Here is a 219953-nt window from a genome sequence, read left to right as displayed (position 1 = left end):
GCCCATCTCGCTCATGGCGCGGTCGAAGCAGCGGCCGGTGTACTCGGCCATACGGGCCGGGTGCGTGACATGCCCCTGGTACTTGGTGAATTCCTGGAACATCGGCAACTGGTTACACTCCTGGAAGCCGCCCAGGCCCATCGTCATGGTGCCGGTCTCCGGGGTCACGATCACCACCGGGCTGTGCGCCCAGTAGGCGGCGGCGATGGCGGTGACGCAGTTGCTGATACCGGGGCCGTTCTGGCCGATCACCACGCCGTGGCGGCCGGACACGCGGGAATAGCCATCCGCCATGTGGGCGGCGCCCTGCTCGTGGACCACCGGGATCAAGCGGATGCCGGCGGGGGCGAAAATATCCATGGCATCCATGAAGGCCGACCCCATGATGCCGAACATATCGGTCACGCCATTGGCCACCATGGTTTCGACGAAGGCTTCGGAAGGGGTCATCTTGGTGGGGCCGACGGGCACCGTACGGTTGGCTTGCTCGCTCATGCTGACTAGTCTCCTGTGGGTATCATCTCAAAACCGGTACGAAATATTCCGATATGTGAGACAAGACTCAACTCTAGGAGGGTGTATGCGGCAAGTCAACAACAAATTTCGTAAAACGATACTTGTTGTATCAAAAACAGAAACTGAACTATGATGGAAACGCCATGAACGACACACCACAGACCCCGAAGAGCGAACCGGCCCGGCTCGATGGCGACACGCCGACGCTGCGGCTGTTCGCGTTGTTGGAAGTGATCGCGGAAAAGGACCAGTTCTTCACGCTGCAAGGACTGGTGGAAGAAACCGGGCTGCCCAAGCCGACGCTGCACCGCATGCTGCAGCAACTGGAAAGCGCCGGGATGCTGCAACGCGACGGCGACGGGCGGCACTACAGCACCGGGGTGCGGCTGCGGCGCATGGCCGAGAACCTGCTGCTCAACAACACCGTGCACGGCGCGCGCCACGCGGTGCTGCGCCAACTGGTGGAAGAAGTGGGCGAAAGCTGCAACATCACCGCGCTGTCGGGCAGCGAAGTGCTGTACCTGGACCGGGTGGAAACCCCGGCGCCGCTGCGCTTCTACCTGCACCCCGGCTCGCGGGTGCCGGCGCACTGCTCGGCGAGCGGCAAGCTGTTCCTGGCGCAGATGAGCCCGAGCCAGCGGCGCCGGCTGCTGGAGCACGTGCCGCTGGAACGCTACACCGCGAAGACGCTGACCGACCTGGGGGCGCTGGAGCGGGAGATCGAGCGGGTGAAGCGGGACGGCTACGCGGTCGACGACGAGGAATTCCTGCCGGGGCTGTTCTGCCTGGCGGTGCTGGTGCCGACGCCGGGGGGCAAGTCCAACACCGGGATCGCGATCCAGGCGCCGGTGCTGCGGCTGACGCCGGACAAGGCGCTGCAGCTGCTGCCGGCGTTGCAGCGGGCGGCGGCGGCCTTGGCCAAGATCGAGGCCGAGGCCCAGGCTGGGGCCGGACGTGTGGAGGGGTCGGAATCGCCGGATCCGGATTAATGTAAGGAGCGGGTAATGAAAATCATCGTCCTGGGGGCCGGTGTAGTGGGAGTCACGTCGGCCTGGTACCTCTCCCGGCAAGGCCATGACGTCACCGTGATCGACCGCCAGCCCGAGCCGGCACTGGAAACCAGCTTTGCCAATGGCGGCCAGATCTCGGTCTCGCATGCCGAGCCGTGGGCGAATCCCCATGCCCCGCTGAAGGCCCTGCGCTGGCTGGGAAAAGAGGATGCGCCGCTGTTGTTCCGCTTGCGCGCCGACCCGGCCTTGCTCGGCTGGACGCTGCGTTTCCTGCGCGAGTGCCGCGCCGACCGCTACAAACGGAATATGCGGCACGTCGTCGCACTGGCGCTCTACAGTCGGGATTGCCTGAAACAGCTGGGCAGCGAACTGGCCGGACGTGGCGGACTCCAGTACGACCGGCTGGAGCGTGGCATCCTGCACGTCTACACCGATCAGGCGGAATACGCCAAGGGGATCCAGGCCGCGCGGCTGCTCGGCGAGTTCGGCTGCGAACGCCGCCCGGTCTCGGCCGCCCAATGCCTCGAACTCGAACCGGCGCTGGCGCCTCTCGGCGATCGGCTGGTGGGGGGCGACTTCGCCGCCGACGACGAATCGGGCGACGCCCGCCAGTTTACCCGGCAGCTCGCGGAGCACTGCCGGCGCGCCGGGGTGCGGTTTGCCTTCGGCCAACCCCTTGCCCGCCTCGAAACGGAGCAGGGGAGGATTGCGGCGGCGGTGACCTCCGACGGGCGTCGCCACGTCGCCGACGCCTACGTCGTGGCGCTGGGCAGCTACGGCCCGGCGCTGCTGCGGCCGCTGGGGATTTCCCTGCCGGTTTACCCGGTCAAGGGTTATTCGGCCACCTTTTCCCTGTCGGAATCGAGCGTCGCCCCCACGGTCAGTCTGATCGACGATGAATACAAGATCGTCTTTTCCCGCTTGGGAAATCGCCTGCGCGTGGCCGGCACCGCCGAGATCGCCGGTTTCAACCACGACCCCAACCCCATCCGCTGCGACCTGCTGGTGCGCCGCACCCGGGAGCTGTTCCCGCAGCTCAACGACCACGGCGAGCCCGAGTTCTGGAGCGGCTTGCGCCCCGTCACGCCCTCTGCGGTCCCCTTCATCGGCCGCTTGCGCTACCCCAACCTCTGGGTCAACACCGGTCACGGCACGCTGGGCTGGACCATGGCGTGCGGCTCGGCCGAGGCGTTGAGCCGCCTGATGGAAGGGCATCGTCCACCGTTCGATTTCCCCTTCCTGAACTGAGGGTCGTCGTGATTATCGCTCAGGAACCATATTTCGCCACGAGGTGATCCAGCTCCCCGTGCCGCTGCAGGTCCTGCAGGACAGCATCGAGTTTGCGAATGAAGTCGGCCTTGTGGGCGGGGTTGGCATGACGGCTGTAGCCGATATAAGCCTCCTCCCCGGAGAGCTCGGTGACTTCATGCAAGGACAGCGTGTCGAGTTCGGCAGAGTGCACGGCCTCTTTCTTCAGGCGCATGAGGGTGTAGCGGATCGACAGGCTGTCGTTGGTGTAACAGCCAATGCGGTCGAGCGCCAACTTGCGCAAGTTGGCGACCGTCCCGTTGGCTTCTTCCACCTGCACCTGCCCTCGTTTGCGCGCCTCCACCAACGCCCCGGATAGCGCGAAACCGGCATTGACGCCGATGACGACGTCGCCGAAGTCCTCCGGGAAGCGGCGGCGAGGCCGGTTCATCGCCTTGCGGTTGCACACCACCACCACTCGCTCGCGATAGAGCGGAATGGAGTAAGAGTCGATATAGCGGCGCTCAGGTCGTCGGTAAGGGGGAAACAATCCCAGCGCCTGGCCGTTTTCCAGCATGGCCAGCCCACGGCGCCATGGCGTCGGCTGCAACTCGATCCGGTAGTCCGGGGCCATGCGCTTTGCTGCCGCCAGCAGGAGGTCGACGTAGATTCCCTTGAATTCTCCGTTTTCGAGGTAAGAATAGGGCGGATAAGCCTGGTCGCCATACAACACCACCCGCTCGGCCGCCAGACAGGGCATCGTCAGCAGCAGGGCGAGGACGAGGGGAGGGAGGCGGCGGGGCATGATCAATCCGAGATCGAGGAGCGGTCTAATGAGTATAGGTGGCACTCCTCACCGGGAGGAGTGCCATGCTGTTGGCCGAAGCGGGGTGGGGCTGCCTCCGTCGGCGCCCTGTCCGGCGTCATCGTGCTACCCCACGCCGCGGGCGTGGTTGCACGCTACGACCGTGCCATCGCGCTTCTCAACATGTCCGAATGGGGTGTAATTCACACGCAAGCCGGGTTTCGGTTGAGCGGTATGATTCTGGAAGAGGGGCAGAAGACGGGAGATGACATATGTAGTGGTTTTATATCACGGCGAGAGATAAGAAGAGATGGATGGGAAAGAAAGAAAACGGGGCGATCCTTGTTTAAAAGGATTGCCCCGTTTTGGTGTGTAGCCGGGAATTGTCGGGAATTATGCGTTGGTTTTCCGCTTTAGCTGCTTCCCTACAAAATAAGACGGTGCTTACTCTTCCGGCACGTTCATCGAGTTGATGTTGAAACCACCGTCCACGTAGGTGATCTCGCCGGTGATGCCGGAGGCCAGGTCGGACAGCAGGAAGGCGGCGGTGTTGCCGACTTCTTCGGTGGTCACGTTGCGGCGCAGGCAGGACTGGTTGGCGGCGATCGACAGCAGCTTGGAGAAGCCCGAGATGCCGGAGGCGGCCAGGGTCTTGATCGGGCCGGCGGAAATGCCGTTGACGCGGTGGCCGTCCTTGCCGAGGCTGGCAGCCATGAAGCGCACCGAGGCTTCCAGGCTGGCCTTGGCCAGCCCCATCACGTTGTAGTGCGGGATGGCGCGCACGGCGCCGAGGTAGGACAGCGTCAGCAGGGCGCCATTGCGGCCCTTCATCATCGGGCGAGCGGCCTTGGCCAGCGCCGGGAAGCTGTAGGCGGACACGTCATGAGCGATCTGGAACGCTTCGCGGCTCAGCGCATCGAGGAAGTCGCCTTCCAGCGATTCGCGCGGGGCGAAGGCGATGGCGTGCACCAGGCCGTCCAGACCGTCCCAGTCCTTGCCCAGGTCGACGAACAGTTGCTCAATGTCGGCATCGTTCTGCACGTCGCAGCGGTAGACCAGCTTGCTGCCGAAGTCGGCGGCCATTTCCCGCACACGGTCTTCCAATTTGTCCACCACGTAGGTGAACGCCAGTTCCGCGCCTTCGCGATGACAGGCCTGGGCAATGCCGTAGGCGATGGAACGGTTGGAGATCATGCCGGTAATCAGAATCTTTTTGCCTTGCAGGAAGCCCATCTTGAGTCCTTCTCGGTGTAAACAGGGCCGTATTATAACCAAGCCTGGGCTTGGCCCGACAGTCGGACGACGCGGGAAGGCCCATTTTTTTGGTTTTCAAGCGCCGTGGCCTAGGGTAAAACAGCGACAGCATGCCGTCATGGCGCCGGGAACCGCCGCGCGCGATGGAGTTCAGAGCATTCTCGAGGGCGGCCGCGACGGCGCGGCCAGACCGGAACAAGAAGGTGACATGCGTATTTTGCTGCTGATTGGGGTGATGGGGGTGTTCCTGACCCGGCTGGCCGTGGCTGCGCCAGCGCTGGCGCTGGGTTACGCGCCCAAGTATCCGCCGAACTTTGCCCATTTCGATTACGTCAACCCGGCCGCGCCCAAGGGCGGGCGGCTGGTGTTGCCGGCACTGGGCAGTTTCGACACGCTCAATCCGTTCACGCTGAAGGGGGACAAGGAAGCCGGGGTCGGGGCGCTGTTGGTGGAGACGCTGATGACCCAGGGCGAGGAGGAGCCGTTCACCGTGTACGGCCTGCTCGCCGACGATATCCGGCTGGCCGACGACGGGCTGTCGGTGAGCTTCCATCTCAATCCGCGTGCAAGGTTTTCCAATGGCGACAAGGTCACGGCTGAGGACGTGAAGTTCTCGTTCGATACGCTGACGCGCGACCCGACCGCCTCGCCGTCCTACCGCTTCTACTGGGCCGACGTGGCACGCGCCGTGGTGCTCGACGCCGCCAACGTTCGCTTCGATTTCAAGCGCCGCAATGCCGAGCTGCACCTGATCATCGCCCAGTTACCGGTGTTCTCGCGCAAGTGGCTGCCTCCCGGCACCAAGCTGGGGGACCGCGTGCAGGCGCCGCCGATCGGCTCCGGCCCCTACCTGCTGGAGCAGTATGACTTGGGCAAGTTCTCGCGCTTCCGCCGCAACCCGGCCTACTGGGCGGCCAACGAGCCGGTGCGGCGCGGGATGTACAACTTCGACACCATCCTCTACCGCTACTACAAGGACGAGACGGCGCGGCTCGAGGCGTTCAAGGCCGGCGAATTCGACCTGTCGGTGGAGAACGTCGCCAAGCAGTGGGCGCGCGGCTACCTGGGCAGCAAGTTCGAGGACGGCCGCATCGTCAAGAAGACCCTGCCGCACGGCAGCTCGGCCGGCATGCAGGGCTTCGTGTTCAACCTGAGACGGCCGCTGTTCCGCGACAAGCGCGTGCGCGAGGCGCTGGCGCTGGCGTTCGACTTCGAGTGGACCAACCGCCAGCTGTTCTACGGCCAGTACCGGCGCAGCGCCAGCTACTTCACCAACAGCGAATTGGCAGCCACGGGGCTGCCGGGGCCGGACGAGCTGGCGCTGCTGAATCCGCTGCGTAACAAGCTCGACCCCGAGGTGTTCGGCCCGGCGGTCGAACCGCCGCAGGTGTCCGGCCGCTACGGCGTGCGCACCAACCTGCGCCAGGCGCGCCAACTGCTCTATCAGGCCGGCTGGCGCTACGAGGGCGGGCGGCTGGTGGACAAACAAGGCCGACCGTTCGAATTCGAGTTCCTGTCCTACTCGCGTACCTACGAGCGCATTGTCGCCTCTTGGCAGAAGCATCTGGCCAAACTCGGCATCACGCTGACGGTGCGCGTGGTCGACCCGGCCATCTACCAGCGCCGCCTGAACGATTTCGACTACGACACCACGGTGGTGGTATACGGCGCGAGCCAGAGCCCGGGCAACGAGCAGCTGGGCTTTCACGGCAGCGAGGCGGCGCGTACGCCCGGTTCGAGCAACTGGGCCGGCGTGGCCGACCCGGCGGTCGACGCGCTGTTGCAGAACTTCCTGCGCTTCAAGACCCGCAGCGACCTGATCGCCGCCAGCCGGGCGCTCGACCGCGTGCTGCGCGCCGGCCGTTACGTGGTGCCGAACTGGCACATTCCCTATCACCGTGCGGCGTGGTGGAACCGCTTCGGCCAGCCGGCACGGCTGCCGCGCTACTACGACGCCACCAGCTGGGCGATCGAGACCTGGTGGGTCAAACCGCAGGAGGCACGCTGATGTGGCACTACATTCTGAAGCGCTTGCTGCTGATGATCCCGACGCTGGTGGGCATCCTCGCCATCACCTTCGCCATCATCCAGTTCGTGCCGGGCGGACCGATCGAGCAGATGGTGCAGCAGCTGACTCACACCGGCGTCGCCGGCGAGGCGGCACAGGGCGGCGGCAGTCCGTTCAAGGGCCGTACCGGCCTGAGCCCGGAGGAGATCGCCGCGCTGAAGGCACAATACGGCTTCGACAAGCCGGCGCTGGAGCGCTTCGGGGACATGCTGGTGAAGTTCGCCCGCTTCGATCTGGGCGAGAGCTTCTTCCACCACGAGTCGGTGTGGGGGCTGATCGTCTCCAAGCTGCCGGTGTCGATGAGCATCGGGCTGTGGAGCTTCTTCATCACCTATCTGGTCTGCATTCCCCTGGGCGTCAGCAAGGCGGTACGCGACGGCTCGCCGTTCGATCTCTTCACCAGCACCGTGATCCTGGTGGGCTACGCCATTCCCGGCTTCGTGCTGGGGGTGGCGCTCTTGGTGCTGTTCGGCGGCGGCAGCTTCTGGCAGTTGTTCCCGCTGCGCGGGCTGGTCAGCGAGAATTGGGCCGACCTCGGCCTCGTCGACAAGGTGCTCGACTACCTGTGGCACATCACGCTGCCGGTGACCGCCTCGGTGGTCGGCAACCTGGCGGTGATGACGATCCTGACCAAGAACGTGTTCCTCGAGGAAATCCGCCGCCAGTACGTCTACACCGCGCGCGCCAAGGGCCTGTCGGAGCGGCGCATCCTGTACAAGCACGTGTTCCGCAATGCGCTGATTCCGCTGATCACCGGCTTTCCGTCGGCCTTCATCGGCGCCTTCTTCAGTGGCAGCCTGCTGATCGAGACGCTGTTCTCGCTCGACGGGCTGGGGCTGTTGTCATATGAGTCGGTGATCCGCCGCGACTACCCGGTGGTGATGGGCTCGCTCTACCTGTTCACGCTGATGGGCCTGGTGGCCAAGCTGCTGTCCGATCTGTCCTACGTGCTGGTCGACCCGCGTGTCAGCTTCGAGGAGGGCGGGCAATGAGTCTGACCCCGTCGCAACGCGCCTGGCGCCGCTTCAAGGCCAATCGCCGCGGCTACGTCAGCCTGTGGCTGTTCGCCATCCTGTTCGTGCTGACGCTGGGGGCCGAGCTGCTGTCCAACGACCGGCCGCTCGTGGTGCGCTACCAGGGCGAGTTCTATTACCCGGTGCTGTTCGACTACAACGAGACGGTGTTCGGCGGCGATTTCGACACGCCGGCCGATTACCTCGACCCCTACATCCGCGATCGGCTCTCCGCCAACGGCAACTTCGCCGTGTTCGCGCCCAACCCCTACAGCTACAACACGCTCAACTACTTCGCCGAGGCCCCGAACCCGGCGGCGCCGTCCGCCGCCAACCTGCTCGGCACCGACGACCGCGGGCGCGACGTGCTGGCGCGGCTGATCTACGGTTTCCGGCTGTCGGTGCTGTTCGCGCTGGCGCTGACCGCGGTCGGCACGCTGGTCGGCGTGCTGCTGGGGGGCTTGCAGGGTTACTTCGGCGGCCGGCTCGACCTCGCGCTGCAGCGCGTGATCGAGATCTGGGGCAGCCTGCCGGAACTCTACCTCTTGATTATCCTGTCGTCGTTCTTCAACCCCAGCCTGACGCTGCTCTTGGTGCTGCTGGCGTTGTTCGGTTGGATGGGGCTCGCCGACTACGTGCGCGCCGAGTTCCTGAAAAACCGCCAGATGGACTACGTGCTGGCGGCGCGCTCGCTCGGGCTCGCCAACCGCCAGATCATGTGGCGCCACGTGCTGCCCAACAGCCTGACGCCAGTACTGGCCTTCCTGCCGTTCCGCGTCAGCGGCGCCATCCTGGCGCTGACCAGCCTCGACTTCCTCGGCCTGGGTGTGCCGGCCACCACGCCGAGCCTTGGCGAAATGCTGGCCCAGGGCAAGGACAACCTCGACGCCTGGTGGATCGCGCTGTCCACCTTCACCGTACTGACCGTCACGCTGCTGTTGCTGATCTTCATCGGCGAGGGGCTGCGCGCGGCACTCGATACACGCAAGGGCTGACATGGACCCACTGCTGTCGGTAGAAAACCTGCATGCCCGCTTCGGCCACAGCGACGCCGTGCGCGGCGTGAGCTTCACCGTGCGCGCCGGCGAGAAGGTGGCGCTGGTGGGCGAATCCGGCTCCGGCAAGACCGTCACCGCGCAGGCACTGATGCGCCTCAACCCGGACGTGACGCTGTCCGGCGCCATCCGCTTCAACGGCGAAGAACTGCTGGGCCAGCCAGAGCGCCGGCTGCGCCAGCTGCGCGGGCGCGAGATGGCGATGATCTTCCAGGAGCCGATGTCGGCGCTCAACCCGGTGTACACCGTCGGCAACCAGATCATCGAGACCTTGAGCCAGCACTTCGGCCTGCCGCCGCGTGAGGCCAGACAGCAGGCCATCGAACTGCTGGCGCGCACCGGCATTCCCGACCCGGAAACCAAGGTCGACGCCTATCCCTTCCAGCTCTCCGGCGGCCAGCGCCAGCGCGCCATGATCGCTATGGCGCTGGCCTGCCAGCCCAAGCTGCTGATCGCCGACGAACCGACCACCGCGCTCGACGTCACGGTGCAGGCGCAGATTCTCGCCCTGCTCGACGAGCTGCAGCGCGATCTTGGCATGGCGGTGCTGTTCATCACCCACGACCTCAACCTGGTGCGGCGCTTCGCCGACCGCGTGGCGGTGATGAGGAACGGCGAGGTGGTCGAAGCGGGGACGGTGGCCGAGGTGTTCGGCCAGCCGGCCCATCCCTACACGCGCGAGCTCTTGGCGAGCCGGCCGGATACCCTGACGGAAACCTCAGACCAGGCCGCGCCGCGGCTGCGGGCCGAGGCGATCCGCGTATCGTTCAGCCGCCGCCGCGGCTGGTTCGGCAAGACCGTGACGCAGGTGGTGCACGGCGTGGACCTCAGCGTGGCCGCCGGCCGTACCCTCGGCATCGTCGGCGAATCCGGCTCCGGCAAGACCACGCTGGGGCTCGCGCTGATGCGGCTGATCGAGGCGGAAGGGCAGATCACCCTCGACGCCACCCGGCTCGACACGCTGCGCGGACAGGCCCTGCGCGCCTCGCGCCGCGACTACCAGGTGGTATTCCAGGACCCGTTCGCTTCGCTGTCGCCGCGTCTGACCGTCGGCCAGATCGTCGGCGAGGGCGTGGCGCTGCACTTTCCCGAACTCGACGAGGCGGCGCGGCGCCAGCGCGTGCTCGACACCCTCACCGAAGTCGGCCTCGCCGCCGACAGCGTCGACCGTTACCCGCATGAGTTCTCCGGCGGCCAGCGCCAGCGCATCGCCATCGCCCGCGCCCTGGTGCTGCGTCCCAAGCTGATGCTGCTCGACGAGCCGACCAGTGCGCTCGATGCCACGCTGCAAAAGCAGGTGCTGCAGCTGCTGCGCCGGCTGCAGCACAAGTACGGGCTGAGTTACCTGTTCATCAGCCACGACCTGGCGGTGATCCGCGCCGTGGCGCACGAGGTCATCGTGCTCAAGGACGGGAAGGTGGTCGAGGCCGGGCCGACCCGCCAGGTATTCGAGGCACCGGCTCAATCCTATACCCGTGCGTTGCTGGCGGCTGCCTTGCTGGGGTCTTGAAAGCCCCGCCCCCAGCCTCATTATTAATGACATGAAGCCGGCAGGGTTGCCCCTGCTGGCCGTGCTTGCTACCATCCCTTGTGCCATGCCGTTTGCCGGCGACAAGACAAAACCAATTGAGAGGACGATATGAGCGATCTGATCCAGCACGTGACCGACGATTCTTTTGAACAGGACGTACTGAAGGCCCAGGGCCCGGTGCTGGTCGACTACTGGGCCGAATGGTGCGGCCCGTGCAAGATGATCGCCCCGATTCTGGACGAAGTGTCCAAAGAGTATGACGGCCGCCTGAAAGTGGTGAAACTGAACATCGACCAGAACGAGCAGACCCCGCCGAAATTCGGCATCCGCGGCATCCCGACCCTGATGATCTTCAAGGATGGCAACGTGGTGGCCACCAAGGTCGGCGCGCTCGCCAAGAGCCAACTGACGGCGTTTATTGACAGCCACATCTAAACCGCCTATCCTTCTGTCAAATTCTTCACCAGCGGGCGACATCATTGTCGCCCGCTCCGTATCCGCTTCACACTCCTTGTCGAGCATTCCCGCTTAATCCGTATTCGAGTCGACCACGGCTGCCATGCACCTATCTGACCTTAAACACCTTCCTGTTACCGAACTCGTTGAAAAGGCCATTGCCAACGAGATCGACGGCGCCAACCGCCTGCGCAAGCAAGACCTGATTTTCGCCCTGCTGAAGAACCAGGCCAAGAAAGGCGAGAGCATTTTTGGCGATGGTACGCTGGAAGTGCTGCCGGACGGCTTCGGTTTCCTGCGCAGCCCGGATACCTCGTACCTGGCCGGCCCGGACGACATCTATGTCAGCCCCAGCCAGATCCGCCGCTTCAACCTGCACACCGGCGACTCGATCGAAGGCGAAATCCGCACGCCGAAGGACGGCGAACGCTATTTTGCGCTGGTGAAAGTCGACAAGGTCAACGGTGGGCCGCCGGAAAACGCCAAGCACAAGATCCTGTTCGAGAACCTGACGCCGTTGTTTCCAACCGAGCGCCTGGTGTTGGAGCGCGATATCCGTGCCGAAGAGAACATCACCAGCCGGGTGATCGACCTGATCGCCCCGATCGGCAAGGGCCAGCGCGGCCTCTTGGTCGCTCCGCCGAAGTCGGGCAAGACGGTGATGCTGCAGAACCTGGCCCATGCCATCACCGCCAATCATCCGGAAGTCGAGCTGATCGTGCTCCTGATTGACGAGCGTCCGGAAGAAGTGACCGAGATGACCCGTTCGGTACGCGGTGAAGTGGTGTCGTCCACCTTCGACGAACCGGCCACTCGTCACGTGCAGGTTGCCGAGATGGTGATCGAGAAGGCCAAGCGCCTGGTCGAGCACAAGAAGGACGTGGTGATCCTGCTCGATTCGATCACGCGTCTGGCGCGTGCCTACAACACTGTGATCCCGGCCTCCGGCAAGGTGCTGACCGGCGGTGTCGACGCCAACGCCCTGCAGCGCCCGAAGCGCTTCTTCGGCGCCGCGCGCAACGTGGAAGAGGGCGGTTCGCTGACCATCATCGCCACCGCGCTGATCGACACCGGTTCGCGCATGGACGACGTGATCTACGAGGAATTCAAGGGCACCGGCAACATGGAGATCCACCTCGACCGCCGCATGGCCGAGAAGCGGATCTTCCCGGCGATCAACATCAACCGCTCCGGCACCCGCCGCGAAGAGCTGCTGATTCCGCAGGACCAGCTGCAGCGCATCTGGGTGCTGCGCAAGCTCCTGTACCCGATGGACGACCTCGAGGCGATGGAATTCCTGCAGGACAAGATGCGCGCGACCAAGAGCAATCTTGCGTTCTTCGATTCGATGCGTCGCTGAAGCGGCCATGTGTTACCAGCAGCGCCGGGCCTTCCAGCCCGGCGTTTTGTTATGAGCAATGCGATGGAATTGAGCCGTTTTGCTTCCATGCCGTGGTTTGCCGGCATCGGCACCGTGGCTTTCGCCTTTTCCGGTTACCTGGTTGGCGTGCGCAAGCATCTCGACCTCCTAGGCATCCTGATCGTGGCTCTGCTGACCGCCATCGGCGGCGGCATCATCCGCGACGTGCTGGTCAGCCGCATCCCGCTGGTGTTCTATGATTACACTAATCTGATCGTCATTGCGGCGACGCTGCTGCTGTCCTGGCTTGCCGGCTTGCATCGGCGCGAGAGCGCCACCTTCGGCCGGCTGTTCGTGATCGCCGATTCGATCGGGCTGGTGGCGTTCAGCATGACCGGTGCGCAGGTCGGCCTGAGTCTCGACCTGAACGCATTCGGCGTGGTGCTGCTGGGCTTCATTACCGCCGTCGGGGGCGGAGTGGTGCGCGACATGATGGTCAACGACATCCCCTTCATCCTGCATCGGGATTTCTACGGCATGGTGGCGATCCTGGTCGCCGTCGGCTTGTTTGTGATGGATACCTTCGGCATCGTGAACGTTTTGACGCTGCAGCTACTCTTTATCTCAGGATTGAGCGTGCGCCTGCTGGCGCACTGGAGCGAACTGGCTCTGCCCAAGATCCGGGCGGGGCGACGCAGGGAGTGAACAGCATGTTTCCGCTCGGAGTGGAGGATGCCAAGCAGTGGATCCGGTCCCGGCTCGAGGGCGACTGGCAGACCGTCGTGGTCGGCGATCTGCCGCAGCGGTCCGCCACCGGCGGGGAGCGGCCGGCGGCGGTGCTGGTGCCCTTGGTGTGGCACGCCGGTGCGCCGGCGGTATTGCTGACGCAGCGCACCGCTTCCTTGTCGCAGCACGCGGGGCAGGTCAGTTTTCCTGGCGGCAAGATCGACCCGCACGACCAGAGCGCGGTGCACGCGGCCTTGCGCGAGGCGCGCGAAGAAGTGGGCTTGGCCGAGGAGGGGGTTAGTGTGCTGGGGACGCTGCCGGACTACTTCACGATCACCCGCTTCCGGGTGACGCCGGTGGTCGGCTTGCTGGTGCCGCCGCTGGCTCTCACGCCCGAGCCGTCCGAAGTGGCTGAAGTGTTCGAGGTGCCGCTGGAACGGGTGTTGGACCCGCGCCAGTACGAGCGCCACAGCTACGTGCGTGATGGCGTGTCCGGCACCTATCTGTCGCTGACCTTTGGTCCGCATCATATCTGGGGGGCGACCGCCGCCATGTTGCGGCAGCTGTCCGCCATCCTCAACCCGGAGCAGGCGTCGTTCTGACCCGTTTGATCGCAGGATGGGTGGGGTATAGCGCGAGCCGGCATCGATGGGTTTCGGCTCGGAGATCCTGCACCCATCCTACGTGCCGACCGCTTGATCGTAGGATGGGTGGAGCGCAGCGCAACCCATCGTTGATGGGGGCTCGGCCAGGAAAGCCTTCTCTCATCCTACGTGTTCGATGTGCGGGGCTTCTCAGAGCTGGAAGCGCATCGACAGGTCGATGGCGGTCACATCCTTGGTCAGCTTGCCGACCGAAATGCGGTCGACGCCGGTTTCGGCGATGGCCCGGACCGTGGCCAGCTCGACCCCGCCCGAGGCTTCCAGCTGCGCACGGCCGGCACTCAGGCGCACTGCCTCGCGCATCTGGTCCAGTGACATATTGTCCAGCAGCACCAGCTTGGCGCCGGCCGCCAGTGCCTGGTTCAGCTCGTCCAGCGTTTCCACTTCCACCTGCACGCTGACGTTGGCCGGCGCCAGGCGATAGGCCTGTTCCAGCGCCTGGCGGATGCCACCGGCGGCCATGATGTGGTTTTCCTTGATCAGGATGCCGTCGTAGAGACCGATGCGCTGGTTGTCGCCGCCGCCGACGGTGACGGCGTATTTCTGCGCCAGGCGCAGCCCCGGCAGCGTCTTGCGCGTGTCGAGGACACGTGCGTTGGTGCCGGCCACCACCTCGGCGTAGCGCCGCGTTGCGGTGGCGACGGCGGACAGCGTTTGCAGGAAGTTCAGCGCCGTGCGCTCGGCGGTGAGCAGGGCGCGCGCCGGCCCGGCGATCTCGCACAGCACAGTGCCGGCCGCGACGCGCTCGCCTTCCTCGACCTTCCAGTCGACGGCGCAGCGCGCGTCGACCTGGCGGAAACACTCGTCGAACCAGACCTGCCCGCAGACGACCGCCTCTTCACGCACCAGCACCGTGGCCCGGCCGCCGGCGTCTTCGTCGATCAGCAGGGCGGTCCAGTCGCAGTTGCCGATGTCTTCGGCCAGGCTCAGGCTGACCTGGTGGGCGATGAGGTGATGAGGGGGCAGGACTGGCATCGGGCGTTCTCCGTAAAACCCGTATTGTAGCGGCCTGCCGCCGTGTTGTGTCGGCAGGGGAGCTGCACCGTCTGGTATGATGGAGCGATTCTTCTTGCCGCTGTCTCCCGTCATGAACCTGCCTGCCGCTTTCTTTCCTCTCTGGGTGCAATGGTCGACCCTGTTGGCGGCATTGGGCGTGTTGGGCTGGGCGGCGAGCCGCATCAAGTGGCGCGCACTCGACCACGTCGCACTGAACGCCTGGCTGGGTGCCTGTGTGCTGACCATGGCGATGTGGATGATGAAAGGCGGTTTCAAGCCGGGACTCTGGTTCCACCTGTCGGGGGCCGCCATCCTCACGCTGATGATGGGGCACTGGCTGGCGCTGCTGGCGCTGGCCATCGTGCTGGCCGGGGTGACGGCCTACGGCCTGGGCGACTGGATGTCGCTGGGGCTCAACTTCTGGCTGATGGCGGTGCTGCCGGTGACGCTGGTGTCGGTGGTGCTGCGGCTGACGCAGCGCCTGCTGCCGCCCAACCTGTTCATTTACGTGTTCGTCTGCGCCTTTCTCGCCGGCGGCGCCAGCCTGTTCGCCACCGGCCTCGGCGGCATCGTGGCCTTGGGGTTGGCGGAAGCCTATCCTTGGGAGGAACTGATGACCGAGGCCCTGCCGTTCTATTTCCTGCTGTCCTGGTCCGAAGCCTTCACCACCGGGCTGATCATGGCGATCCTGATCGTCTACCGCCCGCGGTGGGTCGCCACCTTCGACGACAGCCGCTATCTCGACGACAACTCCGATCCGGGAGCCTGAGCATGCTGCCTCGCCTGTCGCTGCGTTTCATTCCGGTCTGGCTGCGCAACTACCTGGTGTGGAAGAAGCTGGCCGTGCCGTCGATGCTGGGCAACCTGGCGGACCCGATGCTGTACATGCTGGGGCTGGGTTTCGGTATCGGCAGCCTGCTGCCGGCCATCAACGGCGTGCCCTACATCCAGTTCCTGGCGGCCGGGACGGTGTGCTACAGCACCATGAACAGCGCGACGTTCGAGGCGCTGTACTCGGCCTTCTCGCGCATGCACGTGCAGAAGACCTGGTCGGCCATCATCAACGCGCCGCTGACGGTGGACGACGTGGTGCTGGGCGAGTGGCTGTGGGCGGCGTCGAAGAGCCTGCTGTCGGGGCTCGCCATCCTGCTGGTGATGGGGCTGCTGGGGCTGATCAAGAGCCCGCTGGTGTTGTGGATCGTGCCGCTGATCGCGCTGTCCGGGCTCGCCTTCGCCGGCATGGGGCTGGTGGTGACGGCGGTGAGCCCGAGCTACGACTTCTTCATGTACTACTTCACGCTGGTGGTCAGCCCGATGATGCTGATCTCCGGGGTGTTCTACCCGGCCGAGAACCTGCCCGGCTGGATTCGGGCGGTGGCCGAGGTTCTGCCGCTGACCCACGCCATCCGTCTGGCCCGGCCCCTGGTCAACGGTGTGACGCCGCCCTCTGTCTGGCCGAGCCTGCTGATCCTGCTGCTCTACGCCGTGCTGTCGTTCTCGCTGGCGGTGGCGCTGACCCGGCGGCGGCTGCTCAAGTAGCGCATTCTAGAAGCTGTTCTCAAAGTGGGACGAGCGGTCGTCAGCGAGGGGCGGCTGGAGCGCAGGAACCGGAATGGACACGTAGTCCATGAGGATCATGGCTGAGCGAATCTCGACCAGAGATTCGCACGCTCAGAGCACCACCCAACCCGAGATCACGACCGCGCAGTAACTTTGAGGATAGCTTCTTACAGCACCAGCGGTTCCGGTTCCAGCTGCACGCCGTAACGTTCCTTCACCGTCGCCTGTACTTTCTGCGCCAGCGCCCAGATTTCCCGGCCGCTGGCGTGGCCGTAGTTGACCAGCACCAGCGCCTGGCGCGCGTGTACGCCGGCGTCGCCCTCGCGGTAGCCCTTCAGCCCGGCACGGTCGATCAGCCAGCCGGCGGCGAGTTTGGTCTTGCCGGCGCCGGCAGGGTAGTGCGGCAGGTCGGGATGGCGCGCGAGCAGGGCTTCGGCCTGATCGGCGTCGATGATCGGGTTCTTGAAGAAGCTGCCGGCGTTGCCGAGTTCCAGCGGGTTGGGCAGCTTGGCGGAGCGGATGCGGATCACCGCTTCGCTGACGTCGCGCGGCGAGGCGCCGTCCGCCTTGCCCATGGCGGCCAGTTCCTTGCCGATGTCGCCGTAGCCGGTGTGTAGCGTCGGCCGTTTGCTCAGGCGGAAGCGTACCGCGGTGACCAGCAGGCGGCCGTTCAGTTCATGCTTGAACACGCTGTCGCGATAGCCGAAGCGGCAGTCGGCGTTGGAGAGGATGCGTTGGGCGCCGTTGTCGTGCAGGTCGGCGCACACTACCTCGGTCAGGCAATCCTTGACCTCGACGCCGTAGGCGCCGATGTTCTGGATCGGGCTCGCGCCCACGGTGCCGGGGATCAGGCTCAGGTTTTCCAGCCCGGCCCAGCCCTGCGCCAGCGTGTGCTGCACGAAGCCGTGCCAGTTCTCGCCGGCGGCGGCCTCCACCACCACCTCGTCGTCGTTCTCGTGCAGCACCGTGATGCCGGCAAGTGCCACTTTCACGACCAGCCCCGGATAGTCGCCGGTGAACAGCAGGTTGCTGCCACCACCCAGCCACAGCACCGGTCCGCGCCGGTAGGGCTCGCTCGCCAGCAGTTCGGGCAGCCGGGCCAGGTCGTCCAGCTCGCAGAACGTCGCGGCGCGCACGTCCATGCCGAAGGTGTTCAGCGTTTTGAGGGGGTGGTCATGATGAAAAACAAGGCTCACGGCGGTTCAGCTTTCGGTATGTTGACGGACCAGGCGGCGGCGACTTTCGCGCGACAGGTAGCCTACCAGCAAAACCGCCGCCACGCTCAGGCTGAATACCAGCGCCGCCCAGAAACCCTCGATGCCCATGGGCAGGGCAAGGAAGGGCAGCGGCCAGTCGGACAGTCCCAGCACCATGCCGAGCCCCAGGCCCAGCCCCCAGAACGACACCACGTGGATGATCATCGGCCCGGTGGTGATCTTGTAGCCGCGCAAGGCGCCGGAAGAGATGCTCTGGGTGGCGTCGGTTAGCTGGAACACCGCGGCGAAGAACAGCAGGCCGGCGCCGATGCGGATCACCTCGGGGTCGGTGGTGTAGAGACGGATGATGTCTTCGCGCAGCGCCAGCATCAGCAGCATGGTCAGCCCGGCCAGCACCAGGCCGGTCAACAGGCCGGTGCCGGCGGTGAAGCGCGCCTGGTGGTAGTCGCCGGCGCCGACCGCCTGGCCGACGCGCACCGACATCGCGGTGGAGATGCTTTGCGGCAGCATGTAGATGATGCTGCTGACGTTGATCACCGCCTGGTGGCTGGCCACCACCGTGGTGCCGAGCTTGGCGACCAGGAAGGCGATGAACGAGAACAGGCTGACCTCGAAGAAGAACGAGAGGCCGATCGGCAGCCCCAGCTTCAGCATGGCGCCGTAGCGCGACCAGTCTGGCCAGCTCCAGCGGTGCGTGAAGGCGTAGGGCTGGAAATGGGGATGGCGCACGATGTAGCCCAACAGTGCCAGCAGGTTGAACCACAGCGCGGCGGCGGTGGCCCAGCCGCAGCCGGCGCCGCCCATCGCCGGCAGACCGTACAGGCCGTGGATCAGCGCGTAGTTGAGCGGGATGTTGAGCAGCAGCGCTGCCACGCCGACCAGCATGATCGGCCGGGGCTTGTTGAGGCTGGAGGCGAAGGCGTGCAGCGCGCGCTGCATCATCGCTGCCGGCATGCCGAGCGCGACGCCGTCGAGAAACAGCATCACCTTGTCCTCGACGTCGCTGGACAGCGTCAGCCAGTCGCGCAGCCAGGGTTGGCCGAAGATCATCAGCGCGCTGCCGATAAGGCCGAGGAACAGGCAGAACCACAGCCCCTGGCGTACCGTCTCGCCGATCTCCTCGCGCTCGCCGGCGCCGAACAGGTGGGCGATGAGCGGGTTGAGCGCGGTGGCGATGCCGATCAGCGTGACGTAGACGGTGATAAAGACGCTGGAGCCGAGCGATACCGCGGCCAGGTCGTTGGTGCTGACGCGGCCGGACATCACGGTATCGACGAAGCCCATCGCCACGTGGGCGACTTGCGCCACCATGATGGGCAGCGCCAGGGCGAGAATCTGCCGGGATTCCGCGACGATCCTGGCGCGCGGCTCCCGGCTCAGTCCAAAGAACATGACGAGACCGAGGGATGAAAGCCGTTCAGTATACGGTCATCCTTGCCGGTCGTCTTTACAGCGGCGAGACACCGAGTTAAGCAAAACGGGCCGGCGGATGGCGGCGCAGGTCGCAACTGATGACGAGGGCGCCGCCGAAGCGGGCGTTGATGGCGAGCGCATCGGGCAGGGTGACGCCGGCCAGCTCCAGCCGGCTCTCCTTCTGCTGCGAGGCGTAGCCGCGCTGGCGGGCGAACAAGGAGAGTTGCTCCAGTGTGGCCAGATGATCGGCGTGGGGGGCGCTGGCTACCAAGGTGCCTTTGAGTGCGGGCTGGGAGGCGGTAAGCGAGGAGGCGATGTGGCTGTCGTCGTAGGCGAAGTCGCGGCAGTTGTCGTTCTGGCAGTCGTACATGGCATATTCCTTCAGGTTGGGCGCTGTGGCGTGCCCGGAACCCATGCCAGGCGACGCTTTAGCAGGATTTTTGAGCGCCCTGCAAGTTGTCATTAACTCGGCGCTGTATTGCTGTATTACGGTATGGCTGATCGCTACGCGGGCGGGGGAGGGGCGGGCAAACAAAAACCCGCTTGCCGATAGGCTAAAGCGGGTTTGGTCGCACGCTTTAGCTGGAATTTATCGGCGCCCCGCAAGCTGTATCAAATCGGCGCATGCAAAAAGACTACCCGTGGGCACGGGGGCTGTCAAGCTGTCACCAATGGCCAGGCGGCGAGAAAGTCGCGCCAGTGCGGTTCGCTTTGCTGGCCGACCCAGTCGCGCACGCGCTCGACGGCATGACGGTACTCGTCGGTGCTCAGCGCGCCGTGCACCAGGCGGGAACGCAGGAACAGCAGGCTGGTGGTGAGTGCTTCGACGTCGCAACGGGCCCGGATCTCGTCGATCCGGCCGGCCCGGTAGACCCGCCAAGTGCTCTCGCTGTCCTGCGTTGGCTGGGCGGGCAGGCCGCATAGCCGGGCCATCTCGTCGAGCGGCACGGCAGCGTACGGCAGCGGCACCAGGCCGCGCCGACCGATGCACCCGGCGTCGTCCGGCTGCCAGTGGCGTGGCAGGGGCACGCCGTTGATCAGGGCGCGATAGCGCAAGACAGGGTGGGCGAACGCTTCGCCACTCCAGCTGGTGACGCAGGGGGAATGCTGCGCCACCGTGTCGAACAGGAGCTGCAGCAGCGCGGCTTCATTGGCGCCTACCGCACCGGACGAGCGGCAGGTGATCTCGTCCCCCTGCTGCAGCAGGCAGGATACGGCGACGATGCGCTGCAGGTGATGCGGCAGGCCGTCGCCGCCGGTGCGGGCGCGCTGGCGTTGCAGGGCGAACTCGGCCACGTCGTGGTCGGCGATGTCGGCGGCGAAGCCATAAAGGGTGCGGATGCCGGCCACGTCGGGGACGGTGGCGATGGCGAAAGCGAGTACGGGGGTCACGGAGGCCGGGCCTTGCGGCAGTGGGAAATGGCTGAATTCTAGGGGGCAGGGGCGGCCAGGGCAATCGTGTCCGCGACCCCGCCTTGCCCGGAGTCGCCCCGTCCGTCCTTGGCCCGTCGTCGTTTGCGGTGTGTTTTCCGCGTTGTTTCAGGCTATAATCGGCCCCTTGAATGCTACGCTTTTCGGCGTATCCCATACTCTCTCACCATTTCCCCGATGATCCGCAAGCTAATTCGACGAGTACTCGAGCTGCCCGCTGGCGTAGTAGGCAAGCGTCGCGTCAAACCGCGCGTTATTCCTCTTTCCCAACACGGAGTGCGGCGCGACCGGCTCAGCCAGGCGGCGCTGAAAGTGACCTCGCGCCTGCAGGAGGCCGGTTTCACGGCGTACGTGGTGGGGGGGGCGGTGCGCGATCTCTTGCTGGGTGTCAATCCCAAGGACTTCGACGTGGCCACCAGCGCCACGCCGGAGCAGGTGCACCACCTGTTCCGCCGCTCGCGCATCATCGGCCGCCGCTTCAAGATCGTGCACGTGATGGTCGGCCCGGAAACGATCGAGGTCACCACTTTCCGTGGCGGCAGCATCGACGATACCAACGAGACCGGCCGCATCATGGCCGACAACTCCTACGGCAGCCAGGAAGAGGATGCCCATCGCCGCGACTTCACCGTCAATGCCCTGTTCTACGATCCGTCCGACGAGTCCATCATCGACTATCACCACGGGGTGAAGGATCTGCAGGCGCGCAAGCTGGTCATGATCGGCCAGCCGGCGCGCCGTTACCAGGAAGACCCGGTGCGCATGCTGCGCGCCGTGCGCCTGGCGGCCAAGCTGAATTTCGAGATCGACGAGAACACCCGCAAGCCGATCCGCGCCCATGCCCATCTGCTGAAGAAGGAGCCACCGGCACGCCTGTTCGACGAAATGCTCAAGCTCCTGATGTCCGGCCAGGCTTATTCCTGTCTGTGCAAGCTGCGCGAGGAGGGCTTGTCGCGCGGCGTGTTCCCGCTGCTCGACGCCGTACTCGATGAGCGCGGCGACGACCAGTTCCTGCAACTGGGCCTGCAGAGCACCGATGAGCGCATCCGCGAGGACAAGCCGGTGTCGGTCGGCTTCCTGCTGGCGACCCTGCTGTGGCGCCAGGTGTCGCAGCAGTGGACGGCACGGCTCAAGAGTGGCGAGCGGCCGGTGCAGGCCTTGTTCGACGCGATCGCCGAAGTGGAGTCGCTGCAGGACAACGAATTCGCCATCCCGCGCCGCTTCAGCGCCACCATGCGCGAGATCTGGGTACAGCAGCCGCGCTTCGAGAACCGCAGCGGCCAGCGCCCGTTCCGCTTCCTCGAACAACCGCGCTTCCGCGCCGCTTTCGATTTCCTGTCGCTGCGTGCCCAGGCCGGCGAGGTGCCGGCGAGCTTGGTGCAGTGGTGGGACGATTTCCAGCACGCCGATCACGATGAACGCCTGGAACTGGTCGCCAATGCCCGGGAGGAGGGCTCGGCCAACGGGGCTCCCGCCAAGAAGCGCAAGCGCCGCCGCCCCAGCCAGCGCCGCCGTGAAAGTGGCGAGCAGGGCGTCGAATCGTGAGCCGAGCGTTCATCGCCCTGGGCAGCAATCTGGAACAGCCGCAACAGCAGGTCCTGGCCGCCCTGGCGGCGCTCGATACCGTTCCCGGCGTGCGCCTGTTGCGCGCGTCCTCGCTGTACCGCACCGCTCCGGTCGGTTATCTTGACCAGCCTGACTTCATCAACGCCGTCGCCGAACTGGACACCGACCTTGCGCCGCTGGCGCTGCTGGATGCCCTGATGCAGCTCGAGGAGCGTTTCGGCCGGGTGCGTTCGTTCCGCAACGCCCCGCGCGTGCTCGACCTCGATCTGCTGATGATGGAGGGCGTGGAGCTCGAATCGGAGCGTCTGACGCTGCCGCATCCGCGCATGCACGAACGGGCTTTCGTGCTGGCGCCGCTCGCCGAATTGCAGCCGGATCTCGCCGTGGGCCGGCATGGCCGGGCGGACCAGTTGCTGGCAGGGCTGGAGGCGTCGGGTGTGGAACGGCTGGCGGGCTAAACGGAGGGATCTGGCATGAGCCAATTGCGTTACGTGGTAGTGGAAGGCCCGATCGGTGCCGGCAAGTCGGCGCTGGCGCGCCGTCTGGCGAATTACTGGGGCGTGTCGCTGCTGGCCGAAGACCCGGCCGCCAACCCTTTTCTCACGCGCTTTTACCGCAATCCGCAGCAGCACGGGCTGGCGACCCAGCTGTCGTTCCTGCTGCAGCGCGCCGATCTCGCCGCCGAGATGCAGGACGGTCCCTTGCGTACCGCGCCGCTGGTGTCCGATTTCCTGTTCGAGAAGGACGCCCTGTTCGCCCGCGTCAACCTCGACGAGCAGGAGTTCGCGCTCTACCAGCGCCTCACCGGCAGCCTGCTGCCGGCGTTTCCCGTTCCCGACCTGGTGATCTACCTGCAGGCGTCGGAAGACGTGCTGCTGTCGCGCGTGGCCAATCGCGCCAAAGAGACCGAGTCGCCGGCCTTCCCGGAGGGCTACCTCAGGCGCGTGCATGCCGCCTACAGCGAGTTTTTCCATGGCTACGACGCCGCTCCCCTGCTGATCGTCAATACCGACCACCTCAACTTGGTTGATGGCAGCGACGATTTCGAGCTATTGTTGCGCTGCATCAGCGAGATGCGCGGTCAGCGCAGCTATTTCAACAAGAGCGTCTGATCGTCTCGAACAGTCGGGCGGGGCGGCCACAAGCTGCGCACGCCGGCGGCTGTTTTCCCATGCCACGAGGAAGAGGACAGTGAAAATCAACGTCAATACCCTGTACAAGATGGCCGCCGAAGGCCAGAAGATCAGCATGCTCACCTGTTACGACACGAGCTTCGCCACGCTGCTGGACGAAGCCGGGGTCGAAGTGTTGCTGGTAGGCGACTCGCTCGGCATGGTCGTTCAAGGGGAAGATTCGACGCTGCCGGTGACCATGGAGCAGATGGAGTACCACACCCGCTGTGTGGCGCGCGGCGCCAAGAAGGCGCTGGTACTGGCTGACATGCCGTTCGGCAGCTATCAGGAGAGCCCGCAGCAGGCCTTCGCCAACGCGGCCCGGCTGATGCAGGCCGGCGCGCACATGGTCAAGGTGGAAGGCGGCGCGTTCATGGCGGAAACCACCCGTTTCCTGGTCGAGCGCGGCATTCCGGTGTGCTCGCACATCGGCCTGACGCCGCAGTTCGTCAACAGCTTCGGCGGCTACCGGGTGCAGGGCAAGAGCGAGAGCGATGCCGAGCGCATCCTGCGCGACGCCTCGGCCCTGGCCGAGGCCGGTGCCAGCCTGGTGCTGATGGAGTGCGTGCCGGCGGCCCTGGCCAGGCGCGTGAGCGAGAGCATCGCCGTGCCGACCATCGGCATCGGCGCCGGGGTGGATGTTTCCGGGCAGGTGCTGGTGCTGCATGATATCCTCGGTGTTTACCCGGGGCGCAAAGCCCGTTTCGTCAAGAATTTCATGGCCGGTGCCGACAGCATCCAGGCGGCGGTGGCGAGTTACGTGGCCGCCGTCAAGGAGCGCACGTTCCCGGCCGAAGAGCATTGCTTCTGAGGTGTAAGAAGAAGATGGAAGTCATCCGTAGCATCGCCGAGCTGCGTGCCTGGCGTCGCCAGGCCGGCACGGTGGCGTTCGTGCCCACCATGGGCAATCTGCACGAGGGCCATCTGGCGCTGGTGAAGGAGGCGCGCCGGCGCGCCGGCAAGGTGGTGGTCAGCATTTTCGTCAACCGCCTGCAGTTCGGTCAGGGCGAGGATTTCGATGCGTATCCGCGCACCTTCGACGCCGACTGTGCCAAGCTGTGCGACGCCGGTGTCGACGTGCTGTTCTTCCCGAACGAGCAGGAGCTGTATCCGCGCATCCGCCAGGATTTCAACGTCGAGCCGCCGCATATCCAGAACGAGCTGTGCGGTGCCTTCCGCCCTGGCCACTTCCGCGGCGTGGCCACGGTGGTGACCAAGCTGTTCAACATCGTGCAGCCCGACCTGGCCTGTTTCGGCAAGAAGGATTACCAGCAGCTGCACGTGATCAAGGCCATGGTCGACGACCTCAACCAGCCGGTCGAGATCGTGCCGGTCGATACCGGCCGCGCCGAGGATGGTTTGGCGTTGTCGTCGCGCAACGGTTATCTGAGCCCCGAGGAGCGCGCCGAGGCGCCGCGCCTGTACCGCCACTTGGCTGCGATCCGCGAGCGCCTGCTGGCCGGCGAGCAGGACTATGCCAGCCTGGAGACGGCGGCGCGGCAGGACCTCGAGGCGCATGGCTGGCGCGTCGACTACGTCGAAGTGCGCCAGGCCGACACGCTGGAAATCGCCCATGCCGGCGAGAAGCGGCTGGTGGTGTTGGCCGCGGCGCGCCTGGGCAAGACCCGCCTGATCGATAATGTGGAAGTGCTGCGCTGAGCGCGGCGTCATTGCTAGCAAGGAATGGAATTATGCAGCGCAGCATGTTGAAATCGAAGCTCCACCGCGTGACCACCACCCACGCCGAACTGCATTACATCGGCTCGTGCGCCATTGACGAGAACCTGCTCGAGGCGGCGGACATCCGCGAATACGAGGAAGTGCAGATCTGGAACGTCACCAACGGCGAGCGCTTCGCCACCTACGCCATCAAGGCCGAGCGCGGTTCGGGGGTGATTTCGGTCAACGGTTCGGCCGCGCGCCGCGCGGCGCCGGGGGACCTGCTGATCATCGCCTCGTTCGCGGTCTACGACGATGCCGAGCTGAAGGATCATGCGCCGAAGCTGGTGTTCGTGGACGGCAGCAACCGCATCACCGAACTGGCCGGCTCGACCCCGGTTCAGCCCGCCTGAGCAGGGCCGGTGCCATGACAAAAGCGGACTTCGGTCCGCTTTTGCATTTGGGGCGCCAATAAACCCCGTCTGGCGTCGTGGGCCCGCGTGGCCGTACCCTTGCTATCAGCACTCCGTCTGGCAGATTGCGTTTTCGTTTCGCCAAAACCTGTCCAGGAGGGCTTCGCTTGCGCGTTCCGGGTATTTTCTTGGAATTAAACGCCAAGCAGCCGATTTGAAATTTCCCGACAGGGTGCCATAGTGACATGGTGGGGTGTTGTCGGTTGCGCGCAGGATCATCGTCCTGCTTTGATGCCTCAACGGGAGGGCTCGCATGCCGCATTTGAGAGGCAGTTGCCTGTGTGGGGCCATTTACTATTGCGTGTATGGGGAGCCTAGCTTTGTCACGCACTGCCACTGTCATAGCTGCCGCAAGGCGAGCGGGGCGCTGTTCGTGACGTGGTTCACGGTGCGCGATTGCGAAGTGGAGTGGCATGGCGAGCCCTTGATGCATTACCACTCGTCGTGCTCGGTGGAGCGCGGTTTCTGCCCGCATTGCGGAACGACGCTGACTTACCGCCATGAGGCCGACCCGCATAGCGTCGACATCACCCTGGCCACGCTGGATCAGCCCGAACTCGTCACGCCTGAGCACCATACCTGGTGGCAGGAGCACGTGCCGTGGGTCGAACCGGAGGCGTGGGCGGCGTTGCCGCAATACGCCCGGGCCAAGGCCGGCAAATGAAGGTTGCCAACGCCATGGCCAGCCTGCAAAGGTTGGCCATAGCCATTTTGGGGGCGAGGGATCAGATCAGTGCGCGATCGGCCAGCAGCACGCCGTCCTCGTCGGCGTAGAGCCAGTCGCCGGGGCTCATGCTGACACCGCCGAAAGTGATGGTCAGGCCGCGCTGGCCCTCGCCGCGCTTGACCGACTTTCTCGGGTGGGTGTCCAGGGCGCGGATGCCCAGCGGCAGCGCGTCGAGCGCGACCGAGTCGCGGATGCAGCCGTACACCACGATGCCAGCCCAGCCGTTTTTCACCGCCAGTTCGCCGATCTGGTCGCCGACCAGCGCGCAACGGCGCGAGCCGCCGCCGTCGACCACCAGCACCCGGCCATTGCCCGGTTCCGTCAGCACTTCGCGTACCAGGGTATTGTCCTCGAACACCTTGAGCGTTTCGATCGGTCCCTGGAAGCGCGGGTGGGCGCCGAAACGCTTGAACATCGGCTCGAGCACGCGCACCTCGGCTTCGTGTGCGTCGCTCAGGTCGGTGGTCAGAAAGTCCATGATTTCTCCTTGTCGTGTGTTGATGTGTCGTTTTCCGGGCCTGGTCGTTCGGGCCGGTTTCTCCGTGGCCGTGAAGGAAGGACAGGCAAAAAGAAACCGCCCCTGGGGGCGGTCGTGGATCATTCGAGGCGCAGCGGTACGAACAAGGTGTTGTCCTGCCGCCGTACCAGGAGGGCGATGTTGCCCCCGGCGTTGGCCAGCGCCCGTTCGAAGCCTTTCACGTCGAGCACCTGGCTCTGGTTCAGGCCGATGATGATGTCGCCGTGCAGCAGCCCGGCGCGTGCCGCCGGCCCCTGGGCTTTCTGGATCAAGAGGCCGCCAGGCAGGCCCAGTTCGCTCTTCTGGGCGGCGGTCAGCTCGGTCAGCGTCAAGCCCAGCTTGTTGAACTGAAAGCTCTGCGGGGCCGGCTCCGGCTGTTGCGATTGCTGCGGTGTCGCGACGTCGCTGGCCAGTTCGCCCAGCACCACCGAGACATCCTTTTCCGTCCCCTTGCGCCACACGCCGAGCTTGATCTTGGCGCCCGGCTGCAGGCCGCCGACCAGGATCGGCAGGTCCTTGGAGTTTTCCACCAGCTTGCCGTTCAGGTGCAGGATGATGTCGCCGACCTGCAGCCCGGCCTTGGCCGCCGGGCCATTCGGCTCGATCCGTACCACCAGCGCACCGTTTGGCTGCTTCAGGCCGAAGGACTGCGCCAGTTCCTGGCTGACTTCCTGGATGTGCACGCCCAATTGGCCACGGCTGACCTTGCCCTTGGCCTTGATCTGCTCGGCCACGTTGACGGCGATGTCGATCGGAATGGCAAAGGAGATGCCCATGAAGCCGCCGGAGCGGCTGTAAATCTGCGAATTGATGCCGACCACCTCGCCGCGCAGGTTGAACAGCGGACCGCCGGAGTTGCCCGGGTTGATCGCCACGTCGGTCTGGATGAACGGTACGTAATTCTCGTCCGGCAGACTGCGCCCCTTGGCCGAGACGATGCCGGCGGTGACGGTGTTGTCGAAGCCGAACGGGGCGCCGATGGCGGCAACCCACTCGCCGACCTTGAGCTTGGCCGGGTCGCCGATCTTGGCCACCGGCAGGCCGGCGGCGTCGACCTTCAGCACCGCCACGTCGGTGCGCTTGTCGAGGCCGACCAGCTTGGCCTTCAGCTCGCGCTTGTCGGTCATCATGACCTTGATCTGCGAGCCGCTGGCCACGACGTGGGCGTTGGTCAGGATGTAGCCGTCGTCGCTGATGATGAAGCCGGAGCCGTACGAGACGCTTTCGCTCGGCGCCTGCTCCTGCGGCGGCTGGTTCGGCATGAAGCGGCGGAAGAAGTCGTAGAGCGGGTCGTCCTCGGGGATCGGGAACGGCAGTTCGTTCTGACTGGTGGCCGTTTCGAGCTTGGTGGCCTGGATGTTCACCACGGCCGGGCCGTCGCGTTCCACCAGTTGGGTGAAATCGGGCAACAGCATGGCCACCCGCCCGTCGTTCTGGGCCGGAATGGCGACGCTGGGGTTGTCGCCTTTGAACAGGCGCTCGATCTTGTCGCAGCCAGCTAGCAGCGTCACCGCCAGGGCGGCGCTGGCAATGGTGCGGAAATACGGAGTCACGGAACATCCTTTCTGGTTATGACAGAGTGGAGCTCGGGTCGGTCCGGCGTTTTTTCAAGCATTGGCGCCGCCGGCCGGCCCTCTGGAGTCCGCTCTCCCGCTTTCATCATACCGTTTTTGCTGGGTATTCACAGAGATCGACGATGGGACAGCGCTCGCATTCGGGGCGGCGAGCCTTGCAGATATAGCGGCCGTGCAGGATCAGCCAGTGGTGGGCGTCGACCAGGTATTCGGCCGGTACCACCTTCATCAGCTTGTCTTCCACCTCGCGCACGTCCTTGCCGGGGGCCAGCCTGGTCCGGTTGGCGACGCGGAAGATGTGGGTGTCGACCGCCATGGTGGCATGACCGAAGGCAGTGTTCAGCACCACGTTGGCGGTCTTGCGGCCGACGCCGGGCAAGGCTTCCAGTTCCACGCGTGTTTGCGGCACCTCGCCGCCGTGCTTTTCCAGCAGCAGACGGCAGGTGGCGATGACGTTCTTGGCCTTGGTGCGGTAGAGACCGATGGTCTTGATGTACTCGGCGAGCCCTTCCTCGCCCAGCGCGAGCAGGGCGGCCGGGGTGTTGGCGACGGGGAACAACAGGCGCGTGGCCTTGTTGACGCCGACATCGGTGGCCTGGGCCGACAGCACCACGGCGATCAGCAGTTCGAACGGCGTGCTGTATTCCAGTTCGGTACGCGGTTCCGGATTCAGTTCGCGCAGCCGGCGGAAAATTTCGCGGCGTTTGGCGGCGTTCACTGCTTGTCCTTGTCGGCTTCTTCCTTGGCGGCACGCATGGCGGCCGCGCGCTCCATCGCCTTGCGGATCAGTTCGTTCTTGTCGACGGCGGACGACCGGGGTGCCGAACTGGCCGTGCCGGTGGTGGCCGGAGTCGCTGCCGGGGCCGCCACGGCGGCGCGCTCGGCCAGCCGTTGGGCCTTTTCGGCTTGGTCGCGCGCCTTGCGTGCCTGGTGTTGTTCGTAGCGTTTGCGCGCCTGCTGGGCGCGCGCCATCACCTGTTCGCGCTTTGCGTCGTCCGGGTCGGTCACCGGCACCAGATCGATGCAGTCCACCGGACAGGGGGCGACGCACAGTTCGCAGCCGGTGCATTCGGCCGCGATGACGGTGTGCATCTGTTTGGCCGCGCCGACGATGGCGTCCACCGGACAGGCCTGGATGCACAGGGTACAGCCGATACAGCTGTCTTCCCGGATGAAGGCCAGCGCGCGCGGCTTGGGCTGCGGGCCGTCGGCGGCGAACGGGATGACCGGCCGTTCGAGCAACTCCGCCAGCGCCCGGATGCCGTCCTCGCCGCCCGGCGGGCAACGGTTGATCGGGTCGCGTCCTTCCGCCAGCGCCTCGGCATACGGCCGGCAACCGGCGTGGCCGCACTGGCCACACTGGGTCTGGGGCAGAAGGGCGTCGATCCGTTCGACGAGAGTGATCACGGGCATGCTGTCGGAGTCCACATCAAAACGGTTAATTATCCGTGCTCGTGGCCTCCGCTTCAATGCCTGTGCCGTGACGGCCGGGATCTCCGGCGGTGCGAAGGCCGCCGTTGATGCCGACAATTACCGCTGGTCAGAACGACAGCTTGGTCTGCAGCACCACTTCGCGCGGCTCGCCGACGTTGACTTGCAGGTTGCTGCCGCTGGTCGAGGTGTAATAGGTCTTGTCGAACAGGTTCTTGACGTTGAGCTGGACGTCGAGCTTGTTGCCGCCCAAGCGGGTCTGCCAGGCGACGAAGGCGTCGGCCACGGTGTAGGCGTCGAGCGCGAAGCTGTTGAGCGCGTCGCCCTGGCGTTTGCCGACGTAGCGCGCGCCGCCGCCGATGCGCCAGCGGTTGCCGTCGCTGTCCGGTGTCAGGTCGTAGGCGAGGAAGGCCGAGGCGGTGTGGCGGGCGACGTTGAACAACTGCTTGCCGACGTAAGCGGCCTGGTCTTCCCGTACCTCGGCGTCGGTATAGGCGTAACTGCCGATGGCGCTCAGTTGGCGCGTGAGCTTGCCGCTGACGTCGAGCTCGATACCCTGCGAGCGCACCTTGCCGACCGCGCGTGAGACGTCGTTCTCGGTCACCAGCACGTTGCGCTTGTCGATGCGATAGAGCGCAGCGGTGGCCGACAGGCGCCCGGTTTCGAACTTAACCCCGCCTTCATGCACCACGCCGCGTTCCGGCTCGAACGGGCCGCCTTCGTTGACCGAAGTATTGGGCTTGAACGATTCGCTGTAGTTGGCGTACAGCGACACGGCAGGCGTCACCCGGTATACCACGCCGGCCTGTGGCAGCACCTCGTTGCCGCTGGCCTGGTCGGTGATGACGTAGGGCCGCCCGGCGCCGCCGCTCTGGCGGTAATGCTGGTAGCGCAGGCCGCCGACGGCGATCCACTGTTCGTTCAGGTGCAGCGAGTCCTTCACCAGCACGGCCTCGGTCTCGACCTTGCTGCGCACGTCGCTCTTTTTGGCATTGACCTTGCTCGGGTAGGCGAGTTGGCCGTAGTCCGGGTCGAACACGTTGAAGCCGCCGACGGAGCTGCCGCGCAGGGCGTCGCCCTTGCTCTCGCGGTTCTGCTCCAGGTCCACCCCGAACAGCAGCTCGTGGCGCATCCCCAGCCAGTTCACGTCGCCCAGCAGGTTGGCCGAGGCGAGCAGGTTGGTGTCGTTGAAGGCGCGGTTGCCGTCGGCGCTGCGTGTGAGGATGCCGGTGCTGGCGTTGTAGGATACCGGGCGCGCCTGGTTGTCGCTGTAGCGGTGGTTGTTCCAGCCGGCGTTGAAGCGCGCGCGCCAGCTGTCGTTGAGGTCGTGTTCGACTTCGGCGGTGACGCTCTGCGCGATGCCTTGCGCCACGTTCCATGCCTCGTCCAGGCGGCGTTCGCGCGGGATGGCGATGGGCTGGCCGTTGCTGAACACCGTGCCGCGGTCGTAGGGGACGGAATAATCGAGGTACTCGTAGGCCACGCGGGCGCGGGTGCTGCCGTCGCGCCAGGCCAGCGACGGGGCGATCAGCTTGCGCCGGGTGGTGCCGAAGTTGCGCCAGTAGTCGGTTTCTTCCAGTTCGCCGATCAGGCGGTAGGCCAGGCCGCTGTCGCCGATCGGCCCGGTCAGGTCGAGACTGCCGCTGCTGCCACCGAAGCTGGAACTGGTCAGCGTCACGCTGCCGCCCTGCTGGTATTGCGGCTTCTTGGTGATGACGTTGATGATGCCGCCCGGTTCCTGGATGCCGTACAGCAGCGAGGCCGGGCCTTTCAACACTTCCACCTGCTCGGTGGTGGCGCTGAAGTTGCGCGGCAGGGTGGAGCGTACGCCGTCGCGCAGGATGGAGCCGTCGGCACGGCTGCCGAAGCCGCGCCGGATGAAGCTGTCCCAGGTGTTGGCCAGGGTGTTGGTCTGGGTCACGCCGCTGACGTTGGCGAGCGCCTCGTCAAGCGAGCTGGCCTGCTGGTCCTGCAGCACCTGGTGCGGCACCACGTTGAGCGCCTGCGGCGTCTCGATCAGCGGCGCCGGGCTGCGCGTGGCGCCGCTGCTGTTGCGGGGCTGGTAGTCGTTGCCGGCCGGGGCGTCGGCGCTGACTTCGACCACGGCGAGTTCGGCGGTGTCGTTCGGGCTGGCATAGGCGGGGGCGGCGAGGGCGAGGGCGAGGCCCAGCGCCAGCAGCGAGGTATCGGTTTTGGTCATTTTGGTGATCGTTATAAGTGCGGAGGGAGTGTGATAGCCGCTTTTTATGAGGGAACTGGTCGTTTTTTGCTAGGTAACGAGAAAGATTCTCATTATAATTGTTGTCTTGCATCAAGCCAATAGGCCTGGCCTGCTGCCGGGCACGACAAGGACAATCATGAAACGATGGATCATCCTGCTGCACCGCTACCTGGGGCTCGCCTGTGCGTTGGGCGTGCTGATACTGGGCCTGAGCGGCGGCCTGCTGGTGTTCAAGAAAGAGCTGTCGACGGCGAGCGGCGAGCGGCCGGCGGCGGTGAGCGGGCCGTTTGCCGGTTACCAGGCGCTGTACCAGGCCGCAACGGAGCGTCATCCGGGCGGTAGCGTCAACCTGCGTTTCGGCGAGACCTTGGCCGAGCCGGTGCAGGCGCGCATCCGCGGCGCCGGCGAAGAGCGGTTGCTGTGGCTCGACCCGGTGACGGCCGAGGTGGTGAGCGACCGCGCGCCAGACGAAGGCCTGTTCAACTGGCTGCGGGAGTTGCACGAAGCGCTGCTGATGGACGATGCCGGCGAAACGCTGGTCGGCGTTATCGGCATCGGCCTGTTGCTGATGGCGATCAGCGGCCTGATCTACTGGTGGCCCAAGGACTGGAAGCGGGCGTGGCGCGTGCGCACCGACAAGGGGATGCGCATCCTGGTGAGCGACCTGCACCGCGTCGCCGGCGCGGCCTTGTCGGTGGTGCTGTTGATCAGCGCGCTGACCGGCGTGCTACTGGTGTTCTCCAAGCCGGTCAACGGCTGGATCAACGCGCTCTACGGCGCCAAGCCGGATAAGGGCGTCAAGGTCGTACCGGGAGACACCCGGCTGCCGCTGGACCTGCTGGTGGCCAAGGGCGACGCGGCGCTGCCCGGCGGCCGGCTAGTGGATATTCGCGTCGACGCCAAGGCCGACAAGCCGGTGCTGCTGCGTAAGCGCCTGCCGGGCGAGATCCAGCCCAACGGCCGCAGCATGGTCGAGGTCGACCCCTACCGAGGTGAGGTGCTGAAGGTGCGCCCGGTCGATAAGGCCGAGCCGGGCATCCGCCTGACCACCTGGGTGTACGCTTTCCATATCGGTTCGGTCGGCGGCCTGCTGCACCGCGTGCTGATGCTGGTGACCGGCCTGGTGCTGGCCATGCTGGGGGTGTCCGGCGTGTACCAGTGGGCCGCGCGCGAGTGGAAGCAGCGCCGGGCCGCTCCCAGGCGTTTGGCGACGCGCGGGGCGTGAGACGAGGCGTCGGGTAGCGGGCTGAGATATCGGCACGGCATCGCGGCGGCTGTCTTGATGCTCTTCCTTAATCCCATAGGCCGGCGGAGGTAGAGCCGGCTGCTTATTGATAGCGCCGTTCGATGGCGGCGCTGGAACCATCCTGATTCATCACCTGCAGCAGACGGTTCAGGCGCTCGATCCGTTGCCCATCGATAGCCGGGTTGCAGGCCAGGTAGAGCTCGGTATGGTGGAAGGTGAACAGCGGGACGATCTGCCCGCGGTAGCCGTTTTGCCGAATCAGGTATTGGCCGCTCGGCTCGCCGGTGGCCCAGAAATCGATGCGCTTGAGCATCAGCTTCTGCACGTTCTGCGCATCGTAGCTGGTGAAATCCACGGTAAAGCCGCGTGCCTTGAGAAACACCCCGACGGCATCGTCGCGATAGCCGCCGAGTACGTATGGACGCAGTTCTTCCAGGGTTTTCGGGCGGCGCGTATCGTCGGCGCGGGCGAAGACCACCCAGTCGTTCCGTACCAGCGGCCCCACCCATTGGAAGCGGTTCTCGCGTTCCGGGGTGCGGGTGGTGGAGAAGACGCAAGTGTCCTTGTCCTGCTGCGCCATCAGGTAGGCACGCGACCAAGGGTAGGCGGCGAGGGTATGGGTCTCGCCCGCGCGCCGCATCAGTTCGCGCACCTTGTCGGTGGCGATGCCGGATATGACGCCTGTGCGCGAGTCCACCATGTTGAAAGGCGGGGCTTCTTCCGTGGTCAGGGTCAGCACTTCACCCGCCACCCCCAACGGGAAGCACAGCGCAACGGCTGCCAGCCAATGTCGATACACGTCCGCCTCCCATACAAAAGCGTTGGCGTCACCGACACTATGGCGCGTTTTTCGGGGAATGCAATCCTACGCACGGGTGACTAGCCCGCTTCCCATGGACGCGCGTGCCCGGCACAAAAAAAGAGCCCGGCTTGCGCCGGGCCAAAGTCCTGTTACACACAGACAGATACATCAGGAACAGGTAGTCGGTATCAGGATACGGTTTCCTTGAGCTGGCCGAGGATCTGCGGGTTCTCCAGCGTGGAGACGTCCTGCACGATCTCCTCGCCGCGGGCCAGCGAGCGCAGCAGGCGGCGCATGATCTTGCCGGAGCGGGTCTTGGGCAGGTTCTCACCGAAGCGGATGTCGTCCGGCTGCGCGATCTTGCCGATCTCGTGCGCCACCCAGCTCTTCAGCTCGGCCGCCACCTTCTTGGCTTCGTCGCCTTCCGGGCGGGCGCCTTTCAGCACCACGAAGGCCACCACGGCTTCCCCTTTCACCTCGTGCGGCTTGCCGACCACGGCGGCTTCGGCCACCAGCGGGTTGGCGACCAGCGCCGATTCGATTTCCATGGTGCCCAGGCGGTGGCCGGACACGTTCAGCACGTCGTCGATGCGGCCCATGATCCAGAAGTAGCCGTTCTCGTCACGGTTGGCGGAGTCGCCGGCGAGGTAGTACTGGCCGTTGAACTCTTCCGGGAAGTAGGTCTTCTTGAAGCGCTCCGGATCATTCCAGATGGTGCGCACCAAGCTTGGGAACGGCTTCTTGATGACGAGGAAGCCGCCGCGGCCCGGTTCCACCTGGGCGCCCGATTCGTCGACGATGTCGGCCATGATGCCCGGCAGCGGCAGGGTGCACGAACCCGGCTTGGTCGGCACCGCGCCCGGCGTCGGGGCGATCATCACCGAGCCGGTCTCGGTCTGCCACCAGGTGTCGACGATCGGGCAGCGGCTGCCGCCGACCACTTCGTAGTACCACATCCAGGCTTCCGGGTTGATCGGCTCGCCCACGGTGCCCAACAGGCGCAGGCTGGACAGGTCGTATTGTTTCGGCAGATCGGCACCCAGCTTGATCAGCGAGCGGATGGCGGTCGGCGCGGTATAGAAGGTGGTGACCTTGTGCTTCTCGATCATGCTCCAGAAACGGCTGGCGTCCGGGTAGGTCGGCACGCCTTCGAACACGATCTGGGTGGCGCCGTTGGCCAGCGGGCCGTAGCAGATGTAGGAGTGACCGGTGATCCAGCCCACGTCGGCGGTGCACCAGAACACGTCGTTCGGCTTGTAGTCGAATACCCAGCGGAAGCTGTTGGCCGCGCCCAGCAGGTAGCCGGCGGTGCTGTGCTGGATGCCTTTCGGCTTGCCGGTGGAGCCGGAGGTATAGAGGATGAACAGCGGGTCTTCGGCATTCATCCATTCCGGTTCGCAGGCTTCGGACTGTCCTTCGACCAGCTTGTGCCACCACACGTCGCGGCCTTCGGTCCAGTTGGCGCCGCCGTTGGTGCGCTGGTAGACGATGACGTTCTTGACGCTGGCGGTGCCTTCCATGGCCAGCGCTTCGTCGACGGTAGCCTTCAGCGGAACGGTCTTGCCGCCGCGCAGGCCTTCGTTGGCGGTGATGACGGCCTTGGCGCCGGCATCTTCGATACGGTCTTTCACGGCGCCGGCGGAGAAGCCGCCGAACACCACGGAATGGATGGCGCCGATACGGGCGCAGGCCTGCATGGCGACGATGGCTTCGATCACCATCGGCATGTAGATCACCACGCGGTCGCCCTTGCCGATGCCGAGGCTCTTCAGGCCGTTGGCGAACTGGCAGACGCGGCGGTGCAGTTCGGCGTAGGTGACGCGGGTGACGTCGCCGTCATCCGCTTCGAAAATCAGCGCGATCTTGTTGGCGTTGAGCGGCAGATGGCGGTCGAGGCAGTTGTAGGAAACGTTCAGCACGCCGTCGTCGAACCACTTGAAGAACGGGGCGTTGCTGTCGTCGAGTACGCGCGAGAACGGCTTCTTCCAGGTGATCAGTTCACGCGCCAAGTCCCCCCAGAACGACAGGTAATGATCGTCAGCCTGCTCGCACAGCGCGTTGTAGGCTTCCATGCCGGAGATGCTGGCCTTGCGACGAAAGTCGTCGGAGGGCGGGAAGCTGCGGGTTTCTTTTAGGATCGATTCGAGGGTGGACATTGTATTCTCCTTGTAGCGGGCCCGGTGCCGCACCCCGGGGGGTGCGGCGGGCTCTGAGTTGCAGATTAATGCTTGGACGCGCCGCTGGCGCCGATGCCGGTCATGGCACGGACGTACTGGGCGTCGAATTGGGCTTTCTCGTCGCTGGCCTGTTTGGAGCTATCCAGCACCGAGAACAGCCAGGTGAAGGCGAAGGCCAGGGTCATCGAGAACAGCGCCGGGTTCTTGTACGGGAAGATCGCTGCTTCGTTCTTCATCACGTCGACCCATACCGCCGGGCCGAGCACGATCAGCACCACCGCCGAGATCAGGCCGATGAAGCCGCCGATCACCGCGCCGCGGGTGGTCAGACCTTTCCAGAACATCGACAGGAACAGGATCGGGAAGTTGGCCGAGGCGGCGATCGAGAATGCCAGGCCGACCATGAAGGCGATGTTCTGCTTCTCGAACAGCAGGCCCAGCACGATGGACACCACGCCCAGGATCACGGTGGTGATCTTGGAGACGCGGATCTCGTCGGCTTCGTTGGCCTTGCCCTTCTTGAACACCGAGGCGTACAGGTCGTGCGACACGGCCGAGGCGCCGGACAGGGCGAGGCCGGCTACCACCGCCAGGATGGTGGCGAAGGCCACGGCGGAGATGAAGCCGAGGAACAGGTCGCCGCCCACTGCCTTGGACAGGTGGATCGCCGCCATGTTGGAGCCGCCCACCAGCTGGGTCACTTCCTTACCGTTCTTGACGATGGTTTCCATCATCCCCGGCTGGTTGAGCACCAGCATGATGGCGCCGAAGCCGATGATGAAGGTCAGGATGTAGAAGTAGCCGATGAAGCCGGTGGCGAAGAACACCGACTTGCGGGCTTCCCTGGCGTCGGACACGGTGAAGAAGCGCATCAGGATGTGCGGCAGACCGGCGGTACCGAACATCAGGGCGAGACCCAGCGAGATCGAGTCGATCGGATCGGCCTTGCCCGGGGACATGATGGCGACGCCCTTGGCGTGCACTTCAGTGGCTTTCTGGAACAGCGCTTCCGGGCTGAAGCCGACCGAGGCCAGCACCATGAAGGCCATGAACGAGGCACCAGCCAGCAGGATGATGGCCTTGATGATCTGCACCCAGGTGGTAGCCAGCATGCCGCCGAAGGTCACGTACAGCACCATCAGCACGCCGACCAGGATCACCGCGGAGGTGTAGCTCATGCCGAACAGGAGCTGGATCAGCTTGCCGGCGCCGACCATCTGCGCGATCAGGTACAGCGCCACCACCACCAGCGTCCCGGTGGCGGCGAAGCTGCGCACCGGGGTCTGCTGCAGGCGGTAGGAGGCGACGTCGGCGAAGGTGAACTTGCCCAGGTTGCGCAGCCGTTCGGCCACCAGGAACAGGATCACCGGCCAGCCGACCAGAAAGCCGATCGAGTAGATCAGGCCGTCGAAGCCCTTGTCGAACACCATGGCGGAAATACCGAGGAAGGAGGCGGCCGACATGTAGTCGCCGGCGATGGCCAGACCGTTCTGGAAGCCGGTGATGCCGCCGCCGGCGGTATAGAAATCGCTGGCGGAACGGGTGCGTCGCGCGGCCCAGTAGGTGATCCCCATGGTGAAGGCGACGAAGATGAAGAACATGATGATGGCAGGCCAGTTGGTGGCCTGTTTCTGCACGTCGCCCTCGAAGGCACCGGCGGCGAACGCCAGTGCCGGGGTCAGTGACAGACCGGCCAGGGCCAGTGCGGTTAGGCTTTTTTTCATTGTTTTGCCTCCTCAACGATTTCCTGGTTCAACTGGTCGAACTCGGTGTTGGCCTTGCGCACGTAGATCCCGGTCAGCACGAACGCCGACACGATGATCAATACGCCGACCGGAATGCCCACCGTGGTGATGCTGCCTTCACCCAGCGGCGTGCCCAGCACGCCGGGGGCAAACGCCAGCAACAGTATGAAACCGTAGTAGATCACCAGCATGACTGCGCTCAGCGTCCAACCCAGGCTCGTCTTCTTGTGAACAAGCTCTAGAAACTTCGGGTTGGATTGCACGCGCTTCAGAACATCTTCGTTCATTGCATCCTCCTTTGTGATGGCGATCCGTTGACCGCTGTTGCAACCTTACGGGGCGCCACAGGGGGCGGCTAATCGCTTTTTCTGATAGTGAAAATTTGCCGCGCAGATGTTGCGGCGCAAAAATGTAATGGAAACAAAGTGTTAGAGTGAAGCAAATGCTTGGTTCGCCCATGAGGGAGACTGTCATCGTTTTTTTTGATAGGGGAAATTCGTTGGAGCGATGGACAGGGGAAAAAGCCATTGAAAACAAGGCAATGGAGAGGGCTGTCATGACGTTAACCCATGCTAGCATCAGGGCCTTCCCGGTGTTGCGCGGATGCCCTAGGGCGTGTTCACAGTCGCTTTATCGCTGCGGCCGAACGTTGCCGGATGCAGCGCAAAGCGCGAGTCCCGCCGCAGTGTCATTCACTGCCAGGGATGAGCAATGCCGCGATGCGCCGGCAACGTCCGGCCCCGTAGGGCTGGCACGACAAACGGCCATCTGCGGTGTTGTCAGGCTTGGCCTTGGAACCACCAAGGCCTGCACCTTCCGCCTGGCAGCTGACCCTTTGCCCTGCCAGCGCAGCGGATAAAACGACTGTGAACACGCCCTAGGGACTTGTCTCGCATTGCCCGATGGATCAACAATAGGCTCCCCGCCGGGTCGGGACCACAGAAAAAATACAGATGATCCGGAGCTTGCCGAACGAGAAACCACATGGAAATCTATCAGTTGCGTACCTTTGTCACGGTCGCCCAGCAGGGACACCTGACGCAGGCCGCGGAGTTGCTGCACCTGTCCCAGCCGGCGGTGACGGCGCAGATCAAGGCGCTGGAGGAAGAGGTGGGGATGCCGTTGTTCGAGCGCACCACCGGCGGCGTGATGCTGACCCGGGCGGGGCAGGAACTGTTGCCGCGCGCCCAGTCGATTCTTGAGTCGGCCAAGGATATCCTCAACCACGCCCGCCATCTCAAGGGGCAACTCGCCGGCAAGGCGCTGATCGGTGTGTCGCTGACGCCGGAAATCCTGCGGCTGGGGCCATGGGTGGCACGCCTGACCGAGAAATACCCGCTGCTCGATCTGCGCCTGCAGCATGGGGTGACCGGCGGCATTCTCAATCTGGTGCGCAAGAAGGAGCTGGATGCGGGTTTCTATCTGGGCAAGAACCCCTACGTCAACGTCAACACCGTATTGCTGGCCGAATTGCCCTTCGTCATCGTGATGCCCAAAGGGTGGGAGAACCGGGTCGACATCACCGTGCCCAAGGAACTGGGCAAACTGCCCTGGGTCGGTATTTCGCAGTTCTCCAGCCTCTGCAAGATTACCTCCGAATTGTGGCGGGATCTGAACATTTCGCCGAAGAAGGTCGCCGAATGCGACCACGTGAACACTATCCTCGACATGGTCTGTTCCGGCGTGGGGCTCGCGCTGGCGCGTGCCGAAGAGGCTCAGGTGGCCGCCGACAAGGGACTGGTCACCATCGTGCCGGGCATCTGCAAACTGGCTGAGCTGCAGTTCGTCTACCCGTCCGACCGCGTCGGGGATCTGATTCTTGAAGTGTTGCTGGAAGAACTGGCGGCGGTCTGGCAGCTCGGGCCGTCATCCCCGCATTGATTTCCCAACAGGGAGGCGTGGCATGTCCTATCAGCTGATGGCCGGCACGTTGGCCGCCTATCTCAAGGCCCTGGAAGCTAACCAGCAGCGTTGGCTGGAAGCACAGCGCGAGCTCTATCAGAGCTGGTCGGCGGCGATGCGGCCCGGTTACCCGCTGGCGGAAAACGAACTCCAGCATCGGCTGGATGGCACCTTGCTGGCCGGGGTGACGTTGAGTCAGGTGCCGCTCGACTCGCAGCACCGGCTGATGCAGGTGACCGAAAAATGGGTCGCCGCGCTCAACCGCGCCATGCTGGACAAGCTGGAGCATGAGAGCCTGCACCCTTCCATCGCCGTGCTGCGCCAGGCGCTGCAGCTGGGCGATGCCTCGTACGGGGCGCTGTCCAAGGCCTCGCGCCAGGTCGGCCATTTCGCTTCGACCAGCTTTTCCTCGGCGACGGTGAAGGCCGCGCGCGATATGCGGCACGTCTGGAAACAGCGCTAGGCGAATTTTTGTATCCCGCCATGCTTGGTTGCCGGTCAACCAAAAACCCTCTTGCGTGTCAGGTGTTTATGTCCGGTCCCGCCGTTTAGAATGGGGCATGAACACCTTTTCCTCCCTCGGCTTCGGCCAGCGTTTCCAGTCGCTTCCCCCGGCGTTCTATCGTCGGGTCGATCCCACCCCCTTGCCCGATCCCTACCCGGTCGCCGTCAGCCGGCCGCTGGCCGCGGAGCTCGGCGTGGCCGGCGATTCGCTGCTCGGCGCCGATGCCATCGGCGTGCTGAGCGGTTCGGCGCTGCGTCCCGACCTGAAGCCGGTGGCGGCGATTTATTCCGGCCATCAGTTTGGCGTCTACGTGCCGCAGCTGGGCGACGGCCGCGCCTTGCTGCTGGGCGACACCGTGGCGCAGGACGGCCGGCGGATGGAGTGGCAGATCAAGGGCGCCGGATTGACGCCGTTCTCGCGCATGGGCGACGGCCGGGCGGTGCTGCGCTCCAGCATCCGCGAGTTCCTTTGTTCCGAGGCGATGCACCACCTCGGCATCCCCACCACGCGAGCGCTGGCGATCATGGGCTCGGACGCGCCGGTGTACCGCGAGACGGTGGAAACGGCGGCGGTGGTGACGCGGGTGGCGGAGAGCTTCCTGCGCTTCGGCAGCTTCGAGGTGTTCTATCACCGCGGCCAGCACGACGAGATCCGCGTGCTGGCGGACTATGTCATCCGCCACCACTACCCGGCCTGCCAGGAGGCGGCCAATCCCTACCTCGCGCTGTTCAGCGAGGTGACGCGGCGCACCGCCGAGCTGATCGCGCAGTGGCAGGCGGTGGGTTTCTGCCACGGCGTGATGAACTCGGACAATATGTCCATCCTCGGCCTGACCATCGACTACGGCCCGTTCGGCTTCATCGACGGCTTCAATGCCGCGCACATCTGCAACCACTCCGACCACGCCGGCCGCTACGCCTACAACCAGCAGCCGCAGATCGGGCTGTGGAACCTGCACTGCCTGGCCTCGGCCTTGCTGCCGCTGGTGAGCGAGGAGGAGCTGGTGGCCGTGCTGCGCACCTACCGCGATACCTTCGAGGCGGCTCATCTGATGCGGCTGCGCGCCAAGCTCGGCCTCGCCGCCGAGCGCGACGATGACGACGACCTGATCAACAGCCTGTTCCTGACGCTGCACGCCCACCGCACCGACTTCACTATCTTCTTCCGCCGGCTGGCCGGATTCCGTCAGGACGACGCGCTCAATGCCCCGATCCGCGACCTGTTCGTCGAGCGCGAGCAGTTCGACGCCTGGGCCGCGCGCTACCGCGAGCGGCTGGCGTGGGAAGGCAGCGTCGACGCGGAGCGGGCCTTGCGCATGAACCGCGTCAACCCCAAGTACGTCCTGCGCAACTACCTGGCCGAGGTGGCGATCGCCAAGGCGCGTGACGAGCGCGATTACAGCGAGATCGAACGCTTGAGCCGCTGTCTGGAAAAGCCGTTCGACGAGCAGCCCGAGTTCGAGTCCTACGCCGGCTTCCCGCCGGAGTGGGCGGAAGAGATCAGCGTCAGCTGCTCCAGCTGAGGGAAAGGTGCGATGCGCCCACCAAGCCGTTTCATCCTGATTGCCACCAGCCTGCTGGTGCTGCTGCACGCCTACATCGGCCTGCGTCTGTTGCCTGACCTGCCGATCGGCACTGCAGGACGGGTGGTCGGAGGGATGGTGCTGCTACTGTCTTGCGTGCTGATGCCGCTAGGCCTCATGACGCGAGCCATCGAGCGCCAGCCGTTGGCTGACCGCCTGGCGTGGGCGGGAATGCTGATGATGGGCTGGTTCTCGTCGCTGCTGGTGTTGACCCTGCTGCGCGATATCGTGCTGGGTATCGCTGCCTTGCTGCTTCCGGCCATGGAGATGCCGCCCATGGCGCGCTGGTCGGCCATCGCCGTGCCCTTGCTGGCCGCCTTGGCGACTCTGATCGGGTTTGTGAACGCGCGCCGGCGCGCTCGGGTGGTCGAGGTCGAGGTGCCGCTGGCCGGTCTGCCGGCGGCCCTCGACGGCTTCACCATCGCCCAGATCAGCGATATCCACGTCGGGCCGACCATCAAGCGCGGCTACTTGAATGCGATCGTCGATGCGGTGAACGGGCTCGAGGCCGATGTGATCGCGGTGACGGGCGACCTGGTCGATGGTAGCGTCGAGCAGTTGGCGGCGCATACCGCACCGCTCGGCCGTCTGACGGCGCGGCACGGTGCCTATTTCGTCACCGGCAACCACGAGTATTACTCCGGCGCCGCCGCCTGGGTCGAGGAACTGCGGCGATTGGGCTTGCGCGTGCTGGAGAACGAGCACGTGGTGCTGCAACACGGTGGTGTCGATCTGGTGGTGGCCGGCGTCACCGACTATAGCGCGCATCATTTCGACCCGGCGCAGCGCAGCGATCCACGCGTCGCGCTCGAGGGCGCACCGGCGGCAGCCACGCCTCGCATCCTGCTCGCCCACCAGCCGCGCAGCGCCCCGGCGGCGGCGGAGGCCGGTTTCGACCTGCAGCTGTCCGGCCATACCCACGGCGGGCAGTTCTGGCCGTGGAACCTGTTTGTGCGCCTGCAACAACCCTACACCGCCGGCCTGCACCGCCTCGACGCGCTGTGGGTCTACACCAGCCGCGGCACCGGTTACTGGGGGCCGCCGAAACGCTTCGGCGCGCCGTCGGAGATCACACTGGTGCGGCTGGTGGCCGCGCCGGAATCCCGCCTCTAACAAAACTGCCCAATAAAACGATGGGGCGTCTCCCCCGCGCATCAACGGCGTTTTGTGAGCAATGCTTAGCCGGACAAACGGTCCAGGGGGCTTTGCACCCCCTTTCCACCTCGGTTGAGCACATGGGTGTAGATCATGGTGGTTTGCACGTTCTCATGGCCGAGCAACTCCTGCACGGTGCGGATATCGTAGCCGGCCTGTAGCAAGTGCGTGGCAAAGCTGTGTCGGAGCGTGTGCGGCGTAGTGGGTTTGGCCATGCCGAGCCTGTGCACAGCCTGCTTCATTGCCCGCTGCATGCCTTTCTCGTCCACATGATGCCGGCGAGTTATGCCCGAGCGTGGGTCGATCGAAAGCTGGGAGGAGGGGAAAATATACTGCCAGCCCCCATTCCTTGCCGGCCCCCGGATATTTACGCGCTAGTGCGTAAGGCAGATGAACCTCACCATGCCCTTGCGCCAAATCGGCTTCATGCACGGTTTGAACTCGGGTCAAGTGCTGCCGCAGTGGTTGGACCAGGGCAAGTGGCAGCATTGTCACCCGATCCTTGAACCCCTTTCCTTCTCGCACCAGAATTTCGCGCTGGCTGAAGTCGACATCTTTTACGCGCAGGCGTACCCCTTCCATCAGGCGCAAGCCGCTGCCATACAGCAAATGTCCGAGTAACTGCCATGTGCCTGACAGCAGTGCCAGTACCGCCTGGACTTCCGGCTCGGTCAACACGACTGGCAGCCGTTTGGGAGTCTTCGCCTGCTCGATGTCTTCCAGCCAGGGCAATTCGACTCCCAGGACCTCTCGATAGAGAAACAACAGTGCCGACTTGGCCTGATTCTGAGTGGAGGCCGATACACTGCGCGCGACGGCCAGGTAGCTCAGAAAGGCCTCAATCTCGGGCTTGCCCATGCTCCGTGGATGCTGCTTGCCATGGAACAGAATGAAGCGTTTGACCCAATCCAGATAGGTCTGCTCAGTGCGGATGCTGTAATGCTTGAGTCGGATGCGATCACGGACTTCATCTAACAGACGTTTCCGGGGTAGTTCTTCGGGAGGGGGTAGTTTGGGGTGTCCTGGCAAGAGCGGACAGCTCCGATTCAAGCGGCCTTGGCTGAATTCCAGTACTTCCGGGTAAATTCAGCCGGCGCCAAGTAGCCAAGCCGCGAGTGACGGCGTTGGCGGTTATAGAAGATTTCGATGTACTCCCTGATCGATGCCTCCGCCTCCGCCCGCGTTGCGTAACGGCGATGGTGGACGAGCTCGTTCTTCAACGTTCCCCAGAAGCTCTCTATCGGCGCATTGTCGAAACAGTTCCCCTTGCGTGACATCGAGCTATGCATCCTGAACTGCGTCAGCAAATCCCCGTAGGCCTTGGCGCAGTATTGGCTGCCACGATCCGTATGGTGGATCAAGCCGGCCGGCGGCCGCTGGTGCTGGACCGCCCGGAACAGCGCCTTGCTGACCAGTTCGGTCGTCATCCGCGCGCCCATCGCATAGCCAACGATCTCGCAGCTAAACACATCCTTCAGTGCCGCTAGGTACAGCCAGCCCTCGTCCGTCGGGATGTACGTTATATCACCCGTCCAGACCTGATTCGGGCGGGTCGGCTCGAACACCTGACCCAAGACATTCTCCGCGACCGGCAACGAGTGGGCCGAATTGGTGGTCGCCTTGAACTTGCGCTTCTGCCGGCACCGGATGCCTATCTGGCGTCGTAAACGGTCGATGCGATCACGCCCGGCCTCAAAGCCCATCGCCGCCAGTTCTGGCTGCAAACGGCGTACGCCATAGGTTTCCCGTGTTTTGGCATGTGCCGCCCGGATCGCCACTTTCAGCCGCTCGTCCTCTTGTTCTCGCTCAGATGGAGAACGTCCACGCCAGCCATAGTACCCAGCACGGGACACCGCTAGAACCCGGCAGGCCACCACCACCGGGAATAGGTTTCGGTGCTCTTCTATCCACGCGTACCGGGCAGTGATGCCTGAGCAAAGTACGCTGCAGCTTTTTTTATGACGTCTCGCTCCAGGCGTGCCTCTGCCAACTCCTTGCGCAGCTTGGCGTTCTCTGCTTCCAGCTCCGTGACACTGCGCGCCCCCGGCGCCGGTTGGTCACCGCCAGACCTCGCCGCTACAACCCAGTTAGCCAATGTACCCTTGGGGATACCCAGCCGCCTGGCCGCCCCTTCAAGGCTGAGCCCTTGCTCAAGTACCAGCTTTACCGCCTCAGAACGGAACTCTACTGGATATGTCTTTCTGGTCTTCATTTCACACTCCCGATTGTCAATGGTAACAATCGGAACTGTCCGCGGGAATCAGGCTACCCCACACCGCCAGACCTCGCCGCTACAACCCAGTTAGCCAATGTACCCTTGGGGATACCCAGCCGCCTGGCCGCCCCTTCAAGGCTGAGCCCTTGCTCAAGTACCAGCTTTACCGCCTCAGAACGGAACTCTACTGGATATGTCTTTCTGGTCTTCATTTCACACTCCCGATTGTCAATGGTAACAATCGGAACTGTCCGCGGGAATCAGGCTACCCCACACCGCCAGACCTCGCCGCTACAACCCAGTTAGCCAATGTACCCTTGGGGATACCCAGCCGCCTGGCCGCCCCTTCAAGGCTGAGCCCTTGCTCAAGTACCAGCTTTACCGCCTCAGAACGGAACTCTACTGGATATGTCTTTCTGGTCTTCATTTCACACTCCCGATTGTCAATGGTAACAATCGGAACTGTCCGCGGGAATCAGGCTACCCCACACCGCCAGACCTCGCCGCTACAACCCAGTTAGCCAATGTACCCTTGGGGATACCCAGCCGCCTGGCCGCCCCTTCAAGGCTGAGCCCTTGCTCAAGTACCAGCTTTACCGCCTCAGAACGGAACTCTACTGGATATGTCTTTCTGGTCTTCATTTCACACTCCCGATTGTCAATGGTAACAATCGGAACTGTCCGCGGGAATCAGGCTACCCCACACCGCCAGACCTCGCCGCTACAACCCAGTTAGCCAATGTACCCTTGGGGATACCCAGCCGCCTGGCCGCCCCTTCAAGGCTGAGCCCTTGCTCAAGTACCAGCTTTACCGCCTCAGAACGGAACTCTACTGGATATGTCTTTCTGGTCTTCATTTCACACTCCCGATTGTCAATGGTAACAATCGGAACTGTCCGCGGGAATCAGGCTACCCCACACCGCCAGACCTCGCCGCTACAACCCAGTTAGCCAATGTACCCTTGGGGATACCCAGCCGCCTGGCCGCCCCTTCAAGGCTGAGCCCTTGCTCAAGTACCAGCTTTACCGCCTCAGAACGGAACTCTACTGGATATGTCTTTCTGGTCTTCATTTCACACTCCCGATTGTCAATGGTAACAATCGGAACTGTCCGCGGGAATCAGGCTACCCCACACCGCCAGACCTCGCCGCTACAACCCAGTTAGCCAATGTACCCTTGGGGATACCCAGCCGCCTGGCCGCCCCTTCAAGGCTGAGCCCTTGCTCAAGTACCAGCTTTACCGCCTCAGAACGGAACTCTACTGGATATGTCTTTCTGGTCTTCATTTCACACTCCCGATTGTCAATGGTAACAATCGGAACTGTCCGCGGGAATCAGGCTACCCCACACCGCCAGACCTCGCCGCTACAACCCAGTTAGCCAATGTACCCTTGGGGATACCCAGCCGCCTGGCCGCCCCTTCAAGGCTGAGCCCTTGCTCAAGTACCAGCTTTACCGCCTCAGAACGGAACTCTACTGGATATGTCTTTCTGGTCTTCATTTCACACTCCCGATTGTCAATGGTAACAATCGGAACTGTCCGCGGGAATCAGGCTACCCCACACCGCCAGACCTCGCCGCTACAACCCAGTTAGCCAATGTACCCTTGGGGATACCCAGCCGCCTGGCCGCCCCTTCAAGGCTGAGCCCTTGCTCAAGTACCAGCTTTACCGCCTCAGAACGGAACTCTACTGGATATGTCTTTCTGGTCTTCATTTCACACTCCCGATTGTCAATGGTAACAATCGGAACTGTCCGCGGGAATCAGGCTACCCCACACCGCCAGACCTCGCCGCTACAACCCAGTTAGCCAATGTACCCTTGGGGATACCCAGCCGCCTGGCCGCCCCTTCAAGGCTGAGCCCTTGCTCAAGTACCAGCTTTACCGCCTCAGAACGGAACTCTACTGGATATGTCTTTCTGGTCTTCATTTCACACTCCCGATTGTCAATGGTAACAATCGGAACTGTCCGCGGGAATCAGGCTACCCCACACCGCCAGACCTCGCCGCTACAACCCAGTTAGCCAATGTACCCTTGGGGATACCCAGCCGCCTGGCCGCCCCTTCAAGGCTGAGCCCTTGCTCAAGTACCAGCTTTACCGCCTCAGAACGGAACTCTACTGGATATGTCTTTCTGGTCTTCATTTCACACTCCCGATTGTCAATGGTAACAATCGGAACTGTCCGCGGGAATCAGGCTACCCCACACCGCCAGACCTCGCCGCTACAACCCAGTTAGCCAATGTACCCTTGGGGATACCCAGCCGCCTGGCCGCCCCTTCAAGGCTGAGCCCTTGCTCAAGTACCAGCTTTACCGCCTCAGAACGGAACTCTACTGGATATGTCTTTCTGGTCTTCATTTCACACTCCCGATTGTCAATGGTAACAATCGGAACTGTCCGCGGGAATCAGGCTACCCCAGTCTGCACCCTGCAGGTGGCCGATATTGAGAGCGCACCGGATCGGATGTGCATCAAGGTGCGCCAGGCCAAAGGCGGCAAGGATCGCTATACCTTGCTTTCGCCCCGCCTGCTGGCGGGCTTGCGTACCTATTGGCACGTGTTTCGGCCGCCGCGGTGGCTGTTTCCCAATGGCTCAGGCGACGGCCCGATGGGCGATCAAACGGCGCAGCGCATGTACTATGCCGCCTGCGACGCGGCCGGGCTCACCGACGCGGCCGGCATCCATACCCTCCGCCACAGCTTTGCCACCCATCTGCTCGAAGCCGGTGTCGACCTCCATACCATCCAGCGGTTGCTGGGCCATGGCCATGTAGGCACCACCATGCGCTATCTGCATCTGGCGCAGCAGCGTCTGACCGGCACGGCTTCGCCGCTGGATTTGCTCGAACCACCACGCTGAGCCGTGTCGGCGAGCCGGCGCGTCGGGTTGGCCGAGGTACTGCGCACCTTCGGATCGGCCTATCTCGCCACGCACACGCTGTTCCCGAACCAGGCACGAGCCTGGCGGGCTATTGTTGCCTGCCGCACCGCGCAACTGGGTGGGCAGGTCGAGCGTTGCGATGCCTGTGGCGCGACGCGGTACGTCTATCACTCCTGCCGTAATCGGCATTGTCCCTTGTGCCAGACGCGTGCCAAGGAGGCCTGGCTGGCGGCGCGTCGGCGCGAGTTGCTACCGGTGCCGTACTTCCATTTGGTGTTCACGCTACCGCATGCGCTCAATGGGCTCGTCGCGCGCCACGACCGTCTGGTGTATGAACTGCTGTTCGCCGCGGCCAGCAGCACGCTGACCGAGTTTGCCGCTAATCCCCGCTGGCTTGGTGGCGTGTCCGCCTTCACCCTGGTGTTGCATACCTGGAAGCAGGATCTCGGTCGCCACATTCACGCGCACGCACTCGTCGCTGGCGGTGCGCTCACCACGCAAGGCGAATGGGTACAACCGAAACGCGGTTTCCTGTTTCCCGTGCACGCCCTCTCGAAGGTGTTTCGCGGCAAGTTCATGGCGGCACTGGCAGCGCAGCGCCAGGCAGGCCCACTGGAGGCGGACACGGCCCTCACCGACCCAGCCTGGCGCATGCTGACCCGCGAGTTGCACCGGACCGACTGGGTGGTCTACGCCAAGCAACCACTGGGCGGCCCGTCACAGGTGCTCGAGTATCTGGGGCGGTATACCCATCGGGTGGCAATTTCCAACGAGCGAATCGTTGGCCTGGAAGCGGAGGGCGTTCGGCTGCGTGTGCGCGATCCAAGCCGCCCTAAGGGGCGGCGCGTGATCGCACTGCCCGCTGTTGAGTTCATCGCCCGCTTCCTGCTGCACGTGCTGCCGAGGGGCTTCAAGCGCATTCGCCATTATGGTTTGCTGGGCCCGGCCAAGAAGCGTGTCGGTCTGGCTGCGGCGCGTACGGCCTTACGCGCACCACCGCCACAGCCGGCCGTGATCGAATCGGCCGAGGCCTTCCTGCGCCGGGTGGCACGGATCGAATGGATGTGCTGCCCCTATTGCCATGCGGGACGCTTGGTATCGATTGATGTGATTCAGCCTGCGCCAATCCAAGCGCCCGCCCCACGAGGACCACCATGATGGGTCAGCAGAAGCAGCATGTCAGTCATTTCCTGTGACAGGGCGCGTACAACGGCCAGGGTGTTGTTCGTGCTGGTGCCGCCTTTACCGCGCGATACGCTGACTCAGCGAGACTTCCCGAGCCGAGTTTCAGGTTCGGTATGGCATCGTTACCAAGTAATTTGCCGCCTACTGCGACGATTTCATATGCCAAACGATTGACAGCTGCGTTGTCCGGCCTACAATCCCCATAAATGCCGCCTGAGTCGCGGTCCAGTTCAACAAGGTTTATCCGCCGCCGAGGACATGGTGAGGTTCAGCAGTGGGGCGGCGGCAGATAAACGAATATAAAGGGACTTCCCCTGCCGCAGCGCGGCATGGCCGCCAGCATCGATGTGCCAAGATTGAGTTGCGAACATCAATCTGAATCACGGAGAGGAAGTCACTATGGATATTAAGACCGTTGGCATTGACTTGGCAAAGGACGTCATCACCGTCTGCGCAATGGACCCGCATGGTAAGGTGGTCGACTCCCGTAACCTGCGCTTCGCCGCCCTCGCCGAATGGCTGGTGCAACTGCCCACCGGCTGCATCGTCGGTATGGAAGCGTGTAGCAGCGCCCACCACTGGGCGCGCCGCATGCTGGCGCTCGGCCTGCAACCACGCCTAATGGCCGCTGAATTCGTCAAACCGTTCCGCAAGAGCCGCCGCACAAAGAACGACCATAACGACGCCGAAGCGATCGCAATCGCCGTCCAGCAGCCCACCATGCGCTTTGTCACCATCAAGAGCGAAGCTCAGCAAGCTCGTCTCGCTTGGCACCGCCTGCGCGAAGGCTGGAAGGAAGAACGTACCGCGCTGATCAACCGTATTCGCGGCCTACTGCTCGAGTTCGGCTATCCGTTGCCGCGTGGCAACAGCGCCCTCTATCTCGGCCTGCAAGTTGCGACCCAGCACCAACCACTGCCCCTAGCATTTCGACGGTTACTGATCCGTGCGCAAATCCAGCTCAAGCAACTGGACGAACAACTAGCCGCTTGCGACCGTACCATCGCTGAGTCGGTACGTCAGGACGAGGATAGCCAGCGTCTGCAACAAGTCGGCGGCGTCGGACCGCTTACCGCCGATGCCGTTCCAGCCACAGTCGGCAAGGCGCGTGACTTCAAGAATGGCCGCCAGTTCGCCGCCTGGCTCGGGCTCACCCCAATTCAGTTCAGCAGCGGGGGCAAGACCAAGCTCGGACGCATCAGCCGACGGGGCGACAGCTACCTGCGTACCCTCCTGATTCAGGGAGCCAAGTCGACACTCCAAGGCGCACGGAAGCGCGCGCCAGATCGGCTCAGTCGGCTTGAACGCTGGATCATTAATCTGTACGGCCGGGTCGGCTACCACAAGACGCTGGTGGCGATTGCCAACAAGCACGCGCGCCAACTGTGGGCAATGCTGGCCAAAGAGGAGCGCTACAACCCGGATGCCTGGCAGCAGCGCCAGACAGCCTCATAAGGAGCACCTCCCGCCCCTGCGACTCGCAAGCGATAGCCAAACAGGTCAGACCGACCACCTGTGAACCTGACTAACAAGGTGGGCCCCAAGCCCGCTGCGGCTGATCCCCACAGCGACGGCGTGCCCGATGAACGAATGAGGCCAGGTGGAGCGGTTTATATGTTGGCCCGGGCGAAGTCAGCCCAACAAGGCCGGTTATGGAGATGCAGTCTGTTCTTGTGACGACAATCGCTGAAGGCAGGATGGGAAATGTGTTTCGGTTTCGTGCACGCACCGCAAGCACTGCGTGCACGAAACCGATTGAATAAACCCCAAGTCAGTTCATTGGGGTTGACGGGGAAGTCCTTATGGATTGTTAGCCTTTATGAGCGTGGCCATTTAGAGTTAAGTGAAACGTACTCATCTGAAGGATCTGCCTGCGAGCGCTTTCTCAAACTGGCAATTTAAATCGCAGAGTGGTTAGCCGCAGGAGCTAGGTCGGTGGCCTAACATTGCGAGAGCAATAGGGGTCTGACCCCTATTATTCCCCTATTATCCCCTTGCTATATTTCGGTGATCATGAGAAAAATTTTTCTTCTTCTTGCTTTTTTACCATTTTTCGCTGATGCAGGAGGGGCGTGCGATAAAGCCATTACAAACGCGGATATGCTTAGATGTGCGGAAGTAGAATATTCGGCCGCAGACAAGAATCTGAATGCCATTTATAGTAAGCTTCTTAAGAAATTGGATGCTGAAGGGCAACGCAAGCTGAGGGCGTCGCAACGTGCTTGGATCAAGTTTCGAGACCTAGATTCTGAGTTCTCCGGTGACATTAACCGCGGGGGTAGTGCGGAATCACTGACTATCATTGGTGCACAGACTCTAATGACTGAAGTACGAGCCAAGGAGCTTGAGCAGGAGCTTAAAATACGTGAATAAAATTGATCCTAACTTTGGGTCCTGGTCTAACCAGGCGTTCGAGAGGGACGGTCCACGCGTTGCGCGGCCCGCCCCTCAACTTTGGCGTTGGGCGCTTAGAAATGGATGCGCAATTGAGTAGCTCACTCCGCCAGGATGTCGTAAAAAGAATGGGATTCTTCTTGAACCCAGAGAATTTGGAGTGGTTCAACGTCGAGGCATGGCGACCCATCTCAAGTGAACAAGCCATTCGAGTTCTAAATACTCATGAGAGCTACTTTTGGTGCACGCGTTGGCCGGCATCAGAAAATTCCACCATCGAAGAACTCGATCGAGAGCGTGTTCTTGAGCGCATCCTCACCGTCGATGGTGCGAGTTCAGTAGCCATCCTTCCCTCTGATGACTCCTTCTTCATAGTTCTATCGAAGGCAGGCTTTTCAATTGCTGGCGGGAACGTATGACCGCGCCCAACCCATCATTCCACCGGACCTGTCGCGGCAAGCCGCGCCAGTCCGGTGAATTCAAACGTTGAGGCTGTAGATTTAGCCCTTTTTGCGCATCCCACCCCATACCCCAAGCCGATTCCGCTTGGGGTTTCATTTTTCAAATTGCAGTCTATTTCTCCTTATCAAGTCCCCGCCGAGTTTGCCGCTCCAGCTTGCTGCTGTATCGGGTAAATCCAGTCCGATTCTTCCTGTTCTTTTCATCGCTGCTGATACGGGTGATGCGACAGCTTCTCGATGTTGTGCACCAGGCAGAACAGCTGCCATTGCGCGTTGACCTTCTCCTTCCCACGCAGGGTGAAACGGTTCAACCGCTTGTTATGGCGCAGGTTGCCGAACACCGGCTCCACTGTGCCTAGGCGCTGGCCGTATAAGGCCCGGCCCTCCGGGCTGTCGATGCGCTTGCGCATCGCGGCGGTATACGGGTTGGCCGGCGTCGGGACATCTTTATAGAAGAACGTCACCTGCCGCACCGGCGTTTTGTCCGGGTGGCGCAGGCACTTCTCACGCAAGAGGCATGGTTGGCAATCACGCTTGGCTCCGGTGAATTTGCGGCCGACCTTGCCGTTGTGCGTGCAGTTCTGGCCGTTACTGTAGAGCGACTTCCCAGCCGGGCAGATCGCGACATTGCGCGCTTCATCGAGGCTGAAGTCAGCTGGGCGGAACAGCTTGGTGGGCTTGGCTTGCCGGGTTTTGTCGTATAGCGGGTCCGGGGTCTGTTTGTGCTTGGCCTGATCGGCAAACCGTTCGTCACGCTGGCGCATGCCATTGTCGGCGATGAGCGCGGGAATCTGGCGCTCGGCCAGTTGCTTGAGATTGGCCTCGGAGTGATAGCCGGCGTCGGCAGTGATCACCGTGTCGGGCATGAATTGCGGCCCCAGGGCGTCGACCACTTCCATGAATAGGGCGTGTTCCGAACCGCTGCCGAAGGCCTGGGCATTGACGATGATCTGGTGCCGGCTGTCGACAGCAGCGACGCCGGTATAGCCCTGAATCACGCCTTTGCTGGTAGCCATCTTGGCGCTGTCGTTGTCGGTACGGTTGCTCTTGCGCAGCGTGCCCTTGGCCGAGGTTTTATCGTCTGGATGGTCGATCAGCCATTGCCGCAGGACCAAGGCATCGCGCTCGAGGCGTGTGATGCGTTGGCGCTCCTTCTGACGGATATCCGGCTCGATCGCCAACGCGTCGGCCTCGCGGTGCCGCTGCAGTATCGTCTTGGCCGCGGCCTCCAGCTTATCGGCTTGCTGGGCGAACTCGGCGCGGGTGCCACTCTTGGCTTTGGAGGCATTGCAGGGGAGTTTGACGCCGTCGATGGCGAACATCTCGCGCCCGATCAGGTTCTGTTGGTCGCACAGGTACAACACTTGGGCAAAGACCTGGCTGATCTTGTCGCCCAGCGCGCTGATGAAGCGGGCGATGGTGGTGAAGTGCGGCTGGGTATCGCCGGACAGGGCGATGAAGGTGACCTGCTCACGACAGGCACGGGCGATGCTGCGGCTGCTGACAAGTCCACGCGAATAGGCGAACAACACCACCTTGAGCAGCATGGCTGGGGGATAGGCGGGTGCCCCATTGTGATCGTTGCCGAACTCGGCATCGAAGCTTTTCAAATCGATCAGATGGTCGAGCAGGTAGTCGAGTGCGTGCTCGAAGGTGCCCGGCTGCAGCTGCTGACGGAGGTCTACTGGCAGGAGGCGTGGGCTGGTATCGATGTGTTTGTAGCGGGCCATGCCGGATATCCCATGATGCAGTCAGGATATGTTGATGGGATGGTGGCGCGGTGGCAAGATGGAGTTTTAGTACAGCTTCGTTAGACGTGGCTGGGTGCTACGATTCGGTAGATTAATGGTCCTTGTCTGTCATAGTAGTGAGATGCGATAAAATGAAAGTGTTTTTTACAATTTTGGTCTCCTTCTTTATTGGAGGTTGTTCTTCGCTTGGTAATACATTTAAGGACTACTCAAATCATTCTTTTCAGTCCTGCAGGAAAGGGGATTACACAGGCGACTCTTGTAAGTGTCATTCTGAAAGAATAAATTCTTGCTATGCAATTAAATCAAAGGTGTATGCTGGGGCGGAGGACGATTTATTTATCCTTTCCGCGCCATTTGCCTTTGCCTCTGAAAAGTCGGATGAGAAAAAGAAAGTTGCATGGACAATGCCATTTTTTGTAATTGCATGGCCTTTTGCGCTCGTTGATTTGCCTTTTAGTACACTATCTGACTCCGTCCTCTACAAGATTCACAAGAGGCAGGACGATAATCTTATTGATCGCCTTGAGATGGAGAGTCAGGCAAGAAAATGAAGCATCAACGGTAATTGAGCGACTTCGCTTCTTTTAACGTGACGGCTCAGACGGTTTTTGTGGTTACAGCGGCTGGCTTAGGCGCTGGGTCTAACATTGCGTTGGAGAGGGACGGTCCGCGCGTTGCGCGGCCCGCCCCTCAACTTGGGTCGTTAGAAACCAACGTGGCTTCGTGTCAGGAAATGCATGACTCAATTAGAAGAAAAGCTGCATCAAAAAATCTCTCAACTGTCAGAGTGTGGAAACTCCTTGGCTGCTATAGGGGAATACGAGCAGGCCAAGTCAAAATTCCTTGAGGCAATTAAATTGCTACCACAACCCCACACAGATTGGCCAGCTGCAACATGGTTGTATACGGCAATTGGGGATATGCACTTTCACCTCAAAAACCGTGAAAAAACGATGAAATGCTTTGTTAATGCAGTGCAATGTCCAGGCGGTCTTGGAAATCCATTTGTTCACCTGCGCCTTGGTCAGGCTATCCGGCATCTGGAGTAGGTTCCGAATGAACCGTGCCGATATGGAATCGGCCCGAAATGCGTTATGAAGAGACGGAAGAGTAGCGGCGTTGTGTCGCGTGAGTAGCACTTGGTCAGCCATGATGAGTGATCACTCTCGCTGCAACGCTGGGCCTGGCCTACCACTATCACGCTTCGACGTTTTATTGGCGACTCCTAATCCAGCGTGCGGCGGAACGTCTTCAGTCCTATTCCCAGAACCACCGCCATGAACGCCAGGATGGGCCAGACCTGCGGCCACAGCAGGCTGGCGTCGTTGCCCTTGAGCAGGATGCCACGCATCAGCTTCACCATCTTCTTCCGTCGGCTGGCCGGATTCCGCCAGGACGACGCGCTCAACGCCCCGATCCGCGACCTGTTCGTCGAGCGCGAGCAGTTCGACGTCTGGGCCGCGCGCTACCGCGAGCGGCTGGCGTGGGAAGGAAGCGTCGACGCGGAGCGGGCCTTGCGCATGAACCGCGTCAACCCCAAGTACGTCCTGCGCAACTACTTGGCCGAGGTGGCGATCGCCAAGGCGCGTGACGAGCGCGATTACAGCGAGATCGAACGCTTGAGCCGCTGTCTGGAAAAGCCGTTCGACGAACAGCCCGAGTTCGAGTCCTACGCCGGTTTCCCGCCGGAGTGGGCGGAAGAGATCAGCGTCAGCTGTTCCAGCTGAGGGGGCGAGTCGCCACCCGGCGTGCCGCGCGGCAGCGACGTGACGCAAAAAGGCCACACCGGTGCGGTGTGGCCCGAGAGGAGAGCGAGCGGGGTCAGTCCTTGCTCGCCGCCAGACCCACTTCCAGCATCTCGTCGAGCGGGGCCGCGTCGCGATGATGCTTGGTGGCGAGGAAGTAGCCGAAGCCAGTCAGCAGTGCCAGCACGAAGCCGGTGAACACCAGCTGGTTGAGCCAGGCCATGGTGATCAGCGATACCACGGCGATCGCCAGTGCGATGGCAGGGAACAGCGGGTAGAACGGTGCACGGAACGGACGCTCCAGGCGCGGTTCGTTGGAGCGCAACTTGAACAGGCTCAGCATCGACATGATGTACATCACCAGCGCGCCGAACACCGACATGGTGATGATGTTGGCGGTTAGTGTCTGGCCGCCGAACTTGATCCACTCGTCGCTGAAGATGGCGGCGATGCCGATCGCGCCACCCAGCAGGATGGCACGGTGCGGGGTCTTGAAACGCGGGTGGACCTTGGCGAACCAGGGGGGCATGTAGCCGGCGCGGGCCAGCGCGAAGATCTGCCGCGAGTAACCCATGATAATGCCGTGGAAGCTGGCGATCAGGCCGAACAGGCCAATCCACACCAGCATGTGCAGCCAGCCACTGCGATCGCCCACCACCGCCTTCATCGCCTGTGGCAGCGGATCGTTGATATTGGCCAGCTTGCGCCAGTCGCCCACGCCGCCGGCCATGATCATCACCCCCACCGCCAGCACCACCAGCGTCAGGATGCCGCCGATGTAGGCCTTGGGGATGGTGCGGCGCGGGTCTTCGGCCTCTTCGGCCGCCATCGCCGCGCCTTCGATTGCCAGGAAGAACCAGATCGCGAACGGAATCGCCGCCAGGATGCCGGTGAAGGCCAGGCTGGAGAATTGTTCCGCACCAGCCCAGCCATTGGCGACGAAGTTGCCGAATGAGAAGCCCGGTGCAACCACGCCCATGAACACCAGCAGTTCGCCGATGGCGAGCAGCGTCACGAACAGCTCGAAGGTGGCCGCGATCTGCACGCCGAGGATATTGAGCGCCATGAACACCAGAAAGGCGCCGACGGCGGCCAGCTTCGGGTCCAGTCCCGGGAACTGTACGTTCAGGTAGGCACCGATCGCCAGCGCGATGGCCGGCGGGGCGAACACGAACTCGATCAGCGTTGCCGCGCCGGCGAGAAAGCCGCCGGTGGGGCCGAAGGCGCGGCGGGCGTAGGCAAACGGGCCGCCGGCGTGCGGTATCGAGGTGGTCAGTTCGGTGTAGCTGAAGATGAAGGTGGTGTACATCGCGGCGATGACCAGCGATGTCACCAGAAAGCCCAGCGTGCCGGCACTGGCCCAGCCGTAGCTCCAGCCGAAGTACTCGCCGGAAATCACCAGACCGACGGCGATTCCCCACAGATGAATGGTCTTGAGGCTGGGTTTCAGCTCCCGTATGACCTTTTGCTTCTCCATGACTTCTCCTTTTTCCCAGTCTTGATGCATGGTGGCTTGTCGCCGAAGGCCTGCACCGGTCTGTGCCGGTTTGTCAGGCGAGTGAGGGTGCCCCGCACGCGGTTTTTGCGGCGGGAGGACCCGAGTTCAACGCCGCCGGCTGGCGGCCATGCCGATCAGGTGGTCGAACAGCGCCTGCTGTGTGCGATCCTGTCCAGCAGTGATTTCCGGGTGCCACTGCACGGCGATCAGCTGCGGGTGGCCGTCCAGCTCCACCGCCTCGATGACGCCGTCCGGCGCCCACGCGACCGGGCGCAGCCCTGCGCCCAGCCGGTCGATTGCCTGGTGGTGCCACGAGGCGGACTTGCTCTCGGTGCCGATCAGCGTCGCGAGGCAGCTGTCCGGTGCTACCTCGATGGCGTGTGGTACCGGCTCGCGCGGCGGCGCGCGGTGCAGCGTCTTCTCGCCGACCACGTCCGGCAGGTGCAGGTGCAGCGTGCCTCCTAGCACGGTGTTGACCAGTTGCAGGCCGCGGCAGATCGCCAGCGTCGGCAGGCGGCGTGCCAGCACTGCCCGCGCCAGCGCCAGTTCGGTGTCGTCACGCGCCGGATTGAGGTTGTAGATGGTGTCGTGCCGGCCACCATCGTAGTGCTCGGGGTCGATGTCGCCGCCGCCGATCAGTACCACGCCGTCCACGCATGACAGCCATTCCTCCACCATCGCAACGCCCACGTGCGGCAGCAGTACCGGCACCCCGCCGGCGCGCACCACGGCGTTCACGTAGTCGTCCGGGGTGTGATGCCCGTGTCCCGGGCCGGGTGGGTAGGTGGTCAGCCCGATGACAGGTTTAGCCATGGAGTCGTCCCTCGCAGGCGGCGCGGAAGATGTCCGCGTAGTCGTCGGCCGACAGCGGCAGCGGGTTGCCGCCATCGCTCGGGTCTTGTTTGGCCTCGTGGCCAATCTGCTCGGCGTGTTCAATGCCGATGCCGGTCTCGCTCAGCGTATGGGCGATGCCCAGCTTGGCGCGCAGCGCGACGATCCAGGCGAGGAAGCCGTCGAAGCTGGCGTCGGCGAGGCCGATGTAGCTCGCCGCGGCGGCCAGCCGGTCCTCGATCGCCGGACGGTTTTTCACTAGTACGTAGGGCAGCAGGATGGCGTTGGCGAGGCCGTGGTGGGTGTCGAAGTGCGCGCCGATCGGGTGCGCCAGTGCGTGCACGCCGCCCAGCCCTTTCTGGAACGCGGTGGCACCCATGATCGACGCCGCCAGCATGTGCGAGCGCGCCTCGATGTCGTTGCCGTTCGCGCAGGCCTTTTCCAGCCAGTCGTGCACCAGCTTCATGCCTTCCAGCGCCACGCCCTGCGCGATCGGGTGGTAGAACGGCGAGCAGAACGCCTCCAGGTTGTGCACGAAGGCGTCGATGCCGGTGGCAGCGGTCAGGTGGTGAGGCAGGCCGCAGGTCAGCTCGGGATCGGCCAGCACCAGCCTGGGCAGCATCGCCGGGTGGAAGATGATTACCTTGCGGTGGCCGTTCTCGTCGATGATCAGCGAGGCGCGTCCCACTTCAGAGCCGGTGCCGGCTGTGGTGGGCACGGCGATGGTCGGTGCCACGCCGGCCACGTTGACACGGGTCCAGTTGTCGCCGACGTCCTCGAAATCCCACAGCGGGCGGTCCTGGCCCACCATCAGCGCGATGGCCTTGCCCACATCCAGTGCGCTGCCGCCGCCGACGGCGATTACGCCGTCGTGGTGGCCTGCCTGGTAGGCGTTCACGCCAGCCTCGACGTCGCGGCCGACCGGGTTGGGGCGCAGGTCACAGAACACGCTGGCCGTCAGGCCGGCCGTCTGCAGGTAGTCCATCAGCCGGGCGACTAACGGCAGTTTCGCGAGCCCGGGGTCGGTGACCAGCAGCGGGCGCTTGATGGAGAGCTCGCCGCACATGGCCGGCAGCTCGCTGGCGCGGCCGGCGCCGAAGCGGATGGAGGTTGGGTAGTTCCAGTTGCCTTTGAGTTGCATGACGCTAGATCCTTTGCTTGTCGGGTGACGGCCTGTCGCTGCAACGGACAGGCCGGGGGCGGTTTGTCGGGTTAGTCCTTGAGGTGGAAGGATTTGACGCGAGTCAGCTGGCCATAGCCCAGCACCGATAGCGACACGCCGCGCCCGGTGTCCTTGACGCCGGTCCATGCCAGCGTCGGATCCAGGTAGTCGCAACGGTTCATGAACACCGTGCCGGTTTCGAGGCGCTCGCCCAGGCGCACCGCGGCGTCGCGGTCGGCGGTCCAGATCGACGCAGTCAGGCCGTAGCGGCTGTCGTTCATCAGTGCAATGGCCTGCTCGTCGCCGTCCACCGCCATGATGCCGATCACCGGACCAAAGCTTTCCTCGCTCATCACGCGCATGCCATGGTTGACGTTCACCAGCACCTGTGGCGCGAGATACGCCGTGCCCGGCGCATCGGCGGCAAAGTGGCCGGCCGGAATCAGCGTGCTGGCGCCTTGCCGCACGGCCTCGGCGATCTGGCCGCGCACGAACTCGGCCGAGGAGGCTCGCACCATCGGCCCGAGGTTGGTGTTCGGGTCCAGCGGGTTGCCGAAGCGGTAAGCCTTGGTAAGCTCCACGAAGCCGGCGACGAAGGCGTCGTAGTGGCGACGGTGCACGTAGATGCGCTCGATGCCGCAGCAGGATTGGCCGGAGTTGAAGAAGGCGCCGTCCACCAGGTTCTCGATGGCCGACGGTAGGTCGGCGTCCTCGCGCACGTAGGCCGGATCCTTGCCGCCCAGTTCCAGCCCTATGCCGATGAAGCGCTCGGCGGCGGCACGCTGTACTGCACGACCGCCCTCCACCGAGCCGGTAAAGGCGACGAAGTCGACGTCAGGCGAGGCCACCAGCTGCAGCGTGCTGGCGTGGTCGAGGTGCAGCACCTGGAACACCCCGGCCGGCAGCCCGGCGGCCTTGAACGCCTCGTCGAACAGTTCGGCCACCAGCGGCGTCTGGCTGGAGTGCTTGAGGATCACCGCGTTGCCGGCCACCAGCGCCGGCACGATGGTGTTGATGGCCGTCAGGAAGGGGTAGTTCCACGGAGCCAGCACCAGCACCGTGCCCAGCGGCTCGCGGCGCAGGAAGCGCTCGAAGCCTTCTTTCGGTGCGGGGCGGATGTCGGCCAGCCCTTCGTCGGCCAGCGCCAGCATGGTGCGGGCGCGCTCTTCCAGCCCGCGCACCTCGCCCGGCGACTGGCTGATCGGCCGGCCGATCTGGCGGGTGATGGCGTCGGCGATGCGCTCCTTGCGTGCCACCAGTTCGTCCACGGCGCGGCCTACCATCAGTTTGCGCTCGGTCAGGCTGGTGTGGCGCCAGCTCTTTCTGGCCAGCTTGGCCGCGTCCAGTGTGGCGCGCACCGCGGCGGTGTCGTGGTAGGGGTGTTGCAGCAGCTCGCTGCCGTCGATGGGGGAGATAACGGAAAAGGTCTGGCTCATGTCAGATGATCTCGAAGTAGCGGTTCAATTCCCAATCGGTCACGTGGCGCTGGAACTCGCGTTCCTCCCACTCGCGGGTGGCAGCGAAGTGATCGACGAAGTCGTCGCCGAACCAGTCGCGGGCGGCGGCGGAGTGCTTCAGTGCCTGGGCCGCCTCCCACAGCGAGCGCGGCAGCTGGCGTTCCGGCGACACGTCAAGCAGGTAGCCGTTGCCGCTGATCGGCGCGTCAGGCTCGATCTCGTTGGCGATGCCGTAGAGGCCTGCCGCCAGTCCGCTTGCCAGCGCGAGGTAGGGGTTGGAGTCGGCGCCGGGCAGGCGGTATTCCACGCGCTGCGACTTGGCGCTGCCGGGAATGGCGCGGATGGCGACGGTGCGGTTGTCTACGCCCCATGTTGCGGTGGTGGGCGCCCAGTAGCCGGGCACCAGGCGACGGAAGCTGTTGATGGTCGGGGCGGCGAGACTCATGAACTGCGGCATCAGCAGTTGCAGGCCGCCAATGAAGTGGCGCATGGTGCGGCTGATATTGTGCGGCTGGCTGGCGTCGTAGAAAGCGCTGCTGCCATCGCCGTTCTTCAGCGAGATGTGGATGTGGCCGCCTTGGCCGGAATAGTCCTGGTGCCACTTGGCCATGAAGCAGGCGGTGCGGCCCTGTTTCTGCGCCAGTACCTTGCTGAAGGTCTTGAACAGCGCGGCGTTGTCGGCGGCCGGCAGTGCTTGGTCCACGGTGAGCGCCGCCTCCAGCTGGCCGGGGCCGGTTTCCTCGTGGAAGCCTTCCAGCGGCATGTTCATGCGTTCACACAGCTCGATCAGGCCGCGGTAGAACTCGGTGTTGACGGAGTTGCGCAGCACCGAGTAACCACAGGCGCCGCGTCCCAGCGGCTTGATGTCGCGATAGCTACGCCCGAGCAGCGACTCGTTGCTTTCATCGGCCACCAGAAATTCGTACTCGATGCCGGCCATGGCCTCGAAGCCCATCTTGCGGGCACGATCTGCTACCCGGCGCAGCAGGCCGCGTGGGCAGAGCGCTTCCAGCCGGCCCGTCACCTCGCCCTGCACCAGGATCATGTTGTCTTCCAGTGGCAGCTCGCGGCAGGTCTCCGGTATCAGCCGCACCTGGGCGTCGGCGTAGCCCTTCTGCCAGCCGGTGAGCGTGGTGTTGTCGTACAGCCGGTCGTTCACGTCCCAGCCGAACACCACGTCGCAGAAGCCGAAGCCGCCATCGAGGGCGGACAGGAACTTGTCGCGCGAGATGTACTTGCCGGCCATAACGCCATCGAGGTCGTACAGCCCGACCTTGATCTGCCGCAGATTGCGCTCTTGCACCAAGGTACGCAGGTCGGCGGCGGTTTTTACGTCGAGTGGATTCATTGTCTCCTCAGCCTTTCCTTGCAGACAGAAAACGGAGCCTGTTCCGCCCCTCTGCAATAGTAGTAAATGTTATTTTTTTGCTGTGCAAGCTTAATTTGTAATAAAAATTACGTTGCACTGCAGCGACGACTGCTCCAAGATGTAAGAAACCTTGTATGGAGACGCCCGATGAGCCAGAACCGCTCTGTTGCAGAAATGCTGCGCACCGAAATGGACCGGCTGACACCGACCGAACGCAAGATTGCGCGCACATTGCTGGCGAACTATCCGGTGGCCGGCCTGGAAACCATCGCGCAGCTGGCCGCCCGGGTGGATGTTAGCGGCCCTACCGTGCTGCGCCTGGTGGGCAAACTGGGCTTTGACAGCTACTCCGCGTTCCAGGCGGCGCTGCGCAGCGAACTGGAGGCCCGCCTGCAGTCGCCGCTGGTTCGGCGCGACCCCGGGGCGGGGACGGCGGAGGACGATTTCCTCGGCAACTTTGTGCGCCGGCAGGCCGAGTTGATGCTACAGACGGCGGCCAACGTCAGCCGTGCCGAGTTCGACGGCGCCGTGGAGTTGCTGGCTGACCCCCGGCGCCGCATCTGGCTGCTGGGCGGTCGGCTGACCGAACCCATCGCCGCCTACCTGTGCCACCACCTCAAGGTGATCCGCCCGGACGTCACGCTGCTGCGCTCGCTGCCGGCGGGGTGGGCCGACCATCTGGTGGACATGGACAAGCGCGACGTGCTGGTGGTGTTCGACATCCGCCGCTACTGGCAAGACGCGCGGCGCATGGCGGAAATGGCGGCCGAGCGCAAGGTGCAGGTGGTGCTGTTCACCGACCAGTGGCTGTCGCCGGCGGCGCGCTGTGCCCGCTACACCCTGGCCGCACATACCGCCGGCCCTGCCGGATGGGACACCAATACGCCGCTGTTGATGCTGGTCGATGCGCTGATCGCGGCCATCAATACCCGTTACTGGGACAGCATCAGCAATCGCCTGCGCGAGTTGGAAACGATGCGAGAGCAGCTGGGCGAGGGCAGGGACGGCTGAACCGGGGGAGCGTCATTCACGTGGTGCAGGTCTCCCTTGTCCTCTCAATCCAGCGTGCGGCGGAAGGTCTTCAGTCCTATCCCCAACACCACCGCCATGAACGCCAGGATCGGCCACACCTGCGGCCACAGCAGGCTGGCATCGTTGCCCTTGAGCAGGATGCCGCGCACCAGCACCAGGAAATGGGTCAGCGGCAGGCAGTTGCCGATGGCCTGCGCCCAGCCCGGCATGCCGCGGAACGGGAACATGAAGCCCGACAGCAGTATCGAGGGCAGGAAGAAAAAGAAGGTCATCTGCATCGCCTGCAGCTGGTTGCGCGCGATCGAGCTGAAGGTGATGCCGAGCGTCAGGTTGGCGCAGATGAACAGCAGCACCACCGCGTACAGCAACAGCAGGCTGCCCAGCATCGGCACGCCGAAGATCCAGCGCGCCGCCAGCAGCACCAGCGACACCTGGATCAGCCCGATCAGGATGTAGGGCACGATCTTGCCGGTCATCACCTCGAGCGGCGTGGCGGGCGTGGCCAGCAGGTTCTCGAAGGTGCCGCGCTCGCGCTCGCGGGTCATGGCGAGCCCCGTCATCAGCACCATGGTCATGGTCAGGATCACCCCCATCAGCCCCGGCACGATGTTGTAGGCGGTCACCCCTTCCGGGTTGTAGCGCTTGTGGATGCGCAACTCGATCAGCGGTTTTCCCGGTGGGTGGAAGCCGGGCAGGTCGGGCGCGAACACCTCGTTGCCGAGATGGTTGAGCACGGAGATCGCGCCGCCCGCGGCCACCGGGTCGGTGGCGTCGGCCTCGACCAGCAGCGCCGGCTGCTCGCCGCGCACCAGCGCGCGCTGGAAGCCGGCCGGGAAGGTGATGACAAACTGCACGTCGCCGCGGTCCAGCAGGCGCTGGGCCTCGCGTTCGCTGCTCACGCTGCCCACCAGGTCGAAATAGTCGCTGTTCCGCATCGCGGCGAGGTAGGCGCGGCTGAACGGGCTCGCCTCGGCCATCACCACGGCGGTGGGCAGGTGCTTGGGGTCGGAATTGATGGCGAAGCCGAACAGCGTCAGCTGGATGATCGGGATGCCGATGATCATGCCGAAGGTCAGCCGGTCGCGTTTGAGCTGGATGAACTCCTTGACGACGATACCGAGCCAGCGTTGCAGCGAGAAACGGGTAAGGGGGGAGCGGCTCATGGCGCCTCCTGGAACGGGTCCTGGCTGTGCTGCATCAGCCGGATGAACACGTCTTCCAGCGTCGAGGGGACGCGCTCCAGCGCGAGGCCGTGGTCATGGCAGAAGCGTTCGAGCTCGGGCTGCAGCGTGGCGACGTCGGCGCCGCTGACGTGCAGCAGCGCCCCGAAGCTCGCTACCTGTTCCACCCCCGGCAAGCGGCGCAGTTCTTCGCCCAAGCCGCCGAGGCCGGGGCCGGAGAGCTCCCAGGTGGCGAGCTGCTGGGCGGCGATCACCTCGTCGGCGGTGCCGGCGGCGAGCAGCTTGCCGTAGGACAGGTAGGCCAGGCGATGGCAGCGCTCGGCCTCGTCCATGTAGTGCGTCGACACCAGGATGGTGATGCCTTCGGCCGACAGGCGGTGGATCTCCTCCCAGAAGTCGCGCCGCGCCTTGGGGTCGACGCCGGCGGTCGGTTCGTCGAGCAGCAGCAGGCGAGGGCGGTGCAGCAGGCAGGTCGCCAGCGCCAGGCGTTGCTTCCAGCCGCCCGACAGCGTGCCGGCGAGCTGGTCGCGCCGTCCCGACAGGCCGAGGTCTTCCAGTGCCCGGTCGACCGCCTCGCGCCGGCCGCTCATGCCGAACATGCGCGCCACGAAATCCAGGTTCTCGGCGATGGTCAGGTCGTCCCACAGCGAGAACCGCTGGGTCATGTAGCCCACCTGGCGCTTGATCTCGGCGCTTTGCGTCAGCACGTCGTAACCCAGGCAGCGCCCGCTGCCGCTGTCCGGCGTCAGCAGTCCGCACAGCATGCGGATCGAGGTGGTCTTGCCGCTGCCGTTGGGGCCGAGAAAGCCGTAGATCTCGCCCTCGCGCACCTGCAGCGACAGGTCGCGCACCACGTGCTTGTCGCCGAAGTGCTTGTTGAGGGCGGTGACGTCGATGGCGAATTCCATCTCATCCTCCCGAGAGGCGCACGTCTACCGGCAGGCCGGGACGCAAAACCGTGGCTTGCTGCGGGGTGGGGACGGCTTCGACCCGGAACACCAGCTTCTCGCGGCTGCCGCGGCTGTAGATCACCGGCGGGGTGTATTCGGCCTGCGCCGCGATGAAGGTCACCGTCGCGGACAGCGGATTCGGACAGCCGTCGCAGGCGACGTCCACCTTGCGACCTGGGCGCAGTTGGGCAACCACGGTTTCCGGCACGAAGAAGCGGATGCGCCGGCGGTCGTCCGGCAGTAGGCTCGCCACCGGCTGGCCGGCCGCCACCCATTCGCCGGGGCGGTAGTAGGTCTCAACGATCTCGCCCCCGGCCGGGGCGCGCACCGATTTCTTCTCCAACTGCCAGCGTTTCTGCGCCGCCAGCGCCCGGGCCGCCTCCAGTTCGGCCTCGGCACTGCGCACCTCGGGCGGGCGGCCGAGCGTGATGCGGGCGCTTGCGAGCTGCTGGCGCAGCGCATCGGCCTGGGCCGCGGCCTGTTCGCGCGCGGCGATCGCCTCGTCGAGCCGTGCCTGCGAGATGAAGCCCTGGCGCGCCAGCGCCCGCTGCTGGCGCAACTGGGTCTCGGCCAGGCGCAGCGCGGCCTCGGCCGATTGCAACTGGGCTTCGACGGCGGCGATTTCCGGCGGCCGGCGCGGCTCCTTCAGGTTCTGCAGCTTCTCTTCGGCCGATTGCACCCGCGCCTCGGCTTCCTCCAGCCCCTGCCGTTCCGGGTCGGGGGCGATGGCGAACAGCGCGGCGCCGGCGCGCACCCGACTGCCGCGTGCGGTGTTCAGCGTCTGCAGGTAGCCGGCGGAGGGCGCGGCGAGGTAGAGGTATTCGCCTTCCACATAACCCTGGTAGGTTCGGTCGTCGTCCTGGCCGCAGGCGGCCAGCAGCAGGGCGAGCACCATCGTTGTCAGCCGCGCTCCGCCTTGCCGAAGCATCCTCATGTTGGCTCCTTCTCTCGGTCGGCCAGAGGGGGGATGCTGTCAGTGTATTACTTTGTCGTGGTCTTGATCAGGGTGGCCGCGCACCGCAACCGGATATGGCGTGCATGGAGGGACAGGCCCGATGCCTGCCGGCGCTCAGCTCGACGACGGGTTTTTCAATTGCAGCGCGACGTACAGCAGCAAGCGGTCGTCGGTGTTGTCGAGGTCCAGCCCGGTGAGTTCGCCGATCTTCTGCAGGCGGTAATCCAGGGTATTGCGATGGATATGCATGGCCTTGGCCGTCGAACTGGGGTGGGTGTTGTTGGCGAACCAGGCCGTCAAGGTTTTGAGCAGCGTGCCGCTCTTGCCGTCGGACGCTTTCAGCCGCACCAGCAACTGCTGCAGCTGCTCCGCCTGCCAGCCGACGTCCAGCCCCGACAACAGCACCGGCAAGCTCAGCTCGTAGTAGGAGAAGAGCTGCCGCTGCGGATCGCGCAGGCGGCCGACGCGGGCGGTATTTTTCGCCGCCTGATAGGACGCGGCCGCCCCGTCCAGGCCGGGCAAGGCCACCCCCATGGCCAGCACCGAGGACTTGCCGAGCTCCTCGTCCAGCACGTCGGCGAGCGCTTGCAGGCGCTTGCGCGCCCGGGTCGAACGCTCGCGGTGGCCCCCCGAGGCGTCGAACGGTTCGAGGAGGGCCAGCTCGCGCGGGTTGATAACGGCCATCAGCAGCGCCGGCCAGTGCGTCGCCAGTTCCGTTTGCACGCGCTGCAAGCGGGACAGCGCCACGTCGGGGCGCTGCATCTCCTCGGCCAGTTCCAGCACGATCACCGCCCGGGTCTGGCGCACGTCGATACCCAGGCGCGCCGCCCAGGCCTCCATGCTGGCGCTGGACATGCCCGACTGCGTGATCAGCTGGAACACGAACTCCTCGCGGTATTTTTTCTCGCGCTGCAGCTCGCCGATGAGCTGAGCTTGTTCCAGGATCATCTCGGCGGTCAGACGCACCAGCTCGCCGAACTGGCGTACCTGCTCGGGCTGTCCGGTGATGCCCACCACCCCGCAGATCTCCCCGCGCACGCTCAGCGGCAGGTTGATGCCCGCCTTGGCACCCGGCAGGTTCGGGATCGCCGCGTCGTCGATTTCGACGGTGCCGGCACGGGCGAGCGCCAACTGGGCACCGGGGTGCAGGTCGCCGATCCGGTCGACGTTCCCGCTCGCGATGATGATGCCGCGCGCATCCATGACGTTCACGCTGAACGGGATGATTTTCATCGCCCGCTCGACGATCTGCTGCGCCAATTCGGAACCGATCATGCTCGTCCTCCCTGTTACCCCGACTGATCCGGCCCACGGGCTGGCCAATATTCCGTGATGGGCATTTGCCCATAAAAATCATTCTAGCACGACAAATTTTCATGCATCTGCACGATGTCTGCCTGGGCTGCCAGTTCTACGATGTCAGGGCGTCGTTTCCCCGGCGCGATGCCGGAGCGGCGCGTACCGGCCCGCATCGTGAACCGCCGGTCGCGTGATGCGGCGGTATCGATCGGGCCTGCTCGCCTGGCCCATGTGCACCTTTAGGAGGATTCATGACATGACGAGCCCCATTCAACCGCGCGAGCTGTTGCAGCGCATGTTCGGCGCCGCTATCGCCGCCGCGCAGCCGGCGCACTGCATCCCGGCGCACCTGCCGGCACCGCCCAAGGGCCGCCTGATCGTCATCGGCGCGGGCAAGGCGTCCGCCGCCATGGCGAAGGCGGTCGAAGACCACTGGCCAGGCCCGCTGAGCGGCCTGGTGGTGACGCGCTACGGCTACCGCGTGCCGTGCGAGCGCATCGAGATCGTCGAAGCCGCACACCCGGTCCCCGACGCCGCCGGGCTGGATGCCGCGCATCGCATCCGCGCGCTGGTGAGCGATCTGACGCCGGACGACACCGTGCTTTGCCTGATCTCGGGGGGCGGCTCCGCCCTGCTGGCCCTGCCGCTCGACGGCATCACGCTGGAAGACAAGCAGGCGGTCAACCGCGAACTGCTCCGCTCGGGCGCCACCATCGGCGAGATGAACTGCGTGCGCCGCCACCTCTCCGCGATCAAGGGCGGGCGCCTCGCTGCCGCCTGCCATCCGGCCAAGGTCGTCACCCTGACCATCTCCGACGTGCCGGGCGACAACCCCTGCGATATCGCCTCCGGCCCCACGGTGGGCGACCCGACCACCTGCGACGACGCGCTCGCCATCGTCCGCCGCTACGGCATCGAGCTGCCGCCCAAGGTCCGGGCGGTATTGGAGAGCGGGCAGGGCGAATCGGTCAAACCCGACGACCCGCGCCTGCAAGGCAGCGAGATCCGCATCGTCGCCACCCCGCAGATGGCGCTGGAAGCCGCCGCGCAGGTGGCACGCGAGGCTGGCATCCGCCCCTACATCCTCAGCGACAGCATCGAAGGCGAGGCGCGCGACGTCGGCAAGGTGATGGCGGCCATGGCACGCCAAGTAGCCTTGCGCAGCGCGCCATTCGAGCCTCCCTGTGTGCTGATCTCCGGCGGCGAGACCACCGTCACCGTGCGCGGCAATGGGCGGGGAGGGCGCAACGTCGAATTCCTGCTCTCGCTCGGCGTCGCGCTGAACGGCCAGACCGGCATCCACGCCCTGGCCGGCGACACCGACGGCGTTGACGGGCAGGAAGAAATCGCCGGCGCCTACTTGGCTCCGGACTCGCTCCAACGTGCCTGGAGCCTCGGCATCCGCCCCAGGGACAGCCTCGACAACAACGATGGGCACGGCCTGTTCGGCGCACTCGGCGACTCCGTCGTCACCGGCCCGACGCTAACCAACGTCAACGACTTCCGCGCCATTCTCATCACCGGCGCGCCGGCGGCCTGAGCGGCTGCTTTACCGAGGGACTTCGACATGTACAGAAAACGCAACGCGAAAATCGTCGCCACTCTGGGGCCGGCGAGCGCCAACCAGGACACCATCCGCGCCCTGTTCGAAGCCGGCGCCGACGTCTTCCGTCTCAATTTCAGCCACGGCAGCCACGCCGACCACCGGCGCAACCTCGAAATGATCCGCGCCATCGAACAGGAAGTCGGTCGGCCGATCGGGGTGCTGATGGATCTGCAAGGGCCGAAGCTGCGCCTGGGCGTCTTTGCCGACGGCCCGGTGCGCCTCGAGGAAGGCGCCGCATTCCGCCTCGATCTCGACAAGGACAAGCCCGGCAGCCAGCAACGCGCGCCACTGCCGCACCCCGAAATCTTCGCCGCGCTGGAAGCCGGCGCTGATCTGCTGGTCGACGACGGCCGCGTGCGCCTGCGGGTGGAGCGTTTCGGCCCCGATTTCGCCGAGACCCGCGTCATCGCCGGCGGCGTGGTGTCGGATCGCAAGGGCGTGAACGTCCCCGGCGTGGTGCTTCCGCTCTCCGCCCTCACCGCAAAAGACCTGGCCGATCTGGAGTTCGGCCTGAGCCTGGGCGTGGACTGGGTGGCGCTGTCCTTCGTGCAGCGCGTCGAGGACATCGTCGAGATCAAGGCCATCGTCCAGGGCCGGGCCGGGATCGTTGCCAAGCTGGAGAAGCCGATGGCCATCCGGAGCCTGGAATCCATCGTCGACCAAGCCGACGCGGTCATGGTGGCACGCGGCGACCTCGGCGTGGAAATGCCGCCCGAGCAGGTGCCGTCGATCCAGAAGCGCATCGTGAAAAGCTGCCGCAAGGCCGGCAAGCCGGTGATCGTCGCCACGCAGATGCTGGAATCGATGATTGCGGCCCCGGTGCCGACGCGCGCCGAAGCTTCGGACGTCGCCACCGCGATCTACGACGGCGCCGATGCCGTGATGCTGTCGGCGGAATCGGCCTCGGGTAAATATCCGGTCGAGGCGGTGCGCATGATGAGCAACATCATCGCCCAGACCGAGGCCGATCCCCATTACCGCCATGCCCTCGATGCGACCCATGCCGCGCCCCGCGCCGACAGCGCCGGTGCCATCGGCGCCGCCATGCGCTGCGCCGTGAGTGCTCTGCCGGTGGCGGCGACGGTAGCCTACACCACCTCGGGCTACTCGGCCCTGCGCATGGCGCGCGAGCGACCGCACGCCCCGATCATCGGCATGACCCCCGAAATGGCTACCGCGCGCCGCCTGGCCCTGGCGTGGAGCGTCTACCCGGTGCTGAGCCCGGCCGTGCTGGACGTGAGCGAGATGAGCGAGCTGGCCTGCGAGACGGCCAAGCAGGAAGGCTTCGGCAAGACCGCCGAGGCGATCGCCATCGTCGCCGGCCTGCCGTTCGGCACGCCCGGCGCCACCAATCTGCTGCGCATCGCGCACATCGGCTGAGGGCGGAGTCCGAGGATCGTTGGCAAATCCTCTCGAGCGTAGCGAGGCTCCCTTGCAGGGCAAGGGCAGGGGGATTGGGAATAGATAGACAGGCTGCGGAATCAATTACTGAAGTGGAGAGGCCCGGCTTTGCCGGGTCCTGTAAAAACGCATCAAAGCACTCTGTCAGCAGCCGGGGCGCCGATGTTGCCATCGGCGCCCCGTTTTCGCCTGGGCGGCGTATCAATCATTCCTTACGGCCACAGCACCAGGGTGGTGAGCGGCGGCACGTAGGCCATTGCGGTGACCAGCAGGCCGACCAGGCAGGCCAGGGCGATCGAGTGGAAGAACACGTAGCGCAGGATGTCCCCCTCCTGGCCGTACAGCTTGGTAGCGGTCGAGGCGACCACGATGGACTGCGCGTCGATCATCTTGCCCATCACGCCGCCGGAGGTGTTGGCCGAGGTCATCAGGATCGGGGACAGACCCAGACGCTCCGCCGTGGTCTTCTGCAGACCGCCGAACAGCACGTTGGAGGCGGTGTCGGAGCCGGTCAGCGCCACGCCCAGCCAGCCCAGCAGGGTGCCGAAGAAGGGGTAGAACACGCCGGTATGGGCAAAGGCGAGGCCCAGGGTGATGTCCACGCCCGAGTAGCGGGTCAGGTAGCCCAGCGCCAGCATGGCGACGATGGTGATCAGCGAATAGCGCAGCGACCACAGGGTCTGACCGAATACCTTGACGATCTCCAGCGGGCGGTAGCCGATGACGAAGGCCGAAATGATCGAAGCGAGCAGAATCCCGGTGCCGGTGGCGGACAGCAGGTTGAGCTTGTAGACGGCGGCTTCGAGGTGCGGCTCGGACACGACCGGCGGCATCTTCTGCACCAGGTTGTGCAGGCCCGGCCACTCGATCTGCATGAAGAACAGGCCATCCAGCGCCTTCTTGAACGACGGCGTGCCCCACAGGAAGACCATCACCGACAGGATCAGCCACGGCAACCAGGCGCGGACCACTTGGCTGCGGGTATAGCCATGGTTGGCGCGCTTCTCGCCGTTGCTGCTGTAGCTGGCGGTGCCGTTGGTCGAAGTCCAGATCTCGGCCGGATGCCACACTTTCAGGAACATCGCGAGTGCCGCCATCGAGCTGACCGAGGCGATCACGTCCACCAGTTCAGGCCCCATGTAGTTGGATACCAGGAACTGCGGCAGGGCGAAGGCCAGGCCCGCCACCAGCACCGCCGGCCAGATCTTGATGGTGTTCTTGAAGCCGCAGAAGGCGCACATCAGCCAGAACGGCACGATCAGCGAGAAGAACGGCAACTGGCGGCCGACCATGGCGGAAATCTGCATCACGTCCAGGCCGGTCACCTTGGCCAGCGTGGTGATCGGAGTGCCGAGCGCGCCGTAGGCCACCGGGGCGGTGTTGGCGATCAGCGACAGGCCCGAGGCGGCCAGCGGCGAGAAACCCAGGCCGATCAACATGGCGCCGGTTACGGCCACCGGCGTGCCGAAGCCGCCGGCGCCCTCGAAGAACGCGCCGAAGCAGAAGGCGATCAGCAGCAGCTGCAGCCGGCGGTCGTTGGTGATGCCGGTGATGCTCTCGCGCAGGATGGTGAACTCGCCCTTACGCTCGGTCAGTTGGTACAGGAAGATCACGTTGAGGATGATCCAGCCGATCGGCAAGAGGCCGTTGGCCGCGCCGTAGAGCGTGGCGCTCATGGCCAAGTCGCTCGGCATGCCGTACACGGCAATGGCGACCAGCAGCGAGGCGACCAGGCCGAGCAGGGCCGCGATATGCGCCTTGATGTGGAAGATGCCCAGCCCGCCCAGCAGCACGAGGATCGGGATGGCGGAGACCAGCGTGGACAACAGCGCATTGCCCAGCGGATCGTAAACGTGAGACCACATGATGTTCTCTCCTGATAGTTGTTTGGGGGCGGCGCCGGTCGTCGCCGGCGTTGGCCCTTTGCGAGCGTCGTTGTCCACGGAAGCTGGACGGTGCTCGCACTCTAATCAGGACGGAACGTGCCGTCATTTGGGGCTTGCCCTTGCGGGTTTACCCTGAAATGGCGTGAAAAGTGGCAAAAAAGTGGCCGAAACGGGCGTTTTCGCCGTTTCGGCCACGCTTTCGAGGGGGGAGGTCAACCCAGCGGATGCGCCGACAGCCCGCTCTCATCCAGCCTCAGATAGCCGCCGCGACCGTCGTGCCAGTCGGCGATCACCCAGCGTTCCGCCGAGTGCGTGCCGTCACTGTGGCGATGTACCGCCGGGCGGTGGGTGTGACCGTGGATCAGCGTCGGCCAGCCGTGCGCCGAGAGCAGCGCGACGATGGCGCTGTCGGTGACGTCGGAAATCGCCGTCAGCCCGCTCGCCGCCTTGCCGGCCTCGCTCATGCCGCGCGCCTGCCGTGCGATGGCATGGCGCTCGGCCAGCGGGCGCGCCAGCATCGCCTGCTGCCACTGCGGGTTGCGCGCCATGGCGCGGAACTGCTGGTAGGGCAGATCGTCGGTGCACTCGGCGTCGCCGTGTACCAGCAGATAAGGCCTTCCATAGGCCTCGATCTGCGCCGGTTCGTTCAGCAAGGTGGCGCCGCTGGCGCGGACAAAGCCCTCGCCCAGCAAAAAGTCGCGGTTGCCGCGCAGCACGTAGAGCGGCGTCGCGGCGGAAAAGTCGCGCAGCACTGCCAGCGTCTCGTCGAGGAACGGCGAGCTATCGTCGTCGCCCACCCACACCTCGAACAGGTCGCCGAGGATGTAGAGTGCATCGATCTGGCCACGCCAGTCGGCCAGCGTGGCGGCGAACAGGCGGTTGAGTTCGGGCACCTCTTCGCAGAGGTGCAGGTCGGAAATGAAATGGATGGCCATAAGCGAAAAAGGCCGCCAGCAGGCGGCCGGAATCTAAGAGCCGCTAACAAAACCCAGCATAGCGGTCTTGGCTAGGCGCGCGGCTGCAGACAGTACAAGTAGTACGGCAAAGCCGCGCAACAACGCCAAGAGGGTTTTGCTAGCGGCTCAGAATCAGATGATTTCAGCCTTGGTGATCACCACCGCTTCCACCGGCACGTCCTGGTGCATGCCGTGACGGCCGGTCTTCACGGCCTTGATGCGGTCGACCACGTCGGTGCCTTCCACCACCTTGCCGAACACCGCATAGCCCCAGCCCTGGGCGCTTTCCGACTTGAAGTCGAGGAAATCGTTGTCGGACACGTTGATGAAGAACTGCGCCGAGGCCGAGTGCGGGTCCGGGGTGCGCGCCATGGCAACGGTATAAGTCTTGTTGGACAGACCGTTGTTGGCCTCGTTCTTGATCGGATCGCGCGTCGGCTTCTGCTTGAAGTCGGCGTCGAAGCCGCCGCCCTGGATCATGAAACCGTTGATCACGCGGTGGAAGATGGTGCCGTCGTAGTGGCCGTCCTTGACGTACTGCTCGAAGTTGGCGGCGGTGATCGGCGCCTTCTCGGCGTCCAGTTCCAGCACGATGTCGCCAAAGGTGGTGGTCAGTTTGATCATTAGTCTTGTCCTAATCAGGGTTTCAGGATGGCTTTCTGGATGACGATCGGCTCGAACGGCACATTCTCATAGCCGTTCATGTAGCCGGTGCGGGTCTTGGCGATGCGGTTCACCACATCCATGCCCTTGCTCACTTTGCCGAACACGGCATAGCCCCAGCCTTGCGGCGTGGACGATTGGTAATTCAGGAAGTCGTTGTTGGCGACGTTGATGAAGAACTGCGCGGTGGCCGAGTTCGGATCGTTGGTGCGCGCCATGGCGATGGTGCCGATGTCGTTCTTGAGGCCGTTGTTGGCCTCGTTGGCGATCGGCGCGCGCGTCGGCTTCTGCTGCAGCTTGGCGTCGAAGCCGCCGCCCTGGATCATGAAGCCGTCGATCACGCGGTGGAACACCGTGCCGTTATAGTGGCCGGCCTTGACGTAGGCCACGAAGTTGTCGACGGTCTTCGGCGCCTTGGCCGAATCCAGCGTGATCTCGATGTTGCCCTTGTTGGTGATCAGTTCCACCACCGGCGCCGCCAGCGTGGAAAAGGGCAGGGCCGCCAGGGCCAGACAGGTCAGCAAAGATTTCATGATGCTCCGTTCGGGAAGAATCGTGCAATTTCGCGGCGCCCCGTGTGGGGTAGAATCGCGCCTTTAATTAAATATCTTACCACGAGCCTTCACCGATGCCTTCCCCGCTGCTCTCCACCGTCTTGCTGCTGATCTGCTCCAACGTCTTCATGACCTTCGCCTGGTATGGCCACCTCAAGGACCTGAGCGCCAAGCCCTGGTACCTGGCGGCGATTGCCAGCTGGGGCATCGCGCTGTTCGAATACCTGCTGCAGGTGCCGGCCAACCGCATCGGTTTCGGCAGCATGACGCTGCCGCAGCTCAAGATCCTGCAGGAAGTCATCACGCTCTCGGTGTTCGTGCCGTTCGCCATGTTCTACATGAACCAGCCGTTCAAGTGGGACTTCGTCTGGGCGGCACTGTGCATGGTCGGTGCGGTGTACTTCATGTTCCGCGGCTGAGCGCACTGCTGCATGGCGGCGGGAATGGCGCTGATGGGCGCTGTTTCTCACGCCACCACGTTTCTCACCCCGGTCGCCAATGCCTGCAGTTCCCAGCGGCCGCCGCCGGTCAGCGTCAGTTCGGTGTGGTGGAAGGCGCGCAAGGTGCTGCGATGGCCGACGCTGATCACCATGGTCTGCGGCAGGGCCTCCTGCAGCAGCCGGTACAAGGCGGCCTCCTGATCCTCGTCCATGGCCGAGGTCGCCTCGTCCAGGAAAACCGCATCCGGCCGGTTGAGCAGGATGCGCCCGAACGCGAGGCGCTGCTGCTCGCCCAGCGACAGGATATGCGACCAGTCTTGCTCCTGGTCCAGCATGTCGATCAGGTGGCCCAGCCGGCATAGGGTGAGCACCTCGCGGGCCCGGCCGTCCTGATCCGGAATACCGGGGTAATGAAGTGCGTCGCGCAGGGTGCCGAGTGGCAGGTACGGCTTCTGCGAGAGGAAGAGGGTGTCCAGGCCATCCGGTTTGCTGACCTTCCCCTCGCCGTAGGGCCACAGGCCGGCGATCGAGCGCAACAGCGTGGTCTTGCCGCAGCCCGAACTGCCGCGCACCAGCAGCGGCTGGACCGAGGCGATATCGAGGCTCAGGTTGGCGACCAGCAGCGAGCCGTCTGGCTTGGTCAGCGTCAGGGCGTTCAAGCCCAGGCGTTCACCAGCCGTATCGATGCTGGGCCGTGGCAGGCTATCGGCCGCGTCGATGGCGTCGAGAAAGCCCGTCAAACGATTGAGCACGGCACGGTAATCGGCGAAGTTATCGTAGGACGCGCGGAAAAAAGACAGCGCATCCTGCACCTGGTTGAAGGCATTGGCCGTCTGCATCATGTCGCCGAGCGAGATCTGTTTGGCCAGAAAACGCGGCAACTGCACCAGCAGGGGAAACACCACCGCCGCCTGGCTGATGGCGAGGTTGAAGCCGGACAGCTTCAGGGTCCGGTGGACGATGGCCCAGACGTTCTTGATCACTTCTTCAAACTGCCGGGCGAAATGCTTGCGCTCCACCGCCTCGCCCCCGAAAAAGGCGACGCTCTCGTTGTATTCGCGCAGGCGGACCAGCGCGTAACGGTAGTTCGCATTCAGTTTCTCGTTGAGGAAGCTCAGCCCGATCAAAGGCCGCCCGACCTTGAAGGCGAACAGCGTGGCAACCAGCACGTAGCCGTAAGCCAGCCAGACCATGGCGCGCTCGATATGCAGCCCGAAGACCGCCAGCGGACCGGACAGTCCCCAGAGGATCGTCGTGAAGGCGATCAAGGAAACGACCGCGTTGACCAGCCCCATCGACAGGCTGAGCGAACTGCTCACGAAGCTGGCCACGTCTTGCTGGATACGCTGATCGGGGTTGTCCGCGGGCTGGTCGACGTATTGCGCGCGGTAATAGGCCTGCTGACCGAGCCAGCGCTCGACCAGTGTGTCGTTGAGCCAGACGCGCCAATGAATCTGGAGCGATTGACTGACGTAGTAATCCAGCAAGGCACGGCCGACATGCACGGTGGCCAGGACGCCGAATATGCCTACGAAGTACCAGGCGGCGGAAGCCTCCAGCTTTTGCAGGGCGCTATAGAAGCCGTTGTACCAGAACGAGAACAGCACGTTCATGCGTACCGCAAACAAGGTCAGCAGCAAGACGAGCATCAAGACCAGGATCGGGCGCCAGCTTCGGGCCGGCTTGAAGTAGGAGCCGGTCAATTGCCAGAACTGTCGTCCCCAGGACGTATAGCGTGCCAGCAGGGTGGCAACGACGGTAATCGCCACCAGTGAACACGCGAATGCCTTGGCGAGCCAGATCACGCTGCCCATCAGTTCGTGTGACCAGTTCATCGAAATCCTTCCGGGGTGGGTATGGGGAGCGAGTTTACACGAGGCATCGTGGTGCGGCAGGGGGGACGGCAGCCCCTGTATCCCTTGTCCAGCCAGGGGAGGGGTTCCGGAAACCCTGACAGACGGCCCGCTTGCTCACGAGACAGACACCGCTCCGCCTTGACATTAAATATATGAACACGTATTTATATATTAATGCCAAATCAACCCGGAGCATGCCATGCCGCATTCGCATGAGGGCCACGACCATTCGCATTCCCACGCGCCAACGGTAGGGGACGACAATCAGCGCAAGGTGCTGGTCGCCTTTCTCATCACTTTCGGCTTCATGATCGTCGAGGCCGTTGGCGGCTGGCTGTCCGGTTCGCTGGCCTTGGTGGCGGATGCCGGCCACATGCTGACGGACGCGGCGGCCCTCGCCCTGGCCTACGGCGCCTTCCGCTTCGGCAGGCGGGCGGCCGACGCAAAGCGCACCTTCGGCTACATGCGCTTCGAGGTCATTGCCGGGCTGATCAATGCCATCACCCTGTTCGGCATCGTCATCTGGATTGCCATCGAGGCCATCAACCGTTTTCGCCATCCCGGCGAGGTGCTCGCCGGGCCGATGTTCGTCGTGGCGGCGCTGGGGTTGCTCGTCAATCTCCTGGTGTTCTGGATCCTGACGCGCGGCGATAGCGAGCACGTCAATATCAAGGGCGCGGTGCTGCACGTGCTGGGCGACCTGCTGGGCTCGGTGGCCGCCATCAGCGCCGCCATCGTCATCTACTTCACCGGCTGGACACCGATCGACCCGATCCTGTCCATCTTCGTCTCGCTGCTGATCCTGCGCAGTGCCTGGTCGCTGCTGCGCGGCTCGCTCCACATCCTGCTCGAAGGCGCGCCGGACAACGCCACGCCGGAAGACATCGAACGCCATCTCAAGCAAGCCCTGCCGGAGCTGGCGCATGTCCGCCACGTCCACGTCTGGTCCATCACCTCGGGCCGGGTGCTCGCCACGCTGCACGTGCAGCCCCAGCCCGGTGCCGATCTGCGCGCGGTGGTCCGGGCCGTCGAGGCGGAACTGGTGACGCGCTTCGGCATCGCCCACGCCACCGTTGCCATCGACTGGCCCGATACGGAGCAGGGCGCCTGCTTCATGGGTTCCCATGGCAATGCCGCCCATCGGCACCACCACGATCACGACGACCATGAGCACGGCGATCACGCCCACGGCGAGCAAGCCGATCATGACCATTGCCAGCAAGGACACAAGCATTGAGCCGCCTTTCGCCCCCGTCCCCAGCCGACACCATCGTGCTGGCGGAAACGTTCCGCCTGCTGGGCGACCCGACGCGCCTGCGTATCCTGTTCTTCTGTCTCGACGCGCCGCGCTCGGTCGGCGACATCGCCCAGAGCCTCGAGCTGTCGCAACCGCTGGTGAGCCACCACCTGCGGCTGCTGCGCGGCGCCCGGCTGGTGCGCGGCCACCGCCAGGCTAGGCAGGTCTTTTATGAACTGGCCGACAAGCACGTCAGCGGCATGCTGGCCGACATGGCGCATCATGTCGCCGAGGAGCATGCCGACGAGTGAGAGGGGGAGAGGCTTGCCAGCAACCGTGGCGTGGAAAAGATCTCCCGGATTCCGTCGGCATGGTGTATGGTGAAAAGAACTCCACCTGAATGCTGCGGGTGCCCCGTTTTCTGCTTATAATCGCTCGCCATGAAACTGCTCCGGCTGATCCTCGTCCTGCTGTTGACCCTGGCGCTTCCCTTCGCCGGGGCGGCGGCTGTCGACGTGCCGTCGAGCAGTCCCTGTCCGATGCAGTCGGACATGAGTCACCCCATGGTGATGCCGGCGGGGCACGACTGCTGCCAGATGGGGACCGATGGTGATGCGGCGGGCTCCTCGTCGAAAGCCAAATCGTCGAGCCCGTGCAAGTTCGGGCAGGACTGCAAGCTCGGTCAGGTCTATTCGCCCGCTCTCGCTTCCGTCGCCTTCCAGACGCTGCCGGCTACCCCGGTCATTGCCGTTCATCCCGACTCCGTAATGTCTTCCCATGACCCGTCCGGGTTGTGGCGCCCCCCTCAGCTCTAACTCCGTTTGACGTCTCGGACCCACGCGATTTTCCGCGCTTGGGTTGCTGTCGTGCGCTGTTGCGCACGGGTCACTCCATGGAGTTAGAACATGCCCCCTCGCTGGATGCGATTACCCCTGCAGCTCTCGCTGGCAGGGCTGGTCGGCCTTGCCCAGGCCGCACCGCTCACGTTTAACGCGGCACTCGATCAAGCCGAAAACACTTCCCCGGCCCTCGCCGCCCAACGCGCGCAAGTCGGCGCCGCCCAATCGGCCGCCATTCCGGCCGGCGCCTTGCCGGACCCCAAGCTGTTCGTCGGGGTCGATAACTACCCGGTGTCCGGGCCGATGCGCGGCTCGCTGACCCAGGACTTCATGACCATGCAGAAGGTCGGCGTGATGCAGGAGTTTCCCAACGCCGACAAGCGCCGGGCACGGGTCGAGGCGGCCTCGGCCGAGATCGCGGTGGCCGAGGCGCAAAGCCGGACGGCTCGCCTCAAGGTGCGGCGCGAGGCCGCGCTCGCCTGGCTCAACCGTTACGCCGTGGAGCGCAAGCTGGCGCTGTTCGCCGACCTCGAGCGGGAGAACCGGCTGCTTGCCACGGCGGTTCGGGCGCAGATTGCGTCAGGCCGCGCCCAGCCTGCCGATGCGGTGATGCCGAAGCAGGAGGCCGCCCAGCTGGCCGACCGGCACGATGACCTGGTGCGCGATCTGGCCAAGGCGAATGCCGAGCTGCGCCGCCTGATCGGCTCCGCGGCCGATGAACCGCTGGCGGGTGCCCCCCCGGCGTTCAACCTCGATGCCGGCACCTTGCGCCAGCGCCTTCACCGTCACCCCGAACTGCTGGCTTTTGGCGCCGAGACGCGCAAGGCTGAGGCCGAAGTGCGCGAAGCGGTGGCGATGAAGAAGCCGGACTGGGGGGTGGAGCTGGCCTACCAGAAACGTGGCGCCCAGTTCGGCGACATGGTGTCGCTGCAGTTCACCTTTGACCTGCCGCTTTTCAGCAAGACACGCCAGGACCCGGCCATCGCCGCCAAACAGCAGGAACTGGCCAGGATCGATGCCGAGCGCGAAGCGATGCTGCGCGATCATGCCAACGAACTGGACAGTGACTTGGCGGATTACGCCGCACTCGGCCAGCAGGTGGAGCGAGTCCACCTCGAATGGCTGCCGCTGGCCCAGCAGAAGGTCGACCTGGTCACGGCCAGTTACCAGGCGGGTAGGGCGGATCTGACGACCGTTCTCTCCGCGCGGCGTGAGCTGATCGAGCAACGCTTCAAACTCATCGAGCTGGACTACCAGCGTACCAGCACCGCCGCCCGGCTCTACTTCGCCTATGGGGAGAACGCCCAATGAACAAGCCGCAATACAAACTCGTCGTCCTGATGGTGGCCGTGGCGCTGGCCAGCGGCAGCGGGGGCTACTGGCTGGCCCGGCAGGGCCAGACCGACCACGCGGCCGCGACCACGGCGGCCGGCGCCACGAAAGACGGCCGCAAGGTGTTGTACTGGTACGACCCGATGGTGCCGAACCAGCACTTCGACAAGCCGGGCAAGTCGCCTTTCATGGACATGCAACTGATGCCCAAGTACGCCGACGAGGGAGGGGAGACGGCCGGTGTCAAGATCGATCCCGGCGTGGTGCAGAACCTGGGTATCCGGCTCGCCACGGTCGAATCCCAAACCCTGGCGGACGCGGTCGACGCGGTGGCGACCGTCGGGTTCAACGAACGGGAGGTCGCCGTCGTCCAGGCGCGCAGCCCCGGCTTCGTGCAACGGGTGTATGCCCGCGCTCCGGGCGACGTGATTCCGGCCGGCGCCCCCATCGCCGACCTGCTGGTGCCGGAGTGGGCCGGCGCCCAGCAGGAATACCTGGCCCTGCTCAAAACGGGCGACAAGGCGCTGGCCAGCGCGGCCCGGGAGCGCCTGCGCCTGACGGGGATGCCGGAAGCGCTGATCCAGCGCGTCGAGCAGACGGGTATGCCGCACTCCGTCGTGACTATTTCGGCCCCGGTCGGCGGGGTCATTCAGGAATTGGACGTGCGCAGCGGCATGACCGTCGGCATGGGCATGACGCTGGCCAGGATCAACGGCCTGGGCAGCGTGTGGCTGGAAGCGGCCATCCCCGAAGCACAGGCCGGTCGCGTCCGCACCGGCCAGCCATTGGAGGCCCGGTTGACGGCCTACCCCGGAGAGGCCTTCAAGGGCAAGGTCATCGCGGTGCTGCCGCAAGCCAACACCGATAGCCGGACCCTGCGCGTCCGTATCGAGTTGCCCAACCGGGACGGCCGGCTCAAGCCGGGCATGTTCGCGCAGGTGCGTCTCGAGGCGGGAACGGGCAAACCGGCGATCGTGGTGCCTTCCGAAGCCATCATTCGCACCGGTACGCGAGTGGTCGTACTGCTCGCCGCCGACGGAGGGCATTACCAGCCAGTCGAGGTGCAGATTGGCCAGGAGTCCGGCGGCAAGACCGTCGTGCTCAAGGGGCTGGAGGCGGGGCAAAAAGTGGTGGCCTCCGGCCAGTTCCTGATCGACTCGGAGGCGAGCCTGAAGGGCGTGCTGGCCCGGCTGGAAGGGGGCTCGGCTTCCGCGATGACCGCTCCCCAGCCTTCCGGCGAGAAAACCGCCGCGCTCAACCAGGCGACTGGCAGGGTCGAATCCATCAAGGCCGGCGAGATCACCATTTCGCACGGGCCGGTCGCCTCGCTCGGCTGGGGGGCGATGACCATGACCTTCAAGCTCGCCAAGCCCGAACTCACCGCCGGTCTGAAGCCCGGTGACAGCGTCGCTTTCGGCTTCTCGCAAAGTGACGGCGATTTCGTGGTGCAGCAGCTCAGCAAGACGGGAGGCGGGCAATGATTGAGAAACTCATTCGCTGGTCTGTTGCCAACCGCTTCCTGGTGGTGCTCACGACCCTGTTCGTGGCGGCCTGGGGCGTGTGGGCGGTCAAGAGCACGCCGCTCGATGCCTTGCCCGACCTGTCCGACGTGCAGGTCATCATCCGCACCAGCTACCCGGGGCAGGCGCCGCAGATCGTCGAGAACCAGGTCACCTATCCGCTGGCGACCACCATGCTGTCGGTGCCGGGCGCCAAGACGGTGCGGGCTTACTCGTTCTTCGGCGATTCCTTCGTCTACGTGCTGTTCGAGGACGGCACCGATCTCTACTGGGCACGCTCGCGCGTGCTGGAGTACCTGAACCAGGTGCAGGGCCGGCTGCCCGCGGCGGCGAAGGCGTCGCTGGGGCCGGACGCCACCGGTGTCGGCTGGGTCTACGAGTACGCGCTGGTGGACAGGAGCGGCCGGCACGACCTCGCCCAGCTGCGCAGCCTGCAGGACTGGTTCCTCAAGTTCGAGCTGAAGAGCCTGCCCAACGTGTCCGAGGTGGCTACCGTCGGCGGCATGGTGAAGCAGTACCAGGTGGTGCTCGACCCGCTGAAGCTGGCGGCTTACCGCATGCCGCAGAGCAAGGTGATGGCGGCGATCCGGCAGGCCAATCAGGAAACCGGCGGCTCGGTGCTGGAACTGGCCGAGACCGAGTACATGGTGCGCGCCTCCGGCTATCTCAAGACGCTGGACGACTTCCGCGCCATTCCGCTCGGGGTGTCCCAGGCCGGCGTGCCGGTGACACTCGGCGACGTCGCCACGCTCCAGCTCGGTCCGGAGATGCGGCGCGGCATCGGAGAGCTCAACGGCCAGGGCGAGACCGTCGGCGGCGTGGTGATCCTGCGCTCCGGCAAGAACGCGCACGAAACCATCGCGATGGTCAAGGCCAAGCTGGCCGAACTCAAGTCCAGCCTGCCGGCGGGGGTGGAGATCGTGCCGACCTACGACCGCAGTCAGTTGATCGACCGTGCCGTGGACAACCTCAAGGACAAGCTGATCGAGGAGTTCATCGTGGTGGCGGTGGTGTGCGCGGTGTTCCTGTGGCACCTGCGCTCGGCGCTGGTGGCGATCGTGTCGCTGCCGCTCGGCATCCTGATCGCCTTCATCGTGATGCGGGAGCAAGGCGTCAACGCCAACATCATGTCGCTCGGCGGCATCGCCATCGCCATCGGCGCGATGGTCGACGCGGCGGTGGTGATGATCGAGAACGCCCACAAGCACATCGAAACCTGGCGGCACCAGCATCCGGGCGAAACACTGCATGGCGAGGCGCACTGGCGGGTGATGACGGAGGCGGCGGCCGAGGTCGGGCCGGCGCTGTTCTTCTCCCTGCTGATCATCACCCTGTCGTTCATCCCGGTGTTCACGCTGCAGGCGCAGGAAGGCCGGCTGTTCGGGCCGCTGGCGTTCACCAAGACCTACGCGATGGCCGGTGCCGCCGGCCTGTCGGTGACGCTGATCCCGATCCTGATGGGGTACTGGATCCGCGGCCGCATCCCGGACGAACACCAGAACCCGCTCAACCGCTGGCTGATCCGCTGCTACCGGCCCTTGCTCGACGCGGTGCTGCGCCGTCCGAAGACGACGCTGGTCGTCGCCGGCCTGGCGCTGATGACCACGCTGTGGCCGGTGACCCGGCTCGGCGGCGAGTTCATGCCGCCGCTCGACGAGGGCGATCTGCTGTACATGCCGTCGGCGCTGCCGGGGCTGTCGGCCGCCAAGGCGTCCGAGCTGTTGCAGCAGACCGACCGGCTGATCAAGACCGTGCCCGAGGTGGCGAGCGTGTTCGGCAAGGCCGGCCGCGCCGAGAGCGCCACCGACCCGGCGCCGATCGAGATGTTCGAAACCACCATCCAGTTCAAGCCGCGCGACGAGTGGCGGCCGGGCATGACCCCGGAAAAGCTGGTGGAGGAGCTGGACCGCGTGGTCAAGGTGCCGGGGCTGTCGAACATCTGGGTGCCGCCGATCCGCAACCGTATCGACATGCTGGCGACCGGCATCAAGAGCCCGATCGGGGTCAAGGTGTCGGGTACCGATCTCGCGGCGATCGACCGCGTGGCGCAACGGGTGGAGCAGGTCGCGAAGCAGGTTCCCGGCGTCAGCTCCGCGCTGGCGGAACGGCTGACCGGCGGCCGGTACGTCGACGTCGACATCGACCGGGCCGCCGCCGCGCGTTACGGCCTCAACATCGCCGACGTCCAGGCCGTGGTGGCGTCGTCCATCGGTGGCGAAAACATCGGCGAAACCATCGAGGGGCGCGCACGCTACCCGATCAACGTGCGCTACCCGCGTGAACTGCGCGACTCGCTGGAGGGGCTGCGCCAACTGCCGATCCTGACCGACATGGGCCAGCAGATCACCCTGGGCACGGTCGCCACCGTCCGCATCAGCGACGGCCCGCCGATGCTCAAGAGCGAGAACGCCCGGCCGTCGGGCTGGGTGTACGTCGACGTGCGCGGACGCGATCTGGCCTCGGTCGTCGCCGATTTACGTGCCGACATCGCCCGGCAGGTCAAGCTGGAGCCCGGCATCAGCCTCGCCTACTCGGGGCAGTTCGAGTACCTGGAACGCGCCAACGCCCGGCTGAAACTGGTGGTGCCGGCCACGCTGCTGATCATCTTCGTGCTGCTCTACCTGACCTTCCGCCGGCTGGACGAGGCGGCGCTGATTATGGCGACCTTGCCGTTCGCGCTGGTGGGCGGGGTGTGGTTCCTGTACCTGGCGGGCTACAACCTGTCGGTGGCCACCGGCGTCGGCTTCATCGCGCTGGCCGGGGTGTCGGCCGAATTCGGCGTGGTGATGCTGCTGTACCTGAAGCAGGCGGCGGCCGAGCGGCAGGAGCACGGGCTCAAGCTGGATGAGCACATGCTCGACCAGGCGATCCGCCAGGGCGCGGTACTGCGCGTGCGTCCCAAGGCGATGACGGTGGCGGTGATCCTGGCCGGTCTGTTGCCGATCCTGATCGGCAGCGGCACCGGCTCCGAGGTGATGAGCCGCATCGCCGCGCCGATGGTCGGCGGCATGATCACCGCGCCACTGTTGTCGATGTTCGTGATTCCGGCGGCGTATCGGCTGATGCGCGCCAAGAAGCAGCCATCTCAGGCACTGCCTGAAACAACCCTTGTTAGCCAATCCGTTCAGGAGAAATGATATGACCCAGTTGCTTTCGATTCTGTTTGCCGCCGCGTTCGGCCTCACCGCCATGCTCCCGGCCCAAGCCACCGACATGGGGATGACGAGCACGGCGAAACCGGCCGGTCAGATGGCCCGCGCCGAGGGCGTCATCAAGGCCCTCGATGCCAAGGCGGGCACCGTGACGCTGGCGCATGGGGCGGTGCAGGAACTGAAATGGCCCGCGATGACCATGGCGTTCAAGCTGGCAAAGCCGGAACTGGCCAAGGGGCTTGCCGTCGGGAAGAAAGTGACGTTCGAGTTTCAGTCACAGGGGATGTCGGCCGTGATCACCGCTATCAAGGTCATCGGCTAACGTCGGGCGGCAGGGACGGGCGCGGGCGCCCGTCCCTTTTACCCGGTCCGGGACCCTTCCTCCACCCCGGTTACTCCCGCAAGGTGGTCACGGTACCGTCAGGCGAAATCCTGAATCTATGAGTATACGGCACATAGCACACTCCCAGCCTGGTACAGCCTTGTGAGGTGGCTTTGAGGGTCATTGGACGAGTCAAGGGCGCGGACAGCGGCAACTGGATTTCCAGCATGTTGGCGAAGACCATTACCGTGCCAAAGGTCGGGTCCTGCTTGGGGAAGCCATCGGGTAGCTTGACCTTGCCGAGGCTGGCGTTCTCTGCCGAGAATCTGAAGCGGTCCCGATACAGGTAGTAGCCTGGGGCGATGCGGTACTCGAGCAGGATCGTACGGCTATCCGGCATTCCCGCTTGCAGACGGAATGCCTTGTCTGGCGGCAGCAGTTGCTCGACCCCGATGGCGTGGGCAACACCGGACATCAGCCACAGCCCTAACAGCACCCTGCGCATGTCACTCTCCTATCCAAAGAAAGTTGCTCTTGCTGGCCTAAAGGGGGCATTCCCCCGTTTGCCACAAGCCCCATGGCTTTTAGCGAACGCCGGTGGCGCTTATTCCAGCGTCCGGCCTTCCCTGGCGATCTGCTTCCAGGACTTGCCTTCGTCGGCGGACAGGTAAACATTGCGCTTGAAGGTGGCGATGGCCCATTCCCGCTGTTTGGCCGGGTTCTGCGCGATATAGGACACCGCGTCCTGGCCCGCCACCGGCAGGCGGATCGACTCGGTCTTGCCCGTCGACAAATCCAGTCTGGCAAGCTGAGGCTCTTGGCGATAGCTGCCAAACCACACACTCTTGCCGTCCAGGCTGAAGGTGCTGCTCAACACCTGGGCGCCTTGGCTCACCGGCTGGAAGCGAGCGCCTCCGTCACGGGACAGATACAAGCCGTTGTCGGTGGCCGCCGCCACCATCCTGCCGTTGGACGGATGCACGGCCAGGGCGGAGGGGCTCTGGGGGAGCCCCTGGGCCGCGGCGCGTTGCCAGTTCTTGCCGTCGTCGGCGGTGTAATACAGCCCCGCCGTGCTCATGCGGGAGTTGGGCTGCCCGTTGAGCACGTAGATCGTCGACGTGTCATAGCTCGTGGCCAGCACATGGAAGTCGGACTCGCCTTCCAGCCCGAGCTTCTGCCAGGAACGGCCGCCGTCGCTGCTCTTGAGCAGGCCGAAGGGGTTCACCAGCTGGGAGCCGGGCGCCGGGTGCCCGCTGCTGTAAATGGCTCGGCGCGTCACCGAGAAACCCATGTAGTCGTGTGCCGGACCAAAGGCCCGGGACCAGTGGCCGCCGTTGTAAATGGCCAGCCCCTGGTGGCTGGGGATGGTGAGCTGCTTGCCGTCCGGGCTGTAGGCGAGGCCGTGCACGTGCATCAGCTCGACAGCGGCGGCGTTCGCCACGGGAACGGCAAGAGCCGAGAATAGTAGCGCTGCCAAGGCGGCGCGCAGTGTCCGTTTTGCAATCATTTTTTGTTCCATATGGTTTGTGTTTGAGTGGGACGTCACCACCGTCATCGGACTCCAGAGCGAATTGTCGGCGGACGGGTTCGGGATGGCCGCCACCGTTGCCGGTGGACGTGTGCTGACTCACTGACTGTGGTGCCTGCCCGAGGCGATGTTGGCCGTCGCCCCCGGCGCAGGGGCGGCGAGCGCACCTGGCTCGCACCACTATTCGTCAGCACGCGAGGGCGCATCGCCGACAAACAGCAAGGGTAGGGAAATGGCGTTAGACGAGGCTGGGGGGACGCAACAAGGTCCGCGAGAAGTCCTGCAGGGCAAACTGGATGGATTCGGCAGGATAGACGACATTCAGCTCCTGCATCGGGACAACGGCTTGATTCGCGGGCAGGGCCGTCAGCGACAAGGGGCAGAACGAACCCGCCTTGCACATTTCCCCCGTGCTCTGGGAGTGCTCGCCTGCTGCCATCTGGCAGTCCGCAGAAACACCGGCGTTCGCCACCACGACCGACACGGCGGATTGGGGACCGTTGCACGTCGCTTCCGACGACACGGCCGCCCCGGCTTGCAGGGTGAAGGCAAGCGAGAACAGCAGCGTCAGAAAGAAGCGGGCAACGGTTTTCATGATGACGTCAGTTTAGCATGGTTTGATTGGCCGGGCAGTCTGGCCGACTTGAGACTGCGCCTTAGATCCCCCACCGGGCAATCATATTCAGCCGTCCATCGCGCATTTCGGCCCGTAACTCGCCGCCATGAAGTCGAGCTATCGCTCTGGCAATCGGTAGGCCAAGGCCATGACTTTTGCCCTTTTCGCCACGACTATAGAAGCGGTCGAACAGGATGTTCAGATCGTCTGGGAGTTGGCCCAAGGGGCGGTTGTCGATGATGATACCGGGCAATGACGGCTCCATCGTCAACCGCACAGACTCGCCGGGGGGGCTGTAGCGAATGGCGTTGCTGACCAGGTTGTTAAGCAGGCGTCGTAGTGCTGACCGATCGGCTCGTACGCGCAATTGGCCGACGACTTCGAGCCGGACTGCCCTTTCTTCGGCAAATATCTCGAAGAAATCGCAGACACGTTGCGCCTCGGCTTCGAGATCGAGAGGCTCTCGCGAGAGTAGCGTTTCACCGTGTTCCGCTTTGGCCAGAAACAGCAGGTCGTTGACTGTCCGCTTCAATCGATCGAGTTCCTCCGCATTGTCGGCCAGCACTTGGCGGTATTCCTCCGCCGATCGTTCCCGGGAGAGAGCCACATGGGTTTGACCAAGCAGGATACCCAGCGGCGTTCGCATCTCATGAGCAAGGTCGCTGGCATAGGCCGAAAGCTGAGCAAAGGCCCGGTCGAGGCGTTCGAGGACGTCGTTGAAACTTTCCACCAGCCCCTGCAACTCTGCGGGCACCTTGCCGGTGTCGAGTCGTTGACTCAAGGTGTTATGATGAATGGCTTGCGCCGAGGCGGTCAGCGCCACCAGTGGTGTCAGGCTACGGCGCACCAAGAGCCAACCGAGGGCGGCGGCAACCACCGTGGCCAGTAACCCGGCTAGTAAGATCTGATTTCGGTACCACAGCAGCAGGGCTTGTTGGGTATGGGTATTGCGCCACGTTTCCAACTGTACTTGCTCTCCGTTGGCGAGCCGCCCTGCTGCAGCCAGCCCCTGCCAGGGTTGACCATCCACTCCGATGCCGCCAAGTGTTTCGATAGCAGGTGACACACCTCGCCAAGCGATATTCGGCAGGGGGGACTGACTACCGATGATGATGCTCCCCGATGCACTGCGGACCCGTAGTGCCAAGTTGCCATGGCCGATCAGGAAGTGGGTCAGCAATCCAGGCTCTTCGCGCAAGGTCGTGGTATTCGGTACGAAAGTGAGTGTCTTTTGAAAAAGGGCTATCTTGCCTGCCAGTTCCTCCCGATCTCGCAGCGACATTTCCAGCTTGAGTGCGTGGTAGAGATAGATCCCGCTGCCGGCAACCAGCAAGACGGTCAGCAATGCAAAGCCGAGTGCTACCCGCCAAGTCAGTGAATGCATACGCCTAGTTCGCACGGTTCGGCTCCAGTACATAACCGACCCCTCGCAGGGTATGGATCAACTTGGTTTCGAATGGGTCGTCAATCTTGGCGCGTAGTCGTCGTATGGCAACCTCGACCACGTTGGTGTCGGTATCGAAATGCATGTCCCAGATTTGTTCGGCGATCAGCGTGCGGGACAGTACCTCCCCTTGTCGGCGCATGAATAGCGCCAGCAACGCCATCTCTTTCGCCGTGAGCTGAATCCGCACGCCGGCACGCCAAGCCTTGTGCCGGGCAAGGTCAAGTTCCAGGTCGGCCACCTTGAGGATGTCCGGCTCGGTCACGGGTCTCCGTCTCAACAGCGTTCTGACCCGGGCCAGCAACTCCGAGAAAGCGAACGGCTTGATCAGGTAATCGTCGGCACCGGTCTCCAGTCCACGCACCCGATCCTCGACCCGGTCACGCGCGGTCAGAAACAGTACCGGTACCGATTTGCTTTTGCGCAGGTTTTCTAGTACTTGCCAGCCGGTTCTACCCGGTAGCATCACATCGAGGATCACGAGGTCGTAGTCGTGCTCGAGGGCCAGGTACTCGCCCTCGATGCCATCATGTGCGACATCTACCTTGAAGCCCGCCTCGGTCAAGCCTTGCTTGAGATAGGCGGCTGCCCGTTCTTCGTCCTCGACAATCAGAATCCACATACCACTTCTCCCGTTTTTCTGACGTTATACCGTGGAATCCCTACGAGACGGCAAGATGACAAAAATGTCATCTTGCCGTCAGCCTACGCGCTCCGTAAGCAGACGGTGGAGCCGGTGTTCGGCATCATCAAGTCGGTACTTTGCTTCCGTCAGTTCCTGCGACGTGGCTTGCACAAGGTAACGTGTGAATGGTCGCTGGTATGCCTGGCGTGGAATCTGAAATGGATGGCCACATTGCGTCCGCAGTAGCGAAACAGGAGGGGAAATCGCAAGCAAAAGCTGCCATTTCCCCGGAAATTGACCAGATTACGGCTACGTTATGCTGGTCGGGTGGTTAAGTCCGACAGGCTGCTGGATGAAATCAATTTGCGAGCTGGATCTCCGTCACCACCATTTTTCCGTTTTCCTGGGTGACCATGAAGCGGATCTTGTCCCCGACTTTCACCTTCTCCAGCATGGCCGGGTCTTTGGCGATGAAAATCATCGTCATGCCCGGCATGTCCATATGAGCGATCGGACCATGCTTGATGGTGATCTTGTTGGCGGACAGATCGATTTTGCGCACCTCGCCGTCAGTCAACATCGACGCCTGGGTACTGGCGGCTGCTGGCGTTTGCATGGCATGCGCCAGAGGACTCAGCGCGGTCATGCCGACAACGGCGGCAAGCAAGAGCTTACGAACAAATCTCATGTCTTTCTCCTTGCATAAGAAGCAATAGCCTGGTCAGAGAGCTTGGATATTGACCAGATAACCAGAACCTGGGTACCGACAGGCATCAGCCCTTGGCGACCTTGACTTGCCCCTTCATGCCGGCTTCGAAGTGGCCGGGGTGCAGGCAGGCGAAGTTGACGGTGCCGGCCTTGGTGAAGTGCCAGATCACCTCGCCTTGCTTACCGGGAGCCAGGGAAATCTTGCTCGGTTCATCGTGCTCCATGTCCGGAAACTTCTTCATGACTTCGTAGTGCTCTTTTAGCTCTTTTTCCGTCCCCAGGCTGAATTCATGCTTCACTTGACCATTGTTTTTCAGTACGAACCGAATCGTTTCTCCTCGTTTTACCTTGATGAGGTCCTGGGAGAACCGCATGTTGTCAGTCATGTCGATCTTGATCGTGCGAGTGACTTTCGCGGCCTGCCCGGGCTGGCCGATGGCGCTTACTTCACCGCCGTGACCGCCGGCGTGCGTGCCGGAGGCCATGGCCGAAGCAGCCGCCAAGGCGGCCATCAAGGAAAGGGCAATCATTTTCGGGTGGGTGGGTTTCATGAATACCTCTCGAGATTGACGATGTCGGCGATGCCGCCGGGTTAATGCTGGTTGGTATGCGAGGCCGGCTTTTTGGCCTTGACCACCGTATTGCTGTTCGGCTTGGGCTCTGTTTGAGCCGCTTGACCTCCACGAACCGGCTCCGACAGCGCGCCTTTGTACTCGTACGCCACCGTGCCTTCGGGGTGCTTGTACCAGCCCGGATCCTTGTAATCGCCCGGTTTCTGGTCCTTGCGAACTTTCAGCACGCTGAACATGCCGCCCATTTCCAAGGGGCCGAAGGGGCCTTGGCCGGTCATCATCGGCGCGGTGTTGTCGGGGATGGGCATTTCCATCTCGCCCATATCCGCCATGCCGCGCTCGCCCATCATCATGTAGTCGGGCACGACTTTCTGAATCTTCTGGACCAGGCCACGGTGGTCGATGCCGATCATGGTCGGCACGTCGTGCCCCATCGCATTCATGGTGTGATGGCTCTTGTGGCAATGGATGGCCCAATCGCCTTCCTCATCCGCGATGAACTCCAACTGGCGCATCTGCCCGACCGCGATGTCCGTCGTCACCTCGTACCAGCGGGTGGATTTGGGCGTAGGGCCGCCATCCGTCCCGGTGATCAGGAATTCATGCCCATGCAAATGAATCGGGTGGTTGGTCATGGTCAGGTTGCCGATGCGAATGCGCACCTTGTCGTTCAGCCTGACGTTCAACGAGTCGATGCCGGGGAAGATGCGGCTGTTCCACGCCCAGATATTGAAATCGGTCATGGTATTGACCTTGGGCGTCTTGCTGCCGGGCTCCACGTCGAAGGCATTGAGCAGGAAGCAGAAATCCCGATCCACCTCGTCGATCAGCGGGTGCTTGCCCTTGGGATGGGTGACCCAGAAGCCATGCATACCCATGGCCATCTGCACCATTTCATCGGCGTGGGGGTGATACATGAACGTGCCCGGCCGCCGCGCCACGAACTCATAGACGAAGGTCTTGCCTGGCTTGATGCTGCGCTGGGTCAGGCCGGAAACGCCATCCATCCCGCTTGGCAGACGCTGGCCATGCCAGTGAATACTGGTGTGCTCCGGTAGTTTGTTCGTGACGAAGATGCGCACCCGGTCGCCTTCTACCACTTCGATGGTCGGCCCGGGGCTTTGGCCGTTGTAGCCCCATAGTTGCGCGGTAAAGCCGGGCGCCATTTCACGCTCCACCGGCTCGGCGACCAGGTGAAACTCCTTGACGCCATTGTTCATGCGCCACGGCAAGGTCCAGCCATTGAGGGTGACAACCGGATTGTAAGGACGGCCGGTGTCGGGAATCAGCGGGGGAGCCGTTTCGACAGAAGTCTGAATCACCGGCTCGGGCAGTGCCGCCAAGGCGGACCGGGCGACCGTGGCGCTGACGACGGCGGTAGCGGCGCCGCTGAAGAATTGACGACGAGACATATCCATATTCGTTCTTTCCCTTTTAATGTCCGCCTGGGGCAGCCGCATCGGCGCTGCCGCCGCTCAATGAAACAAAGCTGTCCGGAGCCCCGCCTTGCAGCACGAACTGCAGATCGGCCTCCGCCAGCCAGAAATCGCGGAGCGCCTGAATCGCACTGTCGACAGCCAGGGAACGGGCTTTCGTTTCGGCCAGCAACTCCCAGACGTTCATCAACATGCCGTTGTAGCGGAGGACCGATTCGTCGTAGATGAATTGCCGCAGTTTCAGCACGTCGTCCCGATAGCTGCGTGCCTGCTGATAGGCGGCTCGATACACGTCGTAAGCCAGTTGGGCGTTGGCTCGGGTTTCAATCTGTTCTTTACGAGGCAATCGCGGCACGACGAAATCCAGCCGGGCTTGCAAGGCTTCGGGCGTCATCATGTCAGACGGCAGGTCGGGAAGCCGCTCGGGCAGGGCGATGGCCTGCGGCTTGTTGCGGGTCCACAGATTCAATACTTTCAGCAACGCCACCCGAGACTGATTCGCCTCGTTCTGAACCCGCCGCCATTGCTGCTGCGCTTCGATCAAGGCGGATTGCTCCTGGGCCTGCTGCAAGCGGCTCCAGTTGCCCACTTTGGCCATGCGCTTCGCCAGTTCTGCCGCCGCCTCGGTCGCTTCCAGCGCATCTTGCTGATGCTGCAAACCCTGTTTTGCCGCCACGGCGACAAGCCAGGCTTGGCGTGCGTCTCGGGCCACGTCCAGCACCTCATCCGAATCTTCGATGCGCAAAGAAACGGCCGGATCCAGCTCGATCCAGCGCCCGGAGGCGATCAACTGAACGTTTCCGGAACCGAACTGGCGCAGCGGAGATGCCAGGTCGGGGTGAGCAAGCCATGCCTGACGTACCACCGCCTCGGCAGAAAGCAACGGCAACCCCTTGGCCTCCGGTTCCTTGCTGTTTTTGGGTGTGTTGGCCTGCTCCCACTTCAGGATATCCGCATGACCACGCGGAAACTGGCTTACCTGCTCATTCGCTTCCCGCCACTTGATGGAGCTCTCTTCGACCGGGGACGCCATAACCAGCGCTGACATGCCGAGCAGAGAGACAAAGCTTGCGAGACAAATCTTGTTGTTCATGTACTTGGGACTCCAGGGGACAAGAGGACATTCACGAGTAAGTCCCTCAATCGACATGCCCTAGGCATGCCGAACTCGATCTGTTGTCCGCCACCGGCTCCAGCCATGCAGCCGCTACTCCAGACCTTGGTCAAGATTATGTGCTTTCGATCTGAACACGAGGCTGACAAACAGATTACAAATTTGTCATCTGAACTCTCGCCACGCGCGGAAGTGGCAAAGTGCATCCAAGATGATGCATGGCAAGGGAAATACACCGTGAAAAATACCGATCTTGGAAGACGAGGCCAAGACTGGGAGGACTTGCGACAGGGGCTGAGCGATGCAGGATTCATCGTTGACTTGTTGCATGACAGTCTGGACGGCTGCCTCGCGGTGTTGGAAGCCGGCCTACAGGAACCGCGCCCATAAACGCCCCCAACAAGGAGAATTCCATGCGTTTGCACACTTTTCTACTTCGCTACGTTGACCTTTTCGATCTCCTATAGAGATGCACTTGTTCATGCAGGTAGCCGTGGCATGCCAAATGGATCGTCGAATCTGACATAAATGTAATCTTACGGTCAGCTTGGCGTGGGGGTGGGGTATCTATGATTGGCTTATCAAGCTTGAGACGACGGCACATAGGAATGCTGCCTGATTGGAAAAGCCTTACCTCGATACCCTGTTGGAGATAAATCATGAAAAAACTCATCCTGACCGCGCTGTCCCTGTCCATCCTGACGTCGGCTGCCTATGCCGCCGGCCCCAATAGTGGCCGTGAAGCGGGTTATCGCCCTGTTGCACCGGCCGCTCAAGCCGAAGCCCTGGGACAGGAAAGCCTGCTCAAGGCTCAGGCCGTGGCACCGCAGAAGGCGACGCGAGAGGAACTCGATGAGTACGCGGGTCGTGCCATCAAAGCCAACCCCGAGAACTACCGAACCAAGAAGTAAGACAGCAGCCCCTGCTGAAACGTCGAGCGGTCGCAAGGCCGCTTTTTTTGTATTCGACCAAGGTATAGTGTTCTTATTCCTCAGTGCCCTTTTGCTACGGCCACCAAGCCCGCTACAATACGTCCCATGAAATTGCTGCGCTGCCTCCTTCTCCTGCTACTGGCCTTCGCCCTGCCGTTCAATGCGGCCATGGCGGGCTTGGCGCAGCTGGAAGAAGCGCGTGGCCACGCCCCAGTTGTGGCCGAACAGGTGAGCATCCATGAACACCGCAGCATTTTCGGCACTGCCGAGCAGCACACCCACGAGGTCAACGATGTACTGAAGCTGGATGGCTGCAAGCCGTGCAGCTTCGTCAAGGATGTGCCGTCACTCCCTTTCCGTCACCCCCCCGCCGTGCCGTCATCTGCCGTCTGGAGCTGTGGCGACGAACATTTCCCGAATGACCATGCCCCGGCCCCGCCCGAGCATCCGCCCAAAACGCGCGCCTGATCCGGCGCGCTGACGCAGTCCCGTTTTTCACTTTCCTGCCCTCATCGCGCCGGTCCGCGTCTCTGTGACGCATCGCCATTGTCCATTTCGATGAGGTCATCATGCCTTACCCCTCTCCGTTTTACCGGGGGGCGTTGGGTGTGGCCGCGCTCTGGCTGGGCTTGTCCGCCCCGCTGTCCGCCGCCACGCTCAAGGACGCCCTCGATCATGCCTGGGCAGCTTATCAGCCGACCCAATCCGCACGCGCTGCGCAATTCGACGCGCAAGACGCCGCCGCCCGTGCCTGGCTGCCGGATCCGCCCACACTGACGCTAACCGGTGGCAGCGACCAGATCGACCGCAACACCGGCGCGCGCGAGTGGGAGGCCGAAGTCGGCGTGCCGCTGTGGCTGTGGGGCCAGCGCGACCGTGCCGCAGCCGTGGCCCAAGGCGAGCGCGACGCCAGCATGCAAGGCTTGGCGCAGCAGCGCTGGCAGCTGGCGGGCGAACTGCGCGAAGCGTGGTGGGAGGTCCGTCTCGCCCAGACCGAGCTGGACGCCGCCGAACTCAAGCTCAAGGAGGCCAGCCGGCTTGAGGCCGACGTCGCACGCCGGGTCAAGGCGGGCGATCTGGCGCCGCTCGACCTGAACCTGGCACGCGGTGCGGTGAGCCAGGCCAAGAGCGAGCGGCTGCGCGCCCAGGCGGCACTGACCCGCGCCCAAGCCCAGTTCGCCGCCTTGTCACGCGGCGCGCCCGTGCCGGACCAGGACGAAATCCCGGCCGGGGACATCGCCCCGGAGCGGCACCCGCAACTGCAGGAGCTGGCCGCCAAGGCCTCGGCGGCGCAAGCCAAGCTACACCAAGCGGCGGGCGACACCCGCAACAATCCGGAGCTGACGTTCACCGTGACGCGCGCGCGCGGCAGCAGCGACGAGGCCTATCAGAACACCGCCAGCATCGGGATCATGATTCCGTTCGCGTCCTCCGCGCGCAATCAGCCGCGCATCACCGCCGCCAACACCGAACTGATCGAGGCTCAGCTCGCACGCGATACCGCCCAGCGCAAGCTGATCGCCGACGTGGCGGCGAGCCGGGCCGAGCTCGAGCAGAGCCGGGAAAATGTCGTGCTGCAGCAGGAACGCTTGCAACTGGCGGAGCAGAGCTTCGCCTGGGTGGACAAGGCGTTCAAGGCCGGTCAACTCGACCTGCCCGCGCTGATCCGCGCCGAGACCGAGCTTGCCGATGCCCGCCTCCAGGCGACCCGCGCCCGCGCCGAGGCGGCGCGCGCCGTTTCCCGTTACAACCAGGCCGTGGGAGCCCTGCCATGACCCGCCACACCCTGCTGTTCACCCTGTTGTTCACCCCGGCCTTGGCCTTCGCCCACGGCGGCGAAGATCACGGCGACGGCGCCAAGCCGGCACTGTCGGCCAACGTGGCGCCGCGGGCCGAGGCTCACACCGAGCTGTTCGAACTGGTCGTCACGCCGACGGGCGACCAGCTCACCGTCTATCTCGACCGCTACGCCAGCAACGAGCCGGTGAGCGGCGCCACGGTGGAAATCGAAAGCGGCAGTTGGAAAGCCGTCGCGCAAGCGGCCGGGGACGGCAGCTATCGCGCCAAGGCGCCGCAGTTCGCCAAGCCGGGGCAGTACCCCCTGGTCTTCACCGTCCAGGCCGGCCCGGACGCCGACCTGATCGAGACCACGCTGGTGGTGGCCGAGCCGGCCAAGCCGGCCGCAGAAGTCCGCGCCAAGGGGGTGGGGACGATGTGGTGGTGGGTCGGCGGCGCCCTGGCCGCCCTGGGCGGCGTGTCGCTGCTGCTCAAGCGCCGTACCCCACGCCGCTCCGCCTGACCGCCGGGACAAAGGAAAAACAGAACATGAAAACGCACAAACTCCTCGCTTGCCTGCTGGCGCTCTGGCTCGGCCAGGCACTCGCCCACGGCGGCGAAGATCACGGCGTGGCCAATCCGGCCGCCGCCATCGCCTCCAACCAACCGCAACGGCTGCCGGATGGCAGCGTGTTCGTGCCCAAGGACGTGCAGCGACGGCTGGCCATCCGCACCGTGGTCGGCGAGGAAAAAGCCGTGCCGCGCACCGTCGAGCTCAACGGCCACGTGGTGATGGACCCGAACGCCGGCGGGCGCGTGCAGGCGATCCAGTCCGGCCGCATCGAGGGCGGACCGAAGGGGCTGCCGGTCGCCGGCATGAAGGTCGTCAAGGGTCAGGTGCTGGGTTACGTGGTGCCGGCGGTGACGAGCGTCGAACGCGCCAGCCAGAGCGCGGAACTGGCCGATCTCCGAGCCAAGGCCCGGCTTGCCGAGAAACAGCTGGCCCGCCTGCGGGAGCTGTCCGGCACGGTGGCCAAGAAGGAAATCGAAGCGCAGGAAGCCGAGCTGGCCGGCCTGCGCCAGCGTGCGGCGGCGCTCGGCGCGGCCACCGGCCGCGAGGCGCTGCGCGCGCCGGTGAGCGGCGTGATCGCCCAGGCCAGCGTGGTGAGCGGCCAGGTGGTCGAGGCGCGCGACGTGCTGTTCGAGATCGTCGACCCGGCGCGGCTGATGATCGAGGCCCAGGCCTACGATGCCGGGCTCGTCGCCGCGCTGACCGGTGCCAGCCTCGCCGGCACCCAGACGCCGCTGGCCTTCGTCGGCGGCGCCAGCGCCTTGCGCGATGGCGCGCTGCCGGTGCTGTTCCGACTGCAGCAGGCCGGCGCGACTCCGCTGGCGCTCGGCCAGGCGGTCAAGGTGATCGCGCAGACCCGCGACACGGTCCAGGGCGTGCCGCTGCCGGCGGCGAGCGTGGTCCGGAATGCCGCCAACGAGAGCATCGTCTGGGTGCACGAGCGGGCGGAAGTGTTCCGCGGCATGCCGGTGCGGGTGACGCCGCTCGACGGCGCCAACGTGGTGGCGACGGGGCTGAAGCCGGGCGTACGGGTGGTGAGCCAAGGGGCCACGCTGATCAACCAGATCCGCTAAACGGAGCCGCTGCCACCGGCTGCGCCATCCGGTCTCCGCGTTGGGCGGCGCTTGGAATCCTCATGGACTGCGTGTCCATTCCGGTTCCTGCGCTCCGTCCGCCTTGATCCCGGCTGGCTCGCAACGTTCGTAGCGGCTCCTTGGGAAAGGAAAAGAATCAAATGTTTAGCTGGATCGTCAATACCAGCCTCAGGAACCGGCTGTTCGTGCTCGCCTTCGCCGCCATCCTGATGGTGTACGGCGGGCTTACCGCCGCGAACATGCCGGTGGACGTGTTCCCCGACCTGAACAAGCCGACCGTCACCATCATGACCGAAGCCGGCGGCATGGCGCCGGAAGAAGTCGAGCAACTGGTGTCGTTTCCGCTGGAAACCGCGATGAACGGCATGCCGGGCGTGACCCGGGTGCGCTCGGTATCCGGCATCGGGCTCTCCATCCTCTACGCCGAGTTCGAGTGGGGCTCGGACATCTACCGCAACCGCCAGCTGGTGGCCGAGCGGCTGGCCGAGGTCAAGGAGCAATTGCCGGAAGGCGTCAGCCCCAATATGGGCCCGATCTCGTCGGTGATGGGCGAGATCATGTTGATCGCGCTGCCGGCCGACCCGGCCAAGGTCAGCCCGATGCAGGTGCGCGAGTACGCCGACTTCGTGCTGCGGCCGCGGCTGTTGTCGATTCCGGGCGTGGCCCAGGTGATCCCGATCGGCGGCGAGGTGCGCCAGTTCCGCGTCGAGCCGGATACCGCGCGGATGGGCCAGCTCGGCGTCAGCTTCGACGAGCTCGACGCCGCGCTGAAGGCGTTCTCGAGCAATACCAGCGGCGGCTTCCTGGAGCAGAACGCGCGCGAATACCTGATCCGCAACCTGGGGCGCACCACGCGCCTGGAGGACCTGCAGAATCTCGCGGTCAAGCTCGCCGATGGCCGGCCCATCCTGTTGAAGCAACTGGCCGAGGTGAAGTTTGCAGCCTCGTTCAAGCGCGGCGACGCCGGCTACGGCGCCAAGCCGGCGGTGATCGTCAGCGTGCAGAAGCAGCCCAACGCCGATTCGGTCAAATTGACCGAACACGTCGAGGAGGCGCTCGCTAGCCTGTCGAAGACTCTGCCGCCCGGCGTTTCCAAGCCTGAAATCTCGTTCCGCCAGGCCGACTTCATCGAGGCGTCGATCGACAACGTCCAGGAAGCGCTGCGCGACGGCGCGATCATGGTGGCGATCATCCTGTTCCTGTTCCTGATGAACGTCCGCACCACCCTGATCTCGCTGACCGCGATCCCGCTGTCGCTGGCGATCACCGCGCTGGTGTTCAAGGGCATGGGGCTGTCGATCAACGTGATGACGCTGGGGGGCCTGGCGATCGCCATCGGCGAGCTGGTGGACGACGCGCTGGTCGACGTCGAGAACGTGCTGCGCCGACTGAAGGAGAACAAGCCCAAGGGCGTGGCCGGCATCGTCAAGGTGATCGCGGCGGCGTGCAACGAGGTGCGCTCCGGCGTGGTGGTCGCCACCATGGTGGTGGTGCTGGTGTTCGTGCCGCTGTTCGCGCTGCCCGGCATCGAGGGCCGGTTGTTCGCGCCGCTCGGCGTCGCCTACATCACCTCGATCCTGTCGAGCCTGGTGGTGGCGCTGACCGTGACCCCGGTGATGTGCTACTTCCTGCTGCCGCGCATGAAGCAGATCGAGCACGGCGACTCGCGCCTGGTGCTATGGCTCAAGCATTGGGACAAGCGCCTGCTGGAAGCCTCGTTCGGCCGTGCCAAGCTCATCCTGGCCGCCGCCGTGGTGCTGCTGGCGGCGACGGTCGCCACCGTGCCGCTGTTCCCGCGCGCCTTCCTGCCAGCCTTCAACGAGGGCACGCTGACGGTGTCGCTGCTGCTCAACCCGGGCACCTCGCTGGCCGAGGCGAACCGCGTCGGCGCCCTGGCGGAAGCCTTGATCCAGCAAGTGCCGGAGGTGAAGAGCGTCGGCCGCCGCACCGGCCGCGCCGAACTTGACGAACACGCCGAGGGGGTGCATTCGAGCGAGCTGGACGTCGATCTCAGGCCCTCCGAGCGCGGGCGCGAGGCGGTGATGGCCGACATCCGCGCCAGGCTGGCGCCGCTGCCGGCGGTGGCCACCGTCGGTCAGCCCATCTCGCACCGGCTCGACCACCTGCTGTCCGGCGTGCGCGCCCAGATCGCGCTGAAGATCTACGGCGACGACCTCGACACGCTGCGCGGCCAGGCCGCCAGCCTGCGCGAGCGGCTCGCGCAGATTCCCGGGCTGACCGATCTGCAGATCGAGAAGCAGGTGCTGATCCCGCAGATCAAGGTCCGGCTCGACTACGACCAGGCCGCACAGTACGGCGTGTCGCCGGGCGCCTTGCTGAAGACGCTGGAGACACTGACCGAGGGCGACACCGTGGCGCAGATCGTCGACGGCAACAAGCGCTTCAACCTGGTGGTGCGCCTGCCGGATAGCGCGCGCGATACGCCGGGGCTGGCCGGCATCCTGATCGACACCCCGCACGGGCGCATCCCGCTGTCGCAGGTGGCAACCATCGAGGAGGCGGACGGTCCCAACCAGATCGGCCGCGAGAACGGCCGGCGGCGCATCGTGATCGCCGCCAACACCGACGGCTCGGACATGGCGCGCATCATCGCCGACATCCGCCAGGTGCTGGCCGACAGCCATCTGCCGGAGGGTTACTTCGTCAGCCTGGAGGGACAGTTCCAGGCGCAGGAACAGGCCACCCGGCTGATCGCCGGGCTGTCGTTGGTGTCGCTGGCGCTGATCTTCATGGTGCTGTACAGCCGCTACAAGTCGGTCACGCTCAGCGCGATGATCATGGGCAACATCCCGATGGCGCTGATCGGCAGCGTGATCGCGATGTGGCTGGCCGACATCACGCTGTCGGTGGCGTCGCTGGTCGGCTTCATCACGCTGACCGGTATCGCCACGCGCAACGGCATCCTCAAGATCAGCCACTACATCAACCTGTGCAAGTTCGAGGGCGAGACCTTCGGCCAGCGCCTGATCGTGCGCGGCTCGCTGGAACGGCTCACGCCGGTGCTGATGACCGCGCTGACCGCCGCGCTGGCGCTGGTGCCGCTGCTGTTCGCCGCCGACGCGCCGGGCAAGGAAATCCTGCACCCGGTGGCGGTGGTGATCTTCGGCGGGCTGGTCAGCTCGACCCTGCTCGACACGCTGCTGACCCCGCTGATGTTCTGGCTGTTCGGCGAGAAACCGCTGCGCCAGCTGCTGCAAGAGCACAGCAGCGAAGCATACTGATTCTTACCCGCCCCGGGTGACAGCCCGGGGCACATGCCCCCGAAAGGAAAACACCATGAAAAAACTGCTGATTGCCGCCTCGCTCGCGCTGTCCACCGGCCTCGCCTTCGCCGACGGCGCACTCAAGCCGCAACAGGGCGGCGTGATGGCCGAGGCCCAGTCGGGTCATCGCGTCGAACTGGTCGCCGAAGCGGACCAGCTGGCCGTCTACCTGACCGACCACGGCGGCAAGCCGGTCGCAAGCCAGGGCGTCAGCGGCGAAGTCACGCTGCTGGTCGGCACGGAGAAGACCACGGCCAAGCTGGAGGCGGCCGGCGGCAACAAGCTGACGACCAAGGCCAAGGCGGCCGCCGGGGCCAAGGCCATCGTCAAGATTACGCTGCCGGGCAAGGCCACCGAGCAGGTGCGCCTGACGCTGAAGTAAGGTGCCGGCGGGATGGCGCTGAGGTTGCGTTAAGGCAAGAGGGGAGAGCGGGCCTGCCTCTGTAAGGGCTGTGCACGATGCCTTCCCTCAAGCGCCATTTTTCAGTCTTTATGGAATGCCATTAGTCCATTTGGGTATCCGCTCGGCTTGCCCCATGCTTGACCTGTATCGAAACACTCGACATTGGGCTGGCTATACTGAAAATATCGCTTTTTTAGGTACTTCGTTGTGCACAGCTTCGGCAAACACCTCAACCTGCTTTGCCGCCTTGCTCTGGCGGTGTGGGTGTTTGCGTTTGTCCTGGGTGCGAGCCAGGGCTGCTTGAGTCTGTCCAGTGAAATAGGTAGAGCCGATCCTCTCGGCCTTGCCGTTGCGCAACATAACGTTCGTCCTGATGCCTCCCCGCATCATGAGGTGTGCGTCCAGGCCTGTGTCCAGGCCACTACCTTTATGCCTCAATCAGGCAGCTTGCCCTCATTTGACCTTGGCCATGCTGCGGCAGTGACTGTTCTACCCATTATCCTGTTCCTCGTCTCCCTCCCTCTCGCGCCAATCCTCGTTGGCCAGCCCTTGCGCGCTCCTTCACAGCCACCAGCTTTCCTGCAGTTTTTACGTCTCAACAATTAGCAGCGCCTACCGAGCGTCAACAGGCGATGCAGGCGCAAATGCAGGCCATGACCGATGTGATGGCCATGATGAAGCCGATGCATGCAGGGGCGGATTGCCCGGCTAAGGGCAAAGCCAAATCCGGCAAACCATCCAGCAGGGACGATCGCATGAAGATGATGGACATGATGATGCAGAAGATGCATCAGCAAACATCCATGATGTCGAGGCCAATGGGGCCGATGGGTGGCGATGCCAAGGAGTGAGTGATGCAGCGCAGACAATTTCTGACTGCCATCAGCAGTCTTGTGGTGATGGGTGCCGCCTAGGCCAAGGTTTGGGCCGGAGCGATGTCCATTCCCTGACGCAAAACGTCGGCAGTGAAGGTTTGCGCCGGCGTTCAATCCCTCGGGATGGAAAAGGAGACGGTCATGAGCAACAACCAGCCTTGGAAAACCGGCCTGGCTCTGGCCTTGGCCATAGCTGTCGTCTATTTTGTGTGCGCCATTCTCTACGGGCTATGGCCGGAAAAGGGAATCGATTTCCTCAACGCACTGTTTCACGGCCTCGACTTCCACAAACTGGCCACCCCGGTGCCGTTTACCTTCTCGATGTTCCTGTACCCGCTCTTGGTTCTGATGGTGTGGGGGTTCTTGGTGGGGACGATATTCGCCTGGCTGCATGACCTGCTGCACGGCAGACGTCGTTAAGCCAGTGGCAAAACTTTCGCTAGGTAGAAAGGAGCAAGCCATGAAAATGCTCATTTTAGGACTCGGCCTGTTGGCTTCCACTGCCGTTGCCGCTGAGAGCAACGGCGGCCAGCACCTGTTGCTGGGCAATGTCGACGTCTACTACGGCGTTATGCCAGCGGCACTGGTCAGCGCTCATCCGGAATCCCATTCCGAGAACGCCATGCATGGAGGTACGCCACCGAGCAAATACAGCTATCACCTGTTGGTTGCCTTGTTTGACCACACGACCAAACAACGTATTACCAATGCGCGGGTGACTGCCTCGGTTGAGGAGGTCGGGCTGGCAAGCACTCAAAAGAAACTGGAGCCCATGCAGATCGGCCGTACGACCAGCTACGGGGCCTACTTCTACATGCGTAGCGCAGGACCGTACCGCGTGACCTTGCAAGTGACTCAAGCTGGCAATCATCAGCCGCTGACCGGCCAGTTTGAATACCGGCCTCAATAAATGGGCGTGCATTCGGTGCGGAAGCAACTGACGTATAACCTCTTGCCGTTGGCAGGACAAGGAGATGGCTCATGGCAAACGTGATCGACCCGGTCTGCGGCATGAAGGTGGACCCGAAGCAGGCGCAAGTAAGCCAAGTTTACCGTGGCCAGAAGTACTGGTTCTGCTCTGCCCGTTGTCAGCAAAAATTTGCGGCCGAGCCTGAGAAGTATGCAAACCAGCCCGTATTAGTCACCGCACCGGGTCAAGTAGCTGCCGTTGCACACCCGCATCACCACGCCGCAGCACCCATGGCAGCCGCCAAAACGGTCGGCAGCGGCGACAAGGCCAAGGACCCCATCTGCGGCATGATGGTAGAAAAAGCCACCGCGCTGAAATCGGAGCGGGGCGGTCGTACCTACTATTTCTGCAGCGATAGCTGCCTGCGTACCTTCGAATCCCCCGAGACGGAGTTGAAGGCGATGAAGGCGCGTGTCGCCATTGCCCTGACCGGAGTGTTGGCACTCGCAATACTGCGTGCCGGAGCCTTCATCGCACTTGCTGCCGGTGCCACGCTGCTGACGTGGGTGCCGATTCCAGCCTTGCCCTGGTTCACCTGGGGCATGTGGTTGTTCCTGCTGGTGACGCCGGTTCAGTTCATCGGTGGCTGGGGGTTCTACAAGGGGGCGTGGAACGCCATTCGCACCCACAACATCAACATGGATTTCCTGATCGCGCTGGGCACCTCAGTGGCCTACTTCTACAGCGTCGCCGTCCTGTTCTTTCCCGACGTGCTGCCGATCAAGGTGGCGGAGCGCGATGTGTACTTTGAGGTCTCGGCGGTCATCATCGCCTTCGTCTTGCTCGGCAAGTACATGGAGGAAATCATCAAGAAGAAATCGTCGGCAGCGGTGCGGCGACTGCTGGACCTCAAGCCGGCCACCGCTCACGTTCTGCGCGATGGCCAAGAGGTCGAGATTCCCGCCGAGAGCATCATGGTGGGCGAACTCGTGGTGGTGAAGCCGGGTGAAAAAATCCCGACCGACGGTGAAGTCACCGAAGGTGCATCGACGGTAGACGAGTCGATGCTCACCGGCGAATCGATGCCGGTCGAAAAGAGACCGGGCGCACCGGTCATCGGCGGGACGCTCAACCGCAGCGGCGTGTTCACCTTCAAGGCGACCAAGATTGGTGCCGATACCGCGCTGGCCCAGATCATCAAGATGGTGGAAGAGGCGCAGGCAAGCACGGCGCAGGTCCAGCGGTTGGCCGACACCGTCACCGGTTATTTCGTGCCGGCCGTGGTGGCCGTGGCACTGCTGGCATTCGTCGGCTGGTGGTTGGCTGGCAACTTCCCGCAAGGGTTGCTGGCTTTCATCGCGGTGCTGATTATTTCCTGCCCATGTGCCCTAGGCGTGGCGACGCCAGCCGCGCTGATGGTGGGAGTAGGCAAGGGTGCCGATGGCGGCATCCTGATCCGGGGCGGCGAGGTGCTGGAGCGGGCAGAAAAACTGAGCACGATCGTGTTTGATAAGACAGGCACGCTTACCCGCGGAGAACCCACGGTCACCGACGTGATCCCGTTCAACGGCAACACCGAGTCCTTGGTGCTGAGCGTGGCGGGTGCGGTGGAAAGCGGATCCGAGCATCCGTTGGGTGAGGCGATCGTTCGGGCGGCTCAGCACCGTGGCTTGTCTCTGCCAAAGGCAAGTGGCATCTCCGCTATTGCTGGTCATGGCATCCAGGGAACCGTCGATGGCCAACCGGTTTTTCTAGGTAATCGCCGACTCGCTGCGCAACGGAGCGTCCCGGTCGAGGAGGCGGAAGCAGTGCTGACTCACTTGGAGGCGGACGGCAAGACCGCCATGCTGGTTGGCATCGGGAACGCCCTCATCGGCGTCATCGCGGTCGCGGATACGCTGAAGCCGGAGGCCGTGGAAGTGGTCACGGCACTGAAGGCGCGCAACATCAAGGTGGTGCTGCTCACCGGGGACAACCGCCGCACCGCCGATGCCATCGCCAAACAGATCGGCATCGACCGCGTCATCGCCGAGGTATTGCCGGACGACAAGGTGAACGTGGTCCGCCAGCTTCAGAGCGAGGGGGAGGTGGTTGCCATGGTGGGTGACGGGGTGAATGATGCGCCGGCGCTGGCGACTGCCGACATTGGCATCGCGATCGGCTCCGGTTCGGACGTGGCCAAGGAAACCGGCGGCATCATCCTCATCAAGAACGACGTGCGTGATGTGATGGCCTCGATCCAGCTGTCCCGCGCCACGATGCGCAAGATCAAGCAGAACCTGTTCTGGGCCTTCATTTACAACAGCATTGGCATTCCGGTAGCCGCTTTGGGGTTCTTGAACCCGATCCTTGCGGCGGCAGCGATGGCGCTGAGCTCGTTGTCGGTCATTGTCAACTCGGCATTGCTCAAACGGGCGCGGATTGGACTCTAGTCTGATGCCGATCTCGTTGTTGGGAACAATCAACACAGGGAAGGGATAGCGATGAAACAACCGGTTTATTGGGTGTGTGCCGTTATTGCTGCCGCCGTGGCGGTTGGGATGTTTTATTTCTATGGCTTCTCGCTGCTCACGCTCGCCCTTGCGTTGGTGTTACTCAGTTGCCCGGTCGTCGTCTGGATGACTTTGCGCCTTGCCAAACGCAGTGAGGACGAAATCGCTGGCACGGTGAGCAAAGAGCATGAAGGGGGGAGAAAAGCATGAAATTAACTGCTATCTCATCGCCGTAAGGGTTCAAAAATAACAGTAAGCCAACCCATCACTCGTTGACTCGCTTTGCTCAATTTCGCTCGAAAAGGAAACATATCATGCAATGGCTATCAGATAACGCGATTTGGTTGTTGTTAGCAGTCGGCCTGGTTTTTCTAATGCGACGTGGAGGAATAATGGGGTGTGGCATGGGGGGACATAGGCATGGTGCTGGAGGTGGGCACTCACACCAGGAAAACTCCCCGCATGACCCAGTCACAGGTCGGCCCGTTGACAGAACCAAAGCGCTCACTTCGACATATCAAGGCCAAATGTATTTATTCGAATCGGAGAGTTCGCGCGCCGAATTCGAGAAAAACCCACAACAGTTTATACATGGCCAAACTCATCGCCATGGTGGTGGCTGCTGTTGAATGAGTTCCCTAGGACAAAGATGCTGTCATTCCGAATAATCGATTGGAATCATCGCAATGGAACCGATGCAGAAAAACGGACATGTGACACACCAGGACAGTGAGCATAGTCATTCCCGTGGACTACGAGGGAGTTGGGTCTTGTGGGGCTTTGTTGCTGTTGCCGCCTTCTTCCTGCTCTCCGAGCACCGCGCCCATTTATTCGGTTGGCTACCGTATCTGCTGCTACTGGCTTGTCCCCTGATGCATCTTTTCATGCATGGTGGCCACAATGGACATGGGGAAAGCCACGATGACAATAACCGTGCTTCCCCACGAGGAAACCGAGGAGAACAGAAATGAAAGACGCTCCTGCCTATGGCTTGTGGTCGCTGGTCCTCATCAATTCTCTAGTCTTTATCATCTTCGCCTTTAGCTTTGCGAAACCCCAGTCGAAGCGAGACTGGCGCTCCTTCAGCGCCTTCTCGGCATTCATCGTGGCGCTGTTTGCCGAGATGTACGGTTTCCCGTTGACGATCTATTTATTGTCCGGTTGGCTAAGCAGCAAGTTTCCAGACGTCAACTTCTTCGCCCACGATTCCGGCCACTTGCTCGAGATCATGTTCGGCTGGAGGTCGAATCCCCATTTTGGGCCGTTCCATCTGCTGAGCGCTCTGTTCATCGGCGGTGGATTCTGGCTGCTGGCGGCCTCATGGCAGGTTCTCTATCAGGCACAGCGCGCGCATCGCTTGGCCCTGACCGGCCCCTATGCTCGTGTGCGACATCCGCAGTACATCGGCTTCGTGCTGATCATGTTCGGCTTTCTGCTGCAGTGGCCGACGCTGCTGACACTGGTGATGTTCCCGATTCTGCTGGTTATGTATGTCCGCCTTGCCTTCCGCGAAGAGCGCGAAGTCGCTGCCGAATTCGGAGAAGAATATGAGCATTATCGACGGCATACCCCGCCGTTTTTCCCGAGGCTCGGTGCCCAAACGGCAGGGACCCGAGGGGATGTGGAACGCAGGTAACCACTACATCCCCCATCGCCCCTCTTGCATGCGATGGCCGTTCCCTCGTAGGCTGGTGCTCATGACAATTCGCTGAGCGCCCGCCATGTTGCATCTCCGCTTCCGCCCCCGCCTGATCGGTGCGCTCAAGGGTTACGACCGCGAGTTGTTCCGGCACGATCTGTTGGCCGGGTTGACGGTGGGCATCGTGGCGCTGCCGCTGGCGATGGCGTTTGCCATGGCCTCCGGCGTCACGCCGCAGGCGGGCATCTTCACCGCGGTCATCGCGGGCTTCCTGGGCTCGCTGCTGGGCGGGACGCGGTTCTCGATCACCGGGCCGACCGGCGCCTTCATCGTCATCATCTACGGCATCGTCGCCAAGTACGGCGTGGCCAACCTGCTGATCTGCACCTTCATGGCCGGGGTGATGCTGGTGCTGATGGGCGTGATGCGGCTGGGGCAGGTGATCAAGTTCTTTCCGATGCCGCTGATCACCGGCTTCACCAACGGCATCGCGGTGCTGATCTTTCTGACTCAGTTGAAGGATTTCTTCGGCTTGCCGGTGGAGCAAATGCCGGCGGGTTTCTTCGCCATCGTCGCCACGCTCAGGGAGCGGCTGGCCGATTTCGACGGCGCCACGCTCGCCGTGTCGGGCGCCTCGCTGGCACTGATCCTGCTGTGGCCCAAACGGCTCAACAAGCTGCTGCCGTCGCCGTTCGTGGCGCTGTTGCTGGCCACTGTCACCGTGGCGCTGTTCGATCTGCCGGTGGCGACCATCGGCAGCAAGTTCGGCGGCATCCCGCAAGGGCTGCCGGCATTCGAGGGGCTGTCGCTCGACGTGGCCACGCTGTCCGAACTGCTGACGCCGGCCTTCACCATCGCGCTGCTCGGCGCCATCGAATCGCTGCTGTGCGCCGTGGTGGCCGACAGCCTGACCGGCGACAAGCACGACGCCAACCAGGAGCTGATCGCGCAGGGCATTGCCAACATGGTGGTGCCGTTCTTCGGCGGCATCCCGGCCACCGGCGCCCTGGCGCGCACCGCCACCAATATCAGCAACGGAGGGCGCACGCCGGTCTCCGGCATGGTGCACGCGGCGCTGCTGTTGCTGGTGATCCTGGCCGCAGCGCCGCTGGCGTCCTATATCCCGCTGGCGGTGCTGGCGGCGATCCTGGTCGCGGTGGCCTTGAAGATGGGCGACTGGGACATTCGTAAGGCGGGGCAGTTTCCCCGCCGCGATACCGCGGTGCTGGTGGTGACCTTCCTGCTCACCGTCGCCTTCGACCTGACCATTGCCGTGGAGATCGGTTTGTTGATGTCGGCGGTGTTCTTCATCCAGAGCATGGCGCGCAACACCAGTGTGCAGAGGCTGCGGCCGGAGCATGCGCAGCTGTTCGAGCGTCATTCCATCGCCGGCAAGCAGGTGCCGGAGGGGTGCGCGGCGTTCCGGGTGGAGGGGGCGCTGTTCTTCGGCGCCGCCGACACGGTGGAGCGCCTGCTGCACGATGCACCGGACGCGCGCGTGGTGATCCTGCAATTGCACCGGCTGGTGCTGCTCGATACCACCGGGCTGCTGGCCCTGTCCGCCTTGCAACAAAGATTGGCGGAAGAACGCCGCACGCTGATCCTGTGCGGGGCCGGCGCCGAGGTGATGGATCTGCTGGTCGGTTCCAAACTCGCGGCCGAGATGGGTGAGCGTAACATCCAGCCGGATCTCACCACGGCGCTATGGCGGGCGGAGGAGCTGCTGACGAGCGGGGTGGTGTGGGCGTAGTAGTGCCTATTGTTGGTGTGTTCTTGTGATTTTGTGCTTCACATTTTTGATTTGAAGCAATTAATTCTGTAAATTCGACGCGATCGGGGTGCTGCCGAGAAGTTGCTGGTGTAGACTTGCGCCTGCCGTCGTGAGGACGTGTCCTGTGTCTTTCCGCCGTGGGGCGGGCGACGGTGGCCGGCAGGCTGTTCTGCCATTTGCAAGCATTCAAGGATTCATCATGCGGCACCCGGAGCGCGTGGCGCGGCACACCCTGTTCGAAGACGTGCAGGCGATCGTGATCGGCACCTTGTTCATTTCCCTCGGCGTCGCGCTGTTCGCCCAGGCCAAGCTGCTCACCGGCGGCACCGCCGGCCTGGCCTTCCTGATCCACTACGCCACGCCGTTCAGCTTTGGCCAGGTGTTCTTCGTCATCAACCTGCCGTTCTATTACCTCGCCATCAAGCGCATGGGCTGGGGCTTTACCATCAAAACCTTCTGCGCGGTGCTGCTGCTGTCGCTGTTCTCGGAACTGCAATCGCATTTCGTGCATTTCGACGGGCTCAACCCGTTCTATGCCGGCGTGGTCGGCGGCTTGCTGATGGGGGCGGGTTTCCTGATGCTGTTCCGCCACCGGGCGAGCCTGGGCGGTATCAACATCGTCACGCTCTACCTGCAGGACAAGTACGGCATCCGCGCCGGCAAGCTGCAGATGGCGATCGACGTCTGCATCGTGACGGCGGCGCTGTGGGTGGTGCACCCGCTGGCCGTCGTGGTGTCGGTGCTGGGCGCGGTGGCGCTCAACCTGATCCTGGCCGTCAACCACAAGCCGGGACGTTACCTGGCGATGTGAGGCGGTCACGCACAAGGCCGTCTCCCTTCCGGCCTTGCTGCCCGTAACCGGCGCCCGTTCATGATCGGCCATCGCTGGCGGATCCTGCGCGGGAACGGGGCCGAAAACCCGCATCGGCTCGATTCGGGTTCCGTCTTTTCACCTCCTTGCTTCTCGCTGGCCCATCAGCGTGCCAGGCTGGGCAGCAGGCTGAAGCCGTTGCGGCTACCGGTGGTCACGTAGCCGACCAGCTTGCTGCCGCGATGGGCGAGCGCGGTCAGCCCGTCTTCCCCCTCGCTGATCTGCCAATCGAGGGCGTTGCCCTGGGTGACCCCGGCCAGCTGGATGGGGTAGCGCGGCGTTTTCACCGCCACCGGCAGGGGGCCGAAACGGACCGGTGTCGGTGTGCCGGCCAGCGTGCGGGCCAGCGCATTGGCCGACAGCGTGATCGGCTGCAGGTAGGGCAGGATCTGCCCCTCGATTTCGGCGCAGTCCCCCAGGGCATAGACGTGGGGTTGCGAGGTGCGCAGGTAGGCGTCGACGACGATGCCGCGCCGTGTCTCCAGCCCGCCCGCCAGCTCCCGCCGCGGTTTCAGGCCCGCCGCACAGACGATGGCATCCACCGCCAGCGTGTCGCCGCCGCTCAGCGTCACGCGGTAGCCCCGAGCGGCCCGATCGACCCGTTCCACCCCGGTCCCGAAGCGCAGCGTGACCTGTCCCATGGCGTGGTGCAGGCGCTGGCTGACGACGTCGGGCACCAGCCGCTCCAGCAAGCGGCTGCCGATGTCCACCAGTGTGACGCGCTTGTGCTGGGCGATGTCGTGGGCGATTTCGGTACCGATCAGGCCACCCCCGATGACCAGCACGTGCTCACTCTGATTGAGCTTGTCGAGATACCGCCGGTACTGCTCCAGGTTGTTCAAGGTCAGGATGTCCTGCGCCCCGTCGCCGCCGATGGGGGGCACGAATGGCTCGGCCCCCACCGCCAGGACCAGGTTGCTGTACGGAATCTGCACCTCCCCCGCCAAGACCTTTTGGGCGACAAAGTCGATGGCGCTGACCCGGGTGTGGGGCCTTACCATCACCTTCAATTCGGCAGCCATGCCGGTGGCACTGTTCTGGACCAACTGCGCGGCACTGGTCTGATGGCCAAAGCCGTGGCTCAACTGCGGCTTGGGGTAGTGCTCGCCACCATCCTCGGTGAGAACGACGACCGGCGTGGTGGCATCGTGCTGGCGGAACGCTCGGGCCAGGGTGTAGCCGGCATGGCCGCTGCCGATGATGACAAGAGGCTTTTTCATCGCATTTCTCCTGGGGCGGTCGGTTACGCGGGAACAAAGTCGCTTTTGCCCATGAAGCACACCGGGCAGAGGAAGGTCTCGGGGACGTCCTGCCAGGCCGTTCCGGCCGCGACCCCCTGGGCCGCTTCCCCCTGTTGCGGATCGTAAATCCACGAGCAGGTCTTGCAGCGCATCTTGCCGCTGCACGAACACGCTGCGGTGGCCTCCGCCGTGTTCTGCCCCGTCTTGCCCAGTTGTTCGATGATGGCCTCGCCAAACCGCACCGCCTGGGTGAGGGCATCGTCGGTCGGACGCCACTCGGCGGCGATGCCCGGATTGAGGACACGGAAACCGGCGTCGTCCAGGCGCCTGGCGATGCGTTCTACCGCGCCGCCACTCCAGCCGTGGGTGCCGAAGGCGGCCGCCGCCTTGTTCTTGAAGCGCAGGCCGGTCATCTCCTCGAGCAGGGCGGCGACGTGGGGCAGCATCACGTTGTTGACGGTCGGGCTGCCGACCAGGATGGCCTTGGACTTGAACACGTGGGTGAGGACGTCGTTCTTGTCGCTGTTGGAGAGGTTGAACAGCTTGATCACGACCTCCTGGTCGGCCTTGCGGATGCCTTCGGCAATCGCCTCGGCCATCATGCGGGTGCCGTTCCACATGGTGTCGTAGACCAGGGTGATCTGGTTCTCCTGGTAATCATCGGCCCACTTCAGGTACTGCTCGACGATCTGGGTCGGCTTGTCGCGCCAGATGATGCCGTGGCTGGTGGCGATCATGTCGATCGGCAGGTTCAGCGCCAGGACCTCGTGGATCTTCTGGGTCACCAGCGGGCTGAACGGGGTCAGGATATTGGCGTAATACTTGATGCACTCCTCGTGCAGTTCGACCGGGTCGCACAGGTCGTTGAACATCTGGGCGCTGGCATAGTGCTGGCCGAACGCATCGTTGCTGAACAGCACGGCGTCGCCGGTCAGATAGGTGGCCATGCTGTCCGGCCAGTGCAGCATCGGCATCTCGACAAACACCAGTTGCTTGCCGTTGCCGAGGTCGAGGCTGTCCCCGGTTTTGACGATGCGGAAATTCCAGTCCTGGTGATAGTGGCCGCGCAGCGATTTGGCCCCGTTGGCGGTGCAGTAGATCGGGGTGTCCGGGATGCGCGCCATCAGCGCCGGCAAGGCGCCGCTGTGATCGATCTCGCCGTGGTTGGCGATGATGTAGTCGATGGCGCCGAGGTCGACCTCCTTGGCCAGATTGGCGACGAATTCTTCGGCGTAAGGCGCCCAGACGGTATCGATCAGCGCGATTTTTTCTTCCTTGATCAGGTAGCTGTTGTAGCTGGAACCGCGGTGGGTGCTGTATTCGCTGCCGTGAAATTCACGCAGCTCCCAATCCTGTTTGCCAACCCAGCGGATGTTGTTCTTGACGGTGAAAGCCATGGCAGAGAGCTCCTTGAGGTGTAAGATTCGTATGAAATGAATCTTATACCTCATAACATTCACCGTAAATGAATCTTATGAGTTATCATGGATTCGCTTGAGGTACATCAAGAGCGGGCTGTTGCCGCGCCCTGTATGTCTATATCGTATGCCTGAATCAAGCTGGCTCCTGCTGTCGGGGTGTCGACGGCAAGATAGAATGCATGTTCGAATCCCACCGAGCGTGCCTGTTTGAACAAACCCATGGATCTGTCCCGACCGTGCGACTGACGGCTTTTACCGACTACTGCCTGCGCGTGATGATGTACAGCGCGCTGGCGGGCGAGCGCCTGGTGACGATCAACGAGATCGCCCAGGCGTACGGCATTTCCGCCAGCCATCTGACCAAGGTGGTGTTTTTTCTCGGCCAGCACGGCTATCTCACGACGGTGCGCGGCAAAGGAGGAGGGATGCGCCTGGCGGACGATCCGCAGCAGATCAACCTCGGCAAGCTGGTGCGTACGGCCGAGGCCGACAACGTGCTGGTCGAGTGTTTCGATCCACTACATTCCCAGTGCCGGATCGCCTCGGCGTGCCGCCTGATGAGCGTGCTGCATGCGGCACAGGAAGCCTTTTATGGCGAATTGTCACACCATACCCTGGCCGACCTTCTCGTCAAGCCGGCAGGGCTCGGACGGGCATTGGGCATCGAAATCCGGCTAGTTTCCGATTGAGGAAACCGGCGAAGCAACGACGCGTCATGTGTCTTCCTTGATCGGCCCCGCTTCTTTCCGGCTATGTAGACACTCCAGAAAACCGGCCAGCAGCGGCGTGACGGGGCCGGGGCGCGTCGCCAGCCCCAGCGACAGGTACGCTCCCTCGTCGCTGATCGGCACGTAGCGCACCCCCTTCATCTGTACGCACTCCAGCGGCGAGGGCAGTAGCGCCACGCCGAGACCTGCCGCCACCAGGCCGATCTGGGTGGTGGCTTCCCGCGCTTCCTGCACGATCCTGGGTTCGAAACCGGCCGCCAGGCAGAGCTGGCGGACCTGCACGTTGAGCCCGGTGCCGGCACCGGCCGGGTAGATGATGAAACTCTCGTCGCGCAACTGTTCCAGCGATGCCCTTGGTTGCGAGGCCAGGGGGTGGCGGGCGTTGATCACCAGCCGCAGCGGGTCGCGGTGGATTTCGTGCAGCACCAGATCGGGCGGGTTTTCCTTGCCGTGGAAACGGACGAAGCCGACGTCCAGCCGTTCTTCGCGCAGGGCTTCGAACTGGTGGGCGGTGAACATCTCGCGCAACGTCAGCTGCACCTGCGGGTAGTGGCGGCGGTAGTCGGAGACCAGCCCCGGCAGCAGGCTGGTGAACGGCAGCGAGGAGGTGAAGCCGATGCGCAGCTCGCCCACCTCGCCGCGGGCGGCACGGCGCGCGTCGTCGGCAGCCTGTTCGACCTCGGCCAGGATGCGCCGGGCATGCTGCAGGTAGCGCTCTCCGGCATCGGTCAGCGCCACGCGGCGCTTGCTGCGCTCGAACAGGGCGACGCCCAGTTGTTCCTCCAGCGCGCGGATCTGCTGGCTCAAGGGCGGCTGGGCGATGTGCAGGCGCAAGGCGGCACGGGTGAAGTTGAGCTCCTCGGCCACGACGACGAAGTAACGTAGGTGACGCAGTTCCACGTGATATCTTTTACGTATTAATCAACGATTAAATATATATTGGACTGGCGGTTTGTCCAGTCCTAGCATTCGGTTATCCAGCCCCACGCCGTGGGCCGCTAGCCGAGTATTGATCATGTCTTCCGACGCCTTAGCCGTACCCCGTCCCACCCCCGTCACCTTTCCCGCCCCTGCGTCCGCCCCCGCACACGAACGCCTGCGCGCCGGCACTCCGGCTTTCCGCCGCACCAGCTGGGGCATGTTCTTCGGCGGCTTCGCCACCTTTTCTGCCTTGTACGGCCCGCAGCCGCTGATGCCGATGTTCTCGCACGACTTCGGCCTGTCGCCGGCGGCAGCCAGCGGCGTGGTGTCGGCGGCGACCGGGGCACTGGCCTTGGCGCTGATCCCGATGAGCCTGCTGGCCGACCGCTACGGCCGCAAGCCGGTGATGAACCTCTCGCTCGGCCTGGCCGCGCTGCTGACGCTGCTGGCGGCGTTCGCCCACAGCTTCGGCCAGCTGTTGCTGCTGCGCACCCTGATGGGGATCGCGCTGGCCGGCATCCCGGCGGTGGCGATGGCCTATCTGAGCGAGGAGATCGAGCCGAGCTCGCTGGGGCAGTCGATGGGGCTGTACATCGCCGGCAACGCCCTGGGCGGCATGTGCGGGCGCTTCTTTCTGACCCTGATGAGCGAGTGGACCGGCTGGCGCGAGGCGGTGGCGGTGCTGGGTTTGTTCGGGCTGGTGTCGGCGGTGGTGTTCTGGCGCTGCCTACCGGAGTCGCGTCATTTCCGTCCGGCACGGCTGGCGCTGGGCGAGGTGCGCGGCAACCTGCGCCTGCACCTGTCCGACGACGGCTTGCCCTGGCTGTTTGCCACGGCCTTCCTGCTGATGGGCTGCTTTGTCAGCCTGTACAACTACCTCGGCTACCACCTGGCGCTGGCGCCGTTCAACTTGTCGCCGAGCGCGGTCGGCGCGGTGTTCCTGCTCTACGTGGTGGGGATGTGGAGCTCGGCCTGGGTGGGCCGGCTGGCCGATAGCCTGGGGCGGCGCAACGTGCTGTGGATCATGGTGAGCCTGATGCTGGCCGGGCTGATGCTGACACTGGCGGGCTCCTTGTGGGTGGTGGTGCCCGGCATCGCCGTATTCACCTTCGGTTTCTTCGGCGCCCACTCGGTGGCGAGCAGCTGGATCGGCTGCCGCGCCAGCCGCGCCCGTGGTCTGGCCTCGGCGCTCTACCTGAGCTGCTACTACCTGGGAGGCAGCGGCCTGGGCTCGGCCTCGGGCCTGATGTGGAGCTGGGATGGTTGGTCCGGCGTGGTGCTGGTGCTGACTGCGGGTTTGTTGTCGTGTCTCGGCATTGCGCTGCGCCTGCGCCGCTTGGCGCCGCTGCCGAGCGCAGCCGGTTGAGTTTGTTTCTCCTCCTCTTGTTTCCGGTATTCGGTCCCGGTCGGTGCTTCAGCCCGGCCGGTTTTTTTTATGTCTTTTGTGGTTGATGCCTTCAGTGGGTCGCTGCCGGGGATGGGGTCGAGTCGTTGCCATCCCGGCTTCGGGGCTGCCGGGGCATCCTCGTCATGAAAGACCGCGAACGCGCCTAGTGCACCTGCAGCCACTCCCACACCCCCAGCCCGGCAGCGCGGCCGCTAGCGAAGCAGGCGGTGAGCAGGTAGCCGCCGGTGGGGGCTTCCCAGTCCAGCATCTCGCCGGCGCAGAACACGCCGGGCAGTTGGCGCAGCATCAGGTGCGCGTCGAGCGCGGCGAAGCTCACCCCGCCGCCGCTGCTGATGGCCTCGTCGAGCGGGCGCGGCGCGACCAGCGTGACCGGCAGAGCCTTGATCGCCGCCGCCAGCCGCTGCGGGTCGTTCATCGTGTCCTTGTCCAGGCATTCCCTCAGCAGACCCATCTTGACACCTTTCAGACCGACGCGGCTCTGCAGGTGGCTCGACAGCGAGCGCGAACCGCGCGGGTGAGCCACTTCCTCGGTCACGCGCGCCAGGTCCTTGCCCGGCGCCAGATCGAGATGGATGGTGGCGCTGCCGTGCGCGGCGATGGCGTCGCGCAGCGCGGCGGAGAAGGCGTAGATCAGGCTGCCTTCGACGCCGCCCTCGGTGACGACGAATTCACCCTGCTTGCGCGACACGCTGCCGTCCGCGCCGGTGAAACTCAGCGCCACCGATTTGAGCGGCTCGCCGGCGAAGCGGGTGCGGAAGTGTTCGCTCCAGCCGACGTCGAAACCGCAATTGGACGGCACCAGCGGGGCGACTTCGACGCCGCGTTCGGCCAAGACCGGCAGCCATGCGCCGTCCGAGCCCAGCTTGGCCCAACTGCCGCCGCCCAGCGCCAGCAGCACGGCATCGGCGTGCACGGCCTTCTCGCCATCCGGCGTGCTCATCAGCAAGCCGCCGTCGTCGCTCCAGCCCTGCCAGCGGTGGCGTACGTGGATGCGCACGCCGGCTTCGCGCAGTCGTTGCAGCCAGGCGCGCAGCAGTGGGGCCGCCTTCATCGCGGTGGGAAACACCCGGCCGGACGAGCCGACGAAGGTCTCGATGCCGAGCCCGTGCACCCATTCGCGCAGCTGTTGCCCTCCGAAGCTTTGCAGCAGTGGCCTCAGTTGCTCGCTGCGCGCGCCGTAGCGCGACAGGAAGGGCTCGGCCGGTTCGGAGTGAGTGATGTTCATGCCGCCGACTCCGGCCAGCAGGAACTTGCGCCCGACCGAGGGCATGGCGTCGTACACGTCCACTTGCACGCCGTGCTGACTCAGCACCTCGGCCGCCATCAGCCCGGCCGGTCCGCCGCCGACGATGGCGACGCGGTGCTTTGATGGAGTGTCGGAGGAGGTGGTCGGGATGGAGCGGGGGTGATCGGTCATGGTCGGTTCCTGCGGGCGGCTCGTGGCGTGGTGGGGCTACCGCGCCGCTAATGTCTTGTTTTGGCAGGCGAAGGCAACCGTTGCCGGGCACCCTGCCGCGAGAGGGGCTGATTGTCACAGAAACCCCGGCAAAACCCAAGCGGGGGGCTCGCCGGCCATGGCGGCGTGTGGGTATCGCCGAGGGCCAGCTGCCGGTCATGGGGTTGCAAAATTCAGGCGGACCATAGATTTGTTTGGTGAAAAGCGGGGAGACGAGGGGGCGTAGCGCTATCGGGATTCCGCTGAACGGCACCCCACCCCGGCCGCCTGGCGGGGCGGGCTCGCGGCAACGCTCAGGAGAGCGGCAGTTGCAGCGCTTCCGCACTGGCCGGGCGGGCGCGCAAGGCGGTGTACCAGCGCTCCAGCTCCGGGCGGGGCGTGCGTTCCAGCGGCAGGTTGAGCCAGAGATGCACGCTGCAGCCGAGCGCGATGTCGGCCATGGTGAAGCGCTCACCCGTCAGCCAAGTCCGGCCGGCCAGATGCTGGTCGAGCAGCCCGGCCAGGCGGTCGGTCTTTGCGCGGGCAGATTCGATCGCTTCCTGATTGCGCTGCTCGGGTGCCACGCGCAGCAGGTTGTAGATCGCCGGCACCAGGGCTGGGTTGAACACCGTGGCCTGCCAGTCCATCCAGCGATCGGCATCGGCGCGCTGCTGCAGATCGTCCGGATAAAGGCTGCCGTGGCCGTATTTGGCGGCCAGATAGCGCACGATGGCGTTCGACTCCCACAGGGTGAAGCCGTCGTCGTCGATCAGCGGAATGGTGCCGTTCGGGTTGCGCGCCAGGAATTCCGGTGTGTCGAGCCCGCCGAACGGGCCGCCGGCGTCGATGCGCTCGAACGGCAGCCCCAGTTCCGCCGCGCACCACACCACCTTCTTGACGTTGAGCGAATTGAGCCGTCCCCAGATTTTCAGCATGCTGGTGTCCTTGAGTGGTAGAGCAGCCATTGTAGCCCGAAACCATCGGGGCGGCTTCGGGCGAGGGTTCAGGTGCGCTGCTTGCCCTGTGCCGTGATGACGAAGTTGCCGTACGTCAGCTTTTTGTCATGGGGCCTTGTGTGGCATGCTGGAGGGCATGGGTGCAACAGCCCCGTATCGCCACCTTTCAGGACGCCTGCCGTTTGGGCGTCGATCCGAGGAGTTACCGATGGTTCCCGTTCCCGATCTCTTGCTCTTTGCCGGTGCCTCCCTGCTGATGGTGCTGACGCCGGGGCCGAACATGATCTACCTGATTTCGCGTTCGATCTGCCAGGGGCGCCAGGCCGGAGTGATTTCCCTGTTCGGAGTGGTGGCTGGCTTTCTGGTCCACATGCTGACCGCTGCTCTGGGATTGTCCGCGCTGTTCCTGGCGGTGCCCTTTGTCTACGAGCTGCTCAAGTGGGCCGGAGCGCTGTATCTGCTTTGGCTCGCCTGGCAAGCCGTGAAGCCGGGGGCGCGCTCGCCGTTCGCGCCGCAGCCGCTCGCGGTGGACCCTGTGCCCAAGCTCTTCCTGATGGGCTTTCTCACCAATCTGCTCAATCCCAAGGTCGCGGTGTTCTATCTGTCGATCTTCCCGCAATTCGTGTCGCCAGAGCATGGCTCGGTGTTTGGGCAAAGCGTCACGCTGGGGCTCACGCAGATTGCGGTGAGCTTTTCGGTCAATCTGCTGATCGCGCTCAGTGCTGCCAGCATGGCGTCATGGTTCGTGCGCAACCCGCTGTGGCTGGCGGTGCAACGCTACCTGATGGGCTTCGTGCTGGGGGCGCTGGCGTTGCGTCTGGCGCTCGAGCACCGTCGCAGCGTCTAGTCGTTTTGGGCAACCGGATGTAGCCGGACCGAAGCCCAAAGTGTAAACGGCAAAAAGCCCCGCATATGAATCATGCGGGGCTTTTGTCATATCTGGTCTCAGCGTCGACCGCGCGGCTTGGCGTTACCACCGCTTGCTGCCGCCTGGCGCGAGGCCGGCTTGGCCGTGGGTTTTCCGCCCGGTTTGGCCGCCGTGCTCGCGGCCGGTTTGCCGCGCCCTGCCGGGGCACGGCCGCGTGGCGGCGCATCCTGGAAGCGCTGCGTCGGGTGGTGCGCGGTGCGCGCCACGTTGAAGCGCTTGCCCTTGTCCTCGCTGCCCTTGGGCGGCACAGGCGGGATCAGCTGGTGCTTGCCGTAGCCGATCAGGTCCTGGCGGCCCATATTGTTCAGCGCCTCGTACAGGATATGCCAGTTATCCGGGTGGTGATAGCGCAGGAAGGCCTTGTGCAGCTTGCGGCGGTAGCCGTCGCGCACCACGTCGACCTTTTCCGAACTGCGCGCCAGGCGCTTGAGCGGGTTGCGCCGGGTGTGCCACATGGTGGTGGCCATGGCCATCGGCGTCGGGGTGAAGGTCTGCACCTGATCGAGGCGGAAGTTGTTCTTCTTCAGCCACAGCGCCAGGTTCATCATGTCCTCGTCGCTGGTACCCGGGTGGGCGGCGATGAAGTAGGGGATCAGGTACTGTTCCTTGCCGGCCTGGCGGCTGAAGCGTTCGAACAGCTCCTTGAACTTGTCGTAGGCACCCATGCCCGGCTTCATCATCTTGGACAGCGGGCCTTCCTCGGTGTGCTCCGGGGCGATCTTCAGGTAGCCGCCGACGTGGTGCGTCACCAATTCCTTGATGTATTCCGGCGAGCGCACCGCCAGGTCGTAGCGCAACCCGGACTGGATGTTGATCTTCTTGATGCCCGGCAGCGCGCGTGCCTTGCGGTAGAGCTGGATCAGGTGGCTGTGGTCGGTGTTGAGGTTCTCGCAGATGTCCGGGTAGACGCAGGACAGCTTGCGACAGGACGTCTCGATCTTCTTGTCCTTGCAGGCGAGCCGGTACATGTTGGCGGTGGGGCCGCCCAGGTCCGAGATGTGGCCGGTGAAGCCGTCGGTCTTGTCGCGGATCTCCTCGAGCTCCTTCAGGATCGATTCTTCCGAACGGCTCTGGATGATGCGGCCCTCGTGCTCGGTGATCGAGCAGAAGGTACAGCCGCCGAAGCAGCCGCGCATGATGTTGACCGAGTACTTGATCATCTCCCACGCCGGAATGTGCGCCTTGCCGTAGGACGGGTGCGGATTGCGCGCGTAGGGCAGGCCGTAGACGTGGTCCATCTCCTCGGTGGTGAGCGGGATCGGCGGCGGGTTGAGCCACACGTCGCGCTCGCCGTGCAATTGCACCAGGGCGCGGGCGTTGCCGGGGTTGGATTCGAGATGCAGGATGCGGCTGGCGTGGGCGTACAGCACCGGGTCGTGTGCCACCGCCTCGTAGGCGGGAATCCGTACCACGGTCTTGGCGCGCTGCGCCTTGCGCGCCGCCACGCGTTCCAGTACCGGCATGAACTGGATCGGCTGGGCGGCGGCGGGGTCCTTGTCCTTGCCGCTGGCACAGGCGGCTTCTTCCTTCTCCGGCACCATCTCGTACGGGTTCTGGTGCGGCTCGACCTTGCCCGGCTGGTCCAGCGTGGTGGAGTCCATCACCTGCCAGTCTTCCCCCGGCAGCCAGCCGTGCGGCGCCAGGAAGGCGGTGCCGCGCACGTCGCGGATCTCGCTCAACTTCTCGCCGGCGGCGGCGCGGTGCGCCACTTCCACCAGCGCGCGCTCGGCGTTGCCGAACAGCAGCAGGTCGGCCTTGGAGGTCACCAGCACCGACTGGCGCACCTTGTCGCTCCAGTAGTCGTAGTGGGCGATGCGGCGCAGGCTGGCCTCGATGCTGCCGATCATCACGCCGACGCCGGGGTAGGCCTCGCGGCAGCGCTGCGCGTACACCGTCACCGCGCGGTCCGGGCGCTTGTTCGGCTCGGCGTGCGGGGTGTAGGCGTCGTCCGAGCGCGGTTTGCGGTCGGCGGTGTAGCGGTTGATCATCGAGTCCATGTTGCCGGCGGTGACGCCGAAGAACAGGTTGGGACGGCCCAGCTCGCGGAAGGCGTCGGCCGAGTGCCAGTCGGGCTGCGAGATGATGCCGACGCGGAAGCCCTGTGCCTCCAGCAGGCGCCCGACCAGCGCCATGCCGAAGCTCGGGTGGTCGATGTAGCAGTCGCCGGTGACGATGATGATGTCGCAGGAATCCCAGCCCAGCTCGTTCATTTCGGCACGGGTCATCGGCAGGAACGGCGCGGTGCCGAAGCGCTGGGCCCAGAATTTGCGGTAGGAGGTGATCGGTTTTACGGGGGCGGAAAGGGTGGTCATGGTACGTGCGATTATTCGGTTGACGCGCATTGTGCCAGATTTTGCCCACGCCGATCAGTAAATTTGATTGTTTTTCAAGGGCATAACCCCAGATTCAGGCGGGTTTTTCGGTGCGGCGGCGGGGTGGAGCGGGGGGCGTCCGCGGCGTGAGGCAGGGCGGCGGGTGGATGGGCTCGTATCCACACGACAACCCGGGTGCGTTCGGAATATTGACCGCAAATCGGGTACAATCGGGCCATTGAATCAACCGAACCGCTAGACATTCATCACATGAGTACGGAAAACAACGCGCCCGTTGTCAGCAACTTCATCCGCAACATCATCGACGAGGACCTGGCCTCGGGCAAGCACACCGCCATCGTGACCCGCTTCCCGCCGGAGCCGAACGGCTACCTGCACGTCGGTCACGCCAAGTCGATCTGCCTGAACTTCGGTCTGGCCGAAGACTACCAGGGCAAGTGCAACCTGCGCATGGACGACACCAACCCGGAGAAGGAATCCGACGAGTACGTGCAGTCGATCAAGGACAGCGTGTCCTGGCTGGGTTTCAAGTGGGACGGCGAAGTGCGTTACGCCTCCGATTATTTCCAGCAGCTGTACGACTATGCCGTCGAGCTGATCAAGGCCGGCAAGGCCTTCGTCTGCGACCTCAACGCCGAGGAAATGCGCGCCTATCGCGGCAGCCTGACCGAGCCGGGCAAGAACAGTCCGTACCGCGACCGCAGCGTCGAGGAAAACCTCGACCTGTTCACGCGGATGAAGAACGGCGAGTTCCCGGACGGCAGCAAGACGCTGCGCCTGAAGATCGACATGAGCTCGGGCAACGTCAACATGCGCGACCCGGTGATCTACCGCATCCGCCGCGCCCATCACCATCGTACCGGCGACACGTGGTGCATCTACCCGATGTACGACTACACCCACTGCATTTCCGATGCCATCGAGGGCATCACCCACTCGCTGTGCACGCTGGAGTTCGAGGACCACCGCCCGCTGTACGACTGGGTGCTCGACAACATCAGCATCGGCTGCCATCCGCGCCAGTACGAGTTCTCGCGCCTGGAACTGCTGTACGCGCTGACCTCCAAGCGCAAGCTGCAGGCGCTGGTGAACGACGGACTGGTGACGGGCTGGGACGACCCGCGCATGCCCACCATCGAAGGCATGCGCCGCCGAGGCTTCAGCCCGGCCGGCATCCGCCTGTTCGCCCAGCGCATCGGCGTGTCGAAGGGCGAGAACATCATCGACATGAGCGTGCTGGAAGGCGCCGTGCGCGAGACGCTGGAAGCCGAGGCGCCGCGCGTGATGGCGGTGCTCGACCCGATCAAGGTGACGCTGACCAACTTCGAGGAAGGCGTCACCGCCAGCCGTACTGCTCCGTTCCACCCGCATCACCCGGAATTCGGCGAGCGCGAAGTGCCGATCTCGCGTGTGATCTACATCGAGCGCGACGACTTTGCCGAAGTGCCGCCGCCGAAGTGGCAGCGCCTCACCGCCGGCGGCGAGGTGCGGCTGCGTTACAGCTACGTGATCAAGTGCGACGAGGTGATCAAGGACGCCGATGGCAAGGTGGTCGAGCTCAAGTGTTCGATCGACCACGATACGCTGGGCAAGAATCCGGAAGGGCGCAAGGTCAAGGGCGTGATCCACTGGCTGTCGAGCGAGCACGCCATCGAGGCCGAGGTGCGGCTGTACGACCGCCTGTTCACCGAGCCGCGCCCGGACGCGGTGCGAGGCGACGATGGCGAATACGTCGACTTCCGCCAGTTCCTCAACCCGCATTCGCTCGAGAGCGTGACCGCCTACGTCGAGGACGTGGTGCTGCAGGCGGCGCCGGAAACGCGCTACCAGTTCGAGCGTCTCGGCTACTTCGTCACCGACCGCTACGAGCACCAGCCGGGCGTCAAGGCGGTGTTCAACCGCACGGTAGGGTTGAAGGACTCCTGGGCGAAATAAGCCTGGCTCCGGTTCTGATCGGCATGATGGCGGCCCTGCGGGGCCGCCGTTTTCATGCCGGACATCATCTCTTATTGGGGAGGAGGCCGGCGGAACAGGCCGAAAATCTCGCTCTTCTCGCGTGGCCGCTTGCCTTGCCAGACCATTTGCCAGCCGGGCTCCGCCAGGCCTTCGGCCGGGGTGCGGTTGACGAGGAGGTACTCGCAGGGAATAGGTTCACCAGGCGCGAACGGTGTCAGCGTCAGGCCTCCGTAGTACTGCCAGCTAAGCCGGGTCAGCAGATGGGAGCGCTCGGTCGCCACGCAGCGTGCATCGGCCGGCAGTGCGCGCATCATGCTCGTCACCACCGGGCGGTAGCTCTTGGCCGCGTCCAGCCACGGCAGCCACAGGCTCATCGCCAGGCCCCAGAACAGCGTGATGCCGGCCGCCCAGTTGGTGACGGCCTGCCGCCCGCGCAGGTTGCGACGCGTCACCGCCCATACCCAGACCAGCGTGGCGAACAGCGCGCACAGCGCCGCCAGCGCCGACACCGAGGGCTCGTAATAGGGACTGAAATACTTGGCACGCTGGGCCAGCTTTTCTGGCCAGCCGAAGTTCATCGCCGCCCAGCCGGCCCAGATCAGCAAGCCGAAAAAGCCGAAGGTCATCAGGCCGAACCAGTTCAGGAAGGCCGCGGCGCCGCGCTTGAGGGTATCGAGCTCGACCGCCGCCAGCATGGCCATCGGCAGCAGCATCGGCAGGGCATATTCCGAGCTCTGGCGAGTGGACAGGGTCAGCAGGATCATCACCACGCCGAAGAACATCAGCGGCAACTGCAGCACCGGCTTGTCGAGATGGCGGTGGCGGTACAGCGTCCATGCCGCCAGCGGCCAGGCCGGCCAGGTGTACCAGAGCGAAACCAGCGGGTAGTAGCCGAAATCGTGGAACACGCCCATGCGGCCGAAGCCGTTCAGCGGTCCCAGCGCATGGCCCTGCCACCAGGCGGCGAATACCGCCGGCTGGGCCTTGGCCAGCGCCATCGGCCAGATCAGCATCAGCGGCAGCGCCACCACCAGGGCCATGACGAGGGTGATCAGGTAGCGCGGGTTGCGCCAGGCGCTGAATGCCGGCAGCAGCACGGCGACCAGCCAGATCAGGGCCACTTCGAGCAGACTGGTCGACAGGAACACGGTCACCGTGGCCGCACCCAGCACGGCGCCGGCCAGCCCCGGCGAGCGCAGTGTCAGCACCAGCGCATAGAAGGCGGCGGCAAAGCCGGCAAAGCCGGCGACGACAGTGTTCAACTGGTGGCCGGTGGCGATCAGGCCGAGGCAGCCGATCAGGATCAGCACCACGCTGCGGCCGTGACGCCGGCCGATCAGTTCGCGTCCGGCCATGCCGGCCAGGGTCAGGGCGATGGCCATGAAGAACGGCGTGGCGAGCCGGGCGGCGTCGTGCAAGGGCAGGGCCCAGGGCGACAGCAGGCGGGCGAAGCCAGCGGCGACCCAGTAATACAGCGGCGGGGAGTCGAGGTAGGGCATGCCCTGGATCGACGGCAGCAGCCAGCGGCCGTGACGCAGCATGTCCTCGACCACGGCCAGCACGTAGGGTTCGTCCGGCTTCCACGGGTCATGACCGAGGATGCCGGGCCAGAGCCAGACGAAGGTCAGCAGCAGTAGCAGCCAGGGCTTCTCGGTGGGTTGGGCGAGGCGGGAGTCGGAGTCCGGGGTGTACGTCAGCATGCGGGAGAGGGGAGATGCGGTGAAAGGCGATAGCTTAGCGCCCATTTCATTAGGCGGCTACGTCAGGACATCAGAATGCAAAAAAGGCAGCTCGACGCTGCCTTTTTGTTTGCTACCCGAAGGGGCAATCCCGAAGCGCTTAGCGCTTGAAGAAGCTGCCGAACTTCTGGTTGAACTTGTCCACGCGGCCGGCGGTGTCGACGATCTTCTGCTTGCCGGTGTAGAACGGGTGGCACTGGGAGCAGACTTCGATCGCGAAGTTGTCTTTGGCCATGGTGGACTTGGTCACGAACTGGTTGCCGCAGGAGCAGGTCACGTTCACTTCGTGGTAATTCGGGTGAATATCGGTTTTCATCGTGGTTTCCTTTCAAATCGGGTACAGGGGTTTTGCCTGTACTGCTTGTCGAAACGCCCGATTATCCGCCCTTTGGCCAGACTTGACAAGCGCAAGGGGCGGTGTTTCAGCAAATGACGGGCTAGAGCTTGTGAAAGAAATCGTCCCTCCGGGATTCCCTGCGGTCATCGCTGCACCCCCAGGCTGGTTCGACCCAAGGAAGATCGGATGACTCAGCCGTACAAATGGTACGGCGAGCATCACAGGGCCAGGATGGGGGGCAACAGATTTATTTACAAGCTCTCAGGCGCGGCGCCAGGTGGTGCCCTGCGCCCCGTCCTCGAGGACCACCCCCTTGGCGGCCAGCTCGTCGCGGATACGGTCGCTCTCGGCCCAGTTCTTGGCGGCACGGGCTTCGCGACGGGCCTGGATCAGCGCTTCGATGTCGTCGGCGGACAGCTCTGCCCCGGCTGCGCCGCCCTGCAGGAACTCGAGCGGGTCGCGCTGCAGCAGGCCCAGCACGCCACTGAGCGCCTTCAGCAGGCCCGCCAGCACGGCCGACTCGCTGCGGTTCACTTCGCCCGCCAGGTCGAACAGCACGGCCATGGCCTCGACGGTGTTGAAGTCGTCGTCCATCGCTTCTCTGAAGCGGTGGGCGTAGTCGTTCTGTTCCCAGTCGATGGCGACGTCGGCCGGGGCGACGTTCTTCAGCGCGGTGTAGAGACGGGTCAGCGACTGCTTGGCGTCGTCCAGGTGCACGTCGGAGTAGTTGAGCGGGCTGCGGTAGTGGGCGCGCAGGATGAAGAAGCGCACCACCTCGGCGTCGTACTTTTCGAGTACTTCGCGGATGGTGAAGAAGTTGCCCAGGCTCTTCGACATCTTCTCGTTGTCGACACGGATGAAGCCGTTGTGCATCCAGTAATTGACGAAGTCGTGGTTGTGCGCACCTTCCGACTGGGCGATCTCGTTCTCGTGGTGCGGGAACTGCAGGTCGGCGCCGCCGCCGTGGATGTCGAAGTGCTCGCCCAGATGGTGTTCGCTCATCACCGAGCATTCGATGTGCCAGCCCGGACGGCCCGCGCCCCAGGGACTCGGCCAGGACGGTTCGCCCGGCTTGGCGGCCTTCCACAGTACGAAATCGAACGGATCGCGCTTGTTCGGGTCGACGTCGACGCGCTCGCCGGCGCGCAGGTCTTCCAGGCTCTTGCCGGAGAGCTTGCCGTAGCCGGGGAACTCGCGCACGGCGTAGTACACGTCGCCGTTCGGCGCGGGGTAGGCGCGGCCGTTGGCGATCAGCTTCTGGATCAGCGCGATCATGCCCGGCACGTGTTCGGTGGCGCGCGGTTCGTGGTCGGGACGGATGATGCCGAGCGCGCCGAAGTCTTCGTTCATGGCATCGATGAAGCGGGCGGTCAGGGCCTGGATCGATTCGCCGTTCTCGGCCGCGCGCTTGATGATCTTGTCGTCGATGTCGGTGATGTTGCGCACGTAGGTCAGGTCATAGCCGGAGGCGCGCAACCAGCGTGCCACCATGTCGAACACCACCACCATGCGGGCGTGACCGAGATGACAGTAGTCGTACACCGTCATGCCGCATACGTACATGCTGGCCTTGCCGGGGGTGATCGGTGTGAAGACTTCTTTCTGTCGGGTCAGGGTGTTGTAGAGGCTCAGCATGGTGGTCATAAACCTGTCGCGTCGAGGACAAAAAAATCATTGTACCAGAGCGGTCAAGCCCCCTGTTGTGCCGGGGGCGGCCATGGGCAGAAACAAAACGACCCGCCGGAGGGCGGGTCTGTGCGGTAGCCTTGAGGCAGCGGCGGGTCAGCTCTGCAGTTCGGGCAGGTTCTCGAACAGCTTGAGCGCCTGCGGGTTGGCCAGCGCCGTGACGTTGCTGACAGGCTCGCCGTGGATCACGTTCTTGACCGCCAGCTCGACGATCTTGCCGCTGATGGTGCGCGGGATGTCGGCCACCTGGATGATCTTGGCCGGCACGTGGCGCGGGCTCGCGCCGTGCTTGATCTTGTCGCGCAGCCGGGCCACAAGGTCGGCATCGAGCGTCAGGCCCTCGCGCAGGCGCACGAACAGGATCACGCGCTCGTCGTCCTGCCAGCGCTGGCCGACCGCCAGGCTTTCCAGGATGTCCTCGAACGCCTCCACCTGACGGTAGATCTCGGCGGTGCCGATGCGCACGCCGCCCGGATTGAGCACGGTGTCGGAGCGGCCGTAGATGATCAGCCCGTCGTGCTCAGTCAGCTCGGCGTAGTCGCCGTGGCACCAGGTGTTGGGGAAGCGGGCGAAGTAGGCCTTGCGGTATTTTTCCCGCTCCGGATCGTGCCAGAAGCCGACCGGCATCGAGGGGAAGGGCTTGGTGCAGACCAGTTCGCCTTTCTCGCCGCGCACCGGCTGGCCGCGGTCGTTCCAGATGTCCACCGCCATGCCCAGCCCGCGGCATTGCAGTTCGCCGCGGTACACCGGCAGGTTGGCCGAGCCGAGGGCGAAGCAGGAGACGATGTCGGTGCCGCCGGAGATCGAAGCCAGGTTGAGGTCCTGCTTGATGTGCTGGTACACCCAGTCGTAGCTTTCCGCCACCAGCGGCGAGCCGGTGGAGAAGATGGCGCGAAGCTGGCTGAGATCGTACTCGGCGCCCGGCTCCACGCCGAATTTCTTCAGCGCGTCGAGGTACTTGGCCGAGGTGCCGAAGTGGGTGCAGCGCTGGCGTTCGGCGTAATCCCACAGCACGCGCTGGTCGGCGGCGAACGGCGAACCGTCGTAGAGCATGAGGGTGGCGCCGCTGGCGAGCCCGGAGACCAGCCAGTTCCACATCATCCAGCCGCAGGTGGTGAAGTAGAGCAGCACGTCGCCCGCGTGCAGGTCGCCGTGTAACTGGTGTTCCTTGAGGTGCTGCAGCAGCGTGCCGCCGTGGCCGTGCACGATGCACTTGGGCTTGCCGGTGGTGCCGCTGGAGTAGAGGATGAACAGCGGGTGGTTGAACGGCACGCGCTCGAAACCGACCTCGTTGGCGATGAACGAGGCGACGAAGCCGTCGAGTGTCACGGCCTTGGGCACGGCGGCAGCGAAGGCGTCGGTGTCGCCGAGGTTGGGCAGCACCACGACCTTTTCCACCGTCGGCAGGCCGTCGGCGATGACCTGCATCTTGGCGCAGATGTCGATGGCCTTGCCGCCGTACCAGTAGCCGTCCGGGCAGAACAGCAGCTTGGGTTCGGTCTGGCCGAAGCGGTCGAGCGCACCGTCGGTGCCGAAATCGGGCGAACAGGAGGTCCAGATCGCGCCGAGGCTGGTGGCGGCCAGCATCGCCGCCACGGTTTCCGGCATGTTCGGCACGAAGCCGGCCACGCGGTCGCCGGCGCGCACGCCCATGGCCGACATAGCCTGCTGCAGGCGCGAGACGAGGTCGTGCAGTTCCCACCAGGTCAGCTCGCGCTTAACCTTGTCTTCGCCCCAGAACACCAGGGCCAGCGCGTCGTCGCGGCGGCGCAGCAGGTTCTCGGCGTAGTTGAGGCGGGCGTCCGGGAAGAAGCGCGCGGCCAGCATGTCGTCGCCGTGAGTGAGCACGGCCTCACCCTTGCTGCCGATGACTCCGGTGTAGTCCCACAGCAGCGACCAAAAACGCGCCGGATCGTCGACGCTGGCCTGCCACAGTGCGTGGTAGTCGTCGAATGCCCGTCCGAAGACGGTTTCGGCGAGGCGGGTGAAGGCGGTGAGATGGCTGCCGGCCAGGCGGCTCGGCGAGGGATGCCAGATCGGGCTCCAGTCTTCTTGCATGGTTTCTCCTCTAGCCCGACGCGCCGGCGGTGCCGGCGGCCGTGGGTGGTTTTTATTCGGTAGGAGCAAGGGCGCGTCCCACCCGCGAGCCGACCTCGCGGCCCAGTTCGCCGGAAATGAAACGGGCCGTCGCCACCAGGCGTGGCAGGTCGATGCCGGTTTCGTAGCCCAGGCCGTGCAGCAGGTAGACCACGTCTTCGGTCGCCACGTTGCCCGAGGCTCCCCGAGCATACGGGCAGCCGCCCAAACCTGCAACCGAAGAGTCGAATGTGCCGATGCCGGCGCCAATCGCGGCATGAATATTGGCGATGGCCATGCCGTAGGTGTCGTGAAAATGCCCGGCTAGGCGTTCTATTGGCACAAGCTTGCTCACGGCCTCCAGCATCGCCAGCACCTTGTTGGGGGTGCCCACGCCGATGGTGTCGCCCAGCGAAATCTCGTAGCAGCCCATGTCGTACAAGGCCTTGGCCACCGTGGCCACCTGCTGCGGGGCGATCTCGCCCTCGTAGGGGCAGCCGACCACGCAGGAGACGTAGCCGCGCACCCGGACGTTGGCCGCAGCGGCGCGCGCCATCACGCTCTCGAAGCGTTTCAGGCTCTCGGCGATGCTGGCGTTGATGTTCTTGCGGCTGAAGCTCTCGCTGGCGGCGCCGAATACGGCGATTTCCCTGACGCCGCAGGCCAGCGCAGCGTCCAGCCCCTGGTCGTTGGGGACCAGCACCGGATAGTTGATGGGACCCGCCAGATCGAGCGCCTTGAGCACCTCGGCCGAGTCGGCCATCTGTGGCACCCACTTGGGCGACACGAAGGCGCCGGCCTCGATGGTGGTGAGCCCGGCGTCACGCAGCCTCTTGATCAGTTCCAGCTTGGTGGCGAGCGGAACCTGCTGCTTCTCGTTCTGCAGCCCGTCGCGCGGGCCGACTTCGACGATCTGGATGTGTTTCATGGCGTCGATATCCATTGTGGCGCCAGCCGTCGCAGGCGCCGGGTCAGAAGGATGTCAGCGCGGGACGACCGGGAGGTAAATCTCCATCTGGCGGCCCGCTTGCCCGGGGCAACTGCGCCCGTCGTAGCGTTCGAAGGATTCGCTGCCGGCATGCTGCCAGGGCGCTGTCGGCAACCACGCCTGATAGACCGCCTGCCAGGTGGCGACGATGGCCTCGGCAAACGCGGCATCGCTGTCGGCCGGCGGCGTGGTGAACATGGCGTAGCGGGTCGGGGCGATGACGTGGGTTTCTGCGCCGTCAGGCAGCGTCGGCGCGCCCTGGCATTCGATGCCGATCAGGTAGTCGAACGTGCCGCTGGCGGGGTCGAACCCGCGCACGACGCCGTATTCCACCGCATGCGGCAGGCCGAGTGCCGCCAGCAGCGGTGCACGCAAGCTCTGGGCGTAGCGCTGCCAGAACGCCGGGATGTCGCGCAGGTTGGCCTGGTCCTGCAGGCTGGTGCGGATGGCGAAGCCGGTGAGGGTGACGCCTGGGTGGTCGACGATCTGGGGTGTCATATCGGTTCTCCTTCAGGGTAGAGGGGGATGATCTTCATGCTTTTGGCATTAAGGATCATGCCCTTACTCCGCCTCGAAATCCACCAGTTCATCGCCATCCTTCACCTGCTCGCCGGCGGCGAAATAGAACGCCAGCACCTTGCCATCGCCCGGTGCGGTGATGGTGTGCTCCATCTTCATCGCTTCCAGAATCAGCAACGGTTCACCCTTGGCCACCGGTTTGCCGGTTTCGGCCAGCAGCGCCACCACACGGCCCGGCATCGGCGCCTTGAGGTGGGTTTCGCCGTGCACGCCGGCTTCTTCGAACGCATACGGGTCGACATAGTCGAGCGCCAGGCGCTCGCCGGCCACGAACAGCACGCGCTGCAGGCCGTGGCGCACCAGGGTGGCGACGAGTTGCTTGTCGCCAAGCCGGGCGGTGAGCCGGGTGCCCTCCAGGCGGGCCTGGGCGGTAAAGCCGGCACCATCGACCGTGACCGCGAAGCTGCCGTCTTGATGGCACAGCAGCACCTCGTGACGCTGTTCGCCGTGCTGGAAGGCGATGCGGCGTTCGAGCGTACCGTTCAGGCGCCAGCCGGTGAGCGCGCCAAAGGCGTGGCTGTCATCGCTTTGCGTGGCCAGCACTTCGCCCAGCGCCAAGAGTGCCAACTGCTCGCTGGTCGGTGCGGCCGCCGGCGGCAGCAGGCTGTCCTGGTAGCGGGCGATCAGGCCGGTATCGACGTCGCCGCTGGCAAAGGCCGGGTTGGCGACGATGCGGCGCAGGAAGCGGATGTTGGTGGTGACGCCGGCCACCTGATACGCCGCCAGTGCGGCGTCGAGCTGCTGCAGCGCGGCCTCGCGCGTTTCGCCCCAGACGATCAGCTTGGCGATCATCGGGTCGTAGAACGGGCTGATGGTATCGCCCTGCACAACGCCGGTATCGACGCGCACCCGGGCGTTCTCCATGGGCGGCTGCAGATGCACCAGGGTGCCGGTGGCGGGCAGGAAGCCCTTGTCCGGGTCTTCGGCGTAGATGCGCGCCTCGATGCTGTGGCCGTGGATTGCCAGCTTGTCCTGGCTTAGCGGCAAGGGCTGGCCCGAGGCCACCTTGAGCTGCCATGCCACCAGATCCTGGCCGGTGATCATCTCTGTGACCGGGTGTTCCACCTGCAGGCGGGTGTTCATTTCCATGAAGTAGAAGCGTCCGCTGTCCACGTCCATGATGAACTCGACCGTGCCGGCGCCGACGTAGCCCACGGCGCGGGCGGCGGCGACGGCAGCCTCGCCCATGGCCTGACGGGTTTCCGTCGGCAGATGCGGGGCAGGGGCTTCTTCCAGCACTTTCTGGTGGCGGCGCTGCACCGAGCAGTCGCGCTCGAACAGGTAGACGCAGTCGCCCAGGCTGTCGGCGAAGACCTGGATCTCGACGTGGCGCGGGCGGGTCAGATACTTCTCCACCAGCACCTTGTCGTCGCCGAAGCTAGCGCGCGCTTCGCGTTGGCAGGAGGCGAGCGCGGCGAGGAAGTCATCGGATTTCTCGACGATGCGCATGCCCTTGCCGCCGCCGCCGGCGCTGGCCTTGATCAGCACCGGGTAACCGATGGCGTCGGCCTGGGACTTGAGAAATTCCGGCTCCTGCTCATCGCCATGGTAGCCCGGCACCAGCGGCACCTTGGCCTTTTCCATCAGCGCCTTGGCGGCGGACTTGCTGCCCATCGCCGCGATGGCCGAAGCCGGCGGGCCGATGAAGGCGATACCGGCGGCCTCGCAGGCGGCGGCGAAGTCCTCGTTCTCGGACAGGAAGCCGTACCCGGGGTGGATGCCCTGGGCGCCGCTCTGCCTGGCGATGTCGAGGATCAGCTCGGCCTTGAGATAGGATTCGGCGGCCGGAGCCGGGCCAAGCCGGTAGGCCTCATCGGCCAGTTTGACGAAGCGGGCGCCGGCGTCGGCGTCGGAATACACCGCCACGGTGCGGATGCCCATGGCGCGCGCAGTTTTGATCACCCGGCAGGCGATTTCGCCACGGTTGGCGATCAGGATCTTATTGAACATGGCGGCTCCTTATTGTTCTTGCTGCCAGGCAGGCGGCCGCTTGTCGAAGAACGACGCCAGCCCTTCGCGGGCCTCGTCGCTGACGCGGATGGCGGCGATGCGTTGGGCGGTGTCGTCCAGCAGCACGTCGTCGAGCGGTGAGCCGTCGCGCAGCAGTCCCAGCAAGTCCTTGGCCGCAGCGAGGGCCTTCGGCCCGCCCTTGGCGAACTCGCCGGCCACTTCGGTCACACGGGCATCCAGTTCGTCGGCGGCGACGACTTCATGCACCAGGCCGATCTTCAGCGCGTTGGCGGCGTCGATGCGCTCGGCGCTGAGGAAATAGCGCCGCGCCTGGCGCCAGCCGATGGCGTCGGCAACATAGGGGCCGATGGTGGCGGGGATCAGCCCCAGCCGGACTTCGGTCAGCGCGAACTTGGCGGCGTCGGTGGCTATCGCCACGTCGCACACCGCGGTAAGGCCAGTGCCGCCGGCCATGGCAGCGCCGTGGATGCGCGCGATGACGGGCTTCTTGCTGCGGTAGATGCCCTTGAGCATGGCGGCGAGCTTGTGGGCGTCGTCCAGGTTTTGTGCCTCGCTGTAGCCCGCTGCGCGGCGCATCCAGTCGAGGTCGGCCCCGGCCGAGAAGCTCTTGCCACGGCCGGCCAGGACGATCACGCGCACGCCGGCGTCCTCGTTCAATTCGACGAAGGCACGCGTCAGCTCGGCGATCAGCACCTCGTTCATGGCGTTGTGCAGCTCGGGCCGGTTCATCCACACCGTGGCGACGTGCCCGGCGCGTTCGATTTCCAGGGTGGTGTAGCTCATTGCTGTCCCTTTACATGCGGAACACGCCGAAGCGCGTCTTCTCGATCGGCGCCGACAGCGCGGCTTCCAGCCCCAGGCTCAACACCTCGCGCGTCTGCGCCGGGTCGATCACGCCGTCGTCCCACAGTCGTGCGCTGGCGTAGTAGGGGTGGCCCTGGCGCTCGTACTGTTCGCGGATCGGTGCCTTGAACGCTTCTTCCTCCTCGGCCGGCCAGGCGTCGCCCAACTGGTCGCGCTTGACCTGGGCCAGCACGCCGGCGGCCTGTTCGCCGCCCATCACCGAGATGCGGCTGTTCGGCCACATCCACAGGAAACGCGGGCTGTAGGCTCGGCCGCACATGCCGTAGTTGCCGGCACCGAAGCTGCCGCCGATCAGCACGGTGAACTTGGGCACGCTGGCACAGGCCACCGCTGTCACCAGCTTGGCGCCGTCCTTGGCGATGCCGCCGTTCTCGTACTTTTTGCCCACCATGAAGCCGGTGATGTTCTGCAGGAAGATCAGCGGAATGCCGCGTTGGCAGCACAGCTCGACGAAGTGCGCGCCCTTGAGCGCGGATTCGCTGAACAGGATGCCGTTGTTGGCGATGATGCCGACGCGGTAGCCATTGAGGCGGGCGAAGCCGGTGACGAGCGTGGTGCCGTAGTTCTGCTTGAACTCGTCGAAGTCCGAATCGTCCACCAGCCGCGCGATGATCTCGCGCACGTCGAACGGCTTTTTCGGATCGGCTGGGATCACGCCGTAGATTTCCTCCGCGGCGTAGCGCGGCGGTTTGGGTTCGATGCGGTCGAGCTCGCCCTGTTTCTTCCAGTTGAGGTCGGACACGATGCGGCGGGCGATGGACAGGGCATGTGCGTCGTTCTGCGCCAGATGGTCGGCCACGCCGGAGATGCGGGCATGCACGTCGCCGCCGCCCAGTTCCTCGGCATCGACCACCTCGCCGGTGGCCGCCTTCACCAGCGGCGGGCCACCGAGGAAGATGGTGCCCTGTTCCTTGACGATGATGGTTTCGTCGCTCATCGCCGGCACGTAGGCACCGCCGGCGGTGCACGAGCCCATCACCACGGCGATCTGCGGGATGCCGGCGGCGGACAGGTTGGCTTGGTTGTAGAAGATGCGGCCGAAGTGCTCGCGGTCGGGAAACACCTCGTCCTGCAAGGGCAGGAAGGCGCCGCCGGAATCCACCAGGTAGAGGCAGGGCAGGCGGTTCTCGCGGGCGATTTCCTGGGCACGCAGGTGCTTCTTCACCGTCATCGGATAATAGGTGCCGCCCTTCACCGTGGCGTCGTTGGCCACGATCATGCACTCCACTCCCGCCACGCGGCCGATGCCGGCCACCACACCGGCGCCGGGAGCGCCGTCGTGGTACATGCCGAAAGCGGCGAGCTGCGACAGCTCGAGGAAGGGGGCGCCCGGATCGAGCAACAGGTCGATGCGCTCGCGCGGCAGCAGCTTGCCGCGCGCCGTGTGCTTGGCGCGGGCGGCGTCACCACCGCCCAGCGCGGCCTTGGCCACCTTGTCCTTCAGGTCCGCCACCAGCGCGCGCATCTTGTCGGCGTTGGCCTGGAACTCGGCCGAGCGCGGCGACAGCTTGGATTCGAGTGTCGGCATGGGCTTACCTCGTTTCGGCCATCAGTTCGCGGCCGATCAGCCAGCGGCGGATCTCGCTGGTGCCGGCGCCGATCTCGTACAGCTTGGCGTCGCGCAGCAGGCGGCCGGTGGGATACTCGTTGATGTAGCCGTTGCCGCCCAGGCACTGGATGGCGTCGAGCGCCATCTGCGTGGCGTTCTCGGCGGCGTAGAGGATCGCGCCTGCGGCATCCTTGCGCGTCTGGCGGCCGGATTCGCCACGGTCGAGCGCCTGGCCCACGGCGTAGACATAAGCGCGGCTGGCCGAGAGTTTGACGTACATGTCGGCGAGCTTGCCCTGCATCAGCTGGAAGTCACCGATCGACTGGCCGAACTGCTGGCGGTCGTTCAGGTACGGCACCACCACGTCCATGCACGCCTGCATGATGCCGAGCGGGCCTGCTGCCAGCACGGCGCGTTCGAAATCCAGCCCGCTCATCAGCACCTTCACGCCTTCGCCCTCCTTGCCGAGGATGTTCTCCGCCGGCACTTCGCAGTCGTCGAAGAAGATCGGGTAGGTGTTGGAGCCGCGCATGCCGAGCTTGTCGAGCTTGGTGCCGTGCGTGAAACCTTTAAAGCCTTTCTCGACGATGAAGGCGGTGATGCCCTTGGGTCCGGCGTTGACGTCGGTCTTGGCGTACACCACCAGGGTGTCTGCGTCGCCGCCGTTGGTGATCCACATCTTGCTGCCGTTGAGCACGTAGCGGTCGCCCTTCTTGTCGGCTCTGAGCTTCATGCTAACCACGTCGGAACCGGCATTGGGTTCGGACATCGCCAAGGCGCCGACGTGTTCGCCGGAAATCAGCTTGGGCAGGTAGCGGCGCTTCTGTTCTTCGTTGCCGTTCTTGCGGATCTGGTTCACGCACAGGTTGGAGTGGGCGCCGTAGGAGAGGGCGACCGAGGCGCTGGCACGCGAGAGTTCTTCCATCGCGATCATGTGCGCGAGGTAACCCATGTTGCTGCCGCCGTATTCCTCTTCTACGGTGATACCTAGCAGACCCAGATCGCCGAACTTCTTCCACAAATCGGCAGGGAACAGGTTGTCGCGGTCGATATCGGCGGCACGCGGGGCGATTTCGCTGTCGGCGAAGGCCTTCACCGTGTCGCGCAACAGGTCGTAAGTCTCGCCGTGGGCAAAACGCAGGCTGGTGAACATGATCGGTTTCTCCTCTCTACATTCTCGGCACACAGGCCATGTCATCGTTTTATGTTGGATTACGTTTACGTAAACGTCAATAAGAAAATGCAAGAAAACCCCGTCTTGCGGGGCAGGCTCAGCCGTTGGCGGCGTTGGACTTGGCCGTCATCTCGTCGATCACGGTGCGGCAGTGCGCCTCCAAGGTGTCGATCTCGGCCAGCACGGCGTCGATATCGTTGCGTTGCTCTTCCAGTTGCTGGCGTCGTTCGCTCAACAGCCGGAGCAGCTTGAGCGACTGGCTGGCCTCGTCCTTGGCCAGCTCGTACAAATCGAGGATCTCGCGGATTTCCTGCAGCGACAGACCGATGCGTTTGCCACGCAGGATCAGCTTCAGCCGGGCACGGTCGCGGCGGGTGAACACGCGCTGGCGGCCGGCGCGCTCCGGTTCGATCAGGCCCTGTTCCTCGTAGAAGCGGATGGTGCGCAGCGTGACGCCGAAGTCGCGCGCCAGGTCGGAGATGGAGAAGAGCTCTTGTTGGGTCATGGTGATTCCTGTCCTTATCCGGCGATTGTAGCGTTTTCTCCACGCCAGCTGGCTAGTCTTGTGATTACGTTTACGTAATAGTAACTTATCGGGCAGAAGAAAAGTACAGCATCACTGATACCCTCTGGAGGAGAACGCATGACCCAAGCCAGCTACGTCCACGGCGTGAGCCAGACCCCCTTGATCGGACAAACCATCGGCCAGTACTTCGACGCGGCCTGCGCCCGCCACGCCGCGCGCGAGGCGCTGGTGGTGCGCCAGCAGTCCGTGCGCTGGAGCTACGCCGAACTTCACGAACAGGTCGAGCGGCTGGCATGCGGTCTGCTGCGGTTCGGCTTGAAGCCGGGCGAACGCATCGGCATCTGGTCCCAGAACAACGTCGAATGGGTGCTGATGCAGTTCGCCAGCGCCAAGGCCGGGCTGGTGCTGGTCAACATCAACCCGGCCTACCGCCGCGCCGAGCTGGAATACGCGCTCAACAAGGTCGGCTGCCGCGCGCTGGTGTTGTCGCCCAGCTTCAAGAGCAGCGACTATCTGGAAATGATCAACGATCTCGCTCCGGAACTGACGAGCAGTACCTCCGGCGCGCTGCGCGCGGCCAAGCTACCGACGCTCGAGATAGTGATCCGCATGGGCGACGAAGTGACGCCGGGCATGCTGAACTTCAACCAACTGCTGACCGAGCCGACCGAAGCCGAGCGGGTCGCCTTGACCGAGCTCGGCGCGCAGCTGCAGTTCGACGACCCCATCAACATCCAGTTCACCTCCGGCACCACCGGCAGCCCGAAGGGCGCCACGCTGAGCCACCACAACATCCTCAACAACGGCTTCTTCGTCGGCGAGGCGATGAAGCTGGTGCCGGGCGACCGGCTGTGCATCCCGGTGCCGCTCTACCACTGCTTCGGTATGGTGCTGGGCAACCTGGCCTGCCTGACGCACGGCGCCACCATGATCTTCCCGTCCGAGGCGTTCGAGCCGCTGGCGGTGCTGCAGACCGTGGCGGAGGAGCAGTGCACCGGCCTGCACGGCGTGCCGACCATGTTCATCGCCGTGCTCGACCATCCGCGCTTTAACGAGTTCGATCTCTCCACCCTGCGCACCGGCATCATGGCCGGCAGCCCCTGCCCGATCGAAGTGATGAAGCGCGTGGTCGACACCATGCACATGCGTGAGGTCACCATCGCCTACGGCATGACCGAGACCAGCCCGGTCAGCTTCCAGAGCGGCACCGATACCCCGGTCGAGCGCAAGGTCTCCACCGTCGGCCTGATTCATCCGCATTTGGAAGTGAAGATCGTCGATGGCGAGGGCCGCATCGTGCCGCGCGGCGAAACCGGCGAGCTGCTGACGCGCGGCTACTCGGTGATGCTGGGCTACTGGGGCGACGAGGAAAAGACCCGCGAGGCGATCGATCCGGCCGGCTGGATGCACACCGGCGACCTGGCGGTGATCGACGAGGAGGGCTACTGCAATATCGTCGGCCGCGCCAAGGACATGGTGATCCGTGGCGGCGAGAACGTCTACCCGCGCGAAATCGAGGAATTCCTCTACCGCCACCCCAAGATCCAGGACGTGCAGGTGATTGGCGTGCCGGACGACAGGTTCGGCGAGGAACTATGTGCCTGGATCCGCCTGCGCGACGGCGAGACCGCCACCGCCGACGAAATCCGCGCCTTCTGCCAGGGCCAGATAGCGCACTACAAGATTCCACGCTATATCGAATTCGTCGACAGCTTCCCGATGACCATCACCGGCAAGATCCAGAAATTCCTGATGCGGCAGCAAATGAAGGAGAAACTGGGGTTGAGCGAAAGCAAGACCGCCTGAGGGCTTGCGAGTAAATCTGCTGTGCGCCTCCATGCCGGTCCTGTGATGCTCGCCGTACGGCTTGTACGGCTGTGCTTCTCACACCGGCCTGAAGGCGCGGCGATGACCGCAGGGAATCCCCGTGGGGCGATTTCTTTCACAAGCCCCGTGAGCGAGGTTTTCGAGCTCCAGTCGCCCCGCCTTGTGCGGGGCTTGTTACAATGCGCGGCAAACAACCCGAGGAATCATCATGAGCGACACCGTATTCACCGACGCCGAGCTGGCGCGCCTGGAAGAACTGCTGACCCCGCTGTCGCAAAGCGGCAGCACCATGCGCCCGGATGAAGTGCAGGGCTACTTCACCGCACTGGCCAGCGGTCCGGATGCGGTCGAAGCCGGCAGTTGGCTGGACGAGGTATTGGGCGACGCGCCCGAGTTCGACGACGACGCCACCCAAGCCGAGCTGAGCGCGCTGCTGCAGAAGCTCTACGATGCCACCGCCGCCGCGCTGGTTGCCGGCGAAGCGCCCGACCTGATCCTGTATGAGGCCGAAGACGCCGAGGAAGCCGACTTCTGGCCGTGGTGCAACGCCTACCTGTACGCGCTCGACAACGTCGACACCGACTGGTTCGAGGCCGCCGACGACGAAGGCTTCGAAGACCTGCTGCTGCCGATCATGGCGCTGGGCGGCATGTTCGAGGACGAGGAAGAGGGCAAAGAACTGCTCACCTTTACCGACGCCGAGCTCGACAATTTCAAGGACGAACTGCCCGACGCCATCCAGGCCGTCTACGCCTACTGGCAGGCCAAGAAGCAGGCTCCGACCACGGTGCGCCGCGAGGGCGACAAGGTCGGCCGCAACGATCCCTGCCCGTGCGGCAGCGGCAAGAAGTATAAGGCCTGCCACGGCAAAAACTGAGCGTAAGAGCCACTAACAAAACCCTCTTGGCGTTGTTGCGCGGCTTGGCCGTACTACTTGTACTGTCTGCAGCCGCGCGCCTAGCCAAGACCGCTGCGCTGGGTTTTGTTCGCGGCTCTGAATCTACCAAGCACTCTGACCCCGATCCCGGTCCTGCGATGCTCGCCGTACCACTTGTACGGCTGTGCTTCTCGAATCGGCCTCGGGTCGCTCGCAACGATTTCTTTCACAAGCGCTGAGCGAACTTGATCTGCCACATAATGACCGCCCCGCCGGCTGCATGCTCGTGGGGCGGTTTTCATTAGGGGGCAGGTGATCCCAAAAAAAAAAACGGCCCCGAAGGGCCGCCAAAACACACTCCTGCACAGAGTCGAACAAACCGGTTATCAGAAGGCGAACTGCTCCTCGCCGAGACTCATCAGCGGCTGGGCGCCGCTCTTGATCGTGGCCTTGAGTGCTTCTACTTCTGGCAGCAGCTTGGCGTAGTAGAAGCGGGCGGTGGTGATCTTGGCCTGGTAGAAATCGTCCTCGCCCTGGCCCAGCTTGGCGTAGGCCACTTCGGCCATGCGTGCCCACATCCAGGCGTAGGTCAGGTGGCCGATCAGGCGCAGATAGTCGGTGGCGGCCGCACCGGCCTCGTCCTTGTCCTTGAACGCGGCCATGCCGACGGCCATGGTGATGTCACCGACTTCCTTCAGCAGCTTGGACAGCGGGCCGACGAACTCCGTCAGCTTGTCGTTGCCCTCGTTGGCCTGGCAGAACTTGTGGATCTGCTTGGTGAACTTGCGCAGCTTGGCGCCCTGGTCGAGCAGCACCTTGCGGCCCAACAGGTCGATCGCCTGGATGCCGTTGGTGCCCTCGTAGATCTGCGAGATGCGGCAGTCGCGCACCAGCTGCTCCATGCCCCATTCGCGGATGAAACCGTGGCCGCCGAACACCTGCATGCCCATGTTGGCGGCGGTGTAGCCGTTGTCGGTCATGAAGGCCTTGGCCACCGGGGTCAGCAGCGCCACCAGATCGGCGGCGTCCTGGCGTGCCGCCGAGTCCGGATGTTTCTCCTCGATGTCGAGCTGCAAGGCCAAGAGCGTGGTCAGCGCGCGGCCGGCTTCGGTGTAGGCCTTCTGCGTCAGCAGCATGCGGCGTACATCCGGATGCACGATGATCGGGTCGGCCGGCTTGTCCGGGCTGTGCACGCCGTTCAGCGCACGCATCTGCAGGCGCTCCTTGGCGTAGGCCAGCGCGCCCTGGAACGACGCCTCGCCGATCCCCAGGCCCTGCATGCCGCAACCCAGGCGCGCCGCGTTCATCATGGTGAACATGCAGGAGAGCCCCTTGTTCGGCTCGCCGATCAGCCAGCCCTTGGCGTTGTCGAGATTGATCACCGCGGTGGCGTTGGCCTTGATGCCCATCTTGTGTTCCAGCGCGCCGCAATACACGGTGTTGCGGCTGCCGTCGTCGTGGAACTTGGGCACGATGAACAGCGAGATGCCCTTCACGTCCTTCGGCGCATCCGGCAGGCGCGCCAGCACCAGGTGGATGATGTTGCCGGACATGTCGTGCTCGCCGGCCGAGATGAAGATCTTGGTGCCGGTGATGCTGTAGCTGCCGTCGCCGTTCGGCTCGGCCTTGGTCTTCAACAGGCCCAGGTCGGTGCCGCAGTGCGGTTCGGTCAGGCACATGGTGCCGGTCCACTCGCCGGAGACCAGCTTGGGCAGATAGGCGGCCTTCTGCTCCTCGCTGCCGTGGGCGTGGATGGCGGAGTAGGCGCCGTGGGAGAGGCCGGGGTACATCGACCACGCCACGTTGGCCGAACACTGCATTTCCATCACCGGGAACGCCAGCGACTTGGGCATGCCCTGGCCGCCGTAGGCCGGATCGCAATCGAGTGCCGGGAAGCCCAGCTCGCAGTACTGGGCGTAGGCTTCCTTGAAGCCGGCCGGCGTGGTCACGCTGTGGGTGGCGGCGTCGAAGTGGCAGCCTTCCTCGTCGGCCGGGCGGTTGAGCGGGGCCAGCTCGTTTTCGCAGAACTGGGCGGCGGCTTCGAGATAAGAGGTATAGATGTCCTGCGTGGCCTCCTGGTAGCCGGGCAGGGTGGGGATGACGTCCTGGACCTTGATCAGCTCGTTGAGGACGAAATCGAAATCGCGCAGGGGGGCCTTGTAGGCTGGCATGGTTTTGTCTCCTGAGTAGCGTGGCCCGCAATCATGCGGTTCGGGCAATCGTGTCGTTTCCGGGATCGTGCCGGCGAGTAATTCAAACGTATGTTTAAATAATAGCAGAAGCTTTGGCAAGCTTTTTCGCTAACATGGACTGAGGCATGGTTGCTAATTAACGACAGTCCGCGCGATGAGCCGAATCCGAAGACACCTGCGTCAGCTGCTGCCCGACCATCACCGGCTGTTCCAGAACCGCTATCTGAGATGGCTGGCGCCGTATCTGGACCATCCGGCGTTCTGGTCGCTGAACCGGCGCAAGGTGGCGCTGGCCTTCGCCATCGGCCTGTTCTCCGGGCTGATGCCGGGGCCGAGCCAGATGATCACCGCCGCCTTGCTCGCACTCGTGTTCCGCGTCAACCTGCCGGTCGCCATCGTCACTACTCTCTATACCAATCTATTTACCTATCTGCCGCTGTACTACCTGGCATACGAGTACGGCAAACTGCTGCTGGGGCGCTCGAACCACGGCACAATGACGATGGCGCCGGACTGGTCGGCGTCGTCGCCGCTCGAATGGCTGCGACAAGTCGGCGACTGGGCCGTGGGCCTGGGATTGCCGTTGGCGATCGGCGTGCCCATGCTGGGCCTCACGCTCGGGCTTGCCGGGTATCTGTGCGTTCGGGCAGGATGGCGGTGTTATATCATCATGGCATGGAAAAAACGGAAGGGATGGCGTGGAACTCGTTGAAAAGACCTTGAGCACGGAAACGGTTTACCAGGGCGGTTTTCTCCAAGTGCACCGCGACAAGGTGCAACTGCCGGACGGCAGCACCTCGTATCGCGAATACATCCGGCACCCCGGCGCCGTGGCCATCCTGGCACTGACCCCGGACGACCGGCTGGTGATGGAGCGCCAGTACCGCTACCCGGCCGGCCGGGTGTTTCTGGAGATTCCGGCCGGCAAGATCGACCCGGACGAGGCGCGCGACAGCACGGCACGCCGCGAGCTGCGCGAAGAGACCGGCTATCAGGCCGAGCGCTGGACCTACCTCGGCACGGCCCACCCCTGCATCGGCTACGCCGACGAACAGATCAGCTACTTCCTGGCCCAGGACCTGACCCTGCACGAGCGACAGCTGGACCATGGCGAATTTCTCGAAGTGGTCACCGTGCCGCTGGCCGATGCCATGGTCATGGCGCTGACCGGCGAAATCTGCGACAGCAAATCGATCGTTGGCCTGCACTGGCTGTCGGCCTATCTCGACGGGAGGCTGCCGGGTGCCCCCGTTTGATCCGCACCACGAGCGCCGTGGTGCGCGGCGTATCCGGATGGGATGCAATGCCCGCATCAAGTCACGGAATACCGGCGAGACCCACTATGGCGAATGCATAGACCTGTCGATAGACGGGCTGGCGCTGCGTACTTCCTTCGTGCCGCAATTTGGCGAAAGGTTGCTGGTCGTGGTGCGGGCCCCGGCTGTCGGCGGCCTGCCCGGAAAGCCGTTCGAAGCCGAGGTGGAAGTGCGCCGTTGCAATGAAATCGAGCGCGGAAGGCTGTACGAAATCGGCGCGCGCATCATCGAATTGAAGTCCTGACAAGGCGTGTTTCCTTGCATCCAGCTGACATAATTGCCCGGACGCACCTGAATTCCTGTGCTATACCCAAAAAAACATAATGAAGTAGAACCGGTTCTCAAGCAGTCACTCTAATGGTGCAAGGGGGCATGGCGGATGCGCGAACGTTCGCCGCCGCCCCCTGCCGAACGTCAGGAGGCAGAGCCATGTACCCGGATATCTTCAGCCAATACTCTTCACGTTACGATCGGACGCGCGAGGAGGAGTACACCATCCAGGAATATCTGGATATCTGCAAACGCGAACCCGCCGCCTACGCCACTGCCGCCGAACGCATGCTGATGGCCATCGGCGAGCCGGAACTGGTGGACACCCGCCACAATCCCCGGCTGTCACGGATTTTCAGCAACAAGGTGGTCAAGATCTACCCGGCCTTCCGTGATTTTTACGGCACGGAAGAAGTGATCGAGCAGGTCGTGGCCTATTTCCGTCATGCCGCCCAAGGCCTGGAAGAGAAGAAACAGATTCTCTATCTGCTGGGCCCGGTGGGAGGCGGCAAATCGTCCATCGCCGAAAAACTCAAGGAATTGATGGAACTGGTGCCGTTCTATTGCCTGAAGGGCTCGCCGGTCAACGAATCGCCGCTGGGCCTGTTCAATTACGACGAGGACGGTGCCATCCTCGAAGAACAATACGGTATTCCGCGCCGTTACCTGCGCGCCATCCCCAGCCCGTGGGCGGTAAAGCGCCTGCATGAATTCAACGGCGACATCAGCCAGTTCCGCGTGGTCAAGCGCTACCCCTCGGTACTGAAGCAGATCGCCGTGGCCAAGACCGAGCCGGGCGACGAAAATAACCAGGACATCTCCTCGCTGGTCGGCAAGGTGGACATCCGCAAGCTGGAAAAATACGCCCAGGACGATCCGGACGCCTACAGCTACTCCGGCGGCCTGTGCCTGGCCAACCAGGGCCTGCTGGAGTTCGTGGAAATGTTCAAGGCACCGATCAAGGTGCTGCACCCGTTGCTGACCGCGACCCAGGAGGGCAACTTCAAGGGCACCGAGGGCTTTGGCGCGATTCCGTTCGAGGGCATCATCCTGGCGCACTCCAACGAATCCGAATGGAAGCAGTTCAAGAACAACAAGAATAACGAGGCTTTCCTCGACCGGATCTACATTGTCAAGGTGCCGTACTGCCTGCGCGTCACCGAAGAGATCAAGATCTACGACAAATTGATCCGCAACTCTTCGCTGGCCAACGCTCCGTGCGCCCCGGGAACGCTCAAGATGATGGCGCAGTTTGCCGTGCTCTCCCGGCTGAAAGATCCGGAGAACTCCAGCCTGTTCAGCAAGATGCAGGTCTACGACGGTGAAAACCTCAAGGACACCGATCCCAAGGCCAAATCGTTGCAGGAATACCGCGACTATGCCGGCGTGGACGAAGGCATGAGCGGGCTTTCCACGCGGTTTGCCTACAAGATCCTGTCCAAGGTGTTCAACTTCGACCATTCCGAAGTGGCGGCCAACCCGGTGCATCTGTTGTACGTGCTGGAAAAACAGGTCGAGCGCGAGCAATTCCCGCCCGAGGTCGAACAGAAGTACCTGACCTTCATCAAGGAGTTCCTGGCGCCCAAGTATGTCGAGTTCATCGGCAAGGAAATCCAGACCGCTTACCTGGAGAGCTATTCCGAGTACGGGCAGAACATCTTCGATCGTTACGTGACCTTCGCCGACTACTGGATCCAGGATCAGGAATACCGCGATCCGGATACGGGTGAGAGTTTCGACCGGACCTCGCTCAACGCGGAACTGGAAAAGATCGAGAAGCCGGCGGGCATTTCCAACCCGAAGGACTTCCGCAACGAGATCGTCAACTTCGTGCTGCGTGCACGAGCCAGCAATGGAGGGAAGAACCCCACCTGGACGAGCTATGAGAAGCTGCGCATGGTGATCGAGAAGAAAATGTTCTCCAACACCGAGGAGCTGTTGCCGGTCATCTCCTTCAATGCCAAGGCGAGTGCCGAGGACGCCAAGAAGCATGAGGATTTCGTCAACCGGATGGTCGACAAGGGCTATACGGCCAAGCAGGTTCGCCTGCTGTGCGAATGGTATCTGCGCGTGCGCAAGTCTTCGTAAGCCCGTCATTCTGGCCGGGACGGTGTTCCCGGCCAGATATCAGCGGCAAGGCATGGGTCTTGCCCAACCGGGACTGTAGAGGTGGCTATGGCTCACATCATTGATCGTCGCCTGAACGGCAAGAACAAGTCTGCGGTCAACCGCGAGCGGTTCCTGCGCCGTTTCAAGGCCCAAATCAAGGAAGCCGTCTCCAAGGCCATCAAGGGACGGAGCATCACCGATATCGACAGCGGTGAGAAGGTTTCCATTCCGGTAAAGGATGTCTCCGAGCCGATCTTTCACCATGGCAGGGGTGGCGTCACCGAAAACGTTCATCCCGGCAACGAGGAGTTCATCAAGGGGGATCGCTTCAATCGGCCGCAGGGTGGTGCCGGTGGCGGGGGAGGCAAGGCCAGCCAGGATGGCGAAGGGGAGGACGACTTTGCCTTCGAGCTGTCGCGCGAAGAGTTCATGAACGTGTTCTTCGAGGACCTGGCGCTGCCCAACCTGGTCAAGACCCAGCTGATGGGAGTGGAGGAAATGAAGTCGGTGCGGGCCGGCTATACCAGCGACGGCACGCCGACCAATATCAGCATCGTCCGTTCGCTGCGTGGTGCGCTGGCGCGCCGGGTGGCGCTGTCCGCGCCGACGCTCTCCGAGCTCAACGAGGCCGAAGAGGATCTGGATACCCTGCTCGAGTCCGACGAAGAGCACGATATCGAAGTGCGGGAGAAGCGCAGGCATATCCACCTGCTGCGCGAGCGGCTGGCCAGCATCCCCTTCATCGACCCGTTCGACCTGCGCTACAACAACCGCATCAAGCAGCCCAAGCCGACCAGCCAGGCGGTGATGTTCTGCATCATGGACGTGTCAGGCTCCATGGACGAAGCCAAGAAGGACATGGCCAAGCGTTTCTTCATCCTGCTCTACCTGTTCCTGCAGCGGAATTACGAGAAGATCGAAGTCGTGTTTATCCGTCACCACACCAGTGCCGTCGAGGTGAACGAGCACGACTTCTTCCACTCGCGCGAATCGGGGGGGACCGTGGTGTCGTCGGCGCTCAACCTGATGAAGGAGATCGTCTACAAGCGTTACAACAGCAGCGAGTGGAATATCTACGTGGCGCAAGCGTCGGACGGCGACAACTGGGACAGCGATTCGGCCAATTGCGCCCAGATTCTCGACGAGTCGCTGCTACCCTTGTGCCAGTACTACGCCTACGTCGAGATCACCGAGAGCGAGCCGCAAAACCTCTGGTACGAGTACCTCAAGGTCAAGGAGCGCTGCAAGCACTTCGCCATGCAGCGCATTCACTCGACGGCGGACATCTATCCGGTGTTCCGGGAAATCTTCAAGCGTCAACCCGCTACCCGTGCTTGATGAGAACCTGTCAGGAACCTGCTCACGGCCGTGACGGCTGGTGAGCAGGCCCCTGACGGGCGCCAGGCCAACCCCGACTTTGCGGAGGTGCAGCATGACACCCATTTCGACCGGTTCCGAGTGGACTTTCGACCTGCTCGACGAGTACGAGCGGGCGATACGCGAGATCGCCGTCAATGAGTACGGGCTGGATGTCTATCCGGTGCAACTGGAAGTCATCTCCGCCGAACAGATGATGGATGCCTATTCGTCGGTGGGCATGCCGGTCAACTATCACCACTGGTCTTTCGGCAAGCACTTCGTCTCTACCGAGAAGAGCTACAAGCGCGGTCACATGGGGCTGGCCTACGAGATCGTGATCAACTCCAATCCCTGCATCGCCTACCTCATGGAAGAAAACTCCATGACCATGCAGGCGCTGGTGATCGCCCATGCTGCCTACGGCCATAACTCGTTCTTCAAGGGCAACTACCTGTTCCGCACCTGGACCGACGCTTCGGCCATCGTCGACTACCTGGTGTTTGCCAAGAGCTATATCTCGCGCTGCGAAGAGCGCTACGGCATCGATGCCGTGGAAGAACTGCTCGACTCCTGCCACGCCCTGATGAACTACGGCGTGGACCGCTACAAGCGGCCGCAGAAGCTGTCGCTGGCCAAGGAACAGGCGCGGCAGGAAGAACGCGAGCATTATCTGCAGATGCAGGTCAACGATCTGTGGCGCACCATTCCGCGGCGCGCCAAGAGCGGAGGCGAGCAGGAGCCGGTGCGCTTCCCCGCCGAGCCGCAGGAAAACCTGCTGTACTTCATCGAGAAGTCCGCGCCCTTGCTGGAACCGTGGCAGCGCGAGATCGTGCGCATCGTGCGCAAGATCGCCCAGTATTTCTATCCGCAGCGCCAGACTCAGGTGATGAACGAGGGTTGGGCGACGTTCTGGCACTACACCATCATGAATCGGCTGTTCGAGAAGGGCCTGGTGACCGACGGCGCCATGATGGAGTTCCTGCAGTCGCACACCAACGTGGTGTACCAGCCACCCGTGACCGCACGCTGGTACAACGGCATCAATCCCTATGCGCTCGGCTTCTCGATGTACCAGGACATCAAGCGCATCTGCCAGGAGCCGACGGCGGAGGATAAACTGTGGTTCCCCGACATCGCCGGCAGCAACTGGCAGGAAACGCTCGACTTCGCCATGAAGAATTTCAAGGACGAGAGTTTCGTTTCGCAGTATCTCTCGCCCAAGCTGATCCGCGACTTCCGCTTCTTCGCCATCCGTGACGACGATCGGGAAAGCACGCTGCTGGTGTCGGCGATCCATGACGAGGAAGGCTACCGCGACGTGCGGCAGAAGCTGTCCGAGCAGTACAATCTGGGCTCGCGCGAGCCGAATATCCAGGTCTGGTCGGTCAACGTGCGCGGCGACCGACGCCTGACGCTGCGCCACACCATGCACCGGCGCCGGCCGCTGGAGGCGGGCAGCGCGCACGAGGTGTTGAAGCATGTGGCGCGGCTGTGGGGCTTCGACGTACGGTTGGAGAGCGTCAACGATGCAGGGGAGGTGGAGCAGACTTTCGAGGTCAGGCACCAGCCCGAGCAATTGACGCTGCAGCCGGCGTGATGGGGAGCCGACGAGGAGATAGAGGCGGCCAGCCGGCGGCAAGCCGCGGCGGAGGAAACGAAGGGAGTGGCTTGGCCCCTCCCTTACTGTTTTAACGCAGGCCCAGCACGTCCTGCATGTCGAACAGGCCGGTCGGCTTGGTCGCCAGCCACTTGGCCGCCCGCACGGCGCCGTTGGCGAAGGTGGCGCGGCTGGAGGCCTTGTGGGTGATCTCCACCCGCTCGCCGGTGGTGGCGAACAGCGCGGTGTGATCACCGACCACGTCGCCGGCACGCACCGTGGCAAAACCGATGGTCTTGGCATCGCGCTCGCCGGTCACGCCTTCGCGTCCGTAGACGGCGCATTCCTTCAGGTCGCGGCCGAGCGCGTCGGCGATCACCTCGCCCATGCGCAACGCCGTGCCGGACGGGGCATCCACCTTGTGGCGGTGGTGCGCCTCGATGATTTCGATGTCGTAATCCTCGGCCAGCACCCGCGAGGCGATGTCCAGCAGCTTGAAGGTCAGGTTCACGCCCACGCTGAAGTTCGGCGCGAACACGATGCCGATCTTTTCAGAAGCGAGGCGGATGGCTTCCTTGCCGGCGTCGTCGAAGCCGGTGGTGCCGATGATCAGCTTCACATTGTTGGCGACACAACTGGCCATATAGTGGAGCGTGCCTTCCGGGCGGGTGAAGTCGATGACGACGTCGGCGCCCTGCAGGGCCGCGTCGAAATCGGTGGTGACTTTTATGCCGGTGGCGCGGCCGAGAAACAGGCCGGCATCCTGACCGATGAAATCGGAGCCGGGACGTTCGACTGCGGCGTGCAACTCTACGCCTTCCGTCGCCAGTACCGACTCGATCAGGGTGCGGCCCATGCGGCCGCTGGCTCCTACGATCACTACGTTCATCATGTTCATTGCGCCTTGGTTGCCTGAGCGGGGGCCGAGGCGTCGGCGGGGAGAATTGCACGTTCGGCCGGCAGGGCTTCACCCTCTACCCGGGTCATGGCATCGCCCTCGAAGTAGACGGTCAGCAGCTTGTCTTCTGCCGGTTTCCCCGCGCGCACCAGGCGATACTTGTAATCCCAGCGGTTACCATGGAAGGCATCGGTCAAGAGTGGGGTACCCAGCAGGAACTGGACCTGCTTGTGCGTCATGCCAGGCTTGAGTTTGGCGACGGCATCCTGCGTGACGTAGTTCCCTTGAGGGATGTCCATTTGGTAGGGGGTGAACCAGCTCATCGGGTTCAGAGAACTGCAGCCGGACAGAACGATGGCGGCGGCAATAATCAGGACGCGCATGTGACTCCGCTCAGGTAGAAATTATGGAATGGTAATTAGGCAAAGCCGCAAAAAGGCTTTATCATGGTTTTTGGACCATCTACATTTATATCATGATGAGTAAAGCCAGTCACCTTAAAGATATTGGTCTGAAAGCGACCGGTCCCCGCCTGAAAATTCTGGATCTGTTCGAAACCAGCGAGTCCCGCCACCTGTCGGCCGAAGACGTCTACCGCCGCCTGATCGCCGAGAACATCGACGTGGGTCTTGCCACCATTTACCGTGTTCTGACCCAGTTCGAGCAGGCCGGCATTCTGGTGCGCCATCATTTCGAAACCGGCAAGGCGGTGTACGAGTTGAATGAAGGCGGGCACCACGATCACATGGTGTGTGTCAAGTGCGGCAAGGTCGTGGAGTTCTTCGATCCGGAAATCGAGGCGCTGCAGGATCGTATCGCCCAACAGCACAATTTCCACATCGTCGACCATGCCCTCTACATGTATGGCGAATGCGCCGAGTGCACCGGCAAGAAAAAATCCTGATTGATCCATGGTTCCCTGGCTCAGCCGCGAGCTGGTTTTTCCACGCGCCGAGAGCGCGCTGCTCGAGCCGGACGGTTTGCTGGCCGCCGGCGGGGACCTCTCTCCGCCGCGGCTGGTCCTGGCCTACAGCCAGGGGATTTTCCCTTGGTTTTCGCCGGGGGAGCCGATTCTCTGGTGGTCGCCCTCCGAGCGCATGGTGCTGTTCCCGGTCGAATTGCGCGTCACGCGCTCGCTGGCCAAGACCCTGCGCAATCACCCTTACGAAATCCGTGTCGATACCGCCTTCCGCGAGGTCATGACCGCCTGCGCGGCGCCACGCGACGGTCAGCCGGGGACCTGGATCGGCCCCGGCATGGTGGATGCCTACTGCCGCCTGCACGAGCTGGGGTTGGCCCATTCCTTCGAGACCTGGGAGCAGGGGGTGCTGGTCGGCGGTTTGTACGGCGTGGCGCTGGGGCGCATGTTCTATGGCGAGTCGATGTTCTCCCGTGTCAGCAATGCCTCCAAGCTGGCCTTCGTTCACATGGCCTGGCACCTGCAGGCCTGTGGCTTTGCCATGATCGACTGCCAGATGTACACGCCGCACCTGGCCAGCCTGGGCGCCCGGTGTATACCGCGAGAGCAGTTTCTTGCTACGCTGAAAGAGCAGGTTGCGCTTTCTTCGCCCGAAGGGATGTGGTCATACAGGTACAGCAATGAGTCATCGTGATGCCGGCCCGTTGATGGCCATTCATTTCTATGCCACGGCACCGTATCCGTGCAGCTACATCCCGGACCTGCAGGCCCGCTCCCAAGTGGCGATCCCGGCGGAAGCCATCGACAGCGCGATATACAGTCAGCTGGTGCGGCTGGGGTTCCGCCGTAGCGGCCCTTACACTTACCGCCCCTACTGCGATGGCTGCAAGGCCTGTCAGCCGGTGCGTATCCCAGTGGCGGCCTTCTCGCCCAACCGGGCCCAGCGCCGCGCCTGGAAACGGCACGGTAGCCTGACGGTGGAGCTGCTGCCGCTGGGGTACAGCGAGGAGCATTACGCCTTGTACCGGCGCTACCAGGTGGCCCGGCATGCCGGTGGCGGCATGTCGGAGGACGATTCCGGCCAGTACACCGAATTCATCCTCAAGAGTAACGTGGACAGCTTCCTGGCCGAGTTCCGCCAGGATGGCGTGTTGAAGATGGTCAGCCTGATCGACCGATTGAGCGATGGTCTGTCGGCGGTCTATACCTTCTACGACCCGGATGAGGCCCAGGCCAGCTACGGCGTCTACAATGTGCTGTGGCAGGTGCAGTTGGCCCGTCGGCTGGGTCTGACCTATCTCTATCTGGGTTACTGGATCGAGGGGTGCCGGAAGATGGAGTACAAGTCGGCTTACCGTCCCCTGGAGAAGCTGCAGGACGGGCGATGGATGGCGTTCGACTCATGAGAAAGGGCCCGAAGGGCCCTTTCTCATGGTCTTGCAACCTTGCTACGAGTGCTTACATCGGCGCGACGCGGTCGTAGCCCGCACCGGTAAGGACGCGTACGCGCTGACCCACCGCAAAGGGGATGTCCGCTTCTTGCACGATGGACAGCATGCGGCCGGAGCGGTCGAGCTTGACGGTGATTTCCAGTGCATTCTTGGTGCCGAGGCTGCGCTGGGCGGCCTGGGTGCCGAAGCCGCCGGCAAGTGCGCCGGCAATGGTACCCGCCGCGGCGCCACGACCGTGACCGATGGTGCTGCCGGCTATGCCACCCAGCGCGGCGCCACCGAGGGTGAGCAGCTCGTTGTTGTCGCCTTCCATCAGAACGTTCCGAACCGAAACCACTGTGCCGAATTCCACGCTCTGCGCCTGGCGCATCTGGCCCTTGGAGTAGACGGCGGCTGAATCCGAAGTGGCGCAGCCGGCCAGTGTGCCGGTGATGGCGGCACCGACGACGAGAGTCCGCAGAACGGTTTTCAGCATGTTCATTTCCTTCCTATGGCTAAAGCGCCAGTGTCGGGTCAGCTTCGGTTTTTCAATGCCTGCAGCACCTCGCCGACCAGGCCCGGGCCGCGATAGATCAGTCCGCTGTAGAGCTGCACCAGCGTCGCGCCGGCGTCCATCTTTTCGGCGGCGTCCTCACCGGAGTCGATGCCTCCCACTCCTATGATAGGCAGGGCGCCGTCGAGTTCCTTGGCCAGCTTGCGGATCAGCAGGGTGGAGCGCTCGCGCACGGGGGCGCCGGAGAGGCCGCCCGCTTCGCCGGCCAGCGGGTGGCCGGCGATCTCGCTGCGCGACAGCGTGGTATTGGTGGCGATGACACCGTCGATCTTGTGCTCGGTGAGCAGGCGGGCGATGGCCGCGATCTGCTCGTCGTCCAGGTCCGGGGCGATCTTCACCGCCAGCGGCACGTAGCGGCCATGCTTGTCGGCCAGTTCCTGCTGGCGCAGCTTGAGGCTTGCGAGCAGGGCCGACAACTCGTCCGCCTGCTGCAGTTGGCGCAGGTTCTTGGTGTTGGGCGAGGAGATGTTGACGGTGATGTAGCTGGAGTAGGCGTAGACCTTGTCGAGGCAGGCAAGATAGTCGTCGACCGCGGCTTCGATCGGCGTGGTGGCGTTCTTGCCGATATTGATGCCGAGAATGCCCTTGAAGCGGCAGTTGCGCACGTTCTCGAGCAGCGCATCGACGCCCAGGTTGTTGAACCCCATGCGATTGATGATGCCCTGGTATTCCGGCACGCGGAACAGCCGCGGCTTGGGGTTGCCGGCCTGCGGGCGGGGGGTGACGGTGCCGATTTCCAGGAAGCCGAAGCCCAGCCCGGCCAGGGCGTCGATGTGTTCCCCGTTCTTGTCGAGACCCGCCGCCAGTCCCACCGGGTTGGGGAAGGTCAGCCCCATGGCCTGTACCGGCAGCCGAACGGTGCTCTGTCCCAGAATGCTGTCGAGATGGAGCTGGTGCGCCTTGTCGAGCAGCTTCAGGGTGGTTTCGTGGGCGGTTTCTGCGTCTAGCTTGAACAGAAGAGGGCGCAGAAGCGAGTAGAGCATGCGGGTCTCCGGGTAGAAAAATGTCCGGATTATAACCGGGCGGGCGAGTTTGGCCGAAGCCTTATGCGATTTGCCGGGGGGGGCGTGGAGCTGGATGCTCATGGGCGGCTCTCGCGCAAATCGTCGTGTGGCTCAAGGAGGGGGCGGCGTGGCAGCCTTGTCGAGCGATTCCACCGCCAATGGCGCGCTGTCTTCTGCCGTGACCGCGCGTACCGTGATCGATACCCGGCGGTTGCGGGCGCGCCCGTCCTCGCTGGCGTTGTCGGCGACGGGAAGGTTTTCGGCGCGACCGACCGCCACCAGGCGTTCCGGGGCGATGCCGTTCTCGACGAACAGCCGGACCACACTGCCTGCCCGCGCCGCCGACAGTTCCCAGTTGGACGGGAAGAAGGTGTTGCGGATCGGGGTGTTGTCGGTGAAACCTTCCACGCTGATCGGGTTGTCGACCTGGGACAGCACTTTCGCCATCTGCGACAGCACCTGCAGCGACTGGGGCGAGGGTTGCGCCTGGGCGACGGGGAACAGGGCGCTGTCGCGAATCTCGATGGTCACGCCCTTGGGGCTCTGCGAAATCTTGACTTGGCCACCCTTGACCAGCGGTTCCATGACCTTCTGCAGATCGTTGGCCAGGCTGCCGAGCTTGCTTTGCTCCTTGGCTTGCAGCTCGCCCTTGACCGCCTTGGCGATCGGCTTGCTCTGCGCCACCTCGATCATGGTGTTGGCACCGCCGGTGGGGGGTGTGGTCTGCAGGCTGATCGCCGTGCCGGTGCGGAAGGCATCGACGATGGCGCTGGACAGCACCCGGTACTTCCCTTCGTTGACCGAGGAGATGGCGTACATCACCACGAAGAAGGCGAACAGCAGGGTGATGAAGTCGGCGTAGGAAACCAGCCAGCGTTCATGGTTTTCGTGTTCGTCTTCGCTGCGTCGTCGGCGTGCCATCGTGTCTGTCTACTCGCTGATCAGAAAAGGCGGGGGTCGAACAGGCTCTTGAGCCCGCTGCTGAACTCGACGCCAAGGCGGCGCGCGAAACGGCTGGGGAAGGTGTCCTCGGGCGTGAAGTCGACGGTTCTTTCCGATTTGATGACATCGCGGGCGACCGTGCGTACCGTGCCGTAGCCGTCGGCCAGCCCCAGCGGGATGCTCTTGGTGCCCAGCCAGATCAGGCCGCTGAACAGCTCTGGGTCGTTGTGCAGGCGCTTGCCCCGGCCGGTTTTCACCGCCGAGATGAATTGCTGGTGGATGTCGTCCAAGAGTTGCTGGCGGATGGCTTCCTGCTTGGGGTTGAGCGGTGAGAACGGGTCGCCCATCGCCTTGTTTTCGCCGGAGGTGCGCAGGCGGCGCTCGACACCCAGCTTTTCCATCACGCCGGTGAAGCCGAAGCCGTCCGACAGCACGCCGATCGAGCCGATGATGCTGGCCTTGTCGACGAAGATCTTGTCCGCGGCGGCGGCGATGTAATAGCAGCCAGATGCGCACACTTCCTCGACCACGACGTAGAGCGGGATGGACGGGTGCAGTTTCTTCTGGCGGCGGATCTCGTCGTAGACCATGCCCGACAGCACTGGGCTGCCGCCGGGGCTGTTGGCCTGGATGATGATGCCGCGGGTGTTCTTGTCGTCATAGGCGTCGTTCAGGCCGGCGATCAGCTTTTCGGCGGTATCGTTGTCGCTGTCGATGATGCCCTTGAGCTGCAGCGTGGCGGTGTGCCCGTCGCCGATCAGCCGCTCGCCCGCCGTATCGTCCTTGGCGAAGAACAGGCCGAAGACGACGGCGGCGATGATGATGAGCCAGGCCAGCCGGAAGAAGATTTTCCACTGGCGGGCGCGGCGCTGCTCGACCAGCGAGGCCATCGCCAGTTTTTCCAGCAGCTCGCGCTCCCATTGCGGGTTATCGTTCACCGTTTCTCTCCATGTCACCGCATGCGGTGGCGGTTATGCAATACACCTGGCCGTCGCGTTCCGTGACGGCCACCGGCGTCAGTCGCTGGCCGCGGCAGGGGCCGCCGACGCACAGGCCGTTCTCCGGCAGGTAGAGTGCGCCGTGCATGCTGCACACCAGGTAGTGCCCGGTCAGGTCGAAGACCTCGCCGTCGGTCAGGTCCAGTTCGACGGGGATATGACGACAGCTATTATGGTACGCGAAAACCCGGCCCTGGTAGCGAAAGACCAGCGCACTGAGGCTCTGGCCGTTGGCGTCGGTGATGCCGAAGCGCACCGCCTTGCCGCTATTGACCAGCTCGGCCGACGCGCAGATCAGCCGATCCGCGGTCTCAGCCATTGCAGAAAGCTCCGGAAATCGTCGAACAGGGCCAGGGGCTGGCATTCCATCAGGGCGTCGGCTGGGTGGGCGCCGTAACTGACGCCGACCTTGTGGGTGCCGGCGTTCTGGGCCATCAGCAGGTCGTGCGTGGTGTCGCCCACCATCAAGGTGCGCCGGGGGGCGACGCCGAGCTCGTCGGTCAGTTCCAGCAGCATGGCCGGGTGCGGCTTGGAGTGGCATTCGTCCGCGGTGCGGGTGGCATGGAACACGGCGGATAGCCCGGTTGCGGCCAGCACCCGGTCGAGCCCCTTGCGGCTCTTGCCGGTGGCGACGGCGAGGAACAGGTCGCTCTGCTGCAGTTCGGCCAAACCGTCGACCACGTCTTCGAACAATTCTATCGTGGCGTCCCCGCTCAGGTAATGCCGGCGATAGGCGTCGACCATGTCCGGATAGCGCTCCGCCGGCAGCGTGGGACTGACGCGGCGCAAGGCGTCTTCCAGGCCGAGGCCGATGACGTGACTGGCGGCGCTGCGGTCGGGCACCGGGAGGCCGAGCTCGGCGCAGGCGGCCTGGATCGAAGCGGCGATGTGGGCGGTCGAGTCCATCAGGGTGCCGTCCCAGTCGAAGACGATCAGATCAAACGTTCTGTTCATGCTGCCTCAGGCTGTCGAGAAAGTGGGCCAACTCGGGCGGGAGCGGGGCCTGGAAGTGGAGTTTTTCGCCGGTCAGCGGGTGCGGCAGGCTGAGCGAGGCGGCGTGCAGGAACATGCGGCGCAGCCCGCGCCGGCCCAGCTCGCGGTTGAGCGCGGCGTCGCCGTATTTGTCGTCGCCGGCGATGGGGTGGCCGCTGGCGGCCATGTGTACCCGGATCTGGTGGGTGCGGCCGGTTCTCAGGCGCGCTTCCACCAGGGTGAAGTCGGCGAAGCGTTCCTGGACCTTGAAGATGGTGTGGGCGTCCTGGCCGTGGTCGGCGACGCGCACGCGGCGCTCGCCCTCGGCGTTGGTGAACTTGAACAGCGGCAGCTTGACGTGCTTGTCGTCCTGCCAGCGCCCCACCCCCAGCGCCAGGTAGCGTTTGTCCGGCGTGCTCGAGCGCATCATGTCGTGCAGCTTGAGCAGAGCCGAGCGCTTCTTGGCCAGCATCAACAGGCCGGAGGTTTCCCGGTCGAGGCGGTGCACCAGCTCCAGGAAGCGGTATTCCGGGTAGGCCTTGCGCAACTGTTCGATCACGCCGAACGACAGGCCGCTGCCGCCGTGCACGGCGATGCCGGCCGGCTTGTTGATGACGAGCAGGGCGTTGTCTTCGTAGATGACCGGAAAGGTGCCTGCCGGGGCATCGTTTTCGGGGCGCTCCGCCACGCGCACTGGGGGGAGGCGGATCTGGTCGTCGGGTTGCAAGCGGTAGGCGGCGTCGATGCGGCCCTTGTTCACGCGGACCTCGCCGGAGCGCAGGATGCGGTAGATATGGCTCTTGGGCACGCCTTTGAGCAGGCGCACCAGGAAATTGTCGATGCGCTGGCCGGACTCGGCCTCGCCCACCGTGTAGAAGGTTACAGAGTCTTTGCGAATATCAGTCATTTTGCTTATACTTCTTGCGCCTCTCCGCGTTAGTTTGCCACGCGGCGTTGGCGAATCCGGAAGCAAGGGTCATGGGCTTGGTGCCGATGACGCTGCTGCGGGGAAAGAGTTCGGCCGGCAGGGTGTCCCCCTGACCTGACGCCGGATGAACCGGCCGCAGCCAAAGGTTAAGTCGCTCACCGAAAAGTAGCGATGGTAATGCATTTGGTCGCATAACGCACTCACGAGCATTCCATTCCCTGATGCAAAGCCCGTCAGGGAATCCAGCAGCAAAGTTTGACCCGGCACGAACGCCCCGCCGGCGACATCCATGAAGCCAATGCCAAGGATGCCGCCCGTACGTCACTGTATGACCATGCATCCGCGGGTGTCGTTCGTGTGAGAGAAAATCAGGAAGTCGGCTTGTTAAATTCGTTTTTCATGCTCTTTACACCAATACTTCTTTCGGAAAGCGCCCATTTCTAGCCACTGGGCCGTCAAATACTGGCTGCGTCCTTGCGTGAGTGCCGCGCAGGGAACGTATACATGAAACGTATGCTGTTTAACGCAACGCAAGCCGAAGAGCTGCGCGTTGCCATCGTCGATGGGCAAAAGCTCATCGACCTGGATATCGAGACGGTTGGAAAAGAGCAGCGCAAGGGGAACATCTACAAAGGTGTGATCACCCGCATCGAGCCTTCGCTCGAGGCCTGCTTTGTCGATTACGGTACCGAACGTCACGGTTTCCTGCCCTTCAAAGAAGTTTCCCGTTCCTATTTCCAGAACTATGAAGGTGGTCGCCCGCGCATCCAGGACGTGCTGCGCGAAGGCATGGAGGTGATGGTTCAGGTCGAGAAGGACGAGCGCGGCAACAAGGGCGCGGCCTTGACGACCTACATCAGCCTGGCCGGCCGCTATCTGGTGCTGATGCCCAACAACCCGCGCGGCGGCGGCGTTTCGCGCCGTATCGAGGGTGAGGAGCGCCAGGAACTGAAGGACCTGCTGTCCCAGCTGGAAGTGCCGCAAGGCATGAGCCTGATCGCCCGCACCGCCGGTATCGGCCGCACCTTCGAAGAGCTGCAGTGGGACCTCAACTACCTGCTGCAGCTGTGGCGCGCGATTGAGAGCGCCGCCGGGGCGCAGAGCGGCCCGCTCTTGATCCTGCAGGAAGGCAGCCTGGTCATCCGTGCCATTCGCGACTACTACCATCCGGACATCGGCGAAATCCTCATCGACACCGAGGAAATCTACGAGCAGGCGCGCCAGTTCATGGCGCACGTGATGCCGAACACCATCAACCGGGTCAAGCTGTACCAGGACCAGGTGCCGCTGTTCTCGCGCTTCCAGATCGAACACCAGATCGAAACCGCCTTCTCGCGCAGCGTGCAGCTGCCGTCCGGCGGCGCCATCGTGATCGACCATACCGAGGCGCTGGTGTCGGTGGACGTCAACTCGGCGCGCGCCACCAAGGGTGCCGATATCGAGGAGACGGCGCTCAAGACCAACCTGGAGGCGGCCGAGGAGATCGCCCGCCAGCTGCGTCTGCGCGACCTGGGCGGCCTGATCGTGATCGATTTCATCGACATGGAGATCCAGAAGAACCAGCGCGAGGTCGAGAATCGCCTGCGCGACGTGCTCAAGCACGACCGTGCCCGTGTGCAGATGGGCAAGCTGTCGCGCTTCGGCCTGCTGGAGCTGTCGCGCCAGCGTCTGCAGCCGAGCCTGGGCGAGACCAGCCACGAGCCGTGCCCGCGTTGCCACGGCATCGGCTTCATCCGCGGCACCGAGTCGTCCGCGTTGCACATCCTGCGCATCATCCAGGAAGAGGCGATGAAGGAAAACACCGGGGCGGTGCATGCCCAGGTGCCGGTCGACGTTGCCACCTTCCTGCTCAACGAGAAGCGCGCCGAGATCTATTCGATCGAAGAGCGCCTGGACGTGAGCGTGGTGCTGATTCCGAACATCCACCTGGAAACGCCGCATTACAAGATCGTGCGCGTGCGCCACGACGACATGAGCGAGCTGGGCGATCTGCCGAGCTACAGCCGTGTCGAGATCCAGGAAGAAGAGGGCGTGGCCAACTTCGGCCAAGCCAAGCCCAAGATCGAACGCCAGGAAGCCGCCGTCAAGGGGATCACCCCGCTGCAGCCGGCTCCGGAAGTGGCCACTCCGGCCCCGGTCCAGCCGCAACCTGCCATTGCCGCCCCGGTGCAGGCTCCGGGCCTGATCGAGCGCCTCGTCGGCTGGTTCAAGTCGGTGCTGGCCCCGGTGGAGCCCGCCAAGCCGGCACCGGTGGAAGTCAAGAAGGAGCCGGTGCGCGAGCAGCGCAGCCAGCGTTCCCGTCAGGGGGATCGCCGTCAGGGTCAGGGTCGTCGCGAGCGTGACGAACGTCGTCAGGGCGGTCAGCAGGAAGATCGCCGCCGTCCGGCCGTGCAGGCCGAGGGGCGTCCCGAGGCAGCCCAGGAGGCGCAGGCCCGTCAGGAGCGTGCGCCGCGCCGCGAGCGTGGCGAGCGTGCTGAACGGGGCGAGCGTCGTGAACGTGAGCCGCGTGAACCGCGCGAGGCACGGGAAACGCCGCGTCCGCAGCCGCTGGTAGCGGAAGAGAAGGCTGCTGCCCCGACTCCGCGTCAGCAGGAGCCGCGCCGTCGTCCGACCCCGCAGCCGAGCGAGGTGGAGCAGGTCAAAGAGCCGGTCGAGCAGGCTAACCTCGAAGAGCTGAAAGCGGCCGAAGTACCGGCCGGGGCGGAGGAAGCCGGTGAGACGGCGGAGCGCGGCGAGCGCCGCCGCCGCCGTGGCCGTCGCGATCGCAACCGTCGCGAAGGGATCGAGGCGCAGCGTAGCGGTGCCCTGCAGGAGCCGACCGGGGCCGAGGGAGAGGCGGAAGCCGCTCCGGCACCGGCTGTTGTGGTCGAGGCGGCAGTGACGGAAGCGGTGCCTCAACTGGCCGAGGCGGCGCAAGCGGCTGAGCCGGTGGCCGTGGCCGAAGTGCAGGTGGCCGAGATGGCCGAGCCGGTGAAGGAAGCGGTGCCGGCCGAGGCGGCCGCTGTGGCCGAAGTGGCCAAGGTTGAACCGTTGAAGGTCGAGGAAGCCGTTGTCGAAGCCGTGGAGGCCGTCGCCGAGGCGGTGCTGCCGGCCGTGGCCGAGGAGCCGGCCCAGGTCGTGGCCAGCGCCGTTGTGCCGGCGGCAGAAGAGGTTGTCGTGGCAGAGGCTGCAGAGCCTGCCATTGCCGCCGAGGCGGCGCCGGTAGCCGAGGCTGCTGTGGTGGCCGAAGAGCCGGTCGTGGCGGAGGCCGAACCGATCAAGGAAGCGGTGGCCGAGCCCGTCAAGGAGGTCGTCGCAGAGATGGTGGCGAAGGCTGTCGAGACGATTGTGGAAGCCGAGCCGAAGGCGCTCGACCTTGGCGGCCTGGTGATGGTCAGCACCAAACCGGCCAGCGAACTGCCGCCTCAGCCGCCCATCGAGCCCGTCGTGACGGGGGTTCGCCGCCGCGAGGTGGCGCGCGAAGAGGTGGAGTCCGCCGCCCCGGTGGAACTGGTGCAGGTGGAGACCCGGCACTGAGGGTAGAAAAACACCGCTCGAGGTGACTCGGTGGTGTTGACGAAGGGGGGAGGTTCATATATGATCCTTTCCTCTTCAGATGTTCCCTGATAGCTCAGTTGGTAGAGCGACGGACTGTTAATCCGCAGGTCGCAGGTTCGAGCCCTGCTCGGGGAGCCACAGCATTGCAAAAGGACGCCGGCTGACAAGCCGGCGTCCTTTTTTCATGTCTTGCCGGGAGGCAGGGGGTGTTGGCGTTCCGCCAGGGTGGGGTGGCGGCAAAGTGTGATTTTTCACATCGGGCGGTGTTTAATGTGCCCGGGGATTTGGTCGCTTTGTACTGGTGACGGCGATGACGCCGGTCCCGACTACCCCAAAAGGAGCACCAAACATGCTGAGCCTGCACACCAACGCCGCTTCCCTCTACACCAAGAGCAACCTGAACTCGAGCCAGAGCGCCCTGACCACCGCGATGACCCGCCTGGGTACCGGCTACCGCATCAACTCGGCCATGGACGACGCGGCCGGCCTGCAGATCGCCACCCGTCTGGACGCTCAAAGCCGCGGCATGCAGGCAGCCATGAAGAACACCCAGAACGGCATCAGCATGCTGCAGACCGCCGATGGCGCGCTGGCCGAAGTGTCCAACATCATGCTGCGCATGAAGGACCTCGCTACCGAGGCTGCCAACGCCACTGCTACCGCCGCCGACAAGACCGCTGCCCAGACCGAATTCGCTGCGCTGGGCGCGGAACTGACCAACATCATGAACAACACCAAGTTCGGCGGCGAGGCACTGCTCGCCGGCGGCAAGCTGGCGGCTGCCGTCACTTTCCAGATCGGTTCTTCGGCTGCTGAAACCTACGCCTTCGATGCGTCTGCCCAGATGACCACCTTCGGCACCTCGATGGCTGCCCTGCAGGCCGGCGACCTGACCACCGGCGCCAACGCCGCCATCACCCTGGCCGAAACCGCCTTGAACGACGCGAGCGCCGTCCGTTCCGCCATTGGTGCCGGCGCCAACCGTCTGGATCACGTGTACAACAACCTGGCCAACGTGAACAACAATACCCAGATCGCCAAGAGCCGCATCATGGACACCGACTACGCTGCCGAGACCGCGTCGATGACCACCAAGCAGATGCTGATGCAGGCTGGCACCTCGATGCTGAAGCAGAGCGGCACCATCGGCCAACTGGCCATGTCGCTGATGCAGTAAGGCACAGGCCGTGGTGCAGGATGGGTGGAGCGCAGCGAAACCCATCCACACTCACGATGGGTTACGGCACGGAGTGCCTTCACCCATCCTACCGGGTCCGGGCCAGTCACCTTTGGGTGGCTGGCCTTTTTCGTTGGGAGAACGCTGATGACGGAGCGTATTTCTCCGTTGCCTGCCGTGACGCCGCTGGTGCCGGTGGGACGCAATGCCGCCGCAGGAGGCGGGCGCCAGCCGGTGGCGGGCGAAGTGTTGCGGTTGACCTTGGCCGGGCTGGTCGAGGGGGTGCTCGAATTGCAGGGCGAGGGGGTGACGCTGCGTTTGCCGGCCTGGCCGCTGCCGGGCGAGGCCCCGGCACTGGGCCGCGTGTTGCGTTTGCAGGTGCGGGCGGTGACGCCGCGCCTGGAACTGGCCTGGCTGGATGCGCCCGCAGTGGTTCCTGCCATGGAGGAGGACGGCGAGGCGCCTGCCTGGCAGGTGGATCAGGCGAGCCGGCCACGTTTGATGCCGGAGCGGCCTGATGCGGTGAAGCTGGGGCGGGACTGGCGCGAGGCGTTGCTGGGCCGGCTGGCCGCGAGTGCGGCGCGTTTTCAGCAGGAGACCGGCAGTCATCTGTCCGGCGCCTTGCTGCTGGCCTCGCCGGAGCTGGCGTTGGCCGGAGTGCGGGGACAGGGCCTGGTCGACGTCCCGCTGCCGCTGAACCTGCCGTTGTGGTTGTGGGGTGGCCCGTCCTTGGCGTTGAGCGTGGAGGATGCCTTGGCGGAGCCGGAGGACGAGGCCGACGACACGTTGGACTTGCTGCTGGACGTGACCTTGCCCGACATCGGCCGGGTGCAGTTGCGGCTGCGCCCGCAACGGGAGGGGGTGGTGCTGGTGTTCGTCGCTTCCGCCGCCGGCTGTCGCCGGCTGGAGGCATTGCACGGGCCGATCCGTCAGGCGGTGGAGCGGGCGGGCAGCCGGCTCTTGGCCTGCCATATCGGCGAGCGCGACGTGTTGCCGGGGCTGGCGATCGGCCGGCACGGCGTCAGCCTGCTCGAGGCGCGCCGGGTGTCGGCAACGCTGTTCGTCGTGGCGGCCGAGCTGATGTTGTTGCTCTGTCCGACGGCGGGGCCGGGTTAGGGGGGCGATGGGTTGCGCTGCGCTGCACCCCTCCTACGGTTTTGGTGGAGTTGGGTCTGGGGAGTTGATGGGTTTCGCTGCGCTCCGCCCATCCTACGGTTTTGGTGGAGTTGGGCCTGGGGAGTAGTGATGGGTTGCGCTGCGCTTCACCCATCCTACACTTCCAGGGCCGGTATCAGCCCAGTGTGCCGATCAGGCTGACTTCGCGGTTTTCCGGCACTTCGTTGTAGGAGAGCACGTTGAGGCCGGGGGCGAACAGCCGGCCGTAGCGTGCCAAGAGCGGGCGGATCTGCGGCATCACCAGCAGGATGGGCGGCGTGGCGTGCTGTTTCATCTGGTCGCGGATGATGGGCATGTTGATCTGCAGTTGCTGCAGCACGTTGGGGTCGATCGGGAAGCTGTCGAGCGCGGGCTTGCCGGTCTGCTGGGCCTGGGAGAGCGCGCCCAGCAGCAGGTTTTCCAGCTCGGCGGTGAGGTTGAACGCCTTCATCTCGCCGCGCGGTCCGAGGATGCCCTGCACGATCTGGCGCTTGAGCGTGCTACGCACTTCGGCGGCCAGCATGATCGGGTCTTTCGAGGTGTCGGCGGCTTCCACCAGGGTGGTGGCGATCGGCACGATGTCCTTGAGCGGGACGGAGTCGGTGAGCAGGGTGCGGAACACGCGCAGTTGCTGGCTGGGATTGAGTGCCTGGGTCAGCGCCTGGGACAGCTTGGGCGCTAGCGCCGACAGCCGCTCGCCCAGTGCGGAGACGTCGTCGTGGCGGAACAGTTCGGCCAGGTTTTCGCGCATCACTTTGTTGAGGTGGGTGGCGATGACGCTGGGGCAGTCCACTACCTGGTAGCCCAGGCCCAGGGCGCGGGCCTTGTCGTCCGGGGTGATCCAGGTCACCGGCATGGCGTAGGCGGGGTCGATGCCGGGGATGCCGTCGAGCTGGCCGTAGACTTCGGGCGAGGGGATGGCCATCAGCCGGTCGGCGTAGACTTCGGCTTCGGCCAGGGTGGCGCCGTTGATGGCAATGGCGTACTGCGAGGGCTTGAGGCGCAGGTCGTCGCGTAGTGTCACCGCCGGTAGCAGCACGCCCAGGCTTTCGCTCAGGGTCTGGCGCACGCCTTTGACGCGCTTGGCGAGCGGCGCCCCCTGGGCCTTGTCGATCAGCCCGACCAGCTTGTAGCCGAGCGTCAGCGACAGGACTTCGACGTAGGGCAGGGCGTTCCATTGCAGTTCGATGTCGCCGTCGGCCAGCAGCGCCTGCTGCAGCTTGGCGGGGTCGGCTTCGGCCGGTTTGGCTTCCTCCGCGCGGCGCAGGCGCCAGCCGACGAAGGCGAGCAGGGCGGCGAAGGCGAGGAAGGGCGGCCAGGGCATGCCGGGGATGACCGCCAGGACGAACATCATGGCGGCGGCGGAGAACAGCACAGTGGGCGAGGCCAGGAGCTGCGAGCCGACCTGTTCCTGCATGTCGCCCGAGTCGCTGACGCGGGTGACGATGATGGCGGCGGCCGACGACAGCAACAGCGCCGGGATCTGTGCCACCAGGCCGTCGCCGATGGTCATCAGCGCGTACTGGCGGAAGGCGTCGGCGAAGCCCATATCGTGCATCAGGGCGCCGATCGCCACGCCGCCGAACAGGTTGATGACGAGGATCAGGATGCCGGCGATGGCATCGCCGCGCACGAACTTGGAGGCGCCGTCCATCGCGCCGTAGAAGTCGGCCTCGGTGGCGATGTCGCGGCGGCGCTGCTGGGCGGCTTCCTGGTTGATCACGCCGGCGTTGAGGTCGGCGTCGATCGCCATCTGCTTGCCGGGCAGGGCGTCGAGGGTGAAGCGGGCCGAGACTTCGGAGATGCGCTCGGCGCCCTTGGTGACCACCACGAAGTTGATGATCATCAGGATCACGAACACCACCAGGCCGACCACGAAGTTGCCGCCGATCACTACGTGGCCGAAGGCCTCGATCACGCGCCCGGCCGCCGCCGTGCCCTCGTGCCCGTCGAGCAGCACCACGCGCGTGGAGGCGACGTTGAGCGTGAGGCGCATCAGCGTGGTGGCGAGGATGATGGTGGGAAACACCGAGAAATCCAGCGGCCGCTTGGCCGACACGCTGACCAGGATGACGATGATCGCCAGCACGATGTTGAAGGTGAACAGGGCGTCCAGCATCAAGGGTGGCAAGGGCAGGATCACCATGGCCAGGATGGCGAGCAGGAACAGCGGGGCGGCCACCTTGTGGCGGGCGATTTCGGCGAACAGGCGGGAGAGTGACTTCATGCTGGATTTCGGGGTTCGGCCAATTCGCGCGGGACGGGCAGATCGGCCGGCAGTTCCGGCCGGCTATGCCGCGAGCCCGCGCGGAACGCCTTCAGTTGCAGAACATAGGTCAGCACTTGCGCCACCGCCCGGTAGAGCGGGGCGGGAATCTGCTGGTTGACCTGGGTGGTGTGGTAGACGGCGCGCGCCAGGGGCGGAATCGGCAGCACCTCCACCGCGTGCTCGGCCGCTACCTGGCGGATGTAGAGCGCCATTTCGTCGATGCCTTTGGCGATGATGAACGGCGCCTCGGCGCGGTCTTCGTCGTACTTGAGTGCCACGGCGTAGTGGCTGGGGTTGACGATGACCACGTCGGCGGTCGGCACCGATTTGCGCACGCCGCGCTGTGCGAGCTGTAGTTGCAGTTGGCGGATGCGCTGCTTGATCTCGGGACGGCCTTCGGTGGTCTTGTACTCGTCCTTGATCTCCTGCTTGCTCATGCGCTGCTGGCGCAGGAACAGCAGGGTCTGCAGCGGCAGGTCGAGCAGCGCGAAGGCGATGAACACCGCGGTCAGTGCCAGGAGCGCGTCGATCAACAGACTGGCGGCGCGGCTCAGCGCTTCGTCGAGCGGCACGCCCTGCAACGCGAAGAAGTTCTGCAGCGCGCCGCGGCTGACGTGATAGAGCACCGCACCCAGCACCAGGGCCTTGACGATGGACTTGGCCATGTCGCTGGCGTGCTGCGGCGAGGCGATGCGGCCGAAGTGGGCAAGCGGGTTGAGCCGGTCGAAGCGGGGGTGGAAATGGCGGGGGGCGAAGATCCAGCCGCCCGGCAACAGCGATACGGCCGCCACCAGGAGCGGAATGATCGCGAGCGGCAGGATCATCTTGACGAGCAGCGTCAGCGTGCCGGAGAACAGCGTGCTCCAGGCGTGCTCCAGCGCGCCCTGGCCAGACAGCGTGGCGAAGGACAGGGCGTACAGGCGGCGGAAGTCGTCGAGCCAGCCCGGCATCGACAGGAAGGCGAGTTTCAGCGCGATCAGCAAGCCGACCGCGCTGGCGAGATCGCGCGAGCGCGCCACCTGGCCCTGCTCGCGCGCCTGGCGCAGCTTGTGCGGGGTGGCCTTTTCGGTCTTGTCGCCGCCGCGTGCTTCAGCCATGGGCGTGCCCCAGCAGGGTGTCGAGCATGGTCAGCACCTGCCCGGAGAGGCGCAGGTAGTGTTCCGGGACGAAACGCACGATCAGCCCCAGTGTGCCGAGCCCGAACAGTGTCACCACCGGGAAGCCCAGCGAGAACAGGTTGAGCGCCGGAGCCACGCGGTTGATCAGGCCGAAGCCGATCTGCACCACGAAGGTGGCGAACACCGCCGGCAGGGCGAGCAGGATGGCCGCCGCCAGCACCCAGCCCAGGCTCAGGGCCAGCGTCTTGAGTGACAGCGCGTCGATGCCGTCGCCGATCGGCCAGGATTGGAAGCTGGCGTACACCACCTGGATCAGCACCAGGTGGCCGTCCAGCGCGAAGAACACCAGGGCGCCCAAGAGGTAGAGCAGGGTGGAGACGACGTCGGAGGAGTTGCCGCTGCCGGGGTCGTTCATCACTGCCATCGACAGGCCCATCTGCGAGGATACCAAAAAGCCCAGCAGCGACAGCACCGCCATCACCAACTGGAAGGCGAGGCCGAACACCAGGCCGATAATGGCCTGCTCGAAGGCGACGGCGATGCCGTAGAGCGAGAACGGGTCTATCGCCGGTGTGCCGCGCAGTGCCGGCAGCGCGGCCACGGCCAGCGCCAGTGCGGCGCCGATGCGCACGCGTGCCGGGGTCATCGCTTCGCCCAGCAGCGGGGCCACGGTCAATGCGGCGATGAAGCGGCAGAATGGCCACCACAGCGTCGGCAGTAGCTGGAGGAGGTCGGCGAACAGCCCGGTCATGGCGGCGGCTCAGCCCACCAGCGTGGCGGCGCGGTGGAACATGTCGATGCAGAAGTCCATCAGCAGGCCGGTCATCCAGTGGCCGGCGAGCGCGATGGTGGCCAGCGTGATGAGGAGGCGCGGCAGGAAGGAGAGGGTCTGCTCGTTGATCTGGGTGGCGGCCTGGATCAGGCTGACGATCACGCCGACGATCAGGCCCGGCAGCACCAGCAGCACCACCAGGGTCACCACCACGTAGAGGCTGTCGTTGACGAGGTCGACGGCGATGTCGGGGGTCAGCATGTCAGTAGGCCTGGATCGAGGTGACGAGGGTGTTGACGGTGAGCGACCAGCCGTCCACCAGCACGAACATCAACAGCTTGAGCGGCAGCGAGATGACCAGCGGCGAGAGCATCATCATGCCCATCGCCATCAGCACGCTGGAGACCACCAGGTCGATCACCAGGAAGGGGATGAACAGCATGCAGCCGATCTGGAAGGCGGTTTTCAGTTCGGACAGCACGAAGGCGGCGAGCTTGACGGCGAAGCTGTGATCCTGCGGCCGGGCGATCTTGTCTTCGCCGGAGAGCTTGGCGATCTGCGCCAGGGCGTTCTTGTTGGTCTGCGCCAGCATGAAGCGCGAGATGGGCTGCTGCGCCACGTCGAGCGCCTGTTGCATGGTGATCTTGTCCTGGTCGAACGGCAGCATGGCCTTGTTCCACACTTCCAGGCCGACCGGGCGCATCACCAGCAGCGTCAGGATCAGCGCCACGCCGGTCACGAGGCGGTTGGGCAGGCCCTGTTGCAGGCCCAGCGCCTGCCTGAGCAGCGATAGCACGATCACGAAGCGGGTGAAGCTGGTCATCATCAGCACCAGCACGGGCAATAGCCCGAGCAGGGTCATGACGATGAGGATCTGCGTCTTGACGGTGAAGTCCACCGGCGTGCCGCCGGCGTTGGCCGAGAGCAGCTTGAGCGAGTCGGCGGCGGTGGCGTCCTGCACGGTCAGCAGCAGGGCGGTACTCAGCGCCAGCGGCAGGGCGGACCAGGACAGTCTCATGGAGTCAGCGCGTCGAGGTCGAGGTCGTCGAGTTCCACCACGCGGAGACCGTAGTTCTCGCCTGCCACCACCACTTCGGCGCGGCCGATCACCGAACCGTTCACCTTGATGTCGAGCGGTTCGCCGGCCAGCTTGTCGAGTTCCAGTACCGAGCCCTGGTCGATGTTGACGAGGTCGGCGAGCGAGATGTCGGCGCTGCCGACTTCCAGCGTCAGCGTGACCGGAATCTTGCGCAGGAACTGGCTCATGTCGCGGGCAGGGCGCGCCGGCACCGTTTCGGCGGCAGGGGAGGCGGGGGCGGCATCGATGTCCTTCAGCACGCCGTCGAGGTCGAAATCGTCGTTCATTTCCATGGATTACTCCGCATCGTCAAACGAGGTCAGGCACAGCTTGCCGTGGTTTTCGGCCACCGCGGCGGTAAACACGCGGGTGCGGCCGATGTAGACGTCGGCCTGCTGCTGCAGGCTGACCGGCAGCACGCTGCCGACCTTGAGGTCGAAGATTTCCCCCAGGCTCAGGTGCTTTTCCATGACCCGGGCGTTTAGTGTGATCGTGAGTTGTTCGGCAAACGGCCGGGCCAGGGGCTTGCCCTGGGTCTGTGCGCCGTCGTGGCGGGCGAGCTGGCGCAGTACCTGGGCGAACACGGCCGCGTCGAGCGCGAGGCCGATCTCGCTCACGCCGCCGCTGCCGGCTTCGCCCAGCATAAGCACCATTTCCCAGGCCGGCTGTTCGCCGGGGGGGAAGGGCAGGGTTTCTACCGCCGGCGCCGACTTGAGCATCGGTGTGTCGTTCTTCGCCAGGCGCCACACCGCTTGTACCAGGCGTGCCGCCAGCCGCTCGCCCAGCATGCGCGCCAAGCGCCGTTCGGTTTCGGTTTCGCGGTGCGGCTGGGCGGACGGCGAGGGGGTGTCGCGGCCGCCGTAGCGGTAGTCGAGGATGCGCAGCAGCAGGGGACGGGCCACGCTGATGCCGATGCAGGCGCCATCCACCCGGTGCCAGGTGCGCTGGCTGGTGTCGTGGCCGGGCTTTCCTGCCTTCAGTGTCTTGAACTGGAACTGGGCGCGGTAGCGGGCGTTGAGCTCGTGCGCGACGAAATCGGCCAGTTCCTGTTCGACCAGCCGCAGGAATGCCGGCAGCAGGTGGAAGGGGCGCCCCAGCGTGGTCGGGTCCAGCGCGGTCAAGCGGGCTCCGTCGGCGGGAGGAAGGATTCTGGACTTGGGCATGGCGGGTTTGTTCGGGTTGCGAGCCGGCGGCGGAGCGAACCGCCGCGGGACGAATGATCGCGAATGTTACTGAATGCCCGGTGGGCTGCGGGGTGAAAATTCACACAAGCAGTTGTGAAAATTCACGCCGCTTATCAGTAAGCGAAAGTTTAAACTGCGTGGGAATTTGCCAAGGATAGGCAGGAGATGGAGGCTGCGCGCCCACTGTGCCGGCCTTGTCCCCGGCGCCGAACAGCAAGGAATCCCGCATGACGACATCTCTGGGCGTGATGATCAACGCCGACCAGACCCAACTGCTCCGCGACATGTCCGGGCTGGCCAAGGTGGCCGTTGCCGCCGAGCCGGCCGTCCAGGACGCGGCGGCGCCGTCGAGCTTCTCGCAGGCGATGATGAGCGCGGTGCGCGAGGTGGATGACCGGAACCGCGCCGCCAGCGACAAGATGGCCGAGGTGGACAGCGGCAAAAGCGACGACCTGGTCGGGGCGATGATGATGAGCCAGGAGGCCAGCCTGTCGTTCTCGATGCTGATGCAGGTTCGTAACAAGGTGGTCGCTGCCGTCGACGACCTGATCAAGATGCCCATCTGAATAGCGCAGGTCCGACGTGTTAGCTCAACTTCGATCCGGCCTGGCCTCGTGGCGCGGCCTTGCCGTCCGTCCCCCCGCCATGCCTGCCTCCGCCATCCGCTACCTGTTGCCGATGCTGGCGCTGGCCATCGGCCTGACGCTGGCGGTGACCTTCTGGCTGTGGCGCGACGATGCCAGCTACAAGCCGGTGTTCGGCGCTCAGGAGAAGGTGGTCGCCGCCGACATGATGGCGGTGCTCGACGCCGAGAAGATTCCCTACCGACTCCATCCCCAGACCGGCCAGGTGCTGGTGCCGGACGCCGATCTGGGCCGCGTGCGCATGGCGCTGGCCGCCAAGGGCGTGGTGGCGCAGCTTCCGGCCGGGCTGGAGCTGTTGGACAAGAATGACCCGCTCGGCGTGAGCCAGTTCGTTCAGGACGTGCGTTTCCGCCGCGGCCTGGAGGGCGAGCTCGTCCAGAGCATCCTGGCGCTCGATCCGGTGCAGGCGGCGCGTGTGCATTTGTCGCTGCCGCGCTCCTCGTCCTTCGTCAGCGCGGCCGAAGACAAGGGTTCGGCCTCGGTGGTGGTGACGCTGAAGCCGGGGCGGCAACTCTCGAACGAGCAGATCGCCGCCGTCGTCAACCTGGTGGCGGGCAGCGTGTCGACGCTGAGCCCGGCCAAGGTGACGCTGGTGGATCAGGCCGGCAATCTGCTGTCGTCGCGCGTGGATTTGGCGGAGGCCGGCAATGGCCAGCCGCTGAACGAGAGCGATGCCGCCCGGCGCTACCGCGAGGAGGCGCTGGAGAACGTGCGCGCACTGCTGACGCCGGTGGTGGGTGCCGACAACTTCAAGGTCAGCGTCACCGCCGAGGTGGACAACGACCGCGTCGAGGAAACGCGCGAGAAGTACGGCGAGGCGCCCAAGATCACCAATGAGGCATCGCGCGAGGAGAAGTCGAGCGACAAGCTGGCGCTCGGCGTGCCGGGTTCGCTCAGCAACCGCCCGATCAATACCGATTCCTCGGCGCCGGCTCAGGAGAGCGTCGGCGGCAACAGTAAGAACGCCGTGACGCGCCAGTACGCCTACGACCGCAGCATCATGCAGATCAAGCATGCGCGCGGCGGGTTGGCGCGTCTGTCGGTGGCGGTGGTGCTGAACCAGGCTGCTGCCCCGGCCAAGGGCGGCTGGCAGCCGGAGCAGCTCGCCAACGTCGACAAGGTGCTGAGAAACGGTTTGGGCATCAAGGCCGAGCGTGGCGACGCGCTGGCGGTGACGGCGATGAATTTCCCCGGCCAGGTGGTGCCGGAGCCGTGGTGGCAGCAGCGCGACACGGTGCTCGACGGTGCGAGCTGGCTGGCTTACGGCTTGGCGTTGCTGCTGGGCTATCTGCTGATCGCCCGTCCCCTGTTGAAGATCCTGCGCCAGTGGGCGAGCCGGCCGCAGACTGCCGGGGCGCTGGTGCCGGTGGCGGCGGCAGGGCAGCCGGAACCGGTGCTGCTGGAGCCCGACGAGCAGCCGCAGTCCCAGGCGGCGGCGCAGGACCGGCCGCTGGCGCTGCCCGAGGGCCGCCCGAGCGGTGCGAGCCCGGTGGTGCCGTTGCTGGAGAACTACGATTTGCCGCCGGCGGGTTCGTCGGTGGATGTGCTGGTCGACCATCTCAAGGGTCTGGCTGCCAAGGAGCCCGAGCGTGTGGCCGAGGTGGTGAAACAGTGGGTGCAGAAAGATGGAAGAAAACAGTAAACCGGGCATGGCCGCCAATCTGCCGGCCGATCCTGCCGCGATGACACCGTTGCAGCAGGCCGCCATCCTGCTGTTGTGCATGGGCGAGGAGCCGGCGGCTGGCGTGCTGCGTTGTCTGTCGCGCGAGGAACTCCTGGCCGTCACCCAGGAAATGTCAGGCCTGAGCGGCATCAAGGTCGACTCGGTCAAGGGCGCGATCCAGAAGTTCTTCGACGAATACCGCGAGCAGAGCGGCGTGCATGGCGCCAGTCGCGCCTTCCTCAAGCGTTCGCTCGACCTGGCGCTGGGAAGCGACATCGCCAACAGCGTGCTCGACAACATCTACGGCGACGCCATCCGTCCCAAGATGGCGCGTCTGCAGTGGGTGTCGCCGCAGTGGCTGGCGGATCGCATAGGCGGCGAGCACGTGCGCATGCAGGCGGTGTTCCTCGCCTTCCTGCCGCCGGCGCTGGCAGGCCAGGTGGTGGAGGCGCTGCCGGAAGAAAACCGCGACCGCGTGCTGGTCAACATCGCCCGGCTCAAGGATGTCGACCGCGACCTCTTGATCGAGCTGGAGGAGCTGGTCAACCGCTGCCTGGAAAGCCTGCATACGCAGAGCACGGCGGTGGAGGGCATGCAGCAGACTGCCGACATCATCAACCGTCTGCCGGGCGACCGTGCCCGCATGATCGAGCTGTTGCGCGCGCACGATCCAGACATCGTCGGCGAGATCGAGGCGCGCATGTACGACTTCTTCGTGCTGTCGCGCCAGACCGAGACCGTGCTGATGCGCATCGCCGAGGACGTGGCGCTGGAGCAGTGGGCGATCGCGCTCAAGGGTGCCGAGCCGGCGGTGCGCGATGCCGTCGTCCAGACCATGCCGCGCCGCCAGGCGCAGAGCTTCGAGGACATGATGCGCCGCTCCGGCCCGGTGCCGCTGAGCCGCGTCGAAGAGGTGCGGCGCGAGATCATGGCGCAGGTCAAGGCGCTGGCCGATGCCGGCGAGATCGATCTGCAGCTATTCCCCGAGGAAGTGGTCGAGTGAAGAGCTGGCGCCCGTTCCGTTTTCCGCCACTGGTGCAGGCACCTACGTCGCTGTCCACCGGCCAGCCGGCCGCTGAAGCCGCGCAATTGCAGGCCTCGGTCGCCGACGGTTTCCGCCAGGGCATGGATACCGGCTACCGTGAAGGTCTGGCCGCCGGCGAAGCAGCCGGGCACGAGGCCGGACATGCCCAGGGCTTGGCCGAAGGCCGCCAGCAGGGTTTCGAGGCGGCGCGGCGCGAGGTGCTGGCGCAGTTCGACGGCCTAGCCGCACCGCTCACCGCGGCGGCCGAGGCGATGCGCCGTACCTGCCAGGACTACCAGGCCGCATTGCGCGAGGACGTGATCGAGCTGGTGGCCAAGGTGGCGCGCCAGGTGATCCGCTGCGAGCTGACGCTGAAGCCGGCGCAGATTCTCGACCTGGTCGAGGAAACGCTGGCCGCCCTGCCACCGGTGACGGGCGAGGTCGAGGTGTTGCTCAACGCCGAGGAGTGCGAGCGCATCCGCGAACTGGCGCCGGAGCGCGCCGCGCGCTGGCGCCTGGTGCCGGATGCCAAGCTGGCGCCGGGCGAGTGCCGCGTGCGCACCACCGAGAGCGAAGCCGACGCCGGCTGCCAGCAGCGGCTGGAAGCCTGCCTCGACAAAGTGCGCGAGCAACTCGGTGCGGCTCCGCGTGCGGCAGGCGCGGGGCAGGCAGAGGATGACGCCCCGCCGCAGAAAGCCGCTGCCGGCAAGGCGGCGGCCAAGCCGCGCAGCCGTAGCCGCAAACCTGCCGGTGATACGGCTGTGGCCGAAGAGGCCTGATCATGTTGCACCATGCGCTGGGGAGTCTCGAATTCGACGACGTGCCGGTGGCCACCGTCACCGGCCGCCTGGTCGGCGCGTCCGGCTTGCTGCTGGAGAGCGTCGGCTGCCCGCTCGAAACCGGTCAGCGCTGCCTGATCGAAACCGCCGCCGGCGAGTGGCTGCAGGCGCAGGTGGTCGGCTTCAAGCGCGAGGTGTCCTACCTGATGCCGTTCAAGAAACCGGTGGGGCTCGCCACCGGTGCCCGTGTGCAGTCGGCGCCGGATGCCGCCGGTTTGTTCATCGGCCCGTCCTGGCTTGGGCGCATCGTCAACGGCTTGGGCGAACCGCTCGACGGGTTGGGACGGCTTGGCGGCGAACACCCGCTGGCGGCACATCCGCCACGCGTCAATCCGCTGAAGAAGCGCCCGGTTGACGCCCCGCTCGACGTCGGCGTGCGCGCCATCAACGGCCTGCTGACGCTGGGGCGCGGCCAGCGCGTCGGGCTGTTCGCCGGCAGCGGCGTCGGCAAGAGCGTGCTGCTCGGCATGATCACCCGCCACACCGAGGCCGATGTGGTCGTGGTCGGCCTGATCGGCGAGCGCGGGCGCGAAGTGCGCGAGTTCGTCGAACACGCGCTCGGCGCCGAGGGGCTGGCCAAGGCGGTGCTGGTGGTGGCGCCGGCCGACGAATCGCCGCTGATGCGGCTCAAGGCCACCGAGCTCACCCACACCATCGCCGCGCATTTCCGCGACCAGGGACGCAACGTGCTGTTGCTGGTCGATTCGCTCACCCGCTACGCCATGGCGCAGCGCGAGGTGGCGCTGGCGCTGGGCGAGCCGCCCGCCACGCGCGGGTACCCACCGTCGGTGTTCGGCCTCTTGCCGACGTTGGCCGAAAGTGCCGGCAACGGCGAGGGCGGGGGCAGCATGAGCGCCATCTACACCGTGCTGGCCGAAGGCGACGACCAGCAAGACCCGGTGGTCGATACCGCGCGCGCCATTCTCGACGGCCACATCGTGCTGTCGCGCCAACTCGCCGAGCGCGGCCATTACCCCGCCATCGACATCGCCGCGTCGGTCAGCCGCTGCATGGGGCTGGTGGCCGGACCGGGCCAGCGCGAGGCGGCGCGCACCCTGCGCGGCCTGTGGGCGCGCTATCAGGAGGTGCGCGGGCTGATCCCGCTGGGCGGCTACGTGCCCGGCGCCGATGCCGAGACCGACCGCGCGGTGCAACTGATGCCGCGCATCGAACGTTTTCTACGCCAGGACGCCGCCGAGGCAGCGCCCTATGCCCCGACCCTGCAGCAACTCGAGGAGCTGTCCGCATCATGAAACAGCAAGAAGCCCTGCGCCGCCTGCAACTGATGGTGCGGCTGCGCGACAACGACGTGGCGCGGCTGCAGGCCGAAGTCGAGGCCAAGCGCCGCCTGCAGGAACGCTATCGCCGCAACATCGAGCGCATGGGCGAGCTGTGCGGCCAGAGTGGTGCCAGCGCTGCTGCCGCCTCGCCGGTGCTGGCTCTCAACTGCGCCGGCTACAAGGGCGCGCTGTTGCAACTGATGGCCTCGCAGCAACAGGACCTGAGCCTGGCCGAGGCCGACGGCGCGGTAAGCCAGCGCGCCCTGGTGGCGGCCATGCTGCGGCGCGAGGCGATGGTGCAGGTGCGTGACGACGCCGCAGCCCGGCTGGACGGCGAGCTTGCCCAGCGCGAACAGAAACACGCCGACGATTTCGCCGGCCTCGCCTGGTGGCGCGGGCGCGAGGCGGTGTGATTATTCACGCCGCTTGAAGAAAAGCGCGGTTCCGGTCGCCCTGAATCAGTATTCAGACCGGAATCAGCCAAAGAGCAAGGAGCAGATCATGGCCGACATCAACCCGACGCAGATGGCAACGCAACTGGCCAACCTCTACGTGCAGCAGGCTCAGCAGCGGCTGACTGTTCAGAACACCGCCGCCAAGGCCCACAGCGACGGCCTGAGCAAGCTGCAGACCGCGCTGCAGGAGTTCCGTTCCGCACTCACCACGCTGACCGGCAAGAAGAGCATGGTGGCGATGAGCGCGAGCTTCAGCAAGAGCGATGTCGGCACGGTCAGCGCCAGCGGCACCGCCCAGCCCGGCACCTATTCGCTGTTCGTCGAAAAACTGGCGAGCGCCCACCAGGTGGCGTTCGACGGCGTGTCGGCCAGCACCGGCGGCACCCTCACCGTCAGCCTTGGCGGTTCCAGTTTCAACGTCGATCTGGTCACGGCCGACAGCAACGGCGACAACAGCCTGTCCACCAGCGAAATCGCCCTGGCCATCAACAAGGCCTCGGGCAATGCCGGCAAGGTCAACGCCATGGTGCTGACGTCCGACGGCCAGACTCGGCTGGTGCTGACCTCGGCCAAGACCGGCGCCGCCAACACCGTTTCGGTAGATGCCAGCCAGGTCAGCGATGCCGGCCTGAAGGCCGCCTTCGCCGCGCCGTCCGAACTGGCCGCCGCCCAGGACGCGATGGTGTGGCTGGGCGGGCAGGGCACCGGCGTCAAGATGCAGCAGGCCTCCAACACCTTCACCGCCATCGACGGCGTGAGCATGACCTTCAGCCGCGCCATGAGCGCCGGCGAGACGCTCTCGCTGACCGTGGGGCGCAACGACAGCGACACCGCCACCAACGTGCAGGGCTTCGTTGACGCCTACAACACGCTGCTCAAGACGCTCGACAGCCTGACCGTCGCCGGCTCCGCCGACAAGGACCAGAAGGCCGGTCCCTTCGCCACCGACACCGGCGTGCGTTCGCTGCGCAATCACCTCAACAGCCTGATCCGCCAGAGCTTCGGCGGCGTGCGTCTGGCCGACATGGGGATCACCGCCTCGCGCGAGGGCACGCTGACGCTCGACAAGACCAAGCTCAACAAACTCCTGGCCGACCAGCCGACCGCGCTCGACGGTTTCTTCAACGGCGACACCGGCCTGATCAAGAGCACCGGCAATTACCTCGACAAGTGGCTCAACGGCACCACCGGCCTGCTCAAGCAGCGCAAGGAAAGCGCCCAGCGTGCGCAGAGCGATCTCGATGCCCGGCAGACCCGCATCGATGCCCAGTACGACCAGGCTTACAAGCGCTACCTCGCCCAGTTTTCGCAGTTGCAGACCATGCAGTCGCAGATGAGTCAGACCCTGGACACGCTCAACGGCTACTTCAGCCAGTAACCCGTAACCGACCACAGGAAGCCATTTTGGATTACGAAGCCTACCGCAGTTACCACTCGGTCAACCTCGAAGCGCAGACCGCCACCGCCTCGCCGGTGCAACTGGTGCTGGTGCTGTTCGACGGCCTGCTGGAAGAACTGGCGCGCGCCCGCGGCCACATGGAAGGGCAGCGCTTCGAGCAGAAGGGCGACAGCATCGGCAAGTGCATCAACATCCTCAACGGCCTGTCCAGCGCGCTCGACTTCGAATCGGGCGGCGAGGTGGTGACCGATCTCGCCCGGCTGTACGACTACTGCGCCTTCCGTCTCTACCAGGCCAGCGTAGAGCTCGACGTGGCGGCGCTGGACGAGATCATCGGCCTGTTGGGCACGCTCAAGGGCGGCTGGATGGGAGTGCGCGATCAGCATGAAGCCGCTTGAGCTCGATACGCTGGACCAGGCCCTGCGCGCGGCCTTGGCGTCGCAGGACTGGGAACGCCTGACTGTCCTCGATGCGCAGCTTGCCGCGTGGCTGGCCGAGGCGCCGGCGATAGCCGACCGCGACGCCCTGGGCCGCCTGCGCGCCACCTACCGCGAAACCCTGGCGGCCGGCCGCGCCGCCGGCGACGAACTGGAACAGCGTCTGGCCCTGCTGGGCCGGGAACGCGAAGGCCAGATCGCCTACGCCCAAGCCAGCCAATGGGAGGACGCATGACCACCTTGCCAGTCGCCGCACCGGCCGAAACCCGTTCCGCCGAGAGCGGCGCTGCTCCGGTAGTGGCCGCCGCCGCGGTGCCCGAAGCGGCCCAGCCTGCCGGTTTCGCCGACGCCCTGCTGGCGTTGTCGGCTCCGGCACAGCCGCTTTTGATGCCGGCCATGCCGCCAGTTGGCCAACAGCCCGCCGGGCAAGACGGCCAGGCATCCGCCGAACAGGACGGCGATGCTTCTTCCGGGCTGGACGTATTGCTCTTGCCGACCCCGCAGCCCACGGCTCTGCCCATCCCTCCCTCCTTGCCTTTGCCGTCGATGGCCAAGCCGGACATGCCGTCCCGCTTGGCCGTCGGCGCGCTCTCGCCGGATCCCGCGGACTCTCTGCCGCAACCGGCCGCCGTGCCGTCGCTGGCCGTCGGCATTCTGCCCGCCAGCGCCGATGGCCGTTCCGTTGGCCAGATTCCGGTACTCCCGTCCGTGTCGGATGGCGGCGCCGCGACGCTGGCTAGCGCGCACGGCGCCACGGCGGGGGCACTGCCGGCCTGGCTCGGCCAGACGCTGCCCGGTGCCGGCCAGCCGGCACTGCCGGAATGGGCACCGGTCACGCTGCCGGCCGGGCAGTCGGCGCGCTGGGGCGAATCGCTGCGCGCCGCCCTGGGCGAACGCATGGACGTGCAGAGCGCGCATGGCATCGACCGTGCGCTGATCCGCCTCGATCCTCCGTCGTTCGGCTCGCTGGAAATCGCCATCCGCCACGAAGCCGGCGCGCTGACGGTGCAACTGGTCGCCTCGCACGGCGAGGTGGTACGCCAGTTGCAGGCCATCGGCGACGCGCTGCGCCAGGACCTCTCGGCACGCCAGTACACCCAGGTAGCGGTGGAAGTGCGCGAAGGGGCGCCGGGCGGCGGGCTGGGGCAACAGGGGCAGGGACGCTCCGGCCGCGACGGCCAGCAGGACAACCGTACTCCAGGGCAAGCCCTGGCGGAGGCCGGCAGCGAGGGGAACGGCCCCTTCGCGCTGGGTTGAAGCCGAGATCAAGGACAGAGTGAATGAACAAGAAAACCATCGTCGTCGTCATCCTCGCCATGCTGCTGGCCGTGGCGCTTGGCGCCGGCGGCGTCTACTGGTGGCTGGGGCAGCAGAACAAGGTGGCTACGGCGGCCGAACATGGTGACGCCGAGAAGGCCGAGAAGGCAGACAAGGGCGAGCCCAGCCGCTACGTCAGCCTGGACAAGGTGATCGTCATGCTGCGCAAGGAAGGTGATGACAGCGAGATGCATTACATGGCGGTGGACTTGGTGTTCCGTACCGCCGAACCGCACGAAAAGGAACTGAAGGAGCAGTTGCCCTTCCTCAAGACCGTGGCGGTACGTGCGCTGTCGCAGCTCGTGCTGGCGCGCGCCTCGGCCATGAGTATCGACGACTACCAGCAGCTTCTTGCCAAGGCCTACCGTGCCAGCTACACCGCCGAGCGCGGTGCGAGGCCGTTCACCGAGGTCATGGTCGGCAAGCTGATCATCGAGTAAGACCCATGTACCCCGCCTACGCCGTCGCCGACACCCCGGCCGAACTCGAAGCCCGCTGCCTGCTCGACTACACCCCGCTGGTGAAGCGGGTGGCGCGCCAGCTGAATTCGCAAGTCAACGGCGTCATCGAGCGCGAAGACATGGAGCAGATCGGCCTGATGGCGCTGCTCGAGGCGCTGCGCCGCTATGGCGAGCCGGACGAGCGTTTCGCCGGCTACGCCGTGCTGCGCGTGCGCGGCGCCATCCTCGACGAACTGCGTCGGCTCGACTGGCGGCCCCGCGCCCTGCGCCAGGACGCCCACCGCCTGCGCGACAATCTGCGCGAGCTGACGCGCCGGCTCGGCCGCGAGCCCAGCGAAGCGGAAGCCGTGCAGCAGCTCGGGCTCGCCCCCGAGGACTACCGCGAACTCCTGGTGGCGGAAAACGCCGAGGCCATGGCCAGCTTCGACGAACTGGTCGCCGCCGGCATCGAGCCGGTCGACGACAACACCCCCGAAACCAGCGCGCTGCAGAAGCGCACCCTGGCCGCGGCGCTGACCGCACTGGACGAGCGCGAACAGCGTGTCATCCAGCTCTATTACGAATTCGAACTCAGCCTCAAGGAGATCGCCGCCGTGCTCGACCTGACCGAAGCGCGCGTGTGCCAGATCAACAAGAGCGCGCTCAAGAAAATGAAGGTCCGGCTCGAAGCCGCCTGAACTCTCTGGAAAGGCAACTATGCAGCAACTCTTAGGCATCGGCATCGTACTCGGCTGCGTGTTCGGCGGCTTCTTCATCCATGGAGGATCGTTCCACGTCATCTGGCAGCCGGTCGAACTGCTGATCATCTGCGGGGCGGCGCTCGGCTCCATCGTGCTGGGCAACCCCAAGCACGTGCTGGTGGAGATGGCGGGCCAGATCAAGCGCGTGGTGCTGCGCAAGAAGCACGGCGCCGAATTCCAGCGCCAGCTCCTGCTGTTGATGTACGAACTCCTGATCACCGCGAGCCAGGGCCTGAAAGCGCTCGACGAACACGTCGAGGCGCCGCGCCAGAGCCCGCTGTTCAACCGCTACCCGCTGGTGCTGGAGGAGCCCAAGCTGCTCGCCTTCATCGTCGATAACTTCCGCCTGATGGCGATGGGCAAGATCAGCGCGCACGAGCTGGAAGGCGTGCTCGACCAGGAAATCGACGCCATCCACGAAGAACTCAGCCAGCCCTCCAAGTCGCTGCACAAGATCGGCGAGGCGATGCCGGGCTTCGGCATCCTGGCCGCGGTGCTGGGCATCGTGATGACGATGAACAGCGTCGGCAGCGGCGCTACCACCGGCGAGATCGCCGAACAGGTCGGCGCGGCCATGGTCGGCACCTTCATCGGCATCTTCTTCTGCTACGGCGTGCTCGATCCGCTCAGCAACGTGATGCACCAGCAGGTCAAGGAAGAGCTGTCCAACTTCGAATCGGTCAAGGTGGTCATCACCACGCACGCCTCCGGCAAGCCGCCGCTGCTGGCGATCGATGCCGGGCGCCGCCTGGTGCAGCTCAACACCAAGCCGAGCTTCTCGCAGCTCGAAACCTGGATCAACGCGCTGCAGGGCGCCTGAGGGAGCGCCACGTGAGCCTGGACAAGAAAAAGGACGGCCACGCCGCCGCCGTCATCAAGAAAGTGTCGCGGCGTCAGGACGACGGCGCCCATGGCGGGGCGTGGAAGGTGGCCTTCGCCGACTTCGTGCTGGCCCTGATGTGCCTGTTCCTGGTGATGTGGCTGCTCGCGTCGCGCGAGCAGGAAACCATGGCGATGTTGCTGCGCAACGGTGGCGGCAGCCCGCTGGCGGAAGGCACCCAGTCGCGCATCCAGCACCAGGGCACGCCGCACGGCAGCCTGATTCCGCGCGAACTGGTGCCCGGCCAGCAGGCGACCGAGTCGCGTCCCAACTCGCAGGTCAAGAGCAGCGCCCAGCCCTCGGCGCTCGACGACGGCAACGGCCAGAAGGTCCGCCGCCGCTACGACAGCACGGCCGACCTGCAGAAGCTGGCGAAGATGATGGCCGAGCTCTCCGCCGAGGTGGGGCTCGCCGGCAACATCCAGACCGTGATCACCCCGTACGGCCTGCGCGTAATGCTGCACGACACCGACAAGCAGGGCATGTTCGAGCGCGGCAGCGCGGTGATCAACGAGCGCTTCAAGCGTCTCTTGCAGAAGATGGGGCAGATGTTCGAGTCGATCGACAACCAGTTGCTGGTGGTAGGCCATACCGACTCGCTGCAGTACAAGGGACAGGATTACGCCGCCTTCTCCAACTGGAGCCTCTCCAGCAACCGTGCCATGGCGGCGCGCATCCAGCTCTTGTCCGGCGGCATGGCGGGCAACGGCATCCTGCAGGTGGTCGGCATGGCCGACCGCGCGCCGCTCGATCACCGCCACCCGGACGCCGCCATCAACCGCCGCATCGAACTGTTGGTGCTGACAACCGGCCAGGCTCAGGCGGTCTCGGCCATGTTCGGCATGCCCGACGAGGCGGTGAAGCCTCCGGCGCCGGGCATCGAGAAACCTTCCGCGAGCGATATGGCCGCCCTCAAGCAGCAACTGCGGCTCGTACCGTAACAGTAGCGATTGTCATTGTCATAATATGGCAACGTGCTTTTTTCGGATTCTGCCTGGCCCGGCAAAGCCGGGCCGCTTCCGGTAAGTGATTGAATCCGCAGCCTTCTTGTTTGCAGGACAAACCCCTTCCGCTTCGCAAAAGGGGTTTGTCGACAATCTCAGCCCGGGTAAAACCCGGGCTTTTGACATTACAAAATAGTAAAAGTTCGACGGATCCCTTTTCAAAACTTTACAATGAAGCCGTTATTTATAACAATTGTACTGCATAATCGATTTGGCATGATCGAATTGACAAAAAAATGCAAAAACGTCCTTACCCGTTGTGTTCAACCCATGCCACACCACGCAACTGGTGTTTGTTGAAATAGCTGCTGCACATAGATGACCAAAAAAGACATCAAACCGCTCCTGCTCGCGACCGATTTCTTCGGCAGCCTGAACGATTCCGCCCTCGACGAACTGATCGGCCTCGCCGTTCCGCTCTATCTGCGCAAAGGAGAACCGCTGTTTCTGGAAGGGGGAAACAGCGCGGCCATCTACCTGCTGGTCGACGGGCGCATCGAAGCCTCCGTCTCGGACGGCCAAGGCAAGAAGTTCGTCTTCATGTTCAACGAACCCGGCGAACTGCTGGGCGAGGTGTCCTATCTGGACGGTGGGCCCTGTGCCTGGAGCGCGGTGGCCGAGCGCGATTGCCAGTTGCTGATGTTCCGTCGTGCCGACTTGGTGAGCGTGTTCGGCACCGCCGACGGCCTGCCGTGCGAGAGCATCCGCAACAAGATTTTGCTGCGCCTGGCCGGCATGGTGCGGCGCATTTCCACCTCGGCCAAGAACCTCGCCCTGCTCGACGTCTACGGCCGCATCCGTATCCTGTTCAACGAACTGCTGGTCGAAGAGGACGGCGTGATCATGCTGGACAAGCCGCTGACCCAGCAGGAAATCGCCGACCAGATCGGCTCCTCGCGCGAGATGGTCGCCCGCATCCTCAAGGAACTGGTCTACGGCCACTACATCCGCATGGAAAACCGCCGCATCGTGCTCTTGAAGATGCTGCCGGAGAACTTTTAAGTTTTTTTCGGCAGCGGTCGTCTTGTCTCAATAGACAGACGAATTGCATTGACGAGGCCTACCATGCGCATCACTCCCCAACGCCCGGAACGTCGAGAGGTCGGCAACGCCGACCGCACGGCCAGTTCCACCAGCACCCCAGTCCCCCGTCCGCAGCAGCCGCCCGAGGCGCGCGGCACGGCGGTGCTGGAACCGGCGCTCGCCTCGCTGCGCGAGATGCCCGATGTCGATCTCGACCGTGTCGCCGAGGTCAAGGCTGCGCTGGCGCGCGGTGAGGTCAAGTTCGATCCGCAGCGGCTCGCCGATCTGATCGACCGCTACCATGGCGGACGCGGATGAGCCGTGAAGCGAGTTTCCGCCAGCTCCTGGGCGACATGCGCAGCGATCTGGCCGACTACCAGCAACTGGAAACCCTGCTCGAACAGCAGTTCCGCGGGGCGTTGAGCCATGACGCGGCGAACCTCGCCGACACCGGCGAGCAGATCCTGACGCTGGCCGGCCGGCTCGATGCGCGGCGACTGACGCGGGTGGAACTGGCAGCCCGCCTGCTTGGACGTGAGCGGCGCCTGTCGATCGAGGAAGTGCTGGCCCAGTTGCCCACCGCACCGCGCCAGGCGTGCGAAGCGCTGTGGGCCACGCTGCGCGAGCGTGTGGCGCATTGCAAGACGCTGAACGAGCGCAACGGCCGGCTGTTGACGGCGCAGCACGACAGCATGGAGCGCGTCCTGTTCGGCGAGAAGGACATCTATGTTCCGCTCTGAATTCCCCACTTCGGCTCCCGGCTTCGACGCCGCCTGGCGCGAGGTGGCCTTGCCGTTGCCGGTGGCGGGGCAGGGGGATGGTTTTTCCTCGCTGTACCGCCAGACGCGCCAGGAAGTCGTCGACTCCATCGAGCGCGGATTCGCCCCCGCCGAGACCATGGGGATGGCGCTGTCGCCGGAAGGCGCCTGGGCGCGCCAGCGCAGCGTCGAGGCACTGGCGGCAGCGGCGGAGGACGGGGGTGCCGCCGCGCCGGGCGAGTCTCAGCAAGCCTTTCTCGAGCGCATCGCTCCCTACGCCCGCGAGGCTGGCGCCCGGCTGGGCGTCGCCCCCGATCTGATCGCCGCCCACGCCGCGCTGGAGTCCGGCTGGGGCAAGCGCCCGCTCGCCGGAACCGACGGCGGCGACAGCCACAACCTGTTCGGCATCAAGGCTGGCGCCGGCTGGCAGGGCGAGGTGGTGGCGGCGCTGACCACCGAGCACGAAGCGGGCGTCGACGTGAAGCGCACCGAACGCTTCCGCGCCTATCCGGACATGCGCGGCGCCTTTGTCGATTACGCCGAGCTCCTGGCCGGCAATCCACGCTTCCGTGGCGTGCAGGGTGTCGGTAGCGACGCCGCGGCGTTTGCCCAGGCGCTGGTGCGGGGCGGCTATGCCACCGATCCGGACTATGCGAGCAAGCTGACGCGGGTGGTAGCGTCGATCCGGGCCGGTAGCTGAGAGAACCTGTTCTTCCTCTTTTGCATACGGCTCTTATCGAGTTCGGCTTTTGTGTCCGCTACGCGGACGCTGTTGAGGGGCGGTGCTGACCGCCACCAGGCAAGGGGGGCCTCCGGCCAACCCCTCACTCCGGCACCACCCGCCCGGCCTCGCTCACCCGGGCGCGAACGGTCTTGCCGCTGCCGACGTTGCGCACGCGGATGAGGTCGTTGCGGCGGCCGTTTTCCAGCGCCTCGCCCGGCGCCGTCACCACGATCTCTTCCTTGCTCGCCACGATTTCCACTGCCTCTCCGCGCCGCACCAGCAAAGCGGCTTCCAGCAGCTTCTTGCGCAGCGGCTGGCCGCGCCGCAATGCGCTGCGGCTCATCAGGCCGACGGCCTCGGCCGGGCTGTGCAAGCCTTCCTCCAGTTCGTACAGCGGGCGCCGCGCCCACTCCACGTCGTCGGCGGTCAGCGGCCTGCCGGTCTCGAGGTCGCGTGCAGCGACCAACTGGCGGGCGCTGAGCTCGACGCGCACGGTATACACGGCGCTCCAGCCCTGCGGCGCCGGGCAGCGCACGGCAAAGCGCAGGCGCGACAGTGCCGTGGTGTCCTGAGCTTCCACTTCCAGCGGCAAGCGGCAGGCCGGCAGCGTGGCGGCCTCGCGCGGCGGAATCGGCGTGAGGCGGCTCTGCGCCTGCTCCAGCCCCGCCTTGGCCGTGGCGCCGTCGAGCCAGCGCCGGGCGCTGTCCAGCACGGCGTTTTCTGCTTCGCGCCCGGTTTGCGCAAGGGCATCCTGAACGGCAAATAGCGGAAGAGCCAGAGGCAGCAGGGACAACAGGCGGAAGGGAGGGCGAGGGGGTGTGAAAATTGCCATTCGGTCGGGCTTGGTAATTATTACATGTACGTAGGGGTTGCCAATTAATTAGTATCGCCTTTCAAGTAAGGCGGCTATTAGAAACATGGCCTTTCTATGGTATTGAACCGAATCGGGCGTGGCAATGGGCATTCATTTCGACAAGGCGCTGAACATCCACCCGGAAGCATTGAAGCTGCGGGCGGAGCGCACCAAGGTACTGGCATCGAACATCGCCAATGAAACGACCCCGGGCTACCAGGCGCGCGACGTCGATTTCCGCACCGAGCTGGCCACGGCAGCGGAAGCAGCGGATTTCCCGCTGGATGGCGGCGCCGGCGAGCTGCTCTACCGCGTGCCCAACCACCCCTCGCGTGACGGCAACACCGTCGAACTGGGGGTCGAACAGGCCGAGTTTTCCCAGAACGTTTCCGAATTCCAGACCAGCCTGACCTTCCTCAACATGCATTACAAGGGTCTGGCCAAGGTCATCGCAGGGCAATAAACCATGTCATTCAGGGACATTTCCCGCATCGCCGGCTCGGCCATGACGGCCCAGACCGTGCGCCTCAACACCGTCGCCAGCAACCTCGCCAACGCCGAATCGGCCGCCGGCTCGGAAGGCGCGGCCTTTCGTGCGCGCAAGCCGGTGTTCGCCACCACCTACCGTGGTGCCGACGCGGACGGCAACTGGCAGGGCGCCGGGGTGCAGGTGCTCGACGTGATCAAGAGCGACAGCCCGCTGCGCAAGGTGCACGAGCCGGACAATCCGCTGGCCGACGCCGACGGCAACGTGTTCTACCCCAACGTGAACCCGGTAGAGGAAATGACCGACATGATGTCGGCCTCGCGCGCGTTCCAGACCAACGTCGAAGTGATGCTGCGGGTGAAGACCATGCAGCAGGACCTGCTCAAACTGGGAGAAGGCTGATGGCAGTCAGTAACACGCTGTTGAACGACAGTAGCACTACCTCGGGCCAGGCCACGACGGTGGCCGCCAACGGCCAATCGCAGCTCGGCTCCTCCGACATGTTCATGACGCTCTTGATGGCGCAGATCAAGAACCAGGACCCGCTCGATCCGGCCGACCCCAGCCAATTCGTCAACCAACTGGTGCAGATGAACCAGATGCAGACCTCGCTCGACATGCTGTCCGAGCTGAAGAGCAACGCGCTGCTGCTGCGCGAACTGCAGGGGCTGGGCCTGGGCAATCAGGTCGGCAGCACCGTGCTGGTACAGACCGACACCGTCCAGCTCGACGGCTCGCCGGTCTCCGGCCGTCTTACCCTGTCCGGAGCCGAGAGCCAGGTCACGCTGCAGCTCACCGGCGCCGACGGCAAGCCGCACCTGATTCCACTGGGCTCCCAGCCCGCCGGCGAGGTGGCGTTCAGCATCAAACCCGCCGATTACGGCCTGGCGGCCGGCAGCTACACGCTGTCGGTGACGACCGCGTCCAAGGCGACCCCGACGCTGGAGCTCGCCGCCGTGGTCCAGGGCGTGCGCCTGCCGGTGCAAGGCGGCGAACCCACCCTCACTCTTTCCGGCCTGGGGGATGTCCCGGCCTCCTCGGTATCCCGCCTGCTCGGGAACACCTCGTCCAGCGCCTCGTAAGCGGAGCCTTCCATGAGTCTAGAAATCGCCCTGTCCGGCATCAACGCGGTCAACTCCCAACTGGGCAGCATCAGCAACAACATCGCCAACTCCGGCACCTACGGCTTCAAATCGGGCCGCGCCAACTTCGCCGCCACCTACGCCGGCACCCAGGCGACCGGCGTCGAGGTCGGCTCGACCACTCAGAGCATCGGCCGCAGCGGCGGCACCGTCACCACCGGGCGCGCGCTGGATGCGGCCATCCAGGGCCGCGGCTTCTTCATCACCCACGACGACGCCGGCAGCGTGGCCTATACCCGCGTCGGCATCTTCAATGCCGACAAGAACGGCGTGCTGGTCGACAGCTTCGGCCGGCGCGTGCAGGGCTATGCCGCCGCCAGCGGCTCCACCGGCGGCGCGCGCGGCGCCCTGGGCGACATCACCGTCCCGACCGGCCAGATCGCGGCCAAGGCTAGCGACACCTTGGAGTATGTCGGCAATCTCTCCTCCGGCTGGACGGTGCCGACGGCGGCCTTCGACAAGGACGACCCGACCAGCTTCAACAGCTCCAGCGTCTCCACGGTGTACGACTCGCTGGGCGAGAAGCACACCCTGACCCACTACTTCGTCAAGACCGGCACCAACAGCGTGACGGTGCATTACGGCCTGGACGGCACCCTGCTGGCCGACACCGTGGACCTGACGTTCGATACCGACGGCAAGCTGAGCGCACCGATCGCCGCCAGCACGCTCAATCTGGGCACACCGACCGGCGCCGCGGCGCTGAGCGTGGCGGTGGACTACACCGGCACCACCCAGTTCGCCGGCGACACCACCACCACCGTCAACAGCAGCAACGGCTACGCCTCCGGTACGATGACCGGCCTCAGCCTGGAAGAGAACGGCGACATCCTCGCCACCTACAGCAACGGCCAGAAACAGGTGGTCGGCACCATCGCCCTGGCCAACTTCCCCAACGAAGACGGCCTGATCGCCGTGTCGGCCACCAGCTGGATCGATTCGCCGGCCTCCGGCACGGCACTGATCTCGGCACCGGGCAGCGGCCTGGCCGGCAAGCTCGCCACCGGCTCGCTGGAGCAATCCAACGTCGACATGACCTCCGAGCTGGTCAACCTGATGACCGCTCAGCGCAACTACCAGGCCAACACCAAGGTGATTTCGACCGAGGGCCAGGTCATCCAGGCGCTGATGCAGGCGGTGTAACAGAAAGGACCTGTCATGGATGCGCTGATCTACACCATCATGAGCGGGGCCGGACGCACGCTCCAGGCCCAGCAGGTGCACGCCAACAACCTGGCCAACGCCCAGACCAACGGCTTTCGCGCCGACATCGAAGTGGCCAGCAGCCAGGCGGTGCGCGGTTACGGCTACGATGCACGCCATATGACGCACGCCGAACCCAATGCCGTCGATGGCCGCGCCGGCGTCGTGACGGAGACCGGGCGCGATCTCGACGTGGCGGTCCAGGGCGACGGCTTCCTGACGGTGGCCACCGGCAACGGTGAGGCCTACACCCGCGCCGGCAACCTCAACATCGACGCCAACGGCGCGCTCACCGTCAACGGCCGGCCGGTGCTGGGCGACGGCGGCCCCATCGTGCTGCCGCCCTACGTCCGCGTCGCGGTGGCGGGCGACGGCACGATCTCCATCCAGCCGCCGGGCGAGACCGCGCTGCAGCCGGTGGACCGCCTGAAGCTGGTCAAGCCGACCCGCGAAGAGCTCACCAAGGACGAGAACGGCCTGATCGTCAGCCGCCTGGGTGCCACCCTGCCGGCGGACGAGACGGTGCGCGTGCTGGGTGAGCATTTGGAAGGCAGCAACGTGTCGGCGGTGGAGGAAATGATCGCCACCATGTCGCTCAATCGCGGCTTCGAAATGCAGATGAAGATGTTCAACGCGGCCAACGACATGGTCGAGGCCGGCAACCGCCTGGTACGCGGCTAGGCAACAGAGGGATAAGGCATGAATCCGGCATTGTGGATCAGCAAAACCGGCATCCAGGCGCAAGACGCGCGGCTGGGCGCCATCGCCAACAACCTGGCCAACGTCAACACCGTCGGCTTCAAGCGCGACCGCATGGTGTTCGAAGACCTGTTCTACCAGATCGAGCGCCAGCCGGGCGCCCGGGTGGACGCCAACAACGCCTCTCCATCCGGCGTGCAACTGGGCAACGGTACTCGTTTGCTCGGCACGCAGAAGGTGTTCACCACCGGCAGCATCACCACCACCGGCCAGTCGCTCGACCTCGCCATCATCGGCCAGGGCTTCCTGCAGGTGCAGATGGCCAATGGCGACACCGGCTACACCCGCGCCGGCCAGTTGCAGATCAACGCCGACGGCCAGCTGGTCACCGCCCAGGGCCTGCCCATCGTGCCGGCCATCACCGTGCCGGCCGATGCCACCAGCATCTCCATCAGCGAATCCGGCGTGGTCGCCGCCACGCTGTCGGGAAGCGGCACGCCGACCGAGATCGGCCAGCTCACCCTGGCCAACTTCATCAACCCCACCGGCCTCCTGGCCTTGGGCGGCAACCTGTTCCAGGAAACCGCCGCCAGCGGTGCGCCGACGGTCGGCAACCCCGGCACCGATGCGCTGGGCAAGCTCAAGCAAGGCGCGCTGGAAGGCTCCAACGTGCAAGTGGTGGAAGAAATGGTCGACATGATCGCCACCCAGCGCACCTACGAGATGAGCACCAAGGTGCTGTCCGCCGCCGACAACATGATGCAGTACCTGGCGCAGTCGGTACGATGAGGCGTGCGCTTGCCCTGGCCGCGCTGGCCCTGGCCGGATGTGTCCAGATGGGGCCGCCCGAACCGCAGCCCGAGCTCGATCTGCCGGCGGCCTTGAAAACCCCGCCACGCGGCGTCGGCGGCGGCGTGTACGCGCCGGGTGGCTGGTCGCTGGTGGGCGACCGCCGCGCCTACCGCGTCGGGGACGCGCTGACCGTGGTGCTGGACGAAACCACCCAGGCCAGCAAGAAGGCCGGCACCAGCTTCGACAAGCAATCGGGCGCCAGCATCCAGCCCACCCTGCTCGGCAGCAAGAGCATCAATACCACGGTCGGCATCGACGCCGACCGCTCCTTCGACGGCTCTTCCTCGTCCACCCAGCAGAACGCCCTGACCGGCTCGCTCAGCGTGATCGTGCATCAGGTGCTGCCCAACGGCCTGTTGCTGGTCAAGGGCGAGAAGCAGCTCACCCTCAACCTGGGCGAGGAATACCTGAAGCTGGCTGGCTACGTCCGCGTCGACGATATCGACACCGACAACCGCGTGTCGTCCCAGCGCATCGCCAACGCGCGCATCGCCTATTCCGGCCGCGGCGTGCTGAACGACGCCAATGCGCCGGGCTGGCTGACGCGCTTCTTCACCAGCCCGTGGATGCCGTTCTGAGAAGCCCCATGCCCTACCGTTACCTTTCCCGCCTGATGCTGGTGCTGGTCACCAGCCTGCTGCCGCTTCAGGCCGGCGCCCAGTTGTTGCGCAACCTTGTCAACGTCGAAGGCATCCGTGAAAACCAGTTGATCGGCTATGGCATCGTGGTCGGCCTCGACGGCACCGGCGACAATTCGCAGGTCAAGTTCTCCGGCCAGTCGGTGTCCAACATGCTCAAGCAGTTCGGCATCAAACAGGCCGAAGGCAGCGACACCAAGGTCAAGAACGTGGCGGCGGTCATGGTCAGCGCCAGCCTGCCGCCGGGCTACCGGCGCGGCCAGACCATCGACGTCACCGTCTCGTCGCTCGGCGACGCCAAGAGCCTGCGCGGCGGCACGCTGCTGTTGACGCCGCTGCGCGCCGCCGACGGCGAGGTGTACGCGCTGGCACAGGGCAGCCTGGTGATCGGCGGCCTGTCCGCCCAAGGCAAGAGCGGCTCCAGCGTGACGGTGAACACGCCCACCTCCGGACGCATCCCCAACGGCGCCTCGATCGAGCGCGAGATCCCCTCCGACTTCGAAAGCGGCCCCTCCGTCCGTCTCAGCCTCAAGCGCCCCAACTTCGAGACCGCCACCAATATCGTCAACACCATCAACCAGCGCTACGGCCGCATCGCCAGCACGCGCGACGCCACGTCGGTCGAAGTGCTGGCGCCATCCGACCCGACCGAGCGCGTCGCCTTCGTCGCCCGGCTCGAGAAACTCAACGTCGGGGTAGGGGAGGACACCCCGCGCGTGATCTTCAACTCGCGCACCGGCACCGTCGTCATCAGCCAGGGCGTGACGGTGCGGCCGGCGGCGGTGTCGCACGGCAATCTGCGCGTAGTGATCTCCGAACGCTCCCAGGTCAGCCAGCCCAAGCCCTTCGGCCGCGGCAACACCGTGGTCACGCCGGAATCGGATATCAGCGTGCAGCAGGACCAGGGGCGCATGTTCAAATGGCCGGCAGGAGCCAAGCTGCAAACCATCATCGACACCATCAACAGCACCGGCGCCACGCCGGACGACATCATGGCCATCCTGCAGGCGCTCGACCAGGCCGGCGCGCTCGATGGCGAGCTGGTGGTGATTTGAGGGGGACGACCATGCTGACGAGCGACATCAGGCACCCCGGGACCGGCGCGGACGGGGCTTCGGCCGACTCCGAAGCAGCAGTCCAGCCGCCCTCGGCCGAGTACCGCAAGAAGGCCGGCAAGGCCGCCGAAGAATTCGAAGCGCTATTCATCCGCGAAATGCTGGGCCAGATGCGCAAGACCACGCGCGAGATGGCCGGCTCGGACAGCGTTTTCGCCCAATCCATCAACAACGACCTGATGGATTTCGCCGACGTGGCGCTGGCCGGCCAGCTCGCCCGTCAGCGCATGTTCGGCATCGCCAACGTCATCCTGGCGCAACTGCTGCCGGACGAAAAGGCCAATGGCAATAATGCGTTTAAGGAAAACGCCGCCGAGGTCGCTTCTCTCTCTCAGAAGGCTCCCGAGACGGGCGCCGGCCTGGCGGCCTTCGCCACGCCGCTTTATCCATTGAACCGCAACTAGCCACTCGACCATGCGCATGATCCAGAACGCGCTGTCCGGCGCGCTGGCCGCCCAGGCCGCGCTCAACACGGTCAGCCAGAACCTGTCCAACCAGATGACGGACGGCTACTCGCGCCAGGGCGTAGTGTTGTCGGCCATCGTTCCGGGCGCAGGCGACCGCCTCGGCGCCGGCATGGGCGTCGACGTCACCGCCATCCGCCGTTTCAGCGACGACTACAAGAACCTGCAAATGTGGCAGGCGGCAGCCGGGCAGGGCGAACTCGCCGCGGCACAACCCTACTTCGCCCAACTGGAGCAAGTGATGGGCAGCGACGGCACCAGCCTGTCGGCCGGTCTCGACAAGTTCTACAGCGCGCTCAACGCCGCCAGCGTCGAGCCGGGCTCCATTCCCCTGCGCCAGCAAGTGATCAGCGAGGCCGACGCGCTCTCGCGCCGCGTCAACAATCTCAACGACGTGTTCGCCGCCCAGCAGGCCTCGCTCAATGAGCAGCGCACCGCCACGCTGGCGCAGATCAACACCATCACCCGCGCCATCGCCGAACTCAACGGCAAGGTGGTCGATGCCTCCGCCTCGGGGGTCAACGCCTCCGGCCTGCTCGACGAGCGCGACCGCCAGATCGACGCCTTGGCCGCGCTGGTCGACGTGCGCGTGAGCCAGCAGCGGGACGGCAGTCTCACCGTCACGCTGCGCGGCGGCCAACCGCTGGCCGTCGGCGACACCTCGGCCGAACTTTCCACCCGCACCAATGCCGACGGCTCGCAGACACTGACGCTGCAGTTCGCCAAGGAACGCTTCACGCTGCCCGACGACAACCTGGGCGGCCAGCTGGGCGGCCTCAACCAGTACCAGAGCGAGGTGCTGCAACCGATGGTCGACGCGGTCCGCACCCTGGCTGGCGAACTGGCCACGCGCATGAACAGCCAGCTCGCCAGCGGTTACGACCTCTCCGGCCTGGCCGGCAAGGATCTGTTCGCATTCGACCCGGCCAGCCCCGACGGCATGCTCCAGGTGTCGGACATCCAGGCCGCCGAACTGGGCTTCTCCAGCGACCCCGCCAAGCCGGCCAACAGCGACAACCTGCTGGCGCTGATCGCCATCAAGGACCAGGCCATCGCCCTGGCCGGCCTCGGCACGGTCACCCTCAGCGACGCCTATGCCCAGCTCACCGGCCAACTGGCGATCGACAGCCAGCAGAACAAGGCCGGGCTGGAAACCGCCAAGGTGGTGCGCGGCGAGGCCGAGAAAAACTGGAAATCCACCAGCGGCGTCAACAGCGACGAAGAAGCGATCAACCTGGTCGAATTCCAGAAGATGTACCAGGCAAACATGAAAGTGATCGCCGTCGCCAACGAGCTGTTCGACAGCACGCTGGCCGTTTTCTGAGGAAGCCCCCATGCGCGTAGCCAGTAACCAGTTTCAAGCCTCGATGAGCGCCGCCATGCAATCGGCCAACAGCCGGCTCGCCGACCTGCAGCAGCAGATGTCCTCCGGCGACCGCCTGCTGGTGCCGTCCGACGACCCGATCGCCAGCGTGCAACTGCTGCGCCTGCAGCGCGAGGAAGCCGCGCTGGATCAGTACCGCGACAACATCGGCGCGCTGCGCTCGCGGCTCTCGATGAACGAGTCCTACCTCGACAGCATGAGCAAGGACATCATGCAGGCGCGCGACCTGCTGGTCTGGGCCGCCGACGGCGGCAATACCGCGGACGACCTGCGCGCCATGTCGAGCTCGCTCGCGAGCCTGCGCGACAGCCTGTTCTTCTCCTCCAACACCCAGGACCAGGAAGGCCGCTACCTGTTCTCCGGCACCGCCAGCGCCACCCAGACCATCGTCGTCGACAGCACCCGGCCCTCCGGCAGCCGCTATGGCTACAGCGGCAATACCGACCGTCAGAAGGTGGTGGTGGGGCACGGCGTCACCCAACCCGCCAACGTCACGCTGGAAGACATGGCCGATCTGCTCAACCTGCTCGACCAGACCATCGCCACCCTGCAAGATCCGGCCCTGGACGCCGCCGATCCCGCCGTGGGCCTGATCGTGCGCCAGACGCTCGACGGCACCGATGCCGCGCTGAACGACCTGGGGGCCAAGATCGCCGAGTTGGGCGGAGCGCAGAACACGCTCCAGATGATGGACGACAACCACGGCAACGTCAGCCTGGCCAACCAGCAGAGCATCGCCGACCTGGGCAACCTCGACTACGCCGAGGCCTCGATCAACATGAACAGCTACCTGCTGGCGGTGCAGGCCAGCCAGAAAGCGTATGGCAAGATCAGTGCGCTCACCCTGTTCGACGTGATCTGAGGCCGGTCCGACCATGAACTCCCTGATCTCCTCGCTCGACTCCGCCGGCAGCCGCACCCGCCGCAACAATGCCGGCAGCGTCGCGCCGGCCCCCGCCGCCGACACCCGCGCGACGCCCCTGGCTTTGCCGGAGGCGTCCACGCCGCGCGGCCCCGCCGCCAGCGGCTGGCGCTACAGCAACCAGCTGAACGAACAGCTCACCTCGGCCCAGCGCGCCCTGGGTTTCGTCGACGGCCTGACCGGACAGCTCGAACAGCTCAAGACCGACCTCAGCCAGCAACTGACCCAGCGCCGCATCGACCGCGAGGGCCTGGAGGCGAAGATCGACCGCTTTGCCGAAGCCCTGAGCCAGCGCCATGCGCAAAGTGGGGGCAGCGTCGATGGCAATCTGCGCTTTCACCTGGCGGCGGACGCCCGGCAGAATTTCACCGTGCGCGGGATGGAGCTCGACAACCTGCGCAAGGGCAGTCCCGAAACGCTCGCCCTGTTCAGCGGCGAGCGCGGCACGGCAGCCATGTCGCTCAGCGTCGGCGGCGACATCAGCGAAGATGACATCATGCGCCGCCTCAACCGCACTCTGGCGCCCTCGGGCATCCGCCCCTTCGTCAACGACGACGGGCAACTGAGCTTCTCGGTGGCCGAGTCCGACTGGCCGGCCATCCGCGACCGCCTGACGGTGCGCGGCGGCGGCATCCGCTTCCCCTCCGGCCAGCCGCAGCGCGTCAAGACGGTGGCGGAGTCGGAACGGCTATCCAGCAGCGACTGGCAAGTGGCCGACCACGCCAACGTGCGCCAGACCCTGCAGCGCGTCGTGAGCGCGCTCTCCCAACTACGTCAGGCGCACAGCGCCATCGCCAGCGCCATCGAGGAAGCGCGCCACTCCATCGACCAGTTGTCGCGCATGGGCGAGCAGAGCTGGGCGGAAGAGTTCGTAGCCGACTTCAACGCCCGCTTGAACCAGTCAGGCGATTATCGCTCCTTCCTCGACGTCGTCCCGGCCTTGCTCGGCCTGAGCCGCTACCGCGTCATTTCCCTGCTCAGCATCTGAGCGGAGCCATGTCGCCAAGCGATTTGCAATAAAAAATACACGGAATCGCTTGACGGACGAATTTTCAGCAAATATAATTATTTTCTCTTCAGATGTTCCCTGATAGCTCAGTTGGTAGAGCGACGGACTGTTAATCCGCAGGTCGCAGGTTCGAGCCCTGCTCGGGGAGCCAAGAATTCGAGCTGTGAACCACTGGTTCACGGCTCTTTTCATTTGTGCCAATGATCCGCTCGGGTCGATATTCCATTTCCACGTCAGCTTCATTCAACACAATGCGGTCAATGAAATGACCCATCAGCAGCCGTAGTTTTTTCGCATCAGGGGTGTTATTCAGCACGCCGATCATCGTATCGGTGGCGTTCTGGATTTGCTCATCGGTGACATCGAATACCGGGCTCTCCTCGGCCTCGATCGCGGCCAGTTCCGCTTCCAGCTTCTTGATGGTGGCGTTGATTTCGCGCAGCCGCACGGTCAGATCGCCCAGGTTGGGCGCGTCCTTGCCGTGCAGCTCGAGGATGTCGAATAGGTTCTGGCGGCGCTTGTTGGCATCCTTGATCTGCCGGAGGACGGCATTAGCACGTCGCTCGCGGTCTTCCTGGTCGCGGCTGGTCAGCTCGTGCACCTCGGCGACGACCTCGCGCATGCGCTCCGGGGTGAGCACGCGCTGAATGATGGTGTTCATCATCCAGGTGTCAAAGTCGCCGGCCGCGATCCGGCGGCTACGGCAGCCGCCGCCTTTCTGGGATCGGCTGCAGTTGTAGTAGTGGTAGATCTTGGTTCGGCCAGTGGCGCTTTCGGTCTGCATGGCGGCGCCGCATTCGCCGCACCGCAGGATGCCGGTGAAAACAAAGGTGCTGTGGGGGCTGCCACCCTCTGACGTTGGCGAGCGGCGTCTGAATTCCTCGCGCACCAGGGCATAGTCTTCCTCGCTGACGATCGCATCGTGGGATTTCGTCATGATCCACTCGCTTTCCGGCTTTTCCCGCTTCTGCTTGTCCATTCTGTTGAAGGCGATGAACCCGGCATAGACGGGGTTTTTCAACAGATTCGTGATGTGCCCCTTGGTCCACTTTAGCCCGCGATAGGTGAATCCGCGGTCATTCATGTCCATGGCGATCAGCTTGCAGCCTAGCCCGGTGATATACATGCGGAACATCTCTTTCACGATGACCGCTTCGTCTGGCTGGATCTGCAGTTGCTTGCGTTTGCCGTCCGTCGTTACTACCAGGTAGCCGTAGGGGACATGACCGCCGTTCCAGTAGCCGTCCCTGGCGTTCTTGAGCATCGATCGGCGGGTGTCGCGGGACACCTGCCGACTGTAATGCTCGTCCATGATTTCGAAGATCGACTCGCTGAACCAGCCTTCATCTGTTTCGTTGTCGATGTTGACCGACACATAGACGACCTTGGTGCCGCCACCCTCCAGCAGCTTCTTATGGCTGGCCGCGTCGAGCTTATTGCGGGCGAAGCGGGAGGTATTCCAGACGATGAAATAGTCGATGTCGTAGGACTCGCAAAACTTGATGGCGTTTTGAAACGCCGGCCTGTTTGCGGTGCGCCCGGAAATACCGTCGTCGCGGAATACCTTCATGACGACCGCCCCCATTTCAAGGGCCTTTTTCTCGGCCTGCTCGATTTGGCTGTCGATCGAAATGCCCTCGTCGGCCTGGCGCGCCGTGCTGACGCGGGCGTAGATAATCGCGGTCTTATTCTTCTTCATGTTCTGATTCTATTTGTTATTGATGATGCGTTTTATGTGTTTCGGTTCGAGTTTTTCACATAGTCCCTCAGCCAAGCGATAGTGAATCTGCTTGGGGTCGAGTCCAGCCTGGGCCAGTTGCTTGATGTATAGGTTGCGCTGGAACATCTGGTAAGAGCGGTACCGGCGCAGGTTGATCTCGAGGTTGCCCTTGACGTGGTGGAACTGTTCCTCGGCGTCCAAAATGCGCCACATGGCCAGGAAGGCGTCCATGCCGATCTCTTCGGCGACGCGCTGCCAGGTGGCATTCATGCCCATCTGGCGCAGGTGATCCAAGCGCGGATCGCGCGCGATTTTTTTTTGGGAAGCCCCTACCTGAAGTTGGGAAGGAGTGCAGTTATCCAGGTACCCACCCCCCTGTGGGGTGGTGGTCGGAGCGCCTTGCCGACCCCCCACCCCTGGCAGGGCGGAGAGGCCGACAGCGGCGCCCCTTGCAATTCCCATCGTGTGACTTCGCTTTTCCATATCGCTGACCCCCTTGTGATGCCCGTCCCTCCGTAGGACGACTTCGCTTTTTGACAGAATGCGAAGTGGGGACAGGCACAGTCTGATTTCCGATTTAGCCCGTTTTGAGGGTGACTTTGCGAAACCGCTGCAGGCCTCTCTCCACGGCGTGTCTACCCTGTGATTTAGTTCCGCCACTATGACTTGTAAGAATCAGGGACCACGACGGGCGCGTCCTTGTGGCTTGCTCCCCATCTCGCCCAGCAGCTGGCTGACTGGCGTGGTGACCTTGGATAGCGGGTTGGCCTGGTCGACGCTTCGGGTCAGCTTCCTGAACGCCAGGTGGGTGTAAATGGCGGTCGTCTTCGGGTCCTGGTGGCCCATTAGCTTCTGGCGCTCGAGCAGATCGATGTCGCCCTCGGCTAGCTCGGTGCCGAACAGGTGGCGCAGGGCATGGGGGTTGAGCTGGTCCTTGGGGATGCCGGCCGCCTCGCCGTGGCGCTGGATCATGGCGAACACCCCGCGCGTGGAGAAGCGGCGGCGCTCGCCGTAATATTCGTGCGGGGGGCAGCGGCGGTTTCGGGTGGTGACGAACAGCACGCGGTCGCCGTTCGCGGTCTCCCGGTGGATCGCCTCGAGTGCGGGGTGCTCCAGGTACACGCGCAGCAGCAGATCGGCCTCGCGCGGCACCGGGATCAGGCGCTCCTTGTCGCCTTTCTCGGTCGGCTTCAGGGCCAGGCGTGGCTCGCCGCCCTCGGCCAAGAGGGAGGCGATGTTCCCCTCGTTCAGTTTCACAAGGCCGCCGACGCGCAGGCCGCAGCCCAGCAGCAGCGCCAGCATGGCCGCGTCACGCACGCCCTCGAAGCTGTTGAAGTCCGGGGCCCACATCAGGCGCTCGGCGTTGTCCAGGGAGAGCACGCGCGGCAACTTGCCCGGCCGGCGCGGATAGGGCACGGCCTGGGCGGGGTCGCGGCCGGTCAGCCCACGCACGGCCGACAGGTAGCGATACAGCTCGCGGATGCAGGCCACGTAGGGGGTGCGGCTCACCGGGGCCAGCTGCAGCGTCTTATGCAGGTAAGGGCCGCAGAAGGCCAGCAACTGGTCGCCGTTGACCTCCAGCGGGTCGCGGCCGTCCAGCCAGGCCTCATAGCGGGCGAGGATGTCGCGGTAGGCCTTCACCGTGCGATCGGCGACGGCATCGTTTTCAGCTTTGAAGAGAAGGAACTCTTCGAACAGTCGGTTCATGACTCTCTCCAGGGGGACACAGGCAGATTTACCTGTGGAACTGTGGATTTCCCCCGATGGTAGCGAGAAACCCAATAAAAACAAGGCATTGGTGATGGTTTTTGCCCACGAAAAACCTGTGGGAGCTAATCAAAACTTGTGGCTTAAAAAATAGGCAATGGTCTAAACCCGTGGATTCCCCTCACCCCTTCCTTTCTCCGCTTTCTTTCTCTTTCTTCTTGTTTTTTAAAGAAAAAGAGAAAGAGAAAGGGGCCGAGCCGGAAAACGGCCAAGTGGAAAAAAGAGGGCAATCCGTGGAAAACGGAAGTGATTCCGTGGAAATTTTCGGGAAACTGTGGATGGTGATTTCTCATAAATCAATGACTTAGCGGCAAGATGGGCCGAAATCCACGGGTTTTTTTCGGCACTGCGCTACCCAATGGCGGGAACCGTCTCCGGGCCCAAAAAAACCGCGCCGTTCTCGGGCGCGGTGTCGATCGGGCGGCCGGCGGGGCTACAGCTCGCCGTCCCAGTCCTGGAGGAAGTCGCGGGCGGCATCGATGGCGGCGGCCGGCGAGCCGTACCAGCCTAGGATAGGGATGCCGCGTACCAGGGCGCGGTGCTTGGTGCTGACGGCGTTGGGGTCGCCCACGCGCTTGGTGCCGTCAAGGAAGCCCTGGCTCTCGGTGATGATGGGATAGCCCTGCAGGTAGGCCTGGCGCTCCGCCGGCGTCAGGGCGGCGAACTGCTCAAACGTCAGTGTGGCGGTGGTTTGCATGGTGATGTCCTTTCAGAAAAGCGAAGTCGCGTAATCAGAGCGCGCGAAAAGCCCGGTACCGTGAAGGGCACGGCTACAGGCGGGGTTGAGCCAAACAACCTCTTGCCGTATGGCGGTGCCGCGGCCGGCGCTGATGCGTGCCCCTGTCGATCGTGTTTCCCACCCGCCCAGAAGCTCGCTGTAAAGCTCAGAAGGATAGCCGCTCAGGACCACCATGCCTTCCAGGCTGCGAAGCGCTTGCAGCAGCTCGATGTGGTCGTCGTCGGCCATTTCATGGCGATAACAGTTGGTATTCCGTGATTGCATCACTCGGGTGGAGTGCAGATACGGCGGGTCGACAAAGTGCAAGGTGTCCGGCCCATCGTGGGCGCGCATCACTTCCATAGCAGGCCTGTTTTCCACTAGGACGCCCGCAATTCGCTCGCCAGCTGCGGCAAGAGCTGCGGGGTAGTACGCCCAAAGCTGTTGGGCTGTGCCGTACTCGCGTTTGGTGTCGATACGGAAACCCGTGGTGCCCTTGGTTGCTCCAGCCGAGCCGAACCCCATCTGCGCCCGGATGCACAGGCGTCGTGCGCGCTCGATCGGTTCCTCGGCTGGTTCCCAGGCCTGTTCGAACTCGTCACGGTGGTAGGGGGTGAGCGTCACGGCCTCGATCAGCTGGGCGCGAGTGACTGGGTCGCGCAGCAGCTGGAAAAAGTTGCTGACCTCGCTGTCCAGGTCGTTGTAGACCTCGGCGTAGACACGCGGCTTTTGGAGGAGAACGCCAGCGGCGCCGCCAAACGGCTCCACGTAGGTCTTGTGATCCGGGAAGAACTGCATGATCCACTGCGCCAGGCGGAACTTGCCGCCGTGGTACCGCAAAACGGGTCGCTTGATCTCGTTCATCAATAGGCTCCCCGATCGATCACCGGCGCCGCATGCAGCCCCAGCTGGGCCAGCTTGCTGATGCTGATGGCCACCATGTGGCCCTGGCGCCCGCGGCGGATGGTTTTCTCGCAGTCCGGATCCACTACCACGCCGCTCTGAAGCAGCTGGCGCTTGAAGATGCGGCCTGTCTTGACGGGGAGATGGTCGAACTTGGCGCGCAGGTGTGGCGCCGTGGACAGGTGATCCATCACGTGGGACGGCATCACGAACAGACATTCGTTCTCCTCCCCATCGGCCACATCCGCCAACCAGTCCTTGTTGTCCTGCTTCTTGGCTGCCAGCTTGCGGCCGTCGATCGCATGGTCGCCCCAGCAATAAGGATGATCGAAGCGCTGGGCGGCGAGCTCCGACAGCAGGATCTCCATGATCCACACCCACGGCAGGCGGGTGCCGTCGGTGTCGGCGATGTGGGCGTTCATCTCGGCGATGATGTCCTCGAGGAAGTCGCCCTGGCCGATGTCGATGCCGGCGAACTCCGTCAGCAGCGCCCAGGCGGTCATGATCGCGGCGTAGTTCTCCATCATCCGCTTGGCGGTGGCGTCTCCTTCTCCGGCACGGCCGCGCTGCTGGCAGAACGCCACGTAGCGCTTGTGGGTGTCACGAATCCGCGCAGGGTCGACGCTGGCCAGGAACTGCAGCCACTCCCACACCGGGAATTGCGGCAGCTCGTGCGGGATGATGGCGCCCTGTTTGGCGACCGACAGCGAGGAACGGCAGATCTTGGACTGCAGGCTTTCCACGTCCACCTCTTCGCCGGCCAGTAGCACCGGGGCACACATCAGGTAGGGCGTCAGGGTGGCGCCGACGCGGGTAAATTCGGAACGGTAGGTGGACTGCAGCAGGCCGTCGATGTCGGACAGGATGGACTTCGGCAGCTTGGAGAATTCGTCCCAGCCCACCGGGTGGGTGGTCCACGACACCGATGCCCGGCGCCGGTGGTCGGTCTTCAGCATCTGGCCGGACAGCACCTGGAAAGCCAGCGTGGCCTGCATGCTCTCCAGCAGCTTGGATTTGCCCGAGCCCTTCTCGGCCTGCATCTGGAAGTGGGGATAGAAGCCCAGCACGTTCTTCAGGTGCGCGCCCAGGCCCCATACCAGGCCGATGGCGGCGGCGTTTTCCTTGAAGGTCGCCTGATAGGCGGCGATCACCGCGCGGGCGTTCTGGGTGGAGCCGCGGGGAAAGCTCATGTTGTTGTAGAGGCACTGCTTCTGCGGCTCGACGAAAAAGCAGTCGTTGCCCTCGAGGGCGGCCAGCTCTTCACCGCGCCAGGCGAGCCCGACGAAGTTCACCACATCACGCGCAGCCAGATCGGCCGATCGCTCCAGGATGTTCACCATGCGGGCGAACTTGGCCGGGTTCCAGATGTGGCCGAACTTGGCCTTCCACCATTCCAGGTTGTAGAGCTTGTCTCCGGTCACCACCTCGCGCTGCAGGTGGGAGCCGTTGCGTGCCAGCTGGCAGCTGATGCCGAACACCGTTTCGGGTTGGTTGTCCGGCATGCCGTTGATGGTTGCCAGGTGCGACTGGATCCGCAGTCGGGATAGCCCGGCCACGCGGAATGAACACAGGTCGCCGAAGTCCTCTCTGGGTGGCAAGGCACTACCATCATCGTCCTTCCGTTCTTTGAACTCCTCGACGTACAGGGTGAAATCGTCCAGGCAGCGAAAGCGCCAGTACACCGCCAGATCATGCCCCTGCAGGAATACGCGCCGGCGGCCCTCGAGCTGGTGGCGCCGATCGGCGTCGACCGACGGCTGCCCCGGGATCAGCCATTGGTCCAGCTTCTTCAGCCGGATCCGCAGCTCCTCGGCGCCGTGGTCGCGGAGCACGTCGTTGATGTCCTCGCCTTCTTCCCAGTCCAGCATGTCCACCAGGCGGTTGGCGATATCGCAGGCGGTCAGAGCGTCGGCCACCTTCCAGGCCGCTTCCATACCCGGGCGGGTGCGGTATTTCTCGTCCAGGCGATCGCTGTGGTCCATTGCCACGATCACCTTTTTTCCGCGCGCCCAGCTCCAGTCGATGTCGGTGTTGGACACGCCGAGGATCGCCACCGCGGCGACGCCGGGGTAGTTGGCCAGGGCGGTCTCGATCGACAGCGCGTTGATCGGGCTTTCTACCGCATAGACGGTGTTCGCCCGCTTCAGTCTGGCGAGGTCGGACGTCCACACATGGCCGCGTTTGTCGCCCTGGCACTGGGTCTTCACGTCGCCGTTCAGGGCCGGGTCGAGGTAACGCATGTCCACCGCCACCACCTTGGCGCCGGCCAGGCTGCGCACGATGAAGGCCACCCCCGGGCCGCCGTGGCCGGGCTCGCCCTCGGGCACCTTGGTCGAGGTCCAGGTGTTCCAGCCGATGCTGCGCCGGCGGATGGCGCTGCGGATCACTTCCTCGCTGATGCCTCGCCCCGTCAGGTAGGCGACGGCCGGCTCGGTATCCTTCAGGCAACGGTCGGCGATGTAGTCCGCCGTGCTCTTGCGCTCCGGTACCGCGCTCTTTTCCCGGCTGGGGCGCGGGATGGCGTACCACTCGCCCAGCAGCTTGGCGGCTTCCATCGGATCATTGGCGCGGCCGGCGTAGATCACCAGGTCGATGGTGGTGCCGCCGATGTCGGCGGCGTGGTCCTTCCAGCCGTTGCCGAATTTGGGGTGGTTGTCGTAGATCGACAGCGAGGGGTGTTTCTCTTTGCGTGACGGCGAGAAGTAGTTGCCTTCGCGGCCATGGCGTTGCATGTCCAGGCGGTCGGCCAGGTCGTGCAGGTTGATCTCGCTCTTGAGGCGAGCGAACCATTCCCCCATGGCGGGGTTGTTGTTGGTACTCATGTGGCGCTCGCTTACTTCAGCAGAAAGGAGGGGATGGCGGGCTCGTCGGCCGGCGCCGACAGCGGGGTGCCGGTGATCAGGTAGCCGCGGTCGTCGAGGCCGATGGCCAGCGGCTGCAGCACGCCGACGTCGACCAGGGCGTCCAGCGCTTCGTGCAGTACGCGCGCCGGCACGTTGGCCAGGCGGGGGCGGGTCTGCAGCTCGGTCGCGGTGAGCGCCTTTTTTCTAAGCTCGGTCAGGATGTCGGCAACGATGTCAGACATGGCGGTCCCCTTTGAATACCAGTTCGGCGGCGATGGCGACCTTGATGCCCGACTCGTGCCCGAACAGCACGGCCTGCAGCTCGTGCATCACGCCGAGTGACCAGCCGGCGCCGGCCATGTCGGCGAGCCGGCCCACCACCGGGGCGAAGTCGTGGCTGGCCAGATCCACCGCGGCGGCCGTGGGGGTGTCGATCACCGCCCAGGCCTCGTGCCACGGCACCGGGCAGCCATCGACCATGCCCCGCAGCGAGCCGTCCAGCGCGGAGAGCGGCGCCACGGCCACCAGCCCGGGCTCGGCCACGATGGCGTGGCCGAACGAGCGGTAGACGCGGCGGTCGCTGGAGAACGGGAGAAGGGACAGGAGTTGTAATGCCATTGCCACACCTTGTTTTTGTAGGTAGCTGTATTACGCCGTTGTTTTTTCTGTTGCTTCTTCTCGTCGGATGCACTCGCACCAGGGCAGCGGGGGAGTGGCTTCGCGGACGATGATCTTGGCGACGGCGTAGCCTCGAGAGAGCCAGTCTCGGCAGTTCTGCCGGTTCTCTGCCTCGTAGCCGGGATCGTCCCAGCTGCTCGCCACCAAACCGCCGCAGCGGTGGGTGGCGATGTACATGTGCGGGGCGGAGGTGTCGCCGTTGGTGTCGTCGCGCAGCAGGACTTCGCAGTCGGCGTTGGCCCAGCTGCGCCAGGTGCCGATGTTGACGTTGGATTTCTGGCTGTCCGGTGTGCCGGCGTTGAAATAGACGCTGATCAGTGTGCCGCTGGCCTTGCTGGCCACGTCAGTGACGTATCGGGTGGAGCCAAAGCGGCGTAGCACGTCACCCGGTTGCGGGTGCTTCTTGGGGTCGCGGAAGGTCATGCGGCACCGCCTTTCGGCTTGGAGGCATTCTCGGCAATTACCTTGTCGATGGCTGCATCGAGGGCGACGGTGTCGCACTCGGTCAGGCCGCAATACATGACGAGGATTGACAGCGCCTGCCCGCCATCTTCGGAGGCAAGCTGCTTGATGATCTGCCAGCGGGCGGCGTCTTTGGCCACGTCGTCCGGCACGGCCGTGGCAGGTGGCTCGGGGTTCTCGATCGCTGCGAGGATTCGCCCCCAACGTTCCGGGGTGATCCCGCTGGCTTGGCCTTCGCACTCGTAGCCGGTGGAGGCGGTGAACTGATAGGTCAGGAGCCCCAGCGGGTTTTCTTCGTCCGCCAGCATGTCGTTGATATGGCAATGCCCGTCCGGGCAGGTGCAGACGTCGCAGCCGGGATAGCCGCCATTGGGCTGCTTGTTGACGCTCACGGCGGGCGCCACCGGCTCGACCGGGACTACATGCGCCGCGACCAGATAGGTCAGGTCCTCGGCCTCGATGGCTTCGGCGATCGCCGGCCCCGTCTCACTGCGCAAATCACGAGCCTTGCGGGCGCAGGCGTTCTGCACCGCGGTGGCCAATTTGGCTAGGTTGCTCATGACTTCGCCTCCTCGCCGCAGTCGCACCGGCCAAACAGGGCATAGGTCAGCGCTCCAGGAGCGCCTTCCGGGGTGACCGACCCCCGGCGCTGTTTGTAGGTGCCGCCACGCTTGACCTTGATGGTCAGGATGTCACCGTCGACTTCCGTTACCTCGCCTTCTTTGATGCTGAGGCGAATGGTTAGGCTGCTCGACTTGGTCACAACGCCGAAGTTGACCTTGTCGCCGACGCCGATCTTGCTGACGTCGGCCGCTTTGTACTTGCCGCACGCTTCACATTGGTAGTTGCTCACAGTTCTCCCCCATCACTCTCAAACTGGTCAGCCGGGTAGGCCGACGTGATCACGTAGCCGGTGCCGCAGCAGGACACACAGCTCACCATTTCTTCCCGTGTGTTGCTCCAGCGCTCGCCGGTGCCCTGGCAGCGCTGGCACGCCGGCCGCTCCACGATGTGGTGGTCGGCGTAGGCCATGTAGGGCACTCGGGTCATGCGGCTGCCCCTTGCGTCTGGGCTTCGTCGAAGGGTTTCACGGCCTTCTGCAGGGACTGGTACAGATCCGGGTGGGTCTCTTTCAGGTAGTCGATGATCTGCATGTCCTGGCGGTTGATCTTGCTGAGGTCGACGCGCTCGATGTACACCAGGCGGAAAAGCTGCTGCGTCGGCTTGGGCATGGCCCGGCCGCTTTCGTAGCGGGAACCACCGGACTGGGTGACGCCGATGCGGCTCCAGAAATCGGACTGATTGAGGCCGGCAAGGCGGCGGACTTCACGCGGGTTACGGATGGTTTGGATGGTTTGCATGGTTCGAATCCTCAGTTGTTGTCGGTTTTGCGGTGGTCGCGCACGTTCCAGTCTTTCGCCAGCTGCTCCCAGATCTGGCCGCCGTGCGCGAAGTAGCAGTGCACTTCCTGCTGGCAGGCTCGGGCATCCATGCGCAGCACAGTCATGCAGTCTTCGAACAGGGCGTCGTCCAGGCCGCGCAGCTCGGTCAGAGGGAAGGGAAAGCGCGTGTCGTTGTAGAGGCCCAGCAGAAGCAGGGCGACGATGCGGCTTTGGCCGGTGTCGCCCTGGGCGATGGGCAGCAGGCGCTGCAGTGCAGCGACACCGGTTTCTTGAAGCTGCTGGCGCAGGGCCTTGGCAGCCTTCATCTCCTCGAGGTATTTGGCGGGGATGATGCTCATCACAGTTTCTCCTCAGTGTTCTTCACGGCGGGCGTCGGCCCGGGCTTCGACTTCGCGGCGCACGGCGACGGCGCGGCGGTGCATGGCCTGCAGCTTCTCGGCGGCGCGCGGGTCGATCGGGCTGGCCAGCGCGGCGAGCGGGCGGCGGTCGCTGTTGTCAGGGGTGTGCAGGCGGCGGTTCGCTTCACGCATGGCTCGCCTCCTTGCTGGCGGCCGGCTTGGCCTTCACGGGCGGGGTGCGCGTCATCACCTGGTGGGCGATGTGGTGCACCGTGGCGGCGTCGCCCGGGTTGAGACCAAACACGCGCTCGGCGCGGCGCGGCATGTTGGGGACGGGCCAGTCTTCGGTGACCATGATCAGCAGGTCCGGGGAGACGGTGCGCATGCGCAGCAGGCTCTCGGCCTGGCTGGCGTCGCGCACGCCGTCGACCATCACGGCGTCGATCCCGTAGCCGCCGGCGAGGGTGACCAGCGTGCTGCCGAGGGTGGTCTTGCCGGAGCCACCACTGCCGGTGACGACCCAGATCTGCATGGTGTCGGGCCAGAGGTTGCGAGGCTTAGCCATGGGAAATCTCCCGCACCTCGACGTCGTCGTCGTCGAACTCCAACTCGTCGTAGCGCACCAGGGTGATGCCCCAGCTGCCATCGAGTGCCGGCCAGCCCTCGGTAGCGCCACCGCGCTTCGCAAAGATGTCTTTCACGTCCAGGTACTCGATGGACATGCTGACAACCTTGGTACACAGCATCTTCAGGACGGCCACCAGCACATCGCCGTTTGCCTCCTCGAGGCGGTCTTCGGCATTGGTCCAGAAGTTGTTGATCATGTGCAGCTTCTCGTCGGTGGCGATCTCGCGGTCGATATCGACCACCACGTCAGCCTTCCAGTCCCAGCTCAGGCAGTAGCGTTGAATAGCCATCACCCCACCCTCCGTGCATACGCCTTGCGCAGCGAGCCCATCGAGGGACGCCGGCCACCGTGGCCGTCGATCGCGGACAGCGTGTTCTCCAGATCCTCGCGGCTCGGCTGGGTGTAGATGCCCGTGCTGGCGATGCTCTTATGGCCCAGTGCGTTCTGGACGATGCCGCGCGGGTCGCGGGCTTCGCTCGAGCGCATGATGTTCATGGCGCGGGTGTGGCGGAAGAAGTGCGGAGTGACCTTCATGGTCAGCCCGGCTTCCTGTGCCCAGTAGGCGATGCGCTGCTGGTAGCTGCGCACGGTCATCGGGGCGCCGAAGCGGCCCGGCACCAGCGGATCGCTGGCCAGCTGGCTGTCGTTCATGTTGCACAAGGCCACCAGGTGCAGGCGCAGCGCTCGGGTCATGAACACCTTGTGGTCGTGCTTGCCGCCCTTGCGGTTCTCGCGCGGCAGAAACAGGTAATCGGTTTTCAGTGCGTCCCAGGCATCGCCCAGGGTGATCAGACTGAATTCGCCGATGCGGCAGCCGCTCAGAGACAAGGCGGCCATCACGTGGTAGTCGCGCTGCGCCAGCGGGTCGTTGACCCGGTGTGCGGCGCTGAGGAGCTGCTGGAGCTCCGTCGGGGTGAGGTAACGTTCCATGTGTCCTCCCAGATCACAAGGTTGAAGGTCGGTCAGGCCGTGGCGGCGGCCAGCACCATGGCAATGTCGGCGGTACGGTCCTTGCCGGCGTCCAGCCACACGTGGGTGGCCGACGAGGCGCGGACGATGATCAGCAAGGTCTTGCCGTCCACCTGCAGCTGGATCTCGTCGCCCGGCAGCACGACGCGGCGGGTTTCGGTGATGCCCAGGGCCATGTGGTACAGGGCCAGCTCGCCGTTCTCGCGGCGGAAGGTGATGCTGGCGATGTCGTCGTGGCCATAGATCAGGGCCGGGTCGCCCAGGGCGATGTGGAAGCGGGCCAGGTGCAGCTGCGGGCCCGGCGTGAACAGCTCGATTACGTTGTCGGTAGTGCTCATCTGCGTGTCACTCCTCTTTTCAGGGACAGAGCGCTGTTCCTCAGGCAAATCGCCAGCGCCGGGTTGTCCATGGCTTTCTCAAACGGCAGTTGCAGTCCCGCGCGGCGGTGCGCCACGCGCAGCTCTTCCTCGGTCAGCTCGCCGGCAGTCGCTTCGAGCGGGAGGCCGAGCTGGTTTCGGTGTCGGGCGGGTTTTTGCACTTGAACGCCTCCACGAGTTCCGCGCCGAACAGGCGGACCAGCTCCGGGACGAAGCCGCCGACGGTTTGGCCGGGCTGCAGGTTGTCGCGCACGGTGGTGATGCCGTGCTTGGCGAGGCAATCGGGGATGGGGCTATCAAGCTGCATGGATCACCATCCCCTTGAAGCGGGCGCGCAGCTCGAGGATGGCGGCCAGCCATTCCTGCAGCTCGACGTCGAACTCCTGGAAGTCCTGGGCGCTGACGTGGCCGTCGTCCAGGGCCTCGTCGATTTCGCGGTGCACGTCGCCGCCGCAGATGTGCACGCGGTTGACGAGATCGAGCAGGGCGGTGTCGGAGGCCTGGCTCAGGTCGGGCAGCTGGTAGGTGACGCAGCCGAAGAAGGTGTTCAACATGCGCAGCGGCTTCAGGTCCCGGCTGTGCGTCAGAATCTCGATGAAGTCCTTGAGCGTCGGCTTGTGGTGAGCCGTGGTCGGTTTGAGGGACAGCTTGTTGAAGAGGGTGCCGCGCCGGACATTCATCAGGGCGGCCAGTTTTTCCACTCCGAACTGGCGTGCTGTCTCGCGCAGTGCATCGAATACATCGATGTCAGGGTTCATCTGTGATAGCTCCCGTAAAAAATCGTCTTGAACGAATTTCTTCCGGTGCCGATACTGTGGTTGCCACACCGTAGTACCTGCACCACCGTGCCGTGCCCACCTAGCCCGTGGGTACGGCGCCTACTTCTTCTCTGCATCCTCCGGATACAGGATTTCCATGACCGTCAGTTCCAGAGCGGTAGCCAACCGCTTCGCCAGTTCGCGGGATGGGTTCGTCAAACCCTTTTCCAGCTGGCTGATGTGTCCTTGCGTGCACCCAGCCTTCTCAGCCAGTTCCGACTGGGTCATCCCCAAGCGTTTACGAGCCGCTTCTATGGGGGTCATCTCATGCTCCCTGTGTTGCTGATGTCCTAATTATTAGTATCAGTATTATTATCTGTCAATACCAATGCTAATTATTTTGGATATTAGTTCACTAATAAAATGGGCGGATGATAGGAACTCGCATCAAGACCGCCCGGCGGGCGCGCAAGAAATCGCAGGGCTGGCTGGCCGAGCAGGTGGGGGTCAACCAGTCCGCCGTCAGTCATTGGGAGAGCGGTCTGACGGAGCCCACCACCAACAATCTGTCCCTCATCGCCCAGGAACTGCGCATCAGCTTCGAATGGCTGACCACCGGGCGCGGCGAGATGGAAGTGACCTATACGGCGGCCGAGGTGCACGTGGCCGAGCCTGGCCAGGACCTGGACGACGACAAGAAGGAGCTGCTGGCCTTGTTCGATCAACTGCCCAAGAAGAAGCGCCAGATCCTGCTGCAGTTCATGCGCGATTGGGCCGCCGCCAAATGAAAGCCGTCCTTGCCTTCCTCGCACTCGTCCTGTCCGCCTCGGCCATGGCCGCCACGCCGCGCGACGACGCCGTGCAGCTGCTCGCCTGGCTGAAGCACACCCGTGCCGAGATCAACCGCGCCGGCCGCGCCGGCGACACCGTGGCGCTGCAACGAATCCAGCGCGAGGCCGTGCGCCGATCGGATGCCTGGCCGAATGACCTGCCGCACGCCCCGTTTATGGATTGCCACACCGCGCTGACCGACCAGGTCAGCTTCCTGCAGGCCTACCAGCGCAAGGACTACCCATGGCGAGACCGGCAGGCGCGGCACTTCCGGGACGATCTGGCCAGCTGCGAGCGGGCCGTCAAATAGGAAAAGCGAAGTGACGCCAGTGGCTCACGTAATCGCTTGGGCAGGGGAATGAGGGAACAGAATGGCATTTGCTTTGGTTCGACATGGTTTTTATGTCGAACAAATTTAACAATGCCATTGGGAATTGAATATCGCTAAACCGGCAGAAATGGCGTCGGTATTACTACCTAGATCCGGGGGCCGGGAAATCGATGCCGAACAGGATCGTCATCAGGTGGCAGCGGTTGTTGGCCCCGTACATCATCTTGATTTTGTTGATTTTGTCGCGCACGGTGCGGGTGGTCAGGCCCACCCGCTCGGCGGTTTCGTGGTCGGGCATCCCCATCACCATGCAATGTAAGATGTGACATTCCCTTGTCGTCAGGCCCTTCAGACGCGGTCTGGCGCCGACGATCCGCACCGCCACGTCGGCCAGCCTGGGCATCAGGCATTCGAGCAGATCCTGGGCGGCGCTGTCCTGCTCCGCTTCCTCGCCCGCCACGCTCAGAATCACCCGGTAGTCGCCCCTCTCCTCGATCCAGCTGAACCCCCGTGTCAGGCCGTAGCGCGCGCACAGGTGGAAGAACCGGTTCTCATCGCGGGTAGGGGGGACGGATGCAATCAGATCGGGCCAGACGATCGGCTTTCGAGGCGCGGCCCGCAGCACCGGGTCGACCAGGTAGAACGCTTCCTTGCGGTACAGGCTGAGCCACTGGGCCGGCCAGTCCACCCCGGCCAAGTGGTGAAGGGTGAGCGCCGGCAGCGCGGATTGGGTGACGACCAGCAGGAGGCGGCTGGCGGCGGGGAGGTGGCTTTTCATGCTGTTTAGATATGCGTCGAGCTGGTCTTGCCCACTCACTGTGACCAGCTCGTCCAATAGGATGATGACGGAGTTTGTCAGTCTTCCTAAATATCTGTTCCGCATGAAAAAATGTACTGCGCCAGCCTGTTCCGCTCAGCTGACACAATAAACCAAAACCCGCCGTGTGGCGGGTTCTGGTTTGGGGGACGTAGCAGCGGGTATTCATTCACGACGGGATCCGGAAGGCCCGTCCGTTCAGGGAGGTTGGCAGTTGATGAAACACGATGTGGAGGGCTATGGCTTCATCCCCTCCGACGAGCTGGTTGCCGAGCTTCGGAAAGAGGCTGCCACCAAATCGGCATTGGCCGATCACTTGGAGTCCCCCGTTCAAAGCTTGAATGACCTGGTGTTCCGGCTCTATCTGGAAACCGGCAGCGGCAACAAGGTCTGCCGCTGGCTGCTGGATCACCATGTACCCGAGCCGTCCGGAAGAAAGTGGACGCCGGCACTGGTTCTAGCGTGCATAAAAATGGCCCGGGACGTGCCCGAGCCGTTGTGCTCTGTGGTGACTGATCTGTTTGGCCTGAGCAAGGGACGGGTAGATCGGTGGTGGAGTTAGGTTAGCAATCTACTGCACCTGCATATTCCGGCAATGATTTCAGATACTCATAAGCCTGTATCAACGGGTTTGCACCATCTAACAGATAGGGGCAGACATAGCGAGCATCGTGGCAGGCCGGGAAATCCACCGATGCATAGGCGCGGACCTGGAACCTTAGCTGGTCCTTACTAACCTCTGCGTATTCGACACGATGGTAGGCATCCACGACTGATAGCCCGATCGGGAGGGCGATGGTTTTTCTTAGAGCCATTATTACTCCTTTGTTTACTGAAGGTTTCCTTCATTGCCCCATGTCCCAGGGGTCCCTGCTATCGCGCAGGTCCATCCCTTCGATTGGCCTATAGCCGGGGTTTTCTTGACAACACGATCTCCAACAGACCAGGTTCCAGTTGTAGGCGGGGCATCCAACTTCAGATAGGCTTTTGCCTCGGGGGAATTGATGGTGCCAAGGTTTTTGTACGTGCAGCCTCCGGTTTCAACTCCGAATGCGTTGATGTATACCTTATTCCCAGCGGTTTCGTTCGTCCCCTCGAAGACCATTAATGCCTGCCCTCCAAATGAATTGTCGTAAACCGTAACGTCCGGAAGAACAACAAGCACCCACTTGTCGGCATAGGCCTCGCCGTAAACAACGGTTCGGCTATTTAAGTCGTAATTGCCTGTGTCAATCACGCCTCCAACGCCAACTCGAATTTCCGAAACTCCTGAGATGGAGGGTATTTTGACAATTGCCCAAGCATGAACTTTGGTGTTCACCAACATTGGATTAAGTTTGAATGCCACGGCACCCAAATATCCTCCGTTAGCCTCCATGAGAAAGCTGTTGCCACTCCATGCTGAACTGTCAATTATCCTAGAGTGATTTCCGGAGTAGTAGTCAACATCCACAAAATCGGCCGGGACAATGTAACCAGGTCCGTATTCACTCCAGTTCCCAGAAAATCTATAAAAATCAATTGGGGTAGATCCGCCGTTAAAAATCGGGAATTCATGCAATTTGATATTAGTGACATCAAGAATAAGCTGATTTGCGGCGGGAAATTTGCACTCAATATATGTCGCGTTTTTGTGTAAATCGCTTTTAAAAAAACGGCAGCCAACAAGCGGTGTTCGGCTATTAAGGTCAAGCGGACAATTTACCAAAACGCCACTAAATGTAACTTTTGCGGCGGAATCTACCTCGATGGTATTGCTGGTCGCAGCACCTCCTACATTCTCGACGTAGCCGCCATTTACGGCCCAGCCTCTACCGTAGAATGTAGTGCCGTTGTTGGCGTAAATTGACTCTACATGAAGGCTTCCGATAGAGCATCCATCGCCTCGTAGCGTCGCCCCTTGGCCGTTCCAAGTCGGATTGTTATCTCCTTTCACCTCCAGGCGCACGAAGTGCGAGTCGTGCGGCGCATTACCACCAGACGTGTGCATGTAGACGGCTTCTGTGGCAGCGTCTCCGCAGTTGTAGCTGCTAAGCACACCGTATTCATTCGTCCATGAGAATTCGCCAAAATAATAGGCGCGTTTGAGCTTGCTGCAATAAATCGTGCAGGCTTTCGCATCAAGATCATGAATGGCGCTACCGGTATTCCCGAACTCGATGCCCTTGGTGAGCGTAGTGGCCGCCGACACCACGTCCGCATGGGAGTCCGTCAGGGTGAGATGGCCGCTTAGCTTCTGCGCTCCCGGGAAGGCAAATGTCATCATGAAGTCGTTGAAATGGCCGTCCAGCGTGGTGTGCTCGAAGTGCAGCGAAACGCCGGTTGGTACCACCAGTTTGCCGGTCAGTGTGTACGTCTTGCCGGAGAAAACGATGGACTTGATACCGGAATCCATTGCGGTTTGTATCGCCACCGATCCACTTTGCTGCGCCCCAAATTGATCAACATTCACACTACCTCGAACAATCAGCTCCCACCCCGCACCATCATCGGAGGTGATACGGCTACCGTTATTACCCCACCCTATAGGTGCATTTTCATATTTCTGCCAATATTCGCCCCCACCGCCATCGCCGGTTTCGTAATATCCAGTCACAAACACATTCGTCGAGGCTGTTTTCTTCAGGGCCTTCAGTGCGGAAATGCTGTGGATTACGCGGCCGGCGCCTTTCATGACCGAAAAAAGCTGGTCCCGCTTGTCGGGATCGAGTGCACCCCCGAACCCCTCGATCACACTGCAGATCTCCTCCTGCAGCGCATTGAACATCTCAAACCCCGGCGTCGTCGCCGGTTCCCCCGTCGCCGGATTGCCGGCCTTGAAACCGTGTTTCCCCTCGCCGAACAGATTCAGCGCCGGGTTTCGGCTGGCGGATACACGTTGCATGTTTAGTTACCTCCGTAGGAAATCAGCACCGTGCCGGTGGCCGGTGCCTCGCGATGAATGACGCAGTCGAGCATGGTGTCGCCCCAGGTGCGGATGGGCTCTTCACATCCGGATTCGCAGGTGCTGTCCACAAGCCGCGTTCCACTAGGCAGGTCGAGCCGCCAAACGAAACGCCACTCCCTTTCGCAGACAGGGTCCTCGCAGGTGAGCTCGCAGGTGTGGTCTCTGAAGCGGTTGATGGTGGCGTCGGGGTAGCCCAGCGCGTTGGCGATCCGCAGATAGCGGGGGATGCGTGCCCCGCCGGTATCGGTGAGCTTGGCGACGACGGCCTGCTGGCGGGCCAGCAGGGTCTGTTCACCGACGGTGCAGCTGTCGGGCAGGCCGAGCGAGGCCTCCCATTCCGGCAGCAGCTTGAGGGCGCGGAGCGGGTCGGCCTCGGCCAGCACGATCTGGGCGCTGGCGTCGACCTCACCCAGGAAGCCAGCCAGCCGCGACAGCAGGATGTCGAGCTCGCTGTCCGGCTCGGCCTGCAGGGCGATGCCGGGCGGCAGCAGCGCCTGCAGCTGCTGGCGGTAGCGATCGGCGCTCACAGCCATGTGATGGTCCCCAGCATGGCCAGCTCGCCCACGGTACATACCACGTCGCCGGCCGGCAGCGGCATCTCGTGATCCCACTCGCCGGCGGTGCCGGAAATCGCTTCGGTGAAGTGGGTGCGCGGGATGGTGACGCCGGATACCGGCAGTTCGGTCTGGCCGGTGGCGTTGCGTTTGACTGGGCTCGCCTCTTTCGTCAGCACGCCGGCAAGCACCTTGCTGACGGCTTCCCGCATGGCCGGCGTGTCGGGCGACAGCTGGATGGTGAAATCGATGTCCTTGCGCACCGGCGCCACGGCGAACAGGTCGCCCATCGGGGTGCCGGTCGCCTCGAGGTGTTGCTGCACGGTGGCCTGTTCGGAGGCGTCCGGGAAGATGTCGGCGTCGCCATCGCGCACGAAGTACACCACCATGCTGCCGAGGCCGAGCAGCTTGGGCGCCGACCAGGCGCGGGTGACGCCCGGCACCTCCTTGGCCCACAGCTCCCAGTCGGTGCTGCGGCCCACCTGGCCGCCGTTGCTGCGGGCCTCGACCACCCGCCCGCGCAGCTCCTCGATGTCCTCGATGTCGGATCCGCCGGACAGTCCCGGCGCCAGCACCACGGCTTCACCGTTGATGCCGGATACCGGGTTGGTCAGGCGCAGTTTGCCGCCGGGTTCGGTGTTGCCGCTGACGCCGGCGGTCAGGCACACCACCGAGGCTGTGGTGCTGCCGCCAGCGTCGATGATGATGCCATCGGTCAGCCCGTACAGCAGGCCGTCGGCGCGGTTGAAGGTCACGCCCTGATCCAGGCTGTAGCCGGCCGTGCCGGTGACGGTGATGCTGCCAGTGGCGGCAGCCGCGGGCTTGCGGCCGCCGGGTAGCCAGATCGGGGCGTGCACGTTCTCCAGGATGTCATCGTCGGAGTCCTGCGGGTGGATCTGGCGGGTGATCCACTCCTGGTGCCCGTACAGGCCGTGCACGGCGCCGGCGATGGCACGTGCCAGCGGGGTGTACAGGTTGCGGCGCAGCGGCTCGCTGGCGGTCTCCAGGGGCAGCTCGGCCTCGGCCCGGCGGGAGAGCTCGGCGAGGGTGGGCCTGTCAATGGGCATAGCGCACCTCCAGTGTCTTGTCGTCGATGGTGATGGCGAGCTTCATCGCCTCACTGCTCAGCGCGCTGGCGGTCACGTCGATCGCCGACGCGACCTGATCGTCCAGCAGCCACTGCAGCGCCTCGCGGGTGTAGTCTTCGGCCAGGCGCAGCGTTTCCGGCACGTTTTTGGCACGGCGGGCCAGCAGCCACAGACGGCCGCCCCAGCGGTCGCCGCTCTGGCTGGCCAGCGCATCGCCCCACCAGCCGCGGGGGTCTCCCTGCTGGTCCTGAGGCAGGGCGCGGGCATCGCAGAACAGGCTCAGCACGATGGCGGCGTCTATCGGGTCGGCGAACAGCTCGAGCGGCAGCGGCTCGGCGAGGTCGATCAGCAGGCGGGTGCTCATGATGCCGGCCCCCCGGAATTGCCCGGGCCGGGCTGAACGTTGATGTGGTAGTGGTTGTGCACGATGACACCGTTGGATTTGAGGTTGCCGCCGGTGTGGGTGATGTCGCCGCTGATGATGGTGCCGGCGCCGCCTCCGGTACCGGACATGCCCGCCTTGTAGCTGAACAGCCCGTTCACCGTGACGGCCTGGCTGAACGTTGCCGCCGGCGTGTTGACTTGCACCCCTTCGCTCGCGTTGACGATGAAGTTCTTGCAGTTCAGTGTGGCGTTGCCGTCCTTGTCGAACAGAAACAGCACACCGTGGGCGTTGTAGGTGGCCGATTCGCCCGGCTGCAGGTTCTTGGGGCGGCTGCCCTCATGGTCGACCGCCACGGCCACCAGGTGGTCGCGGCTGCCGGCCACCGCCACCATCACCGGCACGGATCCGGACGGCGGATGGCCGGTTTGGCCGAAGTTCTGCACCCGCTCCACCTCATCGCCGATTTCGTCTGCCAGCCCATCGACCTGCAACTGCTGCAGGCCGCCGGCGTCGTTCACCAGATTGACGATGCCACGCGCCACCATCAGCCGGAGTTTCTGCATCGGGTTCACAGGTCGCTCCAGTCGTCGGCCTTCTTGTCGCTCTTCTTTTTCCCCTGCTTCTTGTCGCTGCCGGTGGCCAGCCCCTTGTCGCCGGTGCGGGGGGACTTGAGCGCGGCGGTGCGGATGCCGGAGAGCAGATCGAAGGCGCGCGGGTCGGCGATCTCCAGATCGCACACCGTGCCGTCCTGGGCGTTCTTCAGATAGGTGACGCCGGCGATCAGCATCTCGGCATCGACGCGCAGCCGCGGGGAGGTCACCGGCACGCGCAGGCCGGGCGCCCACAGCGGGCCGGCGTCGCCGCCCTGGCGCCAGCTCTGCACCCGGATCGTGGCGCGGTTGGCGCGGCCCTGGCGCACCGTGCGCTCCCACTCGGCACGCTGCTGGGCGGTGGGGCCGTTCGTCTGGTCCTCGGCCAGGATGATCAGCGGCCGGTGGCGTGTCACCACTGTGTCGGAGGCCGTGCCTTTGGCGTTGTGCTGGCCGCGTGCCTGGCCTTTGACGATGTACTGGCTGTAGCGCTCGTGCCAGCTCAGCGTCAGATCGGCGCGCAGGATGTTCTCGCCCTCCACCAAGGCGGTGACGGCGCGCTGCTGGCCGGGCAGATCGATCACCAGCCGCCCGCGGCCGTCGGTCCACAGCATCACCGCCTTCAGCCGCGCCGCGCGCTCCAGGCAATCGAACACCGTCTCGCCCTCCTCGAGGCGGAAGGAGGCGATCGCCTCGTTCGCCCGCTTCTCGGCGTGGGGGCCCACCACCACGTCGATACGGTAGGCCGCCAGCAGGTCGAGGGCGATGCGCTTCAGGCTGGCGCCTTTCCACTGGCCAGACCGGAAGATGGCGCTGCAGTCGATCAGGTCGCCGGTCTTGTCGCGGCCCTCCACGTTGAACCAGGTGTTCGTGGCGTCGTAGCCCGGGCGGGCCTCGTCCACCCAGCCGGTCAGCACCGGCTCGCCGTCGATCGACACCACGCCAGCCTGCCCGGGGCGGATCGGCCGCGGCTCGGGCTGCCCTGGCCAGCGCTCGGTCACCTGCAGCGAGAACTGGCCGGACACCTGTTCCAGCCCGCGCTGGATCTCGATGTCGGTCCAGCCGCCGTAGATCTGGCCGCCCACCTTGAGCTCGCACACGTCAGCCACGTAGCACCTCCACGTCGCCGGCCGGCACGAAGCCGGGGTGGCGCACGCCGTTTCGCGCCACGAGGTCGGCCTCCACCTCGATGGTACCCGTCACCTGGTACGCCACCACCAGCGCCGGCAGCGTGGCGGCCGTGGTCACGGTATCCACCTCGGCGGTGCCGGGAAGGCGTGCCTGCAGCGTTGCGCCAACGGTCACGCGCAGCGTCTGCAGGGCGGGGTAGAGCGCGTCCGGCGCGGCCTTCAGCTCCACGTCGAGGGCGGCGAGGATCTGGGCGCGAGCCGTCTGCACGTCCGCCTTGGTCGTGAACGTCGCCGTCGGCAAGGTGCGCGCCGCCTCGATCACCAGGGTGCGGCGCGTCCAGGCGGCGAGGCTCGGCGGCATCGCCGGCAGCTCGCTGGTTTTCCGGGACGGGTTGGATTCGGTCCACGCCGGCCGCGAACCTTGCACCGCCACCGGCTGCCACGGGTTCAGCCCCTTGCCGCGCAGCAGCTTGCGCCAGGCGGTGGTGCCGGAGAATGGGGTGTCCAGCTTGCCGACCAGGTTCTGAATCCGTGTCTGCAACCGCCCCACCAGCACCAGCGGGGCGTCGATGATGCGTTGCACGGCGTTCAGCACGCGATCGAGCGCAGCCTCGGCGCGGTCCAGCGGCGCCAGGTAGCTCTCCAGCGTGGACATGGTGTCCTCCACCAACTGGGCGGCTTCCTCGGCATAGTCGGCAATGTCCTCCAGCCAGCTCAGCGCGAAATCATCATCGGCCGCGGCCTGGGCGTCGTCGGCCGCTGCCTCGAGCTGGGCGTCAGTGTCGGCACGTGCTGCCGGCTCGGTGTTCTCGCCGGACTCGCGCAGATCCATCTCGATGACGATGCGCCCGCCGACAGCCCGGGGGTAACGCACCCGGGCCGGGCGCTCGAGCTGCACGTACTGCTGGCCGCGCCAGGGGTGGACCAGCGTGCCGGCGCCGCCGACCTCGAGCACGTCGATCAGCGCGTCGGAGTCTTCGCGGGCGGTCTCGCCGATGAACAGGGCCGACACGGTGAAGCCGCGCGCGGCCCGGCCCATGTCCTCGCCGTAGGGGATGTCCCGATACGGGTATTCATGGAGGACGGTGCGGCGTCCGACCTCCATGTCGGTTTCGGCGACGCGGAAGGCAACGCCCTTGTAGGAGGCCTGGCGCAGCGGGGTCTCAGCCATCAGTTCGCCCCCTGCATGGTTTTGCCCACGTTGTATTTCAGGCGGGAATCGTTGGGCTTGGCCTGTACCTCGGCCGAGACAACGCCGGCGACGCCTGAGGTATCCAGCTTGATCGTCAGCGTGCCGCCCAGGTCGGTGTTCTTCAGCTTCTCGGTCATTTCCACCGCGCGCCGCGCGTCTTCATTACCGAACATCGCCAGCACCCGGGCGATGCCGCCGCCGACCTTGTCGACCAGGAAATCCCCGGCCTTGGTGCCCTCCATGCCCTTGTAGGCGAGAGTGCCGACACCGTAGCCGGCGGCAGCGGAGGCGGTAGTGGCAGCAGCGGCCGTGCTGACGGCCGCCACGCCCAGCTTGAGAAAATCCTTCAGGGGCAAGCCGCCAGCCATAGCCGTGCCAACCTTCCACTTGCTGGCCACCTTGCCGGCGATTCCAGCAGCGCCGGCGCCGGCCGCGGCGTCGATCGCTCCACCACCACCGGGACCACCGTTGGGCATGTTCACCACGAACACCGGCGTGACGCCGGCGGCCTGCTCCAGTGCCTTGCCGGTGGCTACACCGACGGCGGTACTGCCAGCCTTGCCGGCCAGCGAGCTCACCAGCTTGCTGCCGTAGCGTGCCGCCAGCGCCGTGCCGGCAGTCAGCGCCAGCGCGCCGCCGACCATGTCCTTGCCGTTCAGCGCCAGGCCGCCGTTGTCCTTGCTGTCCATGCCCCACTTGATCACTTGGGCCAAGGTGTCGTTGATCGGCTGGGCGAAGTTGTCGGCCGCCTCACGCAGCGCGGCCTTCAGCCGGCCGGTCTGGTCGACGGCGTTGTCGATCGCACTGCCCATGTCGCGCTTGAGCGTGCCGCCGGCGCCGCCGATCTCGCCGCTGAACTGGTTGATTTTGTCGAGGGTGTTGCCCGACAGCAGGATCTTCATGCCCTTGATCGTGTCGAGGTCGGCCTTGCCGAAGGCCTTCTGCAGGAAGGTGGCACGGCCCTTGTCGGTGGTGATCTGGTCGTACTGCTTCTTGATGTCGGCGATGACGGCCAGCGCATCGCGCCGACTGCCGTCGCCGTTGAAGAACTTCACGCCCGTCGCCTTGGCGGCATCCTTCATGTAGTTCAGGTTGTTAAACAGGCGCAGCGTGGAATCGGCCAGCGTTGCCAGGCGCTCCGGCTGACGCTCCATCATCGACAGGCCTTCGATGAACGCCAGCGTCTTGTCGAAGCCCATGCCGGCACTGCTGGCACTGGGCCCCACACGGGCAAAGATGTCCGACAGGTTTTCCAGCTCGGCATTACCCTTACGGCCGGCCACCGTCATCTTGTCGAGCAGCTGCAGCGCCTTCCCGGGCTGTGCCAGGTCGAAGTGGAAGGACTCGGAGGCCACGCCCAGCGCGCCGGTCAGCTTGTCGGCCTTGGCATTGGTCACGGCCATGGCCACGTTGGTGGCATCGATCTCTTCCCGGGCGGCCTTCCAGCTCTGCCCGGCCTGCACCAGGTTGTTGAAGCCTTCCTTCAGGTCCTCCACGCTGCGGCCGGAATCCTTGGCCATGCGGAACATGTCCTGGCGCAGCGCATTGGCCTCCTCGCGGGTGGCCTCGGCCGTCAGGCGGATGCCGGTCAGCGATTTGTCCAGGTTGGCCGAGTCAGCCGCCACCTTGAGGGCCGTGATGCCGCCGGCCAGCGTGGTGAGCTGTCCATGCAGCCCGCCCATGAAGCCCTTCACCGACTCCAGCTCGCGCTTCACACTCGCCGCAAACTTGCTGGTCTCCCGCACGCCCGTAGCCAGGCCTGCCGCATAGCGGGCGGCATCGGCGTAGATACGAACGGACAGGGACAGGTCGTTACTCATCGTCGTTGTTGGCTTCGGCGGCCTTGATCAGGGTGTCGCGGTAATGCAGGAATTCATGAACAGGGAGCCGGCCGATCTCGGTCCGGCTCCAGCCGGTCTTGCAGGCGATCAGGAGGATGCCGTCGAGGAATCGTTCTCGGCGGCGGCAGACGCTTCCCCCAGCTGTTCGGCCTCGTTCAAGCCGGCCACCAGCTTGTTCCAGTCGGAGGGGCGCAGCTTGTTCAGCATGCCCGGGGTGACCGGCAGGGCGTCGCCGTCCAGCGAGACGATCTGGCGCGCCACCAGGGCACGGCGGAAGGCCAGCGGGGAAAACGCGGCGGCGGCATCGCTCTCGGCTTCGATCATGTCCTCGAGCAGCGGCTCGCGCAGAACCACGGTCTTGGCCGAGGAGTTCTTG

226 protein-coding genes, 2 tRNA genes, 1 other RNA gene and 14 pseudogenes (2 of these 243 only partly in view) are annotated in these 219953 nt (G+C 64.4%); 117 read left to right on the top strand and 126 right to left on the bottom strand.

Annotated elements, in window-relative coordinates; genetic code table 11:
• Positions 1-495, bottom strand: partial view of a sulfoacetaldehyde acetyltransferase gene (gene xsc, locus PSEMAI1_RS0114295; RefSeq protein ID WP_024303542.1) — the beginning only. 1317 nt of this gene lie to the left of the window's left edge; only the first 495 of its 1812 coding nucleotides appear in the window; the start codon lies at positions 493-495; its stop codon lies off the left edge, out of view.
• Between the two features lie 164 nt (positions 496-659).
• On the opposite strand from xsc, the gene PSEMAI1_RS0114290 reads away from it, so the two are divergent.
• A complete protein-coding gene (locus tag PSEMAI1_RS0114290) occupies positions 660-1505 on the top strand; it encodes an IclR family transcriptional regulator (RefSeq protein ID WP_024303541.1) in 846 nt (281 codons plus the stop codon).
• A gap of 15 nt (positions 1506-1520) precedes the next feature.
• Positions 1521-2774 (top strand): D-amino acid dehydrogenase, encoded by a 1254-nt coding sequence (locus PSEMAI1_RS0114285; protein WP_024303540.1) that lies wholly within the window; start codon positions 1521-1523, stop codon positions 2772-2774.
• 19 nt (positions 2775-2793) lie between these two features.
• Here the strand turns inward: PSEMAI1_RS0114285 and PSEMAI1_RS0114280 are convergent, their stop codons facing one another.
• The gene (locus PSEMAI1_RS0114280; RefSeq protein WP_024303539.1) at positions 2794-3579 is read right to left on the bottom strand and encodes an ABC transporter substrate-binding protein; all 786 of its coding nucleotides are present in this window, start codon (positions 3577-3579) and stop codon (positions 2794-2796) included.
• Positions 3580-4023: 444 nt separating this feature from the next.
• Entirely contained in the window at positions 4024-4812 is a 789-nt protein-coding gene (gene fabI, locus PSEMAI1_RS0114275; protein WP_024303538.1) for an enoyl-ACP reductase FabI, read from the bottom strand.
• A gap of 229 nt (positions 4813-5041) precedes the next feature.
• On the opposite strand from fabI, the gene PSEMAI1_RS0114270 reads away from it, so the two are divergent.
• From PSEMAI1_RS0114270 to PSEMAI1_RS0114235, 8 genes are all read left to right on the top strand, one after another.
• Positions 5042-6841, top strand: a complete 1800-nt coding sequence (locus PSEMAI1_RS0114270) for an extracellular solute-binding protein (protein ID WP_024303537.1) — start codon at positions 5042-5044, stop codon at positions 6839-6841.
• Positions 6841-7893 (top strand): microcin C ABC transporter permease YejB, encoded by a 1053-nt coding sequence (locus PSEMAI1_RS0114265; RefSeq protein WP_024303536.1) that lies wholly within the window; start codon positions 6841-6843, stop codon positions 7891-7893. The genes PSEMAI1_RS0114270 and PSEMAI1_RS0114265 overlap by 1 nt, the downstream gene beginning before the upstream one ends.
• On the top strand, positions 7890-8909 hold the full coding sequence (locus tag PSEMAI1_RS0114260; protein ID WP_024303535.1) for an ABC transporter permease: 1020 nt from the start codon (positions 7890-7892) through the stop codon (positions 8907-8909). The genes PSEMAI1_RS0114265 and PSEMAI1_RS0114260 overlap by 4 nt, the downstream gene beginning before the upstream one ends.
• A gap of 1 nt (position 8910) precedes the next feature.
• Positions 8911-10479, top strand: a complete 1569-nt coding sequence (locus tag PSEMAI1_RS0114255) for an ABC transporter ATP-binding protein (RefSeq protein WP_024303534.1) — start codon at positions 8911-8913, stop codon at positions 10477-10479.
• Positions 10480-10608: 129 nt separating this feature from the next.
• Positions 10609-10935 (top strand): thioredoxin TrxA, encoded by a 327-nt coding sequence (gene trxA / locus PSEMAI1_RS0114250; protein WP_008954264.1) that lies wholly within the window; start codon positions 10609-10611, stop codon positions 10933-10935.
• 124 nt (positions 10936-11059) lie between these two features.
• Entirely contained in the window at positions 11060-12316 is a 1257-nt protein-coding gene (gene rho / locus PSEMAI1_RS0114245) for a transcription termination factor Rho (protein WP_024303533.1), read from the top strand.
• A gap of 63 nt (positions 12317-12379) precedes the next feature.
• Positions 12380-13021: a trimeric intracellular cation channel family protein gene (locus PSEMAI1_RS0114240; RefSeq protein ID WP_024303532.1), complete on the top strand. Its 642-nt coding sequence runs from the start codon at positions 12380-12382 to the stop codon at positions 13019-13021.
• 5 nt (positions 13022-13026) lie between these two features.
• The gene (locus PSEMAI1_RS0114235; protein ID WP_024303531.1) at positions 13027-13644 is read left to right on the top strand and encodes a CoA pyrophosphatase; all 618 of its coding nucleotides are present in this window, start codon (positions 13027-13029) and stop codon (positions 13642-13644) included.
• Positions 13645-13836: 192 nt separating this feature from the next.
• On the opposite strand, the gene nadC is transcribed toward PSEMAI1_RS0114235, so the two are convergent.
• Positions 13837-14679: a carboxylating nicotinate-nucleotide diphosphorylase gene (gene nadC, locus PSEMAI1_RS0114230; protein ID WP_024303530.1), complete on the bottom strand. Its 843-nt coding sequence runs from the start codon at positions 14677-14679 to the stop codon at positions 13837-13839.
• A gap of 94 nt (positions 14680-14773) precedes the next feature.
• On the opposite strand from nadC, the gene PSEMAI1_RS0114225 reads away from it, so the two are divergent.
• Positions 14774-15469 (top strand): energy-coupling factor ABC transporter permease, encoded by a 696-nt coding sequence (locus PSEMAI1_RS0114225; RefSeq protein ID WP_232219920.1) that lies wholly within the window; start codon positions 14774-14776, stop codon positions 15467-15469.
• Between the two features lie 2 nt (positions 15470-15471).
• The gene (locus PSEMAI1_RS0114220) at positions 15472-16239 is read left to right on the top strand and encodes an ABC transporter permease (RefSeq protein ID WP_024303528.1); all 768 of its coding nucleotides are present in this window, start codon (positions 15472-15474) and stop codon (positions 16237-16239) included.
• A 14-nt stretch (positions 16240-16253) separates the two neighbouring features.
• Here the strand turns inward: PSEMAI1_RS0114220 and PSEMAI1_RS21470 are convergent.
• The 5 genes from PSEMAI1_RS21470 to PSEMAI1_RS0114195 form a co-directional block, all read right to left on the bottom strand.
• A non-coding RNA gene (locus PSEMAI1_RS21470) (sX9 sRNA) lies at positions 16254-16329 on the bottom strand.
• A 98-nt stretch (positions 16330-16427) separates the two neighbouring features.
• On the bottom strand, positions 16428-17456 hold the full coding sequence (gene murB / locus PSEMAI1_RS0114210; protein ID WP_024303527.1) for a UDP-N-acetylmuramate dehydrogenase: 1029 nt from the start codon (positions 17454-17456) through the stop codon (positions 16428-16430).
• A 6-nt stretch (positions 17457-17462) separates the two neighbouring features.
• Positions 17463-18869 carry an MATE family efflux transporter gene (locus PSEMAI1_RS0114205; RefSeq protein WP_024303526.1) on the bottom strand — a complete coding sequence of 469 codons (1407 nt, stop codon included), beginning with the start codon at positions 18867-18869 and terminating at the stop codon, positions 17463-17465.
• 76 nt (positions 18870-18945) lie between these two features.
• Complete coding sequence (locus tag PSEMAI1_RS0114200; RefSeq protein WP_024303525.1) at positions 18946-19260, bottom strand: hypothetical protein; 315 nt, start codon at positions 19258-19260, stop codon at positions 18946-18948.
• A 287-nt stretch (positions 19261-19547) separates the two neighbouring features.
• A complete protein-coding gene (locus PSEMAI1_RS0114195; protein WP_024303524.1) occupies positions 19548-20282 on the bottom strand; it encodes a 3'-5' exonuclease in 735 nt (244 codons plus the stop codon).
• Positions 20283-20498: 216 nt separating this feature from the next.
• On the opposite strand from PSEMAI1_RS0114195, the gene pcnB reads away from it, so the two are divergent.
• From pcnB to PSEMAI1_RS0114160, 7 genes are all read left to right on the top strand, one after another.
• Positions 20499-21866, top strand: a complete 1368-nt coding sequence (pcnB, locus tag PSEMAI1_RS0114190) for a polynucleotide adenylyltransferase PcnB (protein ID WP_024303523.1) — start codon at positions 20499-20501, stop codon at positions 21864-21866.
• Positions 21863-22345, top strand: coding sequence for a 2-amino-4-hydroxy-6-hydroxymethyldihydropteridine diphosphokinase (gene folK / locus PSEMAI1_RS0114185; protein ID WP_024303522.1), 483 nt, complete (start codon positions 21863-21865; stop codon positions 22343-22345). Before pcnB ends, folK begins: the two co-directional genes overlap by 4 nt.
• Positions 22346-22360: 15 nt before the next feature.
• Complete coding sequence (locus tag PSEMAI1_RS0114180) at positions 22361-22999, top strand: deoxynucleoside kinase (RefSeq protein WP_024303521.1); 639 nt, start codon at positions 22361-22363, stop codon at positions 22997-22999.
• Between the two features lie 79 nt (positions 23000-23078).
• Positions 23079-23870 (top strand): 3-methyl-2-oxobutanoate hydroxymethyltransferase, encoded by a 792-nt coding sequence (panB, locus tag PSEMAI1_RS0114175; RefSeq protein ID WP_024303520.1) that lies wholly within the window; start codon positions 23079-23081, stop codon positions 23868-23870.
• A 14-nt stretch (positions 23871-23884) separates the two neighbouring features.
• On the top strand, positions 23885-24718 hold the full coding sequence (panC, locus tag PSEMAI1_RS0114170) for a pantoate--beta-alanine ligase (protein ID WP_024303519.1): 834 nt from the start codon (positions 23885-23887) through the stop codon (positions 24716-24718).
• Positions 24719-24750: 32 nt separating this feature from the next.
• A complete protein-coding gene (panD, locus tag PSEMAI1_RS0114165) occupies positions 24751-25131 on the top strand; it encodes an aspartate 1-decarboxylase (protein WP_024303518.1) in 381 nt (126 codons plus the stop codon).
• A gap of 313 nt (positions 25132-25444) precedes the next feature.
• Positions 25445-25855 carry a GFA family protein gene (locus PSEMAI1_RS0114160; RefSeq protein WP_024303517.1) on the top strand — a complete coding sequence of 137 codons (411 nt, stop codon included), beginning with the start codon at positions 25445-25447 and terminating at the stop codon, positions 25853-25855.
• Between the two features lie 61 nt (positions 25856-25916).
• Here PSEMAI1_RS0114160 and rraA read toward each other — a convergent pair whose 3' ends face one another.
• From rraA to PSEMAI1_RS0114135, 5 genes are all read right to left on the bottom strand, one after another.
• Positions 25917-26396, bottom strand: coding sequence for a ribonuclease E activity regulator RraA (gene rraA, locus PSEMAI1_RS0114155; protein ID WP_024303516.1), 480 nt, complete (start codon positions 26394-26396; stop codon positions 25917-25919).
• A gap of 119 nt (positions 26397-26515) precedes the next feature.
• The gene (locus PSEMAI1_RS0114150) at positions 26516-27988 is read right to left on the bottom strand and encodes a DegQ family serine endoprotease (protein ID WP_024303515.1); all 1473 of its coding nucleotides are present in this window, start codon (positions 27986-27988) and stop codon (positions 26516-26518) included.
• A gap of 106 nt (positions 27989-28094) precedes the next feature.
• Positions 28095-28727 carry an endonuclease III gene (gene nth / locus PSEMAI1_RS0114145; RefSeq protein WP_024303514.1) on the bottom strand — a complete coding sequence of 211 codons (633 nt, stop codon included), beginning with the start codon at positions 28725-28727 and terminating at the stop codon, positions 28095-28097.
• Positions 28724-29437, bottom strand: a complete 714-nt coding sequence (rsxB, locus tag PSEMAI1_RS0114140; RefSeq protein ID WP_084612705.1) for an electron transport complex subunit RsxB — start codon at positions 29435-29437, stop codon at positions 28724-28726. The genes nth and rsxB overlap by 4 nt, the downstream gene beginning before the upstream one ends.
• Before the next feature lie 112 nt (positions 29438-29549).
• Complete coding sequence (locus PSEMAI1_RS0114135; protein ID WP_024303512.1) at positions 29550-31640, bottom strand: TonB-dependent siderophore receptor; 2091 nt, start codon at positions 31638-31640, stop codon at positions 29550-29552.
• A 157-nt stretch (positions 31641-31797) separates the two neighbouring features.
• Here PSEMAI1_RS0114135 and PSEMAI1_RS0114130 point away from each other — a divergent pair, with 157 nt between their 5' ends.
• Complete coding sequence (locus PSEMAI1_RS0114130; RefSeq protein WP_024303511.1) at positions 31798-32886, top strand: PepSY domain-containing protein; 1089 nt, start codon at positions 31798-31800, stop codon at positions 32884-32886.
• A 103-nt stretch (positions 32887-32989) separates the two neighbouring features.
• Here PSEMAI1_RS0114130 and PSEMAI1_RS0114125 read toward each other — a convergent pair whose 3' ends face one another.
• The 4 genes from PSEMAI1_RS0114125 to PSEMAI1_RS0114110 all read right to left on the bottom strand — a co-directional run bounded on the left by PSEMAI1_RS0114125 (position 32990) and on the right by PSEMAI1_RS0114110 (position 37918).
• Positions 32990-33706 carry an ABC transporter substrate-binding protein gene (locus PSEMAI1_RS0114125; RefSeq protein WP_156943150.1) on the bottom strand — a complete coding sequence of 239 codons (717 nt, stop codon included), beginning with the start codon at positions 33704-33706 and terminating at the stop codon, positions 32990-32992.
• Between the two features lie 191 nt (positions 33707-33897).
• Positions 33898-35865, bottom strand: coding sequence for an acetate--CoA ligase (gene acs / locus PSEMAI1_RS0114120; RefSeq protein WP_024303509.1), 1968 nt, complete (start codon positions 35863-35865; stop codon positions 33898-33900).
• A 65-nt stretch (positions 35866-35930) separates the two neighbouring features.
• Positions 35931-37610, bottom strand: coding sequence for a cation acetate symporter (locus tag PSEMAI1_RS0114115; RefSeq protein ID WP_024303508.1), 1680 nt, complete (start codon positions 37608-37610; stop codon positions 35931-35933).
• A complete protein-coding gene (locus PSEMAI1_RS0114110; protein ID WP_024303507.1) occupies positions 37607-37918 on the bottom strand; it encodes a DUF485 domain-containing protein in 312 nt (103 codons plus the stop codon). Before PSEMAI1_RS0114110 ends, PSEMAI1_RS0114115 begins: the two co-directional genes overlap by 4 nt.
• Positions 37919-38615: 697 nt before the next feature.
• Between PSEMAI1_RS0114110 and PSEMAI1_RS0114105 the strand changes: the two genes are divergently transcribed.
• The 4 genes from PSEMAI1_RS0114105 (at position 38616) to PSEMAI1_RS0114090 (ending at position 42733) form a co-directional block, all read left to right on the top strand.
• Complete coding sequence (locus PSEMAI1_RS0114105) at positions 38616-39512, top strand: LysR family transcriptional regulator (protein WP_024303506.1); 897 nt, start codon at positions 38616-38618, stop codon at positions 39510-39512.
• Positions 39513-39534: 22 nt separating this feature from the next.
• A complete protein-coding gene (locus PSEMAI1_RS0114100) occupies positions 39535-39996 on the top strand; it encodes a hypothetical protein (RefSeq protein ID WP_024303505.1) in 462 nt (153 codons plus the stop codon).
• Between the two features lie 97 nt (positions 39997-40093).
• Positions 40094-41560, top strand: coding sequence for a YdiU family protein (locus tag PSEMAI1_RS0114095; RefSeq protein WP_024303504.1), 1467 nt, complete (start codon positions 40094-40096; stop codon positions 41558-41560).
• Positions 41561-41572: 12 nt separating this feature from the next.
• Positions 41573-42733 carry a metallophosphoesterase gene (locus tag PSEMAI1_RS0114090; RefSeq protein ID WP_024303503.1) on the top strand — a complete coding sequence of 387 codons (1161 nt, stop codon included), beginning with the start codon at positions 41573-41575 and terminating at the stop codon, positions 42731-42733.
• Between the two features lie 65 nt (positions 42734-42798).
• On the opposite strand, the pseudogene PSEMAI1_RS22425 reads toward PSEMAI1_RS0114090, so the two are convergent.
• The 13 genes and pseudogenes from PSEMAI1_RS22425 to PSEMAI1_RS21410 all read right to left on the bottom strand — a co-directional run.
• Positions 42799-43804, bottom strand: a pseudogene (locus tag PSEMAI1_RS22425) (integron integrase).
• 17 nt (positions 43805-43821) lie between these two features.
• A protein-coding gene (locus PSEMAI1_RS21465; RefSeq protein WP_156943097.1) for an IS3 family transposase occupies positions 43822-44987 on the bottom strand; the annotation gives its coding sequence in 2 pieces (ribosomal slippage) (positions 43822-44723 and positions 44723-44987; 1167 coding nt in all).
• 53 nt (positions 44988-45040) lie between these two features.
• The gene (locus PSEMAI1_RS21460) at positions 45041-45202 is read right to left on the bottom strand and encodes a transposase (RefSeq protein WP_084612704.1); all 162 of its coding nucleotides are present in this window, start codon (positions 45200-45202) and stop codon (positions 45041-45043) included.
• 68 nt (positions 45203-45270) lie between these two features.
• Positions 45271-45417 (bottom strand): annotated as a pseudogene (locus PSEMAI1_RS21455) (transposase); the annotation flags it as partial.
• 68 nt (positions 45418-45485) lie between these two features.
• Positions 45486-45632, bottom strand: a pseudogene (locus PSEMAI1_RS21450) (transposase); the annotation flags it as partial.
• A 68-nt stretch (positions 45633-45700) separates the two neighbouring features.
• Positions 45701-45847, bottom strand: a pseudogene (locus tag PSEMAI1_RS21445) (transposase); the annotation flags it as partial.
• Between the two features lie 65 nt (positions 45848-45912).
• Positions 45913-46062 (bottom strand): annotated as a pseudogene (locus PSEMAI1_RS21440) (transposase); the annotation flags it as partial.
• Between the two features lie 68 nt (positions 46063-46130).
• Positions 46131-46277, bottom strand: a pseudogene (locus tag PSEMAI1_RS21435) (transposase); the annotation flags it as partial.
• A gap of 68 nt (positions 46278-46345) precedes the next feature.
• Positions 46346-46492, bottom strand: a pseudogene (locus PSEMAI1_RS21430) (transposase); the annotation flags it as partial.
• A gap of 68 nt (positions 46493-46560) precedes the next feature.
• Positions 46561-46707, bottom strand: a pseudogene (locus PSEMAI1_RS21425) (transposase); the annotation flags it as partial.
• 68 nt (positions 46708-46775) lie between these two features.
• A pseudogene (locus PSEMAI1_RS21420) lies at positions 46776-46922 on the bottom strand (transposase); the annotation flags it as partial.
• 68 nt (positions 46923-46990) lie between these two features.
• Positions 46991-47137 (bottom strand): annotated as a pseudogene (locus PSEMAI1_RS21415) (transposase); the annotation flags it as partial.
• A gap of 68 nt (positions 47138-47205) precedes the next feature.
• Positions 47206-47352, bottom strand: a pseudogene (locus PSEMAI1_RS21410) (transposase); the annotation flags it as partial.
• A 19-nt stretch (positions 47353-47371) separates the two neighbouring features.
• On the opposite strand from PSEMAI1_RS21410, the gene PSEMAI1_RS0114070 reads away from it, so the two are divergent.
• From PSEMAI1_RS0114070 to PSEMAI1_RS21855, 5 genes are all read left to right on the top strand, one after another.
• The gene (locus tag PSEMAI1_RS0114070) at positions 47372-47854 is read left to right on the top strand and encodes a tyrosine-type recombinase/integrase (protein WP_024303500.1); all 483 of its coding nucleotides are present in this window, start codon (positions 47372-47374) and stop codon (positions 47852-47854) included.
• 27 nt (positions 47855-47881) lie between these two features.
• Positions 47882-49033, top strand: coding sequence for an IS91 family transposase (locus PSEMAI1_RS0114065; RefSeq protein WP_029770730.1), 1152 nt, complete (start codon positions 47882-47884; stop codon positions 49031-49033).
• 426 nt (positions 49034-49459) lie between these two features.
• Positions 49460-50515 (top strand): IS110 family transposase, encoded by a 1056-nt coding sequence (locus PSEMAI1_RS0114060; RefSeq protein WP_024303498.1) that lies wholly within the window; start codon positions 49460-49462, stop codon positions 50513-50515.
• Positions 50516-51073: 558 nt separating this feature from the next.
• Entirely contained in the window at positions 51074-51433 is a 360-nt protein-coding gene (locus PSEMAI1_RS0114055; protein ID WP_036986543.1) for a lysozyme inhibitor LprI family protein, read from the top strand.
• 101 nt (positions 51434-51534) lie between these two features.
• Positions 51535-51873, top strand: a complete 339-nt coding sequence (locus PSEMAI1_RS21855) for a hypothetical protein (protein ID WP_156943149.1) — start codon at positions 51535-51537, stop codon at positions 51871-51873.
• 242 nt (positions 51874-52115) lie between these two features.
• On the opposite strand, the gene PSEMAI1_RS0114050 is transcribed toward PSEMAI1_RS21855, so the two are convergent.
• Positions 52116-53645 carry an IS1182 family transposase gene (locus tag PSEMAI1_RS0114050; RefSeq protein ID WP_024303496.1) on the bottom strand — a complete coding sequence of 510 codons (1530 nt, stop codon included), beginning with the start codon at positions 53643-53645 and terminating at the stop codon, positions 52116-52118.
• 152 nt (positions 53646-53797) lie between these two features.
• Between PSEMAI1_RS0114050 and PSEMAI1_RS21850 the strand changes: the two genes are divergently transcribed.
• Positions 53798-54220, top strand: coding sequence for a YceK/YidQ family lipoprotein (locus PSEMAI1_RS21850; protein WP_156943148.1), 423 nt, complete (start codon positions 53798-53800; stop codon positions 54218-54220).
• Between the two features lie 186 nt (positions 54221-54406).
• Positions 54407-54718 (top strand): hypothetical protein, encoded by a 312-nt coding sequence (locus PSEMAI1_RS21845; RefSeq protein ID WP_156943147.1) that lies wholly within the window; start codon positions 54407-54409, stop codon positions 54716-54718.
• 176 nt (positions 54719-54894) lie between these two features.
• On the opposite strand, the gene PSEMAI1_RS22330 is transcribed toward PSEMAI1_RS21845, so the two are convergent.
• Positions 54895-55020, bottom strand: a complete 126-nt coding sequence (locus tag PSEMAI1_RS22330) for a hypothetical protein (protein ID WP_255327054.1) — start codon at positions 55018-55020, stop codon at positions 54895-54897.
• On the opposite strand from PSEMAI1_RS22330, the gene PSEMAI1_RS0114035 reads away from it, so the two are divergent.
• On the top strand, positions 55010-55396 hold the full coding sequence (locus tag PSEMAI1_RS0114035; protein ID WP_024303495.1) for a protein adenylyltransferase SelO family protein: 387 nt from the start codon (positions 55010-55012) through the stop codon (positions 55394-55396). The genes PSEMAI1_RS22330 and PSEMAI1_RS0114035 overlap by 11 nt on opposite strands.
• 94 nt (positions 55397-55490) lie before the next feature.
• Here PSEMAI1_RS0114035 and eat read toward each other — a convergent pair whose 3' ends face one another.
• The 5 genes from eat to PSEMAI1_RS0114010 form a co-directional block, all read right to left on the bottom strand.
• Positions 55491-56891, bottom strand: a complete 1401-nt coding sequence (gene eat / locus PSEMAI1_RS0114030) for an ethanolamine permease (RefSeq protein ID WP_024303494.1) — start codon at positions 56889-56891, stop codon at positions 55491-55493.
• 126 nt (positions 56892-57017) lie between these two features.
• On the bottom strand, positions 57018-57725 hold the full coding sequence (locus tag PSEMAI1_RS0114025; RefSeq protein WP_024303493.1) for a gamma-glutamyl-gamma-aminobutyrate hydrolase family protein: 708 nt from the start codon (positions 57723-57725) through the stop codon (positions 57018-57020).
• Positions 57718-58884, bottom strand: coding sequence for an iron-containing alcohol dehydrogenase (locus PSEMAI1_RS0114020; RefSeq protein ID WP_024303492.1), 1167 nt, complete (start codon positions 58882-58884; stop codon positions 57718-57720). The genes PSEMAI1_RS0114025 and PSEMAI1_RS0114020 overlap by 8 nt, the downstream gene beginning before the upstream one ends.
• Positions 58885-58955: 71 nt before the next feature.
• Positions 58956-60341, bottom strand: coding sequence for an aldehyde dehydrogenase family protein (locus tag PSEMAI1_RS0114015; RefSeq protein ID WP_024303491.1), 1386 nt, complete (start codon positions 60339-60341; stop codon positions 58956-58958).
• A gap of 1 nt (position 60342) precedes the next feature.
• Positions 60343-61710 carry a glutamine synthetase family protein gene (locus PSEMAI1_RS0114010; RefSeq protein ID WP_024303490.1) on the bottom strand — a complete coding sequence of 456 codons (1368 nt, stop codon included), beginning with the start codon at positions 61708-61710 and terminating at the stop codon, positions 60343-60345.
• A 168-nt stretch (positions 61711-61878) separates the two neighbouring features.
• Here PSEMAI1_RS0114010 and PSEMAI1_RS0114005 point away from each other — a divergent pair, with 168 nt between their 5' ends.
• Positions 61879-62742, top strand: coding sequence for a MurR/RpiR family transcriptional regulator (locus PSEMAI1_RS0114005; RefSeq protein WP_024303489.1), 864 nt, complete (start codon positions 61879-61881; stop codon positions 62740-62742).
• A gap of 44 nt (positions 62743-62786) precedes the next feature.
• Here PSEMAI1_RS0114005 and PSEMAI1_RS0114000 read toward each other — a convergent pair whose 3' ends face one another.
• The 4 genes from PSEMAI1_RS0114000 to PSEMAI1_RS0113985 all read right to left on the bottom strand — a co-directional run bounded on the left by PSEMAI1_RS0114000 (position 62787) and on the right by PSEMAI1_RS0113985 (position 67124).
• Entirely contained in the window at positions 62787-63926 is a 1140-nt protein-coding gene (locus PSEMAI1_RS0114000; protein ID WP_024303488.1) for an ABC transporter permease, read from the bottom strand.
• The gene (locus PSEMAI1_RS0113995; RefSeq protein ID WP_024303487.1) at positions 63923-64852 is read right to left on the bottom strand and encodes an ABC transporter ATP-binding protein; all 930 of its coding nucleotides are present in this window, start codon (positions 64850-64852) and stop codon (positions 63923-63925) included. The genes PSEMAI1_RS0114000 and PSEMAI1_RS0113995 overlap by 4 nt, the downstream gene beginning before the upstream one ends.
• Position 64853: 1 nt before the next feature.
• Positions 64854-65828, bottom strand: a complete 975-nt coding sequence (locus PSEMAI1_RS0113990; RefSeq protein ID WP_024303486.1) for an HlyD family secretion protein — start codon at positions 65826-65828, stop codon at positions 64854-64856.
• 135 nt (positions 65829-65963) lie between these two features.
• Positions 65964-67124, bottom strand: coding sequence for a sugar diacid recognition domain-containing protein (locus PSEMAI1_RS0113985; protein WP_024303485.1), 1161 nt, complete (start codon positions 67122-67124; stop codon positions 65964-65966).
• Positions 67125-67404: 280 nt separating this feature from the next.
• Here PSEMAI1_RS0113985 and PSEMAI1_RS0113980 point away from each other — a divergent pair, with 280 nt between their 5' ends.
• Together PSEMAI1_RS0113980 and pyk are read left to right on the top strand one after the other, a co-directional pair.
• Positions 67405-68688 carry a glycerate kinase gene (locus PSEMAI1_RS0113980; RefSeq protein WP_024303484.1) on the top strand — a complete coding sequence of 428 codons (1284 nt, stop codon included), beginning with the start codon at positions 67405-67407 and terminating at the stop codon, positions 68686-68688.
• A gap of 27 nt (positions 68689-68715) precedes the next feature.
• Positions 68716-70134 (top strand): pyruvate kinase, encoded by a 1419-nt coding sequence (gene pyk, locus PSEMAI1_RS0113975; protein ID WP_024303483.1) that lies wholly within the window; start codon positions 68716-68718, stop codon positions 70132-70134.
• Between the two features lie 233 nt (positions 70135-70367).
• Here pyk and PSEMAI1_RS0113970 read toward each other — a convergent pair whose 3' ends face one another.
• From PSEMAI1_RS0113970 to PSEMAI1_RS0113955, 4 genes are all read right to left on the bottom strand, one after another.
• Positions 70368-72020 (bottom strand): L-lactate permease, encoded by a 1653-nt coding sequence (locus PSEMAI1_RS0113970; RefSeq protein ID WP_036986300.1) that lies wholly within the window; start codon positions 72018-72020, stop codon positions 70368-70370.
• Positions 72021-72253: 233 nt separating this feature from the next.
• Positions 72254-72976 carry a UDP-2,3-diacylglucosamine diphosphatase gene (locus PSEMAI1_RS0113965; RefSeq protein WP_024303481.1) on the bottom strand — a complete coding sequence of 241 codons (723 nt, stop codon included), beginning with the start codon at positions 72974-72976 and terminating at the stop codon, positions 72254-72256.
• Between the two features lie 153 nt (positions 72977-73129).
• Entirely contained in the window at positions 73130-73621 is a 492-nt protein-coding gene (locus PSEMAI1_RS0113960) for a peptidylprolyl isomerase (protein ID WP_024303480.1), read from the bottom strand.
• A gap of 14 nt (positions 73622-73635) precedes the next feature.
• Entirely contained in the window at positions 73636-74193 is a 558-nt protein-coding gene (locus PSEMAI1_RS0113955; RefSeq protein WP_051460227.1) for a peptidylprolyl isomerase, read from the bottom strand.
• 95 nt (positions 74194-74288) lie between these two features.
• Here PSEMAI1_RS0113955 and PSEMAI1_RS0113950 point away from each other — a divergent pair, with 95 nt between their 5' ends.
• On the top strand, positions 74289-74633 hold the full coding sequence (locus PSEMAI1_RS0113950) for a DMT family protein (RefSeq protein WP_024303478.1): 345 nt from the start codon (positions 74289-74291) through the stop codon (positions 74631-74633).
• 47 nt (positions 74634-74680) lie between these two features.
• On the opposite strand, the gene PSEMAI1_RS0113945 is transcribed toward PSEMAI1_RS0113950, so the two are convergent.
• Positions 74681-76489 carry an ABC transporter ATP-binding protein/permease gene (locus tag PSEMAI1_RS0113945; protein WP_156943144.1) on the bottom strand — a complete coding sequence of 603 codons (1809 nt, stop codon included), beginning with the start codon at positions 76487-76489 and terminating at the stop codon, positions 74681-74683.
• 220 nt (positions 76490-76709) lie between these two features.
• On the opposite strand from PSEMAI1_RS0113945, the gene PSEMAI1_RS0113940 reads away from it, so the two are divergent.
• From PSEMAI1_RS0113940 to PSEMAI1_RS0113910, 7 genes are all read left to right on the top strand, one after another.
• Complete coding sequence (locus PSEMAI1_RS0113940; RefSeq protein ID WP_024303476.1) at positions 76710-77747, top strand: cation diffusion facilitator family transporter; 1038 nt, start codon at positions 76710-76712, stop codon at positions 77745-77747.
• Positions 77744-78058 carry a metalloregulator ArsR/SmtB family transcription factor gene (locus PSEMAI1_RS0113935; RefSeq protein WP_024303475.1) on the top strand — a complete coding sequence of 105 codons (315 nt, stop codon included), beginning with the start codon at positions 77744-77746 and terminating at the stop codon, positions 78056-78058. The genes PSEMAI1_RS0113940 and PSEMAI1_RS0113935 overlap by 4 nt, the downstream gene beginning before the upstream one ends.
• 129 nt (positions 78059-78187) lie before the next feature.
• Entirely contained in the window at positions 78188-78562 is a 375-nt protein-coding gene (locus PSEMAI1_RS0113930) for a hypothetical protein (protein WP_024303474.1), read from the top strand.
• Positions 78563-78652: 90 nt separating this feature from the next.
• Positions 78653-79897, top strand: a complete 1245-nt coding sequence (locus PSEMAI1_RS0113925) for a TolC family protein (protein ID WP_024303473.1) — start codon at positions 78653-78655, stop codon at positions 79895-79897.
• Entirely contained in the window at positions 79894-81399 is a 1506-nt protein-coding gene (locus tag PSEMAI1_RS0113920; protein ID WP_024303472.1) for an efflux RND transporter periplasmic adaptor subunit, read from the top strand. Before PSEMAI1_RS0113925 ends, PSEMAI1_RS0113920 begins: the two co-directional genes overlap by 4 nt.
• A complete protein-coding gene (locus PSEMAI1_RS0113915) occupies positions 81396-84575 on the top strand; it encodes an efflux RND transporter permease subunit (protein WP_024303471.1) in 3180 nt (1059 codons plus the stop codon). The genes PSEMAI1_RS0113920 and PSEMAI1_RS0113915 overlap by 4 nt, the downstream gene beginning before the upstream one ends.
• Before the next feature lies 1 nt (position 84576).
• Positions 84577-84912 carry a copper-binding protein gene (locus PSEMAI1_RS0113910; protein ID WP_024303470.1) on the top strand — a complete coding sequence of 112 codons (336 nt, stop codon included), beginning with the start codon at positions 84577-84579 and terminating at the stop codon, positions 84910-84912.
• A gap of 70 nt (positions 84913-84982) precedes the next feature.
• On the opposite strand, the gene PSEMAI1_RS0113905 is transcribed toward PSEMAI1_RS0113910, so the two are convergent.
• From PSEMAI1_RS0113905 to PSEMAI1_RS0113885, 5 genes are all read right to left on the bottom strand, one after another.
• Positions 84983-85417, bottom strand: a complete 435-nt coding sequence (locus tag PSEMAI1_RS0113905; protein WP_024303469.1) for a protein-disulfide reductase DsbD N-terminal domain-containing protein — start codon at positions 85415-85417, stop codon at positions 84983-84985.
• Positions 85418-85516: 99 nt separating this feature from the next.
• On the bottom strand, positions 85517-86419 hold the full coding sequence (locus PSEMAI1_RS0113900; protein WP_024303468.1) for a F510_1955 family glycosylhydrolase: 903 nt from the start codon (positions 86417-86419) through the stop codon (positions 85517-85519).
• 259 nt (positions 86420-86678) lie between these two features.
• Positions 86679-87035 (bottom strand): hypothetical protein, encoded by a 357-nt coding sequence (locus PSEMAI1_RS0113895; protein WP_024303467.1) that lies wholly within the window; start codon positions 87033-87035, stop codon positions 86679-86681.
• A gap of 61 nt (positions 87036-87096) precedes the next feature.
• Positions 87097-88440: a heavy metal sensor histidine kinase gene (locus PSEMAI1_RS0113890; protein WP_024303466.1), complete on the bottom strand. Its 1344-nt coding sequence runs from the start codon at positions 88438-88440 to the stop codon at positions 87097-87099.
• A gap of 4 nt (positions 88441-88444) precedes the next feature.
• Positions 88445-89122 (bottom strand): heavy metal response regulator transcription factor, encoded by a 678-nt coding sequence (locus PSEMAI1_RS0113885; protein WP_024303465.1) that lies wholly within the window; start codon positions 89120-89122, stop codon positions 88445-88447.
• A gap of 78 nt (positions 89123-89200) precedes the next feature.
• Between PSEMAI1_RS0113885 and PSEMAI1_RS21405 the strand changes: the two are divergent.
• A pseudogene (locus PSEMAI1_RS21405) lies at positions 89201-89371 on the top strand (transposase); the annotation flags it as partial.
• A gap of 112 nt (positions 89372-89483) precedes the next feature.
• Here PSEMAI1_RS21405 and PSEMAI1_RS0113880 read toward each other — a convergent pair.
• From PSEMAI1_RS0113880 to PSEMAI1_RS20650, 4 genes are all read right to left on the bottom strand, one after another.
• On the bottom strand, positions 89484-89813 hold the full coding sequence (locus PSEMAI1_RS0113880; protein WP_024303464.1) for a copper-binding protein: 330 nt from the start codon (positions 89811-89813) through the stop codon (positions 89484-89486).
• 85 nt (positions 89814-89898) lie between these two features.
• Positions 89899-90384 carry a plastocyanin/azurin family copper-binding protein gene (locus PSEMAI1_RS0113875; protein WP_024303463.1) on the bottom strand — a complete coding sequence of 162 codons (486 nt, stop codon included), beginning with the start codon at positions 90382-90384 and terminating at the stop codon, positions 89899-89901.
• Positions 90385-90425: 41 nt separating this feature from the next.
• The gene (locus PSEMAI1_RS0113870; RefSeq protein WP_232219917.1) at positions 90426-91865 is read right to left on the bottom strand and encodes a multicopper oxidase family protein; all 1440 of its coding nucleotides are present in this window, start codon (positions 91863-91865) and stop codon (positions 90426-90428) included.
• Positions 91840-92934: a TolC family protein gene (locus PSEMAI1_RS20650; protein ID WP_024303461.1), complete on the bottom strand. Its 1095-nt coding sequence runs from the start codon at positions 92932-92934 to the stop codon at positions 91840-91842. Before PSEMAI1_RS20650 ends, PSEMAI1_RS0113870 begins: the two co-directional genes overlap by 26 nt.
• Before the next feature lie 105 nt (positions 92935-93039).
• On the opposite strand from PSEMAI1_RS20650, the gene PSEMAI1_RS22045 reads away from it, so the two are divergent.
• The 8 genes from PSEMAI1_RS22045 (at position 93040) to PSEMAI1_RS0113825 (ending at position 100994) form a co-directional block, all read left to right on the top strand.
• Entirely contained in the window at positions 93040-93345 is a 306-nt protein-coding gene (locus tag PSEMAI1_RS22045) for a hypothetical protein (RefSeq protein WP_024303460.1), read from the top strand.
• A 269-nt stretch (positions 93346-93614) separates the two neighbouring features.
• Positions 93615-93866 carry a hypothetical protein gene (locus PSEMAI1_RS0113855; RefSeq protein WP_024303459.1) on the top strand — a complete coding sequence of 84 codons (252 nt, stop codon included), beginning with the start codon at positions 93615-93617 and terminating at the stop codon, positions 93864-93866.
• 126 nt (positions 93867-93992) lie between these two features.
• On the top strand, positions 93993-94355 hold the full coding sequence (locus PSEMAI1_RS0113850; RefSeq protein ID WP_024303458.1) for a hypothetical protein: 363 nt from the start codon (positions 93993-93995) through the stop codon (positions 94353-94355).
• A gap of 101 nt (positions 94356-94456) precedes the next feature.
• Positions 94457-95662, top strand: coding sequence for a TolC family protein (locus PSEMAI1_RS0113845; RefSeq protein WP_084612701.1), 1206 nt, complete (start codon positions 94457-94459; stop codon positions 95660-95662).
• Complete coding sequence (locus PSEMAI1_RS20645; protein ID WP_024303456.1) at positions 95659-96186, top strand: hypothetical protein; 528 nt, start codon at positions 95659-95661, stop codon at positions 96184-96186. The genes PSEMAI1_RS0113845 and PSEMAI1_RS20645 overlap by 4 nt, the downstream gene beginning before the upstream one ends.
• 26 nt (positions 96187-96212) lie before the next feature.
• Positions 96213-97307 (top strand): efflux RND transporter periplasmic adaptor subunit, encoded by a 1095-nt coding sequence (locus tag PSEMAI1_RS0113835; RefSeq protein WP_024303455.1) that lies wholly within the window; start codon positions 96213-96215, stop codon positions 97305-97307.
• A 161-nt stretch (positions 97308-97468) separates the two neighbouring features.
• The gene (locus PSEMAI1_RS0113830; protein WP_024303454.1) at positions 97469-100570 is read left to right on the top strand and encodes an efflux RND transporter permease subunit; all 3102 of its coding nucleotides are present in this window, start codon (positions 97469-97471) and stop codon (positions 100568-100570) included.
• Positions 100571-100625: 55 nt separating this feature from the next.
• The gene (locus tag PSEMAI1_RS0113825) at positions 100626-100994 is read left to right on the top strand and encodes a hypothetical protein (RefSeq protein WP_024303453.1); all 369 of its coding nucleotides are present in this window, start codon (positions 100626-100628) and stop codon (positions 100992-100994) included.
• A 192-nt stretch (positions 100995-101186) separates the two neighbouring features.
• On the opposite strand, the gene PSEMAI1_RS0113820 is transcribed toward PSEMAI1_RS0113825, so the two are convergent.
• Complete coding sequence (locus tag PSEMAI1_RS0113820) at positions 101187-101375, bottom strand: hypothetical protein (RefSeq protein WP_156943142.1); 189 nt, start codon at positions 101373-101375, stop codon at positions 101187-101189.
• A gap of 284 nt (positions 101376-101659) precedes the next feature.
• Between PSEMAI1_RS0113820 and PSEMAI1_RS0113815 the strand changes: the two genes are divergently transcribed.
• The 10 genes from PSEMAI1_RS0113815 to PSEMAI1_RS0113780 all read left to right on the top strand — a co-directional run bounded on the left by PSEMAI1_RS0113815 (position 101660) and on the right by PSEMAI1_RS0113780 (position 109513).
• A complete protein-coding gene (locus PSEMAI1_RS0113815) occupies positions 101660-101866 on the top strand; it encodes a hypothetical protein (protein WP_051460226.1) in 207 nt (68 codons plus the stop codon).
• Between the two features lie 165 nt (positions 101867-102031).
• Positions 102032-102310, top strand: coding sequence for a DUF5676 family membrane protein (locus PSEMAI1_RS0113810; protein WP_024303450.1), 279 nt, complete (start codon positions 102032-102034; stop codon positions 102308-102310).
• A 40-nt stretch (positions 102311-102350) separates the two neighbouring features.
• A complete protein-coding gene (locus PSEMAI1_RS0113805) occupies positions 102351-102800 on the top strand; it encodes a hypothetical protein (protein WP_024303449.1) in 450 nt (149 codons plus the stop codon).
• Positions 102801-102871: 71 nt separating this feature from the next.
• Positions 102872-105232: a heavy metal translocating P-type ATPase gene (locus PSEMAI1_RS0113800; RefSeq protein WP_024303448.1), complete on the top strand. Its 2361-nt coding sequence runs from the start codon at positions 102872-102874 to the stop codon at positions 105230-105232.
• A gap of 51 nt (positions 105233-105283) precedes the next feature.
• Positions 105284-105502 (top strand): hypothetical protein, encoded by a 219-nt coding sequence (locus PSEMAI1_RS0113795; protein ID WP_024303447.1) that lies wholly within the window; start codon positions 105284-105286, stop codon positions 105500-105502.
• 104 nt (positions 105503-105606) lie between these two features.
• The gene (locus tag PSEMAI1_RS22535) at positions 105607-105921 is read left to right on the top strand and encodes a YHS domain-containing protein (protein WP_084612700.1); all 315 of its coding nucleotides are present in this window, start codon (positions 105607-105609) and stop codon (positions 105919-105921) included.
• Positions 105922-106062: 141 nt separating this feature from the next.
• The gene (locus PSEMAI1_RS21395; protein WP_304412739.1) at positions 106063-106263 is read left to right on the top strand and encodes a DUF2933 domain-containing protein; all 201 of its coding nucleotides are present in this window, start codon (positions 106063-106065) and stop codon (positions 106261-106263) included.
• The gene (locus PSEMAI1_RS0113790) at positions 106260-106928 is read left to right on the top strand and encodes an isoprenylcysteine carboxylmethyltransferase family protein (protein WP_024303446.1); all 669 of its coding nucleotides are present in this window, start codon (positions 106260-106262) and stop codon (positions 106926-106928) included. Before PSEMAI1_RS21395 ends, PSEMAI1_RS0113790 begins: the two co-directional genes overlap by 4 nt.
• A gap of 85 nt (positions 106929-107013) precedes the next feature.
• Positions 107014-108681 carry a SulP family inorganic anion transporter gene (locus PSEMAI1_RS0113785; RefSeq protein WP_024303445.1) on the top strand — a complete coding sequence of 556 codons (1668 nt, stop codon included), beginning with the start codon at positions 107014-107016 and terminating at the stop codon, positions 108679-108681.
• Between the two features lie 220 nt (positions 108682-108901).
• Entirely contained in the window at positions 108902-109513 is a 612-nt protein-coding gene (locus PSEMAI1_RS0113780) for a YitT family protein (protein WP_024303444.1), read from the top strand.
• Positions 109514-109677: 164 nt separating this feature from the next.
• Here PSEMAI1_RS0113780 and PSEMAI1_RS0113775 read toward each other — a convergent pair whose 3' ends face one another.
• Both PSEMAI1_RS0113775 and norV read right to left on the bottom strand, forming a co-directional pair.
• Positions 109678-110793 (bottom strand): FAD-dependent oxidoreductase, encoded by a 1116-nt coding sequence (locus PSEMAI1_RS0113775; RefSeq protein WP_024303443.1) that lies wholly within the window; start codon positions 110791-110793, stop codon positions 109678-109680.
• Positions 110794-110816: 23 nt separating this feature from the next.
• Positions 110817-112211 carry an anaerobic nitric oxide reductase flavorubredoxin gene (norV, locus tag PSEMAI1_RS0113770; RefSeq protein WP_024303442.1) on the bottom strand — a complete coding sequence of 465 codons (1395 nt, stop codon included), beginning with the start codon at positions 112209-112211 and terminating at the stop codon, positions 110817-110819.
• A 203-nt stretch (positions 112212-112414) separates the two neighbouring features.
• Here norV and PSEMAI1_RS0113765 point away from each other — a divergent pair, with 203 nt between their 5' ends.
• Complete coding sequence (locus PSEMAI1_RS0113765) at positions 112415-112924, top strand: Rrf2 family transcriptional regulator (RefSeq protein ID WP_255327053.1); 510 nt, start codon at positions 112415-112417, stop codon at positions 112922-112924.
• A 24-nt stretch (positions 112925-112948) separates the two neighbouring features.
• On the opposite strand, the gene PSEMAI1_RS0113760 is transcribed toward PSEMAI1_RS0113765, so the two are convergent.
• On the bottom strand, positions 112949-113863 hold the full coding sequence (locus PSEMAI1_RS0113760; protein ID WP_024303440.1) for a LysR family transcriptional regulator: 915 nt from the start codon (positions 113861-113863) through the stop codon (positions 112949-112951).
• A 115-nt stretch (positions 113864-113978) separates the two neighbouring features.
• Here PSEMAI1_RS0113760 and PSEMAI1_RS0113755 point away from each other — a divergent pair, with 115 nt between their 5' ends.
• A complete protein-coding gene (locus PSEMAI1_RS0113755) occupies positions 113979-115250 on the top strand; it encodes an MFS transporter (RefSeq protein WP_024303439.1) in 1272 nt (423 codons plus the stop codon).
• Between the two features lie 184 nt (positions 115251-115434).
• Here the strand turns inward: PSEMAI1_RS0113755 and PSEMAI1_RS0113750 are convergent, their stop codons facing one another.
• Complete coding sequence (locus PSEMAI1_RS0113750; protein ID WP_024303438.1) at positions 115435-116709, bottom strand: TIGR03862 family flavoprotein; 1275 nt, start codon at positions 116707-116709, stop codon at positions 115435-115437.
• Positions 116710-117041: 332 nt separating this feature from the next.
• A complete protein-coding gene (locus tag PSEMAI1_RS0113745) occupies positions 117042-117662 on the bottom strand; it encodes a glutathione S-transferase family protein (protein WP_024303437.1) in 621 nt (206 codons plus the stop codon).
• Positions 117663-117891: 229 nt separating this feature from the next.
• Here PSEMAI1_RS0113745 and PSEMAI1_RS0113740 point away from each other — a divergent pair, with 229 nt between their 5' ends.
• Positions 117892-118530: a LysE family translocator gene (locus tag PSEMAI1_RS0113740; protein ID WP_024303436.1), complete on the top strand. Its 639-nt coding sequence runs from the start codon at positions 117892-117894 to the stop codon at positions 118528-118530.
• 98 nt (positions 118531-118628) lie between these two features.
• Here PSEMAI1_RS0113740 and PSEMAI1_RS0113735 read toward each other — a convergent pair whose 3' ends face one another.
• Positions 118629-120923, bottom strand: a complete 2295-nt coding sequence (locus tag PSEMAI1_RS0113735; protein ID WP_024303435.1) for a YgiQ family radical SAM protein — start codon at positions 120921-120923, stop codon at positions 118629-118631.
• A 270-nt stretch (positions 120924-121193) separates the two neighbouring features.
• On the opposite strand from PSEMAI1_RS0113735, the gene PSEMAI1_RS0113730 reads away from it, so the two are divergent.
• On the top strand, positions 121194-122879 hold the full coding sequence (locus PSEMAI1_RS0113730) for a glutamine--tRNA ligase/YqeY domain fusion protein (RefSeq protein WP_024303434.1): 1686 nt from the start codon (positions 121194-121196) through the stop codon (positions 122877-122879).
• Between the two features lie 71 nt (positions 122880-122950).
• Here PSEMAI1_RS0113730 and PSEMAI1_RS0113725 read toward each other — a convergent pair whose 3' ends face one another.
• The 12 genes and pseudogenes from PSEMAI1_RS0113725 to PSEMAI1_RS0113675 all read right to left on the bottom strand — a co-directional run bounded on the left by PSEMAI1_RS0113725 (position 122951) and on the right by PSEMAI1_RS0113675 (position 136368).
• Complete coding sequence (locus PSEMAI1_RS0113725) at positions 122951-124600, bottom strand: glycosyltransferase family 39 protein (protein WP_024303433.1); 1650 nt, start codon at positions 124598-124600, stop codon at positions 122951-122953.
• A 139-nt stretch (positions 124601-124739) separates the two neighbouring features.
• Positions 124740-124955, bottom strand: coding sequence for a 50S ribosomal protein L31 (gene rpmE, locus PSEMAI1_RS0113720; protein WP_024303432.1), 216 nt, complete (start codon positions 124953-124955; stop codon positions 124740-124742).
• A gap of 282 nt (positions 124956-125237) precedes the next feature.
• Entirely contained in the window at positions 125238-126611 is a 1374-nt protein-coding gene (gene cysS / locus PSEMAI1_RS0113715) for a cysteine--tRNA ligase (protein WP_024303431.1), read from the bottom strand.
• Positions 126612-126758: 147 nt separating this feature from the next.
• The gene (locus tag PSEMAI1_RS0113710) at positions 126759-128720 is read right to left on the bottom strand and encodes an acetoacetate--CoA ligase (RefSeq protein ID WP_024303430.1); all 1962 of its coding nucleotides are present in this window, start codon (positions 128718-128720) and stop codon (positions 126759-126761) included.
• Between the two features lie 52 nt (positions 128721-128772).
• A complete protein-coding gene (locus PSEMAI1_RS0113705) occupies positions 128773-129666 on the bottom strand; it encodes a hydroxymethylglutaryl-CoA lyase (protein ID WP_024303429.1) in 894 nt (297 codons plus the stop codon).
• Between the two features lie 54 nt (positions 129667-129720).
• On the bottom strand, positions 129721-130224 hold the full coding sequence (locus PSEMAI1_RS0113700) for a GyrI-like domain-containing protein (protein WP_024303428.1): 504 nt from the start codon (positions 130222-130224) through the stop codon (positions 129721-129723).
• Positions 130225-130287: 63 nt separating this feature from the next.
• Positions 130288-130515: an acetyl-CoA carboxylase biotin carboxyl carrier protein subunit gene (locus tag PSEMAI1_RS22530; protein WP_369793197.1), complete on the bottom strand. Its 228-nt coding sequence runs from the start codon at positions 130513-130515 to the stop codon at positions 130288-130290.
• A gap of 426 nt (positions 130516-130941) precedes the next feature.
• Positions 130942-132255: pseudogene (locus tag PSEMAI1_RS0113695) on the bottom strand (acetyl/propionyl/methylcrotonyl-CoA carboxylase subunit alpha); the annotation flags it as partial.
• A 9-nt stretch (positions 132256-132264) separates the two neighbouring features.
• On the bottom strand, positions 132265-133059 hold the full coding sequence (locus tag PSEMAI1_RS0113690) for an enoyl-CoA hydratase/isomerase family protein (RefSeq protein WP_024303426.1): 795 nt from the start codon (positions 133057-133059) through the stop codon (positions 132265-132267).
• 10 nt (positions 133060-133069) lie between these two features.
• Positions 133070-134668 carry a carboxyl transferase domain-containing protein gene (locus tag PSEMAI1_RS0113685; RefSeq protein ID WP_024303425.1) on the bottom strand — a complete coding sequence of 533 codons (1599 nt, stop codon included), beginning with the start codon at positions 134666-134668 and terminating at the stop codon, positions 133070-133072.
• 4 nt (positions 134669-134672) lie between these two features.
• On the bottom strand, positions 134673-135842 hold the full coding sequence (locus PSEMAI1_RS0113680) for an isovaleryl-CoA dehydrogenase (protein ID WP_024303424.1): 1170 nt from the start codon (positions 135840-135842) through the stop codon (positions 134673-134675).
• Positions 135843-135960: 118 nt separating this feature from the next.
• A complete protein-coding gene (locus PSEMAI1_RS0113675; RefSeq protein WP_024303423.1) occupies positions 135961-136368 on the bottom strand; it encodes a MerR family DNA-binding transcriptional regulator in 408 nt (135 codons plus the stop codon).
• Between the two features lie 138 nt (positions 136369-136506).
• On the opposite strand from PSEMAI1_RS0113675, the gene PSEMAI1_RS0113670 reads away from it, so the two are divergent.
• A complete protein-coding gene (locus PSEMAI1_RS0113670) occupies positions 136507-138195 on the top strand; it encodes an AMP-binding protein (protein WP_024303422.1) in 1689 nt (562 codons plus the stop codon).
• Positions 138196-138424: 229 nt separating this feature from the next.
• Positions 138425-139093: a YecA family protein gene (locus tag PSEMAI1_RS0113665; RefSeq protein ID WP_024303421.1), complete on the top strand. Its 669-nt coding sequence runs from the start codon at positions 138425-138427 to the stop codon at positions 139091-139093.
• Between the two features lie 386 nt (positions 139094-139479).
• On the opposite strand, the gene PSEMAI1_RS0113660 is transcribed toward PSEMAI1_RS0113665, so the two are convergent.
• Positions 139480-141264, bottom strand: a complete 1785-nt coding sequence (locus tag PSEMAI1_RS0113660) for an acyl-CoA dehydrogenase C-terminal domain-containing protein (protein ID WP_024303420.1) — start codon at positions 141262-141264, stop codon at positions 139480-139482.
• Positions 141265-141439: 175 nt separating this feature from the next.
• On the opposite strand from PSEMAI1_RS0113660, the gene PSEMAI1_RS0113655 reads away from it, so the two are divergent.
• From PSEMAI1_RS0113655 to PSEMAI1_RS0113630, 6 genes are all read left to right on the top strand, one after another.
• Positions 141440-141997: a DUF2062 domain-containing protein gene (locus tag PSEMAI1_RS0113655; protein WP_029770720.1), complete on the top strand. Its 558-nt coding sequence runs from the start codon at positions 141440-141442 to the stop codon at positions 141995-141997.
• Positions 141984-142541, top strand: coding sequence for an NUDIX domain-containing protein (locus tag PSEMAI1_RS0113650; protein ID WP_024303418.1), 558 nt, complete (start codon positions 141984-141986; stop codon positions 142539-142541). Before PSEMAI1_RS0113655 ends, PSEMAI1_RS0113650 begins: the two co-directional genes overlap by 14 nt.
• Positions 142528-142845, top strand: coding sequence for a PilZ domain-containing protein (locus tag PSEMAI1_RS0113645; RefSeq protein ID WP_084612699.1), 318 nt, complete (start codon positions 142528-142530; stop codon positions 142843-142845). Before PSEMAI1_RS0113650 ends, PSEMAI1_RS0113645 begins: the two co-directional genes overlap by 14 nt.
• A 185-nt stretch (positions 142846-143030) precedes the next feature.
• A complete protein-coding gene (locus PSEMAI1_RS0113640) occupies positions 143031-144959 on the top strand; it encodes a PrkA family serine protein kinase (protein ID WP_024303416.1) in 1929 nt (642 codons plus the stop codon).
• 87 nt (positions 144960-145046) lie between these two features.
• The gene (locus PSEMAI1_RS0113635) at positions 145047-146318 is read left to right on the top strand and encodes a YeaH/YhbH family protein (protein ID WP_024303415.1); all 1272 of its coding nucleotides are present in this window, start codon (positions 145047-145049) and stop codon (positions 146316-146318) included.
• A gap of 94 nt (positions 146319-146412) precedes the next feature.
• The gene (locus tag PSEMAI1_RS0113630; protein WP_024303414.1) at positions 146413-147936 is read left to right on the top strand and encodes a SpoVR family protein; all 1524 of its coding nucleotides are present in this window, start codon (positions 146413-146415) and stop codon (positions 147934-147936) included.
• Between the two features lie 91 nt (positions 147937-148027).
• On the opposite strand, the gene dapB is transcribed toward PSEMAI1_RS0113630, so the two are convergent.
• On the bottom strand, positions 148028-148834 hold the full coding sequence (gene dapB, locus PSEMAI1_RS0113625; protein WP_024303413.1) for a 4-hydroxy-tetrahydrodipicolinate reductase: 807 nt from the start codon (positions 148832-148834) through the stop codon (positions 148028-148030).
• Positions 148831-149217, bottom strand: coding sequence for an outer membrane protein assembly factor BamE (locus PSEMAI1_RS0113620; RefSeq protein WP_024303412.1), 387 nt, complete (start codon positions 149215-149217; stop codon positions 148831-148833). Before PSEMAI1_RS0113620 ends, dapB begins: the two co-directional genes overlap by 4 nt.
• 95 nt (positions 149218-149312) lie before the next feature.
• On the opposite strand from PSEMAI1_RS0113620, the gene fur reads away from it, so the two are divergent.
• From fur to PSEMAI1_RS0113605, 3 genes are read left to right on the top strand one after another with little or no spacing between them, the layout of a single operon-like run.
• The gene (fur, locus tag PSEMAI1_RS0113615; RefSeq protein ID WP_024303411.1) at positions 149313-149738 is read left to right on the top strand and encodes a ferric iron uptake transcriptional regulator; all 426 of its coding nucleotides are present in this window, start codon (positions 149313-149315) and stop codon (positions 149736-149738) included.
• Between the two features lie 7 nt (positions 149739-149745).
• Positions 149746-150447 (top strand): leucyl/phenylalanyl-tRNA--protein transferase, encoded by a 702-nt coding sequence (gene aat / locus PSEMAI1_RS0113610; protein WP_024303410.1) that lies wholly within the window; start codon positions 149746-149748, stop codon positions 150445-150447.
• The gene (locus PSEMAI1_RS0113605) at positions 150434-151159 is read left to right on the top strand and encodes an arginyltransferase (protein ID WP_024303409.1); all 726 of its coding nucleotides are present in this window, start codon (positions 150434-150436) and stop codon (positions 151157-151159) included. Before aat ends, PSEMAI1_RS0113605 begins: the two co-directional genes overlap by 14 nt.
• Before the next feature lie 52 nt (positions 151160-151211).
• On the opposite strand, the gene PSEMAI1_RS0113600 is transcribed toward PSEMAI1_RS0113605, so the two are convergent.
• The 7 genes from PSEMAI1_RS0113600 to rluC all read right to left on the bottom strand — a co-directional run bounded on the left by PSEMAI1_RS0113600 (position 151212) and on the right by rluC (position 156580).
• Positions 151212-151679 (bottom strand): glycine zipper 2TM domain-containing protein, encoded by a 468-nt coding sequence (locus tag PSEMAI1_RS0113600; protein WP_024303408.1) that lies wholly within the window; start codon positions 151677-151679, stop codon positions 151212-151214.
• 38 nt (positions 151680-151717) lie between these two features.
• The gene (locus PSEMAI1_RS0113595; RefSeq protein ID WP_024303407.1) at positions 151718-152740 is read right to left on the bottom strand and encodes a quinone-dependent dihydroorotate dehydrogenase; all 1023 of its coding nucleotides are present in this window, start codon (positions 152738-152740) and stop codon (positions 151718-151720) included.
• A gap of 132 nt (positions 152741-152872) precedes the next feature.
• A complete protein-coding gene (motD, locus tag PSEMAI1_RS0113590; RefSeq protein ID WP_024303406.1) occupies positions 152873-153682 on the bottom strand; it encodes a flagellar motor protein MotD in 810 nt (269 codons plus the stop codon).
• Positions 153683-153702: 20 nt separating this feature from the next.
• Positions 153703-154641, bottom strand: a complete 939-nt coding sequence (locus PSEMAI1_RS0113585) for a S49 family peptidase (protein WP_024303405.1) — start codon at positions 154639-154641, stop codon at positions 153703-153705.
• Positions 154631-155020 (bottom strand): Rieske 2Fe-2S domain-containing protein, encoded by a 390-nt coding sequence (locus tag PSEMAI1_RS0113580; RefSeq protein ID WP_024303404.1) that lies wholly within the window; start codon positions 155018-155020, stop codon positions 154631-154633. Before PSEMAI1_RS0113580 ends, PSEMAI1_RS0113585 begins: the two co-directional genes overlap by 11 nt.
• Complete coding sequence (locus tag PSEMAI1_RS0113575; RefSeq protein ID WP_024303403.1) at positions 154996-155655, bottom strand: HAD-IA family hydrolase; 660 nt, start codon at positions 155653-155655, stop codon at positions 154996-154998. The genes PSEMAI1_RS0113580 and PSEMAI1_RS0113575 overlap by 25 nt, the downstream gene beginning before the upstream one ends.
• Positions 155639-156580, bottom strand: coding sequence for a 23S rRNA pseudouridine(955/2504/2580) synthase RluC (gene rluC / locus PSEMAI1_RS0113570; protein WP_024303402.1), 942 nt, complete (start codon positions 156578-156580; stop codon positions 155639-155641). The genes PSEMAI1_RS0113575 and rluC overlap by 17 nt, the downstream gene beginning before the upstream one ends.
• 525 nt (positions 156581-157105) lie before the next feature.
• Here rluC and PSEMAI1_RS0113565 point away from each other — a divergent pair.
• The 4 genes from PSEMAI1_RS0113565 (at position 157106) to PSEMAI1_RS0113550 (ending at position 162431) form a co-directional block, all read left to right on the top strand.
• Positions 157106-160117 (top strand): Rne/Rng family ribonuclease, encoded by a 3012-nt coding sequence (locus PSEMAI1_RS0113565; protein WP_024303401.1) that lies wholly within the window; start codon positions 157106-157108, stop codon positions 160115-160117.
• 83 nt (positions 160118-160200) lie between these two features.
• Positions 160201-160276, top strand: a tRNA-Asn gene (locus PSEMAI1_RS0113560).
• Between the two features lie 211 nt (positions 160277-160487).
• Positions 160488-161315 (top strand): flagellin, encoded by an 828-nt coding sequence (locus PSEMAI1_RS0113555; protein WP_024303400.1) that lies wholly within the window; start codon positions 160488-160490, stop codon positions 161313-161315.
• 147 nt (positions 161316-161462) lie between these two features.
• Positions 161463-162431, top strand: a complete 969-nt coding sequence (locus PSEMAI1_RS0113550) for a hypothetical protein (protein WP_024303399.1) — start codon at positions 161463-161465, stop codon at positions 162429-162431.
• 175 nt (positions 162432-162606) lie between these two features.
• On the opposite strand, the gene PSEMAI1_RS0113545 is transcribed toward PSEMAI1_RS0113550, so the two are convergent.
• From PSEMAI1_RS0113545 to PSEMAI1_RS0113515, 7 genes are read right to left on the bottom strand one after another with little or no spacing between them, the layout of a single operon-like run.
• Positions 162607-164697 carry a flagellar biosynthesis protein FlhA gene (locus PSEMAI1_RS0113545; protein ID WP_024303398.1) on the bottom strand — a complete coding sequence of 697 codons (2091 nt, stop codon included), beginning with the start codon at positions 164695-164697 and terminating at the stop codon, positions 162607-162609.
• Positions 164694-165836 (bottom strand): flagellar biosynthesis protein FlhB, encoded by a 1143-nt coding sequence (locus PSEMAI1_RS0113540; RefSeq protein WP_024303397.1) that lies wholly within the window; start codon positions 165834-165836, stop codon positions 164694-164696. The genes PSEMAI1_RS0113545 and PSEMAI1_RS0113540 overlap by 4 nt, the downstream gene beginning before the upstream one ends.
• Positions 165829-166608 (bottom strand): flagellar biosynthetic protein FliR, encoded by a 780-nt coding sequence (gene fliR, locus PSEMAI1_RS0113535; protein ID WP_024303396.1) that lies wholly within the window; start codon positions 166606-166608, stop codon positions 165829-165831. The genes PSEMAI1_RS0113540 and fliR overlap by 8 nt, the downstream gene beginning before the upstream one ends.
• 9 nt (positions 166609-166617) lie before the next feature.
• Entirely contained in the window at positions 166618-166890 is a 273-nt protein-coding gene (fliQ, locus tag PSEMAI1_RS0113530) for a flagellar biosynthesis protein FliQ (protein WP_024303395.1), read from the bottom strand.
• 1 nt (position 166891) lies between these two features.
• On the bottom strand, positions 166892-167647 hold the full coding sequence (gene fliP / locus PSEMAI1_RS0113525) for a flagellar type III secretion system pore protein FliP (protein ID WP_024303394.1): 756 nt from the start codon (positions 167645-167647) through the stop codon (positions 166892-166894).
• A complete protein-coding gene (fliN, locus tag PSEMAI1_RS0113520; RefSeq protein ID WP_024303393.1) occupies positions 167644-168000 on the bottom strand; it encodes a flagellar motor switch protein FliN in 357 nt (118 codons plus the stop codon). The genes fliP and fliN overlap by 4 nt, the downstream gene beginning before the upstream one ends.
• Before the next feature lie 3 nt (positions 168001-168003).
• Positions 168004-168870, bottom strand: a complete 867-nt coding sequence (locus PSEMAI1_RS0113515) for a FliM/FliN family flagellar motor switch protein (protein ID WP_024303392.1) — start codon at positions 168868-168870, stop codon at positions 168004-168006.
• Positions 168871-169118: 248 nt separating this feature from the next.
• Here PSEMAI1_RS0113515 and PSEMAI1_RS0113510 point away from each other — a divergent pair, with 248 nt between their 5' ends.
• The 18 genes from PSEMAI1_RS0113510 to PSEMAI1_RS0113425 all read left to right on the top strand — a co-directional run bounded on the left by PSEMAI1_RS0113510 (position 169119) and on the right by PSEMAI1_RS0113425 (position 183515).
• Positions 169119-169457: a flagellar hook-basal body complex protein FliE gene (locus PSEMAI1_RS0113510; RefSeq protein ID WP_024303391.1), complete on the top strand. Its 339-nt coding sequence runs from the start codon at positions 169119-169121 to the stop codon at positions 169455-169457.
• 79 nt (positions 169458-169536) lie between these two features.
• Positions 169537-171177 carry a flagellar basal-body MS-ring/collar protein FliF gene (fliF, locus tag PSEMAI1_RS0113505; protein ID WP_232219916.1) on the top strand — a complete coding sequence of 547 codons (1641 nt, stop codon included), beginning with the start codon at positions 169537-169539 and terminating at the stop codon, positions 171175-171177.
• Positions 171161-172201 carry a flagellar motor switch protein FliG gene (locus tag PSEMAI1_RS0113500; protein WP_024303389.1) on the top strand — a complete coding sequence of 347 codons (1041 nt, stop codon included), beginning with the start codon at positions 171161-171163 and terminating at the stop codon, positions 172199-172201. The genes fliF and PSEMAI1_RS0113500 overlap by 17 nt, the downstream gene beginning before the upstream one ends.
• Positions 172198-173001 carry a flagellar assembly protein FliH gene (gene fliH, locus PSEMAI1_RS0113495; RefSeq protein ID WP_024303388.1) on the top strand — a complete coding sequence of 268 codons (804 nt, stop codon included), beginning with the start codon at positions 172198-172200 and terminating at the stop codon, positions 172999-173001. Before PSEMAI1_RS0113500 ends, fliH begins: the two co-directional genes overlap by 4 nt.
• Positions 173002-173003: 2 nt before the next feature.
• Positions 173004-174314: a flagellar protein export ATPase FliI gene (gene fliI, locus PSEMAI1_RS0113490; protein WP_024303387.1), complete on the top strand. Its 1311-nt coding sequence runs from the start codon at positions 173004-173006 to the stop codon at positions 174312-174314.
• Positions 174311-174754 (top strand): flagellar FliJ family protein, encoded by a 444-nt coding sequence (locus PSEMAI1_RS0113485; protein ID WP_024303386.1) that lies wholly within the window; start codon positions 174311-174313, stop codon positions 174752-174754. The genes fliI and PSEMAI1_RS0113485 overlap by 4 nt, the downstream gene beginning before the upstream one ends.
• Positions 174755-174842: 88 nt before the next feature.
• Positions 174843-176174 (top strand): flagellar filament capping protein FliD, encoded by a 1332-nt coding sequence (gene fliD, locus PSEMAI1_RS0113480; protein ID WP_024303385.1) that lies wholly within the window; start codon positions 174843-174845, stop codon positions 176172-176174.
• A 26-nt stretch (positions 176175-176200) separates the two neighbouring features.
• Positions 176201-176593, top strand: a complete 393-nt coding sequence (fliS, locus tag PSEMAI1_RS0113475; protein ID WP_024303384.1) for a flagellar export chaperone FliS — start codon at positions 176201-176203, stop codon at positions 176591-176593.
• Positions 176580-176867, top strand: a complete 288-nt coding sequence (locus PSEMAI1_RS0113470) for a hypothetical protein (RefSeq protein ID WP_024303383.1) — start codon at positions 176580-176582, stop codon at positions 176865-176867. The genes fliS and PSEMAI1_RS0113470 overlap by 14 nt, the downstream gene beginning before the upstream one ends.
• Positions 176864-177889, top strand: a complete 1026-nt coding sequence (locus tag PSEMAI1_RS0113465; protein WP_024303382.1) for a flagellar hook-length control protein FliK — start codon at positions 176864-176866, stop codon at positions 177887-177889. The genes PSEMAI1_RS0113470 and PSEMAI1_RS0113465 overlap by 4 nt, the downstream gene beginning before the upstream one ends.
• Positions 177890-177912: 23 nt before the next feature.
• Positions 177913-178389, top strand: coding sequence for a flagellar basal body-associated protein FliL (locus PSEMAI1_RS0113460; protein ID WP_024303381.1), 477 nt, complete (start codon positions 177913-177915; stop codon positions 178387-178389).
• A 5-nt stretch (positions 178390-178394) separates the two neighbouring features.
• The gene (locus PSEMAI1_RS0113455; protein WP_024303380.1) at positions 178395-179087 is read left to right on the top strand and encodes a FliA/WhiG family RNA polymerase sigma factor; all 693 of its coding nucleotides are present in this window, start codon (positions 178395-178397) and stop codon (positions 179085-179087) included.
• Positions 179088-179106: 19 nt separating this feature from the next.
• Positions 179107-179970: a flagellar motor stator protein MotA gene (gene motA / locus PSEMAI1_RS0113450; protein WP_024303379.1), complete on the top strand. Its 864-nt coding sequence runs from the start codon at positions 179107-179109 to the stop codon at positions 179968-179970.
• Between the two features lie 11 nt (positions 179971-179981).
• Positions 179982-180971 carry a flagellar motor protein MotB gene (locus PSEMAI1_RS0113445; protein WP_024303378.1) on the top strand — a complete coding sequence of 330 codons (990 nt, stop codon included), beginning with the start codon at positions 179982-179984 and terminating at the stop codon, positions 180969-180971.
• Positions 180972-181352: 381 nt separating this feature from the next.
• Complete coding sequence (locus PSEMAI1_RS0113440) at positions 181353-182036, top strand: Crp/Fnr family transcriptional regulator (RefSeq protein WP_024303377.1); 684 nt, start codon at positions 181353-181355, stop codon at positions 182034-182036.
• 48 nt (positions 182037-182084) lie between these two features.
• Complete coding sequence (gene flgM, locus PSEMAI1_RS0113435) at positions 182085-182375, top strand: flagellar biosynthesis anti-sigma factor FlgM (protein ID WP_232219915.1); 291 nt, start codon at positions 182085-182087, stop codon at positions 182373-182375.
• Positions 182372-182797, top strand: coding sequence for a flagellar protein FlgN (locus PSEMAI1_RS0113430; RefSeq protein WP_024303375.1), 426 nt, complete (start codon positions 182372-182374; stop codon positions 182795-182797). Before flgM ends, PSEMAI1_RS0113430 begins: the two co-directional genes overlap by 4 nt.
• A complete protein-coding gene (locus tag PSEMAI1_RS0113425) occupies positions 182784-183515 on the top strand; it encodes a glycoside hydrolase family 73 protein (protein ID WP_024303374.1) in 732 nt (243 codons plus the stop codon). Before PSEMAI1_RS0113430 ends, PSEMAI1_RS0113425 begins: the two co-directional genes overlap by 14 nt.
• 124 nt (positions 183516-183639) lie before the next feature.
• On the opposite strand, the gene flgA is transcribed toward PSEMAI1_RS0113425, so the two are convergent.
• The gene (gene flgA / locus PSEMAI1_RS0113420) at positions 183640-184251 is read right to left on the bottom strand and encodes a flagellar basal body P-ring formation chaperone FlgA (RefSeq protein WP_232219914.1); all 612 of its coding nucleotides are present in this window, start codon (positions 184249-184251) and stop codon (positions 183640-183642) included.
• 244 nt (positions 184252-184495) lie between these two features.
• Between flgA and PSEMAI1_RS0113415 the strand changes: the two genes are divergently transcribed.
• From PSEMAI1_RS0113415 to PSEMAI1_RS22225, 14 genes are all read left to right on the top strand, one after another.
• Positions 184496-184855, top strand: a complete 360-nt coding sequence (locus PSEMAI1_RS0113415) for a flagellar basal body protein (RefSeq protein ID WP_024303372.1) — start codon at positions 184496-184498, stop codon at positions 184853-184855.
• A gap of 3 nt (positions 184856-184858) precedes the next feature.
• On the top strand, positions 184859-185281 hold the full coding sequence (gene flgC, locus PSEMAI1_RS0113410) for a flagellar basal body rod protein FlgC (RefSeq protein ID WP_024303371.1): 423 nt from the start codon (positions 184859-184861) through the stop codon (positions 185279-185281).
• Entirely contained in the window at positions 185281-185961 is a 681-nt protein-coding gene (locus PSEMAI1_RS0113405) for a flagellar hook capping FlgD N-terminal domain-containing protein (protein ID WP_024303370.1), read from the top strand. Before flgC ends, PSEMAI1_RS0113405 begins: the two co-directional genes overlap by 1 nt.
• Positions 185962-185973: 12 nt before the next feature.
• The gene (locus tag PSEMAI1_RS0113400; protein ID WP_024303369.1) at positions 185974-187164 is read left to right on the top strand and encodes a flagellar hook protein FlgE; all 1191 of its coding nucleotides are present in this window, start codon (positions 185974-185976) and stop codon (positions 187162-187164) included.
• Positions 187165-187179: 15 nt separating this feature from the next.
• The gene (locus PSEMAI1_RS0113395) at positions 187180-187905 is read left to right on the top strand and encodes a flagellar basal body rod protein FlgF (RefSeq protein ID WP_024303368.1); all 726 of its coding nucleotides are present in this window, start codon (positions 187180-187182) and stop codon (positions 187903-187905) included.
• A gap of 18 nt (positions 187906-187923) precedes the next feature.
• Complete coding sequence (gene flgG, locus PSEMAI1_RS0113390) at positions 187924-188712, top strand: flagellar basal-body rod protein FlgG (protein WP_024303367.1); 789 nt, start codon at positions 187924-187926, stop codon at positions 188710-188712.
• Entirely contained in the window at positions 188709-189353 is a 645-nt protein-coding gene (flgH, locus tag PSEMAI1_RS0113385; RefSeq protein WP_024303366.1) for a flagellar basal body L-ring protein FlgH, read from the top strand. The genes flgG and flgH overlap by 4 nt, the downstream gene beginning before the upstream one ends.
• A gap of 8 nt (positions 189354-189361) precedes the next feature.
• Complete coding sequence (locus tag PSEMAI1_RS0113380; RefSeq protein ID WP_024303365.1) at positions 189362-190468, top strand: flagellar basal body P-ring protein FlgI; 1107 nt, start codon at positions 189362-189364, stop codon at positions 190466-190468.
• An 11-nt stretch (positions 190469-190479) separates the two neighbouring features.
• Positions 190480-190932 (top strand): flagellar rod assembly protein FlgJ, encoded by a 453-nt coding sequence (locus PSEMAI1_RS0113375; protein WP_024303364.1) that lies wholly within the window; start codon positions 190480-190482, stop codon positions 190930-190932.
• Positions 190933-190948: 16 nt separating this feature from the next.
• Positions 190949-192316, top strand: a complete 1368-nt coding sequence (flgK, locus tag PSEMAI1_RS0113370) for a flagellar hook-associated protein FlgK (RefSeq protein ID WP_232219913.1) — start codon at positions 190949-190951, stop codon at positions 192314-192316.
• A 10-nt stretch (positions 192317-192326) separates the two neighbouring features.
• Entirely contained in the window at positions 192327-193238 is a 912-nt protein-coding gene (flgL, locus tag PSEMAI1_RS0113365) for a flagellar hook-associated protein FlgL (protein WP_024303362.1), read from the top strand.
• Between the two features lie 13 nt (positions 193239-193251).
• Positions 193252-194286, top strand: a complete 1035-nt coding sequence (locus PSEMAI1_RS0113360) for a hypothetical protein (RefSeq protein ID WP_024303361.1) — start codon at positions 193252-193254, stop codon at positions 194284-194286.
• A gap of 96 nt (positions 194287-194382) precedes the next feature.
• Positions 194383-194458: transfer RNA gene (locus PSEMAI1_RS0113355), tRNA-Asn, on the top strand.
• A gap of 195 nt (positions 194459-194653) precedes the next feature.
• Positions 194654-194812, top strand: coding sequence for a hypothetical protein (locus PSEMAI1_RS22225; RefSeq protein WP_232219912.1), 159 nt, complete (start codon positions 194654-194656; stop codon positions 194810-194812).
• 165 nt (positions 194813-194977) lie between these two features.
• Here PSEMAI1_RS22225 and PSEMAI1_RS22525 read toward each other — a convergent pair.
• The 3 genes and pseudogenes from PSEMAI1_RS22525 to PSEMAI1_RS0113340 all read right to left on the bottom strand — a co-directional run.
• Positions 194978-196006: pseudogene (locus tag PSEMAI1_RS22525) on the bottom strand (recombinase family protein); the annotation flags it as partial.
• A gap of 9 nt (positions 196007-196015) precedes the next feature.
• Positions 196016-196510: a hypothetical protein gene (locus PSEMAI1_RS22040; protein WP_198019622.1), complete on the bottom strand. Its 495-nt coding sequence runs from the start codon at positions 196508-196510 to the stop codon at positions 196016-196018.
• A 192-nt stretch (positions 196511-196702) separates the two neighbouring features.
• Positions 196703-197734, bottom strand: a complete 1032-nt coding sequence (locus PSEMAI1_RS0113340) for a tyrosine-type recombinase/integrase (RefSeq protein ID WP_051460225.1) — start codon at positions 197732-197734, stop codon at positions 196703-196705.
• 170 nt (positions 197735-197904) lie between these two features.
• Here PSEMAI1_RS0113340 and PSEMAI1_RS21835 point away from each other — a divergent pair, with 170 nt between their 5' ends.
• Complete coding sequence (locus PSEMAI1_RS21835; protein ID WP_198019621.1) at positions 197905-198102, top strand: hypothetical protein; 198 nt, start codon at positions 197905-197907, stop codon at positions 198100-198102.
• Positions 198103-198227: 125 nt separating this feature from the next.
• On the opposite strand, the gene PSEMAI1_RS0113335 is transcribed toward PSEMAI1_RS21835, so the two are convergent.
• The 19 genes from PSEMAI1_RS0113335 to PSEMAI1_RS0113245 all read right to left on the bottom strand — a co-directional run bounded on the left by PSEMAI1_RS0113335 (position 198228) and on the right by PSEMAI1_RS0113245 (position 208195).
• Complete coding sequence (locus PSEMAI1_RS0113335; RefSeq protein WP_024303358.1) at positions 198228-198491, bottom strand: hypothetical protein; 264 nt, start codon at positions 198489-198491, stop codon at positions 198228-198230.
• A 12-nt stretch (positions 198492-198503) separates the two neighbouring features.
• Positions 198504-199376 (bottom strand): DNA adenine methylase, encoded by an 873-nt coding sequence (locus PSEMAI1_RS0113330; protein ID WP_024303357.1) that lies wholly within the window; start codon positions 199374-199376, stop codon positions 198504-198506.
• Positions 199376-202237: a toprim domain-containing protein gene (locus tag PSEMAI1_RS0113325; protein ID WP_024303356.1), complete on the bottom strand. Its 2862-nt coding sequence runs from the start codon at positions 202235-202237 to the stop codon at positions 199376-199378. Before PSEMAI1_RS0113325 ends, PSEMAI1_RS0113330 begins: the two co-directional genes overlap by 1 nt.
• A gap of 11 nt (positions 202238-202248) precedes the next feature.
• Positions 202249-202500 carry a hypothetical protein gene (locus tag PSEMAI1_RS0113320; protein ID WP_024303355.1) on the bottom strand — a complete coding sequence of 84 codons (252 nt, stop codon included), beginning with the start codon at positions 202498-202500 and terminating at the stop codon, positions 202249-202251.
• Positions 202493-202876, bottom strand: coding sequence for a hypothetical protein (locus tag PSEMAI1_RS0113315; RefSeq protein WP_024303354.1), 384 nt, complete (start codon positions 202874-202876; stop codon positions 202493-202495). The genes PSEMAI1_RS0113320 and PSEMAI1_RS0113315 overlap by 8 nt, the downstream gene beginning before the upstream one ends.
• Before the next feature lie 30 nt (positions 202877-202906).
• Positions 202907-203359: a hypothetical protein gene (locus tag PSEMAI1_RS20960; protein ID WP_024303353.1), complete on the bottom strand. Its 453-nt coding sequence runs from the start codon at positions 203357-203359 to the stop codon at positions 202907-202909.
• Complete coding sequence (locus tag PSEMAI1_RS0113305) at positions 203356-203958, bottom strand: hypothetical protein (RefSeq protein ID WP_024303352.1); 603 nt, start codon at positions 203956-203958, stop codon at positions 203356-203358. Before PSEMAI1_RS0113305 ends, PSEMAI1_RS20960 begins: the two co-directional genes overlap by 4 nt.
• On the bottom strand, positions 203955-204251 hold the full coding sequence (locus PSEMAI1_RS0113300) for a hypothetical protein (protein ID WP_024303351.1): 297 nt from the start codon (positions 204249-204251) through the stop codon (positions 203955-203957). The genes PSEMAI1_RS0113305 and PSEMAI1_RS0113300 overlap by 4 nt, the downstream gene beginning before the upstream one ends.
• A complete protein-coding gene (locus PSEMAI1_RS0113295) occupies positions 204248-204448 on the bottom strand; it encodes a hypothetical protein (protein WP_156943139.1) in 201 nt (66 codons plus the stop codon). Before PSEMAI1_RS0113295 ends, PSEMAI1_RS0113300 begins: the two co-directional genes overlap by 4 nt.
• The gene (locus PSEMAI1_RS0113290; protein WP_024303349.1) at positions 204445-204759 is read right to left on the bottom strand and encodes a DNA-binding transcriptional regulator; all 315 of its coding nucleotides are present in this window, start codon (positions 204757-204759) and stop codon (positions 204445-204447) included. Before PSEMAI1_RS0113290 ends, PSEMAI1_RS0113295 begins: the two co-directional genes overlap by 4 nt.
• A gap of 11 nt (positions 204760-204770) precedes the next feature.
• Complete coding sequence (locus PSEMAI1_RS0113285; protein WP_024303348.1) at positions 204771-205139, bottom strand: hypothetical protein; 369 nt, start codon at positions 205137-205139, stop codon at positions 204771-204773.
• A 12-nt stretch (positions 205140-205151) separates the two neighbouring features.
• Positions 205152-205331: a hypothetical protein gene (locus PSEMAI1_RS0113280; RefSeq protein WP_024303347.1), complete on the bottom strand. Its 180-nt coding sequence runs from the start codon at positions 205329-205331 to the stop codon at positions 205152-205154.
• Complete coding sequence (locus PSEMAI1_RS0113275; protein ID WP_024303346.1) at positions 205324-205704, bottom strand: hypothetical protein; 381 nt, start codon at positions 205702-205704, stop codon at positions 205324-205326. Before PSEMAI1_RS0113275 ends, PSEMAI1_RS0113280 begins: the two co-directional genes overlap by 8 nt.
• A complete protein-coding gene (locus PSEMAI1_RS0113270; protein WP_024303345.1) occupies positions 205697-206056 on the bottom strand; it encodes a DUF2528 family protein in 360 nt (119 codons plus the stop codon). The genes PSEMAI1_RS0113275 and PSEMAI1_RS0113270 overlap by 8 nt, the downstream gene beginning before the upstream one ends.
• A complete protein-coding gene (locus tag PSEMAI1_RS0113265) occupies positions 206056-206697 on the bottom strand; it encodes a tyrosine-type recombinase/integrase (protein ID WP_024303344.1) in 642 nt (213 codons plus the stop codon). Before PSEMAI1_RS0113265 ends, PSEMAI1_RS0113270 begins: the two co-directional genes overlap by 1 nt.
• A gap of 32 nt (positions 206698-206729) precedes the next feature.
• Positions 206730-207074 carry a hypothetical protein gene (locus tag PSEMAI1_RS0113260; protein WP_024303343.1) on the bottom strand — a complete coding sequence of 115 codons (345 nt, stop codon included), beginning with the start codon at positions 207072-207074 and terminating at the stop codon, positions 206730-206732.
• Between the two features lie 133 nt (positions 207075-207207).
• Entirely contained in the window at positions 207208-207420 is a 213-nt protein-coding gene (locus PSEMAI1_RS0113255; protein ID WP_024303342.1) for a hypothetical protein, read from the bottom strand.
• Positions 207410-207871 (bottom strand): phage regulatory CII family protein, encoded by a 462-nt coding sequence (locus PSEMAI1_RS0113250; protein WP_024303341.1) that lies wholly within the window; start codon positions 207869-207871, stop codon positions 207410-207412. Before PSEMAI1_RS0113250 ends, PSEMAI1_RS0113255 begins: the two co-directional genes overlap by 11 nt.
• A 120-nt stretch (positions 207872-207991) precedes the next feature.
• Entirely contained in the window at positions 207992-208195 is a 204-nt protein-coding gene (locus PSEMAI1_RS0113245; protein WP_024303340.1) for a helix-turn-helix transcriptional regulator, read from the bottom strand.
• A 107-nt stretch (positions 208196-208302) separates the two neighbouring features.
• On the opposite strand from PSEMAI1_RS0113245, the gene PSEMAI1_RS0113240 reads away from it, so the two are divergent.
• Both PSEMAI1_RS0113240 and PSEMAI1_RS0113235 read left to right on the top strand, forming a co-directional pair.
• Positions 208303-208659, top strand: coding sequence for a helix-turn-helix domain-containing protein (locus tag PSEMAI1_RS0113240; protein WP_024303339.1), 357 nt, complete (start codon positions 208303-208305; stop codon positions 208657-208659).
• Positions 208656-209012: a hypothetical protein gene (locus PSEMAI1_RS0113235; RefSeq protein WP_024303338.1), complete on the top strand. Its 357-nt coding sequence runs from the start codon at positions 208656-208658 to the stop codon at positions 209010-209012. Before PSEMAI1_RS0113240 ends, PSEMAI1_RS0113235 begins: the two co-directional genes overlap by 4 nt.
• Before the next feature lie 163 nt (positions 209013-209175).
• Here PSEMAI1_RS0113235 and PSEMAI1_RS0113230 read toward each other — a convergent pair whose 3' ends face one another.
• Positions 209176-209811, bottom strand: a complete 636-nt coding sequence (locus PSEMAI1_RS0113230; RefSeq protein ID WP_198019619.1) for a LuxR family transcriptional regulator — start codon at positions 209809-209811, stop codon at positions 209176-209178.
• A gap of 256 nt (positions 209812-210067) precedes the next feature.
• Here PSEMAI1_RS0113230 and PSEMAI1_RS0113225 point away from each other — a divergent pair, with 256 nt between their 5' ends.
• A complete protein-coding gene (locus tag PSEMAI1_RS0113225; RefSeq protein ID WP_156943138.1) occupies positions 210068-210412 on the top strand; it encodes a recombinase family protein in 345 nt (114 codons plus the stop codon).
• Position 210413: 1 nt separating this feature from the next.
• On the opposite strand, the gene PSEMAI1_RS20640 is transcribed toward PSEMAI1_RS0113225, so the two are convergent.
• The 10 genes from PSEMAI1_RS20640 to PSEMAI1_RS0113180 form a co-directional block, all read right to left on the bottom strand.
• Positions 210414-210665 carry a hypothetical protein gene (locus PSEMAI1_RS20640; RefSeq protein ID WP_036986291.1) on the bottom strand — a complete coding sequence of 84 codons (252 nt, stop codon included), beginning with the start codon at positions 210663-210665 and terminating at the stop codon, positions 210414-210416.
• 14 nt (positions 210666-210679) lie between these two features.
• A complete protein-coding gene (locus PSEMAI1_RS20955) occupies positions 210680-212734 on the bottom strand; it encodes a hypothetical protein (RefSeq protein ID WP_024303335.1) in 2055 nt (684 codons plus the stop codon).
• Positions 212735-212736: 2 nt separating this feature from the next.
• Positions 212737-213330 (bottom strand): YmfQ family protein, encoded by a 594-nt coding sequence (locus tag PSEMAI1_RS0113215; protein ID WP_024303334.1) that lies wholly within the window; start codon positions 213328-213330, stop codon positions 212737-212739.
• Positions 213321-214418: a baseplate J/gp47 family protein gene (locus PSEMAI1_RS0113210; RefSeq protein WP_024303333.1), complete on the bottom strand. Its 1098-nt coding sequence runs from the start codon at positions 214416-214418 to the stop codon at positions 213321-213323. Before PSEMAI1_RS0113210 ends, PSEMAI1_RS0113215 begins: the two co-directional genes overlap by 10 nt.
• Positions 214408-214803, bottom strand: coding sequence for a phage GP46 family protein (locus PSEMAI1_RS0113205; protein WP_029770710.1), 396 nt, complete (start codon positions 214801-214803; stop codon positions 214408-214410). Before PSEMAI1_RS0113205 ends, PSEMAI1_RS0113210 begins: the two co-directional genes overlap by 11 nt.
• The gene (locus tag PSEMAI1_RS0113200; protein WP_156943137.1) at positions 214800-215387 is read right to left on the bottom strand and encodes a phage baseplate assembly protein V; all 588 of its coding nucleotides are present in this window, start codon (positions 215385-215387) and stop codon (positions 214800-214802) included. The genes PSEMAI1_RS0113205 and PSEMAI1_RS0113200 overlap by 4 nt, the downstream gene beginning before the upstream one ends.
• Positions 215388-215392: 5 nt before the next feature.
• Positions 215393-216523 (bottom strand): phage baseplate assembly protein, encoded by a 1131-nt coding sequence (locus PSEMAI1_RS0113195; RefSeq protein ID WP_024303330.1) that lies wholly within the window; start codon positions 216521-216523, stop codon positions 215393-215395.
• Positions 216516-217715: a DNA circularization protein gene (locus PSEMAI1_RS0113190; RefSeq protein WP_024303329.1), complete on the bottom strand. Its 1200-nt coding sequence runs from the start codon at positions 217713-217715 to the stop codon at positions 216516-216518. Before PSEMAI1_RS0113190 ends, PSEMAI1_RS0113195 begins: the two co-directional genes overlap by 8 nt.
• The gene (locus PSEMAI1_RS0113185) at positions 217715-219556 is read right to left on the bottom strand and encodes a phage tail tape measure protein (protein ID WP_024303328.1); all 1842 of its coding nucleotides are present in this window, start codon (positions 219554-219556) and stop codon (positions 217715-217717) included. Before PSEMAI1_RS0113185 ends, PSEMAI1_RS0113190 begins: the two co-directional genes overlap by 1 nt.
• Positions 219557-219664: 108 nt before the next feature.
• A protein-coding gene (locus PSEMAI1_RS0113180) for a phage tail assembly protein (RefSeq protein ID WP_024303327.1) crosses the window boundary here: on the bottom strand, positions 219665-219953 show its 3' portion. It continues 50 nt past the right edge of the window; only the last 289 of its 339 coding nucleotides appear in the window; the start codon falls outside the window, past its right edge; the stop codon is at positions 219665-219667.

The sequence above is a fragment of the Pseudogulbenkiania sp. MAI-1 genome (assembly GCF_000527175.1).
GTDB lineage: Bacteria > Pseudomonadota > Gammaproteobacteria > Burkholderiales > Chromobacteriaceae > Pseudogulbenkiania.
Note: the sequence above shows the minus strand (reverse complement) of the source record. Positions and strands in the feature narration are given on the sequence as shown.

Coding starts and splice junctions, on each gene's coding strand:
- PSEMAI1_RS0114290 (WP_024303541.1), top strand. CDS start 660: ATGAACGACACACCACAGACCCCGAAGAGCGAACCGGCCCGGCTCGAT.
- PSEMAI1_RS0114285 (WP_024303540.1), top strand. CDS start 1,521: ATGAAAATCATCGTCCTGGGGGCCGGTGTAGTGGGAGTCACGTCGGCC.
- PSEMAI1_RS0114280 (WP_024303539.1), bottom strand. CDS start 3,579: ATGCCCCGCCGCCTCCCTCCCCTCGTCCTCGCCCTGCTGCTGACGATG.
- fabI (WP_024303538.1), bottom strand. CDS start 4,812: ATGGGCTTCCTGCAAGGCAAAAAGATTCTGATTACCGGCATGATCTCC.
- PSEMAI1_RS0114270 (WP_024303537.1), top strand. CDS start 5,042: ATGCGTATTTTGCTGCTGATTGGGGTGATGGGGGTGTTCCTGACCCGG.
- PSEMAI1_RS0114265 (WP_024303536.1), top strand. CDS start 6,841: ATGTGGCACTACATTCTGAAGCGCTTGCTGCTGATGATCCCGACGCTG.
- PSEMAI1_RS0114260 (WP_024303535.1), top strand. CDS start 7,890: ATGAGTCTGACCCCGTCGCAACGCGCCTGGCGCCGCTTCAAGGCCAAT.
- PSEMAI1_RS0114255 (WP_024303534.1), top strand. CDS start 8,911: ATGGACCCACTGCTGTCGGTAGAAAACCTGCATGCCCGCTTCGGCCAC.
- trxA (WP_008954264.1), top strand. CDS start 10,609: ATGAGCGATCTGATCCAGCACGTGACCGACGATTCTTTTGAACAGGAC.
- rho (WP_024303533.1), top strand. CDS start 11,060: ATGCACCTATCTGACCTTAAACACCTTCCTGTTACCGAACTCGTTGAA.
- PSEMAI1_RS0114240 (WP_024303532.1), top strand. CDS start 12,380: ATGGAATTGAGCCGTTTTGCTTCCATGCCGTGGTTTGCCGGCATCGGC.
- PSEMAI1_RS0114235 (WP_024303531.1), top strand. CDS start 13,027: ATGTTTCCGCTCGGAGTGGAGGATGCCAAGCAGTGGATCCGGTCCCGG.
- nadC (WP_024303530.1), bottom strand. CDS start 14,679: ATGCCAGTCCTGCCCCCTCATCACCTCATCGCCCACCAGGTCAGCCTG.
- PSEMAI1_RS0114220 (WP_024303528.1), top strand. CDS start 15,472: ATGCTGCCTCGCCTGTCGCTGCGTTTCATTCCGGTCTGGCTGCGCAAC.
- PSEMAI1_RS0114205 (WP_024303526.1), bottom strand. CDS start 18,869: ATGTTCTTTGGACTGAGCCGGGAGCCGCGCGCCAGGATCGTCGCGGAA.
- PSEMAI1_RS0114200 (WP_024303525.1), bottom strand. CDS start 19,260: ATGTACGACTGCCAGAACGACAACTGCCGCGACTTCGCCTACGACGAC.
- pcnB (WP_024303523.1), top strand. CDS start 20,499: ATGATCCGCAAGCTAATTCGACGAGTACTCGAGCTGCCCGCTGGCGTA.
- PSEMAI1_RS0114180 (WP_024303521.1), top strand. CDS start 22,361: ATGAGCCAATTGCGTTACGTGGTAGTGGAAGGCCCGATCGGTGCCGGC.
- panC (WP_024303519.1), top strand. CDS start 23,885: ATGGAAGTCATCCGTAGCATCGCCGAGCTGCGTGCCTGGCGTCGCCAG.
- panD (WP_024303518.1), top strand. CDS start 24,751: ATGCAGCGCAGCATGTTGAAATCGAAGCTCCACCGCGTGACCACCACC.
- PSEMAI1_RS0114160 (WP_024303517.1), top strand. CDS start 25,445: ATGCCGCATTTGAGAGGCAGTTGCCTGTGTGGGGCCATTTACTATTGC.
- rraA (WP_024303516.1), bottom strand. CDS start 26,396: ATGGACTTTCTGACCACCGACCTGAGCGACGCACACGAAGCCGAGGTG.
- PSEMAI1_RS0114135 (WP_024303512.1), bottom strand. CDS start 31,640: ATGACCAAAACCGATACCTCGCTGCTGGCGCTGGGCCTCGCCCTCGCC.
- PSEMAI1_RS0114130 (WP_024303511.1), top strand. CDS start 31,798: ATGAAACGATGGATCATCCTGCTGCACCGCTACCTGGGGCTCGCCTGT.
- acs (WP_024303509.1), bottom strand. CDS start 35,865: ATGTCCACCCTCGAATCGATCCTAAAAGAAACCCGCAGCTTCCCGCCC.
- PSEMAI1_RS0114115 (WP_024303508.1), bottom strand. CDS start 37,610: ATGAAAAAAAGCCTAACCGCACTGGCCCTGGCCGGTCTGTCACTGACC.
- PSEMAI1_RS0114110 (WP_024303507.1), bottom strand. CDS start 37,918: ATGAACGAAGATGTTCTGAAGCGCGTGCAATCCAACCCGAAGTTTCTA.
- PSEMAI1_RS0114105 (WP_024303506.1), top strand. CDS start 38,616: ATGGAAATCTATCAGTTGCGTACCTTTGTCACGGTCGCCCAGCAGGGA.
- PSEMAI1_RS0114100 (WP_024303505.1), top strand. CDS start 39,535: ATGTCCTATCAGCTGATGGCCGGCACGTTGGCCGCCTATCTCAAGGCC.
- PSEMAI1_RS0114095 (WP_024303504.1), top strand. CDS start 40,094: ATGAACACCTTTTCCTCCCTCGGCTTCGGCCAGCGTTTCCAGTCGCTT.
- PSEMAI1_RS0114090 (WP_024303503.1), top strand. CDS start 41,573: ATGCGCCCACCAAGCCGTTTCATCCTGATTGCCACCAGCCTGCTGGTG.
- PSEMAI1_RS21460 (WP_084612704.1), bottom strand. CDS start 45,202: ATGAAGACCAGAAAGACATATCCAGTAGAGTTCCGTTCTGAGGCGGTA.
- PSEMAI1_RS0114070 (WP_024303500.1), top strand. CDS start 47,372: ATGGTAACAATCGGAACTGTCCGCGGGAATCAGGCTACCCCAGTCTGC.
- PSEMAI1_RS0114060 (WP_024303498.1), top strand. CDS start 49,460: ATGGATATTAAGACCGTTGGCATTGACTTGGCAAAGGACGTCATCACC.
- PSEMAI1_RS0114055 (WP_036986543.1), top strand. CDS start 51,074: ATGAGAAAAATTTTTCTTCTTCTTGCTTTTTTACCATTTTTCGCTGAT.
- PSEMAI1_RS21855 (WP_156943149.1), top strand. CDS start 51,535: ATGGATGCGCAATTGAGTAGCTCACTCCGCCAGGATGTCGTAAAAAGA.
- PSEMAI1_RS0114050 (WP_024303496.1), bottom strand. CDS start 53,645: ATGGCCCGCTACAAACACATCGATACCAGCCCACGCCTCCTGCCAGTA.
- PSEMAI1_RS21850 (WP_156943148.1), top strand. CDS start 53,798: ATGAAAGTGTTTTTTACAATTTTGGTCTCCTTCTTTATTGGAGGTTGT.
- PSEMAI1_RS21845 (WP_156943147.1), top strand. CDS start 54,407: ATGACTCAATTAGAAGAAAAGCTGCATCAAAAAATCTCTCAACTGTCA.
- PSEMAI1_RS0114035 (WP_024303495.1), top strand. CDS start 55,010: ATGCCACGCATCAGCTTCACCATCTTCTTCCGTCGGCTGGCCGGATTC.
- PSEMAI1_RS22330 (WP_255327054.1), bottom strand. CDS start 55,020: ATGCGTGGCATCCTGCTCAAGGGCAACGACGCCAGCCTGCTGTGGCCG.
- eat (WP_024303494.1), bottom strand. CDS start 56,891: ATGGAGAAGCAAAAGGTCATACGGGAGCTGAAACCCAGCCTCAAGACC.
- PSEMAI1_RS0114025 (WP_024303493.1), bottom strand. CDS start 57,725: ATGGCTAAACCTGTCATCGGGCTGACCACCTACCCACCCGGCCCGGGA.
- PSEMAI1_RS0114020 (WP_024303492.1), bottom strand. CDS start 58,884: ATGCAACTCAAAGGCAACTGGAACTACCCAACCTCCATCCGCTTCGGC.
- PSEMAI1_RS0114015 (WP_024303491.1), bottom strand. CDS start 60,341: ATGAGCCAGACCTTTTCCGTTATCTCCCCCATCGACGGCAGCGAGCTG.
- PSEMAI1_RS0114010 (WP_024303490.1), bottom strand. CDS start 61,710: ATGAATCCACTCGACGTAAAAACCGCCGCCGACCTGCGTACCTTGGTG.
- PSEMAI1_RS0114005 (WP_024303489.1), top strand. CDS start 61,879: ATGAGCCAGAACCGCTCTGTTGCAGAAATGCTGCGCACCGAAATGGAC.
- PSEMAI1_RS0114000 (WP_024303488.1), bottom strand. CDS start 63,926: ATGAGCCGCTCCCCCCTTACCCGTTTCTCGCTGCAACGCTGGCTCGGT.
- PSEMAI1_RS0113995 (WP_024303487.1), bottom strand. CDS start 64,852: ATGGAATTCGCCATCGACGTCACCGCCCTCAACAAGCACTTCGGCGAC.
- PSEMAI1_RS0113990 (WP_024303486.1), bottom strand. CDS start 65,828: ATGAGGATGCTTCGGCAAGGCGGAGCGCGGCTGACAACGATGGTGCTC.
- PSEMAI1_RS0113985 (WP_024303485.1), bottom strand. CDS start 67,124: ATGATCGGTTCCGAATTGGCGCAGCAGATCGTCGAGCGGGCGATGAAA.
- PSEMAI1_RS0113980 (WP_024303484.1), top strand. CDS start 67,405: ATGACGAGCCCCATTCAACCGCGCGAGCTGTTGCAGCGCATGTTCGGC.
- pyk (WP_024303483.1), top strand. CDS start 68,716: ATGTACAGAAAACGCAACGCGAAAATCGTCGCCACTCTGGGGCCGGCG.
- PSEMAI1_RS0113970 (WP_036986300.1), bottom strand. CDS start 72,020: ATGTGGTCTCACGTTTACGATCCGCTGGGCAATGCGCTGTTGTCCACG.
- PSEMAI1_RS0113965 (WP_024303481.1), bottom strand. CDS start 72,976: ATGGCCATCCATTTCATTTCCGACCTGCACCTCTGCGAAGAGGTGCCC.
- PSEMAI1_RS0113960 (WP_024303480.1), bottom strand. CDS start 73,621: ATGATCAAACTGACCACCACCTTTGGCGACATCGTGCTGGAACTGGAC.
- PSEMAI1_RS0113955 (WP_051460227.1), bottom strand. CDS start 74,193: ATGAAATCTTTGCTGACCTGTCTGGCCCTGGCGGCCCTGCCCTTTTCC.
- PSEMAI1_RS0113950 (WP_024303478.1), top strand. CDS start 74,289: ATGCCTTCCCCGCTGCTCTCCACCGTCTTGCTGCTGATCTGCTCCAAC.
- PSEMAI1_RS0113945 (WP_156943144.1), bottom strand. CDS start 76,489: ATGAACTGGTCACACGAACTGATGGGCAGCGTGATCTGGCTCGCCAAG.
- PSEMAI1_RS0113940 (WP_024303476.1), top strand. CDS start 76,710: ATGCCGCATTCGCATGAGGGCCACGACCATTCGCATTCCCACGCGCCA.
- PSEMAI1_RS0113930 (WP_024303474.1), top strand. CDS start 78,188: ATGAAACTGCTCCGGCTGATCCTCGTCCTGCTGTTGACCCTGGCGCTT.
- PSEMAI1_RS0113925 (WP_024303473.1), top strand. CDS start 78,653: ATGCCCCCTCGCTGGATGCGATTACCCCTGCAGCTCTCGCTGGCAGGG.
- PSEMAI1_RS0113920 (WP_024303472.1), top strand. CDS start 79,894: ATGAACAAGCCGCAATACAAACTCGTCGTCCTGATGGTGGCCGTGGCG.
- PSEMAI1_RS0113915 (WP_024303471.1), top strand. CDS start 81,396: ATGATTGAGAAACTCATTCGCTGGTCTGTTGCCAACCGCTTCCTGGTG.
- PSEMAI1_RS0113910 (WP_024303470.1), top strand. CDS start 84,577: ATGACCCAGTTGCTTTCGATTCTGTTTGCCGCCGCGTTCGGCCTCACC.
- PSEMAI1_RS0113905 (WP_024303469.1), bottom strand. CDS start 85,417: ATGCGCAGGGTGCTGTTAGGGCTGTGGCTGATGTCCGGTGTTGCCCAC.
- PSEMAI1_RS0113900 (WP_024303468.1), bottom strand. CDS start 86,419: ATGATTGCAAAACGGACACTGCGCGCCGCCTTGGCAGCGCTACTATTC.
- PSEMAI1_RS0113895 (WP_024303467.1), bottom strand. CDS start 87,035: ATGAAAACCGTTGCCCGCTTCTTTCTGACGCTGCTGTTCTCGCTTGCC.
- PSEMAI1_RS0113890 (WP_024303466.1), bottom strand. CDS start 88,440: ATGCATTCACTGACTTGGCGGGTAGCACTCGGCTTTGCATTGCTGACC.
- PSEMAI1_RS0113885 (WP_024303465.1), bottom strand. CDS start 89,122: ATGTGGATTCTGATTGTCGAGGACGAAGAACGGGCAGCCGCCTATCTC.
- PSEMAI1_RS0113880 (WP_024303464.1), bottom strand. CDS start 89,813: ATGAGATTTGTTCGTAAGCTCTTGCTTGCCGCCGTTGTCGGCATGACC.
- PSEMAI1_RS0113875 (WP_024303463.1), bottom strand. CDS start 90,384: ATGAAACCCACCCACCCGAAAATGATTGCCCTTTCCTTGATGGCCGCC.
- PSEMAI1_RS0113870 (WP_232219917.1), bottom strand. CDS start 91,865: ATGCGGCTGCCCCAGGCGGACATTAAAAGGGAAAGAACGAATATGGAT.
- PSEMAI1_RS20650 (WP_024303461.1), bottom strand. CDS start 92,934: ATGAACAACAAGATTTGTCTCGCAAGCTTTGTCTCTCTGCTCGGCATG.
- PSEMAI1_RS22045 (WP_024303460.1), top strand. CDS start 93,040: ATGCAGCCGCTACTCCAGACCTTGGTCAAGATTATGTGCTTTCGATCT.
- PSEMAI1_RS0113855 (WP_024303459.1), top strand. CDS start 93,615: ATGAAAAAACTCATCCTGACCGCGCTGTCCCTGTCCATCCTGACGTCG.
- PSEMAI1_RS0113850 (WP_024303458.1), top strand. CDS start 93,993: ATGAAATTGCTGCGCTGCCTCCTTCTCCTGCTACTGGCCTTCGCCCTG.
- PSEMAI1_RS0113845 (WP_084612701.1), top strand. CDS start 94,457: ATGCCTTACCCCTCTCCGTTTTACCGGGGGGCGTTGGGTGTGGCCGCG.
- PSEMAI1_RS20645 (WP_024303456.1), top strand. CDS start 95,659: ATGACCCGCCACACCCTGCTGTTCACCCTGTTGTTCACCCCGGCCTTG.
- PSEMAI1_RS0113835 (WP_024303455.1), top strand. CDS start 96,213: ATGAAAACGCACAAACTCCTCGCTTGCCTGCTGGCGCTCTGGCTCGGC.
- PSEMAI1_RS0113830 (WP_024303454.1), top strand. CDS start 97,469: ATGTTTAGCTGGATCGTCAATACCAGCCTCAGGAACCGGCTGTTCGTG.
- PSEMAI1_RS0113825 (WP_024303453.1), top strand. CDS start 100,626: ATGAAAAAACTGCTGATTGCCGCCTCGCTCGCGCTGTCCACCGGCCTC.
- PSEMAI1_RS0113820 (WP_156943142.1), bottom strand. CDS start 101,375: ATGTTGCGCAACGGCAAGGCCGAGAGGATCGGCTCTACCTATTTCACT.
- PSEMAI1_RS0113815 (WP_051460226.1), top strand. CDS start 101,660: ATGCAGGCCATGACCGATGTGATGGCCATGATGAAGCCGATGCATGCA.
- PSEMAI1_RS0113810 (WP_024303450.1), top strand. CDS start 102,032: ATGAGCAACAACCAGCCTTGGAAAACCGGCCTGGCTCTGGCCTTGGCC.
- PSEMAI1_RS0113805 (WP_024303449.1), top strand. CDS start 102,351: ATGAAAATGCTCATTTTAGGACTCGGCCTGTTGGCTTCCACTGCCGTT.
- PSEMAI1_RS0113800 (WP_024303448.1), top strand. CDS start 102,872: ATGGCAAACGTGATCGACCCGGTCTGCGGCATGAAGGTGGACCCGAAG.
- PSEMAI1_RS0113795 (WP_024303447.1), top strand. CDS start 105,284: ATGAAACAACCGGTTTATTGGGTGTGTGCCGTTATTGCTGCCGCCGTG.
- PSEMAI1_RS22535 (WP_084612700.1), top strand. CDS start 105,607: ATGCAATGGCTATCAGATAACGCGATTTGGTTGTTGTTAGCAGTCGGC.
- PSEMAI1_RS0113790 (WP_024303446.1), top strand. CDS start 106,260: ATGAAAGACGCTCCTGCCTATGGCTTGTGGTCGCTGGTCCTCATCAAT.
- PSEMAI1_RS0113785 (WP_024303445.1), top strand. CDS start 107,014: ATGTTGCATCTCCGCTTCCGCCCCCGCCTGATCGGTGCGCTCAAGGGT.
- PSEMAI1_RS0113780 (WP_024303444.1), top strand. CDS start 108,902: ATGCGGCACCCGGAGCGCGTGGCGCGGCACACCCTGTTCGAAGACGTG.
- PSEMAI1_RS0113775 (WP_024303443.1), bottom strand. CDS start 110,793: ATGAAAAAGCCTCTTGTCATCATCGGCAGCGGCCATGCCGGCTACACC.
- norV (WP_024303442.1), bottom strand. CDS start 112,211: ATGGCTTTCACCGTCAAGAACAACATCCGCTGGGTTGGCAAACAGGAT.
- PSEMAI1_RS0113765 (WP_255327053.1), top strand. CDS start 112,415: ATGTTCGAATCCCACCGAGCGTGCCTGTTTGAACAAACCCATGGATCT.
- PSEMAI1_RS0113755 (WP_024303439.1), top strand. CDS start 113,979: ATGTCTTCCGACGCCTTAGCCGTACCCCGTCCCACCCCCGTCACCTTT.
- PSEMAI1_RS0113750 (WP_024303438.1), bottom strand. CDS start 116,709: ATGACCGATCACCCCCGCTCCATCCCGACCACCTCCTCCGACACTCCA.
- PSEMAI1_RS0113745 (WP_024303437.1), bottom strand. CDS start 117,662: ATGCTGAAAATCTGGGGACGGCTCAATTCGCTCAACGTCAAGAAGGTG.
- PSEMAI1_RS0113740 (WP_024303436.1), top strand. CDS start 117,892: ATGGTTCCCGTTCCCGATCTCTTGCTCTTTGCCGGTGCCTCCCTGCTG.
- PSEMAI1_RS0113735 (WP_024303435.1), bottom strand. CDS start 120,923: ATGACCACCCTTTCCGCCCCCGTAAAACCGATCACCTCCTACCGCAAA.
- PSEMAI1_RS0113730 (WP_024303434.1), top strand. CDS start 121,194: ATGAGTACGGAAAACAACGCGCCCGTTGTCAGCAACTTCATCCGCAAC.
- PSEMAI1_RS0113725 (WP_024303433.1), bottom strand. CDS start 124,600: ATGCTGACGTACACCCCGGACTCCGACTCCCGCCTCGCCCAACCCACC.
- rpmE (WP_024303432.1), bottom strand. CDS start 124,955: ATGAAAACCGATATTCACCCGAATTACCACGAAGTGAACGTGACCTGC.
- cysS (WP_024303431.1), bottom strand. CDS start 126,611: ATGCTGAGCCTCTACAACACCCTGACCCGACAGAAAGAAGTCTTCACA.
- PSEMAI1_RS0113710 (WP_024303430.1), bottom strand. CDS start 128,720: ATGCAAGAAGACTGGAGCCCGATCTGGCATCCCTCGCCGAGCCGCCTG.
- PSEMAI1_RS0113705 (WP_024303429.1), bottom strand. CDS start 129,666: ATGAAACACATCCAGATCGTCGAAGTCGGCCCGCGCGACGGGCTGCAG.
- PSEMAI1_RS0113700 (WP_024303428.1), bottom strand. CDS start 130,224: ATGACACCCCAGATCGTCGACCACCCAGGCGTCACCCTCACCGGCTTC.
- PSEMAI1_RS0113690 (WP_024303426.1), bottom strand. CDS start 133,059: ATGAGCTACACCACCCTGGAAATCGAACGCGCCGGGCACGTCGCCACG.
- PSEMAI1_RS0113685 (WP_024303425.1), bottom strand. CDS start 134,668: ATGCCGACACTCGAATCCAAGCTGTCGCCGCGCTCGGCCGAGTTCCAG.
- PSEMAI1_RS0113680 (WP_024303424.1), bottom strand. CDS start 135,842: ATGTTCACCAGCCTGCGTTTTGCCCACGGCGAGACTTACGACCTGTTG.
- PSEMAI1_RS0113675 (WP_024303423.1), bottom strand. CDS start 136,368: ATGACCCAACAAGAGCTCTTCTCCATCTCCGACCTGGCGCGCGACTTC.
- PSEMAI1_RS0113670 (WP_024303422.1), top strand. CDS start 136,507: ATGACCCAAGCCAGCTACGTCCACGGCGTGAGCCAGACCCCCTTGATC.
- PSEMAI1_RS0113665 (WP_024303421.1), top strand. CDS start 138,425: ATGAGCGACACCGTATTCACCGACGCCGAGCTGGCGCGCCTGGAAGAA.
- PSEMAI1_RS0113660 (WP_024303420.1), bottom strand. CDS start 141,264: ATGCCAGCCTACAAGGCCCCCCTGCGCGATTTCGATTTCGTCCTCAAC.
- PSEMAI1_RS0113655 (WP_029770720.1), top strand. CDS start 141,440: ATGAGCCGAATCCGAAGACACCTGCGTCAGCTGCTGCCCGACCATCAC.
- PSEMAI1_RS0113640 (WP_024303416.1), top strand. CDS start 143,031: ATGTACCCGGATATCTTCAGCCAATACTCTTCACGTTACGATCGGACG.
- PSEMAI1_RS0113635 (WP_024303415.1), top strand. CDS start 145,047: ATGGCTCACATCATTGATCGTCGCCTGAACGGCAAGAACAAGTCTGCG.
- PSEMAI1_RS0113630 (WP_024303414.1), top strand. CDS start 146,413: ATGACACCCATTTCGACCGGTTCCGAGTGGACTTTCGACCTGCTCGAC.
- dapB (WP_024303413.1), bottom strand. CDS start 148,834: ATGAACATGATGAACGTAGTGATCGTAGGAGCCAGCGGCCGCATGGGC.
- PSEMAI1_RS0113620 (WP_024303412.1), bottom strand. CDS start 149,217: ATGCGCGTCCTGATTATTGCCGCCGCCATCGTTCTGTCCGGCTGCAGT.
- fur (WP_024303411.1), top strand. CDS start 149,313: ATGAGTAAAGCCAGTCACCTTAAAGATATTGGTCTGAAAGCGACCGGT.
- aat (WP_024303410.1), top strand. CDS start 149,746: ATGGTTCCCTGGCTCAGCCGCGAGCTGGTTTTTCCACGCGCCGAGAGC.
- PSEMAI1_RS0113605 (WP_024303409.1), top strand. CDS start 150,434: ATGAGTCATCGTGATGCCGGCCCGTTGATGGCCATTCATTTCTATGCC.
- PSEMAI1_RS0113600 (WP_024303408.1), bottom strand. CDS start 151,679: ATGCTGAAAACCGTTCTGCGGACTCTCGTCGTCGGTGCCGCCATCACC.
- PSEMAI1_RS0113595 (WP_024303407.1), bottom strand. CDS start 152,740: ATGCTCTACTCGCTTCTGCGCCCTCTTCTGTTCAAGCTAGACGCAGAA.
- motD (WP_024303406.1), bottom strand. CDS start 153,682: ATGGCACGCCGACGACGCAGCGAAGACGAACACGAAAACCATGAACGC.
- PSEMAI1_RS0113580 (WP_024303404.1), bottom strand. CDS start 155,020: ATGGCTGAGACCGCGGATCGGCTGATCTGCGCGTCGGCCGAGCTGGTC.
- PSEMAI1_RS0113575 (WP_024303403.1), bottom strand. CDS start 155,655: ATGAACAGAACGTTTGATCTGATCGTCTTCGACTGGGACGGCACCCTG.
- rluC (WP_024303402.1), bottom strand. CDS start 156,580: ATGACTGATATTCGCAAAGACTCTGTAACCTTCTACACGGTGGGCGAG.
- PSEMAI1_RS0113565 (WP_024303401.1), top strand. CDS start 157,106: ATGAAACGTATGCTGTTTAACGCAACGCAAGCCGAAGAGCTGCGCGTT.
- PSEMAI1_RS0113555 (WP_024303400.1), top strand. CDS start 160,488: ATGCTGAGCCTGCACACCAACGCCGCTTCCCTCTACACCAAGAGCAAC.
- PSEMAI1_RS0113550 (WP_024303399.1), top strand. CDS start 161,463: ATGACGGAGCGTATTTCTCCGTTGCCTGCCGTGACGCCGCTGGTGCCG.
- PSEMAI1_RS0113545 (WP_024303398.1), bottom strand. CDS start 164,697: ATGAAGTCACTCTCCCGCCTGTTCGCCGAAATCGCCCGCCACAAGGTG.
- PSEMAI1_RS0113540 (WP_024303397.1), bottom strand. CDS start 165,836: ATGGCTGAAGCACGCGGCGGCGACAAGACCGAAAAGGCCACCCCGCAC.
- fliR (WP_024303396.1), bottom strand. CDS start 166,608: ATGACCGGGCTGTTCGCCGACCTCCTCCAGCTACTGCCGACGCTGTGG.
- fliQ (WP_024303395.1), bottom strand. CDS start 166,890: ATGCTGACCCCCGACATCGCCGTCGACCTCGTCAACGACAGCCTCTAC.
- fliP (WP_024303394.1), bottom strand. CDS start 167,647: ATGAGACTGTCCTGGTCCGCCCTGCCGCTGGCGCTGAGTACCGCCCTG.
- fliN (WP_024303393.1), bottom strand. CDS start 168,000: ATGGAAATGAACGACGATTTCGACCTCGACGGCGTGCTGAAGGACATC.
- PSEMAI1_RS0113515 (WP_024303392.1), bottom strand. CDS start 168,870: ATGCCCAAGTCCAGAATCCTTCCTCCCGCCGACGGAGCCCGCTTGACC.
- PSEMAI1_RS0113510 (WP_024303391.1), top strand. CDS start 169,119: ATGACGACATCTCTGGGCGTGATGATCAACGCCGACCAGACCCAACTG.
- fliF (WP_232219916.1), top strand. CDS start 169,537: ATGCCTGCCTCCGCCATCCGCTACCTGTTGCCGATGCTGGCGCTGGCC.
- PSEMAI1_RS0113500 (WP_024303389.1), top strand. CDS start 171,161: ATGGAAGAAAACAGTAAACCGGGCATGGCCGCCAATCTGCCGGCCGAT.
- fliI (WP_024303387.1), top strand. CDS start 173,004: ATGTTGCACCATGCGCTGGGGAGTCTCGAATTCGACGACGTGCCGGTG.
- PSEMAI1_RS0113485 (WP_024303386.1), top strand. CDS start 174,311: ATGAAACAGCAAGAAGCCCTGCGCCGCCTGCAACTGATGGTGCGGCTG.
- fliD (WP_024303385.1), top strand. CDS start 174,843: ATGGCCGACATCAACCCGACGCAGATGGCAACGCAACTGGCCAACCTC.
- PSEMAI1_RS0113470 (WP_024303383.1), top strand. CDS start 176,580: ATGAAGCCGCTTGAGCTCGATACGCTGGACCAGGCCCTGCGCGCGGCC.
- PSEMAI1_RS0113465 (WP_024303382.1), top strand. CDS start 176,864: ATGACCACCTTGCCAGTCGCCGCACCGGCCGAAACCCGTTCCGCCGAG.
- PSEMAI1_RS0113460 (WP_024303381.1), top strand. CDS start 177,913: ATGAACAAGAAAACCATCGTCGTCGTCATCCTCGCCATGCTGCTGGCC.
- PSEMAI1_RS0113455 (WP_024303380.1), top strand. CDS start 178,395: ATGTACCCCGCCTACGCCGTCGCCGACACCCCGGCCGAACTCGAAGCC.
- motA (WP_024303379.1), top strand. CDS start 179,107: ATGCAGCAACTCTTAGGCATCGGCATCGTACTCGGCTGCGTGTTCGGC.
- PSEMAI1_RS0113440 (WP_024303377.1), top strand. CDS start 181,353: ATGACCAAAAAAGACATCAAACCGCTCCTGCTCGCGACCGATTTCTTC.
- PSEMAI1_RS0113430 (WP_024303375.1), top strand. CDS start 182,372: ATGAGCCGTGAAGCGAGTTTCCGCCAGCTCCTGGGCGACATGCGCAGC.
- PSEMAI1_RS0113425 (WP_024303374.1), top strand. CDS start 182,784: ATGTTCCGCTCTGAATTCCCCACTTCGGCTCCCGGCTTCGACGCCGCC.
- PSEMAI1_RS0113415 (WP_024303372.1), top strand. CDS start 184,496: ATGGGCATTCATTTCGACAAGGCGCTGAACATCCACCCGGAAGCATTG.
- flgC (WP_024303371.1), top strand. CDS start 184,859: ATGTCATTCAGGGACATTTCCCGCATCGCCGGCTCGGCCATGACGGCC.
- PSEMAI1_RS0113405 (WP_024303370.1), top strand. CDS start 185,281: ATGGCAGTCAGTAACACGCTGTTGAACGACAGTAGCACTACCTCGGGC.
- PSEMAI1_RS0113400 (WP_024303369.1), top strand. CDS start 185,974: ATGAGTCTAGAAATCGCCCTGTCCGGCATCAACGCGGTCAACTCCCAA.
- PSEMAI1_RS0113395 (WP_024303368.1), top strand. CDS start 187,180: ATGGATGCGCTGATCTACACCATCATGAGCGGGGCCGGACGCACGCTC.
- flgG (WP_024303367.1), top strand. CDS start 187,924: ATGAATCCGGCATTGTGGATCAGCAAAACCGGCATCCAGGCGCAAGAC.
- flgH (WP_024303366.1), top strand. CDS start 188,709: ATGAGGCGTGCGCTTGCCCTGGCCGCGCTGGCCCTGGCCGGATGTGTC.
- PSEMAI1_RS0113380 (WP_024303365.1), top strand. CDS start 189,362: ATGCCCTACCGTTACCTTTCCCGCCTGATGCTGGTGCTGGTCACCAGC.
- PSEMAI1_RS0113375 (WP_024303364.1), top strand. CDS start 190,480: ATGCTGACGAGCGACATCAGGCACCCCGGGACCGGCGCGGACGGGGCT.
- flgK (WP_232219913.1), top strand. CDS start 190,949: ATGATCCAGAACGCGCTGTCCGGCGCGCTGGCCGCCCAGGCCGCGCTC.
- flgL (WP_024303362.1), top strand. CDS start 192,327: ATGCGCGTAGCCAGTAACCAGTTTCAAGCCTCGATGAGCGCCGCCATG.
- PSEMAI1_RS0113360 (WP_024303361.1), top strand. CDS start 193,252: ATGAACTCCCTGATCTCCTCGCTCGACTCCGCCGGCAGCCGCACCCGC.
- PSEMAI1_RS22040 (WP_198019622.1), bottom strand. CDS start 196,510: ATGGAAAAGCGAAGTCACACGATGGGAATTGCAAGGGGCGCCGCTGTC.
- PSEMAI1_RS0113340 (WP_051460225.1), bottom strand. CDS start 197,734: ATGAACCGACTGTTCGAAGAGTTCCTTCTCTTCAAAGCTGAAAACGAT.
- PSEMAI1_RS0113335 (WP_024303358.1), bottom strand. CDS start 198,491: ATGCAAACCACCGCCACACTGACGTTTGAGCAGTTCGCCGCCCTGACG.
- PSEMAI1_RS0113330 (WP_024303357.1), bottom strand. CDS start 199,376: ATGAACGAGATCAAGCGACCCGTTTTGCGGTACCACGGCGGCAAGTTC.
- PSEMAI1_RS0113325 (WP_024303356.1), bottom strand. CDS start 202,237: ATGAGTACCAACAACAACCCCGCCATGGGGGAATGGTTCGCTCGCCTC.
- PSEMAI1_RS0113320 (WP_024303355.1), bottom strand. CDS start 202,500: ATGTCTGACATCGTTGCCGACATCCTGACCGAGCTTAGAAAAAAGGCG.
- PSEMAI1_RS0113315 (WP_024303354.1), bottom strand. CDS start 202,876: ATGGCATTACAACTCCTGTCCCTTCTCCCGTTCTCCAGCGACCGCCGC.
- PSEMAI1_RS20960 (WP_024303353.1), bottom strand. CDS start 203,359: ATGACCTTCCGCGACCCCAAGAAGCACCCGCAACCGGGTGACGTGCTA.
- PSEMAI1_RS0113305 (WP_024303352.1), bottom strand. CDS start 203,958: ATGAGCAACCTAGCCAAATTGGCCACCGCGGTGCAGAACGCCTGCGCC.
- PSEMAI1_RS0113295 (WP_156943139.1), bottom strand. CDS start 204,448: ATGACCCGAGTGCCCTACATGGCCTACGCCGACCACCACATCGTGGAG.
- PSEMAI1_RS0113290 (WP_024303349.1), bottom strand. CDS start 204,759: ATGCAAACCATCCAAACCATCCGTAACCCGCGTGAAGTCCGCCGCCTT.
- PSEMAI1_RS0113285 (WP_024303348.1), bottom strand. CDS start 205,139: ATGAGCATCATCCCCGCCAAATACCTCGAGGAGATGAAGGCTGCCAAG.
- PSEMAI1_RS0113280 (WP_024303347.1), bottom strand. CDS start 205,331: ATGCGTGAAGCGAACCGCCGCCTGCACACCCCTGACAACAGCGACCGC.
- PSEMAI1_RS0113275 (WP_024303346.1), bottom strand. CDS start 205,704: ATGGCTAAGCCTCGCAACCTCTGGCCCGACACCATGCAGATCTGGGTC.
- PSEMAI1_RS0113270 (WP_024303345.1), bottom strand. CDS start 206,056: ATGGCTATTCAACGCTACTGCCTGAGCTGGGACTGGAAGGCTGACGTG.
- PSEMAI1_RS0113265 (WP_024303344.1), bottom strand. CDS start 206,697: ATGGAACGTTACCTCACCCCGACGGAGCTCCAGCAGCTCCTCAGCGCC.
- PSEMAI1_RS0113260 (WP_024303343.1), bottom strand. CDS start 207,074: ATGAGCACTACCGACAACGTAATCGAGCTGTTCACGCCGGGCCCGCAG.
- PSEMAI1_RS0113255 (WP_024303342.1), bottom strand. CDS start 207,420: ATGCAGCTTGATAGCCCCATCCCCGATTGCCTCGCCAAGCACGGCATC.
- PSEMAI1_RS0113250 (WP_024303341.1), bottom strand. CDS start 207,871: ATGAACCCTGACATCGATGTATTCGATGCACTGCGCGAGACAGCACGC.
- PSEMAI1_RS0113245 (WP_024303340.1), bottom strand. CDS start 208,195: ATGACCCCCATAGAAGCGGCTCGTAAACGCTTGGGGATGACCCAGTCG.
- PSEMAI1_RS0113240 (WP_024303339.1), top strand. CDS start 208,303: ATGATAGGAACTCGCATCAAGACCGCCCGGCGGGCGCGCAAGAAATCG.
- PSEMAI1_RS0113235 (WP_024303338.1), top strand. CDS start 208,656: ATGAAAGCCGTCCTTGCCTTCCTCGCACTCGTCCTGTCCGCCTCGGCC.
- PSEMAI1_RS0113230 (WP_198019619.1), bottom strand. CDS start 209,811: ATGAAAAGCCACCTCCCCGCCGCCAGCCGCCTCCTGCTGGTCGTCACC.
- PSEMAI1_RS0113225 (WP_156943138.1), top strand. CDS start 210,068: ATGAAACACGATGTGGAGGGCTATGGCTTCATCCCCTCCGACGAGCTG.
- PSEMAI1_RS20640 (WP_036986291.1), bottom strand. CDS start 210,665: ATGGCTCTAAGAAAAACCATCGCCCTCCCGATCGGGCTATCAGTCGTG.
- PSEMAI1_RS20955 (WP_024303335.1), bottom strand. CDS start 212,734: ATGCAACGTGTATCCGCCAGCCGAAACCCGGCGCTGAATCTGTTCGGC.
- PSEMAI1_RS0113215 (WP_024303334.1), bottom strand. CDS start 213,330: ATGGCTGTGAGCGCCGATCGCTACCGCCAGCAGCTGCAGGCGCTGCTG.
- PSEMAI1_RS0113210 (WP_024303333.1), bottom strand. CDS start 214,418: ATGCCCATTGACAGGCCCACCCTCGCCGAGCTCTCCCGCCGGGCCGAG.
- PSEMAI1_RS0113205 (WP_029770710.1), bottom strand. CDS start 214,803: ATGAGCACCCGCCTGCTGATCGACCTCGCCGAGCCGCTGCCGCTCGAG.
- PSEMAI1_RS0113200 (WP_156943137.1), bottom strand. CDS start 215,387: ATGCAGAAACTCCGGCTGATGGTGGCGCGTGGCATCGTCAATCTGGTG.
- PSEMAI1_RS0113190 (WP_024303329.1), bottom strand. CDS start 217,715: ATGGCTGAGACCCCGCTGCGCCAGGCCTCCTACAAGGGCGTTGCCTTC.
- PSEMAI1_RS0113185 (WP_024303328.1), bottom strand. CDS start 219,556: ATGAGTAACGACCTGTCCCTGTCCGTTCGTATCTACGCCGATGCCGCC.